The sequence below is a fragment of the Hyalangium versicolor genome, from assembly GCF_020103695.1.
Taxonomy (GTDB): Bacteria; Myxococcota; Myxococcia; order Myxococcales; family Myxococcaceae; genus Hyalangium; species Hyalangium versicolor.
Genome location: NZ_JAHXBF010000017.1, coordinates 1 through 230,686 on the forward strand (window position 1 = coordinate 1; position 230,686 = coordinate 230,686).

Here is a 230,686-nt window from a genome sequence, read left to right on the forward strand (position 1 = left end):
CTCTCCAAGTACGCTGCTTCTTCGGGGACCAGATGGATCAGGTGCGGCGGTCGTCTCCTCATCCACCAGAGCTATTCATTCCCCACGACTATGTCGAATGACTTGTCGGACACTCCACTAGGGGGAGGAGCCTCCCAGCCTGGGGGCGTGGAGGAGGATGCCCTCGGGCAGCGTACTCCCGAGCAGGTACCCGAGAGACCAGATCCGCAGGAGCGGCTCGTAGGGATTGGGCAGCTCCGCTAGCCGCTTGCCGAGGACCGACGGCGGGTAGACGTGCTTGCGATCGTACTCGTCCATGTTGGGAGGGCCCTCGACGCGGGCGTTCTGGAGGAGGAGTGCCTCGAAGATCGTGGCCTCTTCGGCTTGCTCGGCGGCCTCCCGGTATGGGCCGGGCATGGCGAACTCCTCTCCCTGAACCAGGTGACGGACGCGCCTGGCTTCTTCCCGAAGTCGCGGATCCTGGCGGGCGGATTGGGCCAGAAACTGCCGGAGCCCCCAGGGCAGTGGGTCGCCCCCGGCGAGTGGAGGGCCGCCGACGCGCCAGGTGACGGAGGGGACTTCGGAGACGCCCCAGACACGCAGGCTTACGTTGTACTCGCGGGCCAGAGACTCGGCGGCGGCCACTCCCTCCGGGTCGCTGGCGAACATCACACACGCCTCGAGATCGGGTGGAGTACGGGATGGCTCGGACCAGAACGGCTCGATCCCCGTGCCATCACAGCGTCCGCAGTCCGCGGGGCCGAGATCCTCGCCGGGGACCCAGCTGCCGCGTCCATCTCCGCGGCAGACGGGGCAGCCCCGCTCGCGGAAGAGCTCGAACTTCCTCCTCGGGTCGCCGAGCCATGCCTTGGGAACGACGCCTCGCTCGACAAGGCGCTCCCAGGCGCGTGAGGTGTCGGAGATTCCCTCGATGGCGCGGCGGGCCTCCTCGAGGCGAGGGCGCTGCGGGCTCAACACGGAGCGCCTCAAGGACTCCCATCGTTCATTGGAAGATGATGATTTGTGAGACATGGTGCGTGCCGTGCGGCAGCCCTCCCAGGAACGTTACTTTCGCGCCTCGCCCTCTTTCGCGCCGCCCACGGGTGGCGCGAAAGGCGGCAAGGGGAACTTGGGCACTGGCAGGGTCACTTCCACCGGGAGACCGACCCTCTTGCCCGTCTTGAGGATACAGGACCTTGAGAGGGATGACGATGCTTCACCGAGGCAGCTCCCCGTTGAATGCGCTCTTGGGGAATATATTCCCAGCATGCCCGCTACTGCTGAGTCTTGAGCCGATGCCGGTGAGCCGCCTGTTTCGCTCGGTTTCCACAAAGCGCCATGCTGCACCAGCGTCTTGCGTGACCGCGCGTATGGTCGGCGAAAAGCAGTGTACAGGCTGGCCCCTCACAGGCCTTGACGCGCGAGAAATCTTCTCCACACACGAGTTGCGCCAATGATTCGCCGATGGGCAGAAGCAGTGCTTCCGGCGTACGCCATCGCCGCATGAGCTGAAGTGACAGGGGCGGATGCGCCTCGTTGTTTCGCACGATCCGACTGAAAGCCTCGTCGCGCTCCAGCAGGCGGTTCAGCGGCTCCAGGTCTTCCAGGGCCTCCGTCGCCAGCGGCTGGCCCCTGTGTTTCTGCACGAAGCCCCTGAACCATTCGCGCAGGCTCCTGGCCTGAGCGGCAACTTTGTCGAGTTCACCCGGAAGCGCCTGCGCGCGCATGTTCCGCAGCGCATCTGCCGGCACGAGCCGTGCCTGTTCCAGCCAGTTCAGCAGACCTTCGCCGTCATCGATCCAGTCGACTGGAGTGTCCACCGGCGTGGCGATCGAATTCAGGAAGTCCAGCCCCAGCACATCGCCGACAAAAATCGCGGGAGGGCGTTGATTCATCACGAGTCCTTGTTCCGGCACCGCTCTCCTCGGCGCCCCCATCCGGAGATGGTGGTCATGGATAACCTCCCCAAGCCCGCTTGACAAGTTACCCTCACGAGAGTAACCAGTATGCATCCGGTTTAGAGGTTACGGCCACCAAACCTAAGTAGACGGAGCGCGGAGATGTCCCCGAAGGATGTGCTGGCCCATGACGGACTAGAGGATGCGCCTCTCTCGGGATAACCGGATCCATCGCATTCGCGTAGTTATGAACAGAAAGGAAAAAGCATCATGACAACCGTTTCCTATCGAACCGCCAACGTGGACGGAACTCACATCTTCTACCGGCAGGCGGGGACACCGGGCGCGCCGAAGCTGCTGCTGCTTCATGGCTTCCCGAGTGCCAGCCACATGTTCCGCGATCTGATCCCGCTGCTGGCGGATCGCTTCCACATCATCGCTCCCGACCTGCCTGGTTTCGGGAAGTCCGACATGCCGCCTCGCGGCCTTACCTTCGAGCGCATCGCGGAGACGATCGGCCGCTTCACCGAGCTCGTCGGTTTTGACCGCTACGCCCTCTATGTCTTCGACTACGGCGCGCCGACCGGCTTTCGGCTCGCGGTGAAGCACCCGGAACGAATCACGGCGATCATCTCGCAAAACGGCAATGCCTATGAAGAAGGCCTGAGTGACGGATGGAACTCCACCCGAGCGTATTGGGAAGATCCATCTGAGACGAATCGAGAGGCGCTGCGGGACTTCCTGAAGCCTGAGACGACGGCCTGGCAATACACGCACGGCGTTCCGGACACGACGGCGGTCTCGCCGGACGGCTATTCGCTCGACAACTATTACCTGACGCGACCAGGTGCACATGACCTGCAGCTCGACCTGTTCGGTGATTACAAGAGCAACGTCGCGCTGTACCCGGTCTTCCAGCACTATTTCCGGACCCATCAGCCACGCTTCCTGGCGGTCTGGGGACGAAACGATCCGTTCTTCCTGCCATCGGGTGCCGAGGCCTTCAAGCGCGACATCCCCAAGGCGGTCGTGCGCTTCTTCGACACCGGACACTTCGCCCTGGAAACACACGCCGCGGAGATCGCAGCGGTGATCCGCGACTTCCTCTCTGCCTGACACGGCAATCCGGCTCGGAGACTCATCATGCGTGCCATCGTTCTCGAGAAATTCGGTGGGCTGGACAGCCTGGTCTACAAAGACATCCCCGAGCCGGAGCCAAGGCCCGGCCATGTCGTCATCCAGATCAAGGCCTTTGGAATCAACCACGCCGAAATGCATATGCGCCGCGGCGAATGGGCCGAGGCCGCACCCGTCAGCGGTATTGAATGCGTGGGAATCGTGAAGTCGTGTCCCGGCGGGGAATTCCCAGTGGGCGCGAAGGTCGCTGCACTGATGGGCGGGCTCGGCCGCACGATCAATGGCAGCTACGCCGAATATACAAGAGCGCCGGTCTCGAACGTCGCGCTCATCGAAGCGGACCTGCCTTGGGCCGAACTCGCGGCGATTCCCGAAACCTACGCGACGGCATGGACCTGCTTGTTTCGCAATCTGGAGCTTCAGAAAGGCCAGCTCCTGGTCATCCGCGGTGCGACGTCGTCCTTCGGCCAGGCCGCATTGAAGATGGCAGTCAACGTGGGCGCCCGCGTGATCGCAACGACCCGCAGCCGCGATCGCTTTGCCCTCCTGGAAGGCATCGGCGCCGAACGTTGCGAGATCGAGCGGCCTGATCTGTCGAAGCATGTTCCCGAGGCAAAGAGGATCGACGCCGTGCTCGATCTGGTGGGCAACAGCGTCGTGCTCGACTCTCTCGCCATGCTTCGCCGTGGCGGCCGTTCCTGCCTCGCTGGCTGGCTCGGTGGCCTCGCTCCGATCCCTGATTTCAATCCGCTGTTGCAGATGGCAAGCGGCGTCTACCTGACCTTCTTCGGCAGTTTCGTGTTTGGCACGCCGGGCTTCCCACTCTCGGACGTACCACTGCATCAGATCGCGGCGGATGCCGCGGCCGGCCGGCTCGACGTCAAGCCTGTCAGGACGTTCCGCTTCGAGGAGATCCGTGAAGCGCACCGCGTCATGGAGGCCAACGAAGCTCGCGGAAAAATGGTCATCGTCCACGACTGAATCATCCCTGTTGACCCAGGAGACATCCAATGACCCCATCCGTTGCAATCGTTACAGGAGCCAGCCAGGGCATCGGGCAGGCGACGGCGGTCCGCCTCGCGCGTGATTTCTCGGCGCTGGTGCTGGTTGCGCGCAATCGCTCCAATCTCGAACAAACAGCGGAAGCGGTGAAGGCGGCCGGCGCCGAGGTGCTGGTCATCGATGCCGACCTGAGCCAACCTGCGGCCGCTCAGGCCGTGGTCGACCAGACCCTGGCTGCCTTCGGCCGCATCGACGCGCTGCTCAATATCGCCGGCGCGGTGCCGCAGGTCGACCTGTTCGCGATGACAGACGAGCAATGGGAAGGTGGGCTGGCGCTGAAGCTGCATGGCGCGCGGCGACTGACGATCGCCGCCTGGCCCGCTCTCAAGGCAGCCCAGGGTTCGGTCGTGTTGATGTCGGGCAATTCGGCACTGATTCCCAAGGCGGCGTATGCAGCGGTCGGCACGATCAATGCGGCGATCGTTGCGTTGGCAAAGGCATTCTCCGATCGTGGCATCGCCGATGGCGTGCAAGTCAACAGCGTGCTGCCGGGTCCGGTGATGACTGGCCGGCGGCGTTCGTATCTGCAGCACTGGGCGCCACTGCACGACATGACGGTCGAGGAAGCCATGGCGAACTTCCCGAAGGAAGCGGGCATCGCGCGATACGGTGAGCCGGAGGAAATCGCCGAGCTGATGGCCTTTCTGGTGTCGCCCGGCGCACGCTGGATGACCGGCTCGACACTCCGGATGGACGGCGGCGAGGTGAAGTCGACCTGAGGGACATGACGACGGGAGGTCGTGACCACCTCCCGCCGACACTCAACCGTTCGGACGCCTTGCGCCAGCTGCCTCCGCCGAGGACGACGAGGTTCGGCGCTCGAGCGCACCTGCCTGGGGATAGGGGCAACTCCGAGGCAGGCGCTACCCCACTCATCCCATCATGCACTGCGAGTCCACGTCTTCTTGACCCCGGGTGCCGCGGCGCTCGAAAGTAAGAGCCGCGCTGTCGACCGGCGGCCAAACGAGAGGACAGAGGGTGGGAAGTTACCTGGCGGTCCTGGCCGCCGTGCCGTACTTCGGGAGCCGTCCCCTGGTGGCATCCGCCGCCGCCGTTCTGCTCATGGCCCTTGGCGCGTTCGAGGCGGGCGCGGGTGACCCGGGGGCCCCACCCCATTCCAGGTTCCTGGCGGCGGTGGTGATCGGAACCCTCTTTGCCGTCTGGTCGGCGCAGCGTTTTGTGTGGGGCCACGTCGAAGCGGTGTGGCCGCGATTGAGCCCGTGGCGTTGGCGCGCTGCCGTCGCGACAGCCACGGCGTCTGGGATGGTTTTCGCGGGCTACCGGCTCGGAGCTTTCGCCTCCTCGGCCGAGCGTCCCACCTCGGCGCTCCTCCTTGGAGGCATGACATTGGGCGCGATGGGCGCACTGACGCTCGCGTTCGCACAGGCGCACACGCGGATTCGCCAGGGGCTGGAAGCCATCCCTGGCGCGGAGGAGCTGGGCGTTCTCCTGGTGCTGGGCGCGGGAGAGATGCTCTTCGTGGTCGGTGGGATGACGCTGTGCGCCTTCGCGCCGACGGCCGCGGCCATCGCCGTGCTGCCGATAACCGGGCTGGTCACCTGCGCCTATTTCCTCCTCCGTGCGCGGGAGGAGTCGGAGCGCATCGCGTGCCCTTCCTGTGCCACGTCGACGCATCGCGCGGCGCTGCGCTGTCCAGGCTGTGGTGCGCTGCGCGAGCCGAGTGCGCTGGATGTGATTGGCCGAACCTCGCGCACACCGGCCTCGGACACGCAGGCCCACATCTTCGCGCTGCTCGCCCGCTGTCGCTGCCGAGCATGCGCCGAACCCCTCGAAGCGGGCGGACCTACGGCGTGCTGTGCGCGGTGTGGCACTAGCGCCTTCCCAGCTCCGGACGACATCCAGAAGTTCCTCCGGGCGGCGGATCGCACGCTGCTGCGGACCCTGCCCCTACTTGCGCTCCTCGGCGCGGTACCGGTCGTCGGGCTGGTGGCGGGGCTCTGCGTGCTGCGCCTCTCCAGCGCCAACGCGGTGGCTGCGCACGGGCGTTGGAAGCACCGGCTCGTGGCGCGCGTCGTCCGCGTTGGCTTGCTGCTGGTATTCTCGCTGTTGCAGGTGGTTCCCTTCCTGGGAGCCGCCGTGGTGCCGCTCATTGCCGTTGCGTCGCACCTGTCGAATCGAAGGCCGCTCCAGCGCGCGGCCGCGTTGGCGGCCAGCGCAGCACCGGTAGAACCGGCTCCTCCCGCCCCGGCTTAGAGAGGGATCCGGTGCTCGGTGCCCGGGCGGCGAATGACGACGGCGGAGAGCTCCACCAAGCGGGGCTCGGGTTGGGCGAGAAACCGACCGCTCACGACAGCGGGATCATTGTAGTACCAGGGCCCCCCTACATAGGGCGAGAGCACCTGGAAGCACCGGTCCACGAGCTCCGGGCACTCCAGCGTGATCCGCGGCCGATCCGGCGTGACTTCCAGGGCCGAGCGGGGAGCGCAGAGGACCGACCCATCGAACATCGCGACGAACTGCCCTTCCACGGTCACGAGTTGCCCGTCACACGCTTGCGCCTTCCCCAGGAGTTCCTCGACCGAGACCGGCTTGTCCATGCTGTTCCCTAGTACCAGTGGAGGATCTTGACCGCGTTGCCGGTGAAGATCTTGGCAAACTCCGCCTCGGACTGGAAATACTGAATCCCCCAGGGATTGCGGATCGCCACCACGCGCACCCCGCCCCTGACCGTGACTCCGTCCACGACCACCGCGTGCAGGGGGTGGGTGGGATTGGTGGTGCGGATGACGGCGATGGCCGGATTGCCCTTCTCTGTCGCCGACGCCAGATCCGCGACCTTCCAGCCGACCTTGGCCTCGGAGGCGACCTTGTTCCACTTGAGCATGGCCACCATCTGGTCGGTGGTGACGCCGGTCGTGCCCGCCTCCTTGAGCATGTTCCGGACGAGTTCCGGTTTGACGGGCCCCCCCATGCTGGCAACCATCTCGCAAGACACCGAGCCACAGGTGGGCGCCTGGCCCTGGAAGGAGACGGGCCTGGCTTCCGTTCCGGCCCGCGGCGTGGCCCCCTTGATGCCATTGGCGGGCAGATCGCTCATCTTGACGGGCTTGCCCGTCAACACGGCGTCCGTGAGCTCGCCTTCGGCGAGCAGCTCCCCGTCCTTCCCCAGCACGAAGACCTTGGGCTTGCCTCCCACCAGCTCGGTGATCTTGACGGTGCCGCCGTTCTCCAACCGCGCTTCGATGGAGGTCACCGCCCCCAGGGCCTTGGTGCCATTGTTGGCGCCTCGGATGAGGGAGATCGCCTTGACTCCCGAGGCGCCCAGCGACAGAGCCGACATGCCCACCGTCACGAGCCCCAGGGCCATCATCGTGTCGGCTGACTTCTGCTGCTCGGGATCGAGGACGTTGTTGGCACCCTTGCCCAGCGCGAGCAGGGAGCCCTGCTGGTACATCTCGATGCCGCTGTAGACGCCGTACGTCGCGAGCGAAGCCTCGAGCGCCGTGATGCCGGCTATCCCCAGGGCGGAGGTGGGCGGGAAGACGGCGGCGACGATGAGGCCAATCGTGGCGGCCCCCACGACGATGGCCTTCACGACCTCCCACTTCTGCGCGGTGGCGATCTCGTCCGCGACCTGCTGCTGGACCTCGGGCGTCGCCAGCGGCAGCAGGTCCTGAACGATGGGGCGCAGGAGCAGGTAGTCGAAGTCAGGCGACTCGATCTTCGTCTTGAAGAGGTCATAGCTGGCCTGACGCTTCTGGATGCTTGAGACGATCTTCGCCAGCAGCTCCGCGGGCGATTTCATCGAGGTGAAGACGTCCAGCGGCAGGACGTCGTACCGGGCAGGGCCGAGCTCGTCCAGATAGGGCCGCAGGGTCTTGACGGCCTGCATGGCCTGCAGCGCGCTGTCGTAGCCCGTGAATTTGTTGAGGTCGGCGATGGCGTTCTCCTGGCCGAGCCCCACGGGCCGAGGCGCGGGATTCGCGGACTCCTGGGCCGCATGCTCCTGGAGCACCGCGCCAGGGCTGGGAGGCGCCGTGACGTAGGACGGGCGATCGCGCCAACGAGCTTCGGCCTGCACCATGGCATGGCAGCCGGTGCAGGCGCGGTACCTGCCCTCGATCTGCTGCTCATACACCCACGCGAGCAGGGGATTGTCCGTCTTGGTCCACTTGTCGAAGGTGGGCACCGACATGCCCCCTTCGTTGGCCGCCAGGGTGGCCAACTGACTGGCCCGGTTGGCCATCACCTGCCCCTGGAGCTGGCCGGTGCTCAGCTTCTGGGTGAAGAACGTCTTCCATTCCTCGAGGTGGGCCTTGTTGCCGTCCATCCGCAACTTGCCCGCCTCCTTCACCATCGTCTTGAACTCCGCGAGCGTCGTGGCCGCGGTCACCGTCGTCACGCCCGTCTGCGCGGAGATCTTGACGGTCTTCTGGCTGCCAAAGAGGACGATGGGGTTCTTCTGGCCGGGGCCGATCTCGAAGCCGAACTTGAACGCGTCGGAGGCCACCTTGTCGGACTGGATGTCGAATCGGACCTCGCTCTTCGCCTTGTCGATCACGACATTCGCGTCGAACTCCCCGGCGACGATGTCGCACTGGTTGAGCCGGTAGGAGATGTCTCCCTGGTTGGAGTGGAAGGTGATCGTGTTGTTGGGGCAGGAGATCTCCACGAGCGAGACGTTGCCTGGAGCGCCTCCTTCTCGGCGAAGGGTGTTGTCCGCCCCCTGCTGCTGGGCCACGTGCGCCAGTTCGTGAGCGAGCAGGTGCTGCCCCGCGCGAGAGCCCGGGTTGTACTCGCCGCGATTGAAGTAGATGTCGGTGCCATGGGTGAACGCACGCGCGCTCAAGGCGCTGTTCATCTGCGCGGCGCTCTCGCCGGTGTGGACGCGCACCTGCTCAAAAGAGGTTCCGAGCGCGGAACCCATGAAGCTGCCGACAGCCGACGGGAGGGAATGGCCCTGGCCCTTCGTACTGCTCAACTGGCTCTGCAGGCCCGGGCTGGCCATGGGGAAGCCTGAGGTGGCCTTGCGTTGGATGAGGCCCCGCTGCACCTCGTCCTCGTGCTCACACGCGGAGCACTTGCGCTGGATCCCGTTCACCACCGTGTCCGCCACGGCATCTGCTTCGCGCTCCAGGACGTCGTCGGGAGCACCGACCTGGAGCTTGAACTGTATCCGCGGCGGTGGAGGCGGCGAGCGCGGCTCGAAGTAGCGCCGCCTCTCCGCGGTCGCCTCGGGCGAATCCGCCGCTCCGGCCTGGTTCGATGTGGCCAGTTGAAACCAGGGCGGGCTCGCCACCGGGGCCTGCTGCGGGCGCTCCGACGCAGGCTTCACGGAGGGAGCGTGCGCCGCGGACGGAGGCGGCTTTCGACCGTTTGCGAACATACCGGATCCTCCCAGGACGCCCCCCCGAATCTATCAACTTCCCGGGCCGGACTGACGAGGCTGGTACCCCGTTGCAGGATCCACGCCGTTAGACGAGCCTCCGCCTTGCATGTAACGCCGCAATTCCACTCTCTGGCACCGGATCTGGATCTTTTTTGCGACGGTCCGCGGCACGGCGTGTCACTCCCGTGAGGCTCGAATCCATGAGCCGACCAGGAGAGTTCATGTCCTTGCGGCGCAACACGTCTTTGTCCATTTCCATCCCACGAGCGTCCGGAAACAGCGCGCCACTGGCCGCCACGCTGGCCCTGGCCGCCGCAGTCGCGGCCACGATGCTCTTCCCTTTCGTGAGCCATGCCTCCAGCACGGGCCACATCACCCACCTCTGCGGCAGCCAACCGCCGCTCGGGTGGGGGTACACCGGATATAGCCCGACACCCCAGTGCGAAGGGGTGTGCTACTCCGGCTGGAGCGATGGCTTCTGTCAGGATCCCTGGGACTCGGGCAGCCGCGCCGTCGTCTACGGCTGTACCGGCAAGACTTCGGGCAGCGGGTACTCGTGCGATGGCGACCACAACGGGGGCGTCGAGTTGGCGACCCTGTCCTCGGGAGAGCAGGTGTCGTTCTCCTCGCTGGCGAGCAACTCGGCCTACTGCACCTTCGCCATCGCCGTGCTGCGGCCGAACGCCAACGACGCGGTCGGCCTGCGCGACTTCATCATCTGGGAGCGCGACGAGTGCGAGCCCCCTCCGTCCCCATGCCACTGCGTTGGCACCAATGACCAGCACCAGACCGTCACGATCGATACTTGCGGAGGGCAGGTCTGCGGCGGCGATTACCAGTGGTACTCCTGCCAGCAGAACGGCTGGAGGGCCGAGGGCGGCTCGTGCGGTACTCCGCCTTCCTATTGCTCCTGCACCGGCACCAACTACCTGAACCAGACCGTCACGATCGATTATTGCGGAGGACAGGTCTGCGGCCGCGACTACCAGTGGTACTCCTGCTCGAACACGGGCTGGGAGCCTCAGGGCACCTACTGCAATGTGGAACCTCCTCACTGCTCCTGCACCGGCACGGACTCCCAGGGCAACACCGTCTCCATCGATCAGTGCGGCCAGTCGGCCTGCCTCGATGACGACCAGTCGTACTCCTGCGAGACGACGGGCTGGGTCTCCCAGGGCTCCTCGTGCTCGACGGAGAACCCCTGGAAGGCCATCAGCGCGGGCGGCTATCACACCTGCGGTCTGCGGACCGATGGCTCCGTCCAGTGCTGGGGCGACAACTACTTCAACCAGTCGCCCACCTACGTCCAGGGCCCCTTCACCCAGATCAGCTCCGGCTTCGACTTCACCTGCGGGTTGACGCCCAATGGCGATGTCTCGTGCTGGGGTAACGATGTGTACGGCCAGGCCCCCAGCTTCCTGTCGGGCCCGTTCACGTCCCTGAGCGCGGGCACCACCCATGGATGCGGGGTGACGGCCGCCGGCACCGTCGCCTGCTGGGGGATGATGGAAGGCACCGCCGCCACGGGCCAGTTCACGCAAGTCGCCTCGGGCGGCTATCACACGTGCGGACTGCGGCCCAACGGCACCCTCACCTGCTGGTCGGCAGACAACTCGGGCCCGGCCTCGCCGCCCTCGGGCACCTTCGTGCAGATCAGCGCCAACTACACCACCAGCTGCGGGGTGCGCACGGATGGCACCGTCGAGTGCTGGGGCCAGGACATGGGCCAGCCCGCTGATTCCTCGTGGCAGTACTCGCAGATCAGCGCCGGGTACAGCACCCACTGCGGCATCCTGAGCGACGGGCAGGTGACGTGCTGGGGCCCCTGGTACACGTACCCGGAGATGCTCAACACTCCCTCTGGCACGTTCACCCAGGTGTCGAGCGGCAACCGCCACAACTGCGCGCTGAGCACCTCGAAGGAGGTGGTGTGCTGGGGTTCCAACAACTCCGGCCAGCTCAACGTGCCCAACTGACGCACTCCGCGTTTCTCGCGGCAGACGGGCCTGGAATCTCGAGGTTCCAGGCCCGTCTTTCTTTTTTGCGACGGCCGACGCCGCCGCCTGTCACTTCCGCAGCAAGACAACAGGAACGGCTTCGGCTCTTGCTGTCTGAGCGTGCCGCCTGGGAGGGGCCGCCATCAGGGGCTGGCGAGGAATGTCCGGAGCGCGCCCAGGTACTCCTGCTGGTTGGCGGGAAGAATGGAGTTGTGATCACCGTGAGGCAGGAGCCGCAGCGTCTTGTCGGCTCCCGCAGCCCAGGCGTGGTTGCGTCGGGCGTGGGATGCATCAACGAGGCTGTCGTGCTCGGCGTGCAGCACGAGCAGCTGTCCCGGGTAGCGGCTGAGCTTCTGCTGGTGATCGAGATGCCGCCGAGCCTCGGTGGTCATCGCCTCGAGCGTCGTGCCGAGTTCCTCCGGTTGGGCCCGCAGGAGGATGCGCTCCAGGGGATCGGCGATCCCGCTCTCGAGGATCAGGCCAGCGATCCGTGGGTGGCGCGCCGCGAGTTCGATCGCGTAGATAGAACCCACCGAGCGACCGAAGACGAAGAGGCGCTCCTCCGGGAGGCCCACGGCGCGGAAGAGAGGCTCGGTGTCCTCCAGCATCCGGACGAGGGACGGAGTCCCCGTCGAGCCGCCATACCCGCGGTACTCCGCCAGGAAGACGTTCACACCCATCGAGAGCAGCAGTTCGACGAAGTCAGGCACGTAGTCGTCCACCACCTCGCCATTGCCGTGGAAGTGGAGCAGGGTCCTGGCCCCAGGGTGCCGCTCGGCACGGTAGCAGGCCAGCTTCGCGGCGCCGCAATCCACGAGGAAGGGAGCCGGTGGCTGCTGGCGCCGTGGAAAGAAGTATCGTTGGTTGATCAAGGAGTGATCCAGCAGCATGGAGTTCCCGCGCGCCTCTGGGCCCATCATTGTAAAAAAGGTGTTGTTGTTGCACAAAACCTAGAACTCATCCCTCCAGCTGTACAGCGTGAACCATCCACATCTGGCGCACTTGATCTCGCTGCATTCGTTGACGCCGTTCAACCCTGCGGACTCGTCCATGAAGATCTTGACGTTGCCTTCAACGTTGCCGCAGCCGTCGCGTGCGCAGGGCGACTGAGTAGGCTCGCCCGCGCTCACCCAGCGGCTGCCGTACGAGTGGGTCTGGTCGACGCGATTCGGACCCATGGACGCGTAATCTGCTGGCGCCCTCTGCGGCGTCTCCGACGCACTCGCCGATCCGCGGTGGTAATAGCTCTTCGGGGCATGTGCCACACCGCACGCATGGCACATAGAGATCTCGGCAGCATTGCTCTGTGACATGAGGAAGACGCAAGATGAAGCTGTGCAGAGGGCAGAAACGGGCAACTTTCCAGCAAGCAGACAAACATACCATCAAGGGTGCGCCATGTCTTTGAATGCCTACGAGCTATCTGCTGGCCTGTTCGCCCGCGGACTGACCAACTTGAAAACGCAATTGACGAAGGCCGAAGAGCATGCCGCTGCCAGTGGCTGCGGTGAAACAGCGTTGCTGGACGCGCAACTCGCCACGGAAGGGCGCGGCGTTGCGAGTGCTGCGCCGGCTGACCTGCACATGTACACGCTCGCTGCTCAAGTCCATTGGGCCGCGGAGGGAGCCAGGTTGGCGATCTTGCGGTTGCTGGGTGCGTCACAGGTGCCGGCCGCGAACGATGCAAAGAGCTTTGCGGATCTGCACCAGCGCCTCGATGCGACGATCGCGTATCTCCGAGAGATCGCGCCAAGCGACCTCGAAGCCGGCCTCGATCGAGCGATCGTGATCGAGCACCGCCGTGGCTCGATGAGTTCCAACGGCCGCCAGTTCCTGATCGCATTCGCGATCCCCCACTTCTTCTATCACGTGACCGCCGCCTACAGCATCTTGCGCAACCAAGGCGTGCGACTCACCATGGGCGACTTTTTGGGCAACTGGGGGGCGAGTTGAGCTGAACGACGCCACCCGCTCAGCGGGCCGTGCGACGTGGCGCCGAGCTTCTCTCGAGACTCCCTCTCCTCCACGCGTGGAACGGCGGACTTCCACGCGTGGAAGCGGCGCTCGCCGCCTCACCCCGGCCGGGCCTCGCGCCCTCGACGCTCGGAACTGGAGCGCGGCCACGCCTGGCCCTCGGGTTGCACATGAGCGGGACGGCCAGGGCACTCCCGCCTTGGCAGGAATCAGGCTTCCATGGCTCAGACGCAGCTTCCCGCGAGCTTCGCGGGTGTCCTTTCGATGTCCGCCGGCGAGATGATGAACCTCGGCCCCCCCACCCCTGCTCTTGATGGGAGCAGCTCCTTCACCATCACGGGTTGGTTCCAGGTGCCCCCAGCGAGTGACACCTTCACCCTGGTCAATCAGGGCAACAACTTCTCCTTGTTCTTCACGGGGACCTCACCAGGCGTCGCCCTGGGGAACTACCGACTGACGTCCTCGCTGTCGCTCTCGGGCTACAGGTTTGTCCAGTTGGGGGCTGTGTACACCCCGCCGGGCGCGAGCGGCGCGGGCAAGCTTCAGCTCTTCGTGAACGGCGATCCAGCCGACTCCGTGGATGTGCCCGTCGCCCCCTCAGGAGGCAACCCCAGCGCCAACCTCATCGTCGGCAACTCACAACACCCGGTCGCTGTCCGCCGCCTGTGGCTGACGTCCACCGCCTTGTCAGATACGGAGATGATCTACACGCGTTTCGGCACCACAGGCACGGCGCTGACGCCGGTGCAGAGCACCTGGGATTGGGGGCAGATCCCCGCGGTCATCCTCGGCGCGCCCACGCCGGTGCCCTCCAACTCCTCCGTCTCACCCAGCGTCACCACGCCAGGGCTCGTCATGAACGGGACTGGCTCGGCCTCCGCGAACCTGCCCCAGGGGACGTCCTTCACGACAGGGTCTCTCCAGGGCTGGTTCTGGTTCCCGACCAGCTCGAGGGGCCAGGAGGGCAAGAGCCAGACGCTCTGCTGTGTGGGGAGCAGCGGCTCGCAGATTGCCCTCAGCGTCGCCCCCACCTCGAACAGCCAGTGGACACTCCAGGTCACGCTCGGTTCCACGAACATCAGTACGACATCGACACTCAGCGGCTGGCACAACCTCGCCGTGACGTGGAACAGCGGCACGAGCGGCAATCTCTATTTGGATGGCCAGCACAGCAGCCATCATGGCACGGGCACCACCTCGAGCGTGCATGCCTCCAGCGTCTTCATTGGCAACACATCTGGGGGCGGCCATGCCTTCACGGGTGTCATCCAGAGCGTGGCGCTGTGGAACACCCTCCTCACCGCGCAGGATATCAACGTGCAGATGAAGCCGTGGTTCCCCATCACGAACGTCAACCCGGTGGGCTTCTACGACTTCACCCAGGAACACCCCATTGACGTGGTCTCGGGCGCGACGCTCACACTGCAGGGCAACGCCTCTGTGAATGACAAACTCTGGGCGGCCTCCAGCGTCGCGCCGAGCCTGCAAATGCTCATGGTGACGCCGAAGCCCGAGCAGCCCCTCCACGGGCTGCGCCCCCAGCACCCGCCGAAGCCGAACCCCGCGCTGTGGACCCCTCAGAAGGAGGAGGCGCTGCTCAAGGACTTGCAGGACCAGTTGGCCAAGGGTGCCACGGATCCACGCGTCCAGGCTCAGGGGGCAGCCCTGGTGGCGAAGCTGAAGGAGCAGTTCGCCCGCGGGCGTGCTGGCAACCCGGACCTCACTGGCCTGGTGCGCACCGAGCGGCAGGGGGAGGAGTGGATCACCTTCTACTACGACAAGGAGGGGCCACGGGCCATCCTCCGGCAGAGCACCGCCGAGGTGGTCTCCGACCCCTGCACGAACTGGATGATCGACTTCGTGGCCACCGGGCTGTTCGGCCTGCTGGACATCATGGGCATCCCAGTGAGCATGGGCGTGGGCGTCAAGGCGATCCGCAAGCTTCTCGGCAAGCAGGCCATCTGGGAGGCGGTGACCCAGGTGGTCGAAGCGAACATCAGCACGAACTCCATCCTCGGGCTGGTCGGAGCCATCAACAACGGCGGCGGGATGACGGCCTTCGTCGATGCGGTGCTCGACAGCATCTCCTGGTGGGACTTCGCGTGGATGGTCTTGGAGGTGACCCTCGAGCTCCTCGCACTGTTCGTGCCGGCGGCGTGGGCCATCGTCGGCGTCAAGTGCGCCCTGCTCGTCGTGAGGCTCGCCATGTTGGAAAGCGAACGCCCCGCCGGCTGTCCGTAGACTTGATTCAAGTCAGGGTCTGCGGAGGCCCGAAGGTGAGCAGGGCTCCTGGCCTTCCCATGCTCTATTGAACCCAGCCGGAAACCTTCCACTCGTCGATGGTGGTGTTTCCCCACTGTCGATTGGAGTCGTTGACCTTGAGTCTCAGCTGCGACGTGGTGATCCCGTTGAACTCGATATCTCGAGACTCCAGTGCCGCGGTGTTCGAGTTCCAGGTCAGCGATGCACTGCAGGCGTTCGTCCACCCAGAGCCGTTCACGTAGTACTCCACGTCCACGTGGGTGGGACCCTGTCCCTGGCCATAATGGGTCATGAGGGTGATCTTCCCTGTCGTCACCTGCCTGGAGCCGAAGTCCAGAACGAGGTAACCGGGGAAGCTCGCGGAGGCCGTGCTGGCCCATGGAGTCCAGCTGGCCTCGTCATTGACGTAGTAGATGGGGTAGTCCGAGGGGAACGTCGTGCTGGCGATGGCCTGCTTCGCAACCTGACTCTGGCCGCTCGAGGAGCCGAAGCCCCAGACCCGGATGTCATTCGCGGAGAAGTGACCCCACGCCAGGTTCGCCTGACGGACCTTGATTCTCAGCTTGCTGCCCGCGATGTCTGGCAGGGGGATGTCCCGCTGCTCCACGGTGGCCGTGTTGCTGTTCCAGGTGAGGGCCACGCTGGAGGCGGCGGTGTTCCACCTGCCGCTGTTCCAGTATTCCACGTCGAGCAGGGTGATGCCCTGGCCCATCCCATAGTGGGTCGCCAGCGTCAGCTTCTGGGTCCGGAATGTCTGCTGACCCAAGTCGAGAGTGATGAACTGGGGAAAGGTCACTCCATCCTGGGACGCCCAGGTCGTCCCATCCACGTCGTCAACCAGGGCCTGCACGCTGCCGAACTCAGGAAAGGTGCCCGAGCTGGTGGAGGCCACGGCATTCGGGGCGATGTTCCGAACGGTCGCCACGCTGGCCGAGAGCCGCCCCCATACCTTGAACTCGGAGAGCGCGTAGTTCCCCCATGTGCGGTTCGCGCCGTGAATCTTGAGCCGCAGGCTCGTCGTGGAGACATACACACCCAAAGGGAGGTCTTGTGTCTCGATGGTGCTGCTATTGGTCGCCCAGGAGATAGACCGATCCTTGAGGATGGGCTTCCACCGCCGTCCATCGAAATACTCCACGTCCACCTGGGTGATGCCCTGGCCCTGGCCATAGGACGTCGACAGGGAGATGCCGTTCGTGGAGACCGTCCTGCCACCCCAGTGGAGCTCCACGACCTGCGGAAGGCTGACCTGCGCAGTACTGGCCCAGATGCTCGTGTCGTTGCCATCCGCGATGACCTGGATGACTCCATTGCCCGTGGCCTCGGTGGTGAAAGCCGCTGCTCCAGTCTGCACGGCAGCGCCGGCGCTGGTGCCGGAGACGACGGTCGTCCCCAACTTGTACCAGCCGTCTGGAGAGGTGGGGTTCGTGATGGCCAGTTTGATCTCCGGACGGGCGGCATTGTCCCGATTCACGATGGCCACGGCGAAGTCGTACGTCCCCGCCGGGGCGCCCACGAAACTCAGGGTCGTGGAGTAGGGATAGAGCTGTCCTTTGATCCAGTCGGCGGGCTCTGCTGGATCCACGAAGGTGTAGACAGGTTGCCCGGTGGTCTTGTCCAGGAGCGCGAAAGCCACCTTGTACTTGTAGCTCCAGTTGGGCAGGTCGTTGGGCAGCTTGCCCACCCCGGTGTTCTTCCACGTATGGCTCACCGTGTAGTCATTGCCGGAGACGATGTTCCCCGGAAACGAGGCCTGGGTCAGGACGAAGCGATACCCTCCCTGGACAATGAAGTCCTGGACCAACTGCGGGAACTGGTTCACCCAGTACGAGGCATCCCATGGGGTGCGCAGATCCAGTGTGTTGGCGTGCGTCTCCAGGGCATCGTGGATGACCCGCTGCATCAGGGACGACCACGGGCTCGTCATTCCATCGCAGGAGGCTGCCCAGTCTCCCAGGCCCTGGTAACAGTTCTCGGCGAAGACGGGGACGCTCGGGAAGCGGGAGTTGATCTTGATCTTGTCTGCCAGCGGCAGATAGAGCGGGCTCCCATAGCTGTCCCTGCGAATCACATAGCCCTTTTCATTCAACGCCCGGTCCTGCACCTCGTAGCTGAAGGAGCCCGGGCCGTACTGGCCGCCGAGGATCACTTTCTTGAAGCGCGAAGCGTAGAGGTTGGTCACCCATTCGAAGACTTCCTGCTTCTGTGATGAGGTCAGATAGTCAAGGTGGTGCATCTCCCCCCACCAGCCGAGCCCCTCGGCATCAATGTAGTCGACCATCGTGGGGTTGTCGTATTGCAGCGCGAACGCCTTGACGAAGTTCGAGAACTTCGTCTGGAAGATGGGGTCCGTCACATAGGGCGTCTTGAATGCTGCGTTGCTCTCGCTGGGATAGCCCGTCGCGCCCGCGTCAAAGACGAACTGCGGCGTCGCCTGTGATTGGGAGTCCTGGCTGTCCACGATGATGCGGAAGGCCAGCTTCAAACCGCGATCCCGCGTCATCTGGATGAAGCGCTTGTAGTTCTCATTGGAGTTCCAGACATAGTTTCCTTCGGTCGGCTCCATGCGGGACCAAGGGACGCGGATGTAGAGGATGCTCGCCTTGTCGCGGTTCGGATCCTGCTGGTTCCAGTAGAGGGTGGGATCAGGCCAGCCTGGCGAGGAGTCTTCCAGATACAGCACCCAGCCCATGGCGGGGTTTCGCAGGATGCCGGTCACATCTTCCACGGGAGCGACCCCCTCGGCTCGGGCCTGGGTCGTCAGCGTCAACGTCACGCAGACCAGCATGGTCGAGATCCAGGCCGGGTGCAGGCACTTCGGATCCATCCGCATGAGAGAGTGCTCCTGGGGGTATGCGCTTCGCTTCGCAGTGCGCGTGTGCTGCACCCTCTCTGCACTCCGCATACCGGGCGCCTCGACAGCGCCGCGGAGGTACGCCACGATGGGCCGCCCACGGGCGCGCCCGCGGGCGGCCCGAGCAACGTAGCAAGGTCATCCCTCACCGCCCTTCATAGGGTCGTCTAGCGGCTTGCTCAGAGGGTGGTGAGGCAAGGCATTCAGGCAAGGCAGCCCAGTATCTCGTTATTTCTCGCCCAATTTGCTGTCCAGATGTGCATGCGGCACGCTATGACATCAATTGTCCAGCGTCTCGCCGCCTATCGACGTGACAGGAGATTCCGCCATGCGCTCCACGCCCCCACCTTTACGCGCCAGCCAACGCACCGTGCAGGTCTGCCTGTTCCTCGTCGCGGCGATCGCCATGTTCGGCGGTACTTTGCAGATGTACCTGGGCCAGCCCGATACGACACCACGGCTCGACAACATCCACCGCTTCATGGCCGGCGTGTACTTCTCCACCGGCCTCATCTGCTTCTGGGCAGCCATGACCATTCGTCAGCAAGGCACGCTGGTCTACCTGCTGGCCTTCGGCGTGTTGGCTGCCGGTATCGGGCGGCTCGTGTCCATCAGCCAAGTGGGGTTGCCCCAGCCGGCGGCAACCTGGCTTGGATTCCTCATTCCTGAGCTGCTGCTCCCCGTGGTGATCACGCTGGCCCAGATGGCCAGCCAGCGCCAACCATCGCGAGCCGCGTGAAGGGATTGCTCCGATGCACCCCGTGCGCATGGGGAAGGCCTCGAACTGACAAGGACTCAAGGCGTTTCAGTGGCCCGGGCGATCTCGCTACTTGACTCCACGTCAATTCGCCCAATGCTGATAGCGAAACCCGAAATTCGGAGATGGATACCCGTGACACGTCGAACCCTGCGCAGAACCCTTACCGCGATGTTACTCACCTGCGCGGGGCTCGCCTCAGCGCAAACCAACACATTTGTCAATGGTGGATTCGAGGCACCGGCCATTGGTGCGGGAAACTTTCAACCTGGACTCGCCGGCTCAGGATGGACAGGTTGGCCGTACATGTATTTCATGGGCATCTCGAGCAACTACTCACACGTCACGCAATACAACCCCGTAGCGCCGGAAGGAACGCAGGTGGCGTTCTTACACCAAGGCTATTCGGCCATGCAGACGGTGTATCTGCCGGTGGGAAGTTACTACATTTCGATGAAGGCAGCGAGCGGCCCGGACTATGATGGTCTCTTGGGATGGCCTGCCAGTGTCAGGGTGATGGACGGCACAACCCAACTCATGACCACGATGTTGCCTTACTTCGTCTATTCCTATCAGACGATCAACACCCCATCCTTCCGGGTAGACACCGCAGGTAATCATGCATTTATCTTCATCGGCGGGGTGGGCGCGACGCTGCTATTGGACGACGTCAAGATTGTCTCCAACAACGCGCTCCCGACCGTATCGATTACCTCTCCGACAAACGGCCAGGCGTTTTCATTGCCAGCGACGGTCACTGTGGAGGCGGTTGCCAGTGACGATGTCGGCGTGCAGTCCGTGCAATTCTACTACGACGAGCTCGCGCACACACCCTTGGGGCAGCCGATTACCTCTCCACCCTATCACTATACATTGACCCATCTGCCACCGGGTCGACACACCATCACCGCCAAGGCCACGGATAGTTCCAACGCCACCCGATTCTCCACCCCCATCACGATAACGGTCGCGCCTCCATCCGGTTACGAGTTGCTGCCGACAGTGACGTTTTCGAGGGGTGATTATGTGCATCCGACAAAAGGGACCATAACGAATGCGTGGCTATCCTCTCCCTCGATGGATGTGCCGCGCGGCGATGATCGCTCGGTAGTCTACGCAGTGAATCAGACCCTGTCGCTGAGCGATTACGGTGCGATCGGACAACACCTGAGCTTTCGAATAAGCCTGAACGATGCGACGAGTACCGCCAATCTCTTCACGGGCGAACCCACGCATCACTTCGTCGTTGCGCTGAATCACCGAGGCTTCAACGACGGTACGGTATCATGGGGCAATCGCTTTGCAGGGGCTACCATCGGCTCAGCCTGCAATGCCGATGGCGATGGGAAGAGGCGGGGGATTGGCATCGAATGGAAGGACCAATGGGGGCAGACCATTGATCCCACTCAGCCTCCCACTGCCCCTGGACCCACCTGTATTTCCGGCATCCCGCCCGGGACAACCTCATTGATTGTGGATGTCACCGCCATGGCTGGCGGGTGCGCAACCGTGTCCGTCTCCACCACGACGCATGAGCACTTGGGCTCGCGTTCGGGATGTTCAGGCTTGGGCTCGGATTATGCCGGGTTGGGAGTCGGTGCAATCGGGGGACTCATCGACGACACTCGCTACGGTGTGACGGTTGAGCCTTTGGATCAATACCTGATTTTTCCGCCGGTTCAGTAGGCCCGTAGGAAGTGGCGGCTTTCGAACCCGCCGCCGCTCCTGCCCGCGCTACACCTTCTTGAACACCACGTAGCCCGCGGAGGGGATGTTCACCGGCGGCGTCCCTCCCCCGTTCAGTACCTCCGTCCAGTTCCATGACGAGAAAGCCCTGAACCTCTCGGAGCTGACGGCGCTTCGCTGACAGTGCGTACCCCGAGCATCCTTTCCACCCCCCGAGCCATGGGGCAACGCTCCTCTATGCGAGCGCCTGAGTCCGTGCTTCGTGCGCCGAACACTGTTCAGTAGCACGATAAACCCTATGAGCCGGCAGATGGGGGACCTCACGTACCATGTCTTCCTCTCGCACAGCAGCGCCGACAAACCCGCTGTCGAGCAGCTTGCCCGGCGGTTGCGAGACGAGGCTCACCTCAACCCCTTCCTGGACAAGTGGCATCTCGTCCCAGGCGCACCGTGGCAGCCCGCTCTGGTGCAAGCGCTCGAAGCGAGCGAGACCGCAGCCATCTTCATTGGCCCCTCGGGACCAGGCCCCTGGCACAACGAAGAACTGCAGGTTGCCCTCGTCAAAGCAGCCAGGCGTCGCAACGATTTCCGCGTCATCCCCGTCCTTCTCCCCGGTTCCACCCCAGAGCAATTAGACGGTTTCCTGGGCCTGCGCACCTGGGTCGACTTCCGCAAGGGGCTCGACAGCGAAGCGGACTTCGCCCGCCTGGTGGCAGGAATCCAAGGACGGCCCTCGACCAGGGATGATTTCGAGCTGCCAGAAGAGCCCGCCCCCTACCGTGGCCTGCTCGCCTTCGACGAAGCCCACAGCGAATACTTCTTCGGACGCGGGCTTGATATCGAGTGCACGCTGGAGAAGCTCCGTCACGAGAAGTTCGTCGCCATCGTGGGGCCTTCCGGTTGCGGCAAGTCCTCTCTGGTACTGGGTGGCGTCCTTCCCCGCTTGAAGCAGCCAGGCGGCATCCTGGGCCCCAAGGTACACACCTGGACGCTGCGCCCGGGCCGCCACCCTCTCCGTGCTCTCTCGGATGCCCTGGCCACAGGGGAGGACTCCGCAGAAAAACGGATCTCCCTCTCCGACTCCCTGCACCGGCGCTTCCTGGAGCGCCCGGACGGCCTCTGCACAACCCTGGCCACCCTCACGGCCAAGCGGCCCGGCCCGTGCGTCCTGGTGGTCGATCAACTCGAGGAACTCTTCACCCACGCCCACGAGGACAGCGGCACGGGGGAGATCGAGCCCTTCATCACCCACCTGCACCAGGCACTACGCGATGACAGCGTTCCTCTGCGCATCCTCGTCACCCTGCGAGCCGACTTCTTCGACCGCTGCCTGAGCCTTGCACTCCTCCGCGAGCTTCTCCAGGACCGTACAGTGCTGCTGGGCAGCATGGGCGACGAGGCACTGCGCGATGCCATCCTCCTCCCGACTCGGAAGGTCGGTGCCTACTTGGAGAAGGGCCTGCTCACCGCCATCCTCAAGGACTTCTCCCGTGAACCCGGGGCACTGCCCCTGCTGGAGGATGTCCTCGAGCAGCTCTGGCAGGCGCGCAATGGGGCATGGCTGACCTTGACTGCGTATGAGGCCAGCGGCGGTATCTCCCAGGCCCTCCAGCGTCGTGCCCAGGCCTGCTACGAGACACTCTCTGCGGAAGAGCGCGAGGTGGCACGACTGGTCCTGGTCCGCCTCACGTCCCTGGGGGAAGGCCGCGAGGACACCCGGCGCCGCATCCCCCGCGCAGAGCTCGTCTTCCCTGGCATTCCCGAGGCGAGAACCGATCACGTGCTGCGGGTGCTCTCAGGAGCTGCAGCGCGGCTCGTCGTTACGAACCAGGACAGCGTCGAGGTCGCCCACGAGGTCCTCATCCGCACCTGGCCCACCCTGCGCCAATGGCTGGACGAGGACCGACCGGACCTTCGTGTCCAGCGCCGCCTGGCAGAGGCGTCCAATGAGTGGAACGAGAAGGGACGTGAGGCCGGCTACCTCTACGCTGGAGCCCACCTCCTCGATGCAGAAGAGCTCTTCCAGCACAAACCCAAGCTCCTCAACCAGCGCGAGCGCGAGTTCGTCGAGGCAAGCATCCTCCTGCGTGACCAGCTCAAGCGTAGGGAAGAGGAGCAAACGAAGCGCGAACTCGAGGCCGCACGTCAGCTGGCCGAGGAGACGGAAGCCCGGCGAAAAATCGAAGCCGAAGGAGCAGCACAAACCCAGCGCTCGGCCCGTCGCCTGAAGAATCGCGCGAACGTGCTCGGAGCCGTGATCGCGATTCTCTTCGCGGTGTCGTTCCTCCTCTACCTCCAGTTTCAGCGAGCAAAGGAGAAAGAGCGCGTAGCCTTCTCACGCGAGCTTGTCCTGAGCGCGCGTCAGAACATGAGGGAGGACCCGCAACGATCGCTCCTTCTGCTGCAGGAGGCCCAGCACCACGCTCCAGTCGACAACCTCAGCGAGCAACTCGATGCTTGGAGCGAGGAACCCTGCCTGCTCGTTTTGCGAGGCCATCAAGGGCCTATTCTAGAGGCCGTGTTCAGCCCCAACGGCGAACGCGTCCTCACCGCCTCCAAAGATGGCACCGCGCGCCTGTGGGATGCCTCCTCCGGCAAGCCTCTTCTCACGCTCCAGGGACACTCCAATTGGGTGACTTCCGCGACCTTCAGCCCCAACGGCGAACGCGTCCTCACCGCCTCCAAAGATGGCACCGCGCGTCTGTGGGATGCCTCCTCCGGCAAGCCTCTTCTCACGCTCCAGGGATACTCCAATCGGCTGAATTCCGCGACCTTCAGCCCCAACGGCGAACGCGTCCTCACCGCCTCTTGGGATGGCACCGCGCGCCTGTGGGATGCCTCCTCCGGCAAGCCTCTTTTCACGCTCCAGGCACACTTATTCGGGCTGGCTTCCGCGACCTTCAGCCCCAACGGCGAACGCGTCCTCACCGCCTCCGACGACGGCACCGCGCGCCTGTGGGATGCTTCCTCCGGCAAGCCTCTTCTCACGCTCCAGGGACACTCCAAGGGGCTGACTTCCGCAACCTTCAGCCCCAACAGCGAACGCGTCCTCACCGCCTCCAAAGATGGCACCGCGCGCCTGTGGGATGCCTCCTCCGGCAAGCCTCTTCTCACGCTCCAGGGACACTCAGGCGCGCTGACTTCCGCGACCTTCAGCCCCAACGGCGAACGCGTCCTCACCGCCTCCAAAGATGGCACCGCGCGCCTGTGGCCAAGCTGGCGCTGGGACCCGGAAACCTTCGCGAAGCATGACGTGGGCCGCTCACTCACCTGCGAGGAACGCCGCACGTTCCTTCATGAGGACATCACCTGCGCCGAGGAAGCGGTCCCCACCACCTTGGACCCTTCCCCGCAGATGGCGCCACAACGCCCTGAAGGTCCTGCTCTTCGCTCGGGCAGGAGAACAGGTGGGTAGGAGCCCGGTCCCGGAGACTCAATGCCCCCCCAACTCCGGTGACCCGAAGCCATCACGTTCTCCCATCATCGTGAGCCGATGGGCCGGAACAAACGGCTCGGCCCTGAAACCGTTGAGAAAGCACCGCCTCACCTTGGACAGATGCACCACCCGCCTCGCCTCCCCATCGCCCAGCGCGATGAGGTCGCCAACAGCCCGCGCATCATCGAGGGAGAAGCGTCCGCGGCTGACCACCTGGTCAATGCGATGCACCTGAAGTAAGTGGGGGCTGCCGAGGTGGCCAGGGCACAGTCCACCACGCGGGCCTGGTACTCGCCGGTGAACCGCTGGTGGTGCGCCGTCTTGAGCAGGTAGATGTGGCCCCCCACGGCATCGTAGGTGGGGATGACCACGCGGCAGCGCACCTCGCCCAGACGCCTGTCTTGGAAAACCGATTCCAGCGCGGCCTTGAGCGTCTGGTGCGAACGCTTCGCCGTGAACAGGTGCCGGAACATTCGTCCAAGCCGTGGCACGAGCCCCATGCTTGGGAAGATGGCGGGCCCCTTGTCCCGGTAGAAGTCACAGATGAGCTGGGCGGGGAGACCCAGCGCCAGCCCCAGGGCGATGATGCCGCCCGTCGACGTACCGGTGATGAGATCGAAGTGGTCGACAAAAGCGAGGCCCGTCTCCTTTTCGAGTCTCGCCAACACCGCGGCAGTGAATGCCCCCCGGATGCCACCACCATCGAGACTCAGGATACGAAATCGATCCATCGCGAGCCCTTCCCGCCTCCAACAATCGTCATCCGTCGCCTCTGTTCCGGCAAGGCACGGGCGCCCGTCAGCCCCTCCCGAAGGGACGAGAAGGGCTGGGTGTCACCGCCGGAGAGGAGAAGGCGCGAGGCCAGCGCTCGGTGGGCCAGGTAGCTGGCACACTCCACCGAACCGAGAGGCCCAGGGGCCAAACGCGGCCCCACTCAGCTCCTGCCCGCGCTACACCTTCTTGAACACCACGTAGCCCGCGGAGGGGATGTTCACCGGCGTCGTCCCTCCCCCGTTCAGCGTGGCTCCGAAGTTGCCGAAGTTCCCGCCGCCGTACGCTCCAGCATCGCTGTTCAGCACTTCCTGCCAGTTCCCCGGAGGCAGCGGCATCTTGTAGCCGTCCAGGTTCTGGTGGTTCAGGCTGCCGACAACCAGGTACTCCTCGTTGCCAGACTTGCGCGTGAACGCCAGCACCGAGTCGTCGTTGTGCGTGTAGACGCGGTTCACCTCCGCCGTGGCGCTGAACGCCGGGCTCGAGTTCCTCAGCGCGATCGAGTCCTTGTAGAACTGGAACTGCTGCCGCTGGGTGATGTCCAGCATCGCCTCCTGGCGCTGCGACGGCTCCAGCTTCGCCAGCGTGTTGAACACCTGCTTGTCCTGCGCAGACAGCCCCTTGTACGCCCCGTCCTGCTCCCGCGCCTGTGGCGCCAGGTTGAACAGCCGCTCGTACGTGGCCTTCTGCGTGTCGTTGAACGTCACCTGCTTCCAATCCCAGTCCTTGCCCAACGACTCCCAACTCCAGTCGTTGTCCCACGTGGACGGGTTGCCCCAGCGGAAGTCGTTCTGCGCCCCGAACTCATCGCCCTGGAAGAAGATCGGAATGCCCGGCGACGCGAACCCGATGCCCGCCGCGAACCGAGCCGCGTCCCGCGACCACTGCGTCGGAAAGTCCGTGGGCTGGTTGCCCTCGGCCGTGTTCATCGTCCGCTGCCCGTTCCCCACCTCGTCATGGTTGGAGATGATCGTCAGCGCGCTCTTCCACCCGTCGAGCCCACGCGGGTTCGTCAGCAGGTTCATGAACGCGTCCACGTCCGTACGCTGCCCACGCGACGCCGCCTGGATCAGGCCCGGCTTGCTGTTGTCGTTGATCAGCCGGTGCTGGTACTCCGTGTACCACTGCGCGTCGAAGCCACCGCCCGTGCCATCCGCCTTCGCCGGCTTCGTCAGCGACGGGTCGTAGTCAAACTGCTCCGCCACCGTCCACGCCTTCGGGTTCAGGAAGTGCACCTGGCGGTTGATCTCCCGCAGCATGTCCCAGCCGTCCTTGCCTCCCACGCCCTTGATGGGCTCGGTGAAGTCGAAGCGCAGGCCGTCGAACTTCAGCTCGGAGATCTGCTGCACCGCGTGGTCCACGAACAACTGCTTCACCTTCGGGTTCTGGTACGCAGGCACCGAGCCCCACGGCGTGTCCCGCTGCTCGAACTTCCCCGGCTCGTTGGACCAGTTGAAGTACGGGTTGCTCGGGCCGCCCATGTTCCACAGCCCGTTGTAGTCCCCGAACACGTGGTTGTAGACGACGTCCGAGATGACGTTCAGCCCCTTGCCGTGGGCCTCGTCGATGAGCCGCTTGAGCGCCTCGGTGCCGCTCACCCACTTGCCGTTCTCGTCCTCGAAGCCCAGCGAGCTCTCCGTGGCCAGGCTGTTCACTCCCAGGTAGCCCCAGTTGCGGCTGCCCTCCACCTCGTTGGTGGGCAGCAGCTCCAGCGTGTTCACCCCCAGCTCCTTGAAGTAGTCCAGCTTCTTCAGCAGGTCCTCGATCGTCGACCGATCCGAGTTCCCCGCCTCGCCCAGGAAGCTGCCCGCGTGCAGCTGGTACACCACCCACTTGTCGTGGTCCGTCTCTCGCGGCGCGCTGTCGTTCTTCCACGGGAAGCTCGCGGGATCCGTGATGATCGATCCCCGGAAGGACACCCCGCTCTCCTTCGTGATCAGATCGCTCCACGGATCATTGAAGCCCGACGCCTGCCGCTCCGCCGCGCTGTACGTCCCGTCCGCGTTCGCGTCGTCCCGCAGCCGCAGCTTCCCCTGGGCGTCCTTCTCGTAGACCTGGAACTCGTAGCGCAGCCCCACCAGCTTCTCGGGGTTGTTCACCAGCGAGGTCCACGCCCCGCCCTCGTTCGTCATCTTGATGCGGCCGTCCGGCTCGATGTTCTTCGACCACAAGTCGTTGAACTTGCCGCCGTGCAGCTTGTCGATCAGCGTCGAGTCCATCTCGCCAATCCGCTGCAGCAGTGCGTCCTTGCTCAGCGGCTTGCCGCTCTCGTCCTTGAAGACCAGGTAGGCGCTGTCCGCCGTCTCCTCGTCGTCCACGTTGAAGCGCATCAGCTCCTGCACGCCGGGGAAGTAGCGGTTCTCCTCCCGGCCCTTCACCGGATCCAGGTAGAGCCGGTCGATGCCGCGCTGCTCGCCCATCATCTCCCGGGCGTACGGATCCGGCCGGTCGCTCGTGGCGCCCGTCGAGTCCACCACCTCGTAGACGTAGGACTTGCCCTCCAGTTGCTTCCAGCCCCCCTTCACCGAGGAGGCCCAGTCCCCGTTCTCCGCTCGCTCCAGGGGAATGCGCTGCACCTGGCCCTGCTGATCCGTCACCTTCACCGTCACCTGCCGCGCGTCCGGCGCCCACAGCTTGAAGTTGATGTCGTCGCCACGCTTCTGCGCGCCCATCTCGTGGTACGTCGTCGGCGAGTACGAGGCCGTGGGCTTGCTCAAGTCCAACTTGAGGTTGCCCTCGCCCATCACTCCCCACTGATCGTTGCCGCTGGGGCCGTCCACCGTGACGCCCCACTCCCAGTTGCGGGGCAGGCCGTCATCCTGCAACTCCACCGTGGCCTCCCACTTCCCGTTGCCCAGCGAGCGCATGGAGACGCCTTCGCCGTTCCATTGGGTGCTGTAGTTACCGGAGGCATCCCAGCTGCCCTTCAGCTTCACGTCCGTGAGCTCTTTGTGCGGCCCGGCGTCGTAGACAAACGTGACGGTGCGCTTCTGCGGCTGGCCCACCGTGGCCCCCGAAGTGCCCACCGCCAACGCCGCCTGGGTACCCGCCACGCTCTGCTTCGCGGCCGCTCCCTTCGCCTCGAAGCCGTCCGCTCCCCGCTTGCTCACCCGCGCGGTGGACTCGAAGCCGTCCTGGCGCGGCGCCGCGCCCGTCGCCTTCTTCCCCGAGGCCGGTGCGCTGTCCTTGCGCGGATCCGCGGCATTCGCGGAGGCGGTGCCCTTCGTCGCCGCAGGGGTCGCGGCCGGGTTCCGGTTCTGGCGGTTGATCTTGGTGTCGCTCATGTTCGCCTCCACAAAATCATGTGGGATAATGTACGGTGCCCGTATCTTCGCACCATACCTGCCCAAAGTTGCGTCCCAAGGGACAGAGTGTTCGAAATTTCAGTGTAGGTGTGCCGCGATGTAGAGGAGCAGGTCCACGGGAAGTGAATTGATGCCCAGCCCGATCGAGGCATGGAACGGACTGCCCACGGAGATGCCGCCTCCGAGGTTGAGGTGGGCCACGGGACCCAGGCACAGCTTCACGCCCGTCTCCACCCCCACGTTGGCGGAGCGCTCCTGGAAGGCGGCGCCGATCAGCAGGGTGCCGTACGGGACGATCTCGGGCGTGAGGTAGTGCTGGTAGCCGACCGAGCCGTTGAACTCGATGGCTCCGCGGGAGTCACCCGCGAAGTGGAAGCCCAGGGCCATCCGGCGGGACCAGAAGAGCATGGGCTGGAACGTGTACGCGAGGGCGTAGGAGCTCCGCCCGGTGATCGAGGGGCGCCACCAGAACATCACCTCGCGATCCGGCTTGTCGATGGCGGGGATGTCCCAGCTGAGCTGCCGCACCCGCTCCTCGTCCCCGGGCTCGCCGCGGGACTGGTAGAGGCCCATCAGGGCCAGCGTGGCCTGCTTGTCCTCGGCGTCGTAGCCCTTTCGCAGCGGGGCCTCGGCGCTGGCCACCTCTCCCCTGTCGAGCATGAGCTGACCCTGGAGGGTGCAATCCCCGGTGACGCCAAGCTCGCACGAGCGGCCGAAGGCGTTCTCGGCCTGCTGCCTCTCGCCCTCCTGGAGGAGTTGCTGGCCCCACTGGCTGCAGGAATCACCTCTCCCCTGCGCGCACTCGGGCCCCAGGTTGGCGGCGGTGGTGGTGGCGCACGCGGCCAGCAGGAGCGGGAGCGCCCTCACTCCCAGCCACGCCAGCAAGCGGGCGCAGGGCGCAACAGCGCGTGGGGCGGGGACAGGGGGGGACACGCTCGTCGTTCTCCGGGGGAGCCGTCCCGGAGGATACCGCATCCGCTGACGCGCTTCGGAGCGGGCCGACGCGGGAGCGCCGTGAAAGCGCTCCCTTGCCGCAGCTACACCCGGGCCTTGCCCATTGCGGGCCGGCCCATCCCGCGGTTGCGAGCCTTGCGCCCGGAGCGGAACGTCTCGATGAGCCCCAGGACGGCCAGCACCAGCAGCGCCGAGCCTCCCACCGCGATCAGATAGTCCGCCGCGCTCACCCTGCCGCAGTCGAGACAGGCCATCGCGGCATCATCCGGCGCGTAGTGGATCTGCACCTTGGAGCCCACCGGGTAGTGGCTCACGTACGCATTGGCGTCATCCATCGCCCCGGCGGAGACGCCCGCCCCGAAGGCAAGCGTCTCGGCGGTGTAGGGCTTGCCGCCCACCGAGTACTCGTAGCTGACGTGCGGCAGAAAGCTGACCGAGCGCCGGCTGCGCTGCCGCTCGACGGTGGAGCGAACCACCTTGGCCTCGGCGATGGGCCAGCGCTGGCTGGCGTGGGCCCGGTACAGCGTCCTGCCCCCGCCGAACGCGAGCGCCGCGCCGAACACCAGCATTCCCAGCCCCAACAACAAGCTCTTCACCACGGTGCGACCTCGGAGAGCCCTGCCCCGATGGCTCCGCAAGCAAGCGACTGAGGACCGAGGCTGGGGGCAGAGAAGCCTCGGAGAGCCGCAGGTGCACGGGACGGGCCAGGACAGCGTGTCCTCGCGACGATGCGCACGAAAACAGCCCGGGAGCGGGGCATTCCGCCCCCCCAAGGAGACTCTGGGGCATTGTGCCCCGCTCCCGGCCCTCTACTTCAATCCCAACCGCGCAGCTCCACGCGCACGCGCCGCATCCAGTGTTCGACCTGCTGGCGCTTCAAGGTTGCCAGGACACGGCCCGTGACGATGGTGAGCCCCGTGAACGTCATCACCATGAATCCGATGCGATGGTCTCTCAGTCCTGCATGCACGAGGTTTGCCACCACATCCAGCGTGAGGAAGAGCGAGCCCAGGGCCAGGTAGGCGCGGATGTGGAGCACCATGCCCACCGCCACGCCGACGAGGCACACCGCACCGAATACGAGGGCATAGGCGCCATCCGCCGCCAGGCCCACCTCCAGCGAGAGCTTCGCGGCCGCGGGCACGTAGAGCAGGAAGCCCCCCAGGAAGCGGATCGCGTTGCGCGCGGCCTGAGGGAGGCTGGAGGCGAACAGCTGCCCGAGCATCAACATCAGCAGCCCGAGAGGCGCCAGGTAGATCTCCAGGCCGTCGAGCCCGAAGGCGAGCGCGGCAATGAGCAAGGCCAGGTTGCAGGCGGCGGCGGCCAGCGAGCCGAACCAACGGCTCTGCTCCACCGCGCCGATGGCGGCGTACAGCAGGCCCGAGCCCCCCGCGAGCAGCGCAGTCTCGCCGGTGGCGCCTGAGGGCAGCACCCATGCCATGAAGAGGGGCAGCAGGGCGGCGAACCGGCGCGTCGCATCCGCCACGGGAGGAATCCCCGCCCGGCGCGCGAGGACAGTAATGCCCACCAGCACGAAGCCCAGCCCCAACGCGAAGAGCGCATCGTGCTCGGGACGAAGGCTGGTGGCGTACAGGGCGCGCACCATGCCGTAGACGCCCACGACCGCGACCTGCACGAAGTACACGTGCCGCCCCGTGTGCTCGCTCCAGGCACAGTGCAGCGCCACGATGACCGAGAGCCCGAGCGCCGCCAGGGCCTGCGGGAGCAGCTCCGCCCCCGGGTCCTGGACGAGCGCCGCCACGGTGGCGAGCAGCGCGCCGCAGCCGATGAGCCACACGTCTCGCCCTACCCCGAGCCCTGACTGCAGGTCTCTCCGGCGCTCGCGGAGCCACTGGCCTCCGGCGTGCGCGAGGGCCGCCCAGACCGCGACGCCCAGCGCCAGCGCCGCTCCATAGGAGGAGAAGAATGCCGGGTACGAGACGGAGGACAGCAAGCCCAGGTGAGAATCCTCGCTCTCCGCCAGACGCGGCCCCCACACCGCGGCGAGTCCACAGGCCAGAGCCAGGCCCGCGAGGATCGACCCCCATGCCGCCTCCAAAGAGGCGAGCACCCCTCTCCATGGGAAGGCCCCCGCGAGCCGAATGGCCGCCACGAGCGCCACCGTCATCGGGACAGCCGCCCACAACATCCAGCGCCCGGACAGCAGGCCCTCCAGCGCGGCCCGGAAGAGCTGGGGGACGGCGATGTGCGGAGCCACGATGCCGTCAACCGCCAGGGCGTACACCGTGCCGGCCAGCGCATAGAGGCTCGAGGCGAGACGGAAGCGCATGCGGATTCGCTCTGCGTCCCCTTCCCTCCTGCGGGCAATCCACGAACCGGCGCTCACCGTCGCCAGCGCAAGGAGCGCGAGCACGGGACCTGGCCATACCTCGAAGTTCTCTGCCCGGTGCGCCAGGGCGTGGACGACCAGGAGGATCCCCGCCCCCAGAATGCCCTGCGCCTGTCGGCGGGCTCTCGCCAGGAAGAGCACGGGGCCGGTGGCAAGGACGAGCAAGGCCGAGCTGATTCCTGGCAGGAAGAATGCCGCGGCGAAGACGAGCACCGAGGCGGTAGTCGCCCAGTCCCGCAGCGACTGTCCCAGCGAGTCCGTGAAGGAACCGAGGCTGTGCGCATGGGCCTCGCGGAGTTCCTCGGGGACCCAGGACAGCAACCGCCGGAGGAAGACAAAGCGCGCCCTGAGATGCACCTGCACGAGCGCCACGCCTGCGTACGCGAGCCCCGCGGCGGCGATGCCCGCGAACCCTCGCTGCCACACGAGGAACGGAGACACTCCCGGCGGTACCCACGCCTGGGGATCGAGCCACCCCCCATGGAAGTACCCTATGGCATCGGTCCGCACCCATTGAGCATTCGGCGGAGCCAGCGCCGTCAAGCTGGGTCCCACCAGCGCCTGCTGCGCGGCCCAGAGCGCGGCGCCAGCGAGGCCCAGCAACAGCCCCACGTGCACGACGCTCCTTGCACGAAAGGAAGCGGCGAGCAGCAGGGAGAGCACCGCTGGGCCTAGCAACATGAGCGGGGGCACAACGCCCAGGGCTCGAGATAGTGAAGGGGCTCCGACGGAGGCAGCGCCCGTCACGAGGACGCCGGCCAGGGCCGCGACTCCCGCATGAGGCACCCAATGGTAGAGCCGACCATGGGACTCGTTCTCCAGCCTGCGGCCAAGCCATGGCCCGAAGCGCCTCGCCACGAGGGCGAATCCCCAGAGCCCCACGCCGATGATTGGAAGCCTCCAGGCGACGATGTCCGGCGGCAGCGGCCTTCCAGCGCGGTTGATGATGGAGGCGAGGGTGATGAGGAGACCGCCCGCAGCCAGCGCCACCACCGAACCTCGCAGGCGAAACGCCGTGAACCCCCGCGTGAAGAAGGCCAGGAGCGCGCTGAGGACGAGCACCCCGCTCGCGAGCAGCAGCCCGGAGCGCTCGGCATCGAGTGGACGGGAGGTCCACGAGGCGAGCTTCGCGGCGCACACCAGGGCCAGCACCAGCGCCATGGCGGCGAAGCCATCGGTGATGAGCGGACGGCCCGACTCGGGAAACGGCAGGGGGATGATCCCGAGCAGCCTCCGCGCACCCTGCCAGTCGCGCTCCGCCCTTCCCCTCAGGGCGGCAATGAGCGCAAAGCCGAGCACCAACACGGCGAGCACCAGCGCCTCGGAGTCAGGGCGGGAGGTGCCCCCCACCCGCGCGGAGAACCGCACCACCGCCAGCGCCACTCCCGTGGCGGCCAGGAACGAGAGCACCCGGCTCCTGTCCCGCCTTGCGCGCAGCAGCAGTACCCCCGAGGCGATCAGGGTGGGCACGCAAGAGATCGCGGCAGCCTGGAGCTTCGCAGGCATGCCGAAGAACCCCACCGGCAAGGCTGAGGCCTGGATGTCGAAGAAGAGCAGCACCCCCAGCGTGGCGCCCCCGAGAGACAGATCATCGAGCGGCGACAGGTCGAGCGAGCCTCCGTGGCGGCGGACCCACGCGCGGTGGACGAGGGCAGCGATGCCGTAGAGGCTTCCCGCCAGGACGAAGAAGGCCAGTGTCGTCCAGGGCAGGGAGAACCTGGGGAACGCGCCGAGGGCGGCGAGCACGGCGAAGGAGACGGCGGCTCCTCCCAGGTAGTGCAGGCCTCGCCAGCGATGACCCGCCGCTCCATGCGCGGCCACGGCGATCAGCGCCCCGGTCACCACGCTCGGCCAGACGCTCTCCGTCCCCCAGGCCCACGCCGCCAGATGGACGAGGGGCATCGACATCACCGAGAGGAAGGTGCCCCAGAGCAGCAGGCGGAGCCGCACGCCACCATCCATGGTCCGGCGCGCGAGGAGGAGGAGTCCCGCGGCCACGACCGCCACGCCCACGCACCACCCAGCCGCATCCTCAGGCACCTGCAGCCGCGCGAGCAGGAAACCCGAGAGCGTCGCGGCCAACACTCCCAGGTGCAGGAGCACACGGCGGCGCGGTTCGAGCAGGAAGAAGGCCAGCGCCACGGCAGCGGGCGTGAACGCGGAGGCGACATCCACCCAAGGGTCCGAACCTGGGCGGCTCGAGAAGGCCGAGACGCCTCCGGCCAATGCACTGCCGACCATCACCGCATGAGCCACCACCTCCACCACGGGAGCCGCACGAGGATAGGCCTGACGCGCGGAGTCCCGCATCGCAGCGGCGGCCACGACCGTGGCGAGCGACGCAGCCCACAGGGCCATCCCCGCGAAGAGAGGGCTCCCAGGCTGCAACGCATCGAAGCTGTCCGGGCCGCTGGCCACGGAGAAGAGGGCCAGGGCCAGAGAGCCATAGAGCGCCAACCCCAGGCTGATGAGCGCTGGCCGCCCCTCCCCGGCACGGCTCGACCGCCACAGCGACATTCCGAGCGCGGCGACTCCCGGGAAGGACAGGAGCACACGCATCCAGAGCGCATCGCCCAGTCCCATGAGCGGAAGCTCGGCCAGCAGGGAGGGCATGAGCGCCCACGCGAGCGCCACCCAGGTCGTGCCATGGAGCAAGCGTCCCGAGAGCCTCAGAGTGGCAAGACACAGCGCCGAAAACCCGAGCGCGCAGGGTACTCCCACCCCCGGAGCCAATCCCACGAGGGCTGCCAGCGCGACGAAGACGATGGGCAACAGCGACAGGCCAATACCCGCGAGCACCCGCCCAGCCGAGAGCGAGCGTCGCCCCAGGAACACGCCCAGACCGATGAAGCCGGCGTGGTAGGCGAAGAGCGCCCCCGTGACGATCAGTTGACGCGGCACGCCTCCGAGCGCCCGCCACGCCTCGCGCACTCCCATTAGGGAGCCCCCGAGCACCAGCAGCGCGCCGAGGAACCACCACACGTACTCGTGAAGCTTGAGCGCCCCCTCCTTTTCCCGAGGGCCACCGTCCGCATCGAGCGACACGAGCGTATCCAGCCCTCCACCAAGAGCCCCCGTGCCTCCCTGGCCGAAGAGCGCACTGCCAGAGCCCATGGCCAATCCCAGGTCGCGCTCGCCATCCTCTTCGCCTTCTCGTGGACGTCGCGGCTCGGAGGCCGCCACTTCCTGCTCCGCCCTCGCAGCCTCCTCCAGCGAGCGGAAGAACTCCCTCCCCCATCCTGGCCGCCACGCCACGAGCCGCTGAATCGACTCAGCCCATGCATCGGCCCGCTTCTCCACGGACATCTCGCGGGCAGGCTCGGACTTCACGGGTGGGGGCTCGGCGGGCGCGTCGAGTGACTCCACCAATTGGATCGCCGTACTGGAATCGATGAGCTGTTGTTCCCGCCATCCCTCGATCCGGCCTCGCAGTCTGGCTCGGACGAGCCCTTCCAGATGGGCCTCCTCGGGAGGCACGAGTACGGCACCACAGGTAGGGCACGCGGGCCCGACGTCATCGGTGCGAAACCGCGCACAGTCAGGGCAGATCAGGGCACTCACCGGCACCTCTCAGCCGAGAGCATACGACAGACCGTGCTCGCGCTTTGGGCGGGGGCTCGGTAGCCTGGGTGCCTCTTTGGGAGGGGATTCCATGCTCATTGTCCCGTCCGTCCTGGACGCGGTCACGGTCCACGCCGACGGAGCGCTCTGCACCCGCGTCGCGACGGTCTCGGCCGAGAATGGCCGGCTGCCCACGCAGGTGCGCATCAATGGCTTGCCGTTGGGAATCAACACCGGCTCGCTGCGCGCATCCGTGCTCCAGGGGCCCGCGGGACTGGCTGTCCGCGACATCCGCCCCACCTTCGATGTCCAACTGCCGCCCGAGCCTGATGTCCCCGCGGAGCAGCGCGCCCTCGAGGAGGCCCAGGACGTGCTCGCCAGCATCACCACCGAGTTGCGCCGGCTGGAGCAGGAGCTCGACGCGGTGCGGCAGCTCGGCCCCACCTTCCCCAAACCGAAAGCGGGAGAGGAGCCCCGAGAGGCGTCTCCCACGGCCATTCTTGCCCTCGGCGGTTTCGTCGATGAGGAGCTGGCCGCCCTCCACTCCCGGAAGCTGGATCTGGAGCGCCGGCAGCGAGATGCGGTGGCGGAGGTGGAGCTGCGCCAGCGTCGACTGCAGGAGGGCTCCTCCTCGGTGCGAGGCCAGCGCGCGGTGCTGTACCGGGCCGCCCTCATCACGCTCTCGGAGCCAGGCGCGGCGCAGGGAGAGGCACGGCTCGCCCTGGAGTACGCGGTGCACGGCGCACGCTGGGTACCCGGCTATGAGCTGCGAATGCCGCGCTCGCTCGACGGCGGGACCCTGCGGATGCGCGCCTCCGTCGTCCAGCGCACCGGCGAGGACTGGCAGAACGTGAAGCTGTCGCTGTCCACCGCGGAGCTGCACCGGCGCGCGGATGTGCCGGAGCTCAAGGCGCTGCGCATCGGCCGGCGCCAGCCTCCCCCGGCTCGCTCGGGCTGGCGCGAGCCTCCTCCCGGACTGGACGAGCTCTTCGTGGGCTATGACGCCGCGGGGAGCCCTCCACGCCCGGCACAACCCCCTCTCCTGGGAGCCGCCGCGGGAGCTCCAGCGACCCGGGATCAAAGCACCACTGGCGAGGTCTACGCGGACGAGCTCCGTGCGCAGATCCCCTCCCCATCCAGGCCGAGGCCCCTCCCCGAGCCCGCGGCTCCTGCCGCAAGCGTCATGAGCGAGCTCTCGGACCTGTCGTCGTCTCCGCCCATGCCGAAGGCGAAGAAGGTCGGTGGCTTCTTCGGGGCTGCCCCTGGCGGCGCGCCTCCTCCCCCTCCCCCAGCCCCCGCGGCGGCGGCACCCATGCGGCGTCCCTCGTCCTTGCCCAAACCCCAGGGAGGCGGAGGCATGGCCCGCTCCCGGGGGAGCCTCTCTCGCGGCGATGAGATGGCCAAGGACAGCTCGAGCTTCGCTGAAGAGCCCGAGATGGACCTCATGGAGGATGCCGAAGGCGGGGACCTGGGAGGCTACGGCGGGGCGCCGCCCATGGAGCAGGCCCCCTCCAGCATCGAGCCGGGTGGCCACCTGATGGACTACGACTCGCTGGAGCTGGCTGCCGCGGACCAGCCCGGCCAGCGAGGCAAGTTGAGGCCCCGGCCCACCGGATTCTCCGAGGAGCTGCTGGCACTGACCGCGGTGCAGGTACGGGTGGACATCGTCTCGCTGCTCGCCGTGCGCCGGCAGAGCATGGACGCGATCCGGCACCTTCCCCCTCCCACGTGGGCGGTGCCGCCGCGCCAGTCCACGCCGCACTTCGACTACCGCTACGACGTGGAGACGCGGATGGACGTGCCCTCGGATGGCGCGTGGCACACGGTGTCCGTGTTCTCGGCGCCCGTGGGGCTCGTGGCCGAATACCTCTGCGTGCCGTCCATGGGTCCGCAGGTCTTCCGCACGGTGAAGGTGGAGAACCGCACGCCGCACGCGCTGCTCGCGGGCCCGGTGGACGTGACGCTCGGGGACGAGTTCCTGATGACGTCTCCCCTGCCCACGCTGGCGCCGGGGGCCACGCAGCGGCTGGGACTGGGCGTCGAGGAGTCCATCAAGGTGTCGCGCAACACGCGCTTCGACGAGGCCTCGGGCGGTGTCTTCGGTGGGGCGACGGTGCTCACGCATCGCGTCTCGGTGGAGGTGGCCAACCGCCTGGGACGGCCCGCGACAGTGGAGCTCCGCGAGCGCGTGCCCGTGGTGCCCAAGGACGAGAAGGACATCAAGGTCGAGGAGTCCGAGATCAAACCCGCCTGGCGCACGCCGGAGCCGCTGCCCGGAGACACGCCCGTGGAGGGCGAGCGGGCGTGGCGGGTGACGCTGCAGGCCGGAGAGAAGCAGTCGCTGGACGCGACATGGGTTGTGCGGATTCCCTCGAGCAAGATGCTCCAGGGCGGAAACCGGAGGACGTAAGTGAGCACCACCGTCACGCTTCCTGTTACCAAGGTCACCGTCCTGGAGGATCGCGCGCTCGTGGAGCGCCGAGGCGAGGTGACGCTCCCCGCCGGCCCGCAGAGGCTGCGCGTGGAGGGCCTGTCGCCGCTCGCGGTGGATCGCTCGCTCCAGGTGTCGCTCTCCGGAGGCGCCATCGTCGGGGCGCGGGTGAACCGCCTCTGGAAGGAGCAACCCAAGGAGGGCCTGCGCGAACACCGCACGGAGCTCGGCCGCCGCGTCGAGTCGCTCGAGCAGGCGGTGCGCGTGGCCACCGGCGACGTGCTGCGGCTGGAGTCGAGGCTGAGCGTGGCGCAGGCCGCGCGCGCGGACGTGCTGCGCTCCATCTCGGAGCGGACCGGCGCGGGGATGGCCGCGCCCGATACCTGGCGCCTGCACCTGGCGGCGGTGCGAGCCGAGGTGGGCTCCACGGAGGAGGCGCTGCGCCAGGCGCGCAAGCGTGAGTCCGTGGCCCAGCAGCGGCTGGCCGAAGCCCGGAGCACCCTGGTCCAAGGCGAGCAGCCGGAGGCAAAGCTCATCACCTCGGCGGAGATGGAGGTGAACCATCCCTCGGGGGGCGCGGTGACGGTGAGCGTGGCGTACCTGGTGCCCTGCGCGGTGTGGCGGCCGGCATACCGGGCCACGCTGCGGTCCCTGGAGGGCGGCGGCGAGGGGGTGACGATGGAGTGCGAGGCGGTGGTGTGGCAGCGCACGGAGGAGGACTGGAAGGACGTGGAGATGGCCTTCTCCACGGCTCGGCCCACGCTGGGGGCCACACCGCCGAGGCTGGTGGAGGACCGGCTCTACCTGCGAGACAAGACGCAGCAGGAGAAGCAGGTGGTGGAAGTGTCGATCCGCGAGGAGTCCATCCAGACGACGGGCGAAGGAGGCGCGCAGGCCACCCCGGACATGCCGGGCCTGGACGACGGCGGCGAGGCGCTGACGCTGAAGGCGCTCCACCGCGTCACCCTACCCTCGGATGGCTCGCCTCACCGGGTGCCGCTGTTCCAGTTCACGGCGCCGGCGACCTCCGAGCTGGTGGGCACGCCGGAGCACTCGCCGCTGGTGCACCGGGTGGCGCGCTTCGAGAACAAGGGGAGCTCGGTGCTGCTGGCGGGCCCGGTGGATCTGGTGCGCACGAGCGGCTACGTGGGCCGGGCGCAGCTCAGCTTCGCGGGCGTGGGCGAGCGGGTGAAGCTGGGCTTCGGCAGCGAGGACGCGCTGCGCATTGCCCGCCAGGTGGAGACGAAGCTGGACACGAACCGGATCACGGGCCGCAAGGTGCGGACCCACTTCGTGAAGCTGTTCCTCTCCAATACGGGCAGCCGGCCGGAGCAGATCGCCCTCGAGGAGCGGATGCCTGTCTCCGAGGTGGAGGCGGTGGAGATCGAGCTGCTCAAGGACAAGGCGAAACCGGCTCCGGCGAAGGTGAGCCAGGACGGGATCATCCGCTTCGAGTTGCCCACCCCGGCCCGCTCCCAGCAGGAGGTGACCTTCTCCTACACGGTTTCCAGTTCTTCCAAGGTGAGCGGGCTTTGAGCTGATCTATAGTGCCGACCTTCCCTCTCACTCTGCGAATGCCGAACGCAGCGAGCCAGGGTTATGTCGGTGACACCAAGAACGAGCTCCACCTGGGCAATGGCGAGAAGTTCGAGATCACCCGCTTCAACACCAAGGTGAACGAGGTGAAGTTCACCCAGCAGCCGGGAGTGGGGACGGACCTGAGCTTCAACAAGAGCTCGCTCGATCCCCGGCAGCCGCTGGGGCCCAACGAGCAGGCGGGAGTCTTCCTGGGCTGGAAGAACGGCAAGGGCGAGGTGATGGATCTGGGGCAGGCCTCCCCAGACACGCGCTTCTTCGCCACGGCGCCCATGAACGGATGCGCCCTCATCGTGGGAGGCAATGGCAAGGGCCCCACGGTGATGCACGCCAACTACGACGGCGCCGCCCTGCAGAACAGCATGAAGCACTCGGATCAGCTCAACGTGTACACGGACGCCTACAAGAAGATTGCGGATCAGGCGGTGACGGGCGGCCACATCCCCGGAGAGAACCGGGTGGTGTTCGATCCGAGCCAAGAAGCAGACCACGGAGATGGTCAACCCGGGCTGGCTCGGGAGGCTGACGGGACAGCAGCCCAAGCCCCGCACCCACACCGAGATCATCACTGGAGAGGTCTGGCCGAAGCCTGACTTCTCGGCCCTGGAGCCTCGCTGAGCCTCCGCTTCCAGCAGGATCCTGGCGACGGTGGCGGCTTCGATTCCCGCCGCCTCCATTTTCTTAGTACGTCTTTACGGATGGTTAGCGGCTTCCTCCATCCGTGTTGCACGTATGTCGCACGCCGGAGCAGCGGGCCGTGACGAACGTGAAGGTGTCCGCGAGCCCCCGGTGATTGACGGACCTGTGATGGTACCCCTGTAATCTCGGGTGGTGCTCCCGGCGCGCGGGGGCCATGGCCAGGAGGCTCCCTCTGCCGCGCTCGATAGTCCTGCTGCTGTTCGTGCTCCTCGCAGGGTGCAGTGCCTCAACGCGGGGCGTCGTCCGCTTGGACACAGGCCAGGGCGAGCCCATCGTCCACACTCCGCGCCGCAACGTGGAGCCGACGGAGGTGAGCCAAAAGGAGTTCAAGAAGGCCGTCGCGCAACATGCTCCCTCGGTGCCTGCCGTGGAGCGTCCGCTGGAATACGCTGGGCGCCTGTTCGGAGTACCCGAGCGAAGCGGCTGGTACCGGTACGAGGGCAGGAGCCAGCGCCTTACGGCTGCGGAGCCGGGGAACACCAGGAACCTGCGCCTGTTGCCCGAGGACGAGGAACTCAAGCGCTGCTACCTGGAGTGGTGTGAACGGACGTGGGGTCCCGGGGATTGCCTGCGCCTGCTGGTGGACAAGCCCTTCCTGGATGGGGATGCCAAGTACGCGCTCGCCATGGCGATTGCTCACAGCAAGGTGCTGGGGGCCATGAAGGAGGAGCTCGCCCGGATGGTGAGCCCCCAGGCAGTGGTGGCCACAGTGGTGGGCGGGCTGACCATGTATGCGATCTTGCTCGCGCTGCCCGAGCCGGTGAGTAAGGGCATCGCCGCGCTGATGACGCTGGGGGCCATGGCTTACCTGGGCTGGGACACGGTGTGGCGCCTCATTGATGGGTGGCTGGTGCTGATGAAGGAAGTGGATAAGGCCACCACCTTCGACGGCATCTCCGCCTCTGGAGAGAAGTTCGGGAACACCCTGGGGGAGAAGGCGGCACGCGCCTTCGTCATGCTGGGCACGGTGGCCCTGGGGAATACGGCTTCAGGGATGGCAGCGACGCTGCCCACGTTGCCTGGAGCTGGGCAGGCGGCGGTGGTGGCCGAGACGCAGTTGGGCATCCGCTTCACGGCTCCGGCTTTGGCTCAGGTGGAGTCGGTCGCCATCACTGCCGAGGGCGTCACCCTCGCGCTGGCCCCCAACGCAGTGGCCATGGCGGCTCGCGACAGCTCAGGTGGTACGGCCGGCGCGCAAGCTGCGCCGCCCAGCTCCGGTGGCCCGGGTGAATGGGTCCAGGTGGACGAGCACATGTCCGAGAGCGCCCGGAACTATCAAGCCCAGAGGACGGGGGCGCCCAAGGGTTACGCCTACCGCGTCAAGGCGGGTGACGAGGAGGTGGACTTCGATGGGTTCGACAAGGGCGTGCTGCTCGAGGTCAAGGCCCCTGGCTACGAGCAGTGGATCACCCAGAAGCTGGACTTCCTGCCGAACTTCAAGGGCGCCCGCAAGCTGCTGGAGCAGGCGACGCGCCAGGTCAACGTCGCCAATGGGACGCCCGTCCGGTGGATCGTTGCCGAGGAGAAGCTCGCGGGTGCGCTCAGGAAGATGTTCCGCAACGAGCGTCTCCCGATTGATGTCATCCATGTTCCCCCAACTCCCCCGACTCCGTGAGGAGTAGCCGCCCGATGATAGAAACGTATTACGCTGCCTCCTACTGGCTCGCCCGGCCCGAATCCGCTGAGGCATGTGCATGCCGCGCGGAGCGTTTCTTTCACCTCCTGGGTCGCTGCGACCCGGCGTGGACCCGCTGGTATGAGACAGAAGACTCCTTCGAGGAAGCACGCAAACGCTGGTTCACGACAGATGCGGCGAACTTCCAAAAGCTGTTTGGCGAGAAGGAAAACCGGATCGGTGACGGCTTCACTTTCTGGCTGTGGACGGGCGACAACCTAAACGAAACGTCCCAGGTCAACGGGAGGTGCGGTTCATCCTCGCCGCGGATTCCGTCCAACTGCGTGCTCAAGCCTTACGACGAGGGGCTCATCGGGGAGCGAGTGCTGACTGCTCCCGTCATGGCCGAGGTGGTGCGCGCCATGGCTCTGGCCTGGGACCCGGAGTGGGCAGTGGCTACCTCGGAGCAGCACCGGGACAGTTCCACGGGGAGCGCTGATCCAGACACCTTCGTGGGATGGGTGATGTACTTCTCACGGCTACGCGGCACGGTGCCCCCACTGCCTGCGCCTGTGCGCATCGAGCCGGTGGAGGACAAGGGTACTCTCGTCATCCTCATCCCCGAGCGGTTCACCGTTTCCAACCCGGAGCACGTCGCGCTGGCCGCCCGCGTCCACGAGCTACTGAGCCGGGCCGGGATGCTGCGGCCGTTTCAGCCCTGGCCGACAGGGTGACTGCACGGCCGTTGCGGGCGGTTACGAGGTAAGGGCGCGATTCCGCTGGGAGTTTCGCACCGACCGGAGCGGGTTCGATTCCCGCCGCCTCCATTCCAACAAAGCCCCCAAGTTCTCGAAGCTTGGGGGCTTTTTCATACCCGCGGGAAACACGGCAATTCGACTCCAGGGCTCGCACCACCACGGCGTCATGGCTGGGCCAGAAGCCCCGCATCATCGATCTCCCCCAGGCCTTTCACCTGGATCGAGCTGTTCTCGACAACGTCATACAGCACGAGCCCGCTGTAATTGAGCACGAGGAGCATCCGCCCATCCGCACTGATGTCGCGCACCCTGGACCCCGAGTCGACCGGTAGCTCGCGGGTCGTGTCGCGATCGACGTCGTACTCGTACAGACGGACGCCGGCGGTGACGGACCTCTGCTCGCGGAAGTAGAGCGTCCGCCGGACCGGGCTCGCCGCTTCGAATGTGTCGAATGTGCCGCACAGTCCCTCGTGAACTCGCCAGACCCGCTCCTGGCCGGTGCGGAGATCGAACCGCCGGTAGGTACCGGCATCTGCTCCCTCGCAGTCGGTGTCAAAGTCGCCTGAGCGGTAGAAGAGCATCGTGTCCCCCAGCACCGCGGGCGTCAGCATCCCCTTGCGGACCTGGGGCAAGGACGGGCCGACCTTCCACGGCTTCCTGCCCGTAGGGTCCAGCGTGGCGAGGCGGACGCCGCCGCGGGGATGCCTCAGCGCGGTGCGCGGCTCACCGAGGATCACCATATTGCTCGCGGCGTCGGTCTGACCGCGAGGGAGCACTTGCACGCTCTCGGGCCGAGGGCCGAAGCTCCAGCTCCACCACTCGCTCCCATTCGAGTCTCCCGCGGAGACGAGTACGCGGGAGCCGTCCGCCGTGAACAGCGAGGGGAACTGAGCGAAGAAGCGCAGGTTCTCCTTCCATCCATCGGGCACACCGGGGGTAATCGCCACGATTCCGTTGAGATCCCCCAGGACGAGGAAGGTGCCGCTCTTGGCACGTCCTGCCTTGTCGGTGGGCACGACGAGCTCGCGGCCAGATACCACGACGCTCACCAAGCGGACCGGGGGAGCGTCGGCGTCGCCCATGACGTGCACCGCCGCCGCCCACCGCCCTGTTGGCGGATGCACAGCGAGAGGCCCGAAACTGCACGGTTCCGAGCTGCGAACCATCTTGCCCCGCTCGGGACCTGAGAGCATTCGAAGGTCCGTGGTCAGGCGGCAGTCCGCGAGAATTCGGAGGCCGTTCGCGTCCACGGAGACGACACTCCCTTTCCTGGCGACGATGATCGGCACTGGCGACACGGGCTCTTCGGCCCAGGCGACGGTCACGGATGTCAACAGGGCCAACAGCATGGTGACTCGACTGGCGTTGAGCATGAGGCTGTAACGGCCTCGCAAGGCCGACATTCACCCCTGGACGCATCGGAGGGACAGGCTGAGCCATCTCTTGCTCGCTCCTGCAGTCGTGCAGCCCTCGACCACCCCCGCGGCCGATACCGGGCAAAGACTGAAGTGAACCCACTTCCCCGGAGGAAGCGGAGGCAACCGCGCGGAGCCATTTTCTTGACGCGCCCCGCGGCGCGAGTCTAATCGCGCCACAGGGCTGTTGGGCCCTGTAGCACAGGTCTTCCACGGTCCACCGCCCATGGCAGCCATCATCTACTGCGAGAGCACAGCAGCCCTGGGGTGGTTCCTCGAGAGGTCCCCCCTGAGCGTGGTGCACCCTGGCAAGGCCGCCTCGGTGTTTCCGCGGGAGTTGATCAGCTGCATCCAGTACGTGGGAGAGAGCATCGGAATGGCAGTGGCCTCTCCGTGGGTGCTCCAAACCTATCTGGAGCGGCTCGGTGGAACCTGGGGCGAGCAGCTGGGCCCCAACGAGCCGGTCATCTTCCGCGGCGCGCGGCCCGTGTGGCGCGAGTCCCACCCGGACAGCAGAGGCGAGGGGCCCCTGGTGGATACCTTGAGCCGGCTCATGGTCCGAGCCCGGGCCGACGAGCGCAAGCAGCGGCTCCGCCAGGAGTTCGTCAAGCGGCTGAAGACGCTGGCGGACAACGCCGGCAACAGCAGTGGCAGGCAAGCACCCAGCTCGCCCGCCCCCCCCGCCAGGCTGAATCCGTACGATGTGCTGGGAGTGAGGCCGGACGCCTCGCGCCAGGATGTCCGCACCGCCTGGAAGACGCGGGCGCTGGAATACCACCCGGACCGCGTGGCGCACCTGGGCCAGAAGCTCAAGGAGGTGGCCGAGGAGGAGACGCGGACCATCAATGTCGCCTACGAGATGATTCGGCGTTCCCGGTAGACGCTTCGCGCCGTGTCTAAGGCTTCTTGTTCTTCTCATCCCAGAGCATCGGCTCCCAGAGCTCGACCTTGTTGCCGTCGGGATCCATGAGCCAGGCGAACTTGCCGTTCTCGTGCGACTCCGGTCCCTTGAGGATCTCCACGCCCCCTTCCTTCAACTGCCGGATCAGCGCGTCGAGATCATCCACCCGGTAGTTGATCATGAAGCTCGACTCGCTCGGGCTGAACCAGCGGCTGTCCTTCTCCGCCACGTTCCAGACGGTGAGCCCCTTGTCCTCCGCCTTGTCCCCGGGCCACCGGATGATCGCTCCGCCCCACTCTTCGAGCGCGATCCCCAGGTGGCGCTGATACCAGGCGGAGAGCGCCTTGTGATCGCCCCTCGACTTGAAGAACACCCCACCGATTCCCGTGACTTTCGCCATGGCCGCGCATTTTATCGGTCGTCGCTGGCGAGGTCACCCCCTTCGAGACTCTCGACAGAGGCGGGCGCTAAGCTCTCCAGGGTGATGCTCTCGACGGATGATGTGGGGTGGTGGTGGCCAACCGTGGTGCTCCTGGTGCCCATGGCGCTCGCGGCGCGGAGAAAGCCCAAGCGCGAGCGGGAGCCGCCGCAGAAGCGGACGCACTCGAATGGCCGCTTTCTCGTCCTCGCGGTCGTGGTGTTCGTAGCCACGGTGGTGGTGGTCACAGGCCTGCGTATGAGCTCCTCACGCGAAACGCGAAGTTCTACCTCCACGGGCGCCCCACCTTCGGGCACCAACCCCGAGGAGCTTGCGGGCGCTCTGGTGGAGCAATGGAAGGCCATGGCCTCCACCGTCTGCCCGCGCTTTGCCGCACTCCAGCGAGGAGACGCCGGGAGCGTGAGCGATCGAGCGTGGGAACTGGCAAGCGTGGAGTGCATTGGGCTCATCTGCGAGCACCCCGAGCAGCTCGAAGCAAAGAGCCCCGGGGCCAGCAGCAGGCTCCAGCCCCTCTGCCAGACACTGTCCTCCGTGATGAAGGAGCGGTGGGCGCTGACAGTCTCGTCGAGCTCCGTCCGCCTGGCGTGCCCCTCGGCCATGGTGAGGTGGTCTGCCCAGCCCTGGAGCCCCAGCAACCACCTGAGCTTCTATCGGGAGATGCGCGGGTGCATGGAGCGCAGTTGCACGGAGGTGGTGGCCCGCTCGGAGGCAGAGCTGTACTGCGAGAGCGCCGCGGATCTGGCCGAGGCCCTGGGAGATGCCCCTGCCGCGGCGCGATGGAGACAGCAGATCCAAGCGGCCCCAGTGCTGCAGGAAAAGGGGGAGGGACAGAGCCCCTCGCGGAGCGTGCGAATCATGGCCCGGCGCTGGAACGAGGCCTGCCAGCAGGGAAGCCAGAAGCACTGCCAGAGCGTGGCCGGCTTCTGTGAAAACGAGCGCGAACCTTCGGACATCTGTCCCCACCCGGGGAAGGCCTCCACACCCGAGCCTCGCGGCCCATAGGGGACGTAGGAGGAAGTACCGTCCCAGAAATGGGACGACATTTCCCGGAGGCGAGCAGTCCGCGCGCGTGCTCCTGCGCTGCTCCGAGGGACACGGCAGTCCCGAGCGTTGGCACGCGGCTCGCTCTGTGAGTCCGAACCCCATGGACACCCTGCTCCAGGATCTCCGCTTCGGTCTGCGCCTGCTGCTGCGGCAGCCTGCCTTCACGCTGCTCGTAGTGCTCACGCTGGGGCTGGGGATCAGCGCGAACACGGCCATCTTCAGCTTGGTGAACGGGGTGCTGCTGCGTCCGCTCCCGTTTCCCTCGCCGGAGCGGCTGGTCTCGGTGTGGGAATACCATCCGGAGATCGGTCAGGAGGCGGCATCCCTGCCGGACTTCCTGGACTGGCGCGAGGGAGCACGCTCCTTCGAGTACCTGGAGGCCTGCACGCCGACGTACTTCAACCTCACCGGTGACGGAGAACCCGAGCGCATCGCCGGAGTGAACGTCACGGCGGGCTTCTTCCAGGCGCTGGGAGTGTCCCCGGCGCTGGGCCGCACCTTCGAAACGGACGAGGACCGGCGAGGCCACAATCAGGTGGTGGTGCTGAGCCACGGATTCTGGAGGCGGCACCTGGGAGAAAACCCGGCGGTGCTCGGGAGGACGCTCACGCTCAATGGGCAGCCGTACACCATCATCGGAGTCGCTCCCGAGCGCTTCCGCTACCGCTGGGACGCGGAGCTGTGGACGCCCATGGCCGCGGACGAGCCGCAGGGCCGCCGCTCGGACTTCCTCTACGTCCTTGGCCGCCTGGCCCGAGGCGCCACGGTGGAGAGAGCGCAGGCGGAGCTGACGACCGTGGCCGCGAGGCTCGAGAAGCAGTACCCGGACAGCAACAGCCGCTTCACGGCGCAGGCGGTGCCGCTTCACGACGATCTGGTGGGAGAGTCCCGCACGGCGCTGCTCATCTTCATGGGCGCGGTGGGGCTGGTGCTGCTGATCGCGTGCGCCAACGTGGCCAACCTGATGCTCGTGCGAGCTACGGGCCGGCAACGGGAACTGGCCGTGCGCGCCGCGCTGGGGGCGCATCGGGGGCGGCTGATCCAGCAGATGCTCACCGAGAGCCTGGTGCTGGCGTTGCTGGGAGGGGGGCTTGGGCTGCTGCTGGCGAGTTGGGGCATCGACGCGCTTCGCACCACCCAGGTGGACCTCATTCCGGGCCATGCGGAGATCGGCATCGACGGGTGGGTGCTGGGCTTCACGCTGGGCTTGTCAGTGGTGACGGGTCTCCTCTTCGGACTGGCGCCCGCGTTGCGCCTGCCTGAGGGCAACCTGGACGGGGCGCTGCGACAGGGGGCTCGAGGGCTCACGGGAGGCCTGGGCCTGCGTCAACTCCGCGGGTGGCTGGTGCTGGGCGAGGTGGCACTGGCGCTGGTGCTCTTGGTGGGCGCGACGCTGCTGCTGCGCAGCTTCGATCGGCTGCAGCGCGTGGATCCGGGCTTCAACCCGGAGCACGTGCTGACACTGCGGCTCATCCTGCCTTCGTCGAAGTACCCGGACGATCCACAGATCGTGAACTTCTTCGAGCAGCTCACGGAGCGCGTGGGCGCGGTGCCCGGCGTCAAGGCCGCGGGGCTCACCAACGCGGTGCCGCTCGGAGGCGCGCCCGAGTGGAGCTTCTCCATTGAGGGCCGGCCCAACATGGACGCCGGAGCCGTGCAGGACGCCGAGGCGTTCGCGGTGAGCCCGGGCTACTTCCAGGCGATGGACATCCCGCTGCGCTCGGGCCGACTCATCGAGCCGCGAGACGGAGCCTCCAGCCCACTCGTGGCGCTGATCAGCGAGACCCTGGCGCGCCGCTACTGGCCCGGGAGGGATCCGCTGGGCGCGCGCATCTCCGTGGACGGCACGCACTGGTTCACCCTCGTGGGCGTCGTGGGAGACGTGCGCGCCGCGGCGCTACAGCAGGAGCCCTATCCTCAGCTCTACCTACCCGTCTCGCAACAGCCTCGGCGAACCATGTACCTGGCAGTGAGCTCCGCGGGCGAGCCGATGGACCTCGTGAGCGCGCTGCGTCGCGAGGTGGCCGAGCTCGATCCACAGCTTCCGGTGGCGGACGTGCTGACACTGGAGCAGCGCCTGGGTGATGCGATAGCGAAGCCTCGGCTGAACGTAGTGCTGCTCGGTGGGTTCGCAGCGGTGGCGTTGGTGCTGGCGGGGATCGGCATCTACGGCGTCATCTCTCAGATGGTGGCGCAGCGCACGCGGGAGATCGGCATCCGCATGGCGCTGGGCGCGCGGCCGGAAGACGTCCGCCATCTGATGATTCGCCAGGGAGTGATGCCAGCGGTGGTGGGCATCGGGTTGGGGCTGGTGGCGGCCTGGGCGAGTTCGCGCCTGCTGTCGAGCCTGCTCTACGGCGTCAGCGCGACGGATCCCGTGTCCTTCCTCGTGGTGCCGCTCTTCCTGCTGGGAGTGGCGCTCTTCGCGGCATGGCTGCCCGCACGGCGCGCGACGCGAGTGGATCCGACCGAAGCCTTGCGCCAGGAGTGAACGGCGCGACTCAGTCTCCAAGGACGGCGGAGGGCAACTTCCGCCGTACGGATGCGCCGCCGGGGCGGTTCACACACGCCTCGGCGGCGCATCGTCTTTTGCAGCGAAGCCGCAGCCGCTCATCGGATGAAGTCGATGATCAGGGCCGCGCTGCAGACGACGTAGAGACCGATGACAGAGCACATGACGAAGAAGGGGTTGTTGGTGTTCTTGATCTCAGAGCCGAACATGGGGTGTCTCCTGGAAGCGTGCCGAGTGCACGCGCCCACTCACAATTCAAGGTGCGGGCCAGCGTCACGAACACCGGCGCCACGCGGAGTTCGTGGAGGCTCTCGGGAAATGCCGTGCAGTTACGCGTCCTTGCGAAGCACGCCGTGAGCGCATGCGCGCGCTCTCTCGAGCCGATGTGTCATTCCTGGGATGAGCCGCTCCGGGAACGGACAATCTGGCAGAGTGAGGCCGAGCCGCTCGGCTCCCGTCACGGGGAGAGGGGCGCCGAGGCGGACGCGATCTGCAGCTTCCACTGGGCGATCTCGGTGTCCGCGACCTGGAGGGTCTCGGTGAGGTACTTCAGTCGCTGCGTGGCCGGAGCATTCGGCGCGCCCTGGAAGCGCATCCTCAGGTAGTACGGAGGTGTGGCCTGGTAGTACAGCCGCGCCGCCACGGTGAGCGTCTTCGGGTCGACTCCGGCCGGCAGGGGAATCTGGTAGCGGACCTGGCTGGTGCCGCTGCCACTCAGGTACGTGGGGTCCTTGCTCGCGTCGCCCACGGGGAAGGTGGCATCCAGGTAGTACTGGAGATCGGGCGTGAACGCCCCCTTGGGGCCTGTCTTCGTCCAGCCCAGCGGCAGCAGGCGGTTGTCTTTGATGTTGTGATCGCGTCGGATGAAGCTCGTGGTGATCTGATCGTTCGCGTCGACGGTCAGCTCCTCGTAGATCTGCACCTGGTCCTGGCGGGTGATGGGGTTGCTCGCCGAGAAGTGCGGCTGGAAGCGCTGGCCCTCGAAGAACTCGCTGGGCAGCGGATTGCCGTCGGGTCCCAGGATCTCTCCCTTGTCGTTGGTGGTTCCCGAGGCCCAGAGCGTCTTCGCGCTGGCGCCGGTTCCCTGGATGACCTGGAGCTCGAGGAACGCGCGGCGGAAGCCGACGCCGCTCGGGAAGCGGTGCCCGGTGAGGTTCGCCACCGTGACGTCCGCCACGAGCTGGGTGCCCTGGGTGCGTGTCGCCACCGTGAGCCTGGCCGTCTGCGTCTGCGCCTGCTGGACGAAGTTGTCGATCGTGTTCTGCACATCGTTGTCGGCGCCGCTCATGAAGTCGGACTTCCGTACGCCGAGCACGGTGTTGAACTGGTCGAACATCCGCAGCAGGAAGACGTTGAGGCCCTGGAGTTGGTGGCGCGCGTAGCCGCTGGTGCGGTAGCGCACGTTGATGCGATCGACGGGCAGGCGGTTGTCCGCGGCGGGGAAGTTCTGGTCCTCGATCGCGGCGATCTGCGTCTGGATGGGGGAGACCTGCATGCTGTTCTTCGCGCTGACGTAGCTGCCTGGCATGTGGCAATCCTGGCAGCTCCTGGCGTTGGGGCTGGGAGTGCCGAACTCGGTCTGGAAGGAGCTGTTCACCCACTCGAGGTAGGTGGCCTGCTCGAGGTCATGCTGGCCCGGGGTCTTCGAGTCCACCACGGGCAGGTCGATCACGTGGCAGCTGCCGCACAGCCGCGAATCCTTCACGTACGCGCTGAAGCGCGGCTGGATGCCCAGCGCGTGCTTCATGGGATCGATGACGATCTCGTCATCCTTGAACGGGCCGAAGAGCTCATTGGGGCTGCCAGTGGAGAACTGGCCCGTGGTGGCTTTCGTGAGGAAGTGCTGGAACGAGGTGGGGGTGGACTCGACGATGTGGTGGCAGGAGGTGCAGCTCACGCCGTCACGGGCTAGGCCTCCGTAGCGGAAGTCCTTGCTGTTCAGGTCGGTGTTGTTGACGAACTCCTCGAGGAAGTTGCCCTGGCCGCCGCTGTCGATGTCGAGCTGCCGCTTGCCCATGACGCCGTGGCAGCTGAAGCAGAGGTTGCGGACCTCCTTCTTCAGCTCGTCCCGCTTCGGCTGCGGGAACGTGTCGAGGTAGGCCATCTCGCTGGCGAACTGGGCGTAGAAGATGGGATCGCGGCCCGCGAGCCCCATGGGAGACCAGCGCCACTCCGCGTAGGGAGACACGTTGATGAGGGGCGCGGTGCCATCCGAGCCCGTGGCTCCCTGGATCATCATGGTCAGGTTGCCGTTCTGGTTCGTGCCGCTGTGGCACGGCATGCACTGATCAGAGGTGACGAAGAGCTGCTTGGGGTCCTTCGGGTTGCGGACCACGGGATCGTAGAACTCGGGGACCATGGCAGGCGGTGCGGGCCGCAGCGTGGCCAGGGGCCTCACGAGGGGCGGTTCGGCAATCAGCGCGCCTCGGGCTCCGTGAGGCGAGCCCTGAGATAGATGGTGCAGGGGGCCCACGCGCAGCGCGCCGAGGAACCGCTTGCCGAGGGGCGAGCGCGCCTGGGCGCCAAGCGCTTGAGGCTGTGTGCTCGCAGCGACCTCCTCCAGGGACTGGGTCGGCTTGCGCCACGAGTTGTCCACGCGGAAGGTCAGCGGCTGACCGGGCTCGCCCTGGATGTTGGTGAGCGAGGAGAAGGTCAGCTCCTCCTCCGCGGATGCGTGGCAGTTGTAGCAGTACAGGCCGAAGCCGGTCATCGGCCGAAGCGGGTTGTTCAGCAGCGAGGGGCTGTAGTCATCGAAGGACATGCCCGGCCAGAGTTCGCCCCAGTACCAGCCGTCCTGCGAGCCCGCCGAGTCGCGGATCATCACGGTCCAGTCGCTCGCGGGCGCGATGGGCGGCGCGTACTGCGCGGCGGGGGGCGGGTACTGCTCCTTGATGATCATCGCGCCGTCCGGCAGGGGCCGGGTCCGGTCGCCCTTGAGCCAGTCGATCACCTGCTGCGAGTACCAGACGCGCACCGAGGGATGGGTCCCCCAGTTCTGGCTGTTCAGGAAGGGGCCGGTGTCGCGCAGCCCGTCTCCCTTGTCGGTGGCCCAAGCTCCGTACTTCTTCTGCTGGAGGTAGTTGAGGAGGAGCTTCTCGAAGTCTGCGAGCCCTGCCGGGCCGTAGCAGCTCGGCAGGGGGAGCTGGGTGTACTTGTCCAGAGGGCACTTTGGAGGCGCCTTGGCCTGGGCCAGGGGCGCCATCAGCAGGGCGAGCATCATCCCGAGCGCCCGGAGCCCGCGCTGGGACCTGAAGGCATGGTGGCTGGGGTGCATCTCCTGCTGCTCAGGGCCCGACACCTGTTCCGCGGATGAGTTCATGGGGCTCGCCTGCCGAGGGATCGTGGGCAAAGGCTAGCACGGGGGAGTCGCGCTGACGGGTGCTGGAGAGGGAGACGGCCTTGGCGGGTCCTATGGACGCAATTTGTCATGCTCCGCCCCTACCCAGGGTCCAGCCTCCTCTGATTTCACGCACTTGCAGTGAACCCATCCTTGGCACAACGGCTGCTCTGGGGTGACGACCACACAGCACACATTCCTGTGGCTGTGTGGTCGTCACTCCAATCAAGGACAGCGAGAAATGAAACTCACGAGGTGGGTTGCAGTGGAGAGGGTGTGGAAGTGGATGGCGATGACCGCGCTCGTGCTGGGCCTGAGCGCCCGGGCCGAGCCGCCGCCAGATCCCGAGTTGCTGGCCCAGGGCTCGCGAGAGGAGCGACAGCAGCGGGCCGCGCGGCACGTGCTGGTGACGACTCCGACCATGTCCATGGCCACGGGCGAGGGCGGTTCAATCTGGGTCTGGGGCGGAGCCGGTGGGCAACTGATGGGAACCTTGCCGGAGTTCGAACTCGCCTCCCCCACACCGGTGAGGATGCCGGGAATGAAGGGCGCCGTCTCCCTCTCCAGAGGCCTCTCGGGGACGCACTCCCTGGCACTGCTGGAGGACGGCACGGTGGAGGCGTGGGGCCTCAACGGCTCGGGCCAGCTCGGAGATGGGTCGACTGCCTCGCGGGACCAGCGCGTGAAGGTGCAGGGGCTGACGAATGTGTCCGGCATTGCCGCGGGGACCGCGCACTCACTGGCGGTGCTCAAGGACGGCACCGTGTGGGCCTGGGGCAGCAACTTCCAGGGGCAGTTGGGGGATGGAACGAAGAGTTCACGCGTGGTGCCCACGCCCGTGTTGCCGCTGACGAACGTGGTGGCCGTGGCTGCCGGCAGTGTCTACTCGCTGGCGCTGCGTGCGGACGGCACGGTGTGGGCCTGGGGGTTCAACAACGTTGGGCAACTCGGGGATGGGACGCGGGACTCGCGGTTGACTCCCGTTCCGGTGCCGGGGCTGACGGAGGTGGTGGCCATCGAAGCACGGGAGGACACCTCCTATGCGGTGCGCGCGGACGGCACGGTGTGGGCCTGGGGCAACAACTTCCAGGGGCAGTTGGGGGATGGTTCGACGAGTTCCTACCGGGTTACGCCTGCCCAGGTGCCTGGGCTGTCTGGCGTGGTGTCGCTGTCGGCGGGCAGAACCTTCGCGCTGGCCCTGCGCCGCGATGGCAGCGTGTGGGCCTGGGGCAACAACACTTCTGGGCAGATCGGGAACGGGACACAGAGCGCGCGCGAGTTGCCCCAGCAGGTGCCAGGGCTGTACGGCGTGGTGGCGGTGGCCGCGGGAAGCGAGCACTCCCTGGTGCTGCGCAAGAACGGTTCTCTGTGGACGTGGGGCCTCAATATGTATGGCGCCATGGGAACGGGCTCGGATCGCCGCACCTCACCCGTTCCTGTGGCCGGCTTGAGGGATGTTCAGGCCCTCGATGTCGGTGTCTACCAGGCGCTGGCGGTTGATCAGGATGGCTCGGTGTGGTCGTGGGGTCTGTCTCACGACCATTCGCACAGCATGCAGGCAGCCCCCCAGCGGGTCCAGGGCCTGACGCAGGCGGTGGCTGTTGCATCGGGCAACCTCCACTCGCTGGCAGTGCGCCAGGACGGCACGGTGTGGGCCTGGGGCGACAACGCCCAGGGACAGTTGGGAGATGGAACTGTGGGCGGTCTCCGAACCACCCCCGCGCCGGTGCAGGATCTGCAGGACGTGGTGGCAGTGGCCGCAGGAGAAAACTTCTCGCTGGCGCTGAAGCAGGACGGCACGGTGTGGGCCTGGGGCGCCAACTACTTGGGGCAGTTGGGGGATGGGACGCAGGAGGACCGGTCGTTGCCGGTGCAGGTGCAGGGCCTGCAGGGCGTGTCAGCCATCCGTACTTGGGGGAGCCTCGTGGTGGCCCTGAAGCAAGACGGCACCGTCTGGTTCTGGGGCAACGACTGGTGGGCCCAGGATGGAGTGACGCACCTTCCGGATCAGGTGCGGGACCTGTCGGACGTTGTCTCAGTGAGCCCGTATGGCGACGAGCTGCGGGCCGTGCGCTCGGATGGCACGGTGTGGCAGTGGGTCCCCCAGCAGCCGGGGGAGCCTGGGCTGCTGTTACCGGTGGACGGTCTCACGGACGCGGTGGCCGTCCACTACAGCCCAAGCACCTATCAGATCCTGCGTGCGGACGGCACGGTCTGGAGCATGGGAGACAACAACCGTGGAGAGCTGGGGTACCCCACCCGAGAGGCCCATTCCACCGAGTTGAAGCGGGTGCCCGGGCTGACGGGGGTGGTGGCGCTCTCCGGCAGCGGCCCCTCCGTGCACGCATTGCGTGCGGACGGCAGGGTGATGAGCTGGGGAGACAATACCTTTGGGACCATCGGGGACGGTGTGTCGCCGCTGCACCTCGAGCCCACGAAGGTGCGGACACCCTGCAGGCTGCTCGGGCTGGCCTCTGGAGAGGACGCACATGAGCTGAGGCGGTGCCACGCGGAGCCCTGAGCCGCCCACGTCTAGAAGCCAGAGTGGTGCACGACAACTTCTCGTTGCCGGTCCACCTCACCGCCCCTGCGCCGATGGTTCCAGCGCAGGGGCGGTGAGGCACTCAAGACCGCTCGTCGTCATACACATTGGGAGCCGACTCCCCCACCCGAGGCGCCTTGTGCCCACCGCGAAACCACAGGAAGATGCGGGCGTTGTCTCTCGGTCTTCGCACACGCCTGGGGTGATCACATGGGACGACTTTTTCCCGCGTTCGGCGCAGACGCCGCGGGCCGCGCCGCGCTGTTCGTCGGCGAATCGCACGACGACAATGCCAGCCTCCTCGCGCTGGCGTGGAAGACCATGTGGCTCGCCGGCCGGCTCGACGCCATCTTCATCGAGTACTACCCGCTCGGCGCCGGCCCTACTTCGCCGCAGGTCAGCGACTTCTCGACGACAGACGCTGCCACCCTCCAGGGGTTCACCGGTCATCGCAAGTACTCGGATCTCGAACTCGAGCGCGCCGCCAAGAAGGGCCACCCCAAAGAGATCGCCGAAATCGACGCCCGCGGCGTGAAGCGCTTCTACTCCGAGCTGGCCCAACTCAAGTACCAATGTGACCGCTACCACATTCGCCTCGAGGGCTGGAACGTGCCGAGCACGACCCCTCAGGAGAAGTTGATGCGATCAACGCCACAATGGAACGAGCGAGTCTTCAGCGCGCTCGCGGGGCGGCTGACCACGCTCGGCGTGCGCTCCTACATCGTCTTCGGCGGCAAGCTGCACGGAGCGTTGATGCAGACATGCAGCCTGTTCACTGGCGGCAACCTGCCGTGCTTCCATTCGGACGACGCGCGGAACCTCACTGAGTTCGACCTCCAGAACAAGGCGCACTCAGTCAGTGAGCTGCGCAAGCTCGGGCAGATCTACGCGGACAAGCCAGACACGAAGACGCTCTTCGGGTTCATGTATCTCCGGAAGCTGAACGTGACGTTCAACAACGTGTAGCAGCCAAAACAACGCAATTTCTGATCCATCGCGCCCATGAGCTGCGCGGCGTACTCGGGATCATTGGGGTGCTGGGCCAGCAGGGTGACGACGTCATTCAGCCCGTAGTTGGGATTGCGCGCGCGCAGCGCCGTCAGATCCTCCTGGGCCTGCGGGCTCCATCATCAGCTCCTGGGGCTCGCACGCCCTCGGTCCATGTGACGCGCCTCTATTCCAGCCGTGAGCGGTCACCTCAGCGCGACAACCTCCGCTCCGCTCCGGTAGCTCGCCGGCAGCCGGTCCAGCGAGGCCCGGGCGGCAGCCGCACTCTCGAAGACGCCGGTCGTGACCTCGACGCCTGCCACTCGGGCCTCGCGGGTCTGGCATGGCAGACATCTCGAGTAGAAGACCTGTCCCTCGGGCACCAGGCCCTCCGCGTCGAAGCGCTCGGCGAAGCGGGCGGCCTCGGCCGGGCTGGCAGCGGTGTGGAGACGGAGCGTGTAGAGCGGAGCATCCGGGCGCTCCGGCGGCAGCACCAGCGGCCGGCCCAGCGCGACCGAGGCCTGGCGCAGGATCTCGGCCTGCACCTCGGGGCTGTCCGGCGCGCCCTCCACGATGTCGGCCAGTGGCTGCGAGGTACGCGGGCGGTTGCAGCCCGGGTCGCGCGGCCCGCAGCGGCGCAGCGTGACCTGGAGCGGGCCTTCGGCCTCCTGCACCAGCAGCAGCCCCGCGTCGGCAGGCAGGGCTGCGGACAGCCGGCGCGCCCAGCGAGCGAAGGCCCGAGCCTCGTCGGCACCCCAGCCACCCACACCCGCGCCGTCGTTGAAGCCCGAGCGAGTCACGCGCACCTCCAGCCGCCCCACCCGGCCTCCCCAGGTCCAGGCATCGGCATGCGCTGCGGGCGCGGCAAGAAGGAGCAATAGGGTGAGCGCTGTCCGGTGCGTCATGGCGTCGATCATCGATTTTTCCCCATCGGAAGGGTAGGCAGCATCGTCAGTTCGAGGCGTTATCTCGTCAGGCGAACCGCAGTCACGCGGATCACGGGCCTGCGTTTCTGGGGGGAGGAACTCGAAGCCCCCGGCGCGCCCGTCGCCACGCCCCGTCTGACATGTCCTTGACATGTCAATGATGTGTCATTGACGTGTTCGCGCGCTCACGTGGAGCGAAGGCGCTCGTCTGTCGCCTCTCGTGCTACTGCTGGCCGGTGCCTTGCTGTGCACGCGAGCCGACGACGCGCCGTGTTTCAAAAGCCAGAGAAAACCACGCTGTTCAAAGGAGCTGCATCATGAATCAAGCGCTGACCACCCTCGTTGCCGTCCTCGCCCTCTCCAGCACTGCCTTCGCGGCTGACACCTACAAGCTGGTGGTCACGCCGCCCACGAGCGCGAAGCAGGGACAACCGGCTGTCTTTCTCGTACACATCGAAGGGACGGGAGCGTACACGCTGAATGTGGAGTATCCCACGAAGCTCGTGATCACGCCGCCGGACGGTGTGACAGTTGCGAAGGAGAAGCTGACCAAGGCGGATGCCAAGAAGTTCACCAAGAACGGCGCGGACTTCGAGATCAGCTTTACCTCATCGAACGTGGGGGTGAAGAACTTCTCCGGTGAGGTCAAGTTCGCCGTCGCCACCGAGTCCGACGCCAAGCCCGTCTCGGCGAAGTTCGGCTTCTCCGTCAACGTGAAGTAGGAAGAACGCGGCCCGAGCTGAACGAAGCGCACCACTCGCGGTTTGGCGCCCGCCTCACCACGACCTCTTGAGCCCCTCGCATCGAGGCGCCCACTCGCGCCGCTGCTTCGGTGGCGTGGGTGGGCAGAATTTCACTGCGTGAATATTCGCAGGGACTGGCCGTCAAGACGCCGCCCCATCCCCCCGAGGCACCGTCATGAGCCCTGCATCCCCCCTCCTGCGCGCCGGCATCGTGCTGGCCACCACCCTCCTTCCCCTCTCCGTCTTCGCCTCTCCGCTGCGCCTTCAGCTCCTGCGCTGCGATAGCTCCATTACCGACATCCCCGAGCTGAGCGCCCAGACCTTCGAGCAGCGCACCACCTACGGCCTCGCCCAGGCCGTCCAGCTCGAGAAGGACAAGGCCCAGGTGGTGTCCGCCGGAGATCTCGACGGCGCAGACCTCCTGGTGATGGGGAAGATGGGGCGCAGCGGCACGAAGTTCCGCCTCGTCTACGTCCTCCAGACGAATCACGAGCCGAAACTCCACACGCAGCTGACCTACGAGTTCTCCACCCCTCGACTGGGGGATCGCGGCGTGACGGTGATGGCGCAGGACATCATCACCTCGGCCGTGAAGCTGGAGGAGGCTCGAAAGACGCAGGCCGCGATGCTGCAACCCGCGCCCGCCCCCGTGGTCGCCAGCGCGCCGACACCGACCCCCTCCCCCGCCCCTGTCGCCAGCACCTCGACCCGCAGGAGCCCTATCCCCGCCCCCGAGACCTCCTCCGAGTCCCTGTTGGACTCAGCTCCGGAGGAGACGAGCCGGATGCGCCAGCAACCCCTCATCGTCGTCCACACGGGCCTCGCGGGCCTCTGGGGCAACGGGACGAAGAACTTCGGTCTCGGGGCTGTCATCGAGCCGAAGTGGAACATCACCGACTCCATCGCGGCGGGCTTTCGGTTCGATGGCGGCTTCACCTTCGGTAGCTCCATCAGCCAGGAACAGGTCTCTGCCTCCCTCGGAGCCTCGGTGGCGACGCTGACCAAGGGCGAGTACCTGTTCGGTGACTCCGGCGTGCGTCCCTTCGTGGGCCTGGGTGCCGGCATGTATATCCTGATGGGCCAGAGCGCGAAGGCGACCCAGGACGGCGCGGGGGCTACCCAGGAAGCCGGGCGGTACTTCGGTGTCGCACCGCAGGTCGGCATCGACTTCGGTCCGGTTCGTCTCGCGGCAACCTACAACCACATCCTCGGCGGGGACTTCGTCGTCCGGCAGGACGTCTCCGTGGGTGTCGAGGCGGACCGCATCCAGCGCAACTACTTCCAGTTGGAGCTGTCGGGCCGACTCTTCAAGGTCAACGGCCCCCGGAACAGGAGCATCCCGCGCATCTGACGAGCATCCCCTCCACTGACCTGTCAACGGCCCCCGCTGACATGTCAGCCGCCCCTTCTGACATGTCAATGGGACTCCCTGGGATGCCCACCTCGCTCTGTGAGCACCCAGGCATATGTGTTGCTTAGAGGACCGCCTCGCCGGTCCTCGGGCCGGCGCCTGGACACCGAACCCAGAGAAGGCCGCCCTCGTGAGCACCACGTACAGGATTCACCCCGCCATCGGCATTGCCCGCGTCGGCAACAGCGACGACTACTACCTCGCCCCTGTCACCGCAGGCGGGCTCCCTCTGGAGAAGGACGGCTACACGACCGTCTCGAAGTTCCGGGACCCCCAGAACCGCGTGAGGAGACAGGGAGTCCGCTTCAGCATCTACGCCTACGACGAGCACAGCCCGCAGGGGCGGCTGATCCAACCGGGCAAAGACGGCGTCACCGAGATCGAGTGGACGGTCCACGTGGCGAACAAGAAGGCCGCCTGGCGCCAGTTCCTCCAGCTCCAGGGAGAGAATGGCTACGAGGCTGATCACCCCTACCGCAACCCGCTGGTCGTGGGTGACGCCCGGAAGCAGCTCATCATCGATCCCGGCCCCCTGAAGGTCTGCTGCACGGCAGGCCCGTTTCAAGCCGAGTTCGCTCGAGGCAAGGCCCAGGGAGGCTACCCGCAGACGTTCCCTCCCCCGTTGATGCCATCCAACGTCGACTCGCTGGGGCTGCTCCAGACGAACCCGAATGGCACCCTGGATTTCGTGGGCGGCTATGGCAACTCTGGAGTATCCAAGCCGTACACCCTCACGCCGGACCTCCTCGACTCGCTGCCGGACGCCGACGATCGCCCGGTCCCGGCCGACATCGTCCAGAAGCTCAGGCCCATCCAGAACAACGGCTACGACCAGGAGCAGGCGCTCAACACCGCCGTCAGCCAGCTGCTCACCCCAGCCGAGTTCACCCAGTCCGGAGCGGACATCGCCTACCACGCCCGCCAGCCCCGGCTCGATACGTACGCCAACAACAATTACTGGTTCGATGACGTCTCGGACGGCCCGGTGACGGCGACGATCGTCCTGAACGGCACGCGGGTGCAGGTGGATGACCCCGCCTGGGTGCTGGTTGCTCCTCCCGGGTACGCGCCGCAGATCCTCAACATGGTGACGCTCTACGACACCATGTACGACGTTGCCGTCCGCACCATGGGCTACAACCCACAGCTCTACAAGGATGGGGCGTTCCAGCAGAGCTACCAGCCGAACCCCGAGACGGAGATCCTGCCGATCCTGAAGCGCCCGGCGGTCTATCGCTGGGTGGCTGGCATCAACCCCCAGGGCGTGAGAGCCCATACGGCCGCCACCGACGCGGACTCCAACTTCTTCGACTACCTGCGCAAGCCCGGGAACTACAACCAGGCCGGGCAGATGCCCCAGTTGGCGGGTGACAACCCGATCAGCAACTATGATCGCCGCAACTACCTCACCTTGACGCAGACCCAGTACTTCCTGCTGTCGCAGTACGACCAGGGCCAGGTCAACGCCACTCCCCTACCGGACACCCAGGGCGCGGGTGAGAAGCTGGATCGCGCCTCGCTGGAGAACTGCGTGGGTGGCCCCTTCTGCCCAGGCATCGAGATGACGTGGGTGAGCCGCAACCCCGCCATCTACAGCAAGCCCTTCCGGCTGAAACACAAGCAGCTCTCGGGCAGCGGGCTCAGCCTGAGCGAGGACCTGTCTCAAGGACTGGAGCCAGGTGACGTCTCCCGATACATGGCGCTGCCCTGGCAGGCCGACTTCAACGAGTGCTCGGATCAGAGCCTCGACAACAAGCTCATCTGGTGGTGGCCCGCGCAGCGGCCCTACCAGGTCTACTCGAAGGATGATCCGTCGACGCTGGTGTACTGGACGCGGCCGTACGGGGACAACTTCACGTACGACGTGACCATGGTCTACAACTGGAAGGACCTGGGCTTCATCATCCAAGCCCCTGACGGCTCCGCCTTCCTGGAGCAGGAGCGGCTCCCCCAGTACGAGCACGCGGACTCCAACGGCTAGGGCGATGAACCTTCAGTGTGACATCGCCGTGCTGGGCGGAGGCCCCGCCGGAGCCGCCACCGCTTTGCTCCTGCGCAAGCGCGCGGGGCTGTCCGTGACGCTGCTCGAGCGCTCGGGCTATGAGGCGCCGCGCATCGGGGAGACGGTGTCCCCCGCCAGCCGGCGCATCTTCGAGGAGCTGGGCATCTGGGAGGCCTTCCAGCGGGATGGGCACCTGCCCTCGCAGGGAACGTGCTCGTGCTGGGGGAGCTCAACACCCGGGTACAATGACTACCTTTATTCTCCGTTGGGTCCGGGTTGGCACCTGGATCGCCAGCGCTTCGATCGCATGCTGGCCGAGCAGGCGCGAGCGCACGGCGTGGAGGTGCTCACGTCCACGGAGCCCTCGCGCTGGGAGCCACGCGCGCAGGGCGGCTACACCCTGCACCTGGACACGGGTGAGGGCCCCCGTACCCTGGAGGCCCGCTTCGTCGTGGACGCGACGGGCCGGCGCTCCGCCTTCGCCAGCTCGCAAGGCGCACGCAGGCTCGTGGCCGACCGAGTGCTGAGCTTCTACGGGTTCTTCTCCGTGCGGCCCGGAAGTTCCTTCGACACGTACGCGCTGGTGGAGACGTGCCGCGAGGGGTGGTGGTACTCCGCGCTGCTGCCGGGGGGGCGGGTCGCGGTGGGCCTGATGGGCACCGGAGACTCGCTGCGGGGCCTCAAGCGGGATGAGCCGGAGGCCTGGCTGGCGCTGCTGAAGGAGACGGGGCTGACACGGCAGAGGCTGGAGTCCTGCACCTTCAGCGGAGAGCCCCTGGTGGCGTTGCCCGCCCAGGTCTCCCTGCTGGATCGAGTGCAGGCCGAGGACTGGATCGCCGTGGGAGACGCGGCCTGCACCTACGATCCGCTGTCCTCGCAAGGAATCCTCAAGGCCCTGGGCTCCGCCTCCCAGGCCGCCGAGGCGCTGGCGAGAGCCGCGCGAGGAGATAGAGCGGGCTTGCGCGCCTATGGAGGGCGGGTGCGCGAGCTGTTCCGGGAGCACCTGGCGATCCGCGGCGGCTTCTACCGCCAGGAGACGCGGTGGCCCGAGGCGCCCTTCTGGAAGAGCCACCGAGAACCAGTCGTCACGGACGAGCTGGGGAGATCATGAGAACAAGAACGAGTCGACATCTGTTGCTGGCCGCTGGCCTGCTCTCCTTCACCGCCCTGGCGGCGGCACCTGGCGCGAGGCAGCCCGTGCGCGCGACCGTGAGAGACGCTTCGGGATCGCAGAATGATCTGCCCCGCTACTTCACGAGCCCCGCTCCTATCTTCCAGCGAGGCAACCAGCTCTCCCAGTCCTTGCCGGACAACCACCCCCAGGTGCAGAGCTTCCTGGACTTCTACAGCAAGCAGATCGGGATCCAGATCCCCGCGCTGTCCCGGAGCAAGCTGGCGCCGCTGCCCCCGCGCTACCTGGACATCGCGGACAATGGCGGCAACGCCTCCTCCGGTAACTTCAACACCTCGCTGGTGTGCCAGTCGTGCCATGACAGCGACTGGAAGGTGACGGGCCAGGCCCTGCCCAACATGAGCTTCTGGGCCCAGGGCTTCCACAGCACCAACCCCAACTACCAGACGAAGAATGACATCGCCGCCAACTGGTCGCTCTTCGGGGACTGGAGCGCCTCGATCAAGGCGCTGGCGGGCCGGGACCCTGTCTTCCTGGCGCAGGTGGAGTCCACCCGGCAGCTCAACTCCACCATCCCGCCCATCGAGATCGACAACCTGTGCCTGCGCTGCCACTCACCGCTCGGCCAGCGGCAGGCCGAGAAGAACGGCCAGAAGTTCAGCCACTCCATGCTCTACGCGACGCCGCCGGGCTCGGGGTTCACCAACCCGCTCCCCGATGATCCCCTGGCGCAGTCTCAATACGCGACGTACGGAGCGCTGGGACGGGATGGCATCTCGTGCAGCGCCTGCCACAGCGTGGCGCCCGACAAGGGCTTGCCCTGGGACGGGAGCGACTTCAGCGTCTTCTACGGCAACCCCAACCAGAACGTGTTTGGCAACAACGTCTCCAACCGCATCAAGAAGGCGGGCGACACCACGACGCCCCCGCCCTTCCCCTTCACCTCTTCGATGACGACCCACCCGGGGAGCATCGTCGGCCCGGACACGGGGCTCAACACCGCGCCCATGAGCAAGCTGGGGCTCAACCTGGCCACGGCCAGCACCCAGCCCTCGCCGGCCAACCCCACGCCGGACAGCTACCTCCGGGACGCGACGGTCTGTGGCTCGTGCCACGCCGTGATCCTTCCCCAGGTGCCCACCACCTATGGCAAGGGAGTCCCCATCCCCTCCGGCTACAAGGGCCCCGCGAGCTGCGACCCGGCGGCCCAGAAGACCTTCACCGGTGACTACCTCACGGACCCTTGCGTGGGCCTGGACTACGAGCAGACGACGTACTTCGAGTGGTTGAACAGCGGCTACGCCTCCGGCACCGCCACGTGCCTGACGTGCCACATGCAGATCGCCACCACGCAGGACGCGGGGGGCAACCTGAACGTGGCGCAGTACAACAGCGACCTGGCACAGTTCTACGGCTCCAACACCCAGCTCACCCCGCGCCAGTACAACCGGCACACGCTGCTGGGCATCAACCTGTTCGTCCACGAGATGTTCCAGCAGTTCTCGGACGTGCTGGGCGTGGACTTCTACAAGCAGGACGACTCCGTCGTCCCGCCCTATCTCCAGCAGCGGCAGCCGTCGGGTGACTCCTCCAACCTGGTACCAAACCCGGGCGCAGAGGACGGAAACGCCAAGGGGTGGACAGGGTCCATCCAGGCTGCCACCCAAGTTTGGGAGCCGAACTTGAGCTGGGCGTACCCCTACAGCGGTAAATACTTCTTCACCGTCCAGAAGAACGCCCTCCTGAGCGTCGATCTCACACCCTTCGCCAAGCTCATCGACGCGGGCGGGGTGCAGGTGAGCTTCACGGGGTATGTGCGCTGCGACGACACGCCGTGCGGGGGGAGCGGGACGAACCTCGCCTTCCAAGTGATGGGCCCTGGCATCGCCCCCCCTCCCTTCACCATCTCCCCCGTGACGGTGGGGTATTGGTCGTCCCCGCCCTTCCTGCTCAACCCGCTCGCCCCAGGGGCCCGCTCCATCCAGATCACCGTGACCGCGCCCACGCCCGTCTCCGTGGATAATCTGGGCATCCAGCTCGTGGACGCTGACAGAAGGACCATTCCCGTCTACGGAGGCGATCCCCAGCAGGCCCCGCGCAACTACGTCATCGCGCAGAACCTGCTGAACGCCGAGCAGTCCATCGTGGATCTGGCGCTCAACCAGGCCCAGGGCCAGGCCGGCGTGGGCAAGCCCGCGGTGCAGGTGGCCATCAACAGCGTGAAGGTGGACGGCAAGAACATCACCGCCAAGGTGACGGTGACGAACAACGCGGGCCACAAGTTCCCCAGCGGCGCTCCGTTCCGGCGGGCCTTCCTGCAGTTCGAGCTGCTCGACCAGTACGGCGCGGTGCTCTGGGCCTCCGGACAGCCCAACGCGTACGGCGCCATTTGCGACGGACCGTGCAACTCGGATGGCACCAACATCCTCGAGTCCGAGTTCACCACGGACCGCAACGCGCTCCAGCCCCACCGCCAGACGATCCGGAGCCAGGATCAGGTGCAGATCTACGAGCTGCGCGCCGCGGATGACTCCGGAGTCATCACCTCCCGGGAACTGCAAATCTTCGAGGCGGTGAAGGACAACCGGATCCTCCCCAGGAAGTGGGTTCCCCCCTCGGCGCGCAAGCCCACGGACACGCGCCTGGGTCTCAACCTCCAGCAGATGGCCCAGCTGACCATGCCTCGCAGCAGCGTGCCGGGCTCGGAGCTGTCCACCGACCCCAACTACACGACCCTGAACGGGTCGGGAGTCGACCAGGTCACCTACACGTTCCCCCTGCCCCAGGGAGGCACGACGCCCACGTGGATCCGGGTCCGGATGAACTACCAGTCCGTGCCTCCGGGATACCTGGCGGCGCGCTTCAAGGAGGCGGTGGGCGACCTGACGCAGGGCAAGCCCGGCCCCGCCATGCAGCGGCTCATCTATATGACGAGCCGGCTGAACCTGGACCTGGGCCTGAAGGATCGCGCCAACCCCGCCAGCCCCCGGGACCTGGTGGAGAACTGGACGATGGTGCTGGGCGAAGCCGTGCAGCCGCTCAGCTACGCCCAGCCGCCCCGCTAAGGGCGATCGCGGCGAGCAAGCTCGCCCAGGCCCCTGCGACGCCTCGAGTCCTTGTCAGTTCGAGGCGTTATCTCGCCAGACCAACCGCAGTCACGTGGATGGCTCGCCCCCGTTTCCGGTAGAGCGCTTCCACTTGCGTAGGACGCGCCGCGATTCACGATGTGGAGTCATGGGGCTCTTGGCCTCATGGCCCTATCGAGTTGCGACTTGATCCAACCGTTGTAGTTGGCAGTGGCCGTGAACCAGGACTGCTCACCCTGCTCCGAGTATCCGCCGTTGATACCTACGAGCCAGCGCTTCCCATCATCGAAGTACAAGGCCGGGCCGCCGCTGTCTCCCTCATGCGTATGGGCTCCTGCGCCATTGAAGCGGAACTCACGAACCCTCCCGTTGGGGAACCTCGTGACGGTGGAGATGGTGTTGGTGCCGGAGCGCCGGACGCTTCCATCGGAACCGTTCGTCTTGGTAGGGCCGTAACCAATGACGGTGAGTTCATCTCCTTCGGAGGCGTCTTGCGGCCTCAACACGACGTCAGGCTTGATTCCGTCCAACTCCTTGTCCAGCGCGACGATCGCGAGATCTGCAACGCGCTTGGCAGCGTCCACGAACCCCTCGCTGGTGCGCTGCGATGTGAATCCCTCGTGGACGATGACATCGCCTTCCGAAATTGTCGGTATCGGTTCCCATCCTCTCCTCTCCGGCCGGTAGAGATAGAGGTGGCTGATGACCGTGGCTCTCTTGACGCACGAGGATCTATCGAACACCGCTTGAGTCACCGCGCAGAAACAATGAGCGGCAGTGAGGACGGCCTTGGGGGCGATGAGTATGCCGCTGCACGCTCCCGTAGAGAATCGCCCTTCATGCCAGGAATGCTGCTCTCTCCTTTGAACTCTGTATGGGGAGATACACATCCAACCTCAAAGCATATGGATAGAGCCACAAGCATCGATGACGCCACGAGGTTTCGGCAGGTCGGCATTCGACATCACCTCGAATGAGGAACTCAGCGCCGGGGGGCGGGAGAATTGCTGGGAGGCTCCCCGCGAATCTGAGCCTGCACCCAATCTAGAAAGAGAGGAACGCTGGTGAAGGAGAGTTCTCGGCCCCCGCCGGTGCCCGCGACTCCGGCGAGCAGACGCCGGTGAGAGTCCTCTCGAAAGCAGGGTCCGCCAGCGTAGCCGTTGTAAATAAAGGGGCCATGCTGCTGATAAAGAATTCTTCCCTGTTCTCTCGGCAGGCTCTGGGTGACTGTGTTCTGGCGAAAGTAGCGGATCCCGTAGAGCCCGCCTACCGCCTGCTTTGTTCCACTGGAGGCATAGCCCGCCATGATGAGCGGGTCATGAGCTTGAAACTCGCCCTGCTCCATCAAGGCCTCAGGCTCCACATCCTTGACGGCTTCATCCAACACGACAACAGCGAGATCCGCCTGCGCGGATCCAGGGACGCCTGCATCATCCGAGGCAAACTTGAATGCAGGGTGTGGGCGCACCTCGCCGTCGTAGTTGTGGAAGCTCATCCGGGTCGTGGATTCTGGGAACTTCTTGTCGAGGACTTCGCCATAGATGGCGGTTGTCACAACAACGCGTTGGAGGCATGAGGCGCTGGCATCAGGGAGAGAGTTGCTATTGGCAGGCGGCGGGCTCTTCGAGGATTCGCAGAGGCAACTGGCCGCGGTGAGGACAACTCGATGGCTGATCAGGACGCCACTGCATCTGGCCGACATGCTCTCTGAGTCAGTGCTGATCATGACCGTGGAGGCATAGCGATTCTCGACATCCATCGTTCCTGCATATTGATAGAGGCGGGTATTGGTGACTCCCAACTCCAGAGTGTCTTGAGAGGCATCGGGTTGCAGGGCGCCGGCATCGGATGGGATGTTGCCACCAGGATTGGGTGGAGGGGCGGCGGAACGAGAAGAGTGAGGCACTGGCACGCTCAGCGGCACTTCCCCGCAACTCTTGTATCCGATCACTCCCAGAATGGCTGAGGTGAGGAGTAGGACGGAGACGAGACCCATCCTGCGTTGAGGGTGAGCATTGGGGCGGGGCTCTCTCACGTGACTGACATGAGCACTCATGGTGCCTGGGGTCAAGCCAAGCGGGGCGCCAAGGTGCGCTGCTACTTCGGCTCGGCGGACCTGATGCCTCGCTTGGGAGCTCGAGGCGGACGGCGCGAGCTGATGGAGCAAGCGGTGTGACTGGCGCGAGCCAAGATGGCGCACTCCGCTCCGATCTGGGGCGGTCAGGAGATCCACTCTGGACGGGAGTTTCCTCATTTTCGATCAGTTCCCATCTGAAGGAGCACCGGCACACGGCTCGCATTGAGGGGAGGTGACCTCTCACAAAGGAGCAAGACGGAATGCGGACGTGGAAGAGCGCGAGACCCCTGTGGCTGCTGTTGGGGGCGTTGGCGAGCGGCTGTGGTGCGGAGCTGGAGACGGCGGCGGAGCAGCCCCTGACCCGTCCCCTCCAGACGGCCACGGCCTCGGCGGCCCTGGTGCAGACGGCGAGCTACGACTCGGGGCTTCAGGCGCCCAAGTGCACGGCGGGGGCTTCAGGCTGCGACACGGGGCCCTCGCTGGTACTCGGCCGCGGTCCGATCGGCTCGGAGCCCCAGGCCCCCAACACGCTGGGCGGCAGCTGTGCGGACGGCTCCGCGGGCGCCTTCCACTCGGACGAGTCGCTGGATCGGCTGAAGATCTCCACGGTGGACGGCGCGGCCCTGGCGCCGGGCAAGGCTGTCACGGTGGAGGCCACCGTCTGGGCATATTCCGGCTACAGCTCGGATCATCTGGACATCTACGTGGCGGCGGACGCGAGCAACCCGTCGTGGACCTTCGTCACCACGCTCACGCCGTCCGGGGCTGGGACACAGGTGCTGGTGGCCAACACCACCCTGCCCTCGACAGGCGGCAGCATGCAGGCAGTGCGCGCCTCGTTCCGCTACGGGGGATCGGCCAACCCTTGTACCTACGGGAGCTACGATGAGCGCGACGACCTGGCCTTCGAGGTGGGGACCGCCACGCCCCCGCCTCCTCCGCCGCCCTCCACCGCGAGCCGGGCCACCCTGAGCACGGGTGAGCGGCTCTCGCTGAGCATCGCGGCGGATGGCACGGTGTGGACGTGGGGCAGCAACAAGGGGGCCTATACGGATGGGTTCTCCACCCTCCGCGGCCAGCGGCAGACGGTGTCGGGGCTGAGCAACGTGGTGTCGCTGGCGTCCGGGGGCTCGCACCAGTTGGCGCTGAAGTCGGACGCCACGGCGTGGGCCTGGGGCAGCAACAGCGATGGGCAGTTGGGCAATGGGACGACGAGCTCCGCCAGCACCCCAGTGCAGGTGGTGGGGCTGAGCTCGGTGACCGCGCTGGCCGGGGGCTCGAGGCACTCGCTGGCGGTGAAGAGCGACGGGACGCTGTGGAGCTGGGGCAACAACATGTACAGCCAGCTGGGGGATGGGACGACCACGGACCGCTCCTCGCCCGCGCAGGTGCAGGGCCTGAGCGGCGTGGTGACGGCAGCGGCGGGCGACTACCACACGCTGGCGGTGACCTCGGCGGGTGCGGTGTGGAGCTGGGGCTCCAACTGGAGTGGCGAGCTGGGAGATGGGACGACCACCGGACGCGGCACGCCGACGCAGGTGGTGGGGCTGAGCGGGGTGAAGGCGGTAGCGGCGGGTTCGAGCTACTCGCTGGCGGTGAAGACGGACGGCACCGTGTGGGCCTGGGGCGACAACAGCTCGGGCCAGCTGGGCGATGGGACAACCACCGCACGCCGCACGCCGGTGCAGGTGCTGGGGCTGACGGGCGTGGTGGCGGTGGCGGCCGGGTACTCCCACTCGGTGGCGGTGAAGTCGGACGGCACCGTGTGGGCCTGGGGCGGCAATGACTTGGGCCAGCTGGGAGATGGGACGACCACCAACCGCAGCACGCCGGTGCAGGTGTCGGGGCTGAGCGGCGCGGTGGAGGTGGCGGCGGGCGGCTACCACTCGTCGGTGAAGCACTCGGACGGGCGCATCTGGGCCTGGGGCAGCAACGATCAATACGAGCTGGGCGATGGGAAGATCGTGAGCACCACCAACCCGGTGCCGGTGCAGAACCTGACGAACGTAACGGCGGCAGCGGTGGGCTACTGGCACATGCTGGCGCTTCGCTCGGATGGCACGCTGTGGTCGTGGGGCGGTGGCCTCTCGTACCCATACCCGCTGGGGCATGCTCGGACCGCCCAGCACGTGCCGGCGCAGGTGACGGGGCTGAGCACTGTGACGGCGGTGGCGGCGGGCCAGATGTACTCGTTGGCGGCGAAGGCGGACGGCACCGTGTGGGCGTGGGGCTATGGGGGCTATGGCTCGCTGGGTATCGGGCCCCTCAACGGCAACGAGTACTACTTCACGCCCCTCCAAGTGCCGGGCCTGACGGGGGTGTCGGCGCTGAAGGCGGGCTACTTCCACTCGCTGGCGATGAAGAGCGACGGGACACTGTGGGCCTGGGGCGACAACCTCTATGGACAGGTGGGGGACGGGACGACGATCCGGCGCTATTCGCCGGTGCAGGTGCCGGGGATGACGGGCGTGGTGGCGGTGGCGGCGGGCTATGCGCACACGTTGGTGCTGCGCACGGACGGCACCGTGTGGGCTTGGGGACGCAATGACTCCGGCCAGCTGGGAGATGGGACGACCACACACCACAGCTTGCCGATGCAGGTGCCGGGACTGACGGGCGTGGTGGCGGTGGCGGCGGGAGACAACCACTCGCTGGCGGTGAAGAGCGACGGGACGCTGTGGGTGTGGGGGTACAACGGCTATGGCCAGTTGGGGGACGGAACCTCCACCGCGCGCAGCACGCCGGTGCGGGTGACGGCCCTGAGCGGCGTGGCGGGGGTGTCGGCGGGCGAGAGCCACTCGCTGGCGGTGAAGACGGATGGCACCGTGTGGGCCTGGGGCAGCAGCTCCCAGGGCCAGGTGGGCGGAGGGGCGTACGCCTCCAGCACGACGCCGAAGCAGGTGACGGGACTGAGCGGCGTGAAGAGCGTCTTCGCGGGCAGCCTGTCCTCGATGACGCTGAGCCAGACCGGCGGCACGCTGTCCGTCTGGGGCAACAACTGGATGGGTCAGTTGGGTGATGGCTCGTACCTCTACCGCACCACACCGGCCCTGGTCGTGGGCTTCGGCCCCTGATCGCGGCGAGCTCGCCCGTAGGACATGAAAAAAGGCCCACCTGGTTCCAGGTGGGCCTCTTCTCAACTCGAGCTACAACGGACAGCCAACTACCAGGCCGTCACCAGCGAGTACTTCCCGTTGGTCGAGCCGGTGCCGCCGCTGTAGTAGATCACCTTGACATAGAGGTCGACCGCGCTCGTGCCGCTGTTGGCCCGCGTCACCGTGTCCACCGCGCCGGTACCCGCGACGCTCGAGGTCAGCTTGGTGCCAGCGCTGTTGTACAGCTCCAGATCGTAGTCAGAGGTCGAGTTGGGCGTCATCGTCGCGGTCAGGGTCTTGCCCGCCGGCAGGGTGACCTTGAAGTAGTCGGCATCGCTGCTCGAAGCGATCGTGGCGTTGACGGTGGTGCCGGCGGTGGAGATCACGTTGGCCGTGGCCAGGGTGTTGTTGGACTCGGTCTCGTTGATGGTCGGGCCCGTGGGGGTCGAGCTGATGATGTTTTGCGCCTGGAACTTCGCCTTGAAGGTGTTCTCGTAGGTCGCATCATTCGGGAACAGAGTGTGCGCGGCGTTGACGATGGCCGTTGCCATCGCCGGCATCTTCACGCCCGAGCCCAGGCCGAAGTGCGCCTGGAGGATGATCTTGTCGACATCCGCGCGAGACTTGCCGTTGGCCAGCAGGCTGGTCAGCGACTGGAACAAGGGCGCGGACCACAGCTCGTCGGACTGGAAGGTGACGCCGCCCTCGGTGACCGACTGGTGCGCGCTATAGGTCTTGGCGCTGTTGTACTTGGCATCGGTGCGGTTCAGCGCCCGGCCGTTCCAGCAGGTGCTGTGACCGTCCCAGCTGAACACCCACTCGGGGTGGTACGTGGGGCCATTCGGCGTGCTGTAGGAATACGAACCCGCCCAGTAGTCGCCAAAGCCCTCGCCCATGGCGCCGGTGTCGCCACCGGACCAGCTCGTGTTGATGTTGCGCTGGATGCCATGGCCGTACTCGTGGAGGATCACGTCGGCGTCTTCGCTGTCGTTGACGCAGCCATGACCGAAGGCCAGGTAGTCCGTGGCGCCGCCGTAGCTGTAGTGCGAGTTGTCGTCACCGCTGAGACCGTTGGTGTCGACATCGAACGGACGGTTGATGATGGTGGTGAACCCGAGCGACTGGATGTAGCGCTGGTTCTGATCGAGGTGGAAGTAGACGTTGGTGTCGTCGAACGCATCACTGCCACGCTTGGCGGTCCAGGCGCCGGTGGTGGTGGTGGAAGGCGCGGTGTTCGGCGCCTCAATGTCCTTGAGGTTGACGTACGGGCCGGTGAGCGAATACACGCCGCCACTGAGCGTGATGTCGCGCAGCGACTTGTTGAAATAGGCGGCATCGAAGGCGGACGCGGCCGAGGAGTCCGTCAGGCTGTCGTTGTTCAGCGTGGTGCGCGGATCCGGATCGAACACGAAGCCGGAGCCGTTGATGCCGGACGGCGCGAGCGAAGTCACCGGCTTGGCCAGGCGCTTCTCCCGCTCGATGGCGGCCGTCTCGGCCTTGCGATCCAGAGGCGAGCCGAGGGTCCGCTGACGCTCGGCGAGGGTGCGCTCCTCGAACTTGCCGTTGCGCGGCAGGGACGTGGAGTAGGAGTCGATCAGGCTGCCATCCTGGGCGTTGATGTATTGCACGAAGCCGCCGGTAGGCATCTGCGCCGCGATGGACACCTTGTAGGAGAGCTGGAAGCCGTCCTTGACGGGGACCCAGACCTGCTCGCTCGTGGGCACGTCGACGAGGGGATTCTGGACCCGCATGTTGGCCCAGGCGCGATCGAGGGCGGACTCACTGGGGAGCTTCGCCTTCAGATGCAGTTGGTTGACTGCGTCGTCCGCCATGTCCTCGTTGACATGCCGGCTCGTGTTGTAGATCTGCAGCAGCCGGCCGTCCTTGCCGATCGAGACGACGATCTCCGCGCCGTCAACGGGCAGATCCAGCAGCATCTGCTGGTAGTGGTAGTGCTTGCCGAGCAGGGATTCCTTCACCTGGACCAGGACCAGATTCTCGAGGCCGGCGGGCAGACCGAAGCGCTCTGCGTTGTCGCGCAAAGCCTGCTCTGGAGAGGTGGCCCGCGCTCCTGAATACACAGTCAGGTTGTCTGTGGTGACGCTCTTGGCCAGGGCTGGGGCTTGGGCCGGGCCTGCTTCGGCGGTTCCAAGGGCGAGAGAGAGGGCCAGGATATGAAGACCAGGGCGCTGCATATGCCTCCGTGGGGGATAAACGGGGTGACACTGTTTGATTCAGTTCAAGCCTCGCGAAATCGGATAGAGCTGTCAATCGCTGTCTGAGCTAAGGGTTTCTCTGCGGGTCTCAGTGACCCCTGGCGGCGCATGTAGGCTCAGGGACAACAGCCCTCTGAGGAGGGGCCCTTGTCTCCCTTTCTCAGTTTCCGAAGGAGACGAGCCCGCGAAGAGCATCCCCGGAGACCTGCTCGGTCAAAGAGTGTACGGCCGCTGGCAAATTCCCTCCCCACGGGACGATGTGACAGATGGGCGGGCGGGCATATAACCGGTATTCAGCCCAATCCCTGAATTACCCATTCAAGCTTGACATTCGCCGAAGGGAGACACCATGTCAGACACCCGCAGTGGTGATCCGGTTGTTTCTCGGGGTCTCCGGTTACACGGGGCCCTCTTCCTCCTTGGCACCATGGGGCTGTCGTGGCTCGCTTCGGGTTGTGGGCAGGGCGCTCCGGAGCCTTCCGGGAAGACTCTCGTGTCGGAGCACTCCTCCTTGAGCACCGACAATGGAATGTCCCCCAATGGCTTATCCGTCAATGGCTTATCCAACAATGGCTTGGGCACCAATGGCTTGGGCACCAATGGTTTGACGTCCCTGGCCCTGTCGAACGCCAAGTTCAAGAACTGGTTCAACTCCAACCCACCGGACTACTCGAACATGGTGATGAGCTACGTGGTGGCGTGCGCCTACCCCGCGGGGAGCAGTCTCACCTACACGTCGAGCACCGGCACGACCTACACCTGGAATGGCAGACTGGGGCTCACACCCGACTGGAACAGCGGCAAGCGCAGCTCCTCGCTCGAGCAGGGACTCATCTCGGCCTGCCTGGCGGCGCACGTCAACAAGTTCGGCGTGCATATGACGATCTCCATCCGGGGATTGGATGCACGTGGCACCGCCATCCCGGTGGAGGCCACCGAGGCCACCACCTTCACTGAACGCGAGGCGGCCTTCTTCGGCAACCTCTTCACGGGGGACGGCGCCTTCGTGTGCAACGATCGCGCCAATTTTTCCTCGGCGGAGAGCAGCGCCCGGGCGTGCGGCATCCCATCGCAGGCCTCCGGGATGAGCGCGGAATGCCCTCCGCTCGTTCATGTCGGCAACTGCGCTCCCAACTGCACTTTGGACAATAACACCGGGCGCTATACGAGCTGCACCTACGGGGGGAAGACCTACCAGCCCCTCACCACGAAGCTCCGCTCGGCGGACATCTACCGGTGTGGGGATGGGGTGTGTCAGATCTCCGAGTCCTGTGACACCTCCAAGAACGGAAACGGGACGAGCTACAACAGTTGCGCGTCCGACTGCGGCATCTGCCCCTGAGGGAGCCCTCGGTCCGCGTGCCGTGTCTGGCAATGCCCCGACGGCCGCCACGTCGACCAGGCGGCCATCATACGGGTTCGATTCCCGCCGCCTCCCAGCAGAGCAAGTCCCAACAGGGAAGAACGCGCCAGCCCCAGTTCCCGGGCTGCTCGGTCCTCGTTGTTGCGGCAGCGGCGCAACGCCTTCTCGATGAAAGGTAATGTCCCTGTCGTCGATTCGAGGCCCCTGCCGCACCCGCAGGGCTCGGCGCACCACGTTGCGCAACTCACGGATGTTGCCCGGCCCCGCGTGCTGCCCAGCCGCTCGAGGGCCTCCGGCATCAACTTCACCCTCTGGCCCGCGGCGAGTGCTCCGGCATGAAATGCTCCGCCAGCAGCCTCCAGTGGTGCGTGGCTACTTCTGAGGTGCTTGGAAGGCGTCGCCGTGACTTTCTCCAAAAAAAGAGCGAGCGCACGATCCATTCCTTCACCCTGGGCGCAAACTCGCACACGTAGAGAACATGGCCCTGAGGAACTCGAAGTTGTGGGGAAACCCGAACATGACAAGCACCAATGGCTTTCTGCGGGTTTCCCCGCAGCTCCAGGTGTTCCTTCGCCACTGGCGCACTTTCGACCCACGTCGAAAGTGATGGGTTTGCATTGACTCATGTATGAGATGCGTCGTGCGAAGAAAGGCAGTCGCCGTGCCGAATCAGTAGAAATCCAACCGTGAGCAGGAAACAACAATTGATAGTCAGTCAGCAGGTTGAGATACCTGCGATCTCCGCGCACTCCGTCGCGAGACCATGGCATAGTTTTTTTGTATATCTTTAGGAAAATCCAATGAAAAACAAATCATTTTCTCTCTTCGTCATGCTGACGGGGGCAGGTTTGGTCGGCCTCATCGGCGGGTGCAGCTCGACCCTGGTCGACGAGGATGACGCGCACGTCGGTATAGCCGACTCCGCCCTCACCGCCGAGCAGTGCGATTACTTCGATGTCAACGGTAAGGTCCAACTCTGCCACAAGACCGGCTCGACGATTCATTCCTACACGATCGTCCGTGTTAGCGAGCAGGCGTGTATCAACGCGCACAGCGCTCACAACGGCGACTACGTCACCAGCCTCGACCCGACCTCGCCGCTCTACGACCCGACGTGCAGCGGCCAGGGCTGCCTGCCCGTGAACGCGCCGTGCGACGCCACGGTCCCCTGTTGCGACGGCCTCACGTGCCAGAGCGGCACCTGCGCCGACGTCAACGAGTGCGCCGCCGGTACCGACAACTGCAACGAAAACGCCACCTGCACCAACACCGTGGGCTCCTTCACCTGCGCCTGCAACGCGGGGTACGAGGGCGACGGCGTGACCTGCACCAACATCGACGAGTGCGCCGCAAACCCCTGCCTGAACGGCGGCACCTGCACCGACGGCGTCAACAGCTACACCTGCGCGTGCGCTCCCGGCTTCTCTGGCACCAACTGCGAGACCAACATCGACGAGTGCGCCGCAAACCCCTGCTTGAACGGCGGCACCTGCACCGACGGCATCAACAGCTACACCTGCGAGTGCGCGCCCACCTACGAGGGGACCAACTGCCAGGCCTGCTCCGGCACCCTCGGGGACTGCAACGGGGACTCGTCCGACGGCTGCGAGGTGAACCTCCAGAGCGACGCCAATAGCTGCGGCGCCTGCGGCATCGTGTGCTCGACGGGCCAGATCTGCTCGAACGGTACCTGCCAGACCGCCCCCACCGGCCAGGTCCCCGGCACGCCGGTCAGCTCCCCCGCGAACCACAGCCCGCTGGCTCCGGCGGTCGCCGATGTGAATGGCGACGGCAAGCTCGACATCCTGGTGGCCAACGCCGAATCCGGGTCGATCCTGACCCCTTCTGGCTCGCTCTCCGTTTTCCTGGGGAACGGCGACGCCAGCGTCCAGTCGGAGGTCAACTACGGGAGCGCCTCGCTCTCAAGCAACGCGGTCGTGGCCGTGGACGTGGACGGCGACGGGTGGCTCGACGCCGTCACCGTCAACGGCCAGACCAACCTGCTCCTCACCAACGGAAACATCAGCGTCTACAAGAACCTGGGCCCGAGCGCGCCTGGGACCTTCGGCGCGCCGACGAGCTTCACCACCGGCACCCCGGGCTCCGTCCACCTCTGCACCGGGGACTTCGATCACGACGGGGTGGCTGACATCGCCACGACAAGCGTGACCCTGAGCCAGGTGAGCGTGCTCTTCGGCACCGGCGCGGGCAGCTTCGGCGCGCCCACGTTCATCGGCATCCCGAACACCGGCGGCGTGCAGTCGACGATCGCCTGCCGTGACCTGAACAGCGATGGCTTCTCTGATCTCGTGGTGACGAGCCCCGCCAGCGCACGCCTGTCGGTCCTCATCAACCAGGGCAACGGCTCGTTCGCCGCCCCTGTCTCCTACAGCAACGCCGTCAACGGCCAGACGGCGGGCATCGCCTTCGGCGACGCCAACGGCGACGGCACGCTCGACATCCTCTCGAACGGCGCGGCCGGCCGGTACCTCTTCTTCTTCAAAGGGAACGGCAACGGCACCTTCGCGAGCGGCGTTCAGTCCGCCGCCGCGGCCACTACGGCCACCAACTCGGCGCTGGGCGTCGTGGCCGATGACTTCAACGGCGATGGCAAGCTCGACGCCTACATCCTCGTGACAACGGCCTCGGGCGGCGTCCGCCCGATGACCGGCAACGGCAACGGAGGCTTCACCTCGGGCACCGTCGTCACGACCGGCGCCTCGCCTGGCCTCAACGCCATCGCCACCGCGGACATGGACGCGGATGGGTTCGCCGATCTCATCTTGACCAACAGGGGCTCCGGCACCGTGACCGTGGTCCCCAACGGACTCTGAGTAGCTGTCCGCGATAGCGCTATGGGGCGGTGTGCCCTGATTTCAGCGCGGTCTCGGTAGGAGAATCGGTGCGCCGCGTGCTTCGCGCGCGGCGCACCGAAAGACGCGCAGGCGCCTGACCCGACCTCACCTCCACAGAGGCCGTATTCCACACGGGCAAGCTCCTGTCCGCCTCCCACGGGGTTCTCGTGAGCCTTGGGCGACCGGGGAACTCAGGCCGCTTGCGTCCAAGCAGATTGCCGCTGTTGGGCCGCATGTGCCCCCCATGTAGCAGTGCGAGTCCCCTTTGCCTCACTCCTCTGTCTGACTGAGGCCCCAGTCCTTCAGCCGCTTGAACAGGAACGAACGCGCCAGTCCTCCGCTCCATGCTGCGGCTCGCGTCCACCCAGCTCGGGTGCCCGTGGTGCCTGGAGAAGCGACCGGGGACTCCCCACGGAATCGTCGACGCCACTTCCTGTGCGTGTCGGTTCCTGGCTCACTGAGCGCGGGCAAGCGCCGGGCTCTCCGCTCGACTCGGGCCGCTCGCTGGAGCCAGGCGAGCAGTTCCGGGAGCAGCCAGGCCGAGCGGCTGAGCCCCTGTGCAGGCGCGGGCGATGGTAGCGTGCTCATCCAGGAGGTCACGCGCCTTTGTCCCAACCTGATAGATTGGCCCTTGCGCTCCTGCTCCTTGTGGGCACCGCCGCGCGAGGAGAGACGAAATTGAGTCGTGCGAAGAACGATCGAGCGGTCACGGTCGCCGGTACCCCTGCCGAGCCGCTGCCCGAGATTCACGTCGCGCCCGACGTGCCGACGCTTCTCTGGTTTCCCGCAGACATACAGCGGAACACGCTCACGGTTGACGCGTCGCGGATCCGGGTGTTGGACACAGGCGCACGCTCGGTCATCGTTCAAGCCGCGGATGACTACCGAGCCGGCGAGCGTCGCGAGCTTGCGGTCTTCTTCGCGGATGGGGCAGCCCCCTCTCGGGCCGCGTTCGTGCTCGTGATGGATCCGGCAGCGATCGACATCCGGATCGACGTGAAGCGCCCCGAGCAGCCGGCCGCACCGTGTCCAGCCGAAGTGCAACACGCCGATCCCCGCCCCGAAGACTTCGTGCTGAAGGGCTTCGTAGACAAGAGCGGCGTTCAAACGGGCGTCGTTGAGGAAGTGGTGGACGACGCGCAAGGACTCTCGACGGATAAGGGCATGCTGTATCGCGGTAAGGGTTGGGTCCTCTTTGACATCTCTATAAACAACCTCTCCGGGCGCCTGCCGTTCTCGCCGCGCGGTGCGACGTTGACGGGCAAGGGGGAAGTCACGCTGCAGGCGCGTCTCGTGACGCCTGAAATGGACGCGATCCCTCCCGGGAAATCCGCCCGTGTGCTTGTGGTGGTGGACGAGCCGCCCGCGAGTGTAGGCGGTGTCTTCGCCCTGGAAGTGCTCGGCGACGCCGACCGTCATCTTGTGCTGCCGCGTGTGGTGCTGCCTGTCGCCGTTTCAGAGGACAAGCGATGACAAACCTTTTCAGGCTTCCGACCGGCAGCCTCATTGACGGCTGGCGCGTCGTGAAGGAACTCGGCAACGGCGGCTTTGCAGTCGTCTATCTCGCGGAGAAGAACGGGAAGCGTTGCGCGCTCAAAGTGGCGCGTCACCGTGAGGCTAGCGGAGACGAAAAGCAGACACACGCTCGCTCGAAGCGAGAATTGACGGTTCTCTCGATGTTGGAACATCCGAACATCGTCACGCTTTGCGGCCATGGGTATGCGGAAGCGGGCAATTTCTACCTGGCCCTCGAGTATGTGGACGGCTGGACGCTTGGCGAGTGGCTAGAGCGAAAGCATCCCACCGTCCACGAAATCCTGCGGGTCTTCGTGAAGATCGCTTCAGCGCTCGCGTACATGCACAGCCGGGGCATCCTTCACCGCGATCTGAAACTGTCCAACGTGCTGATCCGCAAGTCTGACGGCGAGCCGATCATCATCGACTTCAGTTGTGCGTCCTACACGCAAGCCGCAGACCTGACCGAGAGCGGACTTCCCCCGGGGACCGATCGGTTCCGTGCGCCCGAGCAATTCAAGTTTTTGCGCGAGCACAAAGAAGAGCACCGGGGACGTTACGCCTTCCAGGTCGCCGACGAGATCTTCGCGGTCGGCGCAATGCTCTACGAGCTGCTGACGGATCCACGACCCGCGGAAGTGCGCCCGCGCGAGACCCTCAACAGCCCAGCCATGATGCCTCCACCCGCGCGAGCTCTGAACGCGCGCGTTCCCGAAGCGCTCAGCGATCTCGTCGACGGCATGATGTCGCGCGATCCCGCGCGGCGCCCCGTTGATTCCGACGCGCTTCAGCGCGAGCTCACCGAACTGCTCGCGGATCCGGAGACTGAGTACCAAACACCAGCGCATCCCCCGTCCATGCAGCGGCGGACCGAGCCGGTCGAGCAGAACCCGAGCCGCCGGAGCAAGCTGCATGCGTTGCGAGGAAGGGTGGTTGCCGGCGTTCGCCGCGCTGGGAAGGTGCTCGCCGCGGGCGCGGGAGTTGCTGTCGTGCTCGGCTCTCTGGTGACTCTGGTGACCCTCTGGATGCGGCCCGATGCGCCGACTCTCCCCAGTGCCGCGCCGCCCCCAGCACCCGTCACGGCTGCCCCTGATATGTCACCCGTCTCCGAGCCCGTGCTTGACGAGCCGGCACACGACCCCAAGCAGGAGGAAGGTTCACCCGTGAAGACTTTACCACCCGACGTCGCGAAACCAACCCACAGCCCGCGCGAGCGCGTTCAGCCCCCTGCTCCCATCTCCACCCTACGCAAAGTCGTGCCGATCGTGTGCTCCCTCGCTGCCGGCTGCACCGGAGTTCCCGTCAGACCCGAACCATTCACCTGCCCCGAAGGCGCTCAACGTGCGATGCGCGAGCTTGGATGGAGCCGCTCAGAAAAGATCAGTCTTGTGGTCGACGACCGAGGTGACTCGGAGGGGAAGACCTGGCTTCGTCCGGGCGACACGGTCGTCGGGGTTGTTCCCGATGGAGTCCCCACTTCGCGGCAGGAGGCGATAGCCCCCCCGGGGACGCTGTTTCTCGGCGGGAAGGTCTACATCTCGCCCGTGAGGACCGAAGGCGGAGATCCGGGCTCCGTCATCGTGAAGTATGAGCGGGCGAAGGTGCCGAACCGAGATGAAGTGCCCGTCTGCTTCATCGCTGAACTAAGAGCCTTCGAGCTGAAGGACGGTGCGGCGAGAATACTCAACAGGAATGCTGGCTGGACCGTCGATTACTGGCCCTGAGCGTTCCCCCATGTGACGTCGCAGGTAGGTGGTCAAAATCGGCCGGTCTTCGATGGATCGCTCCCCTACCTCAAAGGGTGTTCCGTCCAGCCCCATCCATGAGGTAGGGTGCCGTGCATCGCGCTGGCATGGTGCCCGTGCGAGCCAGGGGAGGAACGAGCGATGCCAGCAATCGAGTTCAGGCTTCCGAAGGGGGCGATTCTGTTCACCGATGGGAACGGCGTTTCATACGAGTTCCGCGAAGACCTGGGCGAGGCGCATCACGGTCTGAGCCTCTTTCTCGCGCGGCGTCGCGTCGATGGGCACCCGAAGGGAAAGGTGCTGCTCAAGGCCGTCGGCGACCCGCGCCTGGTTGGCCTTGCGGATGGGATGCGCGTCCCCAAGGCTCGGGCGAAGCTCGAAGAGCAAGTACGGCTTGCGGCGCACCTCAAGCACCCGGGCATCGTGCGGATCCACGGTCAGCACAAGCAAGGCTCGACCTGGTACGTGATCAGCGACCACCCTCAAGGGCAGAACCTCGACGAGCTGATGGGGCTGGTGACCGGACTCGACCGTTGGTTCTCGCCCGAGTTGACGCTCTACGTCGGTGCCGAAGTCGCGAGCGCCCTGGAGCACGCACACACGGCGACGGACGACAAGGGGAACCCGATGGGCATCGTCCACCGGGCGATCGACTTGGGGCACGTCTTCGTTGACTGGCAGGGGGAGGTTCAGGTCTCCGATTTCGGGCTCGCACTCTCTCGGTTGCCCGGGCGGGTCGCCTCCACCGTGCGTCGCCCTCAGGGGGATTCCTACTTCGCGTCGCCGGAAATGCTTCTCGGCGGCAAGGTGGATGGACGCTCGGATCTCTTCGCGCTCGGGCTCGTCATGCTCGAAATGTCCACGGGCAAGAACCTGCTCGACACCGACATGCCAGTCTCCCAAGCGGCGAAGGCGGCGCTCTCGAAGAGGCAGCTCACCCGTGTGAAGCGCGCGATCAAGCGCGCCAGACTGGCCGGGTGCGACCCTTTGATCGATCAGACGATCTGGCGCGCGGCGACCTACACTCAGGAGGACATCGACACGGCGACGGCGGGGCTCCCCCAGAGCTTGAGCGTCACGCTGAGCAGGCTCCTTCAGCGCTCGCCGAAGGCGCGTTACCCAACGGCGGGCGCGCTGGCGAACGAGCTGCGCGGCGGGCTGGCTCCGATGGGCTTCGGCAGGGCTCAAGCCGCCGACGAGCTGAAGAAGCTGAAGACGGCGGCGGGCGAGCTCATGTTCGATAGGGGCTTGATGGGCCGCGAAGACTCGGCGACGGCCTGAGCGCCCCGGTGCCGGCTCCCTGTAGCCGTGGGAGCCGGCTGGCTCGTGGGAGCCCCCCGCCCGTGTTACCTGGAGGCAGAGGCAGTTGCTGTCTCCAGGAGCCGGATCCACTCCACCTACGGAGCGAACTCGTCTTTCGAGCATTCCTTACCGCTCTCGCGGGAACAAAAGCCTCGGGTCGTGTACAGCTCCACCGCCGAGATACCGAAGATGTTCAGGCCGCTTCCTCCCACGAGGAGCACCTGGCCGTTGGCCAGCAGCGTCGCCGTGTGCCCCATGCGCCCCATGGACATGGAGCCGGTCGCGCTCCAGTCTCGCAGTGAACACGTGGGCCGCTGGCGCACCAGCACGCCTCGCTTCTCACCAGATGGCTCCGCCGTGGTGGCCATGCTCCGTGGTCCGGACACGGGTGGAGAGGATCTGGTGCTCGCCAGCGAGCGAGGCGTAGAGGTGCTGTGGTATCCAGGTTCTCTTCACCCTGGCTTCAACGGAGTGAGCCGCGCTCGGTTAGCTCTCCTCCGGGTGGCACCATCGTCGGCCCTGCCCGGCTCCTCTGCCCCCTCCCTCCCCCCAACTGGGCCCCTATCGCCCTTTTGCGCGCCGGCCATTGCCGTGGCCACCCACGAGCACATCATGGCCGTTGCCGCCCGAGAGCCTGTCGTTGCCCCGTCCGCCGAGGAGCACATCGTTGCCATTGCCGCCCGAGAGCCTGTCGTTGCCCCGGCCGCCGAGGAGCACGTCGTTGCCATTGCCGCCCGAGAGCCTGTCGTTGCCCCGGCCGCCGAAGAGCACGTCGTTGCCATCGCCGCCCGAGAGCCTGTCGTTGCCCCGGCCGCCTGCAAGCACATCGTTACCGCTGTCACCAGAGAGTGTGTCGTTGCCCTGGCCGCCAATGAGCACGTCGTTGCCCTGACCGCCTCTCAGGACATCGTCGCCACTGCCGCCAATGAGCACGTCGTCGCCTTGGCCGCCGAGGAGCACGTCGTTGCCGTCGCCACCAGAGAGCGTGCTGTTGCCCTGGCCGCCAATGAGCACGTCGTCGCCGCTGTCGCCGGAGAGGGCGTTGTTACCCTCCCCCCCAAGGAGCACGTCGTTGCCGTCGCCACCAGAGAGCGTGTTGTTGCCCTGGCCCCCGATGAGCACGTCGTCGCCGCTATCGCCAGAGAGCGTGTTGTTGCCCTGACCCCCGATGAGCACGTCGTTGCCACTGCCTCCGGAGAGCGTGTTGTTGCCCTGGCCCCCGATGAGCACGTCGTCGCCGCTACCACCGGAGAGCCGATTGTTGCCATTGCCCCCGATGAGCACGTCGTTGCCATTGCCTCCGGAGAGCCGATTGTTGCCCTGGCCCCCGATGAGCGTGTCGTTGCCACTGCCTCCGGAGAGCGTGTCATTGCCCTGGTCGCCTCTCAGGACGTCATGTCCGCTTCCGCCAGAGAGCCGATCATGACCCTGCCCCCCGATGAGCGTGTCGTTGCCTCTGCCGCCGACGAGCCGATCGTTGCCTTGGCCACCGTTCAGGACGTCACGGCCGCTGCCGCCGGAGAGCGTGTCCTTGCCCTTTCCGCCCACGAGCCTGTCGTTGCCGCTGCCGCCAGAGAGCCTGTCGTTGCCGCTGCCGCCGGAGAGCGTGTCTTTGCCCAGACCGCCTTTCAGGACGTCACGGCCCTTGCCCCCCGAAAGCCGGTCGTTGCCCTTGCCGCCGACAATCGTGTCATTGCCGCTGCCGCCATCGATGCGCAGTCCCATCTTGACGCTCTTGTCCGCGACGATGGTGTCGTTGCCAGCGCCTCCCCGGATGACCATGTTCCGAGCTTGCTGCGCGGTGAGCTTCACCGTCCTGCCGTCCGAGGAGATCGTCAACCCGCCGTCCTTCTGCTGGTGAACGGTCGCGTGGTTGTTGCCTGAGCCGAGATCCACGAGCGTCTTCCCGTGCTTGTCGGCGCGCACTCGTGGCCCTGGCGCCTCGAATCTGTCACCCTGGACAGGGGCCCGGGCCTTGGCCGACAAAGCAGGGGGCGGCGCGCCCTTGGGCACCTGATGCGGCTTGGCAGGTGTTGGCTTGCTGGAGCTTGGCTTGCTGGAGCTCGGCGGCTTCGCTGGGTGCGCCGGGCTTCTCGTGACCGTGGGCATGTGTGTTTCCCCCTGCAGCGTGGTTGAAGGCATTATCCAGACGCCCCGTTAGCTGTTGAGTAGCCAGAGGGAGTACGCCGATGCCGCGCGCAGGCGGCATCTCAACCCGCGTGACCTTCCCGTCCGCCACCACTGAAACGTATTCACCCCCTGTAACGAAACAGTGGGATTCCGGGCTATGAAGGATCTCCCCCTGAACAGGAGGTCCTTCGTGCGCTCGTGGCTCTTCGGTGCGCTCCTTGCTGCGATGGTGGGCTCGGCCTGCGACTGCAAAGGCTCGGGTCCCGACATCGATCCTTCCGATGTGAAGCCATCGGATCTCTACGGCTGGTGGACGAGCACCGATTCGCAAGGCGCCGTGACCGTCTTCGGCTTCTTCGCCAAGGAGGACGCCATCCAACTCCTGCCCATCCAGCCCGAGCAGGCCACCGGTGACATCTCGGTCGTCTACGTGGGCACCCGCGGAGCCCTGGGAACGCTCGCCCAGCTCGCGACCTTCAAGGTCGACAACGGCGAGTTACTGCAGACGGTCATCCGCGACCCGAGCGCCACGCCGGGCACCCAGCTCCGCACGCGCATCCTCGCGCTCACCCGGCAACGAGAGCTGAAGCTTCAGTCCACCCAGGCCGCCACCAGCAGCCGCTCGTTCTCGTGGTCCGCGAAGTGCGTGTCTTCCACCAAACCCAATGGCTACTTCGATGTGCCGGGCCTGAGCTGCGCCGCCTTCCTCTCCGGCGCTACCTCCCTGGCGGTGGACATTCAGGGCGGTGTCCACGCAGCCACCGCCCTGGGAGGCGGAGCCATCTCCTGCGGTCCCGGCCCCATCTCCGCAGCCACGTACAGCCGCTTCACCGGCGCGTGCGAGCCGTTGCTGTCTCCCCTGCCCGCCTTCCGCAACTCGGCCATGGCCACGGATGACACCACCGTCCACTTCGCCTACCTGGCCCAGGCCTCGTACGAGCTCTTCTACCGCTCCCGCCCTCTGGGCGGCACCACGGACTGGACCGAGGAGCGCGTCGCCGGCCAGGGCAACCCCGTCTATGAGATGCGCATGCTGCTGCACAACGGGCTGCCTCACCTCCTCGTCAACAGAACCAGCGGCGAAGTCGAACTCTACCGCCGTGACGCCCCAGGCTCCTGGAGCCGCGTGTCCCTGCCAGACCTGATGACGGGAGAGCCCCTGTCCGCGCGGATGGTCGACGGCGCCCTGGACGCGAACGGCAACCTGGTGCTGCTCTCGGAGTCCTACCAGAAGGTCTACTACCAGCGAGCTGGAGGCTTCGAGCTGATCCCCCTCCCGAAGCTCGGAGTGGCCGCGGGCTTTGGCGGCGGCGTGATGGTGGACGGACGTGGCCAGGTCCACGTCACGTATGTCTATGACGAGATCGGGTCCAACCCGGATGGAGAGGGCGGGCTCGTCATCAGTGGCCGGGGCATCTATGGCGTGTACGACGGAACGGCGTGGACATCGTACGAGCTGGGGCCCATCACCTATCCCCGCATCGCCACGCTCGGAGATGGCCCCCCGCGGGTCGTCCATGGACTCTACAAGGGGCGCAAGCCGCCCCTCGCGCTCACCGAGGTGGCTCGCGATGGCAGCCTGCGCTCGGAGCTGATCACCCTCGAGCAGTCCGTCCCGTTGAGCGGGGGCACCAGCCCGGATCCCTTCTACCATCCCACGGCGGCCGTCGGTCCTGACGGCACGATCGCCGCCGCATGGGACGGGAGCCGCGTCTACATCCGGCCGCCCGACACGCAGTTTGCCCGCGAGCGGACGAAGGTCACCTTCTCCTTCGAGGGCACGGGAGGAGGCCGGATGCGCTCGGCGGATGGCACCATCGACTGCACCTCCACCTGCACCGTCGAGGTCCCCGTCGGCTCGCGCCATCAGCTCTTCTTCGAGCCCGATTCCCAGAGCGTGCTGGATCAATACCCGGGCTACGAGCCCTTCCTGTCCTTGTATGGGTACATCTGGTTCGACGTGTTCGCGGACACCCAGAGCCCGGTCCGCGTGAAGTTCCGGCACACGCCCGTGGCCGCGGTGCTTCCGATCACCACCGCCGATGGCTCGTCCCTCTTTCCGACCCGGTTCGCGGCGCGCGACGGCCGCGTCGCGATCGTCGTCACCACCCAGGGCGAGATCACCTTCGGGGGCCCGGTGGCCACCATCCCAGCGGGAGAAGTGCTCGCGGTGCGCGAGGCCAACGGCCAGATCTGGGCCGTGCCAGTGCCCATGGCCCCTGCCGCGCTCGGAATCCAGTCCAACGGGACGATCTCCGCGCTCTTCCACGCAGATCGCCCCTTGAGCTTCCCCAGCGGCACGGTGGGCAGCAACTCCGCACCCGCGATGGTCCTCGCCCACTACGCCAACGGGAGCTTTCAGGGCCTGGAGCGCCTGGCCGATGTGCCCTCCGACACCCGGCTCCTGGCTTCCGGGCTGGGGAACGATGACACGGCCGGGATGGTGCTCTCGAGCGTCACCGGCTTCGGCTCGCTGGGCGTCTCCGCGTTCAACCTGTTCCTCTACCGGCGTGCCACGGGGAGCGTGGTGCTGCGGGGACTCCAGGCCGAAGTCGACGCCGCCGCGGGAGGTACCGCGGGGCTCGCCCTGGCGAACGGACGCGCCGTCGTGTCGCTGCCCAACCCCTCCAACAGCGCTACGCTCGAGACGCTCTCCTTCTTCCAGGACGGCACGCTCACCGGCACCCAGACCGTGAAGGGCGGCGTCCTCACGGCGATCGCCCTGGGGCCGGATCGAGTCCTCTCGCTGTGGCACCCGACCGAAGGCCACTTCGACATCGGCAATGGCTACGTTCCATTCAATGCCCAGGCCTACTTCCTCGCCGAGCATGAACTGGATGGACGGCCACGGGTGGCGACACCGCTCGACATCAATCTGCGGGCCGGCCACTTCGCCCTCACCTCCACCCCCTCGGGACCGATCTACATCCGGCCCAGCTACGGCTTCGGGATCGAGTACGGCCGGATCAACGATCCTTCCTACGGCTTCACCTACGGAGGCGACCTGCTGGGCAACAAGGCCATTCCGGAGATGAGCTCCGCCGACGGCACCTCCTTCTGGGTCGTCATCCGGCACCAGGGAACGGTGAACTACGAGATCACCAAAGTGGGCCCCACCTATATCTACCTGGTGCTCCAGCTGCGGCTGCCGTAGCCCTCAGCTACAGGTGGTCAGCCACCTTCCGCGTGAATGGATATTCGACAGCGTCGAGCTTCTTCCACCGCTCCGCCGCCGCTTCGAGGAAGTCCTTTTCGCCGACGCCAAGGCCGCGCGAGCGCGCGTCGCGGCGGGCATGATCCACAAGCTGCCCGCCGGCCATCGCTGCTGACCGGCGGCCCGTCGCACCTCGCCAGGGCAGAGGCGTTATCTCGTCAGGCAAACCGCAGTCACGCTCACTGAGCTACTGCGGCTGCAGAACGGCCCCTTGTTGTACTGCCACGAAGGGGAAGCCTCTTCGATTCACGTGGAAGTCGGAGAGTACTCCCCCGGAGACGAACTGCTCAGGCTCCCAGCCCGAGGAGCGGTGCCTGCGGTAGTAGATCTCCTGGGAGTACGGCGGTCCGCCCATTCGGTCCCAGGCCACCCAGGGCTCTCCGGTGGAGTCCACGACGATCTGCGGCTGCGAGAAGCCGTACAGCACGCCGCGCGGCTGGATCAGCTCGGGTGGAGTCCAGCCCGAGCCGAACCAGCAACGGCTGTAGTAGATGACGCCCTCGTCGCGAAGGTCCGATTCCTCGGTCCAAGCCACGTGCGGGTTGCCCTGCTCATCCATCGCCACGGAGACCTCCAGGACCGAGTGGTCCGGCACCCCCGAGAACGGCTCCCCGACTTGCTTCCAGACCCCGTCCCTGTATTCCGAGACGTACACGCGAGAGGATTGCTCGGTCTTGGAGTGCTCGGACCAGGCGACGACCACCGTATCGCGGCCCACGGCGATACCGGAGCGTTGGGCACGGAGGGTGGGCATCAGGAGCGTCAGGGCCATGCAGAGTGGTAGAGCGAAGCGGAATGGCGAGTGCAAGGGACGACCTCACGTACCCGATGGGGTGATTTTCCCCTTTGACATGCGAAGCTCGGATCGTGGGACACACGGACCGGTTCGCCCGGACCTCGCGTTCTCGTAAGGCCGGAATTCAGGAAACACGAATAGGAAAATCTCTTCTGCTGCATATGAAGCGCTCCTAGCTTCCGCCGGAAGTTTTTCCGGATGGAGGAGTGAGCAATGCAGAGGCAGCGGCCGGCTGTAGGGATTCTATGTGCGGTGCTCTGCAGCCTGTGGGTGACAGGCTGTGGGGGGGATGTCTCGGGAGGAGATGGGACCGCGAGCGAGGTTCTCGCGCAGGGCAGTGAAGAGCTGCGCGCTGCATCCGCTGACGAGGATTTCGTCGCCCTCTCACTCGCGTCCAGCCCGATCTCGAAGGCCCTCTCCGCCGGCAATGCCCACTCGCTGGCGCTGCGCACGGACGGCTCGGTGTGGGCGTGGGGTCTGAACGATAAGGGCCAGTTGGGGAATGGGACGCTGAACAAGAGCAACATGCCTCTGCGGGTGGTGGGACTACCGGCCATCAAGGCGATCGCCGCGGGGCGAAGCCACTCGCTGGCGCTGGGGATGGACGGCACGGTGTGGGCGTGGGGATTGAACGACAAGGGCCAACTGGGAGATGGAACGAAGACGACACGCCTGGTGCCCGTGCCGGTGACCATTCCCGGGGGAGCCGTGACCATCGCCGGAGGGCTCTACCACTCGCTGGCGATCGCCGCGGATGGCAGCGTCTACGCGTGGGGTAACAACGCCTATGGGCAGTTGGGGGATGGGACGACGACGGAGCGGCTGACGCCGGTGCGCATCAACCTGCCTGGCAGCGTCCAGGCGGTCTCCGCGGGCTGGTTCCACTCGATGGCACTGGGGACCGACGGACGCGTGTGGACGTGGGGCCTCAACACCAATGGCCAGATTGGCAATGGAAGCTCGACCGGCAACCGGCTGACGCCGTACCAGGTGACCCTGGTGCTCCCAGCCACCGCCATTGCCGCCGGAGCCAACCACTCGTTGGCACTGCTGTCCAACCAGAGCGCGGTGGGATGGGGGCAGAACACCGCTGGCCAGTTGGGCAATGGGACGACGACCACGGCGCTGGTCCCGGTGCCGGTTGGGCTGGCGGTGGCTGTCACCGCCATCTCCACGGGAGGCAACTCCTCGCTGGCCATCGACTCCACCGGTGCAGCCTGGGCGTGGGGACAGAACGACAAGGGCCAACTGGGGGATGGAACGACGAGCCCCCCGCAGCGCAACAGCCCGGTGCGCGTGCTGGGACTGAATGATGCGGTGGCCATCTCCGCGGGGCTCACCCATGCGCTGGCGCTGCGTCCCGGTTGCCCGTTCTGGGCCTGGGGAGACAACACCAATGGGCAGTTGGGAGATGGCACGTGGACCTCGCGGTCGACGTTCACCCAGACGCAGTTGCTGAACATCTACTTCTACGATCTCGATGGTGATGGATATGGCGACGACGACCTGTTCTCACCCGAGGAAGCTTGCGAGCCTTCCCTGTTCTACGTTGAGAATGACCTGGACTGCGATGGCTTCGATATCTCCATCCATCCAGGTGCCCTGGAGATCTGCGATGGGCTGGACAACGACTGCAACACGGTGACGGACGACAACGCGGGCGACTTCTTCCACCGCGATGCCGACGGGGATGGGTATGGAGACCCAGCGGACTCCGTCCAGGCCTGCGCGCAGCCCTCGGGGCGCGTGCTGGACGGCAGTGACTGCAACGACGCCAACACGAGTGTGAATCCCGGTGCCACGGAGACGTGCAACGGAGTGGATGACAACTGCAATCTCCTCGTCGACGACGGAATCGGCCCCACCTGGTACCAGGACGCGGATGGAGACGGGTACGGCAATAGCGCGAAGAGTGCCCAGGCGTGCACGGCGCCGGCGGGCTACATCGCCACCCCCGGCGACTGCAACGACAGCAACCCCAGCGTGAAGCCCGGTGCCACGGAGACGTGCAACGGGGTGGATGACGACTGCTCGGGCACTGTCGACGAGGGCAATCCGGGCGGCACCCTGGCATGCACGACCGGAGAACTCGGGGTCTGTGCCGAGGGCGTCACGTATTGCTCGGGTGGGGCCATCCACTGCGTCCCGCTCCACGGGCCTTCCACCGAGGTCTGCGATGGGCTCGACAACGACTGTGACGGACAGTCGGATGAGACAGGGAACCTGGGCACGTACTACCGCGACCAGGATGGAGACGGGTACGGCAATGCGGCGGCGAGCATCCAGGCCTGCGCCGCCCCCACGGGCTACGTCACCAACTCCAGCGACTGCAATGACGCTGACAACAAGGTGAAGCCCGGTGCCACGGAGGTGTGCAACAGCGTGGACGACAATTGCAATGGCACCGTCGATGAGGGCGTGGGCACGACCTGGTACCGCGACCAGGATGGGGATGGGTACGGCACGGCCTCGGTGAAGACCCAGGCGTGCTCCGCGCCAGCGGGCTACGTGTCCAACTCCACGGACTGCAACGACTCCAACCAGAACGTGAAGCCGGGTGCCGCGGAGTCGTGCAACGACGTGGACGACAACTGCAACGGTACCATCGACGAAGGCGCGCTCGGCACCTATTACTCTGACGAAGATGGAGACGGGTACGGCGGTTCCTCGACCACCCAGGCGTGCTCTCGCCCCCCGGGCTATGCCTACTCTTGGAACGACTGCAACGATACCAACGCCAGTGTACACCCCGGGGCCAGCGAGGTGTGCAACGGCCGGGATGACGACTGCAATGGGTACACCGACGACGGCGTGGGCAACCTGTACTACATGGACGGGGACAGGGACGGGCTTGGCAGTGCCTCGGCGGGGACGATCGTGGCGTGCTACCAACCGTGGGGCTTCGTCTCCAACAACAACGATTGCAACGATTGGGACAGCAGCCTGCCCACCTACTTCTCCCAGGACTCCGATGGGGACGGGTACGGCGATTACGCCGTCTTTGGCCCCCCACCCTATGGATGCATCCCGCCACCGGGCTACGCCGTCTCTCACAATGACTGCAACGACCAGCGTTTCGACGTGAGGCCAGGCGCCCCCGAGAAGTGCGACGGGGTGGACAACGACTGCGACGGAGCTACGGACGAAGGCTGCTAGCAGGCCGTGATCGGCTGGCGCTTGTCCTCATCGGGGCAGGCGCCAGTCGAGGTGCGTCACGAATCATCTAGTACGTGCAGCGCAGGACCTGGCGGTAGGTACCGCACTGCCCGAAGTCCGTCGTGCCCGCGGGCTGTGAGTGGTAGCAGCTGTAGACGGTGGGGTCGCAGTCGGGGCTGGGCCAGACGTCGTAGGCGTCGCCATCGGTGACCGCGAACTCCGTCACGCGAGCGACGAGGCGCGCCGTCTTCTCCATGGCCACGCCGTTATCGGCGCCCGCGCTGAAGGTGAGCGGGACGGTGTGCGGGTCAATGGCCTGGTACAGCGCCGGGTACGACCAGTCGAGGCGGTAGTTGGGCCGGCCGTAGACCTGCGGGATGCCGTCGGGCGCCGTGACAGAGAGCCAGTCCACGTACCCGGACACCGAGGCGTGGCCACGATAGAGCAGGTTGGTGTTGCCCTGGACGACGTAGATGGGATTCACCGCCTCATCGATCCAGATGCCGCTGTCGCCGCGGAAGTCGAAGAACCGAGGGGCAATTACGATGCGCGCGGTGTACGAGCGCGGCGTGCCCGTGAAGGTATCGACGCGGACGAAGAGCGGCAGGCCCGAGAGCACGGTGTTGAGCTCGTGGCCCTCGTGGAGGACGATCTCGAACCGGCGTTCGCTGATGATGTGCGCGTCCCCGAAGGCGTCGTCGGGGACGAAGCTCAGGACGCCCGAGAGGTAGCGGTTCGCGGTGGCGCGGATGATGAGGGCGCGGACACCCTCACGTTCCTCGAAAGTGCCGAGCGTCTCGAAGCTGAGCTCGTTGTCGCCCACCGAGGCGTAGAGGCGGGTGGCCGTCACCGCGGCGGTGCTGACGGCGGTCTCCTCCGCGATTTCGGGAACGTCGTTGTTACAGGCCGCGAGCGCGGCGAGGCTGGCGAGGGCGAGAGTGCGGAATTGCATGGGGGGGTCTCCAGGTGAGCCCCCCAAGTACCACAAGCCTGTGGCATGCCACAGGCGGGGAGATGGGGTCGCACGAAGCTGCGCGGAATCACTCCGGATAGATGGGGCCGCACGAGGCTTGGTGCCGGGGGAACTCGGGCCGCTCGCGTACTTGAGCGGCCTGATCCACCTACCCCAGGAGCCCCTCGCTCAACTCCCAGAGGCGATCGGCCGATCGGGGATCGATCGCATAAGGCCGCACTCCGGAGCTGCCCTCGGTGGAAACCAGGCGGGCCACCTCGACGTTCTCGCAGTAGACCCCTCCCATGCCCTCGAGCCGCGGGCTCGTCGCGCACCAGACCTGGGTCGCGGCACCCTGCTCCACGGTCTTCAGCTGTCTCTCCGGATCGAGGATCGGCCTGCCGTTCTCGTCGATGACTCCCAGGGCCCGCAGCTGCTCGGTCGAGAGATACCGTCCCAGATCGGTCGCCACGATGCTGCCGGGGTGGACGGAGAAGGCGCGCACGCCCCTGGCACTCTCGCGTGCGTCCAGTCCGACGGCGAAGAGGATGTTGGCGGTCTTCGACTGGCCATAGGCCAGCATGGGTTGATACTCGCGACGCTCGAAGTTCAGGTCGTCGAACACGACGTCCGACCGCTGATGTCCCCGGGACGACAACGACACGACGCGCGCCCCCTTCGCACGTCGCAAGGCCGGGAGCAGTCGCAGGGCGAGCTGGAAGTGGCCGAGGTGATTGATCGCGAAGTGGTGCTCGACTCCCCGCGCATCGCGCTTCAGTTGAGGGAGCGCCATGACACCCGCGTTGTTCACCAGGATGTGCAGCGGCCGACCAGAATCGAGGAACTTCCTCGCGAAGGTGTCGATCGAGCCGGGGTCGATCAAGTCCATCGGCTCGAGTTCGACTCCCTCCAGCCCGTTCAGCGCGGCGGCGGCCTTCTGGAGATCGCGCGCCGGGACGATGACCCTGGCGCCAGCCGATGCGAGGATCCGTGCCGTCTCGAGACCCAGCCCCGCGTAGCCACCCGTGACGACAGCGATCTTTCCCTCCAGGGAGACGCCTTTGATGACATCGGCGGTGGTCGAGGCTGGACCGAAACCGGATCCAAGGGGGGTTTGAAGGGTGGACATGACGAACACTCCTGAGTTGAAGGTCCGAGCAATGTAAGGACCGCCCCTCGAACTTTGAATGCTCGAAAGTCCGTATGACTTGCGCGATATTGCAAGAATGGTGGCCGATCCTCTGTCTGGCGTCCTCAAGCTCGCCGACGCCCAATCCGTCCTGACGGGCGGCTTCACCGCTGGCGGCTCATGGGCCATCCGCTTTCCCCCGCCAGATAAGTTGAAGTTCTTTGCCATGGTGAAGGGGAGCTGCTGGCTCCGCATCGACGGAGAGAAGGCACCTGTGCGTGTCGAGACGGGGGATGTGTTTCTCCTCTCGGCGAGACGCTCCTTCGTTCTCGCCGGGGATCTGGCGGTCCCCCCCGTCGACGCGACTGGCTTGTTCAAGGGCAGCATCAAGACAGCGAGGGTAGGTAAGGGCGACGACTGCATCCAGATCGGCGGCCATGTCCGATTGAACCCGGCCAGCAGCGAACTCCTGACGGATGTCCTGCCCCCGCTGATTCACGTTCGGGCGGCTTCGCCTCAGGCGACGGTCCTGCAATGGCTTCTCGACCAGCTCATCCGCGAACAATCCGCCGAGCTTCCAGGTGCCAGCATTGCTTCGGCGCAGCTCGCTCAGCTCATGTTCGTGCAGATCCTGCGAGTCCATCTCCAGACAGCCGGCTCGTTACCCGTGGGGTGGCTTCGAGCTGTCACCGACCCGCGGCTCGCGCCCGCCATCCGCTTGATGCACGCCGAGCCCGGCCGCACGTGGCAACTCGAGGAGCTGGCGAAAGCCGCGGCCATGTCGAGGTCGACCTTCGCCCACTACTTCAAGACGGTGGCGGGCATCGCCCCGCTGACCTATCTCACGGAGTGGCGCATGCGGCTGGCCGAACGGGAGCTGCGAGAGGAGAGCACCCCGGTTTCCACCATTGCTCAATCGCTCGGCTACACGTCGGAGAGCGCCTTCAGCAACGCCTTCAAGCGCGTCACCGGCAACGCACCCCATCACTACCGGAGCGCTGCCCGAGCGTCCGGCCAGTCGTCATCACGCTCTTCCTCGGCAGGGTAATAGTTCGGGTAGGCCGCGGCTTCCTGGCGGCGGTTCTGACTCTTGCCCCGCGGCGTCCGGTTGAATGAGGTCATGGCTTTGACGAGGTGGAGGAGCGGCATCTGCACGCTATTCGCCTTCAAAGCCAGTCCCCAGGACAGTTCTGCCGCGAGATGGACGTTCGTACCATGCCTCCCGATGCGATTCGGAGCGGGTCGCATCGCGGCGGGGTGCGCCACGGCATCGTCATCCGCAACAGCCACCTGCAACATCCACCATCAATCCTTTCATGGAGAGACTTCAATGCTGAACCTTTCGAACATCCTCGAGGAGCTGACCGAAGAGCAGATGGACCGCGTCCTCGAGTTCAAGGCCGGCGGCGGCCACCACGGCAGCACCTGCAAGAGCCACAAGAGCAGCAAGAGTCGCAAGAGTAGCAAGAGCAAGAGCTGCTCCTGGAAGTCCGGCCACAAATAGAGCGGCCTGAGAACAGAACCAAGCCGCAGCGCACCCCGCTCCTCTCTCGGTCATGACACAGAAATGCCTCTATGTATTTCCGGAGTACTTCGAGCTCCGCCCCTTGAGCGAAGACGAGGGTTCGAGCCTCCTCGACGACTCGGGCGCGAACACCGGCGCAAGCCACGGCGAGCGCTTCATGGTGGTGGACACGCGCGCTCACCAGTACTGCTACCTGGTCAACCCGGTCATCAAGAGCTACCTGGAGCTGTTCAGGGAGCCGCGGGCCGAGGCTGAGGCGCTGGAGGAACTGGCGCGCCAGGCGGGGTGTCGCCAGGAAGCCATCGCCGCCACAGTGCGGACCTTCTTCCAGCGCATGCGGCGCGCCGGCCTGCTGCGCTCCGCAGGGGCGGACTTCCGAGGGGAGTCCACCTGGGCGCTGACTCCCGGGCAGGTGCTCGGGGAGTACCGCGTCGGAGAGTTGATCATCGAGAAGCGAGACGTGGCGCTCCATCACGCAGAGCAGGTGGGCACCGGAATGCCCGCGGTGCTCAAGGTCTTCGTCTTGCAGGGCCCCAGGGCGAGCCGCGAGCGCAAGCTCTTCGAGCGGGAGTTTCTCTTCATGGCCGGGCTGGCCCCGCATGAGAACGTCTGTCGCCTGCTGGCCTTCCACCCCGGGGAGCCCTGCTACGCCGCGCTGGAGCATGCCGGCAGCACTCCCATTCGCGAGGCCATGGCGGAGGCATCCCTGTCCCTGCCAGAGCGAGTGCGCATCGGCGCCGAGACGCTCGCCGCGCTCGCCCACTTGCACCACCACGGCTTGCTGCACGGCGATGTCCACTCGCGCAACTTCATGTTGACGGACGAGCGCCGGGTGAAGCTCATTGACTTCGGCCTCTCACGGCGGAGCGGCGACGCGGTGGAGGAGACCGCCGTCCCCCACGGCGGCCTTCCCGCCTTCATGCCCCCCGAGCGCATCGAGCCCGGCTCGCTCAGCATCAGCGGCCGTCCGGGCGATATGCGCTCGGAGGTGTTCCAGCTGGGGGTGTTGCTCCACGAGATCCTCACGGGCCACGAGCCCTTCTCGGAGAGGGTGCTGTGGAGACGTCTGGCGCAGGCCATCCGCAGCCAGCCCGCCCCCCGCGCGGAGGAGACGCCCGAGGGCGAGTACATCCCCGCGGCCCTCGCCGACGTCATCGCGCGCGCCCTCGCCAAGGGCCCGGAGGAGCGCTTCCCTTGCGCCGTGGCGATGCTGGAGGGCTGGAGTGCAGCCCAGCGGCGCCGCGGGCCCGTTCGCGCCGGGGAGCGCGTCTGCCCATGAGCATCGGAGGATGGCTGCGCAGGGCCCGCCTGAAGGTAGACCCTCAGCTGCGGAGCAACGACTGCGGCATCAGCGCGGTGAAGACGCTTTGCGAGCGGTTCGGGGTCCTCATGAGTCGCGAGGCCATTGCCGCCGCCCTTCCTCTGGGCATCGAGGGGCTGCGCCTCGACAGCCTCAAGGCGTTTCTCCAGGAGCACGGCTTCGGGGTGCGCACACAAGCGCTGGACCTCAGCGATGCCGCGGGGCTGGAGAAGAAGCTGGGGGAACTCGCCCCGTGTCTGGCCACGGTGCGCGTGCACGCCAGCGGACTGTTGCATTACGTGGTGGTCGACGGAGTGGAGCGGGGGTGCCTGCGCATCCTCAACCCCACGCACGGGCAGGTGGAGCGTTGGACGGTGGCCGACTTCGTCCGGCGCGCGCATACCGTCCAGGTCCCCCTGACGGAGGAGTTGTGGCGCAGCCGCATCCAGGGCCAGGTGATGGAGGAGTTGGGGAGGTACGGGATACGGCTGGACACCCCTCCGAGCGAGGCCGAGGTGGCGGCGCTGTACAACAAGCTGCTCTACTTCAGCTACGTGAAGCAGAACTTCGGGTTGAAGGACGAGGCGGCCGAGCAGGCCTTCCTCGCCGACCTGATCCACCACCAGCAGCTCTCATCCGTTCCTCAGCGCTTCCGCGCGGTGGAGGGCAGTGAGGAGAGGCGAATGCTGGCGGCGCCCGTCGTGCTCGCGGTGCGGGCGCCGGCGTCGCGGGCGGAGCGGCGGACGCCTGACGAGACGCCGGCCCATCCGCTCCGGAGGCTGTTGAAGGAGCTCGGCGCGCTGCGCGGCATCTGGTACCTCTTCCTTCTGGCCGCCGTGCTCTCGTCCTTGACGACGCACACCGCCGTCTTCGTCAACCAATTGCTCGTCGACGAGATCATCCCTCAGTTCGACTTCGGAGTGCTGGCCACCTTCACCCTGGGCCTGGGACTCTTCAGGCTGTTCGACATTCTCATGGGGGTGTACACCCGGTACGTGGCGGTGCACCTGGGATTGGAGCTGGACCGCTACTTCCTGCTGCGCTTCGCGGATCGCATGCTGACGGGGAGCATCCAGTACCTGCGCTCCTTCACGCGGGGGGACTTTCTCGAACGCATCAGCGACAGCCTCAAGCTCAAGAGCTTCTTCACCAGCTACTTCTCACGCATCGCCGTCAACGCCTGGGTCTCGCTCAACGCGCTCGTCGTGCTCTTCGTACTCAATGCGCAAGCCGCCGCGCTCGTGCTGCTGACGCTGCTGGTGCTGGGTGCCCTCCTCGTCGCGGTGACGCCGGCGCTGCGGCGGCTGGAGAGCGAGCGCTTCCGGAACAAGGCCGACCTGCTCTCCTGCATGGTGGAGGGGCTGGAGGGAGTGCAGCCCATCCGGGCCTTCAACCTGGAGGCGCACTTCAGCGCGCAGCTGGGGACCCAGGCAGGGCGCTACCTGGAGACGCAGCGCAAGGGGAAGCTGCTCGACCTCGCCAGCACCGCGGCCGTCGCTCTCGTCACCACGGCCGCCTCGCTGCTGCTCATCCTGCTGTGCGCCCGTGGGTTGATTGCCCTGCAGACGGTCACGCTCGGACAGCTCCTCACCTTCATCGCCCTGTCGGCGAAGATCTTCTCCTCCTTCACGACGTTGCTCGAGGAGAACCTCTCGCTGCAGGAGAACCTCGTGATCCTGAGGCGCTACTTCGACTTCGGCGAGGGCGGAGCAGGCCGCGCCCCGCTCGCGCCGGAGGAGGACGTGCGGGTGGAGGCCCTGGAGGCGCGAGGGCTCGTCTACCGCTACCCCTCGGGCCAGGGTGTCCTGGAAGGAGCGGATCTGACGCTGCGCAGGGGGGAGAAGGTGCTCCTGATGGGGGCCAACGGGAGCGGGAAGTCCACGCTGGTGCGGGTCCTGGCCGGGCTCCAGCAGCCCTCCGGTGGGAGGGTGCTGGTCAACGACATCCCTCGTGAACTCCTCGGTGGTGAGCGGGCGCTGCGGCGTCGGGTGGTGCTGGTCTCGGCGGAGGACACCCTCTTCAACGAGACGCTGCGCTTCAACATCACCTTCGGTCGGCGCCACAGCACGCGGCGCATCGTGGAACTGGCGAAGCGAATCGGCTTCTACGACTGCATCGTCCAGCACCCGGACCACCTGGAGCGGCTCATCGAGGAAGGGGGGCGCAATCTGTCCACCGGCCAGCGGCGCAAGGTGCTGGTGCTGCGCGCCCTGCTCGCGGATGCGGACGTTGTGATCTTCGACGAGATCTTCCGGGGGATTGACCAGGAGTCGAAGGCTGCCATCGCCAGGCTGCTGGGGGAGATTGACGATCGGGCGATGCTCTTCATCTCGCACGAGTCCGTGGAGGGGCTGCACCTGAGCCGCAAGGTCCTGCTGCGCGGCGGACGCATCCAGGAGGGGCCGACGGACGGCACGTCGGCCCGAGAGGTGGCATGAGCGGCCTCGGGCACATCAGGGGAATGTTCGCCCTGCTCCTGGGGAGCTGCGCCATCGGGGCGGTGCTCTTCGCGACGGTAGAGGTGAATGCCGTCGTGCGCGTCCGCGAGGGGGAAGTGCTCTCCTACCGGCCTCGCTCCGTCCACAAGGCGCCGTACGAGGTGCGGAGGGTGGACCAGTACGTCCACGAGGGGGACACGGTACAGGCGGGCCAGCTCCTGATGCTCCTGGACAACGAAGAGGTCGATGCCGCCGCGCGAAAGGCTGAGGAGGACTACCAGGCCCTGGAGGAGGAGCTGGGAACGGTGGTGGAGCAGATGGACAATGCGGGCGAGCGGGCAGTGCGTCACCGCCGCCAGCTCACCATCCTGCGGCAGAGACACGGGGCGGAGGAGGCCCAGATCCGCGAGAGCCTGGGCGCGTTCTCCCGCCAGCGGGAGCTCGCCCAGCAGAAACAGGCGCTGGCGGAGGTGAAGGCGGAGCGCAGCCGCGGGCTTTACGAGCGAGGGCTGCTCTCGAAGGAGGAGCATGAGGCGGACTACCGTGGCGTCCTGGAGGCAACGAGCGCGGCCACCGAGCTGCTGAGGCTTCAGCGGGAGCAGGAGGCGGCGGGGTTGAAGCTGGGGGGCACCTATCGCGACGAGCTCACACGCGTTGAGCTGGATCTCCTCGGCGCGGAGGCGGCACGGCTCTCGCTGCTCGAGCGAGCCAACAAGCTGCGGAGGGAGCTGGAGAAGCAGCGCGAGGAGAAGGAGCTGCGCGGCCTGCTCGCGGCCAGACGGGAGGTACGGGCGGAGATCCGCGGAACCATCCGCTACCTCTACAATACCAAGGCGAGCAGCGACCGGATCCTCGCGGGAGAAATCCTGGTCGAGGTGGCGCCCGAGCTGGAGGAAGGGAGCGCGCTGTATGCGCGGTTCAAGCTGACGCAGGACGAGGTGAAGCGAGTCCTGGCGGGCCAGCGGGCGCACCTCAAGGTGGACGCGTTTCATTTCCATCGGTACGGAGTGCTCAAGGGGCGCGTTCGATACGTCTCCCCACCGAACGATGCCAATGAGTTCTTCGCCATCGTGGACCTGCCCCCGCCACACCCGTTCGAGGTCCGCCCGGGATACTCGGTGCGAGGAGAGATCGTCACCGGGCAGCTGCGGATCTACGAGTTCGTCCTGGCGAAGCTCTTCGACCGCTTCGAAGGATAGCGTTCAGGCAGGGAATGCTGGAGGGCATGCAGTGCCCCGCCTGCTTCGATCCGGCGAGCCATGACGACGGAGCAGCCCTGCCCGCAGTGCTGGCGGCCAGACGCTTCCGAGCGCCCATCACAGAGGAGGGTTCCGCCCTCTATCGGGTGAGTTCACCACGCCCCCCAGCCTCGGGGGAGGCGGGCCGCCACGGGAGGACGCAATGGCATACCTCTTCAAAGGAAAACTGTCCGGGTTGATCTGCGACGAGTGTCTGGAGCCCCTGTCGAACGTCAAGGTCCGGCTCTATCGGGCTCGCGAGGGGCAGGATGTGGCGGCCCTGGCCGTGGCCAACCCCAAGGAGACCTTCGCGGTCCTGAGCGCGGCGCAGGTGAAGGCGAAGGAGTCGTCGCTGTTCGCCGAGGCCGAGACCGACGCGCAAGGCAACTTCACGTTCGAGCTGGGCGAGAAGCAGCGCTACCAGGGTGGGGCCTTCGAGCTCGACGTCTTCTGCGCCACGGTCCCCCACCGCAAGCCGCTGCCGCGCCGGGAGCCGGTCCAATTCAGCATCACGACGCTCCAGCCTCAGTGGCGCCAGACCGAGGGAGGGAGCCTCTGGGCCTGGAGCTACACCCTGCCCTACCGTTTCTGGTGCTGGATCCGCGGGCTCTTTGGCGCCTGGACCCTCTGCGGCAAGGTGGTGACGTGCGAGACGCAGCAGCCTGTCGCGGGCGTCAAGGTCAGCGCCTTCGACGCCGACTGGCTGCAGGACGATGCGCTCGGCAGCGCGAACACGGACGGAGCAGGCCGATTCCGGCTCGACTACGTGGCGAGCGACTTCCAGAAGACTCCCTTCTCTCCGCTGATCAACCTCGAGTGGGTGGGCGGGCCGGACCTCTACTTCAAGATCGAGACAGGCGGCGGCACCGTGCTGCTCGAAGAGCCTCGCTCGCGCGGGCGAGACAAGGATCGCGAGAACGCCGGGCCCTGCTTCTGCGTCGAGCTGTGCGTGGACGTGGCCGAGCAGCCTCCGTTCAACAACCCGCTCTTCACCCATGTCGGCGACTTCCACATCATCACCGATATCAGCGCGGTGAGCGGGCGGACGAACGCGGCGGTGCTGGGCCACGGCGGCCCCGACTACGGCTTCACGGGCGCCCTCAAGCTGCGCGGCTTCTGCCCGAAGACGTCGCCCGTCGGTTCGCCCGACCCCATGCGATACCGCTTCCTCTATTCGATCGGTGGCGGGGCTCCGCAGCCGGTCACGGGCGCGTTGCTCTACCCGGTCCTCGTCGGCGCTCGGCTGATCCAGTGGGACATCTTCGGCACCGGTGTCAGCTGGACCTTCCAGTCGATCTACGTCGCTGGCTCCGGAGCGACGCCCGATCCGACTCCCACGCCGGTGGTGCCGCCCGGCACACCCTGGGGACCCGTACCGGCCCATGTCGTCGTTCCCGACAGCGATGGCTGGATCAAAGTGGACCCGAACGCGCTCGACGGAGGCTTCTACGGTCCGTTGCTCCGGTTCAACACTCCGGTGGCTGTCCCAGGTGGGGCCGCGCCCGGAAACGGGGCGGGCAATGCGCTGACCGACCCGAAGAACGGAACGGACCTCGCGATCACCTTCGAGGCCGGCCCGGTGGGCGGAGCGGCGACCTTCAGCAACACGCTGTCGAAGCTCCACGTCAACAACTGGAGCGAGGTGGAGCTGCTGGACCTGGCACAGTTCCATGGCCCTGGCTCGGATGCCTGCTCGGAGCTGACCAACGCGCTCGACATCCGCTACACCGCCGACCACGCGCTGATGGCCAGCTGGTCCATCGCCATCACCAGCGCTTCGGGCAGCGCGCCCGGCACGATCGTGCCGCCGTTCCCCGCGGGCTCGACGGCGCGTGGAGGCATCGGCACCTACCCGACGATCAACATCTCCAGTTGGGCGCACTGCTCGTACCGCGTCTCGCTGACCACGCGGCGCCGCCTGACCGATGGAGAGACAGACGACTCGGACAAGACAACGGAGCTCACGTTCTGCAAGTAGCGGATGAAGAGCTGGATTCACATCGTCACTCATCGCTCTGAGCGGGCACGTCCACGGCTTGGAGCCAGGCTCGCAGCGCCTCTGGAGATGAAGGCAGATCGTCCGGCCAGAGTCGGATCGCGGCGTCGGCGCCTAGGGCAGCAACCCACCGGCCATCTGGGGAGAACCTCACCCGTTCCACTGCGTCGGAGTGCCCCCGCAGGATGCGGCTCTTGCCGCTCTCCAGATCCCAAAGCCTGACCGTCTGATCGTCGCTGGCGGAGGCCAGCCGCGTCCCATCCGCCGAAACATCAATGCAGTTCACCTTGCCGCTGTGCTCGTCCAGGACAGCCAGGGCTTGTCCCGTCTTCGCATCCCAGCGTCGCACACGGCTCTCATTTCCCCCGACCGTCAGGATCGTCCGCCCATCCGGTGTAAAGAGCGCCTGCTGGAAGCCGAGCCCACCGACGTCAATCCGCTGGAGCTGCGTGCCGCTCAGGTCCCAGATCCTCAACACATTGTCCATGGCTCCGGTGAGGAGACGGCTCCCATCGGGAGAGAACTCGACCACCTGGATGAAGCCCTCGCTTCGCAGGAGCAGGGGACGCTCGCCCTTGGAGAGATCCCAGAGCCGCACGGCGAGCCCCTTCTCCGAAGCTGCGGCCAGGTGGCGGCCGTCTGGCGAGAAGACGAACCTGAAGGTGGCGAACTGCTCCGGATCCTGATCTGCCAACACCCGCGCCTGACCCGAGTCCCGATCCCACAACCGCACGTCACCCGTCCACGAGGCGGAGGCCAGAGACCGGCCATCCGGAGAAAAGGCCAGCGCCGTCACGTAGTTGGCATGCGCCTGGAGCACGCTGAGCAGGTGCCCCTGGGTGTCCCAGAAGCGCACGCTCCCCTCTTCGCCTCCCGAGGCGACCCAGCGCCCATCTCGAGAGATCGTGACCACGGTCATCCCCCGATGGCCGCTCAGGACGCGCTCGGTGTCCGTGGACAGCTCCCACAGGTGAGCCTTTCCCTCCAGGCCACCGGTGGCAAGCCACCTCCCATCCGGGGAGATCTCCAGACCGCTGTAACTGAACACCTCTGGAACCTGGAGGACCCGAACCGCCGAAGACGTCTCATAGACGCGCGCGATTCCATCCAGGCCCACGCCAGCGAGCCGTCGACCATCCGGTGAGAACGCCAGGCGGAGGAGGTTCGCTCCAGCGCCTCCGATGGACTGGCCCTTCCCCGTGGAGAACTCCCACAGCCGCACCGAGCGGTCATAGCCGCTGGAGGCCAGGAACCTTCCATCGGGAGAGAAGGCCAGCGCCCCCACGCGTCCCTGGTGCCCCTGGAACTCGCGGAGCTGGCCCGTCGCCACATCCCACGATCGCAGCACCGGCTCGGTGCTCGCGGCCACCACGGTCTGGCCATCCGGCGAGAAGACCAGGGCGGTAATGGGCCCCAGGTGTTCACCGAGAATGCGCCCCTGCCCGGTCCTTGGATCCCAGATACGCACGGTCCGGTCATCTCCTCCCGTGGCCAGGAACTCTCCGCGAGGCGAGAAGGCGACCTGAGTAACCTTCGCTGAATGCCCTGCCAACACGCGCAGCTCACCGCGCCCCAGATCCCACACACGTACCACGGGCTCGTTGAAGGCCGTCAGCGCAGCCCAATGCATGGCCGGATCCGTGGCCATCCGCTGATAGATGGCTTGCTCGACGTGCCAGACGCGAATCGCCTCACCGGTGGCCAGATCCCAGAGCCGGACCGTGCCGTCCTCTCCGGCGGAGAGCAGGCGCTGCCCATCCGGCAGAAATGCCACAGCCACCACGGACAGCAAGTGCCCCTGGAGGATGCGATTCCGACCGGTGGCCAGCTCCCAGAGTCGAATCGTGCCGTCCTTGCCAGCGGAGGCAACATGGCGTGAGTCAGGCGAGATCGCCAGACCCCACACTTCATCCGTGTGTCCCTCGAGGACCCGGCTCTGGCCCTGCGCCAGATCCCAGACGCGCAGCGTCCGGTCATCACTGCTCGTCACCAGCAGCCGGCCGTCATGGGTGAAGCTCAGGTCGGAGATGCCCTGGGTATGGCCCCGGAGAAGAACCGCCAGTCCGCGTGCCTTGGCGTCCGCGGCGAGGAGCCGCACCTCCGGCCACCGGGTGAAGCCTGGCGAGAGGTTGCGGAGGGCACCAATCGTGTTGGGATCCTGCTCCACGGCCGTGCGGGCTTGCATGAGCGAGAGGGAGTCTGCCCGGCTCAAGGCCGCCAGCTCGTTGCGCTCGGCGCGATCGCGTGCGGCCAGGATCTGCCACATGCTCACGGACCCCAGCCCCGCCAGCACCAGCAGGGCCGCGGTGGCGACCGTCACCACGGCCCGGTATCTGCGGACGAAGCGGCGGATGAGCTCCCACCGGGTGTACTGATACGCGCCGATGATCTGTCCGGTCTGGAAGCGCCGCAGATCCTCCGCCAACTCCTTGGCCGTGCGGTAGCGCTCCTGCGGTTCGCGCGCCATGGCCTTGGAGACAAGGGCAAGAAGATCCGAGGGGACATGCTCCTCCCGCCGAGCCAGCGGCGGTGGCGGTCCTGCCAGCACATCCTGAAGCGCCTGCTCCGACGGGTGGCGCCGGTACGGCGGGGCGCCCGCCAGGAGGTGATAGAGAATGGCGCCCAGGGCATAGACATCGGCGCGCTCATCGACCGGCTGTCCCCTGGCCTGCTCCGGCGGCATGTACGTGGGAGTCCCCATGACCGTACCCGCCATCGTGAGTCCCGGGTCCGGGATGGAAGGGCTCCCTGGGCCTGCTCCTTCCCCCGGCGGTGCCGCGCCTGCTGGCAAGAGGTCCTTGGCGAGCCCCCAGTCGATGACCACCGTCTCCCCAAACTCGCCCACGAGCACATTGGCGGGCTTCAGATCGCGATGAATGATGTGCTGGCTGTGGGCATACGCCACGGCTTCAGCCACTGCGAGCACATGCGGCAGGAGCGCCAGCCGCTGTCCAAGCGTTCGGGTCTCCGCGATCACCTCGCTCAGGGCTCGGCCGGAAACGAGCCTCATGCAGTAGAAGGGCTCACCGGTCGGCCACTGGCCTACATCGTAGATGGGGACGATGGAGGGGTGCTGGAGACGCGCCGTGACGAGCGCCTCGGTCCGAAAGCGCTCCTCGAGCAGGCCACCGGCGCGGAGCTGGAGTTCCTTGAGCGCCACCATCCGGCCCAGGCGAACATCGAAGGCCCGAAGGATGCGGCCCATGCCTCCTCGGGCAAACTCTCCGTGGAGGATGTAGCGATTCCGGTCCATGACCGGCGCGTATGCGCTCCAGGGAGAAGCCGCACCGCCAACGTCCATGGGCCTGGGGACGGGAGAATCAGGCGCGGGATCGACGGTGAGGGTGTCATCCATCCTCGCTGCAGCGGGTTGATCACCCGCCACTGCCTGTGGCTCTGGCGAATCGTCGTCGTTCATAAGGGCTGGCAGCCCCCCCACCTGCAGGCGTGTACTGCGCGAAAGCGTAGGTCAGCCCTGTCATGGTGAACAGCGCTCCGCCTCGTAGGTCAGCATCCTCGGCTCTCTGTTCTGAGCCGTGACAGGGTTGCTGGGCTGCATGCTACTCAGAGAGCGTCTGTCCCGGCTCCAGAGAGGACGCGGCCAGCCGGCGCTGCCAGAAGTCCTCGCCGGCCCAGCGTTGCTCCAGGGTGTAGTGGGCATGACGCGCGGACAGATAGCGGGTGAACTCCTCTGCCTCCTGCCGCGCGTAGTCCTCCAGCGCTCCGCTGCTTCCTCCCAGCGCGGCACACAGGGCTCGCGCCGCCGCGCGCCCGGTGCGCAGCCCCTTGAGGATCCCGCTCGACGAGAGCGGATCCCACATCGCCGCGGCGTCCCCCACCGCCACCCAACCTGCCCCCGCCGCGTGCTCCAGGCGGCTCGTCTCGCAGCGGCGCACCTGCAGCCGTGACACCGCCTCGAGCTCCCCTACCCGCTCGCGCAGGTGCCGAGTCGCGGAGAAGAGCGCACGCCACCCCGCCGGCTGCAAGGCGCCGTAGCGCTGGAGCACATCCACATCGCTCAGCAGCGTGAGGATGAGACGCCCCTCGGGCAGCGGCGCGGCGTACCACCACCCCTGGGGCGTGGCCTCCACCACCAGGTGTTGCTGCTGGAACCCGGCAGGCCTGTCGATGACCCCGGACACGCTGCACAGCGCGTCCCAGTCGCGCCGCCGCATGCCGCTCTGCCGCGCCACCTGGGCCGAGCGCCCGGTCGCATCCACCAGGGCCTCGCAGCGCAGCTCCGCTGGGCCCCGGGGCGTGCGGACATTCACCCTCCACCCGTGTCCCTCGCGCTCCAGGTGGGTGACGCAGGTGCTCCGCCACAGCGGCACCTGGAGCGACCGGGCATGGCTGGCCAGCAGCCCGTCCAGGCGCCGGCGCTCCACGTGCCAGCCGCTCCCGTAGGGATTGGTGAGGAACGAGTGGTGATGGGGCTGCTCCGAGCCCCAGGTGGCTTCCAGGCCATGCGACTCCAGGAAGCCGTCGGTCTCCAACGACTCGGGTGCCAGCAACTGCCGCAGCTCTGCGAAGGCCACCGGGGAGAGCGTCTCCCCGGGACGCCAGGCAGAGTAGTCCGTGCGCTCCAGGATGCAGACGGAGACGCCCGCCCTTACCAGGGTGAGCGCTGCGCTCAGGCCGGCCACGCCGCCTCCCACCACCACGACGTCATGAGAGGCTCGCGGGTCTGGTGCTTCAAAGGCCATGGACTCCATCGGGTCCTCCAGGCTGGAGATGGGAGCGGTGCTCATGAGGGCGGCTAGGAGGCCTTGGCCGTTGGCGTCGCCGCGGAGGCGACAGCTGTCGAGGTGCTCTGCTCCTGGGTCTCGAAGAAGGCCTCGCCCTCGTTGATGACGAAGCCGAGCTTCCACCAGTTCGCCTGCATCTGGATGTACATGGCCATCTCGACGGCGCTGGTGCCCTCAGGCGCGCTGTTCTTGATCTCCGGCTTCTTCGCCTCGACCTCGGCGACCGCATCCAGGGCCCGAGTCCAGGAGACCATCTGGATGTCTCCCTTCTTCGCGTAGACATCATCCGGACGGTGGGCGGCCCACCACATGTGGTACATGCCGTCGCCCTGGAAGGCGTTCTTCTTGAAGGACTTGGGGTCGAAGAACTGCTTCTTGCACTGGTAGAAGTCCGCCTGCCAGGGCAGCGCCATCTGCTGCGAGAAGAACCCTGGGCCAATGGCGAGATTCGCCGTGGTGGGGAACACCGTGCCCGAGTGCTTGATGCGGAAGGGAGCCGCGTACAGCTCCGGCAGGCGCACCAGCCAGCTGCAGTCGATGCCAGGGAAGAAGGGGCCGCCCACGCTGTTCTCCAGCGCGGCCCGATCGAGCCCCCCGGCGAAGATCTCCGTGTCGATGGCGTGGGCCTTCGTCGCGTCCCAGTCCTCCTCGAACTGTCCCTCGGCCCAGCGCTTGAGCACCGCGTACTGCACCCGCGTGAGCGTCATGAAGTAGCCCTTCTTCATCCCCTCGTCGGGCGCTTCGTCCGTGTAGAAGTCCCCGAACCCCTTGGGCATCAGCAGGGGCTCCTGGGTGGCGCTGAAAGGATCCCGCAGGTAGCCGAAGATCGTCTTGCGCAGGCGCTGGCCCTTGACCGAGGCCACCGTGCCGAGATCCTGCTCCACGCCCGCCAGGGAGGCATGGAAGGACTTGGAGGCCTCGGGGTTGTGGACATTGCGGTGCCCCAGGGCCCGCTCGAGGATGGGGAACACTTCCAGCCGGAAGGAGGGCTTGTAGCTCTGGAAGGAATGGGTCGTCGTGTTCCAATCCGCGCGCTGCTTCTCGAGCCGGGCAAACAGGCCCTTGTCGAGCAAGCCGTCCGTGGTGGAGATCGGCACATCCTTGGAGCGCACCGCCAGGTCCCACATGGTGTCGAACAGGCGCACCACGTTGCCCACCGCGGGTCCGAAATCCGGCGGCCCCACCAGCAGCCACGCGCCGGTGTTGCCCTCCAGCTTCGCCGTCTGGGTCGTGCCTCCCTCCGTGTAGGTGATCTCCGCGCTCACGGGCCCGTCCGACATGTCGTCGAACCAGTGATCATTGTTCACGTAGTCGTCGATGAGCTTGCCCTGGTCTGTCTTGCTGGATTGGCCAAGCCCACCCAGCACGAGCAGGCGGCCCTGCTCATCCGTGCGCAGCTCGCCCAGCGTGGAGATGGGGATGTTGCGATTGGGGTTGGTGAGGGGCACGCGCGGCTGGCTCTTGCCCGAGATGGACTTGAGCCCGGGGTCGATGACGAGCAGCCGCTCGCGATCGGCCGCGGCCTGGACATGCGTATTGCGCTTCGCCTTCCAGGCGCCGTTGTCCGCCCCCTCCTGTCCATTGAACTTGAAGAAGGCGGCCTTGCGGTTGGCCAGGTGGACACTCCATTTGATGCCGGTGATGTCAAAGCTGCCCTGGGTGATTTCCCGCAGGGGGCTCAGCACCCCGCTCTGCATCGTGTATTCAAAGACACGGAAGCGAGCCGCCTGCCGCTTGATGCGGCCCTGGCTGTCCTTGAAGGGCTGGAACTTCTTCTGGGCGATGTCGAAGTTGGGAGGCTGATTGGGATGCTCGGGGCCGATGTAGAACTCGTCCGGGGAGTTGCCAACGCGGGCGACGCCAACGGCAGGATGGATGCGAAAGAATCGGGCCATGGGATGTTCCTCTGAATCAGTGGGTTTGGGAGTACAGCTTCTCGAGGAGTTCGATCAGGCGCGTCTTGTCCGCGGTACTCAGCTCCCGATCCACGGGCATCTTGAAGCCAACGATCTTCGCCTGCGTGGGATTGGGATCGAGCCGGTCGAGGATGGGGCTGCTCTGGTCCGCGACCATGTCCTTGCTGAAGACGTCGTAGCGAACGGCGCCGTGGCAGCGATAGCAATACTTGTTCATCAGGCCGAGCAGTTCCTTGTCCTCGGCGCTCGACGTCCAGCTCAAGGGGGCCGAGGTGGGCTTGCGGTCCTTCTTGAGCGGATGGCCTACGTTGGAGAAGGAGAAGGCGCGCTTGATGAGGTCCGGCTCCGGCGCCACTGAAGTCTTGTGGAGCTCCAGCCACTTGTTGGTCGCGGCGAGGTGGAAGCCCTTGGGGTTCACGCGCTTCTGCATGACCGCCACCTCCTGGTTGAGCTGGCGCAGCACGTCAAAGGCCTCGGCATACCGGGCCGACTTGACGTCCTTGCCCGCGTCGAAGAGCGCAGCGGGCGCATCGGCCTTGTTCAGGGCGGGGAAGTCCCCATCCGTGAGGCGGTCCAGCCAGTGGTCGGTGTCGAGGTAGTTGAGCACGGCCTGGCCGCGCAGCGAGCCATGGCAGGTGTCACACCCGTTGGGGACGAAATAGGGAGCGCCGCCATGAAGCGTGCCGGCATCGAAGAAGGCGTTGAGCGCGTAGGACAGCTTGTAGCCCTTGTCCGAGGGGCCGAAGTCCATCCAGTAGATGCTGTTGAGCTCCGCGTTCTGGCATGCGGTCTGGCCCGCCTTGCACTGGGTGAGCAGGGCCACCTGCGTGTTGACCGAGCCATTCTTCACCGACAGGGGCACGTTGGTGCCGCCAAAGGGGCTGTGGGTCGGGGGCGAGGTGAAGTGGTTGAAGAGGATCCAGGCGCTCTCCACGAAGTGCTTCTGCGCCTGTGAGCCCGGACGGGCCTTCATGCGCACCAGCCGGCGCCAACCGACGTTGCGCTGCGCGGGAGCGACGCTGAAGTCGACGATCTTGGGCGCGAAAAAGCGGGAGACGAGAATGTCTTTGCTGTCTTCGCTGCCCCCGCTCGCGGTGCCATTCTGCACGGCGACGGTCCACTGGGCCACGGCCTGTTTCTGAGGGTCGGTGGCGTTGACCGTGACCGTGTCAGGAATGCTGGAGGTGGGTGAGCAGCTCCTGCACCGGGCCAGGTACTTGCCCGTGCTCGCCTTGAAGGCGACCTTCCCGTTGGGAAGGAGCTCCGGGGTGAAACGAGCGGCAGCAGGCGGAGCGGCGCCGGTCGCGTTGACGGTCGCGAAGTCCTGGATGGTGGCCTTGTCGATGCAGCCAGTGCACCGTTCCACGTAATTGCCGGTGTCCGCCTTGAGGGCGATCGTGCCATTGCCCGCGTCCACCACCTCGAAGAGGGTGGAGGGATCGGAGTCCGCAGTGGCGTGGACGGTCACGGTGTCCGCCACCGAGAGCGTCACGCCTTGCTGGCAACCTCTGCAGCGGGTGAAGAACAAACCCGTGTCCGCCTTGAGCGAGACCTTGCTGCCCACGGGCAGCACCTGCGCGCTGCTCGCCCTCCCCTCCATCAACGACGCGGGCGTCGAGAACTCAATGTCCTCGGGGGTGAGTTCCTTGTATCCCAGATAGTTCAACAGAGTCTTGACGGTCGCCTGCGCCTCGATCGTGGCGGGAGTGAGAACTCCGAGTGTCTTGGAGAGATCCTTGTAGTACTTGGACGCCTCCTCCTGGCTGCCATTGTTGAGGGCGCTCTCCTGTGGTTCGGAGGCGTTGGCGGCCTGGGCAAAGCCGGGCACCGCGTGCAGTGCTCCCCACAAGGCGCAGCAGGCAAGGAGGGAGCTTCGACGGGGATGCGATGAAGTGAGCAAGAACATGCTCACGCGGCTTCAGCAACAAGCATGCCCTCCATTGGAAGAAGCGCTTCCCGCTCGTGGCCAGACGGAGAGACCTGTTCTGGCCAGGGTCCCCATGACGAGCTTGGGTGTGTCAGCCCGCCCATTGACACGACTGCCGACATGTCAATGGGTGTCAGCCAGAGAGCTTTCCGGCTCGTACACCTCGCGCAACGGCTCGTCGCAAGCACACGACAGCTCGTCGGGAGCGAATGGCAGAGCGCATCACCCGCTGCGAGAGTCGAGTGAACCCTCCTCTCCTGGAACGGACCCCGCATGAGCCAACCTTTTTTCGCAGGATTCTCCAGCCTCTCGCGACCATCGCCTTTGTCGCGACGAGCGCTTGTAGCACCAAGACGGAACCGACCGTCACCGTGGAGCCGCTCTTTGCGCGACCTGTCACGGGGGCGCCAACAAGGCGACGATCGTGGCTCGCGATATTCACGATCTGTCCTTCCCAACCCTCAAACCCGACGGAACCGTGCTCTTTGAAGTCCCAGCGACAAATCCCCCAACCCCAGTGCTCGCGCCTCAGCCTGAGAATGAATTCATCAACATCGGTTCGGCGTTGGAGAACTTCCTGGTTTACGACCGATCCGGGGCGCGCCGCGATTACAGGAAGCCCCTACGACTTCGAGGCATTCGACATCCCAACGTTGCGTGGAATCGGGAAGACGGCTCCCTACTGGCACAACAATATCTCGGCGACCCTGGAAGATGTCGTCTCGCTCTACAGCGACCACCTGCTCTCCAAATTCCCATCCCTCACCCTCCCTGGCGAGAAGGAGCCGGACCCTGATGGTGACATCGGCCCTCCCGAGGCCTTGACCAAAGAACAGAAGAGCGACCTGGTCGCATTCTTGAAACGTCTCTGATTGGGCAGCGCCTGGCCTCGGTCTGCTCAGACGCCGACTGGGTCCAGGTATCCCTTCAGGATCAAGAGCACGCGCCCCAGGGCGGACTCGTCTCCCGAGCCCCCCATTCCCTGCGCGAGATTGACGAAGTCCTTGGAGCGGTCCATGTGCCGGTAGATGGGCTGGAAGCACTCGATGGCCGCCATGTCCAGGCGCTCGCGAGTCTCGGGCGTCTCCACCGAGGCGTTCTCCTCGCACAGGCGCAACACCTCGGGATGGCCGAACAAGGCCCAGCGCATCAGACCGCCGCTCAGCGCGAGCCACGCAACGTCGATGAGCACGCGCTTGCCGGAGGCAAAGGGGCCGCGCAGCCAGTGGTTGAGGGCCTGGTTGACGAAGTACTGGTTCAGCCGTGCGCCGTGCGCCCGCTCGAGCCGCGCTCGGCGCTCCGTGTAGAGGCGCCAGGCCTCATCCGGTGCCGCATCCGGACCGCCGTAGGAGTTCAGCACGGCGTAGGTCAATTGCCGGAACCGTTCATTGGAGTAGCTGTCCGCCCGGGTCTTCAGCAGCGAGGAATACATCTCCGCGAAGAACGCGCCGGGCAGCGCCTGGGGCGTCAGGACCCGGCGCGCGGTCTCCAGTGCGTCCAGCGAGTCAATGGCTCGCAGCTCCGCGGCAAGGCGGGCCTCGGCCGCGGGGCGGCCTTCGCCTCGGAATGCCTCCGTGTCCAGGTAGTAGAACAGGCTCAGCCGGAGCGAGAGATGGCCCAGGAGGTAAAGGCGCTCGACCAGCGACAGATCGTTGCGACGCAGGAGCCGCAAGACGGTGGAGCGGACCGCGCTCCCATGGAAGCCCCAACCGTCCTCCGGATCTCCCTTGGAGGTGTCGAAGGCCAGCGCTGGCAGAGGAATCCGGTCCGCATCGATCGGCTCGTCTTCCATGGCGTCCTCATGCAGCAGCGCCAGCCGCGCCACCTCGGGGCACCCGAGCGAGCCCACCATGGACAGCTGCCCGTCCCACTTCCGGATGTGGCGAGGGTAGGTGACGCAGATGGAAGGCAGGACCTGCTCACCGTGGCGCCGCTGGATGGAGCACATCTTCTCGGCGTCCAGATAGGTGCAGAACCCGTCCTTGTCCTTGGGCAGGAGATACTCGGTGCTGCCCGTCGGTTGGACCTGCGGCTCATCCGGCGGAGGCGTCTCGCCGGAGTCCCGGATCGCCGTCTGGAGGCGCCGCCATTCCGCCTCCGGTACTGGCACGCGGAGTCCACCACAGCAGATCTCTTCGCACCGCTCCGAGATGCAGCGGAAGCGGGCCATGTAGCGCGGAACGACGGTTTGAGAGGACATGGGCTTGGAGCTTAACGAATACCGAGGTGGTGACAGCGCTCCCGCACTTGGTGACACCGCTCACTATCCCCTCCCCCTCACCCCCGCATAACCCCCGGAGATCAGACAGCCCTACGGGCCCTGGCGTATGCCTGGAGAATGGCATGTCGGATGCAGGAGGACACAGCCGTACCTCGCTGCACCAAGAGCGAACCCTCCCGAGGATTCTCCCATGTCTCGCATTGGCACCAAGCTGACCCGCGCCAAGCCGCTCTCCACCAACCCCAAGGCGACTTCCTCCTCCCTCTTCACTCCGAAGCCTTTGGCCCGCGCCAAGCCGCTGTCCGCCATGGACAAGCCCGCGGCCAAGCCCGTGAAACACGCGGGAGACGCGGTGGGCGGGCCCTCCCATATCCCCTTCAAGGGGGGCGCGGGAGATGCCGGGAAGGTGATGGTCAGCGGAGGTGACAACAAGTTCAAGGTGCCGCCCAACGCCCATGAGACGAAGTATCTCGACAAGCCGGGCAAGCCCTTCGAGACGCAAGCCTTCGGCGGCACGGTGAAGACGAACGTGGGCTCGGCCAAGGTCTCCACCGCCACCCAGAATGGCGGCGGCGTGCACCACTACTCGGCCCAGGCCGAGTTCAACGGGCCCTCGGCCTCCTACCAGGCGCAGAAGGTCCACGCGGGACGGCTGGGCGTCACCACGGCCCAGATCACCGGCGAGGCCAACACCTTCAAGTCCTCGGCCCAGGCCGGCCTCTCGGCCGACAGGCGCAAGCACCAGTACACGGCCGCGCTGACGGGCAAGGCGGAGACGGGCGTGGGTGTCACCGCCAGCGCCAGCCATGACTTCAACCGCCACGTGGGAGGCTTCGTGAAGGGCGAGGCCAAGGCCGGCGCCAGCGCCTTCGCCGAGGGCTTCGCCACCCTGGATCCCCGAGCCACCACGGCCCTGGTCTCCGGCAAGGTGGGCGCGGCCGCCACGGCGGGCGTCTACGGCACCGCGGGCGGACACCTGGGACGGCTGAACGGCTCGGTCACCGGCGGTGCGGTGGCAGGCGCGGCCGCCCAGGCCATGGGCCGGTTCGGTGTGGAGAACGGCGTGCTCCGGCAAGTCACGGACGTGCACACCGCGGCGGGCGTGGGCACGCACTTCAAGACGGATGTGGCCCTGGATCTGCGCCACCACATCAAGCCCGGTATCGCGGACGGGCTGCGTCCCAGCCTGGCCACTGCCGCGGGCGTGGGCTCGTCCGCGGGCGTGGTGAAGCCCGAGAAGTCTCACGTCGAGCAGCTCTTCGCGAAGGCGTTCGGCCTGTAGAGGCTTGCTCCGAGGTGACGAGACATCCACTGAGCGGCAAGACCGCGCCGTTCTCCGATCTTCAGGCCCTGTTTGCTTGAACGCGGGCGCGCGATTCGCGAGCGGAGATGCCCCCAGGTGTGAGAGGATGCGACCTCCCAGGTAGCAGGAGCTTCCTCCTGACCCGCCATCGCGAAGCTGAGCCTTCCTTCGGAGGAGTCCTCATGAAACGCGCTGTCCTCCTGCTGCTCTGGCTCTCGCTCCCGATTCAGGCCCTCGCGCAGGCCCCCGAGCCCGTCCCAGAGGCTCCCTCGCGCCGACTCGTCCTCAACAGCATGCTGGTGGCGCGCGTCAATCCGCTGGGGCTGGAGTCCCAGACGCGCGTGGGCTACCAGGCGCGGCTCTACCGCAAGGAGGGGATGCTCTTCCGAGACAACTTCCTCTTCCTGGGCGCCTATCCCAAGATCAACCCCGCGAGCATCAAGGTGGGGCCCGTGGTGGAGCTCCAGCCGCTCTCCATGCTCAACCTGCGGTTGTCGGCCGAGTACGTGGGCTTCTTCGGCACGCAGGGCTTCCTGCAATCGCGCCCCTCGCCCAATGCGGAGTACTCCGAGACAGTGCTGGATGCGGGTGCAGCCGTGAATGAGCAGTACGGAACCTCGGGTGCGCACCTGGCCTTTGAGCCGCTCGTGCAGCTCAAGGTGGGCCCCATCGCGGTGCGCAATCGCTTCGGCCTGGAGTACTGGAGCATGAGCCTGCGAGAGGGAGATCGCGTCTGGTACGACGCCACGCTCGACACGCTGGTGCCCGGCAAGGGCTTCACGCTCGCGAACGATCTGGATGTCCTCTTCATGGGCGCGCCACCGCTCGTGGTGGGCGCGCGCTATTCCCTGGTGCAGCCCCTCTACACGCCGCGCCACCTGGCCGATGGCGAGGCCGAGACCCAGGAGAATGGCCACCACCGCCTCGGGCTCCTGGCGGCGTATGTCTTCTATGACGAGGGCTACACCGCCTTCAACAAGCCGGCGATCATCCTCAACGTCGCGTGGTACCTGCGGCACCGGTATCGCACGGGCGTGGAGGTGAGCCGCGCCGTGCCCTACGCGCTCCTGGGCTTCGCCTTCCAGTCGGACTTGTTGGACGGCACGTAGAAGGACCTGGCCACCCATGACGATGCGCTGCTGTTACTTTTGGCAGACCGTCGTGTAGTGGGCGGCAAGGCCGCCGCCGATTGCGGCTCCAGCAAAGAACCCGAGGTAGCCACCGCCAATCGACCCGAGCCCCGCGCCAACGCCGCCCCAGAAGAGCATCGCATTGGCGCAGTCCTTGGCGTTGCCGCCACCGCCGACCCCCTCCAGTTCTTCGTTCGTCAGTTCCTGCATCTCCATCCCTCTCATCATCGCTGACATGCACTCTCCCCGAGAGCAGCTTTCAAGGGTTCAGTGAGGCGCTTCAGCACCGCACCTGCTCTCTGCTCCGGTAGAGAGCGCGCCCTGCACATGTGACGACGAGCGCCCTCACTCTCGGAGACTGAGCGGCGCCCGGTGCTGGTCCCCCTTCGCGAGAATCCCTCTCTGATTCTCAATCCGTGAAAGGGACTCTCCTGAGTGGCGGGAAACCCAAAAATGGGAGGGCGACGATCCATGCCCATGCTCTCTGTGCAAATCCCCCCTGCATCCCTTCCGAGTGCCGCACATGCTGTCTCACTCGCACCGTCGGTCCAGATGCCAATAGCGCAGCCCCCCACCAAGATGGTCTCGACACGCCAACGACCATTCAACACTCGATGACCACCGATTCGCAGCTCCTCTCTTGAAAAGGAATCAAACGGATGCCGACCCAAACCCCTCCGCTCGTCCAGACTGTCGAAGGTCCCGTTCAAGGCGCCATCATCGAGCCCGGCGTCGCTGCCTATATGGGTATCCCCTACGCCGCGTCGCCCGTGGGGAACTTGCGCTGGAGGGCGCCGCAGCCCGTCACGCCCTGGACCCAGACGCGCCCATCGAATGACCAGGCTCCGTCGTGTCTCCAGAATCGGAATGTTTGCATCGAGGTCGGCGGGGGCGATCCCCATCCCATGAGCGAGGATTGTCTCTATCTCAACGTCTGGACGCCCCAGCCCAAGGAGGGCGCCCCCAAGCTCCCGGTCATGGTGTGGATCCACGGCGGGGCCTACATCCTCGGCGCGGGCAGGCTGCCCATCTATCATGGGGCGCCGTTCGTGAATCGCGGCGCGATCCTGGTCACCATCAACTACCGGATGGGCGCCCTCGGCTTCTTCGCGCACCCCTCGCTCGAAAAGGAGGTCACCGTCGGCCAGAAGCGGATCTACAACTTCGGGCTGCTCGATCAGATCGCCGCGCTCGAGTGGGTGCAGCGCAACATCGAAAAGTTCGGGGGCAATCCCAACAACGTGACCATCTTCGGTCAATCCGCCGGCGCGAGGAGCGTCCTCGCGCTCTTCGCCTCGCCGCTCACCCAGGAGAGGGAGAGGCCCCTCTTCCACCGCGGGATTGCCCAGAGCGTGTACCGGGCGCCGGAGGCCTCCCGGGAGAAGGCGCTCGAGCGCGGCAACAAGCTCGCGGAAGTCGTCCTCGGGCTCGGGAAAGGGCAAGGCGCGACCGCGACCCTCGAGCAGCTGCGCGGCGTTGAGGCGGGCGTCCTCATGAACGTCCCCATCGACCCCGCGAAGGATTTCAAGGGGACGGCGAACTCCCCGGTCGGGATCGCCGGAGACATCGTACTCCCCGGCACGGATGGGATCATCGAACGCTTCGAGAAGGGCGAGGTGGCGGCATTGCCGCTCATCATTGGCAACACCAGCGATGACGGGAGCGTGGTGCTCGACCAGCTCCAAGGCAACCCGAGCCAGATCGTCACCCTGGCGGTGACCACCACCCAGGTCAAACGCCCCAAGCTCTACTACCCGGATCTCGCGGAGCAGGCCTCCCCCGACCAGAATGAGCTCGGTCGCCGCCTGGCCCGCGACGCGTACTTCACCGCGGCCACCTACAGGATCGCCAAGGCGCACAGCAAGCGCGCGCCGACATGGCGATACTACTTTGACTACACCGCGGAGAACCACCGCCCCTCCGTCACCAAGGGCACGCGTCACGGCGACGAGGTCGCCTTCACCATGGACACGCTCAAATACGCCCCGCCCTTCCCGCCGGGCCAGCCGCAGAATCCGGTCACAGTCACGACGAAGGACTACGGGGTCGCCAGCAGCATCAGCGAGCGCTGGTTCAACTTCGCCAGCACTCCCGAGCCGAGTCCGGAATGGCCCCGGCAGTCAGCGGAGGCGGACAAGACGCTCCTCGTGGGCGAGTCCCTCTCGGTGGCGACGGACTTCATGCAGCAGCACCACAAGGATGCGGAGCTCGAGAACATGGACGCGTTCAACAGGATCGGCACGGCCATGGACACTCTCATGGCGAGCCTCGGCTGAGTCAGTCTCGCTCCGGGCCCGCCACCCGATGGGCCCGGAAGAGCCCGGCTCCTTTGGAGTGACACGTCCTCACCTGCTTGGGGGAGCCGGGCCGTTGAGACATGAGGTGAGCGCGAAGGTGCTGCTGTTGTAGGAAATAATGTTTCCCGCGTCGCACGGATTGTGAACTATGTTCCGCCCACTGTGCGTGCCCGTCGATCCGGCCTGGAGGCCCTGGTGCAGCCAAACATTCGGAATTTTCGGTCGATTGTCGTGGGAATCGTGGTGGGTACCTTCGCCATCTTCGGGCTTGTCGCACTGGCCTATAACTACTTCGGGAACGGCACGCTGCACGTGATGACGGTGGGCAACGGCACCGTGGAGTTGGTCATGGATGGGAAGCCCGTGCAAGCGAGGAGCAAGCAAGAGGACCACCTCGTCTTCGAGGCCAGCCGCGGCCGCCATGAGGTGAAACTGACGGACGCCAGCTCTGGCACCGTCACCCCATTCTCCGTCGAGGTCTCCAACGGCTTCACGGAGCTCCTTCTGCCGACGCGCAAGGACCAGTGCTTCCTTCGCTTCGACATGACGGAGGCCGCGTACTCGGGCCAGAACACGCTGCACAAGAATCAGTCGCCGACGGTGGAGGACCGCTACCTGAAGGTGGGCGAAGCCATCATCCTTCCCTCCAACACGTACCTCACGTTGGAGGAGATGCCCGAGAAGGTCAGCTCCTCCGAAAGGGTGTACCTGCTGCGAGACCTGCCCTGTGACTTCGCGGGGGAGGGGGCCAACGTGGGCGTGCAGCACCTGGCGTTGTCCTCGCGCGCCGACGAGCTGTTCTCGGACCCGAACGGGCTCATCAACGACCTGCGCGGCACCAACGACGACCAGTAGCGGAGGGCCGCCTCGTGCCGGGCCGGAGCGGTTCCGGCTCGGCACGCGCGAGGGCTCACGTCACGGCACCGCAACCACGTGCCGGGTGAACGCAGTGCTGAAGGTGCTCGCCGAGCCGTAGCCGACGCGCTCGGCAACCTCAGCGATGCCAAAGTCGTCTTCTCCCAGCAGCTGGCCGACCTGTCCCAGGCCACCCTGAGCACCTACGGCGCCGTGGCTGACGCATTCACCGAACCGGTGGCACGCCGCTTCGGCGTCACCTGCCTCTCCCTGCTGCTCACCTACAAGGAGGCCACCGACATCGACGTCAATCACGAGGAGCCGGGCGACACCCTCATCGAGGTGCCGGATGACAAGGGCCAGCTGACGCCCCTGCCCTTCAAGGCCTGCAGCGTCGACCAGATGCGCAACGCCCTCCAGCGCAAGCGCAAGCCGGCCTCCACCAAGCCCCTGCCTCCGGAGGCCGAGACTCTCGCTGAGCAGTACCGCGACGCGGTCAGCACCCGCTTCCCCAAGGGCAAGGGCGCTCTCGTCAACGTCAGCGTGCGCAACCAGAAGGGCAAGGCCGTGCTCGACTTCAAGGGCGTGCCCCTCGAGCAGGTGGACCAGCTCATCGAGGCTCTCACCTCGCAGGTGCCCTCGTTGCGCCGGTTGCAGTAATCGCCTGGGGCTTCAGCCCAGGTGAGTGCAGTCCGCGAAACACCCACCGGCCCTCTCCTGCTTCAGGGGAGGGCCGTGCTTGTTCAGGGGAAAGGTTTCCACCATGCAAGGCAATACCCTGTCGACTCCGCGCCCAGGCTATGCCCGCTGCGCGGGCTGCCTCCATCTGTTCCTCACCTCCATGCTGCGGCTCGCGTCCACTCAGCTCGGGTGTCCGTGGTGCCTGGAGAAGCGACCGGGGACTCCCCACGGAATCGTCGACGCCACTTCCTGTGCGTGTCAGTTCCTGGCGCACTGAGTGCGGGCAGGCGCCGGACAATCCGGCCGGCGCGAGCCGCTCGCTGGAGCCCGGCGAGCAGTTCCGGGAGAAGCCAGGCCGAGCGACTGAGCCCCTGTTTGAGAGTGGCGGCGAGAACTCAGCCTCCCTACGCCGCCGTCCTCCAAGCCCACTTCTTCAACAGCCTGCTGGTGTAATATGACACTAAACCCCCAGTGTGACATCCCGCGCTTCATTGGAAGAACGTGGCCCATGCGCCTCCGAACGTGCAGCGTCCCCCTGCTTCTACTCCTACTCTCGGCCTGCGCCACGATAGAGCCGAGCCCGGGAGAGCCGGTGGCCCCGAGCCCAAGACTCGCCAATCTTCACCGGGCGGCGCTATACCCTTGGACGGATGATGGGCAGTGCGTCGTGCGAGAAGCATCCAACGAATGGCCGCTCCTTGCGGAGCGGTGCTTTCACGCGCTCGATCGCGACAGAGTCAGGTTTCGAGATGTCACCGGAAAATGCGCCGTCGCCTACGTGGATGCAGCAGCTCCCGCAGCTCCCGCAGTCATCGCCCTCTGTATCTTTGCCGCGCCCGAGATCGTCGTGGGTGCAGTGATTGTCATTAGCGCGGTGGCGGTGGCAGCCGCCATCCAGGAGGGAATTGATGCTTATCAACGGCATGCATCCCGAGAGCGAGCGAAGCTCAGGACGCAACCGACACCCGCTGAGGAGCCGTTAGCAAACCAGACACCTAAGCCAAAGGGGTCGCCCACTGGAGACATCTTCCCAGTACCAGACTCCAACCCGCGCCACCCGGAGTGCGAGGCCATCCCGGTACCGCGCGCATCCAAAGATGCTCCGCACAACGAGTGCGCCGACAAGTTTCCGCCTAACCGCTATCCCGGAATGGACGTGCGCGTGGGCGGAATACGCTTCGATGCGCTGCAAGTCGGCGTGCGCGTGCTCTGGGAGATCAAGACCCATCAATTTGATAAGTACAATGCCTTCGTCCAGGACATGGAGATCAAGAAGGAACTCAAGCAAATCCAAAAGGAGCGAGCCATCGCCCTGGCATGTAGATATGACTTCGCTGTTGGGGTGAGCACCCAGGAGCACAAAAAAGCACTGCTGGAAGCGGATTCCTCACTCAATGTCGTCGTCACGGGATGCACACGATGACCGCCCCTGGAGCCCTTACCCTCATCGTCTATGCGCCTGCGGTCGTGGGCAAAGACGACCGCACGCTTGATGTCATCCATGGGATGGAAAAGGCGCTCCCTGGCTTGCGTCTGGAATGGCGGCTCTCCGCTGGAGGGCGCCCCATCCCATTACCACAGCGCGATGCATGGCTCCTAGAAAGCATTGAAGACGGGGAGTTCCCTATTGTGTGCAACGGGGACGTGAGTTCCCCCGTGACGGTTGATGGAAGGGAAAGATTGGGACTCCTCAGCCCAGGCGGTCAGCCCATGTTTGAAGTCCATGCCAAAATGCAACTGGACGAGCCTGTGATCGCGGCAGCGGCGGCTGTGCTTGAGGCCGTGGCGGAGGGCGCACGAGCGTTCTGGGGGCATGCGTCGCCATATGGTTACGGCTCGGAAGTCGCGCAGCAGTATCGCCACTCGACTCATGCACCAGAGGTGTCACCCCGCGGACTTCCCACGCTTAACCTTCCACAGAAGCTCCCCTCGCCTGAGATTCCCTGTTTCCTCGGGTGGCTGAACTACTGGTCTGCCGCTGCCGCACGCGCCATTGGGTTCCCGGACCCGGCCCGCGACGCCGAGCTGATCAGGCGGGCGCGGCGCGCGTCGTCGGGCGGGTGGATCGTGCAGCTCACCGATGCGCCGCTCGACCTCGACAACCCCGCCCACCTGGACGCGCTCAAACGCGCCTACGAGCGCTTCCCGGTGATCGGCGGGCGCGACTCTCCGTGACTGCTCGGCCCGAGGCGCGCTGCGCGGGCGCTGGCGGTGGTAGGGTGCGAATCCAGGAGGTCACTCACCTTGACGGGCCGTGCCTTTTCGAGGCACGGCCCGCGGGCCACGCACCTGAGCACGCTGCCCGGCTCCAGGCTACTCCTGCTTCGAAGGACTCATGGACTTGTCCTGGTGCGACGGCTTCTCCGGCGTGGTGCCGTGGTGCTTTGCCTTCACCGCCGAGACGGACGTCGCGACATTCTCGGTGTTGTCCTGGACGTTGAAGCTCGTGCGAACCTCCTCGCCCTCGCGGAAGTCACTCTTCAACTGCTCGGAGATGCTCTGCGAGCGCATGAGCGCCCTCCCACTCACCTGGGTAGAGCGCTCGACCTTCAGCGGGATGATGGCGTTGTCCTTGCGCAGGTACAGCGTGTCTCCCTTGATGAGGGCGATCTCCGCGGTGAGCTCATGCTGGCCCTGAACTGCCGTCTGCCCCTCCTTCCCCACGTTGGAGGCCTTCGAAGCCTTCTGCTCCTCCTGCTTCATGCTGCTCGCCTGCTGTCCTGCGAGCGCGCTGCCTGCGGTGCCCCAGACCAGTGCCGCGGTTGCCAACCCCATCCATGACCGTCGCATGTCTCTTCACTCCCCTGGCGGATCAACAAGACCCGCTCGACTCGAATCTAGGTACGTCAAGCAGATCCTGCGCGGAGAGCTTCATCAGGGACAGGCGTGCGAGCACGAGCACGGGCGCATGGCTCCCGGTACGGGCTGGATTCGATCTTCCCCTCGAAGGGCTTCTTGTCAGCGACGGATGGCGTGATGTTCGCGACTGGCGAACCATCTCGCCGCGGCTCGTGTGACTTCCTCGGGATTGGGAGTCGTATCGCTCGCCCATGCAACGAACCCATCAGGACGCACGAGCAGCGCGCTCAATCCAAGGCGATCCTTGGCGTCGCTCGCCACGTACCTGACACGGTCGCCCCAAAGGCCATCAAGCGATGGGAGCGACGCCTGCCGGCCGAAGTCCAACAGCAAACCGTTTCCATCTCGAAGCAATGTGCCGAGCCTCGTTCCGTCCTCCAGCTCGAAGTCCGGGCAGCTGCGGCCCACCAACGAATGTCCATCGCCGAAGTCGTAGCGGAGGGACACCCCCCAGACACGTTCAGCGAAGTAGGTCGCGCCGTCGCGCGTATCGATCAGGTCGCGGAGGATGGCTTCGAGCGCGCGGGAATGTCGGTTGGGCCGCATCAGCGTGACCTGGGCCCGCGTCCAATCCAGGATGCGCGCCCCGACCGGATGCCGCTCCGTGGTGTAGCTGTCGAGCAAGCCCTCGGGGGCATCGCCTCGGAGGGTGGCAGCAAGCTTCCACCCGAGGTTCATGGCGTCTCCAAGTCCGAGGTTCAAGCCTTGTCCGCCGAGCGGTGAATGAACGTGCGCCGCGTCGCCCGCCAGCAGCACCCGTCCCTTGCGGTAGGTCGTTGCTTGCTTCGAGCGATCGGTCCACGTCGAGGCGATGTTCAACGCTTTGACGCTCACGTCCGTGCAGGACACGCGCCGCAAGACTGCTTGCACGTGCTCGCGCGTGATCGGTTGGGTGCGATGGAATGCGCCGCCGTCAAAGTCGACCATCCCGATCACGCCAGGCTGCCACTGCGTGTACATACCGGTCGGCGTGTAATGACGGCCCAGGGGGAGTTTCTCCGGGTCGGCGAGCTCGGCTTGGACTGAATACCCCGTGAACTCAGGCTCGGTCCCTACGAACTCGAAGCCACCCTGCTTGCGGACGGTGCTGCGGCCGCCGTCGCACCCCACGAGCCAACGCGCACGAACGCGTCGCTCGCCAGCACGGACGGTGACTTCATCGTCCGAAGGCTCGAAGCCGTCGACCCCCTGGCCGCGCTGGATCTCCACTCCGACGGAGAGTGCGTGAGTGGCGAGCACGCGCTCGAGATGCTCCATCTCGCTCCCCAATTGGGTGTCGGCCGGGCCCGGGAGCCGGTACGTCCACCGCGACGAATCGATGTTGCTGTAGTCGAACTGGATGCCCGCGAAGTGGCCGGCCGGCCCGCGGAGCTGTGCTCCGGACGCCATGGATCCAGGTCTCGGCTGGCCAGGGGCCCTCTCGTCGGCACGACGTTGCGACGCAATCTGTTCCAGCAGTCCGCGCCGGTAGAAGGCTTCGATGCTGGGGCCCCAGAGTCCTCGCATTCCAAACGGGAGCCGCTTCAGGGGTGAGTGCGGATCCTCCAATTGCTCAAGCACCAGCACGGAGAGCTTCGCGAGCCGCAGCTCGCAAGCGAGGAACAGGCCGACCGGGCCGGCCCCTGCAATGACGACGTCGTAGACCAAGGTGTCCTCTTGGCTCGGGTGTTGGGAGTCGCCCCAAATATGGAGTCACTCCAAATTTTGTGTCAATCAAATTTACGCATGCGGTGCGCGCCGCTCATGGGAGGCTGCACCTCAGGGCAAATGGGCTGGGCCGAGCCCATGACTAGCTTCTCCCGCCGCGCGCCCCCATGTGTCGCGTCGCGCACAGGAGAAAGCCCGGATGCACATGAAGGAAAGGAAGATGTGGACAAGGAAGGTGAGCTACCTCGGTGTGGCCTTCTGGCTGGGGCTCTGCGCATGTGGCGAGAGTTCCACCGGAGCAGAAGCGTGGAGCGGTCTGCCCGAGCCCGCGGGGACGGTGGCCCTCCCTCTCTCGGGAGGGAACATGTACGACGAGTCCGTGATCGTCGACTTCCAACTCTCCTTCACCTCCAAGGAGTGGAAGCGCTTCCTCAAGTACCGCGAGGAAGGAAGCAAGAGCTACGTCCACTGCTCCTTCTCCTTCGCAGGGCAAACCTTCTCGGACGCCGCCTGCCGCTCCAAGGGAGGAGAGGAGAGCTGGGAGGACGAGCTCAAGCCTCAATTCGTCATCAGCTTCAACCACTGGAACAAGCAGGGGCGCTTCCTGGGACTGAGGCACCTCAACCTGGAGGCGAATCCCTATCTGGCCGCTCCGGTGAGAGATCGCCTGGGAATGTGGCTCATGCGCGAGGCCGGGCTGAAGGCGCCTCGCGTCAACCATGCGCGAGTCTTCCTCAATGGGAGCTATCTCGGCCTCTACCAGAACATCGAGGCCATCGATAAAGAGTTCCTCGAAGATCACTTCGATGACCCCGAGGGCAACCTCTACAAGGAAGGCTGGGTGCTCGAGACGAACGAGGAGGAGAACGACCAGGAGCACCTGTGGGCGCTCGAGGACCTCATCGATCACGAGAAACTCACGGGGGACCACTCCGGCTTCTATGCGGCGCTGGGGGGCATGATGGACGTGCCCGAGGTCCTGCGGCTGATGGCGGCGGAGACGGTGCTCCCCACCTCGGACAACTTCAGCAATGGAAGCTGGAACTACTATTACTACGACGATCCCGGCACCGGGCGCTTCATGGTGCTGCCCTGGGACTTCGACGACATCATCGGCGAGTATGCGCCACCGAACGCCGACATCTTCGCGTACTGGGGCGGCGCGATGGGCCACGACCCCAACAAACTACGCCAGCTGATGAATCAACACCCTGGCTGGCGCCAGCAGTTCGTGGAGAACCTCGTGGCCCTTCGCGACGGCGTCTACGCGCGGCTCCCGGAGCAGACCGCCCGCTACTGCGCGCAGATCCGACCCGCGTTCGCCATGGACCCGAATACCGACTTCTCACTCCAGGAGTTCGACGCGGATTGCGCCGATATCCAGCAGCGTATCCGCGCCCGCATCACCTGGCTGCGCCAGCAACTGGGCCGCTGAGATCACCGACTGGGGAAATATCCCAACCCGGTGACGGCAGAGGTCGATCAGAGACAGGGCCCGCAGTCCTTGCAGTTGCCCGGGGTGGTCCCTGTCCCACAGGACTCACTGATCTGACAGGTGCCGTCACCGCAGTGGTAGATATCCTCATGCCGCAGCCGCGTGGTCATCGGCCGATAGTTCTTCCCGTTGTAGGTACAAGACAGGTAGTAGTTGTGTTTGGACTCGGCGACGCAGAAGTCCGAACAGCGGCCCACCTGATGAATGGGCAGGCACTTGTCCACGCCACTGGGATTGGACATCTCGAGCCCGCAGGCCCTCACGCTGCTGTCCGCCGAAGACCAGACAGCGTCGTTGCCAGCAAAGAGCCCCTCCTGCGTGAAGAGGTTGCCGAAGAAGCAGGCCTCCTTCTCCGGAAAATCGTTGAGCTCCCTGGTACCAATGGGAATCGGCGAACCACTGGAATCCAGCCCCATGATGGAGAAGGGAACATGGACGCCGAACTTGTTGGCATGTGCGGCGAGGCAGGAGGTGATGACTTGCTGCTCGACTGCGGTGGCCGGCATGCCGCCCGCCCAGCTCGGAGTCAGCCCCAGTTCTCCGAGCCATGTGTACTGGACCTTTGTCTTGGGGTTCTTCCAGGTCCGGCTGCTTCCCGCGGGCACGGCGCATTTCACGATGTACTGCATGACCATGGCGGTCAGGCCTGGATCCTGGTTGAACCAGGTAGCGAATTGCGTGGTACCCAGCCCGTTGGTGCCCAACCCGTTGGTACCCAGCCCGTTGGTACCCAGCCCGTTGGTGCCCAGCCCGTTGGTGCCCAACCCATTGATGCTCAGGCCATTCTCCTCCTGCAACGAGGCGCTCATGGCTCCCAAGGCAGGGGGCGTCTCCTCTCGCGTGGGATCGGCGCAGCCACAAGCCAGGAGCATGAATAACACCCCTGGCCGCACACACCAGCCCACACTCCAATCACGGTGATGCTGGCGAGAATGTAAGTCATACCCACTCATGGAGGCCCCCCAGGGCTGAGACATGCACCGTGTCACTCGCGGGCTTGTCTGTGTCATCTATAGGGAGAAAGCCCTGTCTCAAGAATGACCCTGCCGGGGGGAAGAGCTGTCGAGTAGCCCTCAATCCCCTCCTTGCGGTCCGACGGGTCCTCTTGCGGTCGGCGGATTGGACACACCGCGTTAAAGGCGCATTTCACGGTTAAACCGCTTTTGCCGTGGATCCCGTGTCCACTTGGTGGCAATATCCCGGTTATGCGCGTTTTCCGAACGTTCGCCTTGTCCGCCGCTCTGCTGTCGCTGCCTGCCTGCGGTCTGATGGGTTCTGAAGATGAGCAGGGGCCTGGCGCAGGGAGCAGCAACCTCGACGATAACGGCGCCTGCTCGCCCGATTCCTCGGTCGTCCCGGTCCACTTGAATGACTACAACCTGTTCCTGCTCGGGGACTACACCCTGGGCACGGACGTGGAGGGCAAGGTCGCGGCGGCTGGCAACATCACCATGGACAACTTCTCCGTGGGCTGGAGGCTGCCGGCCACGGACATCGCCAACACGCTGGTGGCGGGCGGCAACCTGACGCTCACCCATGGCGGCGTCTGGGGTGATGCATGGCACGGGGGTAGCTACAGCGCCGATCAGTCGGTGGTCTACTCGCGAGGCGCCGTGTCGCAGGGCGCTCCCATCGACTTCGCCGCCCGCGGCACGGAGCTGGTCAACCTGTCCGCCCAGTTGGCCAGCCAGACGGCCAACGGCACCACGACGCGCGAGAGCTGGGGCGGCCTCATGCTGCGCGGCACGAGTGCGTGGCGGAACATCTTCGACGTGAACGCCAGCGACTTCACCGGCGCCAAGCTGTGGTCCATCGACGCGCCGGCCGGCTCCTTCGTGGTGGTCAACATCCACGGGGCCTCGGCCACGTTCGGCGGCTTCGCCACCCAGTTCAGCGGAGGCATCGACCAGCACGGCGTGCTCTACAACTTCGTGGACACCACCAGCATCACCGCCGAGGGCTTCGGCTTCTGGGGCACGGTGCTGGCGCCCTTCGCTGACATCCACTTCACCAACGGCAGCTTCGATGGCGGCATCTACGCGAAGTCGCTGACGGGCAACGCCGAGGGCCATATCAACGCGCTGGCGGAGCACACCATCTGCCAGCCGCCGCCTCCTCCTACCGACGGCGGCACTGGCGGTGAGACGCCCGATGGCGGCAGTGGCGGTGAGACGCCCGACGGCGGCAATGGCGGTGGTCCGTCCGATGGAGGCACTGGCGGTCCGTCCGATGGCGGCAGTGGTGGTGGTACGCCTGACGGCGGCCATGGCGGTAACGATGGCGGTTGCCCCGACGGTGGCCACGATCACGGCGGCGGCGGTGGTGGGCACCACGATGGTGACGGGTGCCCCAACGGTGGTCACGATCACGGCGGTGGCGGTCACCACGATGGTGACGGATGCCCCAACGGCGGCCACGATCACGGCGGTGGTGGCGGCGGCGGCGGTCACCACGACGGTGACGGATGCCCCAACGGTGGCCACGATCACGGCGGTGGTGGTGGTGGCAACCACGGTGGTGGCGGTGGTGGGCACCACGATGGTGACGGGTGCCCCAACGGTGGCCACGATCACGGCGGCGGTGGCGGTGGCGGCCACGGTGGTGGCGGCGGCGGCGGCGGTCACCACGATGGTGACGGGTGCCCCAACGGTGGCCACGATCACGGCGGTGGCGGTGGCGGTGGCGGCCACGGTGGTGGCGGTGGTGGTAGCGGCGGTCACCACAATGGTGATGGTTGCCCCAACGGTGACCACAATCACGGTGGTGGCGGCTACGGCGGTGGCGGTGGCGGCTACGGCGGCAACCACTGAGGTGAGGGTCTGTGCGGCGTTGCCTCGCCAGTGAGCTGCCCCCCGCCTCCTTCAGCAGTCCCTACCGCACCCGATGCTGCCCGGGCCACTCGTGGGCCCAAGCAGCAGGTGGAGCGCGTCAGGTCCTCACGACGCCGTCATAGAAGCCGTAGCCCCCGGGGATGAAGAAGTCCTTCCCCGGCTCCAGCCCGAAGGCTCGGATGACGGTCGCCGTGATGTCCTGTGAGCGCGGTGCGCGCGTCACCTTCTCCCCGGACTCCTCCACCAGCGTCACCGGCGCGCCCATGGGGGAGCCGTTCATCGTCTCGTCGTACCCGCCGAGCATCTGGTTCCCCTGGATCCCGCCACCCACGAGGATGGCGCACGTCGCGGGATGGTGGTCGCTCCCCTGCTTCGGGAACGTCCGCCCGAAGTCGCTGTAGACATAGACCAGCGTCTCGTCCAGCAGCGACCGGGACGGGTTGGACCGGCTCGGGGTCAGGCTCATCTCGATGCACAGCCGCCCCACCATCTCGAGCGCGATGCGCAGGTGGTTGGTGTGCATATGCCGCGACCTCACTCGCCGGAGCCACGCGGATACGCAGAGGGAACGGCGCCCGCGCTTCGAACGACGGAAGAGACTCCTTCGGGGGGCTTCACCCCACACGTTGAGGCTTCGCCTCTACAGCTTCTCCTCCGTCACGTCCCGGTAGAAAGTGATCTGGCCGAAGGTGCCATCGGCGAAAGGCACGGGCTTGGAAGTCCACCGGACCACGCGCCGCGGAACCATTTGGAGCTCGAAGTCCTCCCGCCCCACGTAGGGGCCCTCCGCCATGACGCGCACCCGGCGCACGAAGTCCAGGGGATCCTTGAAGCGCGTCGCGAAGGCCCGGATGAACGCATCCCGCTGCATGCCGATCAGCTCGTCCACACTCCGGTCCGCCAGCCAGGACATGTACTCGTTGGCGAAGAGGATGACGCGCCGGTGATCGAGGATCATCACCGCGTCCTCGAAGCTGTTGAGCGCCGCGGCCAGGATGTCTGCACGCAGGCGCTGCCCCGCGTGTGCACTCCGCTCCGCGTGCAGCGAGGCCTGGCTCTTGCGCAGCTGCAAACGGAGCTCGAGTTCTCCGGCCACCCGGCGCGCCAGCGCCACCAGCGTGTCCACCTGCTCGGCGGAGATGCCCAGCGGCTTCTGATCAAGGATGCACAAGGTCCCCAGCACCGTGCCCTCGCGGGTGATGAGCGGGGCGCCCGCGTACGAGCGGAACAAGCCCTCGCGCACCAGCCGGTTGCTGCTGAAGACGGGGTGAATGGTAGCGTCGGGGACCACCAGGGGAGTGGGCTGGTCCGCCTCCACCACGTGGGCGCAGAGGGCCACCTCGCGCTCGGTGCCACGGTCCTGAAGCACCTGGCCGCCGATCCCCACGTACGCCTTGAACCACTGCCGCTTCTCGAGCACCAGCGACAGGAGTGCGATGGGCACATCGAAGGCCTGCGCCGTCTCCCGCACGAGCCGCTGGAGCGTCTCGTCCGCTGGCCCCTCATCGACGAGATTCAGGCTGGCCAGCTTCGTCAGGCGCCCCTGCTCCCGCACCGTGGCTGTGGCGCTCTCGTCGAGCGGAGGCAGCTGGGGGATGGGGGCGGAAGGCTCGAAGGGGGAAGCCGTGGAGGCAGGGGCCTCGGGCAGCTTGCGCCCGAGCGCACGATAGAGGGTCCGACGGTGCGACTCGACGGAGACGCTCTTGGCGAGGACCTCTTGAATGCCCAGGAGATCCTTTTGCTCGAGGGCCGCGTTGCGCATCTTCACGAAGGCGGAGATCACAATGATCCGGGCGAAGGGCGAGCGCTTCCGGATCTCGCGGATCAGCTCGAAGCCGTCGATCCCTGCCAGGGACAGCTCGGTGAGCACCACGGTGGGAGCCTCGGGGCGCCCCAGAAGCGTGGCCTTCGCGGATTTCCCATCCGGAACGACGACGGGCTCCAGGCCCAGCTCAGCCAGCACTCCCTGAAACTTCGAGGACCACGCGGTATCGGGCTCAACGATCATTCCCCAGGCCATGGGGTTCTTCCCTATCACGGTGGCGGCATGGCCAGTCGGGCACACGCGCTACAATGCGCGTGGATGGACACCATGACGGCCCGATGGAGCGCATATGGAGATCAAGGAGTTCCTGAGCATCAACGATGACTTTCTCATCCCGGGCGCGCCGGCCACCACCCCGGACCGACAAAAAGCCGCTGACGCAGTGCGGAAGATCGTCAAGGTCGCGGCGACGCAGGACACCTACTTCGTCAAGACCAACGCGGAGAAGAACCTCTACACGTGCGTGCTCGGATGGAACCACGCCATCGTGCTGACCAAGGCCGGCGACCACTACGTGCCGGGGCTGGTCTTCTGCTTTGGCAACAACTCGGGCCAGAAGGCCTACGGGGCTGCGCCTGATCTCCCGCTGCTGGAGCGGGTGGATGTGGACGGGCTCGGCGGCAAGCACACATGGACCCTGCGGACCGCTCCCCCACTCCCCCTCGAGCGGCTCGTCACCTACGGGGTCAGCTCGTGCTCCTTCTCGGTGATGTACGCGGAGGATCTCAGCCTCATCGGCGTCTCGCACCTGTCCGGCGAACCCCCGATTCCCCTCGACGGCATCTTCAAGCTGGTGCACGACGACGAGGTGGAGCCCACCAAGCACTTCTTCGCTTCGGTGCTCCCTCAGGAGAATGAGTTCCAGAAGTTCACCCGGGACCGCTCGCTGCAGGGGAAGGAGATTGAGACCGCCGTGCTCCTGACCCGAGGCATGATTCCCAAAGAAGGGAGCGGCGCCCACCTGAACCCCCAGATGGGGCACACCGAGATCGGCCTCGCCTTCACTCCCGAGGGTCCCTTCTGTGACGGGATTCTCGGCCTCGAGGCCGACCTGAACTACAGCCGATTGCTGTCCACCGCGCAGGTGTCTCGCCTCAGAGCGTTCGCCAGCGAGGACGGCATCGAGCGGAACCTCCTCTTCTCGACGAGCTTCAACGTCCCCACGGTGATGTCGCTGGCGCAGGTGTTCGCGGACAAGGGCTTTCCCCTCTCGGCGGGCGCGGCGCTGGCGGCGATGGAGCGGAACGAGCCGCGGACCTGGAGCCTGAAGGACAAGGGGCGCGAGTATCGGATCGTGACCGTCATCAAGGACGGAGCTCTAGAGAGAATCACCCAATATACCTACGTCGAGAAGGTGACCCTCACGGGCAGGGTCTTGAAGAACGGGACGATCGACGATTCGCAAAACGCCCTGTGGATGTACCTCAACAGCAAGAACGTGGATGCGCTCAAAGGCCGTGAGGAGCCGCCCGACCTCACCGTCAAGCTCGGGCAGGATGCCGTGCTCACCGTGGTCCAGAAAGACCGCCGGTGGAGCATCGTCCAGGGAGACAACACCATCGAGATCACTCGCGGCGCCGAGCGGAGCATCCGGAAGAAGACGAAGAGCCTCGAGTTCTTCTGCGCGGAGGAGGCCAGGCACATCGTGGAGGACGTGCTCAAACCCCTGGCCGACGGCGACTTCGGATTTCCCGCCATCCACCGCGCGATCTTCGCTGGCATCAGCAACAAGCTGAAGCAGGTCAGGCACTTCTACTACTCGAGGGACGCCTTCCTCTATTACGAGTACGAAGTCGCCAACGGAGTGCAGTGGGGGGACACGTGGCAGGCGGGCAAGGCTACCGCGCGCATGCTGGGCCACTTCCTCTGCGGCGAAAGCAAGACTCATCCCTACGCCAAGGCGATCTCGGATGTCATCAAGGTGAATCGCTACGAGTTCAAGATCCCGCTGGGCGGGTAGCCCCAACCGGAACTCCTCGTTAGTTTTGAATTTCTGACATTGCGTCCTCGTCGGGGAGCCGCGCCGGGCCGGCGGCTTTCCGACGAGGACGTGTTCTATGAGCGGTAGGAGCAGGAGTGTTGAGGCTGCCGTTGGGGCGGCCGTGTGGATGACTCTGGCGGCGTGCGGTGGGCCGCCCGAGACCCAGCCGGCGGCGGGCTTGAGTACGGCTCGGCGGGCCGTCACGACAGGCCCGGACTTCGTGGTGACCGAAATCTTCGTGCCCGGATTGGTGTCAGGCAACTTCCCGGAGGTCTTCGCCTTCGCGACCGTCTGCAACGTGGGCTTCGAGGAGGGCTTGCCAACGGTGTCGGCTTACATGTCCACCGACCCCGTCGTGACTCAGGGCTCGCCCTCCAACCCCTCGCCGGATACCTACTTCGGCTCCGCGAGCGGCAGCTACTCCCTCAGCCCAGGGTTGTGCGAGACGATCCATATCGGCGACTCCCCCTGGCCTACCGAAGGGGTGTTCTACCTGGGCGTGTTCGTGGATCCGCAGAACACGATCCCCGAGGTGAACGAGGACAACAACACCCGGGTGAGCGGCCGCATCGCCGTGGGCTACAAGCCGGATTTGATCGTGACTTCGGTAACGGGGCCCACCAGTGCGAAGCCGCGTGATGAGTTCACCACCCAGGTGAAGGTCTGCAACCAGGGCCCCCTGTACACCTGGGCGAAATTGGAACTGTACCTGTCCGAGGACACCGTCATCACCCCGAGCTCGTCCTCCAGCGACTCGCCGGATGAAGAGGTGGGCTACGTGAACTACATCGACCTCGGCAGCGGGAAGTGCCAGACGTTGAACATCCACACCTATACCGAGAGAACGGGGACGTTCTACCTCGGCGCCGTAGTGGCTCCGGTGAACGGCGAGCCGGAGCTGAGCGAGAGCAACAACTCGCTCGCGGACAGCCGCATCAGCATTGGCGAAGAGCCAGACTTCGTGGTGTCCGCCATCACGGGGCCCGCTAGCGTGGAATTGGACTCCTTCGCCCTCTACTCCGTCACGGTGTGCAACCAGGGGACGGCTGGCGGCTCAGCGGACTTCGAGCTGTACCTGTCCGAAGATGCCATCATCACTCCGGAAGGGCCGGACAGACCGGACGTGGACCACCTGCTGGGCTCCCATTCCACTTATTACCTGGACCCAGGCGAGTGCAGGACGCAAGAAGTGGGCGGCTATGCCCGCTCGCAAGGCACGTACTACGTGGGCGCCGTGGTGAATGGTGACAGGGATATTGACGAGCTCCGCGAGGATAACAACACGCGGGTGGGCGACCGCCTCAGCGTCGGCTCCGGGCCCGACCTCGTGGTGTCTGCCGTGACGGGATCGACCCTCGACTCGGAATACCCACTCACCGCCTCCGTCACGGTGTGCAACCAGGGCACGGCACCGAACTTGACGGACGCGGACGTCCGGCTCTACCTGTCCCTGGACCCCCTCATCACTCCAGGCGCGCCAGACGCCCCCTCGCCGGATTACACCGTGGGCTACGAATACATACCCTCGATCGATCCAGGCGAGTGCCGGACGGTCTCGATCAACAGTTGGGCCGCGTCATTATGGTTCGGCGCGCACTACGTGGGCGCTTCGGTGAATGAGTCTGGGTCCTGGCCTGAGGAGCTCCGGTCGGACAACAACACACGGGTGGGGAACCGCATCGGCATTGGCGACGTGCCCGACTTCGTGGTGTCCGCCGTGACAGGGCCGGTCAGCGCGCTGCCGGATCAAGCCTTCACTACCTCGGTGACGGTGTGCAACCAGGGGCATTGGCCTGGCGGAACGCACGTGCAGGTGTATCTGTCCGACGACACCGTCATCACCCCTTACACTCAATATGACAGCTCGCCGGATTACTACTTCGGCGAAGGGTCCACGAATTACCTCAACCCAGGCGAGTGCCAAACGCTCTCGATCGAGTGGTGGAATCCCCCGGAGGGGCGCTTCTACCTGGGTGCTGTCGCGGCCTTGGGTAACTATCGCGATTCAGCCGAGGTCCTCCTGGACAACAATTCGCTCGCAGGCAATCGGATTGGCATCGGCAGCAAGCCGGACTTCATCGTGTCCGCCGCGACGGGGCCCACGAGTGCTCACGAGGAAGAGCCCTTCACGACTTCTGTGACGGTGTGCAATCAGGGCACTGCGACGGACTCGCCCAGCGTGGATTTGTACCTGTCGAAGGATGAGATCATCACCCCCTACTCGCCCTACTCCAGCTCGCCGGACTTCAACGTGGGCCGTGGGTACATGAGCGACCTCGGTCCTGGCCAGTGCCAGACGCTGGAGGTAGAGGGTTGGGCGTTCGTCCCGCCGGGCACCTACTATCTGGCCGCAACCATCGACTCGGGCGGCGGCGGCGACGACGAGCGTGAGTTGTTCCTGGACAACAACACCCGGATCATCGAGCAGTTCACCCTCACGCACTGAGTCATACGGCAAGACGAGAGGCTCCAGGGGCACAAACCTGGAGCCTCTCGAGTGTTGGTGGCCCTGTCCCGCTCGGCATATGCCCTACCCCGTGCTGCTGTGGACGGAACTATCCATCCAGGAAGGGATTGGCTCCGTCCCTATATTGTCTGGCTTACCGCGGCCGCATGGAAGTATGGTCTGTCTTCACGCGGAGAGGACTCCGCGCATTCCATGGAGGTTCTGGTGATCAACCGCAAGTCGCTTTCGCTGTTCGCGGCATCTCTGTGCAGCGCGTTCATGATTCTTGGCTGCAATGCGCCGATGGATGGGGAGCTGCAGGCTGAAGAGGTTCAGGCTGAAGCGGCTCAGGCAGGAGCAGCAGAGGGGACTCAGGAGCAGGGCGATACGTCTGCTCTGGCTTGCGATTGGAGGGTCGGATTACACAATTCGATGTGGATAACCGACACCTCCTACGGACAATTCCAGTACTATTCTGTGTGGTGTACTGTCGGCAGGGGCCTGCCCGCAGCTTGCTATAGTGGTCGCTACTACTATGAGCAGCAGCTCGCGAGCACGTCCTGCGTCGGGCCGGTCAACGGATCATGCAACGACCCGCAAGCCACGTGGCTCGTCACGTGTAATGCGCGCATCGACTGCACGTATGATTGCGCGGGGATTTGTCAGCCGACGAGTTGCTGAGCGCGGCATGCGTCCCGTGTCCCTGGGGTTGATCAGCGCCCCGGGGCCTCACCCCTCGGAGTTGGCCATCTGCGTCTCTCGCTCTTCCTCGCAGAAGGCCTTGGTCTTGAAGATGAGGTACTGCTTCTTCTCGTCCTTCCGCGTGCAGGCCACCCCCGGCTTGCCGGAAGAGGTGTTGGCGATCTCCTTCAGATCGCACGTGTAGTTCTTCTGGAACTCCTTCAGCAGCTTGTCCTTGATCTCGACGCACTTCTCCTTGCTCGGTGAGTTGAACCAGTTGAAGCCGAACTGGCCCTTGAGGGAGTCCAAGGAAGATGGCGCCTCAGGGGTGCCCGCGAACGCAGCCCCTCCCAGCGTCACCATCCACAGCGCGATCCCCACGCCTCTTTTCATGTCGTCGTTCTCGTTGAGAGAGTGAGAAGCGCGGCGCGCAGCGCGTTGGGCCTGCGCCCTGGGGGAATCCCCAGGGTCCGAGGGACCTCAACGCCTGCTGTACTTTTCTTCGTGGGACGTTGAATCGAGCCCGCCCGCCGCCGTCGGACTCGCTCCCCGCCTGTCTGCCCATGAGGGAGTCGTTCATTCCCTTGTCTCCCGGGACAGACATGCGGCGGGCAGCTTCTTTTTATCTCAACAAGGTTCCTACATCTTATGAAACGAGAATTCTCGCCGCGCCTGCTGGCGCTCACCCTATCGCTCTTCGTGGTGACCCTCTCGGGTTGTCCTGGAGAAGAACCCCCTGTATCCGATCCGTGCGAGGGGATCGTCTGTGGACTCGGGCGCTGTGTGGCCAGCGACGGGCAGGCCACCTGCGAGTGCGATCGCGGCTACCACGCGGATGGCCTCACCTGCGTCAAGGATAACGAGCCTCCGCCCAACCCCTGCGAGCCCAACCCGTGTGTGCAGCCGGGTCGCGGGCAGTGCTCCAGCGTGAATGGCGGCGCTGTCTGTTCGTGCGACCCCGGAAAGCAAGAGGAGGACGGTGTCTGCGTCACGCCCCATCCATGCGAGCCGAACCCCTGCACCACTCCGAACAAGACGGACTGCAGCGTCTCGAACGGCCAGCCGGTCTGCTCGTGCGTGAGTGGCTATGTCCCAGAGGGGGAAGAGTGCAGGCCTGAGCAGCCCGTCACCTGCTCGGGGCAGCACTCCACGGGTGACTCCTTCGAGCCCGATGAGTGCCCCGCGCTTGCACGCGCCGTGGGTGCCGGCGGGACGCAGAACGAGGAGCACACGCTGAGCCCCTCGGCTGACGAGGACTGGTTCAAGCTCACCGCCGTCGCCGGGCATGTCTACGAGGCCGTGGCGACGGGAGTCGCGGGTGAGCGGCTGCACCTGGACCTCTACGCGGAGGATGGCTCCACGGTGCTGGCCTCGGACCACAGCGGACAGGCGACGGCGCGGCTCGTCCACAAGGCGGCGGGAGCGGGCGCGCTCTTCTTCCGGATCCGTGCCTTCTCCAGCGGCGAGACCGGGACCTACCGCATCTCCCTCACGGATCTGGGCGCGGATGACTTCGCGGATGAGCCCGCGCTCGCCACCGCGCTGACGGCCCCGAACGGGACTCCGGTGTCTGGGAGCCTGCAGTTCGACGGGGACCGCGACGTGGTGAAGGTGCCTCTCACCGCAGGCCACAGCTATCGCTTCGAGGCAGCGTGGAGCGCCGCGAGCACGGCCGCGCTTCGGCTGGAGCTCATCGCGCCGGAGCAGACGACGGTGAGGGTCTCCAGCGAGCAGGTGGCGCCGAAGCTGCTCACGCGCATCACCAGCGCGGGGGATTACTACCTGCGCATTCAGGAGCCTACGGGGAAGCTGCGCGCCAGCTACACCTTCACGGTCACGGATCTCGGGGTGGACGATCATGGGGATGCTCCTCCGGAGGCGTCGCCCGTGGTCATCGACGGGCCGCCGGCGTCGGGTGGCTCCGAGCAACCGGATGACATAGACATCTTCACGTTCCAGGCGCAGGCCGGCCATATCTACGCCTTCACCTGCAACCCGAGCGGCGGAGCGGTGGATTGCCAGGTGAGCCTCTCCGATGTGGGGGGCAACGTGCTGGCGACCGACAACAACGGGGGCACGGGCTATATCGTCTACGAGTACACCCAGGCGGGGACGTACTACTTCCGGATCTCCTTGGGAGCGGTGGGCAGCTACACGTATCGCCTGGAGGATCTGGGCGTCGACAACCACGGTGACACGATCGACACCGCGACTCCCATCAACGCGGGGGGAGGCGTCTCCAATGGCTCGCTGGAGCAGATGGGAGATGTGGATGTCTTCAGCTTCACGGCGACCGCCGGGCACATCTACCGCTTCACCTGCGGCAGCAGCGTCCTGGACTGCGATGTCGAGCTACTCGACTCCACGGGTGCCATTCTCGTGAGCGCCACCGGCCCCGAGACACCCGCCGTCATCACCTACGAGTTCAACACGGGCGGCGCGTACTTCTTCCGGGTGCAGACCGATGGCTCGGCGACGGGGGCATACACCTACTCGCTGGAGGACCTCGGGGTGGATGACCACGGGGATGACCTGGCCAACGCCACCGCCCTCACGGCCGGAGCGCCCGTGGCGACGGGCACTCTGGAGCTCTCGGGCGATGTGGACGTGTTCTCCTTCTCAGCCACGGCCGAGCACCTGTACGAGTTCTCGTGCACCGCCACGACCATCGACTGCGACGTGGAGCTGCTCGACGCGACGGGGACGGTGCTGACGGCGGACCACTCCTCCAATACCTCGGCAGTCGTGCGCCGCCAGCTCATCACTGCGGGCACCTATTACGTCCGAGTGAAGGGGGGCAACGCCGCCAGCGCCACGGGAACCTACGGCTACCGGCTTCAGGACCTGGGTGTGGATGACCACGGAAACACGGATGCCACCGCTACGCCCATCTCGGTGATGGCCAGCGGCGCCACCGGCAAGATCGAGATCGCAGGGGACACCGATGTTTTCTCGTTCAGCGCCACCGCGGGCCACATCTACGAGTTCACCTGCACGGCGGCCGCGGGCGACTGCGATCTCTTCCTGGCGGACTCCTCCGGGACGGTGCTCCGCCAGGACGTGACTTCGTCTTTCTCCGCGAAGATCCTCTACGAGGTCGGAGCCGCGGGCACGTACTACGTCCGACTGAAGTTCGGGGCGGCCTCGAGCACGGTGATCGGCGGCTACACGTACCAGCTCAGGGACCTGGGTGTGGATGACCACGGAGACACGGAGGCCACCGCTACTCCCATCTCGGTGATGGCCAGCGGCGCCACCGGCCTGATCGAGACCAAGGGGGACTACGATGTGTTCTCGTTCAGCGCCACCGCGGGCCACATCTACGAGTTCTCGTGCACGGCGGCCGCGGGCGACTGCGATCTCGCCCTGGTGGACTCCTCCGGGACGGTGCTCCGCCAGGACGTGACTTCATCCTTCTCCGCGAAGATCCTCTACGAAGTCGGGGCTGCGGGCACGTACTACGTCCGGCTGTGGTTCGGGGATGCCTCGACCACGGTGGTCGGCGGCTACACGTACCAGCTCAAGGACCAGGGCGTGGATGACCATGGAGATACGGATGCCACCGCTACCCCCATCTCCGTGATGGCCAGCGGCGCCACTGGCCTGATCGAGACCAAGGGGGACTACGACGTGTTCTCGTTCAGCGCCACCGCGGGCCACATCTACGAGTTCTCGTGCACGGCGGCCGCGGGCGACTGCGATCTCTTCCTGGCGGACTCCTCCGGGACGGTGCTCCGCCAGGACGTGACTTCGTCCTTCTCCGCGAAGATCCTCTACGAAATCGGGGCTGCGGGCACGTACTACGTCCGGCTGAAGTTCGGGGATGGCTCGACCACGGTGGTCGGCGGCTACACGTACCAGCTCAAGGACCAGGGCGTGGATGACCACGGGGACACGCAGGCCACGGCCACGCCGATCGTGCCTTCGACGACCTCCACGTTGGCGAACTTCGAGATACCGGGGGACACCGATGTGTTCTCGTTCACGGCGGAGGCAGGCCACATCTACCAGTTCACCTGTGTCCCGGCCTCGTCGTCGTTGGACTGCAACGCATACCTGAGGGATGCGGCGGGAACGACGCTCGCATCGAGCACCTCCACCTCTTCCTCCGCGACGGTGCGCTACGAGGTGGCGACGCCAGGTACCTACTACCTGGTTGCCACCGTGTATACCTGGGAGAGCTCCAACTTCAGCTACAGGTTCCAGCTCCAGGATCTCGGGCTCGATGACTATGGGGACACACGGGCCACGGCCGCCCCCATCGTGCCGTCCGCGACGGCCACGCCGGCACTGCTCGAGCTGGCGAGCGACGAGGACTGGTTCTCCTTCACAGCCGTGGCGGGACAGGCCTTCGACTTCTTCTGCACCACTTCGAACTTCGACTGTAACCTGGGCCTGTATAACGCGGCTGGCACGCTGCTCACCTCGGACACGAGCTCCAGCAACAGCGCGCAGGTCACTCGCAAGTTCCCCACTGCGGGCACCTACTACGTGAGGGTCTACGCAGGCTCTGGATCTGGCGCATACTCGTTCCGGCTGAACGATCGCGGAGTGGATGATCACTCGGACACGTTCACGGGGGCCACCACGCTCACCCTGGGGACCGCTCTGGCGGGCACCATCGAGATCTCTGGGGATGCGGATTTCTTCGCGGTGTCGCTCGCGGCCAGCACGTCCTACACGGTGACCACCACGGGCATCTCGACGACTATCACGGTGTACGCCCCGGACATGACGACGACGATCTCCAGCGGCTCGAGCCCACGTTCCTTCACCAGCACCGCGGCGGGAGGGGTGCACTTCGTCCGGGTGCAGGCCGCTTCGGCCACGGGCGCGTACACGGTGAAGGTCCAGTAGCGGTCGGAGACTCGATTGCTCGGAGCTCGGAGGCCCCCCATGGCGCTCCGAGCTCCACCTGCTGGTGAACCAAGCAGTCCGAGCCCAAGCCCGCCTGGCAGGCTCCTGGATCCACCTTCAAGCTCAGGCAATACAAGTCGTCCTCTCGCGGGCGATGACGCAGAGTCAGGCAATGATTGCCTGGCTGAGCCGTTATTGCTCAGCCTCTCCAGGCAAGGCTGAACAATTCCTGCGCAGTTTGCTGGCGAAATGCATCTGGCCCCCTGGGCCGGGGGGGAGAGTCTCGTGGCACGACCATTGCTCTTTGAGGCGTCGCATCACCCAACAAGGAGCAAGCAATGGCGTTTCTCGATGAATTCAAAATCGCAGTGAGCAGCTACCCCGCAAACTCCGTGTCCCTGAGCATCGTCGATGAGGCTGTGGAGCAGGGCTCGGCGGGAGCGGTCAACGTCAATGAGATCTGGAAGTTCCGGGTCAACATCGCCAACAACGGTCATCTCAACATGACTGGAGTCTTCTTGCAGATCGAGTCTCAGAATGGAGCGCTGATCAGCAAGTCCCCCGCAGGGCCGTGGCAGTCCAGCGTACTCTCGAGCGCACTGACTGTGAATGCGCATGGCGCCCAGAAGACCGCGTTCCTCTATTTCAAGGCGCCTGGTGTGCCGAAGCCCGCGGGTACCACGCTTGTGAAGACTCACATCTACACGTTCGATGCCAACCTGACGGATCTCCTGAACACTCACAGCGGTCAATCCAATTCCCCGGCGGGAGTCCTCAACAAGCAGGTCTATCCGTAGGGAAGGTCTGCACCGACTCCAGGCATCGCCTGAACCGGTTCGAAGGGGGCACCTGACAGCGGGTCGCGGTTCCTGGCCATCGCCAGGGATCGCGACCCTTGTTTGCTTTGCTCCATTGCGCTCGTACCCAGGGCAGAGCAGTGTTTGAGCAGTGTTGCAAGGTCATCGCGCGAAGTGCCTGCTCTCGAGAGGACATGCTGGCGCTGAGATAGTATGGCGCCATGGCAGGCCCCGACGATGACAAGCCTCGCCTCGGTCCGGCCCGAGGCCCCGACGATGCTGGCGCCCTCGGGAATCCCACGTTGACCCTCGGGCCCCAGGCTGCTCCCCATGCTTCCGTGGAGGAGAAGGCTGTGGCCTCGGGAGTTGGCTCGGAGCGCTACGAGTTGCTGGAATTGCTGGGCCGGGGTGGCATGGGGGAGGTCTACAAGGCGCGTGATCGGCGCCTGGATCGTCTGGTCGCGCTCAAGTTCATCCGGGGGGCGGATCCGGACCGGGCCATGCGCTTCCTCCGAGAGGCTCGGGCGCAGGCACGCATCGACCACCCGAACGTCTGCAAGGTCTATGAGACCGGTGAGGTGGGCGGGAAGGCCTTCATCGCCATGCAGCTCGTTGCAGGTCAGCGGCTCGATCAGCTGGCCGCGGGCATGTCACTGCCTGAGCGAGTGCAGGTCATGAGAGAGGTCGCCGCGGCCGTACACGAGGCGCACCGGCTCGGCGTCATCCACCGGGATCTCAAGCCCTCCAACATCATGGTCGGGCGGAACGAGGATGGGCGCCTGTCTCCCGTCGTGATGGATTTTGGCCTGGCCTACGAAGCCACCCAGGGACATGGGCTCACCGAGACGGGTGCGCTGATGGGGACGCCGTCGTATATGGCTCCGGAGCAGGCCCGCGGCGATTTGCGAAACATCGATCGCCGCTCGGACGTCTACAGCTTGGGGGCGACGCTCTACGAGCTGCTCACGGGAGTAGCGCCATTCACAGACGACACGCTCGTGGGGCTCCTGGGGAAGGTGCTTCATGAGGAGCCGCTGCCTCCGCGGGCGAGAGTGCCTCACCTCGACAGCGATCTGGAGATCATCGTCCTCAAGTGCCTGAGCAAGGATCCGGACCAGCGCTATGCGTCCGCCCGGGCCCTGGCCGAGGATCTCGGACGCTATATGGACGGAGATCCGATCCTGGGTCGGCGTCCGAGCCTGCAATACCGGCTGCGGCGGTATGCGCGGAAGCATCGGGCCCTGGTGACCGTCTCGGGGATCTCGCTGGCCAGCATCCTGGTCCTCGCGACCTGGGGCGTACAGTCCTGGCTGGAGGCGCGGCATACCCAGCGGCAGTCCGAGGAGCGTGCGCGACTGGCCGAGGACATCGGACAGCAGGTCAAGGAGATCGAGTGGTTCCTGCGGATGTCCTATGTGCTTCCGCTTCACGACCCTCAGGCAGAGCAGCAGCTCGTCCGCGAGCGCATGTCGGGAATCGCGGCACAGGCGCATGATCTGGGAGCCTATGGTGAAGGCGTTATTCACTACGCTCTGGGGCGCGGCCACCTGATGCTGCAGGAGTTCGAGAAGGCGAACGAGGAGCTGACGCGCGCGCGGGAAAAAGGTCTGGATTCCCCCCAGGTGCACTACGCCCATGGCCGGGTGCTCGGCGAGCTGTACCGTCGGAGCCTGGAGGATGCACGGCGCAGCGGCAACCCAAGCTGGGTGGCCAGACGGCAGCAGGAACTCCAGAAGCAGTACCTGGAACCGGCGCTCCAGTCGCTCGAACGCAGCCGGGGGCTGAAGCTGGAGTCTCCCCTCTACCTCGAAGGGCTCATTGCCTTCTACCGGCTGGACTATGACGGGGCGGCGCGGGCGGCGGCACAGGCCACCCAGGCAGCGCCGTGGATGTATGAGGCGCGGAAGCTCGCCGGGGACGTGGCCTATGCCCGGGCCGTCGAGCAACTGGAGCACGGCGATCGTGACGCGGCGCGGGCCAGCCTTCAACAGGCGAGCAGCCTATATGAGCAGGCCATCGAGCGCGGGCAGAGCGACGCGGGGAACTACGAAGCGCTCGCGGCGGTGTGGCTGCAATCCGCGGAGGTGGATCGGCACCAGGGAAGATCGCCTGAGGAGGCCCTGGAACGAGTGTTGGCGGCCAGCGGCAAGGAGATACAGGCAGCCCCACTGCGCTCGGCGGCATACACCCAGAAGGCCTATGCCTTGTGGCGGCGGTATCGGTGGCTGAGCAACGACGGCAGTCGTCTCCATCCGGCGCTGGAACCTCTTCTTCGGGAGTGGATCGAGATCGGCTCACGCGCCGTGGAACTGAATCCGCGGGATGTCTACGCCTACGACGCGCTGGGGATCGGGTACCACACGCTGGCCCTTTACGAGGATCAGAACCAGAGGGATCCTCGCCCAGCGTGGGCCGAGGCCCGTGCGAAGCTCACCCAGGCGCTCGAAATCCAGCCTGCCTATCCCTGGGGACTCAATGACCTGGCACTGGTGCACCTCTCTCAGGGGGATTTCCTGCGGAGTCATGGCCAGGATCCGCGCGAGGACTATGCGGAGGCGATTCGCCGCTTCGAGCAGGCCCTGCGGTTCGATCCGAGCTATCTCAATGCATACGCGAACTTGATTCTCCTGTGCAATGCGATGGCGGAGTACGGCCTGGAGCGTGGGCTCAACCCCGAGGTCGAGGTGCGCAAGGCGCTCCAGGCCGGTGAGCAGAGCCTCACCCTCGACAAGGGCTACTTCCCGCCCGTGAACAACATGGCCATGACGTACCTGATCCAGGCGCGGTACCTGATCGATTCTGGCGGGGACCCGCGACCCTCCCTGGAGCAGGCGCTTCAGTACGTGGAGCGCGCACTGAACCTCAGAGCCAATTTCGGACCCAGCCATCTCTTCCGTGCGCAGGCCCACCTTCTCATGGCAGTCCAGGAAATGCGGGCAGGCCGCGATCCCAGTGCCGCGCTCGAGGCAGGGCGTCAGGCTTTGAAGAGCGCCTATCAGTATGCTCCCAATTGGGCTGATTGCTGGGTCACGGGAGCACGGATGGAGCTGGTGGCGGCGGAATGGGAGGAGCGCCAGGGCAGGTCAGGCCTGCCATTCCTCCAACAGGCTGCAGACAAGGCACGCTCCGCCGTGAAGCTGCAGCCCTCCGCCGAAGCCCACCAGGAGCTGGCGCGGGTGCACTGGCGGCTTGCGCAGGCCTCGCCGCCTGACAGGGCGCGTACTTCGCTTGGCGAGGGACTGGCGCAGGTGGAGTTGGCTCTCAAACTCGATCCGAGCCTAGCGCACGCCCACGCCATCCGCGGAGGGCTGCTGCTGGCCCGGACGCGGATGGCGCGGGAGGCGACGGAGCGCCGCGACGCGGTGCTTCAGGCCCGCTTCTCATTCGCCCGGGCCATCGAGATCAACCCCCTGCTCCGGCGTGAGTATGCAGAACCGATGAGCAAGGTGGAGGAACTGAGCAGGGCTCTCGAAGCATCTCCCTCAACGAAGCCGTGAGCCCTCTTCATTTCTGCGGATACTGCCCTGTAGCGAGGATCCCCCCCTTCCCAAACCATCTGTTGAACTCATCGCCGCATTCCAGCGGCTCTTGCGGGGGTTTGGGTATATCAACCTCGATCGCACGGTGTAGATCGCGGTTGAAACACAGTGCGCCGTCTTCTGTCCAGACTGCTTCCAATGGACGGGGGTTCGCCGTCAAGACACCTTCGCGGTCTTTGATGTTGAGCTTTTTCCCGTCTACCGTATAGCTCTCGAAATCGCCGAACCTGGCGAAGTAGGCAGCACGCTTTGCCTGGATGCATGCGCCGAGGAGCTGATTCTCGACATCGTCCGCGAAGGAGATCGCACTGGGGTTGTAACCCCAGTCCATGCATTTGGCGATGGCTCCAGTTTGGCAGGCCAGGGTAACTGTTCCAGTTCCGGCGTTGGTGACCCTCCCCCTCTGGGCATCGACTGATTTGCCGGGGAGCAAGAACAGCCTGTTCTTGTCCGAGCAGTATTCCTTCGAATCCCATTTGCCCTCATACCAATAGGACCGGCCGTGTTTCCCGGGCAATGCCACCTCGTGCTCCACGAAGGTGAGGGCCGCACTCAGAGGAAACACTTTCTCGTTGATAGAGATGCGCAACTTGTGCAGATTCGCCCCACTTGCTTCGCCCATGCCGTTGCTGGACCTAAAACGAAAGGAAAGCCTGGGCCCCGTTGTGACGCGAGTCAGGATCACCGGAGTCGCTCCTTGGTTGGGACCGAGCTCGAAGGTCGCAGAGAGTTTATAACTCTCCACGTATTCTTCCGCGGGATTCGCCGACGCAGGAAAGCGCCGCCCTTTGAGTTCGACACCGTCATGCGTCTGGACAAACGCTTCCGGGCAGAATCGGCGTTTTTCTTTGTCTTGGACGCAGTAGTCAGCCTCCCTGTTGATATAGATTCCCCTGCCGTTGGGTTCCTGGCACGGCGAGCAATTTCCATGTCCCTCATTTGCGGCCGCCACGGTGGCCCAACAACTGATCACCAGCGTCATCAGCGTTATGGCAGTGCGGCAATTCAGTTCGTCTCTCAAGGGTGTCTCTCGCTTTCTGGATGCCTACGTGTTGCGAGGCGAGTGCTGAGCAAGGGACATGCCAGTGCTTCAGTCCGGGCCAGGCGAAGGAGTTCCCGTGACCAGGTAGGCAATCATGGCGTAGCGCTAGGCGATGATTGCCGTGGCTGAGCAACAACCGCCTTGGGTTCAGTCTGTTCCCATACATCCTGGGGCAAGGCTGCTTGCCTGCACTTCCGCGATGAGGGCATCCTCCCGGCATGTTGCCCCCCGACACGATGACGACCGAGGATGCCCGGCGCTCTGTCCCCAAAGCATCTCCCGTGGCGGCGGGGCGACGGTACCTGCTCGTTCTGGACGGTGGCTCCTCCGCGCTGTGTTCGCTGCCCCGCAGCGGCACCCTACTGGTGGGCAGGTTGGCCACGGCGGATATCCGTGTAGAGGACCCCTCGGTGAGCCGCCAGCATGCGCGGGTGCTCGTGGAAGAAGGAGGGGTCCGCATCGAAGACCTGGAGAGCCATAACGGCGTCCGGCTCAACGGTGAGCGGATCGTTGGGGCACAGCCGCTCCGGAGCGGTGACGTGGTGACGCTCGGCCATGTCACGCTTGTCTTCCATTGTGGGGATAGAATCCTGCCCCTGCGCCCTTCGCTGGACGCCACTGCCCTGCGGGGGCGGCTGGCCGAGGAAATCGAGCGCGTGCTGAGCTATGAGCGCGTGCTGAGCGTCATCGCATTGGAACTTGGCGCCTGCAGTATCCCCATGGTCGAACTGGTGCGAGAAGCCGGCCAGGGTTTACGGCTGATGGATCTGACGGGCCAGGTGGGGAGCTCGCTGATCGTGGTGATGCCTGAACTGGAGGAGGAGGAAGCCAAGGCTGCCGCTCAACAGCTCCTGGAGACGCTCCGCCTGAGAGTGCCTGAGGTGCGGGCCGGCCTGGCCTCCGCACCCCAGGATGGGCTTGACGCCGACGCGCTCCTGGCTGCCGCGCGGGCTGCGGCGTTGGCGGCGCCTGGCGGGGGCCTGCAGGTCAGCGGCCCCTCGCTCTACCGCCTACCGCTGGGCGGGCGGGCCGTACTCGTGGCCGATCCCTCCATGGTGGGGCTCTTCGAGCTGTTGCGGCGCCTGGCCCCCAGTCCCCTCCCCGTCCTCATCCACGGCGAGACGGGCGCGGGCAAGGAGAACGCGGCCTGGGCCGTCCACCATTGGTCGCCACGCGCGGGCAAGCGCTTCCTGGCGCTCAACTGTGCCGCCCTGCCTGAAAACCTCGTGGAGAGCGAGCTCTTTGGCTACGAGCGTGGCGCCTTCTCTGGCGCGGACAAATCACGCGAGGGGTTGTTCGAGCAGGCCAGCGGCGGCACCCTCTTCCTGGACGAAGTGGCCGAGCTCTCGCTGGCCGTGCAGGCCAAGCTGCTGCGTGCGCTGGATCAAAAGCGTATCACCCGGCTGGGGAGCTCGCGTGAGCACGAGGTGGACCTCCGCATCGTGGCTGCCACCCACCGGGTGCTGGCGGACGAGGTGAAGGCAGGCCGCTTCCGGCAGGATCTGTTCTACCGCCTGTCCACGGCGGTGGTGATCCTCCCGCCGCTGAGAGAGAGGGCGCGCGAGCTGCCCTTGCTGGCACAAGCGTTCCTAGCGGAGGCGTGTTCGCAGGCGGGCCGTCCGCTCCTTCAACTCTCCGCTGCCGCCATGGGGGTGCTGGCGGCTCATTCCTGGCCTGGCAATGTCCGCGAGTTGAAGAGCGTCATGGAGTATGCGGCAGTCACAGCCCGGGGAACCATCATCGAGCCCTCGCACCTCCCCGCCTCCCTGGGCCCGCCCACGCCTCCCGCCCCGGAGCCCACTGCGCTCCAGGCCGTTGTGGAAGGGCAACACCCCGGAGAGTCTCCCGCGGAGTCTGCTCGTTCCTTTCGCCTCCTGGCCGAGGAGGTGCGTGAGTTGGAGCGTCAGCGCATGTCGGAGGCGCTGGAGGCCACCGGCGGAGTGCAGACGCGTGCCGCGCAGCTCATCGGTATGCCGCTGCGCACCTTCACAACCAAGCTCAGGCAGTACAAGCTCCCCTCCCGCGGGCGATAAAACCCGCGGGGAGTTCGTTGGGTTCAATACGGCAACCAGCCGACTGGCGATATCAGGCGGCTCGTTTGAGCAGCGCCAGCACGTGATGCAGGCTCTCGGCGATGTGGACGCACTTCGCGCGGGCGTCCTCGTTGGGAGCGAGCAGGTCAGGCACCATCACCGTCATCATCCCCGCCCCATGCGCCGCGGAGACGCCGGCGTGGCTGTCCTCCAGCGCCAGGCAGTGCAGAGGATCGGCGCCCAGCCGCGCGGCGGCGGTCAGATACGGCTCCGGATGCGGCTTCTTGTTGGCGACCTCCGGCCCCGTCACCACGGCATGGAAGCGCTTACGAATGCCCAGCCGGCCGAGATAGCCGTCCACCTGGATGGGGCTTGCGGAGGTGGCGATGGCTCGCGGGAGGCTCAATTCGTCGAGGTAGTCGAGCAACTCGACGACGCCGGCCTTCAGCTGCAGTTGCACCTGCAGCATGTCCTCGATCTCGCTCCAGGCGCGCGCCCAGTAGGCGTCGGTCGGGAAGTCGCTGCCATAGCGGTCGAGCAGGATCTGGGTGGACACCACCTGGGTGTGGCCGATCATGGAGCAATAGACCTCGCGATCGACGACCACACCGAACTCCCGTCCGGCCCGCTCCAGGGCCGCGGCGTAGACCGTCTCGGTGTCGACCAGCAGGCCATCCATGTCGAAGACGACGGCGTTGATGCGGCGCGGGAAGGACATCAGCTGGCGAACTCCTCGGCGCGGTAGCCCTGGAAGTAGAGCATGGCGGTGAGATCGAAATGGTCCACCCGCGCGCGAGCCTGGGCCGCCACCACCGGCTTGGCGCGATAGGCGACGCCGAGACCTGCCGCCTCGATCATGGCCAGATCGTTGGCTCCGTCGCCGACGGCGAGGGTTTGTTCGGGAGTGATGCCAAGAGCCGCCGCTTCTCTCTGAAGCGTAGCCAGTTTGGCTTCGCGGCCCAGGATCGGCTCGCCCACCGCGCCGGACAGGACTTCGCCCTCCTCCAGCAGAACGTTGGCCCGGCTGTCGTGAAAGCCGGCGGCCAAGGCCACGCGGTCGGAGAAGAAGGTGAAGCCTCCGCTGACGAGCACGCAGCGCGCGCCATGGGCGGCCATGGTCTTCACCAGGGTCTTGGCGCCGGGATTCAGCCGCACCCGCTCGTCGAAACAGGTCTGCAGGGCCGAACGGTGCAGCCCCTTCAGCTTGCGGACCCGCTCGACCAGGGCACCCTCGAAGGCGAGTTCCCCCCGCATGGCCCGCTCGGTGATCTCGGCGATCTCGGCCTTGACGCCGGCGTAGTCGGCCAGTTCGTCGATGCACTCGCAGCCGATGATGGTGGAGTCCATATCGGCGACCAGCAGGCGCTTCTTCCGCCCCTCGGCCGGCTGGACGCAGACATCGACCGGCAGGCCAGCGAGCGCCCCTTCGGCCGCGGCACGCAGGGCGGCGCGATCGGTGGCCTCGATGAGGAGGTCCACTGCCTGGGGACCCAGTCGAGCGGTTTCCTTGATGGGGAGGCCCAAGCCTGCGACCGCAGAGGTCCCAGCGGCGAGAGCGTCTGGCTCGAAGCTGACGAGCGTGATGGCGAAAAGCATGGAACTCTGTATGTGGCTGATCGCCGACCCCACCGCAAGCGGCAAGTCGGTCTCTTGGCTGTCGTGAGTCTCAACACCCCGCAGCCTGATGTGGCGCTTGCGCAGGAGCCAGGCTCGCACATGCCCTGGCCAAGCCAGAGTCCTCCCTTCAGGAGGCTGCGCCGAGCAGGAGCGGCAGAACGCGCTCGGCGCGGCCCAGCACCTCGATGTCGAAGTCCGGGTGGCGGGGCTGCATCGGGGTGAGGTTGACCAAGAGCGTCCGGGCCCCCGCGTACTTCGCGCCGCGGACGAAGTTGGACGCGGGAGCCACCGTGCCGGAGGTACCGATGGCGAGGAAGAGCTCGCACTCGCGCAGAGCCTTCTTGGCGGCCCACTCAGCATCCACGGGCAGTGGCTCGTCGAACAAGGTGATGTCGGGGCGCAAGGGTTGGCCACACACCGTGCACAACGGGGGTGCTGGGTGCTCGGCGGTGTCCTCGAAGGGAGACAGGGTACAGGCGGGGTTGCAGCAGCGCGTGCGGAGCAAAGCGCCGTGGAGCTCGACGATATTGCGGCTTCCCGCGCGGCCGTGAAGCCCATCCACGTTCTGCGTCAGGAGGGTGAAGGAGGTGGTCTCCGGGCTCCGGGCCTCCCAGTCCGCCAGCGCGAGGTGGGCCGGATTGGGGGCTGCCGTGAGGATGGAGCCACGCAGAGGCCCGAAGAGGGTCCAGATACGAGCGGGATCGCGGGCCAACATGGCCGCGTCGGGGACTTCCTCGATGTCAGGGCGGGTCCACAGCCCGCCGGGCCCCCGGTATGTGGGGAGCCCCGAGGCCACGGAGATGCCCGCGCCAGTGAGGACTACGATGTGGCGCCAGGCCGTGGCTTGGAGCTGGGCACGCAGCTCGTGTATCTCGACATCGCTCGTGAGGGTGGCGGCCATAGCGGTAAGCCTAGCGCACCTGCTCTTGTGTCACCGCAGAGAGGGGAGCAGCGGACGTGAAGCCCTTCACTCGGGCGGAGTGAGGCGCTTCACCGCACGGGACGACCATCTCGGACAGTCTACCGGGTGTCTGGCAGGCCCCCCCAGCCCCAGCCCCAGCTCCGAGGAACAGTCCGCATGCCCCGCATCACCCGCACCGAAGTCATCAATCCCCACGCCCTCTCCGCCGAGCAACGCCGCCAGCTCACCGAGGCGCTCTACGCGGTCCACCAGCAGATCTTCGACGGCGTGGAGAAGGAGGCCTTCTCCCAATACGTCGTCGAGTCGAAGGCGGAGCACACCTGGATCCAGGTCCACCGCAACGAGGCGGGAGCGATTGTCGGGTACTTCGCCCTGCATGTCTTCGAGCGGCAGCTGGCCGGTCAACCCTGCGCAGTGTTCCGCGCGGAGGCAGGCTCGCTGCGCGCCTACCGGGGCTGCAGCATCACCGTGCGCTTCGGGTTGAAGCGGCTTCTGGGCTACATGCTCCGCAACCCGGGTCGCAAGGCGTACTACCTGGGTTCGTTGGTTCATCCGTCCAGCTACACCCTGCTGGCCCACCACTTTGGCACCATTTGGCCCCAGCGCGGGCAGAGCACTCCGCCGGAGCTGCAGGCTTTCATGGAGAAGCTGGCCGGTGAGTTCGGCCTGGAGAGAGTGGATCCGGAGCGGCCGCTGGTGCGGCGGGTGGGTTGGAAGACGCGCGAGACGGTGGAGGAGCGTGACCATTGGCGGCGGTGCGGCAAGCCCGCGGCCCACTTCTTCCTGGACACCAACCCGGGCTACGCCGAGGGCCATGGGCTGTTGACGATGGTGCCCCTGAGCGCGGCCAATGTGATGCGGCTGGCGCTCGCCGTGGGCCAACGCAAGCTGCGCCAGCCGACGGAGACCCTCCGGAGCCTCGCGCGGCGGCTGCCGGGGACCTCGCGGCTGTGGCGCGCCGAGGTGATACGGCTGCTGCGTACCGCGCCTCTGCTCTCCCACCTCGGCACGCGGGCGCTCAAGGCCCTGGCCGAACAGGCCGAGCAGCTCGTCATTCCCGCCGGACAGTACGTCTTCCGCCAGGGAGATTCGAATGATGAGCTGTACCTGCTGGCGCGCGGCGCGGCCTACGTGCTCCGCGAGGGCCCCGAGGACAAAGTGGTGGATGTGCTGGGCAGCGGGGCTGTGTTCGGAGAGATCTCGATCCTCTCCGGCGAGCGCCGCTCCGCTTCCATCCGCACCGCCACCGTCTCAACGGTGGTCCGCATCCCGCGCGCGGCGCTGGTGCCGGTGCTGGAGGCCTACGCCTCGGTGCGGCAGGAGGTGTGGCGAACCTTCGCGGAGCGGCGCTTCGATGATCTGGCCCGCGAGAGCACTCTCTATGCGCCCCTCTCCCGGAAGGAGCGGCTGGCGTGGCTTCGCCAGGGTGAACACCGGGAGCTGGCCGGGAATGAAGCGCTCTCCATCCCGTCGGGCACGTCCCTGTTCGTGCTCGCGGGGGCCGTTGAGCTCCAGCAGGCGAAGTCGTGGAGCAGCACTCGGGGCTCAACGCTCATGAAAGCTCAGGACTCCCTGAAGGTAGTCGCCCGGGAGAGCGCCCAGCTCATCCTACTCCCGGCATCGGGGGGGTGAATTCCCCCCGGGCGGTGACAGGAGGCATCTTCTGGCCCCCACCTGCAGCGGCTCATGTCTCAATCAATGAGCGCAGGCGATCCCGTCGTCAACGAAGCCGTTGCAGTTGTCGTCCATTCCATTGCATACCTCGGGAGCTCCGGGGTGCACGCTGGCGTTGATGTCTTTGCAGTCGCTGTTGTTGGCCACGTAGCCTGCGGGCGGGGCGCATCCAAAAGGATTGGCGCCAAAAGAAGCAGGGTCGCCGTACCCATCCCCATCTCGATCCATGTAGAAACTGCGAGGCAGACTGGCGTCGGCATCGTTGCAGTCGCTGGAGTTCGACACATAGCCCGCAGGCGCCAGACAGGCTTGGGTGCTCACGGAAGGATTGCCCCGACCATCCGCATCCGCGTCACGGTAGAAGGTGTTCATGCTGAAGCCTTCATCAACGGACCCGTTGCAGTTGTTATCCACCCCATCACAAACCTCAGCGGCGCCAGGATGCGCGCTGGCGTTGAGATCGTTGCAGTCACTGGAATTGGCGGCGTAGCCCGCGGGCGGAGTGCATCCAAAGGGGGGGGCGCCAAAAGAAGCAGGGTCGCCGTACCCATCCCCATCTCGATCCATGGAGAAATTGCGAGGCAGACTGGCGTCGGCATCGTTGCAATCGCTGGAGTTGGACACATAGCCTATCGGCGCCGAGCACGCCTGGGTGCTTGCGGAAGGATTGCCCCGACCGTCCCCATCCCCGTCATAGTAGTAGGTGTTGCTGCTCAAGCCTTCGTCGATGATCTGATTGCAGTTGTCGTCCATTCCATTGCATACCTCGGGAGCTCCGGGGTGCACGCTGGCGTTGACGTCTTTGCAATCGCTGTTGTTGGCCACGTAGCCTGCGGGCGGGGCGCATCCAAAAGGAGCGGAGCCAAAGGAAGCAGGGTCGCCGTACCCATCCCCATCTCGATCCATGTAGAAACTGCGAGGCAGGGTGGCGTCAGCATCGTTGCAGTCGCTGGAGTTGGACACATAGCCCGCGGGCGCCAGGCAGGCCTGGGTGCTCACGGAAGGATTGCCCCGACCGTCCCCATCCGCGTCACGGTAGAAGGTGTTCAGGGGGATTCCCTCGTCAATGGAGCCATTGCAGTTATTGTCCACCCCATCGCAAACCTCGGTGCCCCCGGGATGCGCACTGGAGTTGTTGTCGTTGCAGTCGCTGGAGTTCGACACGTACCCCGAAGGCTGCGCGCACGTCTGTACCACGTCAGCCGGGTTGCCATAGCCATCCCCATCCGCATCTCGGTAGAAGGAGGTGTTCCCCTCATCCGACACCCCGTCACAGTCGTTATCCAGGCCGTCGCACACCTCGGCGGCCCCGGGGTGGATCGCGGGATCGAAGTCATCGCAGTCCAAGCCATTCTCCACGTACTCGACGCTTGGGGGCTGGCAGCCTTCCTCGGGAGGAAGCAGCTCGGCGCCATAGCCATCGCCCTCGAGATCGTAGAAGTAGATGTTCAGCAGTTGCGTCTGAGTCAGCGTGAGCTGATTGGCGAGTGTGCCGTCACCCAACTGGCCCGAGGTATTCTGCCCCCAGGCCCAGAACGGGCAGCCGGGGCGCAGCGCCAGAGCGTGGAAGAGTCCCGCGGAGACCGCGAGCGCATCACCCAACCCCTGCACTCGCACAGGGCTGGTGCGCTGAGTCGTCGTCCCGTCACCGAGCTGGCCCAAGGTGTTCTGTCCCCAGGACCAGGCGGCCCCCGTGGAGTCGATGGCCAGCGAGAAGTTGCCTCCCGTGGCGATGGACTTCACCGCCCCCGTGAGAGCCACCGCCACGGGCGTGCTCTGCGCCGTGGCGGTCGTCCCGTTGCCCAGCTGCCCATTGGTGTTCTGTCCCCACCCCACCGCGCTCTGGTTGGAGAGCAGCGCCAACGAGTGGGTGGCTCCGGCGGCAATGGCGGTGGCTGGGAGCACCAGATTCACCGAGTACGGCGTGAGCTGATTGACGCTCGAGGCGCTCCCATTGCCGATCTGCCCATTGAGGTTGCGGCCCCACGTCCACACGGTTCCGTTCGCCCCCAGGGCCATCGAGTGGTACCACCCCGCCGAGACGGCCACGGCACTGACGGGCAGGTTGATGCGGCCGGGCGTCAGCCGGGTGCTCGTCGTCCCATCGCCAAGCTGGCCATAGGTGTTGGTGCCCCACGCGTAGACGCTGCCATCAGCGGCGATGGCCAGCGAGTGGGTCAGTCCTCCCGCGATGGCCACGGCTCCTCCCGGAATGGCCACGGACACGGGACTCAGGCGGCGAGTCGTCGTTCCATCACCGAGCTGGCCGAAGCTGTTCTGCCCCCAGGCCCAGACCGTGCCGTCCACGCCGAGTGCCAGCGAGTGGCTCCTGCCCGCGGAGATCGCCAGGATGGCGGGAAGCCCAGGGACGCGGACCGGGACGTTGGCAAGCGTCTGCGTCCCGTTGCCGAGCTGCCCATCCGAGTTCAGTCCCCAGGCCCACACCGAGCCGTCCGTGCGCAGGGCCAACGAGTGGGAGTTGCCGGCGGAGAGCGCCTTCGTCACGGTGCTGCTGGTGACAAGCGCAGCAGCCACGGCTCTTGAGTCCTTGGTCTCGACGGGCAGCGATTCGCCTCCCGAGCCATCCACCCCACAGCCTGTCACGCACAGCGCCCACAGCACGGCCCACATCAACTGTCTCAACATGGAACACACCTCGACTTGGCGAGCAGTCCAGCCCACCTGACGAAGCGCCCTGTAGCAGTAAAATAGCTTTTCCCAAAGGATTTCACGGGTTTCAGCGATTGCACCTGGTACGTCTCCAACCGCTGATCACCCGGGACGACCTTCCAGCTTGCGCTCGATGCGCCGGTCCGGCACCAGCCATACCAGCGCCACGAGCAGATACACCCCGTCAGCGATCCACGGAGACACGAGCAGCGCCAGGGGAATGGCCAACAGGTACAGCAGCGCGGACAGCTTCCCCTTGGTATCCCGCCCGATCGCTTGCTTGAGCTTCGAGTTCGGCCCCTGCGCCGCGATGATCAGGTTCTGCAGGAGGGTGTACGCCACTCCTGCCAGCAACAAGACGCCGCCGTAGATGGCCGTGGGCAAGGGGGCGAACTCGGTCTCATCCCACCACGACGTCACGAAGGGTATCAGCGACAGCCAGAACAACAGGTGCAGGTTGGCCCACAGGATCTTGCCATCCACCCGCTCGGTGGCGTGGAGCAGGTGGTGGTGATTGGTCCAGTAGATGCCGATGTATACGAAGCTCACCACGTACGCCGACAGCACGGGAGCCAACTGCTTGAGCGCCGCGAGGTCCGCGGTGTGCGGTGTCTTCAGCTCCAGCACCATGATGGTGATGAGAATGGCGATAACGCCGTCGCTGAAGGCTTCCAGTCGTCCCTTGGTCATGCGGCAGGTTAGGGCCGCAGTCCCTCCGGGATGCAATCGTCCTCCAGACCGACCTGAAGAATCTTGCTCAAGCCCCGTAAGTGCTCCATTGCTCACGAAGCTTCCCATCCGAGACTCGGAAGAGGACAAGGCCGCGCCGCTCGATACCCTGTCCATCGCGGGTGAAGGAGATGACGCTGCGTGCCGCGACGTTCGGGCCCTCGGCGATGAGGGACTCGAGTCGAACCTGCACGGTGGGGTTCTCCTCACGGAACTTGGTGACCGCGGTGCCAATCGCTGGGACGCCGACGAGCTCGCGGTGCGCATGGTCCACGTAGTCATCGCCCAGGATGTCCGCGAACGCGCCGACATCCCCCGAGTTCCATGCAGCGAAATAGCGCTCGACGAGCCGCTTGTTCGACATGGCAGCCGCGTCGCTGAACGGCACTCGACCGAGTGCGTTGGCAACCCCGAGCACATCCATGAAGTCGCGCGTATGCACGATGACTCCCTCGCGCACGCGCAGCTCGAGAAGACCCGTGAGCGTCACTGCGCGCCCGGTCGCTACCACCGTGCCCTTCACCCGCCACTGCCCGATGACGACTTCCGGATCAGTCGACTCATGGACGAACACATCCTCGATCGACTCGATCGTGAGCGGGTGGTTGTTCCACCCCTTGCGGTAGCCCTCACGGACGGCCTCGCGGCCGACGTAGGCCGGAGGGACGTTCGGCGTTGCGAAGGAGAACTCGTGAACGCCATTCGGCGCATACAGATCGGCCAGAGCGTCCGCGGATTTCGCCTTCATCGCACCATGGAATAGCCGCAGAACCTCTCGGGGAGTCCGCTGGTTCATCGGGACCTCCATCGGGGAGCAAGAGTGGAGCACAAAGCGGAACGAGCGTTCCGCTTTCGAGAATACGGAACGCGCACTCCGTTTGTCAATCAGCCCCCGCCGCCAGCTCTCTGGCGGAGCGTCTCGTACCGCCAACTGTGCGTGGGCGCCCGAGCCACAACCGCCCACCCGTCTTGGAAGGCATAATGGGCCACCAGCCCTGAGCGAAGGCCGTCCTGCCATGCTGATCGAAATCCTGCTCGTGTCCCTGCTGTCCGCGGCCCCCGCCGGGACAAAGCCCTCAGCCCCCGCGCCCAAGCCCGCCGAGCCCACCCAGGGCAGCATCGCCCCCGAGGTGAAGCCTCTTGTGGAGCGGATGCAGTCCTTCTACGAGAAGACGCAAGACTTCAAGGCGAGCTTCAAGCAGGACTACAAGTACAAGACGTTCAACCGCACCCGGACGTCCACGGGGACGGTGCTCTACAAGAAGCCCGCGCTGATGCGCTGGGAGTACGAGTCGCCCGGGAAGACCACCTACGTGCTGACGGGCAACAAGGCGTACATCTACTCCGTCGAGGCGGAGTCGATCATGGTGCTCAGCCTCGAGACGAGCAAGCTCTCGCCCTCGGTGAGCTTCCTGCTGGGGCGGGGACAGTTGGCCCGGGAGTTCAACATCACTCAGGGCAAGTGCGCGGACTGCAAGGGCGCCCTCCTGGTGCTGGATCCGGTGCATTCCGATCCGCGCTTCACCCAGGTGCGCTTGGAGGTGGACTCCAGCACCGGTCAGGTCCTCAAGAGCACCGTGGTGGATCCGGACGGTGCCGAGAACACCATCTCCTTCCTGGACTTGAAGACCAACGTGAAGCTCAAGGCAGACAGCTTCAAGCTCAACCCGCCCGAGGGCACGCGCGTCGATGACTTCAACAGCAGTGACAGGCTGTACCCTGGTCCGTGAGCCTGGCAGAGCAGCATCTCGCGCTACTCCGCTTCCGCGGGCGAGAGCTTGTTGGGAGCCGGCACCTCCCCCCGCGGGTCGATCCGCGCGTCCAACCGTGTGGCCCACTCCTCATACAGCCTGCTCGACTCTCCGGCGATGGGAGGAACATCAGCTTCATCCAGCTGGATGTCGCGAAGAGAGATCCACCCATCCCCCACATAGAGAGCGACCTTCAAGCTCTTGCTGCCCGGCTCCTGCAGGGGCCGGCCCGCCATGAAGCCGACATACCGCGTCGCCAGCAGGTGCCCATCCGTGTCCCAGAGCTGGATGGCTCCATTCGCATAGGTCGCAATGGCTCCACTCGCCAGAAACCACGCCTCCATGCTCGAACTCACCTTGGCTTGATATGCCAGGGTCGACTCCAACTGGCAGTTGGCGGTGTCGAACACCCGGACCTGGGCTCCCTCCTTGACCAGGAAGTGCTGGCCCGTCGCATCCAGCTCCACCTCGGCGGCCGAGAGAACAGGGACGGAGTTCGTGCGGCATTTCAGCTCGCCCGATACACCGTCCACGATCTCCACACGGTCCGAAAACAAGATGGCGACCAGCCTGCCCTTGGGAACGAACTTGAAGTCAGAGATCGGATCCTCCCGCTCTCCACGAATGATCTGAACGAGCTGTCCGCTCGCGAAGCCGTAGATGCGCAGCTCGGAGGGATTGAACGCCACTGGCGATGGGAACCAGGGATAATCCTTGGCGACCCCCACCAGAGAGGTGTCGTCACTCAGTCCCATCAGCACGGATCGGGCATTCGCGCCCACCCGCTGCTTGCCCCGAAGGAGCTTCCCCGTGGACGCGTCAATCGCCCGGATGATCCCCTGCTTGTCGTACAGCAGCGCAATCATATGGTTGGGATCCAGAAAGACTGCATCCGCCGAAGGGTATGCGCCCAGCTCCATCTTGCCGTCCTTGGCGAGGATCACGGCGCCGGGACCTCCCCAGGCGCCCAGAAGGTCTCGGACCACGATCCGGCCATTCGGCAGCAGCTCGCCCCATCTGCGGGTGGGGCACATCTGGTCCGCCTCGCTCGCGGACGGAGGCCGCCAGTAGCGCACGATGCCCGAGGCATCCGCCAGGAGAAGCCCCTCTGGAGTGAAGCGGACGAAGTTGGCGCGCCCCGGGTTCTTGATGAGGTAGAGCCGCTTCTGGCGGCGGGCCTCGTAGACAATGATGTTGGTCCCGGAGTCCGCCAAGGCGAGGAGCTTGGAATCCGCGGAGAAGGCCATGTCCTGAACCTGGCCGCCCGTCGCTACCTGGCCGAGCAACTCCCGCAGGGACGTATCCCAGAGCAGCACTTCCGAGCCATAGGCCACCGCCATGACAGACTCGTCAGGACTGAACCTCACCTCCTGGGGACTCCAGATATCCACGGAGAACGCCTCGGAGTTGGCGCTGGCGCGGAGGATCGACTTCAGGGAGAGCTGGAAGGTGTAGAGGTTGACGGTCTCTCCCCGCACCGTGTCCAGCAGCGTGATGCTGCCCGTGTTGATGAGCCCGACAAAACGCCCGGTGGAGCTGACTCCCAACGCGCCCCCCCCACCCGGGGGCCGGAAGATCTTGGAGGAGCCGTCCTGCTTGACGGCCGCCACAGTGTGGTCCTCGAGCACGGCCGCCAGCGTGCTGCCATCGGAGCTGAGGGCAAACCGCCTGGGCTTCTTGGGCAGGACCACGCGGGAAAGGTCTCCTCCGGTGTTGGCATCTCTCCACTGGCATTCGGCGCCAAGGCAGGTGACGAATTGGCTGCCGTCACCGCTCAGCGTGGACACCTGCTTGTTCTTGCTCAGAGCGCTGAGCGCGGGAGTCACCCCCGGTATGTTCCGCGTGCTGCCGGAGCGCATGTCCCTGATGGACAGCTTGTCCTGGGACGAGATGAACGCGAGACGGCCGTCGTCGCTATAGCCCAGCGCACCTCCGCGGCGGACGATATGGTCTCTCGGCTCGAGCGCCCGGGCGAGCTGGTTGATATGTTGCCGGCGCTTCACGTCATCGGAGATCGTCAACGCGCGAAGGCGCAGCAGCATCTCGCCTTCGAAGTCCAGCTCCCGCTGCTTGGTGTCCGCCCGGCGATCCCAATATTCGGCCAGCAGCCCCGAGGCCTCGTGGGCTCTGCCCCAAACGGACGCCAGCTGCCGGGCCTTGTCCTCCGCAACGTAGCTGGGAACGTCGCTGCCATAGCCCGCCAGCTCCGCGGCGTACCGCGACGGGATGACGTGCAGTTGCTGGTACCCGTACAGGACCAGGAGCGCCACCGCCACGGCTGACGCGGCCGCCGCGAGAGGCCCCGTCCAGTTGATGGGCAGGACCTTGCGCGTCCAGGCCAGATCAAAGGCCTTCTCATAAATCCGGTTGCGCACCACGATCTGCTCCTCCCGCCGGGTGACCACCCCGGAGAGCAGCAGCTCCGACTGGACGGGAGCCCGCGGATCGAAGCGAACCTGCTTGCCGCCTCGGACGCGGCGGTAGACGCGAAGAATGTCGTCGCGCCGCTCACTCCTCAGCAGGCGCTCACGCACGAACCGGATGTTGTCGTCGTAGTTGCCCTCCGGAGACAGGATCAACTGTTCGACCAGGGCATCCACCGCGCTGGGGACGGCGGAGTCTGGCCGATTCGCGATCGCGGAGCACAAACGCTGGGTCAGGTAGGGATGCCCCCCTGTCCAGTAGAAGATGCGTTGGATGAGCGCGTCTTGCGTCTTCGCGTCGCCTGGGAGGGCTCGCGTGAGCACCTCCGCTTCCTCGAGCCGGAAGTCATCCAGCGCAATCCGCTTGCCAATGTTGAAGGGCGTGCGCGTCTCGTCCTTGATGAGATCGCTCGGAGAGGCCACTCCCATGAGCCCAAACGTCAGCCTGTTGAACGCGGGCTCCGTCGCGCGCAGGTTGTAGGCCGCGCGGATGGCCGCGAAGAAGTCGTCCGTGAACTGGAGGTTCAGGGTGCTGTCAATCTCATCCACCAGGATGACCACGGGGTGCGGCACGACGACAAGGACCTTGCGGAGCAAGTCGAGCAAGCGCTCGGCAAGAGCGATCGGGTCCGCGCCATCCCACCATTCCTTCAACTGAGGCAGCTGCAGTTTGTCTCCCAGCCGGTGGACGAACGTCAGATACCAGAGCGCGGGATCATGCAGCGAGCCCATGGTGCTCACGTCGATCTCCGCCGTGGTGATTCCCGCGGCCTCCAGGCGCCTCTTCGCGCGCACCATCAGGCTGGACTTGCCGAACTGCCGGGCCGTGAGGACGTAGCAGAACTCACCGGCGCTGAGGGCCTGGACGAAGGCCTCGTCCGCGGGCCGCTTGACGTAGCCCTCGAAGTGGAGCGGAAGCGTCCCTCCGGCGTGGAAGTATTTGTTGGAGGGTACAGGTTCCACTACAGCCTCGTGCGCAGGAAGTCCGCATAGAGCTGGCAGCGAGGCTTGACCCTCTTGACGATATCCCCACGGACCACGCCCAGGGAGCGCAAGCGGGACAAGGTCCCCTCGTCTGGGCAGCTTCCCTTGCGGAGCACGTTCTTCATCGCGCTGGCCAACCCGGAGGCGGCCGAGATGCGTTCATGGCGCTCGCGCAGGTGCTCTCCATAAGGCCCATCCTCATCCGTTGCATTCTGTTTGAGCACACTCCACGTGGTTCGCTTGGGGCGCAGGAGCGTGAAGGTATGCTCGGTGAGGTAGGGATGCCCGCCCAGCAACTGCAGCATCTCGGAGAGATGCTCGTCATGCAGCGGGCTGCCATACATGCTGTTGAGGCGCTCGAGCTGGACCCGGTCGAAGTCCGTGAGCTCCACCCGGACGCCCACGAAGAAGGGGGACTGGTTGCGCTTGCGCATGAGCAGGAGGGGATCTGCCCAGTGCGAGAGCACCAGTCTCAGCCTGCGCCAGGGAGAATCCTCGGAGGACTTCTGGATCTCGTCGTACCAGCTCCGAAGCATGGCGAAGAAGTCGTCACGCCAGGGATCCTCGATGATGGCATCCACGTTATCGAGCACCAGGTAGAGAGGGCCTGCCGCCAGAAGGCCGTTCTGGACGAAGATGGTGAGCTTGTCGATGGGAGGCAGCCTCTTGTTGTAGGCATCCTCCCAGACGTCGCTGGGCCGGAGCGCGGGTGAGCACTGCCTGGCCAGTGCCTCCGCAAACTCCTGGGCGAAGGCGTTGAACTGGCCCAATGCGTCCGGGGCCGCCGAGATCCGGGCAGCGGCTTGGCTCCGGAGTTCCTGGACGTCCACGGAGACGCTGCTCTGGCCTTCCGAGCCAATCCAGCTCCGGATCCGCGACAGGAGCCGCGTCTTTCCCGTCTGCGGCAAGCCTCGAACGACAATCATGGCATCCCGGCCCTTGAGGGCCGTCTGCACAGCACCATCCGCCGCGCGCTCGAGATAGGGCGATTCTCCGCGCGAATGCCCCGCCGAGGGAGCGAGGCTCCGCAGGAAGGGGGCCAGCTCACCGTAAGTGTCTCCATAGGAGAGCACGCGCACCCGGGCATCAGGAGCAGCGGGCGCAGCGGCCGCCTCCGCCGAGAGCCCGAGCCGGACATGAACGAACTCCGAGTTCTCGAAAACCCTGGCACCCCAGCGCATCAACCGCCCGAAGTTCGGATCCTCCAGGCCAGCGCCATAGCCAATGAAGAGAAACGTCTTGGTCGTGTAGAGGGCCTCGAGCACGGCCTGGGCATGCTGGTCCTCTCCAATGTTGACGTAAGAGCGAATGCCCAGGATGACCGAGGCGGGCTCGTCCCAGTGGCCATGCAGGTGGATGATGCCGCGCTCCTCGCCATGGAGGACTCGCTCCACTTTGTCGCGCCGGAGCCAGGTGATGGGGTTGAGCTTTGTGACCTGCTCGAGCAACGGATCGTAATTCGTGGTGAAGATGGGAACGCCGAGCGCAGCGATCGCCTCGATGACCGCGGGGTTGCCCACCTGCATGGAGCCCACGGTATCCCGCAGCCACGTGCGGTAGGTCCCGCCGTGGGGTGCGCCCAGCTTGCTGGTGATGAACTCGGTGGCTGAAAGGACCTCATCGAGATCCTTCGAATCGATGGCTTCGCTCCAGCGCTTCTCGGACTCAGGCGAGAGGGCTGCGCCCATCTCGGCCTTGCAGCGGAGCAGGCCGTGGTGCAGCAGCCCCTTCCAGGAGGCCACCTTGCTCATGGCTGGGGAGGTCGAGGCAATGGACACCCCGGCCCCCACGACACACACGACCTCCTTGCGGCGGATTCTCTCTTTCAGCCAGGCCAGCAAGTCTTCCATGACGCGCGTTCTCCGCCCGCCGCAAGAGCGTGGGCGCCTCGGAGGAAGAACGCTAGCACAGCGTGTTGACGCCCCTCATGAGCATCCGTATTACAAGGAGTACGAGCGCCTCTCAGCCCTTGTACGAGCCCGCCACCTGCCGGGTGGTGACGTTGAGGCGGTTCCAGAGGTTGATCGTGGCAATGGACAGGATCAGCGTGGCCAGCGCCGGCTCCTCGTAGTACCGCGTGGCCTCCTTCCAGATCTCATCGGGAACCGGTTCCGACCGGTCACTCATCCGGGTGACGGCCTCGGTGAGCGCCAACGCGGCGCGCTCGGCGTCATTGAAGTAGGGCGCGTCCCGCCAGGCCGCCACCGCGAAGAGGCGCTCGTCGGTCTCCCCTCCCTTCTTGAGGTCGCGCGCGTGCATGTCCACGCACAGGCCGCAGCCGTTGATCTGGCTGGCGCGCAGGTGGACCAGCTCGAGCGTCCTCGCCGGCACTCCGCCCTTGCTCAGGGACTTGCCCAGCGCCATCAGGGCCTGCATTGCATCAGGAACGATCATCGCGGGATTCTTCATCCGGGCTTGCATCACGGCTCTCCTTCCGGGACATCCGGTGTATGGGGCTCCACGACCGTTTCTCGGTCGTCACTGACATGACGAATGGCGGCGGGAGGTTGTGACCGATGTACGAAAATCAGGTGCTTGCGGAGCGCTTCGAGGAGCACCGGACCCATCTCCGAGGGGTGGCCTACCGGATGCTCGGCTCGCTGAGCGAGGCGGATGACGCCGTCCAGGAGTCCTGGTTGAGGCTCAGCCGAGCTGACACGGGTGGCGTGGAGAACCTCGGGGGCTGGCTGAGCACGGTCGTCGCCCGGGTGTGCCTGGACATGCTGCGCTCGCGCGAGTCACGGCGCGAGGATGCCCTGGGTGTCCACCTGCCCGAACCCATCATCAACCGCGAGGGCGGCGTCGACCCCGAGCAGGAGTCGCTCCTGGCGGACTCGGTCGGGCTCGCGCTGCTCGTGGTGCTCGACACGCTGGCTCCCGCCGAGCGCGTCGCCTTCGTGATGCACGACCTGTTCTCCGTGCCCTTCGACGAGATCGCTGCCGTCGTGGGGCGCTCGCCCGCCGCGACGAGGCAGCTCGCCAGCCGCGCACGCCGCCGGGTGCAGGGAGCTGCCAAGGTCCCCGAAGCCGAGCTCACCCTCCAGCGAGACGTGGTCGACGCCTTCCTCGCGGCCCTGCGCGCGGGGGATCTCAACGCGCTCCTCACGATGCTCGACCCGAACGTCGTGGTTCGCTCCGACCGCGAAGCCGTACCCTCGGGCGCGCCGCCGGAGGTCCACGGCGCGCTGGACTCCGCCCAACACGCGCTCGCCTCTTCTCGGGGAGCCCGGCTCGCGCGACTGGCGCTCGTGGATGGGAACGTGGGGCTCGTCGTGGCTCCGCGTGGACGGCTGCTCCTCGTGCTCCGCTTCACGCTCGCTCAGGGGAAGATCGTCCAGCTCGAGGCGATCGCCGCCCCCGAGCGGCTCCGCCAGCTCGAACTGGCGGTCGTGGGCGACTGATTCCGAGCTGCCCGGCCCGTGCATTAGGCTCGTGAACATGCTCCTTCGCCCCTACCAGCGCGCGGACCGCGATGCCGTCCTCGCCGTCTTCCGCAGCAACGTGCCGGCCTCCTTCACCGAGGCCGAGGAGCCGGACTTCCTGCGCTTCGTGGATGGCGAGGTGGGGCCCTACTTCGTGCTGGAGCGCGAAGAGCGGGTGGTCGCCTGCGGGGGCATCGCCTGTCGGGAGGAGCGGGTGGATCTGTGCTGGGGCATGGTGGAGGAGCGCCTGCACCGCCAGGGCCTGGGCCTGGCCCTCACCGCCTTCCGCCTGTGCCTGGCCTGCCAACTGCCCGGGATCCAGGAGGTGCACCTGAATACCAGCAGCGACACGGTGGGCTTCTACACCCGGCTGGGCTTCACCCTGGACCGCACCGTGCCCGACGCCATCCGGCCCGGGCTGCACCTGCTCTACCTGCACCTCGAGCTGACCGAGGACACGCGCCGGCGGGTGAGGCCTCCGCTGCGGGAGGTGGTGCGCGAGCGCCTGCGGCTCGACTCACGGTTGCCCCCCTGGGAGTGAGGACTCGAGGACGCAGGGGACGGAGCCTGGTGACAGCAGACACCCCCTCTGCCCAGGATCTGGTGACTGGATCCACCAGCTGACCGGGCCAACGGATCAGCGCCCCAGAGGGAGCGCTGTCCCACCTGGGCCTGGCACACCCGGTGCAATCCAGCTTCTCAGGCACGCTCCCCAGAGGCTCCCATGAAAAGCAAGTTCCCCTCTTTCAAGCTCCCGTCCATCTCCAAGCCCGCTCCGTCCGCACCCCGCAGCCCCACCTCAGGGCCGAGCGCGCCGAGCAAGCCCCTGGCGACCCCTTCGCGTCCTCCCGCTGTCGCGGATTCCTTCGGCCAGACCCGCGGCCTGCCGCGCGGCGGCCCGTCCACCTCCAACCCCTCCCTCTGGTCCCGGATGAATCCGGGGAACCTGTTCGCGCCCAACCCCACGAAGCAGCAGATCAAGCAGGACGTCAACTCGCTGCAGACCGCGCCGGGTGGCTTCCCCGCCCCCAACGGGCTCTATCACTCCACCTCGTCGGCCGCGTGGGACGGCATGAGCAAGACGGGAGGGCTGGCGCCCCCGTCGCTGCTCAACCAGCAGGGCATCCAGCGCCGAACGGGCGAGGGAGATCAGTACAGCGCGCAGGCGGGCGAGAAGGACTTCATCAGCTTCGGTCAGGGCGCCCAGGGCCTGGGCACCTCCCGCGCGTACTTCCAGCAGACGGCGAACTCGGCCAGCTACAGCCCCCACCTCTTCTCGGACGCCCAGCTGAAGAACGAGATTGCCCAGTCGAAGAACCTGCTCGCCAACTGGAATGCCCCCGCCGACAAGGCCTATGGCAACATGGTGGACAGGCCTCGCGTGGAGGCGCGCCTGCGGCACCTGGAGGCGGAGCAGAGCCTGCGCCAGAACATGCCCGGCCGGGAGACGCCCTTCCCCATGATGTTCGACTTCAAGGGCAACGGGTTGGACGCCAAGCCCATGGGCATGGGGCCGGGAGAGGTCGCCGTGAACGGCGCCGTCCCCTTCAAGGACAACCTCCAGCGCGTGTTCGTCCCGGCGGACCGGGTCTCGGACATGCAGTCGCGGCTGAACTCGTCGCTGGGGCCCAACCACAACGTGCAGGTGATGTCCTTCGAGGGCCAGACCAAGTTCCTCGAGCAGCAGCGGCTCAACCTGGGACGTGATTCCAACAATCCGGCACACCTCGCCCTGCGGGCCGATGAGACCACCATGACCAACCTCAACGGCATGGAGGACAAGCGCAAGTACTTCTATGGCATGGCTGGGGAACAGATGAACGTGCCGACCATTGGGTAGTAGCCACCACCCTCCCGCTCTCTTCTCTTTCCATCTTTCCTCTAAGGATCATTCTCAATGACCACCCTTCTCGCCACCCCCAAGGCCAGTGAGTCCTACGCGCAGGGCGCGCTCTCGGAGATCAGCGTTTCTCCCGGCGGCACGCTCCAGGTGAAGTGCGACGACGACGTCATCTATGACTGGATGACGACCCTGTTGGCCGATCGCCTCTTCGTGCAGGGCCAGGGGTTCTGCCGCCTGAAGCGCGACACCCGCGGCCAGCTCACCCGAGACCCGGAGACGCACAAGTTCCAGATTGAAGGCTACGTGGATCTGGCGCAGCCGGCTCAGGAGATCCTCGGCGCCATCCGCGACAACCTCGAGGCGACCGAGCAGTTCGAGCTGTCCTGGAAGGCCTGATCGGCGCGACCGGGTTTCTGGCCGCTGTTGCCACCTGTGGCAACAAGACGCAGAGGGCTGATTGCCGAAGTCAGTAACATGTAGATCCATGTCACGACTTCATGCCTTGCTTCCGGCCCTGTGCCTGGCCTCTGCTGCGATTGCCGCCGAACCCACCGCTTCGCAGCAGCGGCCGAAGCTCCCCATCTCCGTGGCCTTCGTGCTCGCGGAGGGCGCCGAGGTGGTCGACTTCGCAGGCCCGTGGGGAGTATTCGAGTATGTGAACGTGCCCGGAAGTTCGGGCTCGCCGTACAAGCTATTCACCGTGGCGGATGCAAAGCGACCCCTGAAGGTCTCCGGGGGGCTCACGGTGGTGCCCGACTTTGGCTTTGGCGATGCGCCCATGCCCGACGTGGTCGTTGTCCCGGCCATTGGGGCGGAACCGTCACCCGCGATGCTCGCCTGGCTCAAGAAGGTCAGCGCCCACGCCGAGTTGACCCTGTCTGTCTGCACTGGCGCGTTCGTGCTCGCGTCGGCGGGGATCCTCGACGGCAAGCAGGCCACCACGCATCACTCGGCACTGGGCATGCTCGCAGCCAACTACCCGAAAGTCGACGTCAAGCGTGGCGCCCGCTTCGTGGACTCTGGCAGGGTTGCCACCGCCGGTGGACTCACCTCGGGCGTCGATCTGGCACTGCACGTGGTGGAGCGCACCTTCGGGCGCAAGGTTGCCGAAGCGACTGCCACCCAGCTCGAATACCAGGGGATTGGCTGGAAGGATCCCACGAGCAACGCAGAATTCGCGAAGCGGCCCGTGTCCACCGCGGAGCACCCGCTGTGCCCGGTCTGCGGGATGGAGGTGGACCCGACGAGCACCCTGGCACTCGACCATGAAGGACAGCACCACCTGTTCTGCTCGGAGAACTGCCGGAAGACGTTCCAGAAGGCGCCGAAGTCTTTCGTGTGGTGAGGACGGGCCTTCGCTCCGTGGACGCTGGTGGGGCGGCTTGCGTGGTATGATCACCGCCCGTCAACGAGGGCCTCGCGCGATGATCTTCTCCAAGGTGATGTTCTTCAGTGGCAGCATTCTCCACGAGGCGTTTCCCAACACCGAGACCGCTTCGCAGACGATCGCGCGCTACTGCTATCGCGACTACCTGCGATGCATCAGCACGGAGCTCAGCGACTTCCTCGGGGACGGGTCGTGCGGCTACCTGCTCTACAAGGGCAAGCCGGTGATCAACCAGGGTCAGACTCGCTTCGAGTTCCACCACTCGGAGTCGAACGTCTTCACCGGCGACGACCATGCGGTCGACACCCTGTTGGGGACGGGCAAGGCCGTGGGGGGCTTCGCTCGCACAGCCAGCGTCGCGAGCATGCAGGAGGCCTACAACCTGCCGAAGAAGGTCTACTTCGTCAAAGACAACAGGACGGGAGAGTACGATCTGGTGGATGACGCCCAGCAGACGCCCCAGGGGAAGACCCGGGCGTCGTATGTGATGAAGGGCGTCAGCACGACCGCCTCCGTGGGGAACACCTCGTCCCGCATCATCAAGGAGGACGCCGACCGCTTCGTTGGCCAGATGCTGAAGTCCCAGATTGGCTTCCCGGTCTTCTCTGTCTGCGACTGCAACAGCTTCCACACCTCCGGGTATATCTGGGGCACGTACGCCATCCGCTCCGTCATGGACTCCGGAGACGATGATGCGGTGGCGCTCATCAACTTCGATCAGCACCAGGACATCGGAGGAGGCGCGCTGGTCGCGAGCGATGCCTGGGGGCTGCCGGCGCTCTCTTACGTGAAGAACGGCTGCTATCTTTCAATCGGAAACGCGGCGCAGACGCTGCGCGGCGAGGGACTGGGAGGCGAATACAAGTGGACGACCTCCGTCGTCTTGCGCAAGGACGGCACCACGACCCACAACCCCATCAACGTCATGAACGTGAAGACGCAGATCGCGTCGAAGGCGATCTCCCGCATGTCCGATGCGGAGCTGGTCCAATACTACGGAGCGCTCCTCTCCTCGATGAGCTCCGATTGGACCCAGGTGGACCCTCAGGGCAGTACCCAGAACCGCAGGCTCTCGGGACTCAAGAACGCGACGCTGGGCATGCCACTCGCCCCGGGGTGTGATCTGAATCTGGCGGCGCTCGACCTGGGGGAGCTGTTCACCCGGTTCTTCAAGGCGCTGGGGCGCTACCTCGGCCGCCCCATCAAGTACGCGTTCGTGACCGTCGATCGGGACGTGATCCAGAACCACCACACCCAATGGGGAGACAAGTCCCTGTTTCCGAATGGGTTCACGCTCGTCAATACCATCTCCACGGTCTACGAGGCGCTCGCGGCGGCCTCCCCCCGGTGCACGCTCATTGGCGTGGACATCACAGGCTTGCCGGAGTCGAGACCGGTGTACAACCAGTGGACGGGGAACGTGCAGCCGGTCGGCACCACCTGGCAGAGCGCCGCGGATCAGATCACCCAGTTGTATCGCTGGGGCACCTCGTGCCTGGAGCGGCAGACCAGCACCTCCGTCCTCTTCATGTATCGGCTCGGGATCATCTTCGACAACCTGACCAAGGACCTCAAAGGCAAATCCCTGCGGCCCTACGTCACGCAAGGGGTGCGGACCGAGATCTCCTCGTTCTGGACTCCGCTCCGGCCCTACTTCGAGGTACTCCCGCGGAACCATCAGGTCCTGCTGCGCATCCCCCCCAAGACGTTGTCGCCGAAGCTGCAGAGTATCGCGTCCTCACTGCGCGAGGCGAGCCGGCCCCAGGGCTTCATCAAGAAGGAGATCAAGACCCAGCTCACTGCCTATGCCAACCGCATCGAGAGCCTCTTGACGCTGGACGTGTAGCTCCGCCGGAGCGCCATCCGTGGTGGGGCCCAGGGTGTCTGCAAGAACCACGGAGCACGACGAGCGCGGCTGCCTGAGCAGGGAGCACTGTCAGTTCACCGGCGCGGCCGGCCGGTTCACGGCTCCGGTGGAGCGCCTCACGACATCCCAGGGCTCACGCGCGGGAGGGCCCTGTACCTTGGGTCTCGCTTCAGCCACGCACCTCAGGAGCAACCCGCATGAAGAAGAATCTCCGCCGCACCACCCTCCGTCTCGTCACCGCGCTGCTCGCCCTCTCGGCCGTCGCCTGCGGCGGCCCGGTCGATGACGCCGCGAACGATGACGCCACCCTCGCCGCTCACAGGGCCTATACGCAGGAGCAGTTCAACAAGTCCCAGGCAGCGTCCCAGGACCATGTAGCCCTGACGGGGGATGGTGAGGACCAGCCGATCATGGGGTGCAGCGTCGTCCCGGATCGCTGCTGCGCGACTTCGGGCTACTGCTGCACGTGGCCTCCCGGTGGCGGGTCGCCGATCTGTGGCTGAGGCCATAGGTCCACTTGCCTCCTAAGCACCCGGCCTACAGAAACGTCCGCCGTGCCTGTCGGCGGCGACGTGGCTGTCGAGAAAGTGCCGCACGACGGTGTGGTACCTTGTTCCGGATGAGCGCCACAATCACCGAAGGCCCAGGAGCGACAGTCGTGCGGAGCGTGTGCCCGCACAACTGCCCGGACACCTGTTCCATGCTGACCACGGTCAAGGCTGGCCGAGCTGTCGAGGTACGAGGCAATCCCGACCATCCGACGACTCAGGGATTCCTCTGCGCGAAGGTCTCTCGGTACCTGGAGCGTACCTATCATGCCGACCGCCTGCTCCACCCGATGCGCCGTGTGGGCGCGAAGGGTGAGGGGCGCTTCGAGCCGATCTCCTGGAAGGAGGCGCTCGACGAGATCGCGCACCGGTTCAAGGAGATCATCGCGGTGTGGGGGGCGCAAGCAATCCTGCCGTACTCGTTCAGCGGCACGCTCGGGCTCCTGCACGGCAGTTCGATGGATCGACGGTTCTTCCACAAGCTCGGCGCCTCGCTCCTCGATCGCACGATCTGCGGCTCCGCCGGCATGGTCGGCATGGCCTACAGCGTGGGTAGTTCCATGGGCATGGATACAGAGGGCTTCGACGGAGCGCGCACGATCCTCCTGTGGGGCACCAACACGCTGACCTCGAACCCCCACCTCTGGCCGTTCGTCACTGCGGCGCGCAAGAGAGGGGCGAGGGTGATAGCGATCGATCCACGGAGGACGCGGACCGCGGAGCAGTGCGATGAGCATATCGCGCTGCTGCCCGGGACTGACGCGGCGCTGGCGCTCGGGATGATGCACGTCATCTTCCGTGACGGCCTGGGCGACGAGGATTATATGGACCGATACTGCGTGGGCCGGAACGAGCTGGCAGAGCGCGCCGCCGAGTACCCGCCTGATCGTGTGGCGGCCATCTGCGGGATCCCCGCGGCGTCGGTCGAAGCCCTCGCGGTTGAATACGCGACGTGCAAGCCTGCAGCCATCCGCCTGAATTTCGGGATGCAGCGCCACGCCGGCGGAGGGATGGCGGTGCGCGCCATCTCGTGCTTGCCAGCGGTGACCGGCGCATGGCGCTCCGCCTCTGGCGGTGTCCAGCTATGGACCTACGAAACTTTCCCGGTCAATCATGCCGCGTTGCAGCGTTTTGAGCTGATCCCGCCCGGCACCCGCACTCTCAACATGGTCGAGCTCGGACGGATCCTCACGGAGGTCACCAACCCACCCGTCAAGGCCCTCTTTGTCTACAATTCGAATCCAGCCAGCGTGGCTCCCGACCTGGAGCGCGTCAAGGCCGGGCTCCGGCGCGAGGATCTCTTCACGGTCGTTCACGAGCAGTTCCACACGGACACGGCCAACTTCGCGGATCTCCTCCTCCCGGCGACCACGCAGCTCGAGCACGTGGATATGCACATCGGTTACGGTCACCTGTATGTCATGTGGAACGCGGCGGCCATCGCGCCGCTCGGCGAGGCCATCCCGAATACGGACCTCTTCCGGAGGCTCGCGGCGCACATGGGATTCAGCGACCCGTGCTTCCAGGACAGTGACGAATCCATGGCACGGCAGGCGCTGCAGAGCGAGCACCCATGGCTCGCGGGGATCACACTCGAGCGCGTTCAAGCCGAGGGAGCGGTGCGCCTGAATGTTCCGACGCCATTCGCGCCGTACGCCGAAGGAGGCTTCTCGACGCCCTCCGGCAAGTGCGAGCTCTTCTCCGCGAGGATGGCCCGCGACGGCCATGACCCGCTGCCGACATGGACTCCCCCACGGGAGAGCAGCGCGTCGAGCCCTGAGCTCTTTGCACGCTATCCGCTGGCGCTGATCTCACCGCCCGGTCATTACTTCTTGAACAGCACGTTCAGCAATGTGCTGGCGCGCTTCGAGAAGGGCCCGCACCTGGAGATCCATCCCATCGACGCGGCGGCGCGCTCGATCATCAGCGGCCAGAGGGTCCGTATCCGGAACGATCGCGGCGCATTCCTGGCCGATGCCGTCGTGACGGAGAGGGCGCGACCGGGGGTGGTCGTCGCTCCGGCGCTCTGGTTGAGCTCGCTCACACCTGATGGGCGGAACGTGAACCACACGACTTCGCAGACGGTGACCGACATGGGCGGCGGGGCGACGTTCTACGATAATCTCGTGGAGGTCGAGGGAGCGTGCTGAGCGGGGAACTCGGCGACGCGAGCGCAGCCTCGGTCTGGCGCATCCACGCTTTCATTCTTCATTCCTCGCCCTGGCCGAGTCCCCACTCTTTCAGGCGCTTGAAGAGGGAGGAGCGGGCCAGCCCCAGTTCCTTCGCGGCGCGGTCCTTGTGAAAGTGGCAGCGGCGCAAGGTGCTCTCGATGAGCTGGCGCTCCACCGGCTGCATCATCTGCTCCAGCGTGACACCCTCCGGCAGTTCGAGCTGGGGAGGGCCCGCGTCCTCAGAAGCACGATGGAACTCCTGCTCGAAGGTGATGGCGCTCTCGTCCAACCGAGGGCCCTGACGCACCAGCAACGCTCGGCACACCACGTTGCGCAGTTCGCGGATGTTGCCCGGCCAGGAGTGCTGTTGAAGCTTGCCCAGCGCGGCCGGAGTGAACTTCGGCGCCAATCCGTGCGGCGCATGGGCCCGGACGAAGTGCTCGGCCAGCAGGCGGATGTCTCGGCGCCGGCTGCGAAGTGGCGGCAGCACCAGCGGCATGACGCTCAGCCGGTAGTACAGATCCTCGCGGAACTTGCCCTGGCGAGCCCACAGCACCAGCTCCCGATTGGTGGCCGCCACCACGCGCACGTTCACGTGGAAGGGACGATTGGCGCCCACCGGCTTCACCTCCCCGCTCTCCAGCACGCGCAGCAGCTTGGCCTGCAGCTCCAGCGGCAGCTCGCCCACCTCGTCCAGGAAGAATGAGCTCCACCAACTGCCGCACCGCCGGGTCCGTGCCGATGATGCCGTGGAAGGGAGCCTGCGGTTGTCCCGGGGACAGCGGCTCGAAGAGCACCTCTGTCTCTCCGACTCGCAACGCGGTGTTCAGGGGGAGCTCCGCCTCGAACAGGCGCACCCCGTCCAGGAACGTCCCGTTGGTGGAGTTCAAGTCCCGCACGTGGACACCCGTCTCGCCCCGCGTCACCTCGAGGTGACGACCGGAGATGAACCGGTCCTGGATGACAAGTTCGTTGCTCGGGTCCTTGCCCAGCGTGAAGGGGCCGGGGCCAGGCGTATAGAGGCTTTCGGTGGTGCCCTGCTTCACGCGCAGCTGGACAGGGGGCCGCATGTCCTCGGTGGCCTTCCGAGACTGAACGTCGGTGCGGTGGCCCGTCTGGGTGGGCCCCACGGCACTCGGGGAGTTACGCTACCGGAACAAGGCGCGCCACTGGCCCAGTTGCAGATCGGCTCCATCGGGAAGCTCGCCGCGTTGCAAGGGCTGGCCGGCCACCACGGTGCCATGGCCGGACAGGTCCTCCAGCAGGCAGCGGCTGCCGTCGAGCAGGAGCGCTACGTGCTGGCGGCTGACGTGCGGATCCGGGAGAACGATGTCACTGTCCTCACATGGGATGCGGCGAGCAGGCACTCCTGACTGTGTCAGCAGTGGCGAGTGGCTACTCCTGACTGTGTCAGTAGTACCGAACCAAGTGGCTACTCCTGACTGTGTCAGCAGTGCCGAACCGAGTGGCTACTCCTGACTGTGTCAGTAGTACCGAACCGAGTGGCTACTCCTGACTGTGTCAGCAGTGCCGAACCGGGCACCGGTCCAGGCGGCACCGTCCGCGAACGCGGACGGTCGCTATCTCGGGCAGAGGAACTCACCCTCGTCCATTCAACGGTTTACGGGACCACCTGCGCCTGCCATTCGTGGCTGCACCTTCGTAAGCTCCTGGAGTTTCAGTTCTTTTTTTCGCACCGTCTCCCAACGCGGACGAATCGTCCGCGAACGCGGACGGTCCCCGGAGGCCTGTTCGCGTAAGTGCCCGTTTTCGCACGCACCCAGTGGTTGGCGCGCCGCGTGCTCTAGGGCCGCTCAGCCGCAACATCAAGCGGCCGGGACGCATGGTGCGTTCCCAGGGGGAGAAACACCCATGTTCAATCTATTGAAGTTCAAGGATGTCACCCGCAGCACTGCGCAGGGCTCGGTCGCAAACCCCGCAATCCCGGAGGACGCCACGCTGGATCAGTTGGGCAGCGAGATGCTGCAGCTGATGGCGCAGGGCAATAGCAGCTACCACCGCATGGGGCAGCTCTACAATCACATCGTCGAGAAGCGCATGGCCGAGAAGGCCGGCTACAAGGATGCCCGGGACTACTTCAGCCAGAAGCTGGCGGACCTGTCCCAGGCGACGCTGACGACGTACGGGGCCGTGGCGCGCGCCTTCAGCGAGCCGGTGGCGCGACGCTTCGGCGTCACCTGCCTGAGCCTGCTGCTCAGCTACAAGGAGGCCACGGACGTGGCGGTGAACGCCGAGGACCCGGGCCAGACGCCCATCGAGGTGCCGGACGAGAAGGGGCAGGTGTCCACCCAGCCGTTCGGGGCCTGCAGCGTGGAGCAGATGCGCCGGGCGTTGCAGCGCAAGCGCAAGCCGGCCTCCACCAAGCCCCTGCCGCAGGAGGCCCAGGTGCTGGCAGAGCAGTACGGCGAGGCGGTGGCCCGACGCTTCCCCACGGGCACGGGCACCCTCGTCAAGGTGACGGTGCGCAACCAGAAGGGCAAGGCGGTGTTGGACTTCAAGGGCATTCCCTTGGAGCAGGTGAGCCGGTTGGCCGAGGCCCTCACGGGCGAGTTGCCCCCGGTCAACGAGCTGCCGCAGTCGCCGCTCAACGCCAAGCCGTCGTAACCCTGAGGCCGTGAGCCAAGGCCCCGCGTTCCTGCTCGGGACACGCGGGGCCTTTTCTCGTCTCCAAAGAGCAAGTCCCCATCGCGGGCAGGATCCGGGAAACCGGTAGCTAGCCCGAGCGGCAGCATCCTGATGTTCCGAATGGACGCGGCGACGATGGCTGCCACTCTGGCGGGCGCCACCGGTCCGAGCCGGAGGCCCAGACCGGGCGCCGCCCCTCTGGGCGGACTAGACCTCCTCGAACCTTGTGCCAGTTGCCCCCATGTGCTCCAAGGCGTCCTTGATCTCCCCGGAGACGATCAGCGGGCCTATCCACCCGTCGCACCTGAACACCTTAGCGCGGCCCACCCTGGCCTTATCGATACGCATGTCACGCACCGACGCATAGCGACCGACCATGTGCGGGGCTCCGTCTTCGTGAGTCCAGAGCCGGATCCGGGACGCCTTTTCGTCGATACAGCGGATGAGGCGCACGGCCACAAGGATGAGGTACTGATCCGCTTGGCCCTCCACATCCACGGGGATCAGTTGCACGTCGTCCGGAGCCAGCTCCGCGAACAGGGACGCTACCCGAACATGGGCCACCGGCAGGCCGATGCCTGCTTGAGTGAAGTCCAGCGCCTTGCCCATGATCTCAACGGGGATTCTCAAGCGCTCCTGGATTTGGACAGGTGCCCCGCGCATGAAGACAGCCGCGTCCACCTTCTGGCCCTGATTGTCCGTTGGCGTGTTGAGATGCCATCGGTGCGGGACGTACACATCATCGGCTAGCTTGAAAAAACGCTGGCGCATGGGCTCCATTTCACGCGGTGGTCACCGGGTGACGAGTTGGTTCAACTCTGTTCCCGGAGTGGCGATTTCGTTCGCCAGAGCTTTGAGGGCCCGCGTCAGCCCCTCGCGGCACTGCACGACGGTACGACAGTTCACCGTCGCGTCGAACAGTTCTTCGTAGACGATCTCGTGATACCGCTGGGGGTGCGGCCCATAGTGCCCCGGCAGAGGCGTCTTGTTCGCCGGGTCATCCAGCGACATTCCTGCCCTGGCGAAGATCTCCCGGAATCTCGGCGTCCACGCGCCCCCGCGCGAGGTAGACTTCTCGTTGCAGATGGTGGCGATGTGGTGCGTCTCGACACAGGGGGCCTTGTTGCCACTGCCCCGCGCCGTCATGGCCACCGCGTTTGCGGGTAGCGTGATGCTGACGCCCTCGGCGGTGACCGCGATCTCCTGCACCGTCCCCAGCGCGGGCAGAGAAATTCCAGCTTGCCCCTCGGCCTGCATGGCCACCTGCGCCGAGCCGGGCAGCGTCGGCACCTTCGCCGCGAACAGTTGCGCCGTCGAACCAATGGCCGCGACCAGCAGCATGGCGAACGCGCGCGCTGCCTCTCGCCCGATGATCTTCCCGAAGCGCTCGCCCGCCTCGTGGATCTCCTCGAAGGTGGTTGCGACCTTCACCGCCTCCGTCAGCTCGCCCCAGCCCGTCACGAGGTTGCGGAGCGTGTCATAGCCTACATACAGGAGCATCCCGACGCCCAGCACCGCCACCAGGGCCGGAGCCACGGGATTGAGGAGCATGATCAACAGCATGGAACCCAACGTCCACAGGGCCGCGCTCATGAGGGCGCGGAATTCCACCATTTCTCCCAGCGCCTTCTTCATCTCGTCCAGGACGGGGCTCTTGCTCATGGCCAGCGCCCAGACGTAACGGCCTTGCATGTCCAGGTAGCGCCCTTCCACCAGCGCGCCCCCAAGACAGTCACCGTAGAGGTTGTAAGCGCTCTGGCACCAGAGCCGGTAGCGTTCCGCCAGCGCCAAGTCCTCTTTCGTCAACGTGCCGTTCCAGGACTCGCCCGGCCCTGCTGGCACCAGCTTCTTGTCCTCCCGCAGGTAGAGGTAGTTGCCGCTCTGCGGGTCCATCTGAAACGCCGTTTCCGCCGTCTGGCGTGGAGTGCCTGCCAGCCGCACCTCGCGCGCAAGGCGACTGACAGCCTGCTGGAACTCCTCTTCCTCCAGCTCCACCGGTTGCAGGTCTGCTGTGCGGGGAATGTGGACGACGGCCTTTCCCTGGCCCGTGTCCTCCACGCGGGGAGCCCTCGGGATGCTGGCGCACCCAAGGACCAACACCAGGAACAGCGCTTCGGCCTTCCAGAGCATCCGCCACCGCAACATGTGTCACCCCGTCGTGCAAGGAGGTGATCAGGGTAGAGGGCAGCCAAGGAGAAGAGGAGGAGTCGCCGGGTAGCGCCCGTGCTTCACCTCCGGGCGCCCTACGGGGGCAGCCTCCCTCACAACGCTGACGCTTGGACGCTCGCCACGTCCCTGCTCCCTCCCCAAGTAGCGCCATGCTGCCGCAACTGTCCCGTCTGCTGGGTCGCCCGCCACGCACCCACGTCGTTGCGCGCCACCGGCCCAATCTGGAGCTGACCGACGACGAGCGCCACCAAGCCGAGGAGGAGCTGACCGACGCGCGCACTAGTCTAGGCAGCATTTCGGCAAGCCAGTTACAGCGCAACAGTGCCAGAATATGACAGCCGCCGGATGTACCTTTCCATAAAGTCGGCGTCGACCTCATTGTCTTTGGTACTTGCTCAGCTACAAGGAGGCCACGGACGTGGCGGTGAACGCCGAGGACCCGGGCCCCACCCCCATCGAGGTGCCGGACGAGAAGGGGCGTTGGGGATCCTGCTTCTGTTCGCGGACCATCCCAACCTCGTCCAGGCGTGCGGGTATGGGTACTTGCCGGACAAGGCGAGCGGGAATGTGTACCTCGTCCTGGACTACGTGGACGGCTGGACGTTGGCCGAGTGGATGGAGCGCAAACACCCCAGCGTGCATGAAGTCCTCTCCGTGTTCGTGAAGATCGCCGCCGCGCTGGCCTACATGCACAGCCGGGGCGTGCTTCACCGCGACTTGAAGCTCGCCAACGTGCTGATCCGCAAGGGTGACGGAGAGCCGATCATCATCGACCTGGGAGGCGCGAGCCACGCGCTGGCCGACGACTTGACCGAAGAAGGATTGCCCCCGGGAACGGATCGCTCTCGGGCACCCGAGCAGTTCAAGTTTCTACGCGAGCACAAAGAGGAACACCGGGCGCGGTACGCCTTCCAGGTGTCAGACGAAATCTTCGCTTACGGGGTGATGCTCTATGATCTGCTGACGGATCCACGGCCCACGGAAGAGCGCCCTCGGGAACCGCTCAACCACAACCGCCGCACGCCCGAACCCGCCCAAAAGCTGGTTGGAGTTCGCCGTGCCCCGTCTGGCGGGGCGCCGATCCGACCGAGAGGGACAGCTTCGTTATTAAGTTGGGCTGACCAATGATTGTAGCCGAAGCGGCAAGTCCTCGCCTGCCGCCCCAGCACCCGCTTACTGCAGCAGGTAGACCGAGAAGCCGACGGTATTGCCCTGGATGCCGTCCGCCTGCACTGCCACGGCGTAGCCACCGTTGGCCAGACCGAAAAATGTGTACAGCCACCAGCCCTCGGCATCGGCCGTCACGCTGACAGCCTGCACATCACCGCTGGCGACCTGGGTCAGTGTCAGCAGCACCATCGCGCCCGGCACAGCAGTGCCGTTCAGCGTCACGTCGCCGCTTTGCAGCGGACGGCCCGGTTCGCCCGGCGCCATCACCACCGGCGGCACGGCGTCGCGGATGGCGGCCTGCACCGCCCCCGCGCTGGCGACGGCGAAGAACGGATCGCCGCTGGCCGGGGAGTGCAGCACGGCGCCATAGTGCAGGCCCTGGTGCAGGGTATCCTGCACAGCCTGCACGCTGACCAGTTGCGGCACATCCCAGTTCGCGCTGGTGAATGTCAGTTGCGCTGGCGTTACCTGAAGCTGATTGTCTGGCTTGACCGTTACCTTCACGTCGGCGCTCGGCTGGCGCGATAGAGAGACGCCATAAGTCGCCGCAATGCCACCTTCGGTAACCGCGACATTGTTGGTGCTGAGTACAACCGCGGCCGGGTCGCCGTAGTCGAGCGTGGCAATATGCGGCGCACTGGTGAGCTGGTGCGTGTACATGGTGAGGTAGCGGCCATTGTCGCTGAGCGATGGATACTGGGTGAACCAGGTGCTGATCTTCGAGGCGTAGCCACCGCGCGCGGCGCGCGCCAGCGTATCGTAGACCCACATGGCAACCTTGCCGTTCGGCGTGGAACGGCCATAGTAGGCGACGAAGCGGCCGTCCGGGCTGATGCTGCACTGCTGGGCGAGTTGGGAGCCGTATGAGAAGCTGATGCGCTCCGTGGTCGCGGCCGCGCGGTTACGCACGTAGATATCGTAGTTCTGGTCCGCTTCCCCGCCCGGGGACAGGATGGGCGCGGTGGACTCGAAGGCCACGATATTGCCGTCGCGGCTCATCGACATCTGGCGGCTGGTATTGTTCGGCGCCGGCTGGCCTGCGGTATTGACGTCGATCCTTTCGTTCAGGCCGGTCTCGCGGTCATGCACCCACAATGCCGTGGCGCCTGCCGTACTGAGGCTCTTGTAGCCGATGTAGCGGCCGTCGTCGCTGATGCTCAACCGCTCATACAGGCCCGTAAAGTTAGCATCCGGCGCGGTGGTTGCGGTGCTGGTCTGCGTCACCATGTCCCACACGTACAGCTTGCTCGGGCTGGCGGCCGTATTGCCTTCCACGCGGTAGACCACATAGCGGCCGTTGTAGCTGATGCCGGCATAAGCCGTCTTGTTGATTTTCGGGTAAGCGGTCCAGCTTGCGCTGGCGACCTTGAGCGTCACGCCCAGCTGCAGGTCGCGCACAAAATAGCCGGAAGGATAGCTGGGCGGCGAGGTCAGGCCCATCTCGGGCGCAATCGAGGAGAACAGCACGTAGCGGCCATTGCCGCTGATCACGGGCACGCCGCTCTTCGGTGAGGACGGTGCGCCGGACGGGGTGATGTCGACCTGCTGCATCGCCTGCGTATCGCGGTCGAGCAGGAAGATATTGCCTTCGCTGGAGCCGCTGACGTTGGCAAGGCGGAACACACTGTAGCGGCCGTCGCCACTGATTACCGCGACGGGACGGAAAGAGGAGATGGCGGTGACCGGTGTCAGCTGCGTAGGCACGTCCTGCGCGGCGGCGACGCTGGCGAACAATGCAGCCGCCAGCGCCAGCGGCGCAGAGATGTACTGCGAATTCAACATGGATACATCCTTTGTCATGGCAAGGTAAATACCAGTGGCTAGCAAATTGCAATCCTAATATAAGGTTGCATCTTGCGCATCGTACCACGAATTGCCATGTGGCAACTGGGGCTGCTTTCTTGGCAAGACCTCGCCGTGCCCCGTCGTTAGGGAGTACCAGCCGGGCAGTTCCGCCTCAATGTGCGTGCGCAGGGACCTGGTCAGAATCGTCCTGCGTTCAAGTTCGTGATCTTCAAGTTCCACGTGCCGATGCCTTCGGGCGGCAAAACGAGCGCGAGGACCAAGGCATTGATGTTGTTGTTGTTCATCCTTCCGTAGTCGTAGCCAAACCACGGCTGCCCCAGGGCTTGGATGAACGCTGAATTGAAGCTGGTGGCCGGGTAGTCCAATGCGTACGTGCCGTTGGAAGACCAAAGCACCATATTGCCGTAAGGGTCCTGCTTGTACAGCCAGTAGGCAATGTGCGTGTCATTGACATGCATCGTGAGGCGATACGTCACGCCGTCTTCAAAGAACTTGTCGGCATAACCGTCGGCACACTTGACCGCACCCTTCGAGGGGTCGATGCGCTGTGCCGGAGGGAGGTTGCGCTGCATGGCCCCTTCAGCGGAATTGATGACCTTGGTTTCAAAGAAGATGCGAGCTTTGTCCCACGGGGCACCGCAGTCACCCCAAACGCTGTTGCGCCCCAGGAAGATGCCTTTGCCCTCTGCCGCGTACGCTTCAACCCCGTCGTCCATCTGGCCTGCTCGCATGAAGATGGGCAGGTGGGCCCAGCCTTGGATGGCCGAGTTGGTATTCCAGGGGCTGCCAAAAATATTGGTGCCCACAAAGTCGAAGGAGACCCACTGCGTTCTGCCTGAACCTCCGTAGTTCACTTGATAGCCGAGATCGCTCGTCGTCGTCCTCCCGTACCTTCTGAGTCCGGCCGCAGCAACGTAGCGGCCATATCCATCAAAGCCGAACTCCACCGAGGAACTCATCAGGGTGCCAATCACGCGCTTGTCGTCGACCCAGAAGCCGTATTCTTGACCAGCCTGGGCCAGGGCGGACCACGTACTCGCAAGCAGGAACAGACATCGAACCATGAACAGTTTCATCGATATGCCTTTCTGGGTTATTGATCTGCCAGGGAAGTGGCTCTCCTCGAAGAGCAAGGGGTGGGCCAATACCCAACCCCGCGAACCCAGGTTCGCCACGAAGCGAGGCTGGCCGAGTTCGTCCTCGGGACGCGTCCACTTTGGAGCGGCCCGTCCAGTCCTCCGAAGGAGGCTTGATCAGTCCTCCTCCGAGTCATCAGCTGTTGTGCTTGGAAGCGCAGGTGCCGGAGGCTCGACCTCTCTGCTTAGAGGGCCAGGCAGCGCTTGCCCCATGCCCTGCTTGAGCATCTGCGGTGACGACCGCTCAATCCAGGCGTTGATGACCTCCTTGGCTTGCCAGTCCTCCAGGAGCTTCTGCCCCTTGAGGGTCCCAATCAGTTCCAGAAGCTGATTCGTATTGAGTACCTTATCGCGCCGACCCTCGACGAACTCCGTGGTGAATTGCTCCCGCACCAGGGGATCCATGTCCACGCGGATGCAGGTGTCGATGATCTTCAGCCCGACATCGCTGAGGGCAATCTTCTCATCCAGCGCATTCTGGCACTCCCGCTCGGCCTGCCTGCGGAAATCAATGGCGAATTCCGCGGCGATTCCCAGCAACCGCTTCTGGATCTTGCTCAAGAGGAAGGCGCGGATGTCCTGAAGTCCCTGGCTCAACACCAAGATGGGATCCGACACCTGAATCTGCAGGTCGATCTTGGCCACGAAACAGAAGGGCTGCGTGGCGCTCGGTATCTCCATGACGAGACTGGAAGTCAGGATCCGCTTGTCCACGACCGCGAAGTCGTCATACGTGCCGAGGAGACGTTCGCCGACCGAGAGGTTCGCGCGTTGCAAGGGAACGAGCGTTCCATCCTTCTTCCTCGCGATCAGAGCCCCATAGGCAGGAACCTGAGGGAGCTCTGGATTCTGGCCCACTTCGAGCTTCTGGTTCCTGAAAGGCACGAGAATTGGCTCAAGGTCCGACATGTTTCACTCCAGGGGTTGATGGGGTACCAACGAGCAGTACAGCCAGTTCCTCCGCGAGCCCGACGCAGCGCCGGTCATGCAGACGTAACTTCATGTAGGTTGCGAGACGCTTGCGATCCTGACCCTGCTCGTTGTCGGCAAGACCAAACCCAGACATGAAGCGCCGCAAGGTGTCCTCGCGGCGAGGAGCACCGTGGGCAGCTTCGACCAGGTTCAGCAAGCGCTTGATCACGTGCTCCCGGCTGTCATCCCCTTCGGGGCGGCGCATCGCCAAAGCCATCAGCAGGTTCGCGCTCCGCGACACCTCTTTCTTCTCGCTCATGAAGTCCAGCAGGGCCGCTGAAGGGATCACCAACAGGAGCGCGAGCGCGATCAGCTCTCCCACGCTCTTCCATCCCCGCAGGTTCTCTCCTTTCCTCGTCCACTTCTGGCACTGCTCCAGCAACATCACGAGCGTGTCCGCCGGGCGATCGCTGTTGGATACGAGCCGCGCGAGCACAGCCACCACCAGCCGGACTTCCTTGGAGCCCACGCGCTTCACCCGCTCCCGAAGCAACTGGAGCGTGCGCTCGTGGTTCTTGAGACCCCACGGTTGGGTGAGGACGCTCATGGCGGTCATCGCAAGTGCGTCTTCCGGAGGAGCCTTCAACCAGTTCCGCACCACCTCTGTTGCAAGCGAGGTGGACTCAACGCTCATCTGGCTGAAGGACTCGAGCGCTTCCGCGACAGCCTGACGGGAGGCTGCGTTCTTGGACCGGGCCCACGGCGTCAGCAGGTTCTCCAACGCGTCCAGGAAGTCCCGATCCGCCACCAAGGCGGCCGCTCTCCCGAGGTTCCTACTCATGAGGAAGTTATCGCCAAGACCCAGATCTCGAAGCCACGCGAGCAGCGTCTCGCGAGCGTCGACGAAGTGGCGGACGGCCACGTCGTAAGCCCGCGCGATCCAAGCCTCATTGCGCACACGGACTCCCTCCACCTTCAGCGCCGTCCTCCCGAACCTGAGTGAGACCGGCTGGATGTCTGCCTCGATACGGCTGACCAGCTCCTTGAAGCGGGTACCAAAACCGCCAGGGGCTCTCTTGTCTGACTCACCCTTGCCCTGCAGACGGCGCTGGAGGTCTCTCGCCGCGTCCACGACCATCGACCATGGCATTCCGTCCAGGACGGCGGCCGCCAGCAGATGGCACCGAAGCTCCGTGGACTCAACCTTGTCGAACCATTCCAGGAGCGTCTGTTCTCCACTCCTCTTCATGCGCTCGAGAAGCCTGTCGAGCTCCTCGCCATCCCGGATCACCGCCGTCAGGCCGGTGGCGAGCCGGGCGATGGTGGAGTAACTCGTCAGCTCGGAGAGAACTCCCCGGACGCTCTCGTCGCGCAGCAGCCTGTCAGCCTGTTCAGGATCGCCTCCTCCCCCGATGAGGTAGCGCAACAGCCTTTCCAGAATGACGTCGGGTGGGAGAACCCAACCCTCGTGAACCAGATCATCGATCGCTGGCTGACCGGTGGAGTGCCTGACGATCAGAAAGGACGCAGCCTCTCTGAGCTTCTCGCTGAGCAACCTGCGATCATGCACGGTTCCGGAGCTGCTGCCCGTCACCTCCACGGTGTAACCGACGCCTGACTCGAAGGTGTATTTCCGCAATCGGCTCCAGCTCTCCACTCGCTCCAGCTCGACAATCCGTCCCTCATCGCTGACGACACGGTGCAGCGCCGCGAAGGCAAGCTGCATGGCGCCGAGATCGGCCGCGCCGTGGACGACAGTCACGCAGACACGCCTGAGGCTCTCCACGATCTGGCCCAACCGAGCGTCCTCGTCCAGGAGCGCTCTTGCACAGAGAACACTCTCACGCTCGACATAGACGGTGAGAGCGTGGAGCGAGCGCTGATGCGCCTCCGTGCCCTTCACGTCACCATTGGCCATGTTGACACCGCTCATCACCCCCGTGTTCACAACAGGGTTGACGAGGAACATCTGGAAGGAGCGCTCGTCACCGTCGAACAACTGAGTCCCCGCGCTCATCAGCGACTCGAGGATCTGGTTGGCCGACGAACCCTGCGGCTCCGTGAGTGGGTCAGCCTTCGCTCCAGGTGGAGGGAGCTCTCCCTGGGAGGAGATCAGGTCGTTCGGGTTCATCGCTGCCTCCTCGGCTTACTGCCAATGATGATGTCGCCTGCGGAGATGTTGACGTCCTTCATCGTCCCACTGTTGTGGATGTCCCCGACTCGGGTGAGCTTCACTGGCCCCTCGAAGTGGTTGGAGGCTTCACTCACCGGCTGCGGCGGGTTCTCGCCGGCCGACGGTCTCGCGGCCCTGGCTCCCACTCCTTTTCCCCCGAGCAGCATCGCGATAGGGAAGTTCTCTGTTGCTGTATCGAAGAAGGGCGTCTGCTCTCTGTGGATGGCCTGGGCACTCGCAGGGACGGCCTGGCTCAGGTAGGTCATCAGGTCGGAGAGACGAACGACCGACTCACCCGGCAGGCTCGCGGCGCCCTGCAAAGCCTCGATCAGGTGATGCGTATACAGGCTCGATGTTCCATCCAAGCGCGTCCAGGACTCCTGAGCCCCCAGAGACGAACTGAAGATTGCCCGGCCTGCTCCCTCCTTCAGCGCACTGATCAACTCCTGTGGAGGTGCGAGGGACTTGAGCCCCGCCGGAGGCCTCAGCGTCGGCCCCCCGCTCTTGGAGGTAGCCATTCCGCCTGCGTGGCAGCAATCCAGGATGGTCAGGAGCCGCCGGGCCTGGATGGCCCGAAGGGCGTCCGTGAAGTCCTGATCACGTATCGCGGATCCGGGAACGTCCGAGGGGTCGATGTCGTGGGGCAGAAGGAAATAGGCACCCGTGGGTTCCCGCCACCCGTGGCCCGAGAAGAAGACAATGATGGTGGCTTCGTGATCACTCTCGGCCTGCTGGGAGAGCCACGTGAGGCCCTCCATGATGGCTTCACGCGTGGAGCCCTCATCATGGAGCAGCCGGATGTGATCTTCCGAGTAAGCGCAACGAGCTGGATCCGTCAGAACGGACCGCAGCAATTGGGCATCCCGGCTTGTCACGGGCAGCGAGTAAGGGGCGTAGTGTGACAACCCGACCCCAATGAGCAACGCATATCCATGTGGGAAGTGTGTCGTCATGTCGAAGCCCAGCCCTCAGCAAGGAGCGGACCAGGACACTTTCCCCGATGAGCAGATGCGCTCTCCCTCGAAGCTCACGCGGAAGGATGGCGGCTCACGATGGCCGGATTCAGCCAGTTGGACATCGGGCTGGCCGGATCCGGCCAACCCGGTGTCACCGGCCTGGCTCTGGGGGCGTCTCTGACAGGTCGTTTCCGTCCAGGGGGTGCTGCTTCTCGACCCGGCGCTCGATGACCTTGCGATTCACGCCCAGCAGCCGCGCCGCAGCGCTCTTGTTGCCTTGGACCCTCGCCAGCGCGCGAGAGATGAGCGCCTGCGCCATCAGGTCGAGCTTGTCAGCCATGGGGAGGGCGAGCACGGCGTCCACCAGGGCATCGATGGGCGCCTGCGCCTGGATCGCTGAACGCTCCCGGCTCGCGAGCGCCTCGAAGGATTTGGGGGTGATGATCTCCTCCTCGGAGATCACGGCCAGGCGCTCCACCATGTTGCGGAGCTGGCGCACGTTGCCTTGCCAGCGGGCCTTGCGCAGCATCTCGACTGCCTCGGGGGAGAACTGAAGCGGGGGTTGCTGTTGACACGCGAAGTGCTGCAACAGTTCGGGGATGTCATCCCGGCGCTCCTCGAGTGAGGGGACCACGATCTCCAGGACATGGAGCCGGAAGAGGAGATCCTCGCGGAACAGGCCCGCGCGCACACGGTCCTCCAGGTTCGCATGCGTGGCAGCGACGATGCGGCCGAGGAACTTCTCATCCGTGGTGGCGCCCACGGGCTGGAAGCGGCGCGTCTCCAGCACGCGGAGCAGCTTGGACTGGAGCGGCATGGGGAGCTCGGCGATTTCATCCAGGAACAGGGTGCCCTTCCCCACCCTCTTGAAGACGCCCTCGTGGCGCCGCTCGGCTCCGCTGAAGGAGCCCTTCTCGTGCCCGAAGAACTGAGACTCCATGAGTTCACCGGGGATGGCCCCACAGTTGATATCCAGCAGGGGCTCGTCCGAAACAGGCCCGAGCGCATGGATGGACTGCACCACCAGCTCCTTGCCCGCCCCCGTGGGCCCGACAACGAGCACGGGCCGATCCGATTGCGCGACCCGCTGGATGAGCGCTCTCAGCCGCTGCGAGGCCTGCGAGCTGCCCACCCACTTCACCTTCTCAGACGCCACGCGTGCCCGGAGCTCGAGCACCTCCTGCTCCAACCGTTTCCGCTCGCGCAGTTCGCTGAGGATGGGCTCCACCAGCTCCGCGCAGAGCTCCTCTTTGAGGATGTAGAGGTACGCGCCCATCTTCATGGCCGTCCGCACCTCCGTCATCCGCTCGACATTCGTCACCACGATGGGCACGGTGTCCGTCCGCTCGCGGAGCTCCTTCACCAGGGTCAACCCATCCTGGTTGAAGTGGTCCTCCCGATTGAGCCGGATGTCCACCAGCGCGACATCCGGCGCCGCACGCGCCACCTCCCGCCGCGCATCCTCCAGGCTGCCGGCTTGGACGATCTCCATGCCTTCGAGGCCCGCCAGGATGTTGGAGAGGATGAGCCGCCCGCTCCGCTCGTCATCGACGATCAAGACCTTCATGGTTTCTCCTGTGAACTTTCGAGGGGGACGACGTGGGCCTGGGGCACGAAGATCCGGAAGCAGGTCCGCCCTGCTTCCCGGTGGTATTGGATGTCCCAGGAGAAGTCCCTGACGATGCGCTTCGAGATCGCCAGGCCGATCCCCATGCCACCTTCCTTGCTGCTCACCGAGTACTGGAAGAGCCGCGAGGTGGCTTCCTTCGGTACCCCCTGCCCCGTGTCCCAGACCTCCAGCAGGAGGCTCTCCTCCCCCTGGAGACTGCGGACTCCGACCCTTCCCTCCTCCCCGGCTGCCTCGGCGGCATTGCGCAGAAGGTTGGAGAAGAGCTGGACCAGAGGATCCGCATCGGCGATCACCCTCAGCTCCGCCGGCACTTCCACCTCTACCTGGATGCGCCGGGTTCGTAGCTGCTCCCGGATGAGGCCGAGCGCTCTCTGAACGGGAGGCAGAACATGGGTCGGCTCCAATTTGGGAGAAGGCAACTTCATCCTGCGCAGCGCCTGCCGCATCCGCTCGAGGCGCTCGACTTCGTCACGCCCTGTCTCCACGTCCTCATGGCTGAGCGGAACCTTCTTGCTGATCTGCTCGAGGAGGTAGCGGATGAAGCCCAGCGGGTGACCGATCTCGTGGGAGATCTCCGCGCTGAGCAGGTCCAGGACCCGCCGCTTCTCGTCCCTGGCCGTCTCCAGCTCTAACCGTCGAAGTCGATCCACCTCCTGGAGTACCTCCGCATGATGGAGCGCCACCGCGCTCAGACTGGCCATGGTGCCCAGCAGGGACAGATCATCCTGCGTGAAGAGCGCCGCCCCTTCCTTGGGCGCCACCATCAGCACTCCGCGCAGCTCGCCCAGTGAGCACATGGGCACGAGCAGGTGTCGCTGCCACGGATTCTCGTCCGTCCAGACCTGCACTCCTCGGGCCAGCCGCTCCCGAGCGTTCGAAGGAAGCTTCTCCACCTCGGCCAGCTCCCGCGGCTCGATCACGCGCGCCGTATGCGTTGGCAACCAACGCTTCACCAACCCCTGCACCGTATCCCGCACCTCGGCCATGTCCCGCAGCAAGACGATCTGGTCGCTCAGCCGCTCGATGGTGGGACGAAACTGGTACGCGGCAGGAAAGAACAGCCTCCGAGAGGCGCCACGCGCCCAGAAGCTCATCACGCAGAACAAGAAGAACCCCACGCAGAAGGCCACCGTGGCGTGCTTCTCGGGGGTGCTCTCCCGGATCGCCGTGTACGTGACGTAAGCCCCCACCAACGACACGATCAGGATGCAGAACATCGAGCGAGAATCGCGGTCTGCCTACCTCGGGGTGCGCCTCGATCACGACCGGCCGCGCAGCGGGCCATGAGGTGAGGCGCTCACCCGTGAGGATCCGGCTGTCCACTCCCACGTAGCCCGTGTCGTCCCCGGGGTTGCCGCGCTTACGGGAGAGGATGGGCTGGACGAAGCGGCTCGGCACAGCATGCGCATCGGCGAAGGGAGAGACATAAAGGGACTCCGCCCCCAACGAGGGGAAGGGAACCCAGCTCGAGGGCAAGGCATGTCCCCCTCCCTCTTCCCCGATCAGGGGACAGACAATGGCGAGATCCTGGAGCGCGAGTTCCTCAGGCCTGGGCGGCTCGGCAATCTCTCGCTGGAGGTAATACCCACGGATCTTGTGGAGAAGCAGGCTGCGCTGTGTCGACATGTCTCCTCCAGGAGTGAGGCCAGGGCGTAGCCGCCCAGATCGGAATCGAGGGAACTGCCTTCGGGATGAAGCCGGCTCACGGCATCGGCACGGTCCGCGAGCCATCGCGCAAAGCGCTCGAAGCCCCCTTGCCGCGCGGGGCTGGCCGCGGCGCGCGTCAGCCACACGCCTGCGCGAAAGAGCTGGGCTCGTGGGACTCCGAGCGCGGCGGGGATGTCCACGCCTCGAAGCGCGGCATCTTCCGGAGCATCGACCGCATCATCCAGGCACTGCAGCCCCAGCATCAGGGCGAAGGTGGCGTGGCGAAAGAGCCGCGCACGGCCGGGCTCGCATGAGAGGTGCAGCAGAGTGTCACTGGCGAGTTCCGCCCAGCCCAGCTTGAGCAGGACCAGACGGGCATATCGTCTGGGGCTCAGTCCGCGCCGGGACAGGGCGGTTCGCTCGAGGGCCACCCCCAGGCGCCATGCACGCATGGATTGGGAGATGGCCTCCTCCGCCAACACCTCGTCCTTTGTGAGTTCGACGAGGCTCCGCTTCCACTCGGTGCACAACCGCTGCGCCAGCGCCATGAACTCGGGTGAGGACTTCACCTGGTGATCAGCGATCCGATCCACCAGCACTCCGTAGAAGCAGGCGCAGTGATGGGCCCTGAGGAAAACCTCCAGCGTCCGCTCTTCCATGGCGTGCCCAGCCACGAGAGCGAAGCTTGGAAGATCCCGGCACGGCTCAAGCTGGAACACCTCGTCCCAGCGCGGTACCTCTCCCCGAGCCATGCCCACCTCCACAAGCAGCCGAGAAGCCAGGGGCTGCATCGAGACGGGAAGGTCTCGGACAACGCGCGCGTAGGTATCGTCCATGGAAGAGGGCATGGAGGGCTCGGGGCTCACCAGACGCAGTCGGGGTGGATCCAGGGCGCGATGTGCGCGAAAGCCGGGTTGTCCACGAGGATCTCCTTGAAGCAGGCGAGCTGAACCGCGCTCAAGCGCACAGGCTTGTTGATCAGCCTGGAGAACTCCACCTCGAGGGCCTTGCCGCTCTCCGGACGGGTCGTGTCGTACTGGGCAGCGGCCTTCTGGACATCCTTCAAACGGCTGACGTAGTCACCCTGAGTGCTCAGCAGGGCCTGGTAGATGACATACAGCTCCGTAGGCGGAGAGATCTCGTCGTGTGACTGTGGCGACTTGACTGAGGCATTGGCAGTGCGCGAGCTCATGTGACTCCTTCGGGTTGCGGGGTGCATTTCGTCATCAGCAAGCGCCATGCCTCCACCGCCTTCCGTCTGAGCGAGCGGAACGAGTGACCGAGCACTGGACGAATCCGGCCAGGGCTCGAAGCGAGCAGTGGACGGGGACGGCCAGGGGAAGGACTGCTGGGGCTCCTGGCCCAGGGGCTGAGCCGCCCGGCATGATTCACGCAAGATCTGGAGAGACGAGGCTCCTTCTCAGCGGAGCCAAGGAGCCGACAGATGCTGGACCCGGAGAGAATCCAGAAGCGGTTGGAGCGAGCGTTGGCTGGACGGGAGCTTGCCGACATCTTCCCTCGGAGCAAGGGCATCGCGGGATTGGATGCGGGCGTCAGCTTCATCATCGAGCACGCCCAGAGCGCCGTGAGGAAGATCCGGGCGCAGGAGCAACCCCTGGCTGAAGAGTTGGCGGCACTGGAGTTGGGGATTCGCCTTGCCCGCCCAGCCATCCGTGTCGTGAACGGCCGACTGGGCGAGAATCCGGCCCTGAAGCTCACACCCCAGGAGCACGCTGCCGTGGAGGCCATGCTTCCAGGCATTGCCCTCATCGAGCTGAGGAGCCAGGGCATCGCCACGGGCTGGCAGGTGAGCCGGCGCGTCCTGGCCACCAACCGGCATGTCTCCCAGTACCTGCTTCAGCATGCCGCGCTCGAAAGAGGAGAAGCCAGCGCTGGCTTTGACGCGGACGGACGCCCGCGCCGGGCGCCCTCCATTCCCATCAAGAAGGTCCTGGCCTCACACCCCACCTACGACATCGCCTTCCTCGAGATGGAGGGGGACGGGCCTCTCGAGCGAGGCCTCCCCATGGCCCGGACCCCGGAGCTGCACCCTGGGGCAGAAGTCGTGGTGATAGGCCACCCGACCTCTGCCACGGATGCTACCTACTTCGCTCGGGCGATCTTCGGGCAGGAGCCCTACGTCAAGCGCGCTTCACCGGGAGAGATCCTCTCCATCAAGGACATGGAGCTCCAACACGACTGCAGCACCCTACGTGGCAACTCCGGCTCCCCTGTCATCGATTGCCGGACCGGCCAGATCGTCGCCATCCACACCTCCGCAGCCCCATCCCACTGGAACGCAGGGGTCAGCACGAGCGCCATCCACGCGGACAACACTCTCCAAGAGTTGGTGATGGCGTGGACGTAGAGCATGACCGGAGAGGAGCGCTGAGAAGCGACGTTGACGGCGCTCCTGCTCCGGGCCGTGCTCAGCCCTGCTGGTGGCTCAGGGAGTCCAGCAGCGCCAGGAGAAATCGGCGCACAGCGTACCCTTCGAAGTCTTCCACGGGATCAAGGGTCGAAGGAAAAACCTCCAGTGCGCTCTGGATCATCGTGAGTGCCGACTGCAACCCCTCCGGGCCTGAGGTCCTTGGCATCTGGTCCAGGAGGAAGGCGGTGTTCACCAGGTTCGCCCAGCGGTTTTCATTTGCCATCTCTTCGCTGCTCCCCATGGCCACAAACACAGTGCGTTACGGCGTATATACCTCCGCCGTCAGCGACGAACCGAGAAGAAGAAGGTCGACTCGCAGTTCGGGCAGTACTCGATGGTGGCCGCGGCTGGGTTCGCACAGTCCCAGCCCTCCGACCGACGGAGGAACTCGAGCGGCTCATGAATGAAGAAATCCCCCTCGTAGCGACAGATCCCCTCGCGCTTGAGCATCGCGTACACGGGAGAGATGCTCAGGAGGTGCTTGGAAGTCTCACGCCGCCAGCCGATCCGGAAGTCCAGGGGAGGACGTGGCGGTGAGCGCAGGCCCCACCACGCCACGGCCTGCGTGATCGCCGCGAACGTGAGGGTCACGACGAGCAGACGCGTCCGGAACATGGGCAGGTACCGAGGGACGAGCAACGCTCCCGCGTAGAAGAGCGCCATGGTCAGCAGCAGGTAGTGTCGCGCCGATTCCCTGGCGGTGAAGAGCGGGAAGCAGGCGGCGTAGACAGGGAGGACAATGGCCCAGAACCCACCGTGGGCGTCCGTGGCCTCCGCCCAGAAGGTCTGGACCGTGCGAACGCACGCGACCGCGACCGTGCCGAGCACCACCGCCACGAACGCCAGTCCAGCGATGCGCAAGCCCAGCGGCGGGACATACCCGAACAGCCGACGGTAGAGCACGTCGTTGCCGAGGACACCCGAGAACCCAACACCATGCATGATCACGAAAGGCACCAGGGCCGCGAGCCACCAGCGGCGTGACCTGCGCCCAAGCGACCCCTCTACTCGTCCGGAGCGCCACGTCTGAACCGCCCGGAGGAGGCGCTCGAGTACCGGCTCCAACACGACCCAAAGCCCGGTGGCGAGGAATGGCAATGCAACCAGAGCCACCAAGACAAAGGTGGAGTGGCTCTGAAATGCCTCATCGCCCAGCTTCCACTGGAGGACACAGGCCACGAGCACCACGGCCATGCCGAGCGCATTGAGCTGGAAGAACCGGGAGGCGGGAGCACCGGCCCGTCCGCTCCAGGCGAGCACCGCCGAGGCCAGGGCGAACGCCAGATTCCACGAGACGAAAACAAAATGATTCAGCGCGCCCACCATGCTCACGGCGAAGAACAGGTACGCCGCGAGGGCGCTCGGACTGCCACGGACGAGAAACACGTGCGCCACCGCGGCGAGGCACGCCAGACCGAACAGGTTCCAGGCCATCACCTCCCAGGCGATCCGCGCCTCCAACAACAGGAGCAGGGACGTGCAGCTCAGCGCCAGGAACAGGCCCGCGGAGCGCGTCGAGTGACGGAGCAGCAGGGCGAGCAGAATGCCCAGCCCGGCCAGGTTCAGCGCCAGCCCCGGCAACCGAAGCGACTCCACGGAAGCCCCGCGCGCCTTGAACACGAGCGAGAGCAGGTACGGATAGACGCTCCCCGCATAGAACCGCATCCCGTGAAGCGTGAAGAAGCCGCGCTCGGTGTGCTCCAGGGCTCGAAGCCCGGTCCACGCCTCATCCCCGTGCAGTCCGGGGAAGGAAGCGAAGCGGTAGAGCATCATGACGACGGCGGATGTCCCGAGCACGCAGAGGAGAGCGGTGGAGAGGACTGCTCGGGTGTTCATCGAACCTTGGCCGCTGAAAGAGAGCCCAACGATAGGGCGCGCCCCTTCAGCCTGTCGAGATTCGATCCTGATTCACCACGGAGAGGCTCTCCCCCACGGCGAGCACGCGCAGGGGCTCTGGAGCCCAACCGCGCCGCTTCCACTCCGCCTCCAGACGCCGCGGAGGCTCGTCGAGCGGCTCGTCCGTGAGCTTGAAGGTGCCCCAATGCATGGCGAGGAAGCGCCGGGCGCCGAGATCCTCGAAGGCCTGGACCGCCTCCTCGGGGTTCATGTGCTGCGTCACCATGAACCAGGCCGGCGCATAGGCCCCGATGGGCAGCATCGCCGCATCCAGGCACGGGAAGCGCGCGCCAATCTCGCGGAAGCCCTCGAAGTAGGCAGTATCTCCCGAGTGGTAGAGGCGCGCGCTGGAGCCCTCCACCACGAACCCGCCCCAGAGCGCGTCATTGATATCCGCCAGCTTGCGCCGGCTCCAATGCTGGGACGGAACGAAGTGCACCGTCACTGGCCCCACCTTCGTGGACTTCCACCAGTCCAGTTCGACACAGTCCAGGCGCGGGTGCTGGAAATAGCGTGCCATTCCCAACCCCGACACCACCGGGGCGCCCACCTGGCGCACGGTGGGGAGATCCAGGTGATCATAGTGGTTGTGCGAGACGAGGCTCGCGGCGATGCGAGGCAGCTTGTCCACCGGAACGCCCGGAGGAACATTGCGCCGGATGACGACGCTGATGCTCTTGCTCAGCACCGGGTCGATGAGCAGGGAGATGCCATCGAGCTGGACCAGCCAGCTCGCATGCCCCAGCCAGGTCAGGCGAGCGCCCTCACCAGGAGCAGGAGGCGTGGCGAGCGTGGCCAGATCGGGCTCTCGATGAGGCACGGGGACGCGCTTCGGGCTCTTCTGCCGCTTTCCTGTCAGGCGCTCGCCCACGGCCCACTTGAGCACCTGGTCGAAGGGGGGAGGCCCGCTGCCATCGAGGTTCTTGAAGCGCAACATGCCGGAGTCCTCCTGTCCCTGGGTTGACCCACTCAGCCACTTCTTCTCTGAAGGGAGAACCCACCGGCGCACGTTGTGACGGCGTCCGTCCTGGGGACGCCAGACTCCCCCGCGGACAGGCGAGACAGCACCTGCTCCTCGCCGTAAGACTTCCTTCCAGATCCCATCACATCTCCCACGGCCTGCATCTCTCCTGATGCACCGCTCGAACAACTCTTGCGAAAGCGAAAGGAACAAGCATGCCGCGGACGATTCATGTGGTCGGGGACCGGTTCACCCACTTCGCGCAAGCCAACGCGAACGTCATCACCATCACCCAGCTCGAGGAGAAGCTGGTACGTGGAGAGCTGAGTGAGGAGATGACAATCCTCGTCGGCCAGGGCATCCAGCACGAGCGGCTGCAGCGCATGCAGGCGATCTGCTCCCACCCGGAGTACGCCTCGCGGATCTCGCTCCTTCCCCCGCCGGAAAGCCAGCGGGCCGAACCGCGCTTCACCCACAAGAGGCTGCCCTGCAACGTGATGATCACCCTCCCCCAGCAGGTAGGCGAGAGCCTGTACAGGGCCTGGCTGATGGTGGACGACGAGTGCGCGGAGATGAGCGACCACCTCACGGGACAGCACATCCAGGGCATGGTGCTGGCGGAGGCGGGCCGCCAGATCGTCGTCGCGGTGGCGGAGAATTTCCTGATCCACAATGAGCCGGGCAGCACGAGCTTCTTCGTCATCAACGCGTTCGACGCCTCCTTTCACTCGTTCGCCTTCCCGGTCATTACGGAGATCGAGTGCAAGCTCCTGGACACGCGAATGGGCAAGCGCGGCACGCTGTCGAGCGCAGCGGAAATTCGCTTCATCCAGGGCGGAGAGTGCGTCACGAGCGGCACGGCGAAGTTCTCCGCGTATGACTCCTCGTTCATGCGCGTCCGCGAGTCGAACAAAGCCCGGCAACTGCTCACGCGAGCCGAGTCCTCCCCTGCTTCCACTCCCGCTTCCTAGCCCACGCGAGCAGAAGCCTCGACAGGCCGCGGCTCCCTCCCTGGGTGCTCGCGGCCTGTCTCTTTCCCCCTTCCGAGTCCACGGGTGAAAACCATGTACGCCTTCTTCGATGTCGATGGGACGCTGCTGTCCTTGAGGAGCATGATCAGCTTTCACGCCTTCTACTGTCGGCAGGAGTACCGCCCGAAGGGCCTGGGCTCGCTGAGGACGGCCGGTCTCGTCACGCGACTGGGCGTGGCAGCCCAGCTCGGCCGAGACCGCCTCTTCCTGAACCAGGCCTTCTACCGCTCCTTCCGAGGGTGGACTCAGGCCTCCGTCCGTGCTCGCGCCGAGGAGTGGTTCGAGTCCATCAAGCGGCGTGAAGGGCTTTGGCTCACGCCCGTGCGCCGGGCCCTGGAGGAACGCAAAGCCCAGGGCTATCTGCCCGTGTTCGTCTCCGGCTCCCTGGACGAGATCCTGGTTCCCGTGGCCCGGGAACTCGGCGTGGCGGACTGCCTCGCGACGCGCCTGGTGCTCCAGGATGGGCGCTACACCGGCGAGATCGAAGGTCCCCAGATGATTGGCCAGGGCAAGGCGGACGCCCTGCGCACGTTCCTCGCGGAGCGGGAAGCGCTGGCGTCCGAATGCTTCGCCTACGGAGATCACTTCACGGACGTGCCGATGCTCGAGGCGGTCGGCCATCCGGTCGCGGTGGTGGGGCATGCCCGGCTCGCCGAGCATGCCCATCAGCGGGGCTGGGAGTGCCTGGCCACCTAACCGACGTTGACCATCAGCACCATCAGCAACGTGGTGAAGAGCATCGTCATGTGGGTCTGCTGGACCTGGGGCATCCTCAGCCAGTAGCCGAACCACAGACCGCCGCACAGGAACCACAGCCACAGCACGACGAGCACACCCAGCCCCAGGTTCACCGCTGCCGTGGCATGGGCGAGCGCCTGGGCATTCTCGGGCCCCCAGGCGGCGATTATCAGCATCACGGCTCCTCGCCACATGAGCACCGCTGCGATGATCTGGATGATGGTGGCGATGTAGAACGATCGCTTGTGGGCATGAGGCGAGGTGACGGCCCGCCGCCTCAGCTTCGCTCCCAGGTGCGGTGCATTCTCGATGGGGTCCATGCGCATCATCTGGCCAATCATCGAGATGTTGGTCGCCGGATCCATGATGTTGTTGATCACGGCGAGGGTCAGCCAGACCGAGACGCCCATCAGGATCACGATCTTGAGGAAGAGGGGAATAAGGATAGGTGTCTCCAAGCCAGGTCTCCTTGTGTGGACTCGATCTGGATGGAGCCCCCTCACCCGGCTTGTGAGCCCCTAACGTGCCAGCCCGAGCCCTCGCTCCTGGACGCTCTGGGATTGCTTGGGCGTGATCTCCACCTCCACCCGCTGCCCCAACCGCAGCGGCGTGGCCTCGTCGAAGGCGATCTTCACCGGCAGCACCCGGGTATCCACCGGCCGCCCGGGGTCCTGCGGCTTGAGATGCCGCTCCATCAGCGCGTCGGGGATGTCCTCGACGGTGCCCTTCCACGAGTCATCGTAGCCCTCGGCGACGATGGTCACGGCGGAGCCGAGCGCGACGCGGCCCGAGTCGAACTCATCCACCTCGGCCTCCACGCGGCTGCGCCGGAGGTCGGCGATCTCCACCAGCGGAGCTCCCGCGCTGACGATCTCACCCTGCTCCACCATCCGGGAGATGACCACTCCGTCGATGGGAGCCACGATTCGCGTCTTCGCCACGGCCACCTCCATCTTCCGTACCTGCGCGATGGCGGCCTCCCGTTGAGCGCGTGTCGAGTCAAGCTCGTGCTGGAGGTGCTCGAATGCCTGCACCGTCACCGCGCCGGCCTCCTTCAAGGTCTGGTTCCGTTTCACATCGGCCTCGAGCCGGTTGACCTGGGCCGTCGCCTCGGAAACGCGCGCCCGGGCCTCGCTCAGCGCCGCGCGGGGTTCGGATGCATCCAGCAGCGCAATCACCTGCCCCTTGCGCACCTGGCTCTTCTCCTCCACGCGGAGCTCCCGCAGCACCCCTTGCACCTCGGTGCCGACGGTCACCTGCGCACCGGGGTAGCTCGTGATGCGGCCTTCCGCGCGAATGGTGGCGGGAGGAACGAACTGCGCCGCGGGCGCCGCCTCGGCGGGAGCGGCGGGCTTCCGTTGCTGCACTCCGAACAGCAGCGCCGCACCCGCGCCAGGCACGAGCAGCATGACGGACAGCCTCTTCTTCATCCCTGAGAGCTTCATGCGTCCTCCCTTCAGCTGGCCAGGTGGCCGTCGGAGATCTTGAGCACCCGGTCGGCGACCGTGCGCACCTTGGGGTCATGGGTCACGATGAGCAGTGCCCGGTTCTCGCGCTTGGCCAGATCATGAAAGATGTGGAGCACCTGGCCGCCCACCTCGGAGTCCAGGTTGGCCGTGGGCTCGTCGGCGAGGAGGATGGGAGGCTCGCCCGCCAGGGCCCGCGCCAGCGCCACGCGCTGCTTCTGCCCGCCCGACATGTCTCGGGGCAGGAAGTTCAGCCGGCTCTCCAGGCCCACCGCGCACAGCACGCGCTCGGCCTCCTTGCGCGCGTCGCTGCCTCGCACGCCCTTGATGTTGAGGGCGAACTCCACGTTCTCGACCGCCGTGAGCGCTGGGAAGAGATTGTACTGTTGGAAGACGAAGCCCACCGAGCGCTTGCGCACCTCGGGCAACTGCCGGGGCCTGTGCATGTCCACTTGCTTCCCCTCGATCTTCAGAGATCCGCTGGTGGGCGTCAGGATGCAGCCCAGGATGGACAGCAGCGTCGTCTTCCCCGAGCCGGAGGGCCCCTCGAGGGTGACGATCTCCCCCCGCTCCAGGGAGAGGGAAGCGCCTCGGAGCACGATGACCGTCTCGTGCCCTTCCTGAAACGTCTTGGTGAGTGTCTCGGCTTCGAGCACGGGCATGGGTGCCTCTCCTCAGTTCCGGAACACGAGCGCGGGATCGATCGAGGCCACCTTCCGGAAGGAAATCATCGCGGCGGCCAGGCACATGATGAGCGTCCCGAAGAAGACGACGACGATGAAGACCGTGGGGATGAACAGCTCGATGCCCACCTTGGTGATGAGCGAGCGAACGGCCAGCGAGGGGATGATGCCGAACACGAACCCGACCAGCGCGGAGATGACCGCCTGCCGCGCCAGGATGCTGTAGATGACCCGGTTGCTCCCCCCAATGGCCTTGACGGTTCCGAACTCCCTCAAGTGCTCCATGGTGGAGGTGTAGAGCGTCTGCGCGACCACCACGACTCCCACCAGGCAGCCGAGAAAGACCGTCATCGCCATGTTGAAGCCGATACCCGTGCTCTTGATCCAGTAGTCGCGCGAGCGGGCAGCCCACTCGGCGCTCGTATAGACGTCGTTGTACGGCAGGCGCCGCTGGATCTCGGCGCGCACCTGCTCCAGGTTGGCCCCGGGCGCCAGCTTGACCAGGATGTAGGTTGACTGATCGTGGTTGCCCACGGGCATGAGCCGTTGGGCGAGCTCGTAGTCCATGAACGAGATGGGCGTGGTGGTGAACGAGCGGGCCTCCTCGGTCCGGCCGATGATCTTCAGCCGGGTGCCCAGCACCTCGCGGTACTGCCCCACGGCGAAGGGGCCGAACCGCCGGATGGCGGATGAATCGAGGAAGACATAATTGCCACGCCGCAGGTCCGTGATGTTTCCCTCGGTGATCTGCCAGGGGAAGTGCCACGCCTCGTAGTTCTCGAGCGCGTAGACGAGCGTGGCGTCCTGGGCCCCGTTGGGCAGGGTGAGATCCATGAAGGTGACGATGAGGTTGTCTGCCCGAGCGACACCTGGAACGGAGCGCACCCGCTGGGACCAGGACTCCGGGAAGGAGTGCGCGAAGTCCACGTTGGGGGTGTTCTTCGATGTCACCCACAGGTCGGCCCCGAGATGATCGATGGTGATGGTGGCGTTCTTCAGCAGGCCCATGAACAGACCCACCTGGACGAGCACCAACGTCACCGCGAACGCCACGCCCGAGATGGTGATGATGAACCTCAACTTGTCATGCAGCAGGTTCTTGCGGGCCAGATCCACCATGAAGTCACTCCTCCCCGAGGACCGCTCGCGACGGCCAGGTCCCATCCAGCACAGAGAGCCCTTGAAGCGAATGTGACGGCGCGGCTCCCTCGTGGCTTCCCTAAGCGCTCTCCTGGTAGACGGACGTGCTGGCGACAGGTGGGAGCGCCTCCTTGTTCCGAGAGCTCCTGACAGCGAGCGTGACCTGAGAGAGGAGCTCGGAGCTCAGCTGGATGACATGACGAGGCTCGTACCCCTGAGCCGCCAGCAGGCGGAAGATCGTACGCGCGAGGATACGGACCGCCCGCTCGTACTCTCCGCTCTTCCTGAGGCGCTCCGCGAGTTCGAGACCTTGTTGGCTTCTCCGCAGTGACATGGGCGCCCCGTGCTTGGGTTTCTGAAGGGGCAGAGTCCAGGGCCCGCCACTGTGACCGGCGTCCTAGGTCCAGAGACCGAGGAGGAGGCCGATGACCGCTCCGCCGATGCCGCCCGCCGAGATGATGTGGTACTCGCGAGCGATGATCCCGTGAGGGATGCTCACGAGCAGGCCCACGATGAGCCCGGTCAGCCAGAAGGGTGTCCCCAGCGAGACCGCGGCGATCAGGAATCCGATCGCCGCCCGGCTCGTGAAGGCGGCCAGCATGGCCCGGCGCTTGTGTTCGACCTTCCTGGGAATCTTGGTGACGATGATGATGAGCCCGAACACGCTCCCCAGGAGCGTGCCCAAGATGAGTGGATTCATGGTCCGACCCTCCCGATCCGTGGCCTCGGGGCCACCTGTTTCGAGCAGGGCAGAGTGACTCCGAGGCGTATGTGACGCCCCCTGAATCTTTTATGCGACGTCCCGCGGCGACAAGTGTCACTCAGGCGCTTGCGCGCATCACCCAACCTGCAGCACCGCCTTGCCCGGATAGTCGCGGTCCTGAAGGCGCTGCGCCATCGTGCCGATCTCGGTCCAGTTCGCCTCGGCTCCAATGAGCGGCTGAAGCCGGCCGTCGGCGATCATCGTGGCAAGCCGCTTCAGGCCCACGCCGGCCGGCTGGCGCAACAACTCGTGGAACAGGATGAACCCGTAGAGACTGGCGCCACCCGTTGCGTAGAACTGCGCCAGGTTGAACGTCGTCGTCGGGCCGGCGGTCTGGCCATACGCCACGGCGTGCCCATCCTTCCCGAGCAGGCCGAGCGCCTCCCCCAGCAGCGCACCCCCCACCCCATCGAACACGAGATCGAACGGGCCGCGCGCGGCGCTGAGGTTCTCACCGACCGCGACGCTGTGCGCGCCGATGTCCCTCAGCCGCCCGGCGCGTGCCTCACTGCGAACGTGGGCCGTGACACGTGCCCCCGCGGCCCGCGCCAACTGCACCGCGAAGTCTCCCACGCCGCCGGACGCTCCGGTGATCAGGACCGACCGCCCCAGCAACCCGCCGGCACGCTCGATCCCCATCAGCGCCGTCAGCCCCGCCACCGGCAGCGTCGCCGCCTGCGAGAAGCTCACTTCGTCGGGCAATACCGCGAGTGAATTCGACGGTACCGCGACGAGCTCCGCCCACGCGCCCGAGGGCATGAAGCCGACGATCCTGCTCCCCTTGGGCGGGCCCGAGCCGTCCGCCGCGGCCTGCTCGACGGTCCCACTGAGATCCCAGCCCGGTCTCCACCCCACAGCGGCCGTCTGGCTGCGACGCACCTCGCCGCGGTTGAGCGAGATCGCCCGGACACGAATCAACGCCTCGTTCGCCGCGGGCGCCGGCGCATCCACCCGGGTGAGTGCCAGCTTCGCGGGAGCCCCTTCGGTCACAACCACTGCCTGTATCGAGGCCATCATGCCTCCCAATGATTCATCTGGAGAATTGCAACCTACAATAGCGCCTCCACCGCCAGACGCCTGGGTGTAGAGCGCCGACGTCCGGGCGCGGATAGACTCCCCTCTCAGGGGAGTCCCGGCCGAGCGATACAAAGCCACCGTCAAAATCCACTGTTAGAATCAGCACAGCCACAGCACGGCTGAATGATCCAAGATGGAGAGTTCACGGGCTGACGCCCACCCTCGATCCCACACCATTCCTTCACCCGTCCCGATCTCCAATGGATGCTGTCGCTCCCCTCCCCGGAATCCGGGGCCTGTACGCACCAGCAACACATCCCATGAGCTCCTCCCGAAGCGCGAGTGCCTTCCCCTTCTCAGGACGTCTCTCCCGTGCCGGGATGGGGTTGCTGGTAGCAATGGTGGCCGCATGCTCGGAGGCTCCCTCCTCCGAGAGCACGGCGGAGAGGCCCTCCGAGTTCGGAGCCACGCGGCAGGCGGCGATCGCCATCCCCTCGGACTTCGCCTTCTTCCCGTACCGCTGCGGGGGCGGCAACGCGGGCGACATCCCCGGCGATCTCGTCCCGGCCAGCCGGGAGCGCGACATGGTGGGCGACGCCACCTACCCCGCGTTCTTCCGGGCGGCGGACGCGACCTTCGTCTTCTTCCGGATGCGCGTCGATGGCAGCCCGCTGGCCCAGAACGGCGTGGATCTCCTGCCCTCGAGTTGGGACGTGCTGGTGGACTCCAACAATGACCCGCAGACCTACGAGTACATGCTCACCGCCGACGGCAACATGGCCGGCACCAAGGTCCGCTGGGTGCGCAACAGCACCGTGGAGAGGGGCAACCCGAGCGATCCGGCGGGCGAACTGCCAGCGGATCTGCTCCAGGACTTCGCACCCGCGACGGACTTCTACCACGTGCAGGTGGCCTCGGATGGCAGCAGCTTCAATGGAGACGCGGACTACTTCATCACGCTGATCCTTCCGAGGTCGTTGCTGGCAGCCGCAGGGGTCAACACGACCAGCAACGTCGTCGTCTGGGGCGGCACCAACTCGCAGAACTACTCGCTCAACGCGGACTTCGGCTGCTCCGTGGGCATGCCCCCCAACCTGGCCGCTGCCGCGCCGGACCCGGGCCCGCTCGATCCCGCAGGCACCCCGGACGCCTTCCCCGACACGGCGACCACCAACGAGGACACACCCATCACCACGGCGGTGCTGTCCAACGACCTGGGGCTCCGGGACACACCCATCACCGTCACCATCGTCACGCAGTCCCCGAAGGGCACGCTGGTGGTGAATGCGAACAACACGGTCACGTTCACGCCAGCGGCCAACTTCTTCGGCACCACCACGTATACGTACCAGGTTCAGAACACGTTCGGGCTCAAGGACACGGCCGTGGTCACCATGACGGTGAACCCGGTGAATGATCCGCCCACCGCCGTGAACGACACCCTGACGGTGGCCGAGGACAGCAGTGCCACGGTCGTCGACGTGCTGGCCAATGACAGCGCCGAGCCGGATGTGAACGAGAAGCTCACCGTCACGGCAGTCACCCAGCCCACCACCGGAGGCACCGTCACCCTGGACAAGGGCATCGTCGCCTTCACACCCGCGCCGGACTTCAACGGCACCACGACGTTCTCGTACACCGTCAGCGATGGGAACGGCGGCACGGCGACGGCCACCGTCACCGTCACCGTCACTCCCGTGAATGACCCGCTCACGGCGAAGGACGACACGGCCACCGTGAAAGAGGATGCCGACGCCACGGCCATCGATGTGCTGGCCAATGACTCCAGCGGTCCGGATAGCAATGAGACGCTCACCGTGAAGGAGGTCTCCCAGCCGACCGAGGGCGGTACCGTGGCCCTGGAGGGCGGCAAGGTGCTCTTCACGCCCGCCAAGAACTTCAACGGCGAGGTGACGTTCACGTACACGGTGACCGACGGCAACGGCGGCACGGCCACCGCGACCGTCAAGGTCACAGTGACTCCGGAGAACGATCCGCCCACGGGCGTGGCTGATGCGTTCGCGGTCCCTGGCGACAAGGGTGAGACCACTCTGGATGTCCTGGCCAATGACTCCAGCGCGCCGGACAGCGGAGAGAAGCTCACCGTCTCCGCTGTGACCCAGCCCACCAGCGGCGGCACCGTGGCCATCGGCACCGACGGAGCCAACATCGTGTTCACTCCGACCCCAGGCTTCAGGGGCCGCGTGACGTTCACGTACACGGTCTCCGATGAGAACGGTGGCTCCACGCCGGATGTCTCGGTGACGGTGTACGTGGGCTCGAGTGACTCCGACGGCGACGGCCTGACCGACGAGGAGGAGTTGCAGCGCGGCACGGACCCGCACAATCGGGACACCGACGGCGGGGGCGTGAACGACGGGGACGAAGCCAGGGCTGGAACCAACCCGCTCGACTACAGGGACGACCTGGCCACGGTGGGCCATGGCTGCGCCTCCACGGGCACCGGCACGCTCCTGCCCCTGGGGCTGCTGCTCAGCCTGTCGCTCCTGCTGCGTCGCCAGCCATTCCGTGGCTCGGGGAAGGCATGGGGCGTGCGGGGGCTGCTGGCCGCCATGCTCGCCTCGGCTCCCACTCACGCCCAGAACGCGGCTCAGGCCTCGCAGGGCATCGACGTGCAGCAGTTCAAGCCCGGCCCGGGTGCGCAGGATGTGCTGGGGATGCAGAGCCCCCGAGTGGGCCAGCACCTCGACTGGAACGTGGGCCTGTCCTTCAACCACGCGACGGCGCCCCTCAACTTCTGGCGGCCCCAGACAGGCGAGTTCATCTACGAGATCGTCAAGAGCCAGACCACCTTCGATCTGATGGGCGCCGTGTCGCTGTACGACCAGTTCGAACTCGGCGTGGCGCTGCCCATCACCTCGCAGGGCTCTGCATCCACGGCCTCCGTGGCGCCGGTGCTCGGCGACGGAGTGCATGCCACGGGCGTAGGGGATCTGCGCCTCGTGCCGAAGGCGCACCTGCGCTCCCTGGACAACGGGCTGCGGTTCGGGGTGTCGGTGCCGGTGCTGCTGCCCACCTCGGGCGGCAAGGGGTTCCTGGGCCGCCGCAGGATGGCGTTCTTCCCACGCCTGCTCGGAGAGTGGAGCCACGACAACGGTGTGCGCGTGCTGGTCCACCTGGGCATCAACGTGCAGCCTCAGGAGCAGTTCTACAACTTGAATGTCAGCAACGAACTCGCCTACGGCCTCGGCGCCGAGGTGCCCTTCCACGTGGGGCAGCACCAACTGGCCGCCGAGGCCACGCTGGTGGGCGCCCGGGGCCTGAATGAGTGGAACCCCGAGGAGCGTCCGCTGGAGATGCTGGCCGCCGTGAAGTACCGCTTCACGGACTCGCTGGCCGCGCACCTGGGTGGAGGCCCGGGGCTGACCCACGGCTACGGCACGCCGAGCTTCCGCTTTCTGGCGGGAATCCGTTGGACCGCGAAGGCGGAGGCCGCCTCCACTCGCAAGGAGTCCTCGCCGCCTTCGGAGTACCCCCATGGCTCCGAGGACATGGACAGCTTCCAGAGCGACCCTCGCTACCCCTCTCCAGACACCGACACGGACACCGACGGCGATGGCGTCCCGGATGCCAACGACAACTGTCCGAACCAGCCAGAGACGCAGAACGGCTTCGATGACATGGATGGCTGCCCGGATGAGCTCCCCCGCCCCCGGCGGCTGGACTCGGACGGAGATGGAGTCCCGGACGAACAGGACCGCTGCCCGCAGTTCCCCGAGGACAAGGACGGATTCCAGGACGACGACGGCTGCCCCGATCCGGATAACGACCAGGATGGCGTGTCCGACGCAGTGGACCGGTGCCCGAACGAACCGGAGACCCTCAACGGCTTCAAGGACCAGGACGGTTGCCCGGACGAGGTCCAGGAAAAGACCCGCCGCTGAGGCAGCCCTCAGGCCTTGTGGGCGCTCGCCCGACGCGACGTTCTAACCCGCACGTGCGTAGTGGCTTGGGGGCTGGCCCACGTATCGGGTGAACGCAGTGCTGAACGTGCTCGCCGAGCCGTAGCCCACACGCTCGGCGACCTCGGCGATTCCGAACTCGTTTTGGCGGAGCAGATCCCTGGCGACGGCCATCCGCCAGGCGAGCAGGTATTCCATCGGCGGCAAGCCCACGGTGCGGGTGAACCGATCGAAGAACGCCGAGCGGGAGAGCGCAGCGGTCTTCGCGAGTTGGGCTACCGTCCACGAACGCGAGAGCTGGCCATGCATGTGCCGTATCGCCGGCGCAAGCCGCGCATCGGCCAACCCGCGCAGGAGCCCCGGTGGCGCGTCGTCTCCCGCGGTCGACCGCAGCGCTTCGATGAGCAGCACCTCCACGAGCCGCGTGAGCACGAGGTCGCGACCCGATCTCTGCTCGATCGATTCCTCGCCCACGAGGCGCACCAGCACCGAGAGCCGCTCGACACCGCGCACGTGCACCACCGCCGGCAGCAGTGACACCAGGAGAGCCGCGTCAGGCGAGTCGAAGACGAAGTAGCCACCGAGCAGCCGTGCGTCGGGGCGTCCACCTCGCGTGCCGTGGCGGACTTCTCCCGTCGGCGAAGGAGTGACCTTGGGATCGATGCGCTCTGGCGTCACCGGCTCGAAGCCCGACAGGATGAAGCCTGGCGTCGCCGGCAGGAGTACGAAGTCACCGGCCTCGAGCGTGACAGCGGGCTGCCCGTCGACAGCGAGCCGGCAGCTGCCCTCGAGCACGGCACAGAAGCTCGGCTGCCCGAAGTCCGAATAGCGAACCCCCCAGCGGCCCGCGCCGCTGATGCGTTTCGAGAACACGGCGCGCGGCTGAAGCAGCGCGATGACTTCCGAGAGCGGGTCTTTCATGTCTGGACTCTCACCAATGAAACATGGACTCCGCACGATAGATCGTCCTGCATGCCGCAACTACTTTATCCCCAGACATGAACGCCGCGGGCGCCGCGGCAAAGGAGTCGGTATGAAGACAGTGCTCATCACGGGTTGTTCTTCGGGTTATGGCCTCGAGACCGCGCGTTACTTCCACGCGCAGGGCTGGAGCGTGGTCGCCACCATGCGGACGCCGCGCGAGAACGTGCTCCCCCGATCGGAGCGGATGCGGGTGGTTGCGCTCGATGTGACGAAGCCCGAGAGCATCGCGGCTGCGCTCGCGGCGAGCGGGCCTATCGACGTGCTCGTCAACAACGCGGGCATCGGGCTCATGGGCGCCTTCGAGGCCACCCCGATGAGCACGGTGCGCGACGTGTTCGAGACCAACACCTTCGGCGTGATGGCGATGACGCAGGCCGTGCTGCCTCAGTTCCGCGCCCGCAAGTCGGGGGTGATCGTCAACGTGACCTCGAGCGCGACGCTGGCTCCCATGCCGCTGGTGGCCGTGTACACCGCGAGCAAGGTGGCCATCGAAGGGTTCACCGCGTCGCTCGCGTTCGAGCTCGAGGCGTTCAATGTGCGGGTGAAGCTGGTGGAGCCGGGCTATTGCCCCAGCACGAGCTTCACGAGCAACGGGAGGCCCCGCATGGAAGGGCTGTTCCCCGAGGCCTACGCGCCTTACGCAGAGCGCATCTTCTCTTCTTTCGGGCAACTGACCGCGGTGACGCGCGAGTCCGACGTGGCCGAGGGGGTGTGGGGAGCCGCGAACGACTCGACTGGGAAGCTCCGTTTCCCGGCCGGCCCCGACGCGGTGGCGCTGGCACGGTCGGCCTGAAGAGGATGAGGGCGCAGTCAGGGGTTGACGACGGCGGTGTCACGCGGCCAAGTAGGGCCGCATGTCCACGATGCAAGGGAAGACCGTCATCATCACGGGGGCCTCCTCCGGGATCGGCGAGGAGCTGGCCGTCTCGTTCGCCGCGCGAGGAGCGAACCTGGTGCTGGCGGCGCGGAGCGAGGAGGCACTGGTCCGGGTGAAGGAGCGGTGCGAGAAGGCGGGCGGGCGGTCGCTCGGAGTGCCGACGGATGTGGCCGATCCCGAGGCATGCCGGCGCATGGTGGAGCGCGCGGTGGAGGTCTTCGGAGGCATTGACATGCTCGTGAACAACGCGGGCATCTCCATGCGCAGCCGCTTCGAGGACATCCGCGATGTGTCGCTCTTCGAGCGCCTCATGCGCGTGAACTACCTGGGCGCCGTGTACTGCACCCACGCGGCCCTGCCCCACATCAAAGCGCGCAAGGGACTGCTGGTGGCCATCTCCTCGGTCCAGGGGAAGCTGGCAGTGCCTGGCCGCACCGGGTACGTCGCGAGCAAGCACGCACTGCAAGGCTTCTTCGATGCGCTGCGGGTCGAACTGCTGGACACGGGCGTGGACGTGCTTGTCGTGTCTCCGGGATATGTCTCCACCGACCTTGGTGTACGGGCGCTGGGCTCCGACGGCCAGCCGCGGGCCACAAGGGACGCGGCCAGCGACGCGATGGATGCGAGCACCTGCGCGGCGCGGATCCTCCGCGCGATCGACCGGCGAGACCGCGAGTTGCTGATGACAGCCAGGGCCCGGCTCGGCGTGTACCTCAAGCTCCTGTTTCCCGGCCTGGTCGACCGAATGGCGCTCAAGGCCACGCAGAAGCGAGGCGGCGCGTGAGGTCACGTGCTTCTGCTCCGGCTACGGGTTCGATTCCCGCAGCCTCCCAGCAGTATGAGCCCCCTTTGCCTCACTCCTCTCTCTTACCACGTCGGAACACGGCGCGATTCTTGGCCACCGGAAGTGTGGCTCCAGGGAAAGTGAATTACCGCGATGGCCGTGTCCGATCCGAGTTCGCGATCCATGGGCGCCAAGTGCTCATGGCCCGCTCATCCGTCCACCCTCTCGTTCGCCCTTGAACCTGTCTCAGGTACTTTTCAGAGGCCTCCGCACTGCTGAGGGCAGAAGAGCAACTCAGCGATCTGATCGCCCTGAAGCGCAGCGGGAAAGAGGCGGATGTCGTCCAAACGTCCGGCGAGCGCACTATTGTAGGCCTTGCGCCTGCCGAGCTGGAGCGTCTCCGTATTGGTTCGAGGATGGCCGGTGGTATTGAACGCCGCCTCACCATCCCTCACCCCATCCAAGTAGACGATCATCTTCTTGGTCGTGTCGTCGTAGACGGCAGCGACATGGCGCCAGGTACCCAGCGGATGCGCGGCATCCACGAAGTTGCTTCGACCCGAGGTGCCACAACCGCCATTGTCGCACCAGGCATATCCTTGGGAACTCGTGCCTACGCTCCAAGGCTGATCAAAGGAGACAGCCAACGTGACGTGGTTGTTGAAAATATGGAGATTGTAGTTGCTGTACCAGGCCGACGTGTCCTTGCTCAAGACGTTGTTTTCTTGCTTGTTGGAGTCGAGGCTCACCCAAGCGGAGATGGCAAAACTGCCGGCGAAGCCAATGGAGGAACTGTTGGGCACGGAGACAAAGCCCCCACCATTGAGCTTCAAGCTGTCCACATTACAAAGAAGTGGCGCGATGTTGCTTCCCCCCTGATAGCTTGCACCGCCGACGAATACGCCCGTGTTGAGGTTGCCAGACACGTCCGTGGCTTCCGGGGCACCATCGTCGAAGTTGTAACGAGCGCTGGGGGTAGGAAGCGCAAAGGATTCGCGAGCCGTTGCGCTACACGCCATGTAGATGAGAGCGATGCAAAGTCTTCTCATGGGCACTCCTTGTGAATCAGGGGTGGTGCGAAGGCTAAGCAGGTGCTGGATCCATGTCTAGGCCGAATCGGTCACACCGAGGGATAGCGTGGCGAGCTCGTGGCAGGGGAGGCATGTGTCAGCAGTGACACACCACTCCCTTCCCACAGGGACATGTTCCGCCACCTCGATCTGTGGGCGGAGGCGGGGCGAGAACTTTTCCGCGCATCTTTCCGCGCATGGCTGGCTCTCTCTTCCCGAGGGGGCCAGGCTCGCCCCAAGAGAGTCACCGGGGGGCTGCTTCATCCAGGACCGGGAACAGAGACCCTACAGAGCAGCCCGTGGCCTGCTTCCATCGCGGCACATCCGGGCATGAAGAAGGACGAACAACCACCATGAACAAGCTTCCAGTCTCGGCCCTTGGCCTCGCACTCGCACTCTCGGCGTGCGCAACGGCCCCCACGATTCGAGAGCCCATCTCCATGCACAACTACCCGGCCGACGCCTACGCCCAGTCGAACATGGTTGTCGTGCGCCAAGTGCGCATGGCGCTGCCGGAAGGGTGGCGTTTCACAACCAAAAACGATAACGACCCCAAGGAGATCCTGTTCCGCATCAAGGACACCGGGAGCGACACGGTGATGGGCGCGCTCAGATACAACTCTTTTGACTTCCCCGTCGCCGTCTCACGGGCGGCTCCGCTCTACGCCGACAAGACCATGGGCGAGTTCTCGGACCGGGAGATCGCCAAGACGGAGATCGACGGCCGGGAGTCCTACGTCATCCAGGGCACGTGGAAGGACGAGAAGCAGCGGGCCTCGGCGCTGATCCAGCAGGGGCAGCGAGGCATCAGCGAAATCACCCTGGCCGCCGACATGGGCTATTTCGCTCGGGAGCCGAACGTTGCCTACACCATCTTCAACAGCTACCAGTACATCGCTGGGATGAACTTCCCTGCGCGAGCCGTGGGCAAGGAGTCCGTCGAGAAGAAGCACTCCAAGATCGACTTCATCTTCCAGTACGGAGGCAAGAACTACCGGCTGGAGGTGTACCGCACCACCCAGCATTCAAAGGTCGCGGACATCCGGAAGCTCCACGAGGAGCCGGAAATCCGCCGGGCGCTCGATACCTACTTCTATTTCAACCGCTGATCGTCAGGCGGAGCACGTCCCAAACAGCTTGCGGAGCGCGGGCTCGGAGCACAGCAGTTCTAGCGTGAGGACCACGTGGCTGGGGGAGTGGCCGTTGCCCACCAGCGCAGCAACCGCTCCACCTCCTCTTGCGTGGGCGGCGGCAACGCCTCGAAGCGCACACCGCCTTCGCGCTCAGTCGTTGCGGATGGCAGAATGTCCATGCTGCCGGTATGGCTCTGGGACAGAGGCGGCACGCGCATGGTGGCCCTCGACGGGGTGACGTTCCTACCGCTCCAGCTACTCGAAGGCCCCTGTGATTGACTGGCCTGTCCTGTAATCTCGGGCGGTGCCCCCGGTGCGTGGGGGCCATGGCCAGGAGGCTTCACATGCAGCGCTGGGCGTTCATGCTGCTGGTCGCATCCCTCACAGGGTGCACACCCACGAAGGTTGTCCGCCTGGATACAGGCCAGGGCGAGCCGAGCATCCAGGTCCCGCGCCGAGACGTGGAGCCGGCGGAGGTGAGCCAGAAGGCGTTCAAGGAAGTCGTAGCAAAGCACGCACCCTCCGTGCCCACCGTGGAGCGGCCCCTGGAATACGCCGGGCGACTGTTCGGAGTGCCCGAACGAAGCGGCTGGTTCTGGTACGACGGCCGCAGCCAGCGCCTCATGGCTTCAGAGCCGGGCAGCACCCGGAACCTGCGCCTGTTGCCCGAGGATGAAGAGCTGAAGCGCTGCTACCTGCTGTGGTGCGAGGGGACGTGGGGAGGCGGAGATTGCTTGCGCCTCCTGGTGGACAAGCCCTTCCTCGATGGGGATGCCAGGTACGCTCTGGCCATGGCGATTGCCCAGAGCAAGGTGCTGGGAGCCATGAAGGAGGAACTCGGGCGGCTGGTGAACCCCCAGGCGGTGGTTGCGGCAGTGGTGGGCGGCCTGACCATGTACGCGATCTTGCTCGCGCTACCCGAGCCGGTGAGCAAGGGCATAGCAGCGTTGCTGACAGTGGGGGCCATGGCCTACCTGGGCTGGGACACCGTGTGGCGCCTCATCGACGGGTGGCTGGTGCTGATGAAGGAAGTGGATCAGGCCACGACCTTCGACGGCATCTACGCGTCGGGAACGAAGTTCGGGGACACGATGGGCGAGAAGGCGGCCCGAGCCTTCGTGATGCTGGGCACCGTGGCATTGGGAAACACGGCTTCGGGCATGGCGGCGACGCTGCCAAGGTTGCCGGGAGCCGGGCAAGCGGCAGTAGTGGCCGAGACGCAGCTGGGCATCCGCTTCACGGCTCCAGCGCTGGCTCAGGTGGAGTCAGTCGCCATCACTGCCGAGGGCGTCACCCTCGCCCTGGTCCCCAACGCAGTCGCCATGGCGGCGCGCGACAGCGCAGGCGGCAAGGTTGGCGCACAGGCTGCACCGCTCAACTCCGGTGGCCCGGGTGAATGGGTCAAGGTGAACGAGGGCATGCCCGAGTTGTCGCGCCGCTATCAAGCTCAGGCGACGGGAGCCCCCGAAGGCTACGTCTACCGCGTCAAGCTGGGCGACACGTACGTGAAATTCGACGGCTTCGATAAGGGAATTCTGCTTGAAACGAAGGCCACAGGCTACGCGCAGTGGATCAATAAGAAGCTGGAGTTTTTCGGGAACTTCCAGGGGCGTGACCAGATGCTTGAGCAAGCGAGACGCCAGTTCAAGGCCGCCAATGGGACGCCCATCCGGTGGATCGTCGCCGAGGAGAAACTCGCAGGGGCACTCAGAATTCTCTTCAAGGAAGCAGGCCTCAAGATCGAGGTCGTCCATGTCCCCCCAACTCCGTGAGGAGCAGCCATTCAATGACAGATACCTACTATGCTGCCTCCTACTGGCTGGCCCGGGCTGAAACCGTTGAGGCTTGCGCACGACGTGCGGAGCATTTCTTCCACCTCCTGGGCCACTGCGACCCGGCGTGGGCCCGCTGGTATGAGAAAGCAAACTCCTTTGAGGCGGCGCGCAAACTCCAGTTCAGCACGGATGCGACCAGCTTCAGGGAGCTGTTCGCACGCGAGGAGAATCATTTCGATGACGACTTCTCGTTTCACTTGTGGACAGGCAACAGCCCGGAGGAGACGTCTGTGGTCGACGGGGCGTGTGGTTCGTCCTCTCTTCTGCTCCCATCTCGCTGCGTGCTCCGACCCTATGATGAGGGGCTCATTGGAGAGCAGGTGCTGACTGCTCCCGTCATGACCGAGGTGTCGCGCGCCATGGCCCTGGCCTGGGAACCGGAGTGGGGAGTCGCTACGTCGCGCGAGCATCGCGACAGCGTGACGGAGAGCGCTGACCTTGGCACCTTCGTCGGCTGGGTGATGTACTTCTCGCGGCTGCGCGGCACCGTGCCTCCCCTGCCCGCCCCCGTGCGTATCGAGCCGGTGGAGGACAAGGGCACCCTCGTCGTCCTCACCCCTGAGCGGTTCACCGCTTCCAACCCGGAGCACGTCGCGCTGGCAGCTCGCGTCCACGAGTTGCTGGCTCGAGCCGGACTGCTGCGGCCACTGCAACCCTGGCCGGCAGGATGACGGCATGGCCCTGCGGCGACGATGCATGAGCCCTCGCTCCGATCTGCCTGTGGTGCACGGGGGCCACAGGGTGTGGGGTGAGCCCCCCTTGATCCCAGGATGCATGGCGCGCCCCATGGCCCCTTCTTCGAGGGAGAGCCCACGCCAGCTCTCCATGGCATGTGACTTGCCTCGGGGCCGCGGATGATCCCGTCCCTCTCAGCAGCCCGTCCTCGCCGACGTTCATCCTCTTGGATTCTCATCCTCGCGCTCTCTGTCGCGGGAGTGCTCGCAGGCTGCAGTTCCTCGGAGGACCCGCCCAACGAGCCTTCTTCACCCGATGGAGGAATTCCCACCGACGGCGGGATTCTCACCGACGGAGGAACTCCCACCGATGGAGGATATCCACCCCCCCCTTCGTTCACCTGGGGCAATGGCTCGGACACCGGCACGATCTCGGGCAACGTGTGGACCCCAGGGCGTGACGACACGGGGCTCGTGAACGCCGTGTCGTGGGACATCGTCCCCAAGGAGAAATGGATCGAAGTCGCTGGAACGCCGCTCGCCTCGCTCGACGCCGAGATCAAGGCAGCGATACCGGGCTTCCGGGATCTCGGCTCCCAGGGGCTCTCCGGGGTCATCAACTCCTACTCCGGCGTGGCGCTCGACGCGCCTCGCGCCCGCTGGTGGGCCTTCGGCGGCGGGCACTCCGACAGCACCAACAACGGCATCTACCGCTTCGACATGGCGAAGATGCGCTGGAGCATCGAGCAGCTCCCGGACAACTCGGCGAACTGGACGGGCGTCCCCTGGGGGAACACCTACAGCTACTACCCGCCCGCCGATGACTACGCGAAGGCCCACCCCGACAGCGACGTCTACTCGGATGAGTTCTTCGATCCAGCCCGGCCCGCCGCTTCCACGGGCCACCCCGTGGCCCGCCACACGTACAACGGGCTCGTCTACAACCCGGACCTCCAGGAGGTGGCCTTTGGCGTCCGGCGCATGTGGCGCTACAGCCTGCTCACCCATACCTGGAAGCGCCACAACCCCTTCAATACCCCAGGCGCCACCTACACCGGCGAAACCGGATACGGCGGCGCGTCCGGCTGGACGTTCTGGGACGAGGTGACCCACCGGTACTTCTTCGGCCCCACGGAGAACTACAACTATTCGAGGTGGTGGTCCTTCGACACCGACGACCAGACCTGGAAGTGGGAGGTCGTCACCCCGCCCGCCTGGTTCTTCGCCCAGATGGTCCGGGTCGACCGCAAGCTCGTGAGCTTCCCCAACCCGGATTCGAACTACGGAACCTTCCCTCCCAGGCTGGTCACCTACGACCTGGACACAGCGAAGTGGGAGACCCTGTCCCTGGAGAGCGATCTCCAGGTCTCGCGCTGCTACTCCGAGTACTTCGAGGGAATGATCCTCACCTACGTGCCACGGCTCCAGCGCTACATCGCCGCGTTCCCGTATGACCGCGATGGGGATGGGCACTTCGAGTACCGGACCTTCAAGATCGGCGCTGATCTCAAGCTCGTCGAGGCGCCCGAGTACGAGGCCGGCGGCTTCGGAGGGTGGCACGATCTCGTCAAGAACCGCTTCTTCTACCTGGCGACGCACGACGCCCTCGTCTACGTGCGCAAGGGAGAAGAGAACGTGCGCGTCTTCCGGCTCCCCTGAACGCCTGGGAAAGATGGGGCGGGCGTGACCCACCGCCCCACCGGCCGCTCGACCTGGATCGACACTCTGGTAAACGGCGTCCTACGTCGTGCCGCCGTAACGCCCTGATACAGGGCACTCGCATCACCCAGGGGGGTCATCCACATGCAGAGCTTCACTCACGCAGCGCGCGGCCTCGCGCTGCTGGCATTCTTCGCTTTGGGCTGCGGCGGGAGGGAAGAGACATCGCTCTCCGCTGAGGAAGGAACGTTCTCACAAACCGCCGCCCTGACAAGTGAGGTGCCCGAGCACCCGACCGTCCGGTATTCCCACATGACGTGGCGCCCCGTGGGGCCCCGCAAGGCGGAGTTCTCCATCCGCGCCGCGTTCGACCGCAACTACCCAGGGAGCGGTCCGGACGGGAAGCTCGTCACCGGAGACATCTTCTCCGAGAGCTACAGCCAGGCCCACCTCTGCTTCGGCGATGGTGTCTGCTCGGAGCCATTGACCTACGAGGTCACCGGCTACGACGCGACGAAGGGCTGGTTCCTCGCCCGAGCCGTCAACATCTACAATGACCAGCCCTCGCCGGGCACCGGCAGCAGCGTGTCCGAGAGCGAGCCCAACTCCTCGATCGCCACCGCCAACCACATGAACCTCGGGGACGACTTCCTGAGCACCATGTCCGGCTACGAGGACTCGGACTTCGTCAGCTTCACGCTGACCCAGCGAACGAAGGTCCGCATCCGCTCCGTCCTCGTGACGATGCCGGAGGGCCACCTGTCCCTGTGGTCCAGCAGTGGCGAGATGCTCTCCTCCTCGTACAGCGGCAGCAGCAGCACCCCGCCGACCCTCACCACCACCCTGGAGCCAGGCACGTACTTCATCCGGGTGGGCACCTGGTACTACTACTCCAGCGGCGGGACGCAGCGCGTGGAGCTCCGCCAGTTCGACACCCACGCCCCGGAGCCCCTCACCCACACCTATCCCGGAAACGGGCCGTATACGGCCAAGCTCTCGGGCTGCTGCCGGATGTATCCCTACGACGTCTGGGTCTGGTCTCCGGTCCGCTTCGATCTCTCCAACAGCTCGCCCGTGAGCAACCTGCCGCACATCATCGAGGCCCCCTACAACACGACGAACTTCACCTTCCAGATTCCCGCGGTGGATGCGGAGGGGGACACACTCACGTTCCGGACACCCACCCTCTCCGAGAACCCCTACACGAGCTTCCCCTTTGGCCTCACGATCAGCAGCTCGGGCCTGATCACGTGGAACACCACGAACTCCTACGTGGGAGGGATGTGGCTGCCCCAGGTCATCATCGAGGAGCGCCGCAACGGCCAGCTGATCGGCGCATCCACGGTGAGCTTCACTCTGCGGGTCGTCACCGCCACGACAACCCCGCCGAGCTGTCTCGTGACGCCTGAGTCGACCTTCAGCGTGAATACGGGCGAGCAGGTCCAGTTCCGCTTCAGCGCAACGGATCCGGATGAGGGCGACTCGCTGCTCCTCAGCGGCACGGGGATACCGTCCAGCGCGACGCTGTCATACCCATTGCCCTGGTACGGCGGCCGGAGCGGAGACGGCACCACCTTCTCCTGGACGCCTCCCTCCAACACGGCGGGCCAGACGTACAGCATGGACTTCATGGTGAAGGACGCGGGAGGCCTGACGGCTCATTGCCCCGTCACCCTCCATGTCCTTCCCCGGTCGCCCGACCTGCCCCCCGAGGCCGAGGCGGGGCCGGACCAGAACGTGACCGAGGGAGATCATGTGACACTGAGCGGCAGTGCCGTCCTCTCCGAGGGCCGGAGCGCGACCTATGAGTGGTCCCTCCTGAGCGGCACGGGGCCAGAGGTGACGCTGTCCTCCCCCACCTCCCCCACCCCGACCTTCGTGCCGACGGACGATGGGGTCTACACGTTCCTCCTCACCGTGACCGACAGCGCGGGAGGCTCGTCCACCGACACGGTCACCGTGACCGTCAACAACGCCTACCCGCAGGGGGCGTACATCGCGGACCAGACGATCGAAGAGGGCACGGTGTTCAGCACTTCGGGCTCCTTCAGCGACCCTGGTTCGGACACCTTTACGGCCACGGTCGACTACGGCGACGGCTCGGGTGAGCAGCCGCTGGTGCTCGATGGCACGGCATTCCAGCTCAACCATCTCTACGCGGACAGCGGGTACTACTCCGTGGAGATCCGCATCACCGACGACGACGGCGCAATGGGTGGGGCCTCGCTGCATGTGCAGGTCACCAACATCGCCCCCGTGCTGAGCGCGAGCGGAGGCACCGTCGACGAGGGCTCTCCGTTCATCGCTCCCGTCTCCTTCGTCGACCCCAGCGGAACGAACTGGCAGGCCTATATCGACTACGGGGACGGCTGGAGCGAGCAGCTCACCCTGGACAGCCATGGCTTCAACTTGAACCATGTCTATCCCCGGCAGGGAACATACGAAGTCCACATCATCCTCTACGACGAGGACGGTGGCGCGGCTGAGGCCTACGTCCAGGTGGAGGTCCGCAATGTGGCGCCCTCGGTGAGCGTGACGTGCACGCCGTCCACCCTCGAAGAGTTCTCCGAGCTCTCGTGCAGCGGCACCATCACGGACCCGGGCAATGACTCGCAGGCAGTCCACATCGACTACGGGGACGGCCGGGGTGATTGGTTGATGGTGTGGATGGACTGGCCGTCCTTCACCGTCAACCACACGTATGAATCGAGCGGGGTCTTCCCCGTGACCATCACCGTGACCGACGAGGATGGCGCCCAGGCCACGACGACGCTGGAGGTGACCGTCACCAACACCCTGCCTGGGGTGACAGCCCTGGGCGGCACCATCGACGAGAGTTCGTACTTCGAACTCTACGGCTCCTTCACTGACACGGACTGGTTGGGGCCGTGGGACATCACCGTCGACTTCGGTGACGGCTCGGGCGAGCAGACCGGGTACTCCACCTACTACCCGGACTTCGCCTTTGGGCACTTCTACGAGGACAGCGGCACCTACACGGTGACCATTCGTGTCACGGACCACAACGGAGGCGTGGGCACGGCCACGGTGCAGGTGGTGGTCAATAATGTGGCGCCGGAAGTCGGAGCCTCGAGCTACTGGGCGGAGTACTGGGGCCTGCCGCTCTACCTCGTCGGGTCAGCCTTCGACCGGAGTCATCCGGACACCGAGGCAGGCCTCACCGCGAGCTGGGACCTGGGCGATGGCACCAGCATCTCGGGTTTGACTCCGTACCCCGCTGTCTATGCCAACCCCGGCAGCTATGTGGCCGTGCTGACGGTCACGGACAAGGACGGCGCCTCCGGCACGGCCTCCACTCCGGTCGAGGTGATGAAGCGCCCGTCGGGTCTGTCCTGCGCCGACACGTCGGCAGTGTTTGGTTTCCCGCTCACGCTGAGCGCCCAGCTCATGGACGCGCTCAATCTGCCGGCTCCGAAGCTGGGCGGCCGCACCCTCAGCTTCCACGTCGATCCGTCAACGGACGCCTCCGGCCTCACCACCGCGGAGGGACTCGGCGGCGCGCAGCTCCCGGGCACGCTCGCCCCGGGCAGCTACACCGTGTCCGTCTCCCTGAACGGGGACTCGCACTACGAGGATTCCTTCGGCACGTGCATGCTCACCGTGACGCAGTCAGAGGGCGCGATCACCGGCTCCTCCCTCCGCTTCTCCGATGAGTCCCAGGGAGGCTTCACCGTGAGCCTGGATGCCTCGGGTCAACTCCAGGGCGAGTTGGAGTTCGTGAAGGGCTCCACCACGTTCCACTCCAGCACGATGCATGCGCTGGGCGTGGCGGCCAACAAGCGGAGCGGCTGGTTCGCGGGGATGGGCGACGACGGCCGCTCCTTCCTGGCCTACGCCGAGCGGCACTCTGTGCCCGGCACCGCCGACACGTTCAAGCTTTGGATCGATGGCGAGTTGCAGACCGTGGACGAGCGGCTGCGTGGAGGCTTCGTCCGGTTCCCCTGACGGAGGGACGCCCCGCTGCAAGCCCCCGCCGTGACTGAACGGGGGCTCGCACGAGGCCATCGGGGCGTCATGTCTGGAGGCAGACGCCGGGTGCTGGCATATGCCTCAGTGGAGGACGACGGTCGCCGCCTGAGGAGTGGTGAAGAACCCGGGGAACGTCGCGGTGTACGTGGTGTGCCATACCGGGCTCCCGTCACACGGCGTGGTGAAATCGACTCCAGCCCCCAGCCCCGAAACGGTCATGATGTTCCCCACCAGCCATCCATCAACGACCAGGCTCGAATCGCTCGCGATGGAGATCTGGTTCACGCCGATGGAGCCCGGGCCGCCAGCCCCACAGTCCGTGGGCTGCGAGCCCATGTGCAGCTGAACACGCCTCATGATGCCCGCTGTCTCGGGGTGCAGTTGGGCCACGAAGCCATTGCTGATGGTTCCAATGCCCCTGTAGCTGTTCGCTTCGGTATAGCCCACCGCGATCCCCGCTTCGCTCGTCAAGAGCGTCTCCGCCGGCAGGTATTGCGACGTTCCCAGCGAATTGCTGTTTGGCTTCACCGTGCATGTACCGGAAGCATCCGGCCAAACCGCGGAGACGAGCCGGTAGAAGATACTATACGTATAGGGGTCCCTGTCCTGCCGGGCCTGGAACGCGTAGATGCAACCCTCCCGGGACACACGGGACTCGCTGGCAAGCGGGAGCACGGGTCCGGAATTCGTGCTCACGAGCCGGAACCGGGTGGCGGAGTAGCCCATCGTCGGATCGTACTGGAGATATGCGACCGTGAGGCTGCCAGGAGCGGCCGAGGCGATTCCAAACTGGGGCAACCAGGAGCCGATCGACTGGCTGGTAGAGGAATCCACGGAGGCGATCGAGACCTCCGCCTCCGCCGTCCCCAGAGCGGACACGCGCGTCCCGAGCAGCTGGCGCTGCCCATTGCGGGTGCCCTGCCAGCCAATCCAGAAGTCCGCTCCATCGGAGATCACCTCGGGGCCCGACAGGGGAGCGGAGCCCACGGCGATGTTCCCAGAGTCCAGCAGCGCTCCACTGGAAGCACTCACACGCCGGGCCCACAGGTTGTTGTCCGCGCCCACCCACGCCACGAGGAAGTTGTCTCCCTGAGCCGCCACGGCCGCGGAGCGCTCATAGCCAGGGCTTGCAGCCAGGGAGATGACCGTGTTGCCCTCCAAACGCCCCGAGGAGGGATCGACACGGGCGGCCTCGATATTCTGGTTCCGCTCCCACGTCACCAGGAACTTGTTGTTCGAATACGACACGCGGCTGTCCTTGCCATCCTTGGCGATGAGGTAGCTGGAGCCCAAGACCATCCCAGACGGCAACACTTGAATCCCCTGCACTCCGCTGGGAATCGCGCCGGTGCTATCGGGGCCATACCGGCCATCCCAGGTGATCATGTAGATCCACCCATTGGTTGCCACGGAAGGCGCTCGCATCTCGCTCACGGGCGCCCCGGCAGGCAGGACACTGATGAGGAAGGGTGCGGAGTCGAGCAACGCGCCGTCCGAGGCCCGCACACGCATACCGAAGATGGCGGGGGCAGAAGAGAGGCGCACCCAGACCACCAGGAAGTTGGTGCCGTCGAAGGCCACGGCCGGATCCAGGCCGTAGAAGTCAGTCGAGAGCAACAGGGGCGCGGAGTCCAGCACCTGGCCATCCGAAGCCCTGACACGCAGACCTCGCAGGACCATGCCGCCATTTCCAGACTGATGCCAGAGCACCAGATTGATGCCATTGCCCGTACCGACCGTCGGCGTGTGGTGCGGGGAGAACATCGTCCGCAGGGGATCCACGTCACGCTGAGAAGGGATGCGCACCTGCCCATCCGTCACCCGCTTGACGTACACGCGGGGCTCCCCTGTCGCCCCGTTCGCGACGTAGGCAGCCAGGGAGAGACCGGAGGACGGCGCGGCGATGTCTCCGCGGTACAGCCCGGCATCGCCCAGATCGAACTCCGCATTCACAGCGAGCTCGCCCAGCGCGGAGACCCGCGTGCTGAGCGCTCGGGGGACTCCGTTGCGCAGGCTGGTCCAGAGGACACGATAGTCCGCGCCATCCGCCGCCACCGAGGGGGACGCGAGGGCATTCGCACCCACCAGGGTGTTCGCGGAGCCCAGCAGGGCCGAGTTCTTGACCGCCACACGCCGGGCCAGGATGTTGCCAGCCTCCAGCCACGTCACCAGGAACTCGCCCGCCTGGCCAGCGATGGCAGGGCTCTGCGCATCGGCGGAGGTCGTCACGGTGATGGGGCCCCACGACCCCATCATGCGCGAGTCATACAGAGACACCTTGAGATTCGTGCCGTCCACCCACGACACCGCGAAGTAACCCCCTCCGGAGGTGACGCGGGGAGCAGCCGCGCCAGTCGTGGTGAGGACGCGCGGGCCACCCTCGAGGAGCGTCGCATCCGAGGCGCGAAGGAACGTCATCTCGACGAAGCGATACCCGCTCCCATCCTCATTGACCCAGATGTCGTACCAGCCCACCAGACAGGCATTCGCATCACAGGCCACGGACGCGGTGGTCTGCCCACGCTGTTGAGGGCCGCCGCCCAGGGGCTTGCTGACGACGAAGGCCGCAGAGTCGACCAGCGATCCATCCGCGGCATTCACCCTCCTGCCATAGATGGCGGGAACACCCTGGTCCTCCGTCCAGAGGACCAGGAAGTGAGTGCCGTCGAAGGCCACGGCGGGCTCGGTCTGTGAGTAGGAGCCCGTGGCGATGAGGATCGGACTGGAATCGAGCAGCGCTCCATCCGAGGCCCGGACGCGGACTCCCACGATGTCCGAAGAGGAGCCCGTGGCGGAGGAGTTCACCTCCCAGGCGACGAAATAGACACCCGGGCCCTGGGCGACCGCGGGGCGCAACTGCGTCTCGCCAGCAACCGGAGAGGAATTGACCGGAATGGGGCCGGAGACATCGGCGCTCGTCTGGATCGACTGGATGGCTCGCGCTACTTCTGAGGGCAGCGCGCCTTCGGAGCCGCGACCCTTCTGGGATTCCAAGGACGAGGATTCGCCGCACGCCGCGGACAGCGTCAAGAGGGTACTCAATGTCAGGAATGAGAGTCGAAGTCTGCGCGTCATGGGGGTACCTCCCGTCAAACCGAGGAGCTGGCTTCCGCTGAAGCGTGCGGGCCAGGTCCGCTGCTGAGCACTGAGCGTGCCAGTGGCCTTCACCCTGCGCAGCCCTCCCCTCTGGACTGTGTTCGTCGGGCATTTCCCGGCAAGAAGTTGCCGAGGACACTTGCCCACCGGCAAGAACTTGCCGCCGCGGCTCACCCGGGGTGAAGCCCTTGTTTACGCAGTGAATCAGGAAAAATAAGACTACACTGGAAGCCTGCCTGCTTGCTCTTATGCCGCCCCCCTCTTGCCCAATTCCTGGGTGGGGGTCTTCCCAAGGTGGCAAATCCATGGCGGTTGTCGTCCCCCGCAGGCTGCTGCATCCCTTCATCGCATGCACCGCTGTTCTCTCGGCACTGGGGGCCTGCAGTCCGGCTCAACCAGAGCCAACTCCTGATTCCACGGCGAACGCACCCGTGGAGGCCCCGCACGCCGCCCAGGCAATGCAGACGGCCAACGCCGCGCCCACGGTCTCCGACGAGCTGCCGGCGAACCCCTGGCCCGCTCCCACCGCGGGGCACAACACGTCGGCGGTCGCCGCCGGCAATGGCATCTATCTCGTGACCTGGGTGGAGTGGGTCGACAACGGCCTTCCGGACGTCCTGGGCGTACGCGTCAGGGCCTCGGATGGCGCGCGGCTGGACTCCAGTCCCATCCGCATCGGCACGGGGAGCAGCGTGCAGTATCAGCCCGCCGTCGCCTTCGATGGCAGCAACTTCCTGGTGGTCTGGGAAGACATCCGCTCCGCACCGGCGATCTACGGTGCCCGCGTCCGGGCCTCGGACGGCGTGGTGCTGGATCCCGCGGGCCTCTACCTCAGCCGCACGCCGATGAGCGAATTCAACCTGCCCCAGCAAAACCCCGCGGTGGCCTTCGATGGAACGAACTACCTGGTGACCTGGGAGGGCCTCTACTACGAAGGGAGCACGATCCAGTCCGGCGCCCAGGCGATCCGCGTGCGGGCCTCGGACGGCTCGTGCGTGGAGGAGAAGAGCACCCTCCTCATCCGGGGGGGCCGTAACACCCGGGTGGCCTACACGAACGGCACCTATCTGGTGACCTGGGCCCGAGGCGTGGGGATTGAAGCGACGCGCATCAGCGCCTCCACCGGGCAGCCGGTGAGTTCCTTGCCCATATCGCTGGGGCTCATGAACACCGACCTGAACGCCTCCACCGTGGCGGCCGGGAATGGCGAGTTCCTGACGACGTGGATCGGCAAGGACAACATCCTGTGGGCCCGGCGGGTGCGGGCCTCGGATGGCGTCAAGCTCGACGCCGCGGACATCGCCGTGGGCCCGGCCGCGGTGGTCGCGCCCGCAGCCACCTTCGACGGAGCGGACTACCGGATCAACTGGCAGGCCACTCGCGATGGCGCGCGCAAGGTGCTCACCTCGAAGGTATCCATCCAGGGGGTGGTCGCGGCGGATGCGGAGCTCGTCCTCGCCGAGCTGGCGAGCTCGGAGAGCGCGGTCCGCGGAGGCATCGCCGCGACAGCGGAGGGAAGATACCTGGCGAGCTACACCCGGTACGACGGCGCGTCGCGGAACTACCGCGTCCAGTTCCGGCTGGTGAATGACGTGCACGCGCCAGCTCCGTGCGCCACGGGGACCCCCACCCTGGTGCTGAACAGCGCGTCGCCGCTGACGCTGGAGTGCGGCTCGGGCCCCTACAAGGATCCAGGCGCGCAGGCGTTCGACGGGTGTGGCAACCCGATCCAGGTGCACGCGTACAACACGGGAGCGGACGCGTCTGGCCCGGGCCCCAACACGAGCGCCGAGGGCTCGTACGCGGTCACCTATGCCGCGTGGGATGCGCTGGGCAACACGGTGAGCGCCCTGCGCACGGTGAACGTGGACGACAGCGCGGCTCCGGCGCTCGCGCTCAAGGGCGGCGCGCACCTGACTCACACCTGCGGCAGCCAGTGGGTGGACCCGGGAGTCACCGCGACGGATGCGTGCTACGGGGACCTCTCGGCCCAGGTGTGGCACACGGGCGACGTGAATGGCTGGGCCGCGGGCACGTACACGGTGACCTACTCGCTGACGGACAGCGGCGGCAACAGCGCCACGTCTGTCACCCGCACCGTGGATGTCGTCAATTGCCCCTGGTAGTGGCAGGCACCGAGCGCGTGCATGACCATTCCATGACACACGCATGACGCTCGACAGATAAACCAGACATCCTCCGTTAGGGTTAACCCTAACGGAGGCCTCCACGCCCCGCGACACGTCAGAGCATCTCTGTATGACTTTGAGCAAGCCACCTGAAGCGTTTGATGCCCATGACGCTCGGACCTGGCGAACCAGACTCATCCAGAGGAGTTCTGAAAATGATCAAGCAGAGAGTTGTTTCATGGTTGCTCATGGCGAGCAGCCTGGCGCTGTTCGCCGCCTGTGAGGAAGAGCCCAAGGCCCCCGAGGTGATTGCCTCGCACGGGCCGGGTGACCTGGCGTTGCTCATCGAGCGCGAGCATGGCGCGGGTCCCTACGTCGAAAGCACCGAGGAGCGCTTCAAGGTCGTCGCCTCGGGCGAAGTCTTCAAGTCGGTCCGCTGGAACGCCAACGCCGGCACGCTCGTGCCCGACGCGGACCAGGTCGCCTGGACGCTGCCTGGAGCGGGGCCGGCCTCCCTGTCCGTCTCGGTCGAGACGGAGTCCGGAAAGACGGCAGAGGGCTCGTTCAGCTTCGACGTCGTGGCCCCGGCACTGGCCGCGAGCACGCAGATCGACCCGAGCTCGGACGTGACGGGCTCAGCCTGCGAGCTCGCGTTCGACAACGCGGGGACGGGGCACATGGTCTACTCGAACGACACCCACCATTCCCTGTGGTACGCGAGCTGGGACGGCACGACGTGGACGACAGAGCAGATCGATGGCCCCGGGCTCGATAACGGCTCCTTCATCTGGACCTTCGCGCTGGTGGTCGACCCGGAGACCGGGACACCTCACGTCACCTATGTCAGAGGCTATGGCGTCCCGTCTCCCACAACCCAGAGCCTGCGCATCCGCTACGCCACGCGCGTCAATGGCACCTGGGTCATCGAGAATGCAGACAACACGTTGCGCACGCCCCTGGCCAACAGAATCAGCATTGCGCTCAATCCCGCCAACCAGAAGCAGCCCGCCATCGTCGTCAGCGATCCCACGGCGATCAAGATGTTGTCCCGGACAGCACCCGGTACCTGGACCACGACGAACGTCAGTGGCGGGTATCTCCTGGGCGACGCCCTCTTCGATCAGGCGGGAACCCTGTATGTGTACGTCTCTGCGGGTTACCTGAACACCATCAATGGCACGACCAAGGAGTCCTTCCCCACCCAGCAGGGCTTCGACCCCACCCCCGTCAAATGGCTCCCGATGGTCTGGGGCCCGAATCAGCACCTCCTCGCGATCCCAAGCGGCGCGGGACTCGAGCGGATCCGAAGCGTCTTCCTGGACATGACGGTCGGTACGCCCCTCGCGTCCAGCACCATCAAGTCCTCCCTGTTCGACCTCCAGTCGAATGATGGGAGTGATCTGGCGTATGGCGCGGGCAAGACGTACATCGTGCTGCGCCACGGGACGTCGCTGGAGTTCCTCGGGCAGGATGCGCAGGGACTCTGGACGTACAACCAGCTCGGAACAGCGCAGACCGGCTCGCGGCCCAGCGTGGCCATCCGCCCCACGGATGGCGCTCCGCATATCTGCTACCAGCGGGACGGCAAGGTGAGCTTCCAGTAGCCCTCGCGCCAGCCGCGCTGAGGCTGGCACCCCATCAAGCCACAGCTTTTTTCACAGACATCTTCTAGAGGAATTTCAACCATGACGGTCAAGAAGGTTGTTTCATGGATGCTCATGTTGAGTGGCCTGGCGCTGTTCGCTGCTTGTGAGGGCGAACCCAAGGCACCCGAGGTGATTGCCTCGCATGAGCCCGGGGATCTGGCGCTGTTCGTCGAGAGAGCGAGCGGATCAGGCCCCTACGTCGAGAGCACCACGGAGCGCTTCAGGCTCGTCGCCTCGGGCGAGCCCTTCAAGTCCGTGCGCTGGAGCGCCAATGCCGGCACCCTCGTGCCGGATGCGGATCAAGTCACCTGGACGCTGCCTGGAGCGGGGACAGCCTCCCTGTCCGTGACGGTCGAGACGGAGTCCGGAAAGACGGCGGAGGGCTCGTTCAGCTTCAACGTGGCACCGGTGATCGCCGCGAGCACGCAGATCGACCCGGGCCTGGACAAGACGGGCGCGGCCTGCAAGCTCGTCTTCGACAAGGCGGGAACGGGGCACGTCATCTACACGAACGACAGCCACGGATCCCTGATGTACGCGAGCTGGGACGGGACGACGTGGAAGACAGAGCAGATTGAGAGCCTCGGTGGCGGCAATGGGGCCACCGTGTCGAGCGTCATCACGCCCTCTCTGGCGGTCGACCCGGATACGGGGACACCCCATGTTGCCTATGCCGGCGCCATCGACGGCTCCACGACCTACCGCATCCGCTACGCCACGCGTGTCAATGGCGCATGGGTCCGTGAAGAGGTGGATCCCGCGAACCACACGACCGCGGCCCGGCTGAGCATCGGGCTCAATCCCGCCCAGGGACAGCAACCCGTCATCGTCTTCAGCGACAGCGCGGCGGGACTCCAAAGAGCAACCCGTACGGCAGCCAATACCTGGAGCGTGGGGAACTTCCCCTCCGCGAACGCGCCCCTCACGAGCAACATCATCTTCAATCAGACGGGGACCCTGTACATCACCATCGGCAACGGCGGGCTGCTCGCATTCAATGGCACGACGGTGGAGACCTACGGCCTCTCCCTCGACCCCACCTACGCCAAGTGGATCTCGCTGGCCTGGGGCCCGAGCCAGCACATCCTGGCGGCGACGAACGGGAACGCGGATGCCGCCTCGAGCGGGTTCCTGGACATCACGGTGGGCACCCCTCTTTCCTCCAGCGTGTTCAAGACCGCCGAGGTCGACTACGAGCATGACAGCAGCGATCTGGCGTACGGCGCGGGCAAGCCCTACGTGGCCCTGCGCCATGGGACGACGCTGGAGTTGCTCACCACGGACGCGCGGAGGTTCTGGACGTATACCCAGCTCGGGACGGTGCAGGATGGCTCGCGCGTGAGCGTGGCGGTCCGTCCCACGGATGGCACCCCGCATGTCTGCTACCAGCGGGACAGCAAGGTGACCTTCCAGTAGCCCCAACGACGAAGGCCAGCCTCATCATCGAGGCTGGCCCCTGTCTTCCCCGATCCGGGAGCGGCGACTACCCGAAGAGGCCGCCGACGAAGCTGGAGACGGTGGAGACCGCCGCGCCCACCTGGCTGACCACCGGGATGTTGGTGGCGGCCGCCGCCGAGCCGACCGCCGTGACGACGCTCGTCACCTTCTTGGTCGTGCTGGCCTTGGGGTCGCGCACGGTGGCGAAGGCCGTGGCCGCATCCGCCGCGGCGATGGCGACGTTGACGCCCGGGACGAAGCGGCCCGCGGCCTTGGCGGCCGTCTTCGCCGCGGTCTTGGCCACGGCCTTCTCCGCGGCGTTCGTCGCGGCCTGGGTCAGCGCCTTGTTGGCCGCCTTGGTGGTGGCCTGCTTGGTCCCGTCGGTGATGACGTCCTTCACGCCCTGGCGGGTGCCATCGCCCAGGTTCTTCACGGCCTGGCGCGCGGCGTCCTTGATCTCGTTCTGCTTGGCGCCCTTGAACACTTCCTTCGTCACGGTCCGGGCGGCGGTGCGCTGAGCGGACTTCGTGGTCTCGAGGCCCGCCTCCTGGACCGAGGCCTTGAAGGCCTTGGACGCCTGGCGGTAGGTGCTCCCCACCTTGGTGGCGTCACGGCCCAGCTCCAGCGCGCTCTTGGTGGCGCCCAGCGCCGTCTTGCTGGCCGTGGCCACCGAGCCAATCGCCTTGTCACGCTCCTCCACGGAGGCCCCCTGGCGGAAGCCCTGGCGCGCGTCCGCGACGGCCGTGTTGATCTGCCCGGGCAGCTTGCGGGCGCTGTCCAACAGGCCCAGGGCCTTCGAGCCCTGCTTGGCGAGCGACGCCTTGTCGAGCTTCACGTCGGGGTTGCCAGCCTTGGACCAGTTCTCCTTGAAGGTGCTCTTGAAGTCGCTGCCGGAACGGTAGGCGGCCGTCTGGGTCTTGGCCTTCTTGAGGCTGTCCTTCGCACTGGTGAAGGTGTCGAGGGCCTTCTTGCCCTGCAGGCCCGGCTCCTTCTTCAGCTTCTCCTGCGCCCGATTGATCGCGGGGGTCACAGCCTTCTTGATCGCAGTGGCGACCTTGGGAATGCTCTGACGAACGCGATCGGTGCTCGGGATCATGTATGTCTCCGGTACTGATAGGGGGTAGTGAAGGGCGGGATGGGCCGGAAGGCCTACACCCACCCAGGTTATCGGAACCTGAGAGCAAAGGTTTCTTGGGAATTTTAAGTCGAATTTCCCAAGAATTGAGGAACCTGGCCTCAGCCGCCCGTGGAAGACGCTGAGGGTGCGACCCAGTCGCGAAGTCCGGAGTCCTGCCCGACGACGGAGAAGGCGACCGCCTTGGACGACGCGACTCTCCGGAGCGCTACCAACGCCCGCGCCTGGGTTGCCTCATCGACCTCGTCACGAAACCGGAACCGCCGTCGAGGCGCCTGCCGAGAGCGTCTGCGTCAGGTTGCCCGAGTTATCGGTCGTGGGATTGCTGCCCGCCGAGCCCTCGGCGAGAACCATCCCTGCGGCATTCAGGACCCGGACACATCCACGCGAGTGAGACCTGGGATGACTCGCCGCCTCGAGTCCTTTCATCCCATCGATGCGTGCTGGATCCAGGCCGAATCCGGAATCTGCGTTTCGTTCAAGTCCCGCCTCCGGCGCTCTGGCTAGTGTCCCGCCCCCCTTCAAGTCATGTGTCTTTCACTTGGAGCAAAGGAGGAATCATGTGGATCCGCGGATGTCTGTGCGCAGCGATGCTGTTGATGGTGGGGTGTGAGTCTGGAAAAGAGGGGGCGCAAGGGCCACAGGGAGAGCGCGGCGCGGCGGGACCGGCGGGGGCGCAAGGGCCACAGGGAGAGCGTGGCGCCCCCGGCGAGCCGGGCCGGTGCAATGACCTGGTCTTCGTGGACGCAACCGGGCACGTCGCGGCCCCCGTGTGCGCGCCGTACATCGTCGATGCGCAGGGCTACATATGGAAGATCAATCGAGAGACAGGAAGCTTCGCCGTCGAGGATGGATCGGGCGAGAGTCCCTACGACACGAACGATCTGACCTCGCTCGTCTCCTTCGAGAGCGAAGACTGCTCGGGACAGGGCTATGTGGAAATCTTCCTCGTCCCTCCGCGCATGCCGTTCATTGCGCACGGAAAGTACCGGGTCCGCCCGGACTCCAGCACATCCTCCCAGCGGACGTTCCGCTCCCGGTGGGGGGATGATGGCACCTGTGACGCCTACCATGGGGCCCCCTCCGAAATCGCCTTCCCGCTCCCCCCCGAGCAGGAGCTGACCCCACCGACCGCCTTCCAGGGTCCCCTCCACATCGAACGCCGTCAGTAAGCACGGCCGGGCCTGACGAGCGCCGCGCTCGCGGCTACCAGGCTCAGACAGGTTTGTCTCACGCCAGGACTCCGAAGCACGTGCTCCAGGCAACTCTTGCGGGAGCCTCGCTCCCTGCAGGCTTGAAGCTCACTGAGCGTGGAGACTAGACGGTCGGCCCTATGGCACAGAACGACCGACTGACAGAGGCCGACGGGCGCGCTTCCACAGGCGCCTCGTGGATGACCTGGGCAGCGCTGCTGCTCCTGGTACCTGCTGGATGCGTGACGACCCCCGCCTCGCCCGCCGCGCCTCGAGCGCTGCTCTCCCACCCGCCTGCCGTGGCGGACTGCGAGAAGACCACGGGCTATGACGCCATCATCGTCGGCGCTGGCTTCAGCGGACTCACCGCCTCCAAGGAGCTGCGGCGAGGCGGCCGCGGCAACATCCTCATCCTCGAAGCCACCGACCGCATTGGCGGCCGCGCCAGCACTCTGAAGAAGGGGCCCCCCATCGATCTGGGCGGCGCCTGGATTCACGGGGTGACGATCAACCCCCTCACTCCCCTGGCCGACGCCATGGGCTTCAAACGCATCACCACCCAGCTCGATGGCCCCATCTACCTGGACGATGGCAAGCAGGTGACCCTCCTCGAGGGTGCTCGGGCCAAGGAGTATGAACTCGAGGAGGACGCCTTCTATCAGCGCCTGCTGGTGTCCAGCCTGTTCCAGCTCGGCCTGAAGGAGTGCCGTGACACCACCTCCATGCCCAAGGCCCCCCGCAATGCGGAGCACGATGTGATGTGTCAGTACCTGGAGAAGATGGCCAACGACCAGGTCTCCCACTACCTGCCCAAGGACTCCGCCTTCCGCTACCTGTTCGAGGGGAACATCGGGCCTCTGGAGAGCGCGGTGGAGACCTCGCAGAACTCCACCGTGGACGCCGTCGCATTCGAGGCGGGAGACGATGACCTCATCCAGGAAGGCATGGGCAATTTCATCGAGGCCTTTGGCGCCGAGGAGCCTGTCTGCCTCAACTCGCCCGTGGCGAAGATCACCTACAGCGATGACGGCGTCGTCGTCGAGGTGAAGAACGGCAAGCGCTACCAGGCGCGCACGGCGCTGGTGACGGTGTCCATTGGCGTGCTCCAGGCGAGGAAGATCCAGTTCGAGCCGCCGCTGCCGCCCAGCAAGCAGGAGGCCATCGACGGCCTGCCCATGGGCAACATGCAGAAGGTCATCATCGACTTCAAGGACCAGCCTGACTTCATGGGAGACACGCTGCCCAACTCGTGGGTGCTGTATCAGGCGCCGGACAACTCGGTGATGGCGTTCGTCATCCGGCCGCTGGGCAAGAACATCGCCATCGGCTTCTACGGCGGCGAGCAGGCCAAGACGTACGAGCGGCAGTGCGCGAGCGCCGCCGGCGACAGGCCCCTGCCCCCCGAGCGCCAGCCCTGTGACGAGGAGCCGGTTCAGCGGGCCAAGGCGGCCCTGGCTCGGATGTATCCGTCGAACGGCATCACTGGGGCACAGGGCACGGCGCCGCTCGACATCTCGCAGGCCGTGGACAAGGCCGACATCTACCTGACGCGGTGGAGCCTGGAGCCGTGGGTGCTCGGGGCCTACTCCGCCGCGCTGCCCGGGGCCTGGGACAAGCGCGAGAAGCTGGGCGTGCCGCTCTGCTCCTATCAGCCCGCCACGCAGACGGAACCGCCACAGGAGGGCTGCACCCGGCGGCTGTACTTCGGGGGCGAGGCCACCGCGCGGCCCATGTACAACGGCTCGTTCGCCGGAGCCCATGAGGCAGGCCTGCGCACGGCGCGCGAGATCCTCCGGACGTTCGAGGAGGAAGACCACGCCGCTGCCTCCAAGACGCCGACCGCGGCCGCCAAGCCCTGAGTCCCTGACCGATCCCGAGCACGATCTTCCATGCTCCGCAGCTCTATCTGCTCGAGTTCGATCTCGTGGGTGGCACGTGTGATGCCAAGCCGGAGCGGCCGCCTCACGGCCAGGGTGAGCTGTGGGCTGTGGCAGGTGATGGAACCTTCTCGTTTCCGGGAGTATCTCATCCACATGCTCCGATTCCTCTGCGTGCTGGCGGTCTTCCTGCTCCCCCGCATCGTCCTCGCGAAGTGTGCGATGCAGAGCCTCACCGTCTGGCCCCCTCCCGGCCAGTCCCTGCCGGCCAACGGCCAGGTGGTGCTCGAAGGGTTCGGCGCCTTCGTCGAGCCGGTCACCCGGATCGACGAGCGCTCTCCGCGCCTGGTGGCCGGGAAGGACGAAGTCCCCCTGCGCGTCGTCGCCGTGCATCGCGGCGAGTTCAACCTGAGCCAGGCGATCCTCCAGCCCGAGCGCCCGCTGCGGCCCGGTGAGCGCTACACCCTGCACCTCACGCAGCCCAAGGACTCCCAGGAGCCGGTGCTGCCCACCACGCAGCGGCTGAACGGCACGTCCGTCCCCATGGCGTGGACGGTCACTGCAGCGGACGTGAAACCGCCTCGCTGGCGCGAAGTGCCGCGCATCATGGAAGAGAGCGCGGAGATGTTGGGATGCGGCCCCGCGGTCCATGTCAGCGTCTCTGCGAGCGTGGATGAGGACGGATCCAAGGTGCAGGTGCTCGCCGAGGTGCGACGAGCCGAAGGCGGCGAGCCGGTGCGCTTCCGCCTCACCCCCAACGATGAGCAGGTAGCGGTCGGTCATGGCATGTGCAGCGGTGCCTTCCAGCTCGAGGAAGGGATGCGCTACACGGTGCGACTGGTGGCCGTGGACATGGCGGGCAACGAGACAGCCGCTCCGGGAGACCCGGTGCTCATCACGGGTCCCTTGTTGGAGCAGTGAGCTTCGTAAGAGTAAGGCCTCGCCCTCGCCAATCAGTTCACCTTCACCGTGACAGGGACCGATGTCGTGACGTTGCCCACGGCATCAAAAGCCTTGGCCGTCAGCGTGTGCGTTCCCTTTGACACGAACAGCAGGCTCCAACTCATGCTGTAGGGCGCCGTGGTGTCCGTGCCGATCACCGTGGCCCCGTCGTAGAACACCACCTGCGTGACTCCGGCGTTGTCCGCAGCGCTCGCCTGGAGCGTGGTGCTCAGGAACAGCGATGCCCCATTGGCCGGAGAGGTGATGGCCACGGTCGGCGCGCTGTTGTCCACCGAGACAGGAAGGCTGGAGGACACCTGGACGTTGCCCGCCGTGTCGTAGGCCCGCATCGTGAGCGAGACGGAGCCATCGAGCCCCGTCCTCGAGTCCCAGTTCACCGTGTAGGGCGCCGAGGTGTCCGTGCCGATCAACTGTCCGCCCGCGTAGAACTCGACCCGGGCCACGCCGTTGGCATCCGTGGCCGTGGCGCTAACCGGAATGATTCCCCGAAGCGCGGTGTACGCCTGCGGCGCGGTGAACTCCGCCGATGGCGGCGTGTTGTCGATCGTCACCACCACCTCGGTGGAGATGCCGACGTTGCCGAGGCTGTCCCTGGCCCTCGCCGTGAGCCGATGGACCCCATCCGGCACGGACCAGGTGAACCAGGTCGCCGCATAGGACGTCTGAGGCGAGACAGGGTACGCATTGAGTAGCGCTTCGCTGGAGTAGTAATCGACCCTCGTGACGTTATGGGGATCGCTGGCCGTGCAATCGAGCACGACATTGCCCCGAAGGAGCGCCCCCTGCGCAAGTGAGCTGAGCGTCGCGCTCGGCCCGGTGTTGTCGGTGGTGACGACGACCGCCTTGGAGGTGGTGGAGCGACCCGCGGGATCGTAGGCCTTCGCGATGAGCGAGTGGAAGCCATCCGCCACGGCCGCGCTGTTCCAGAACATCTCGTAGGGCTCGCTGGTATCTGTGCCAATCAGCGTCCCGTCCGCATAGAACTCGACCCCCACCACCGCCATGTCGTCCTCGGCCGACGCCGCCACCCGAACCTGGCCTCCCACCAGCCCGTAGCCATCGGGCGGGGTGCCGTAGGGCGTGGTGAGCTCGACCGTCGGCGGGAAGGCATCCGTCGGCGGGCCCACCGCGAAGACCAGATCATCATGGTCGTCAACCACGCCGACGCTGCACGGCGACGCGGAGCTGTTGGCACTCCCCCGGAACTGGGCACGCACCGCCTGCAGGGTGCCCGCGGGCAGGACGACCTCCGCCGAGAGCCATTGCGCCCCATAGACAGTCGCCGGAACCGTGGTCAGGTAGGTCCACGACGGGTGTGTGGCATCGCTCGCGGAATACAGGTCGAGTTCGTCCGGAGTGATCGTGTCGCCGTAGACGAGGACATCGATCCGGGCGCGGCGGTTCGCAGCCAGGAACTCGCCTCCCACGCGCGTCACGGTGATGCGCTGGACTCTCTGGGAGTAGCCCTGATCGAGGCCCGCCGCATCGAGGCAACCGTCGATTGTGTTCGGCGCGTGCATCTCCGAGGTGTTCCGTCCTTCCACCAACCTCGCGGTGTCACAGAAGCTGCCCACCGTGTCGCAAACGGGAGCATGGAGCACGGGATCGAACACGGCGGTACCGGGCTTGAACACGGTGAGCGAGACCGGAGCGCTCTCGGCCACGTTGCCCACCCGATCGTAGGCCTTGGCGGTCAGGATGTAGTCCCCGCTGAACGCGATGTCGCTGTTCCACTCCACACCGTAGGGTGCCGTCGTGTCTTCCTCGATCGGCGAGCCGTTCACGAGGAAGACGACCCGGCTGATCCCCCGGTCATCCGAGGCATCCGCCGTGAGAGAGACCG

General features: G+C 65.8%; 161 protein-coding genes and 2 pseudogenes (1 of these 163 cut by a window edge). 87 read left to right on the plus strand and 76 right to left on the minus strand.

From position 1 onward, the window contains the following. Positions 1–117: 117 nt before the first annotated feature. Positions 118–957, minus strand: coding sequence for a hypothetical protein (locus KY501_RS31710; protein ID WP_224367384.1), 840 nt, complete (start codon positions 955–957; stop codon positions 118–120). 296 nt (positions 958–1,253) lie between these two features. Further along, positions 1,254–1,874 (minus strand): CGNR zinc finger domain-containing protein, encoded by a 621-nt coding sequence (locus KY501_RS31715; protein WP_224367385.1) that lies wholly within the window; start codon positions 1,872–1,874, stop codon positions 1,254–1,256. Positions 1,875–2,147: 273 nt separating this feature from the next. On the opposite strand from KY501_RS31715, the gene KY501_RS31720 reads away from it, so the two are divergent. The 4 genes from KY501_RS31720 to KY501_RS31735 all read left to right on the plus strand — a co-directional run bounded on the left by KY501_RS31720 (position 2,148) and on the right by KY501_RS31735 (position 6,290). Continuing rightward, the gene (locus KY501_RS31720; RefSeq protein ID WP_224367386.1) at positions 2,148–2,993 is read left to right on the plus strand and encodes an alpha/beta fold hydrolase; all 846 of its coding nucleotides are present in this window, start codon (positions 2,148–2,150) and stop codon (positions 2,991–2,993) included. A gap of 27 nt (positions 2,994–3,020) precedes the next feature. Beyond that, complete coding sequence (locus KY501_RS31725) at positions 3,021–3,995, plus strand: zinc-binding alcohol dehydrogenase family protein (RefSeq protein WP_224367387.1); 975 nt, start codon at positions 3,021–3,023, stop codon at positions 3,993–3,995. A 29-nt stretch (positions 3,996–4,024) separates the two neighbouring features. Further along, positions 4,025–4,795, plus strand: coding sequence for an SDR family oxidoreductase (locus KY501_RS31730; RefSeq protein ID WP_224367388.1), 771 nt, complete (start codon positions 4,025–4,027; stop codon positions 4,793–4,795). 259 nt (positions 4,796–5,054) lie between these two features. After that, positions 5,055–6,290, plus strand: a complete 1,236-nt coding sequence (locus tag KY501_RS31735) for a hypothetical protein (RefSeq protein ID WP_224367389.1) — start codon at positions 5,055–5,057, stop codon at positions 6,288–6,290. Here KY501_RS31735 and KY501_RS31740 read toward each other — a convergent pair. Beyond that, the gene (locus KY501_RS31740; RefSeq protein ID WP_224367390.1) at positions 6,287–6,634 is read right to left on the minus strand and encodes a hypothetical protein; all 348 of its coding nucleotides are present in this window, start codon (positions 6,632–6,634) and stop codon (positions 6,287–6,289) included. The genes KY501_RS31735 and KY501_RS31740 overlap by 4 nt on opposite strands. Before the next feature lie 8 nt (positions 6,635–6,642). Next, on the minus strand, positions 6,643–9,423 hold the full coding sequence (locus KY501_RS31745) for an eCIS core domain-containing protein (protein WP_224367391.1): 2,781 nt from the start codon (positions 9,421–9,423) through the stop codon (positions 6,643–6,645). Positions 9,424–9,647: 224 nt separating this feature from the next. Here KY501_RS31745 and KY501_RS31750 point away from each other — a divergent pair, with 224 nt between their 5' ends. Then, on the plus strand, positions 9,648–11,402 hold the full coding sequence (locus KY501_RS31750) for an RCC1 domain-containing protein (RefSeq protein WP_224367392.1): 1,755 nt from the start codon (positions 9,648–9,650) through the stop codon (positions 11,400–11,402). Between the two features lie 164 nt (positions 11,403–11,566). On the opposite strand, the gene KY501_RS31755 is transcribed toward KY501_RS31750, so the two are convergent. Further along, positions 11,567–12,295: an alpha/beta hydrolase gene (locus KY501_RS31755; protein ID WP_224367393.1), complete on the minus strand. Its 729-nt coding sequence runs from the start codon at positions 12,293–12,295 to the stop codon at positions 11,567–11,569. A 78-nt stretch (positions 12,296–12,373) separates the two neighbouring features. Beyond that, entirely contained in the window at positions 12,374–12,601 is a 228-nt protein-coding gene (locus KY501_RS31760) for a hypothetical protein (protein WP_224367394.1), read from the minus strand. 220 nt (positions 12,602–12,821) lie between these two features. On the opposite strand from KY501_RS31760, the gene KY501_RS31765 reads away from it, so the two are divergent. Both KY501_RS31765 and KY501_RS31770 read left to right on the plus strand, forming a co-directional pair. Then, positions 12,822–13,376, plus strand: coding sequence for a DUF1993 domain-containing protein (locus KY501_RS31765; protein WP_224367395.1), 555 nt, complete (start codon positions 12,822–12,824; stop codon positions 13,374–13,376). 240 nt (positions 13,377–13,616) lie between these two features. Beyond that, entirely contained in the window at positions 13,617–15,638 is a 2,022-nt protein-coding gene (locus KY501_RS31770) for a LamG domain-containing protein (protein ID WP_224367396.1), read from the plus strand. A 64-nt stretch (positions 15,639–15,702) separates the two neighbouring features. On the opposite strand, the gene KY501_RS31775 is transcribed toward KY501_RS31770, so the two are convergent. After that, on the minus strand, positions 15,703–18,492 hold the full coding sequence (locus KY501_RS31775; RefSeq protein ID WP_224367397.1) for a discoidin domain-containing protein: 2,790 nt from the start codon (positions 18,490–18,492) through the stop codon (positions 15,703–15,705). A gap of 349 nt (positions 18,493–18,841) precedes the next feature. On the opposite strand from KY501_RS31775, the gene KY501_RS31780 reads away from it, so the two are divergent. The 3 genes from KY501_RS31780 to KY501_RS31790 all read left to right on the plus strand — a co-directional run bounded on the left by KY501_RS31780 (position 18,842) and on the right by KY501_RS31790 (position 24,371). Further along, positions 18,842–19,252 carry a DUF4345 domain-containing protein gene (locus KY501_RS31780; protein WP_224367398.1) on the plus strand — a complete coding sequence of 137 codons (411 nt, stop codon included), beginning with the start codon at positions 18,842–18,844 and terminating at the stop codon, positions 19,250–19,252. A 153-nt stretch (positions 19,253–19,405) separates the two neighbouring features. Beyond that, a complete protein-coding gene (locus tag KY501_RS31785; RefSeq protein WP_224367399.1) occupies positions 19,406–20,956 on the plus strand; it encodes an Ig-like domain-containing protein in 1,551 nt (516 codons plus the stop codon). 298 nt (positions 20,957–21,254) lie between these two features. After that, positions 21,255–24,371, plus strand: a complete 3,117-nt coding sequence (locus KY501_RS31790) for an nSTAND1 domain-containing NTPase (RefSeq protein WP_224367400.1) — start codon at positions 21,255–21,257, stop codon at positions 24,369–24,371. Between the two features lie 128 nt (positions 24,372–24,499). On the opposite strand, the gene KY501_RS31795 is transcribed toward KY501_RS31790, so the two are convergent. From KY501_RS31795 to KY501_RS31815, 5 genes are all read right to left on the minus strand, one after another. After that, the gene (locus KY501_RS31795; protein ID WP_224367401.1) at positions 24,500–25,123 is read right to left on the minus strand and encodes a patatin-like phospholipase family protein; all 624 of its coding nucleotides are present in this window, start codon (positions 25,121–25,123) and stop codon (positions 24,500–24,502) included. Positions 25,124–25,342: 219 nt separating this feature from the next. Then, positions 25,343–28,447 carry an alpha amylase C-terminal domain-containing protein gene (locus KY501_RS31800; protein ID WP_224367402.1) on the minus strand — a complete coding sequence of 1,035 codons (3,105 nt, stop codon included), beginning with the start codon at positions 28,445–28,447 and terminating at the stop codon, positions 25,343–25,345. 99 nt (positions 28,448–28,546) lie between these two features. Next, the gene (locus tag KY501_RS31805; RefSeq protein WP_224367403.1) at positions 28,547–29,401 is read right to left on the minus strand and encodes a hypothetical protein; all 855 of its coding nucleotides are present in this window, start codon (positions 29,399–29,401) and stop codon (positions 28,547–28,549) included. Positions 29,402–29,505: 104 nt separating this feature from the next. Further along, entirely contained in the window at positions 29,506–30,021 is a 516-nt protein-coding gene (locus tag KY501_RS31810) for a DUF3592 domain-containing protein (RefSeq protein ID WP_224367404.1), read from the minus strand. A gap of 215 nt (positions 30,022–30,236) precedes the next feature. Beyond that, a complete protein-coding gene (locus KY501_RS31815; protein ID WP_224367405.1) occupies positions 30,237–35,333 on the minus strand; it encodes a hypothetical protein in 5,097 nt (1,698 codons plus the stop codon). Positions 35,334–35,424: 91 nt separating this feature from the next. Here KY501_RS31815 and KY501_RS31820 point away from each other — a divergent pair, with 91 nt between their 5' ends. From KY501_RS31820 to KY501_RS54365, 5 genes are all read left to right on the plus strand, one after another. Then, the gene (locus tag KY501_RS31820) at positions 35,425–37,743 is read left to right on the plus strand and encodes a DUF4139 domain-containing protein (RefSeq protein ID WP_224367406.1); all 2,319 of its coding nucleotides are present in this window, start codon (positions 35,425–35,427) and stop codon (positions 37,741–37,743) included. After that, positions 37,744–39,300: a DUF4139 domain-containing protein gene (locus KY501_RS31825; RefSeq protein ID WP_224367407.1), complete on the plus strand. Its 1,557-nt coding sequence runs from the start codon at positions 37,744–37,746 to the stop codon at positions 39,298–39,300. It begins immediately after the preceding gene. A gap of 38 nt (positions 39,301–39,338) precedes the next feature. Continuing rightward, complete coding sequence (locus tag KY501_RS31830) at positions 39,339–39,953, plus strand: hypothetical protein (protein WP_224367408.1); 615 nt, start codon at positions 39,339–39,341, stop codon at positions 39,951–39,953. A 278-nt stretch (positions 39,954–40,231) separates the two neighbouring features. Further along, positions 40,232–41,674 carry a restriction endonuclease fold toxin 5 domain-containing protein gene (locus tag KY501_RS31835; RefSeq protein ID WP_444881613.1) on the plus strand — a complete coding sequence of 481 codons (1,443 nt, stop codon included), beginning with the start codon at positions 40,232–40,234 and terminating at the stop codon, positions 41,672–41,674. 14 nt (positions 41,675–41,688) lie between these two features. Further along, on the plus strand, positions 41,689–42,408 hold the full coding sequence (locus tag KY501_RS54365) for an immunity 52 family protein (RefSeq protein WP_373691663.1): 720 nt from the start codon (positions 41,689–41,691) through the stop codon (positions 42,406–42,408). Positions 42,409–42,596: 188 nt separating this feature from the next. On the opposite strand, the gene KY501_RS31845 is transcribed toward KY501_RS54365, so the two are convergent. Next, a complete protein-coding gene (locus KY501_RS31845; protein WP_224367411.1) occupies positions 42,597–43,835 on the minus strand; it encodes a hypothetical protein in 1,239 nt (412 codons plus the stop codon). 238 nt (positions 43,836–44,073) lie between these two features. Between KY501_RS31845 and KY501_RS31850 the strand changes: the two genes are divergently transcribed. Further along, positions 44,074–44,727: a J domain-containing protein gene (locus tag KY501_RS31850; protein ID WP_224367412.1), complete on the plus strand. Its 654-nt coding sequence runs from the start codon at positions 44,074–44,076 to the stop codon at positions 44,725–44,727. A gap of 16 nt (positions 44,728–44,743) precedes the next feature. Here the strand turns inward: KY501_RS31850 and KY501_RS31855 are convergent, their stop codons facing one another. Further along, positions 44,744–45,148: a VOC family protein gene (locus KY501_RS31855; RefSeq protein ID WP_224367413.1), complete on the minus strand. Its 405-nt coding sequence runs from the start codon at positions 45,146–45,148 to the stop codon at positions 44,744–44,746. Between the two features lie 123 nt (positions 45,149–45,271). Between KY501_RS31855 and KY501_RS31860 the strand changes: the two genes are divergently transcribed. Together KY501_RS31860 and KY501_RS31865 are read left to right on the plus strand one after the other, a co-directional pair. Continuing rightward, positions 45,272–46,189 (plus strand): hypothetical protein, encoded by a 918-nt coding sequence (locus KY501_RS31860; RefSeq protein WP_224367414.1) that lies wholly within the window; start codon positions 45,272–45,274, stop codon positions 46,187–46,189. Between the two features lie 142 nt (positions 46,190–46,331). Beyond that, entirely contained in the window at positions 46,332–48,722 is a 2,391-nt protein-coding gene (locus tag KY501_RS31865) for an ABC transporter permease (protein WP_224367415.1), read from the plus strand. Positions 48,723–49,200: 478 nt separating this feature from the next. Here KY501_RS31865 and KY501_RS31870 read toward each other — a convergent pair whose 3' ends face one another. Beyond that, on the minus strand, positions 49,201–52,062 hold the full coding sequence (locus KY501_RS31870) for a hypothetical protein (protein ID WP_224367416.1): 2,862 nt from the start codon (positions 52,060–52,062) through the stop codon (positions 49,201–49,203). 304 nt (positions 52,063–52,366) lie between these two features. Between KY501_RS31870 and KY501_RS31875 the strand changes: the two genes are divergently transcribed. Together KY501_RS31875 and KY501_RS31880 are read left to right on the plus strand one after the other, a co-directional pair. Further along, positions 52,367–54,601: an RCC1 domain-containing protein gene (locus KY501_RS31875; RefSeq protein WP_224367417.1), complete on the plus strand. Its 2,235-nt coding sequence runs from the start codon at positions 52,367–52,369 to the stop codon at positions 54,599–54,601. Positions 54,602–54,832: 231 nt separating this feature from the next. Then, complete coding sequence (locus KY501_RS31880) at positions 54,833–55,588, plus strand: hypothetical protein (protein WP_224367418.1); 756 nt, start codon at positions 54,833–54,835, stop codon at positions 55,586–55,588. 227 nt (positions 55,589–55,815) lie between these two features. Here KY501_RS31880 and KY501_RS31885 read toward each other — a convergent pair whose 3' ends face one another. Beyond that, positions 55,816–56,526, minus strand: a complete 711-nt coding sequence (locus KY501_RS31885) for a hypothetical protein (protein WP_224367419.1) — start codon at positions 56,524–56,526, stop codon at positions 55,816–55,818. Between the two features lie 326 nt (positions 56,527–56,852). On the opposite strand from KY501_RS31885, the gene KY501_RS31890 reads away from it, so the two are divergent. The 5 genes from KY501_RS31890 to KY501_RS31910 all read left to right on the plus strand — a co-directional run bounded on the left by KY501_RS31890 (position 56,853) and on the right by KY501_RS31910 (position 64,888). Next, positions 56,853–57,257: a hypothetical protein gene (locus tag KY501_RS31890; RefSeq protein ID WP_224367420.1), complete on the plus strand. Its 405-nt coding sequence runs from the start codon at positions 56,853–56,855 to the stop codon at positions 57,255–57,257. A gap of 196 nt (positions 57,258–57,453) precedes the next feature. Next, complete coding sequence (locus KY501_RS31895) at positions 57,454–58,629, plus strand: hypothetical protein (RefSeq protein WP_224367421.1); 1,176 nt, start codon at positions 57,454–57,456, stop codon at positions 58,627–58,629. Between the two features lie 190 nt (positions 58,630–58,819). Then, the gene (locus KY501_RS31900) at positions 58,820–60,670 is read left to right on the plus strand and encodes a LodA/GoxA family CTQ-dependent oxidase (RefSeq protein ID WP_224367422.1); all 1,851 of its coding nucleotides are present in this window, start codon (positions 58,820–58,822) and stop codon (positions 60,668–60,670) included. 4 nt (positions 60,671–60,674) lie between these two features. Then, complete coding sequence (locus tag KY501_RS31905; RefSeq protein WP_224367423.1) at positions 60,675–61,802, plus strand: tryptophan 7-halogenase; 1,128 nt, start codon at positions 60,675–60,677, stop codon at positions 61,800–61,802. Then, entirely contained in the window at positions 61,799–64,888 is a 3,090-nt protein-coding gene (locus KY501_RS31910; RefSeq protein ID WP_224367424.1) for a hypothetical protein, read from the plus strand. Before KY501_RS31905 ends, KY501_RS31910 begins: the two co-directional genes overlap by 4 nt. A 167-nt stretch (positions 64,889–65,055) precedes the next feature. On the opposite strand, the gene KY501_RS31915 is transcribed toward KY501_RS31910, so the two are convergent. Together KY501_RS31915 and KY501_RS31920 are read right to left on the minus strand one after the other, a co-directional pair. After that, the gene (locus KY501_RS31915) at positions 65,056–65,799 is read right to left on the minus strand and encodes a trypsin-like serine protease (protein ID WP_224367425.1); all 744 of its coding nucleotides are present in this window, start codon (positions 65,797–65,799) and stop codon (positions 65,056–65,058) included. Between the two features lie 92 nt (positions 65,800–65,891). Continuing rightward, positions 65,892–66,833, minus strand: coding sequence for a trypsin-like peptidase domain-containing protein (locus KY501_RS31920; protein ID WP_224367426.1), 942 nt, complete (start codon positions 66,831–66,833; stop codon positions 65,892–65,894). A gap of 120 nt (positions 66,834–66,953) precedes the next feature. Here KY501_RS31920 and KY501_RS53325 point away from each other — a divergent pair, with 120 nt between their 5' ends. Together KY501_RS53325 and KY501_RS31925 are read left to right on the plus strand one after the other, a co-directional pair. Then, complete coding sequence (locus KY501_RS53325; RefSeq protein WP_255637024.1) at positions 66,954–67,085, plus strand: hypothetical protein; 132 nt, start codon at positions 66,954–66,956, stop codon at positions 67,083–67,085. A gap of 161 nt (positions 67,086–67,246) precedes the next feature. After that, positions 67,247–70,060 carry an RCC1 domain-containing protein gene (locus KY501_RS31925; protein ID WP_224367427.1) on the plus strand — a complete coding sequence of 938 codons (2,814 nt, stop codon included), beginning with the start codon at positions 67,247–67,249 and terminating at the stop codon, positions 70,058–70,060. Between the two features lie 89 nt (positions 70,061–70,149). On the opposite strand, the gene KY501_RS31930 is transcribed toward KY501_RS31925, so the two are convergent. After that, positions 70,150–72,123 carry a hypothetical protein gene (locus tag KY501_RS31930; RefSeq protein WP_224367428.1) on the minus strand — a complete coding sequence of 658 codons (1,974 nt, stop codon included), beginning with the start codon at positions 72,121–72,123 and terminating at the stop codon, positions 70,150–70,152. A gap of 685 nt (positions 72,124–72,808) precedes the next feature. On the opposite strand from KY501_RS31930, the gene KY501_RS31935 reads away from it, so the two are divergent. Further along, entirely contained in the window at positions 72,809–73,639 is an 831-nt protein-coding gene (locus KY501_RS31935; protein WP_224367429.1) for a hypothetical protein, read from the plus strand. Here the strand turns inward: KY501_RS31935 and KY501_RS54025 are convergent. Further along, positions 73,600–74,430 (minus strand): helix-turn-helix domain-containing protein, encoded by an 831-nt coding sequence (locus KY501_RS54025; protein ID WP_309243014.1) that lies wholly within the window; start codon positions 74,428–74,430, stop codon positions 73,600–73,602. The two genes, KY501_RS31935 and KY501_RS54025, sit on opposite strands and share 40 nt — an antisense overlap. A gap of 30 nt (positions 74,431–74,460) precedes the next feature. On the opposite strand from KY501_RS54025, the gene KY501_RS31945 reads away from it, so the two are divergent. The 4 genes from KY501_RS31945 to KY501_RS31960 all read left to right on the plus strand — a co-directional run bounded on the left by KY501_RS31945 (position 74,461) and on the right by KY501_RS31960 (position 81,056). Further along, the gene (locus KY501_RS31945; RefSeq protein ID WP_224367431.1) at positions 74,461–76,494 is read left to right on the plus strand and encodes an FG-GAP-like repeat-containing protein; all 2,034 of its coding nucleotides are present in this window, start codon (positions 74,461–74,463) and stop codon (positions 76,492–76,494) included. 645 nt (positions 76,495–77,139) lie between these two features. Next, positions 77,140–77,988, plus strand: a complete 849-nt coding sequence (locus tag KY501_RS31950) for a DUF2381 family protein (protein ID WP_373691667.1) — start codon at positions 77,140–77,142, stop codon at positions 77,986–77,988. Continuing rightward, positions 77,985–79,754: a serine/threonine protein kinase gene (locus KY501_RS31955; protein WP_224367433.1), complete on the plus strand. Its 1,770-nt coding sequence runs from the start codon at positions 77,985–77,987 to the stop codon at positions 79,752–79,754. Before KY501_RS31950 ends, KY501_RS31955 begins: the two co-directional genes overlap by 4 nt. Before the next feature lie 162 nt (positions 79,755–79,916). Beyond that, positions 79,917–81,056 (plus strand): serine/threonine protein kinase, encoded by a 1,140-nt coding sequence (locus tag KY501_RS31960; protein ID WP_224367434.1) that lies wholly within the window; start codon positions 79,917–79,919, stop codon positions 81,054–81,056. A gap of 116 nt (positions 81,057–81,172) precedes the next feature. Here the strand turns inward: KY501_RS31960 and KY501_RS31965 are convergent, their stop codons facing one another. Together KY501_RS31965 and KY501_RS53335 are read right to left on the minus strand one after the other, a co-directional pair. Next, entirely contained in the window at positions 81,173–81,445 is a 273-nt protein-coding gene (locus tag KY501_RS31965) for a hypothetical protein (protein ID WP_224367435.1), read from the minus strand. 193 nt (positions 81,446–81,638) lie between these two features. Continuing rightward, entirely contained in the window at positions 81,639–83,003 is a 1,365-nt protein-coding gene (locus tag KY501_RS53335) for a calcium-binding protein (RefSeq protein WP_309243015.1), read from the minus strand. 394 nt (positions 83,004–83,397) lie between these two features. Here KY501_RS53335 and KY501_RS31980 point away from each other — a divergent pair, with 394 nt between their 5' ends. Continuing rightward, a complete protein-coding gene (locus KY501_RS31980) occupies positions 83,398–86,361 on the plus strand; it encodes a hypothetical protein (RefSeq protein WP_224367436.1) in 2,964 nt (987 codons plus the stop codon). 7 nt (positions 86,362–86,368) lie between these two features. Here the strand turns inward: KY501_RS31980 and KY501_RS31985 are convergent, their stop codons facing one another. Further along, positions 86,369–86,527: a hypothetical protein gene (locus KY501_RS31985; RefSeq protein WP_224367437.1), complete on the minus strand. Its 159-nt coding sequence runs from the start codon at positions 86,525–86,527 to the stop codon at positions 86,369–86,371. Positions 86,528–86,608: 81 nt separating this feature from the next. Further along, on the minus strand, positions 86,609–87,175 hold the full coding sequence (locus KY501_RS31990; protein ID WP_224367438.1) for a hypothetical protein: 567 nt from the start codon (positions 87,173–87,175) through the stop codon (positions 86,609–86,611). Positions 87,176–87,487: 312 nt separating this feature from the next. Here KY501_RS31990 and KY501_RS31995 point away from each other — a divergent pair, with 312 nt between their 5' ends. Beyond that, positions 87,488–90,373 (plus strand): RCC1 domain-containing protein, encoded by a 2,886-nt coding sequence (locus KY501_RS31995; RefSeq protein ID WP_224367439.1) that lies wholly within the window; start codon positions 87,488–87,490, stop codon positions 90,371–90,373. Positions 90,374–90,440: 67 nt separating this feature from the next. On the opposite strand, the gene KY501_RS32000 is transcribed toward KY501_RS31995, so the two are convergent. Continuing rightward, on the minus strand, positions 90,441–91,325 hold the full coding sequence (locus KY501_RS32000; protein ID WP_224367441.1) for a hypothetical protein: 885 nt from the start codon (positions 91,323–91,325) through the stop codon (positions 90,441–90,443). Between the two features lie 169 nt (positions 91,326–91,494). After that, positions 91,495–92,454, minus strand: a complete 960-nt coding sequence (locus tag KY501_RS32005; RefSeq protein WP_224367442.1) for an oxidoreductase — start codon at positions 92,452–92,454, stop codon at positions 91,495–91,497. A gap of 97 nt (positions 92,455–92,551) precedes the next feature. Between KY501_RS32005 and KY501_RS32010 the strand changes: the two genes are divergently transcribed. The 6 genes from KY501_RS32010 (at position 92,552) to KY501_RS32035 (ending at position 100,933) form a co-directional block, all read left to right on the plus strand. Further along, positions 92,552–93,502, plus strand: a complete 951-nt coding sequence (locus KY501_RS32010) for an AraC family transcriptional regulator (protein ID WP_224367443.1) — start codon at positions 92,552–92,554, stop codon at positions 93,500–93,502. A 282-nt stretch (positions 93,503–93,784) separates the two neighbouring features. After that, positions 93,785–93,958: a hypothetical protein gene (locus tag KY501_RS32015; RefSeq protein ID WP_224367444.1), complete on the plus strand. Its 174-nt coding sequence runs from the start codon at positions 93,785–93,787 to the stop codon at positions 93,956–93,958. Between the two features lie 103 nt (positions 93,959–94,061). Beyond that, positions 94,062–95,258, plus strand: a complete 1,197-nt coding sequence (locus tag KY501_RS32020) for a protein kinase domain-containing protein (RefSeq protein ID WP_224367445.1) — start codon at positions 94,062–94,064, stop codon at positions 95,256–95,258. Next, a complete protein-coding gene (locus tag KY501_RS32025) occupies positions 95,255–97,717 on the plus strand; it encodes an ATP-binding cassette domain-containing protein (RefSeq protein WP_224367446.1) in 2,463 nt (820 codons plus the stop codon). The genes KY501_RS32020 and KY501_RS32025 overlap by 4 nt, the downstream gene beginning before the upstream one ends. Next, positions 97,714–98,916 (plus strand): HlyD family secretion protein, encoded by a 1,203-nt coding sequence (locus KY501_RS32030; RefSeq protein ID WP_224367447.1) that lies wholly within the window; start codon positions 97,714–97,716, stop codon positions 98,914–98,916. Before KY501_RS32025 ends, KY501_RS32030 begins: the two co-directional genes overlap by 4 nt. A gap of 202 nt (positions 98,917–99,118) precedes the next feature. Beyond that, a complete protein-coding gene (locus KY501_RS32035; protein ID WP_224367449.1) occupies positions 99,119–100,933 on the plus strand; it encodes a transthyretin-like family protein in 1,815 nt (604 codons plus the stop codon). Between the two features lie 25 nt (positions 100,934–100,958). Here the strand turns inward: KY501_RS32035 and KY501_RS32040 are convergent, their stop codons facing one another. The 4 genes from KY501_RS32040 to KY501_RS32055 all read right to left on the minus strand — a co-directional run bounded on the left by KY501_RS32040 (position 100,959) and on the right by KY501_RS32055 (position 109,440). After that, positions 100,959–104,306 carry a WD40 repeat domain-containing serine/threonine protein kinase gene (locus KY501_RS32040; protein WP_224367450.1) on the minus strand — a complete coding sequence of 1,116 codons (3,348 nt, stop codon included), beginning with the start codon at positions 104,304–104,306 and terminating at the stop codon, positions 100,959–100,961. A gap of 205 nt (positions 104,307–104,511) precedes the next feature. Then, positions 104,512–105,699, minus strand: a complete 1,188-nt coding sequence (locus KY501_RS32045) for an FAD-dependent oxidoreductase (RefSeq protein WP_224367451.1) — start codon at positions 105,697–105,699, stop codon at positions 104,512–104,514. 8 nt (positions 105,700–105,707) lie between these two features. Next, a complete protein-coding gene (locus KY501_RS32050; protein ID WP_224367452.1) occupies positions 105,708–107,591 on the minus strand; it encodes a LodA/GoxA family CTQ-dependent oxidase in 1,884 nt (627 codons plus the stop codon). 16 nt (positions 107,592–107,607) lie between these two features. Next, complete coding sequence (locus tag KY501_RS32055) at positions 107,608–109,440, minus strand: fascin domain-containing protein (protein ID WP_224367454.1); 1,833 nt, start codon at positions 109,438–109,440, stop codon at positions 107,608–107,610. A 638-nt stretch (positions 109,441–110,078) separates the two neighbouring features. Here KY501_RS32055 and KY501_RS32060 point away from each other — a divergent pair. After that, positions 110,079–110,411: a hypothetical protein gene (locus tag KY501_RS32060; protein WP_224367455.1), complete on the plus strand. Its 333-nt coding sequence runs from the start codon at positions 110,079–110,081 to the stop codon at positions 110,409–110,411. 26 nt (positions 110,412–110,437) lie between these two features. Here KY501_RS32060 and fliB read toward each other — a convergent pair whose 3' ends face one another. Next, positions 110,438–111,739, minus strand: coding sequence for a flagellin lysine-N-methylase (fliB, locus tag KY501_RS32065; protein ID WP_224367456.1), 1,302 nt, complete (start codon positions 111,737–111,739; stop codon positions 110,438–110,440). Between the two features lie 211 nt (positions 111,740–111,950). Between fliB and KY501_RS32070 the strand changes: the two genes are divergently transcribed. Next, complete coding sequence (locus KY501_RS32070) at positions 111,951–113,042, plus strand: hypothetical protein (RefSeq protein WP_224367457.1); 1,092 nt, start codon at positions 111,951–111,953, stop codon at positions 113,040–113,042. 203 nt (positions 113,043–113,245) lie between these two features. Then, on the plus strand, positions 113,246–114,172 hold the full coding sequence (locus KY501_RS32075; RefSeq protein ID WP_224367459.1) for a hypothetical protein: 927 nt from the start codon (positions 113,246–113,248) through the stop codon (positions 114,170–114,172). A 33-nt stretch (positions 114,173–114,205) separates the two neighbouring features. Here KY501_RS32075 and KY501_RS32080 read toward each other — a convergent pair whose 3' ends face one another. Continuing rightward, positions 114,206–114,430 carry a hypothetical protein gene (locus KY501_RS32080; protein WP_224367460.1) on the minus strand — a complete coding sequence of 75 codons (225 nt, stop codon included), beginning with the start codon at positions 114,428–114,430 and terminating at the stop codon, positions 114,206–114,208. Positions 114,431–114,852: 422 nt separating this feature from the next. On the opposite strand from KY501_RS32080, the gene KY501_RS32085 reads away from it, so the two are divergent. From KY501_RS32085 to KY501_RS32105, 5 genes are all read left to right on the plus strand, one after another. Next, entirely contained in the window at positions 114,853–116,469 is a 1,617-nt protein-coding gene (locus KY501_RS32085) for a carboxylesterase/lipase family protein (protein WP_224367461.1), read from the plus strand. 252 nt (positions 116,470–116,721) lie between these two features. Then, positions 116,722–117,345 carry a hypothetical protein gene (locus KY501_RS32090; RefSeq protein ID WP_224367462.1) on the plus strand — a complete coding sequence of 208 codons (624 nt, stop codon included), beginning with the start codon at positions 116,722–116,724 and terminating at the stop codon, positions 117,343–117,345. 78 nt (positions 117,346–117,423) lie between these two features. Beyond that, positions 117,424–118,005, plus strand: a complete 582-nt coding sequence (locus KY501_RS32095) for a hypothetical protein (RefSeq protein ID WP_224367465.1) — start codon at positions 117,424–117,426, stop codon at positions 118,003–118,005. A gap of 529 nt (positions 118,006–118,534) precedes the next feature. Continuing rightward, positions 118,535–119,449 carry a DUF6310 domain-containing protein gene (locus KY501_RS32100; protein ID WP_224367466.1) on the plus strand — a complete coding sequence of 305 codons (915 nt, stop codon included), beginning with the start codon at positions 118,535–118,537 and terminating at the stop codon, positions 119,447–119,449. Continuing rightward, positions 119,446–120,201: a DUF5953 family protein gene (locus tag KY501_RS32105; protein ID WP_224367468.1), complete on the plus strand. Its 756-nt coding sequence runs from the start codon at positions 119,446–119,448 to the stop codon at positions 120,199–120,201. The genes KY501_RS32100 and KY501_RS32105 overlap by 4 nt, the downstream gene beginning before the upstream one ends. A gap of 138 nt (positions 120,202–120,339) precedes the next feature. On the opposite strand, the gene KY501_RS32110 is transcribed toward KY501_RS32105, so the two are convergent. Beyond that, positions 120,340–120,816, minus strand: coding sequence for a hypothetical protein (locus tag KY501_RS32110; protein WP_224367469.1), 477 nt, complete (start codon positions 120,814–120,816; stop codon positions 120,340–120,342). 168 nt (positions 120,817–120,984) lie between these two features. Further along, the gene (locus KY501_RS32115) at positions 120,985–122,532 is read right to left on the minus strand and encodes an FAD-dependent monooxygenase (RefSeq protein WP_224367471.1); all 1,548 of its coding nucleotides are present in this window, start codon (positions 122,530–122,532) and stop codon (positions 120,985–120,987) included. Positions 122,533–122,737: 205 nt separating this feature from the next. Here KY501_RS32115 and KY501_RS32120 point away from each other — a divergent pair, with 205 nt between their 5' ends. Continuing rightward, positions 122,738–123,967, plus strand: a complete 1,230-nt coding sequence (locus KY501_RS32120; RefSeq protein ID WP_224367473.1) for a CotH kinase family protein — start codon at positions 122,738–122,740, stop codon at positions 123,965–123,967. A 47-nt stretch (positions 123,968–124,014) separates the two neighbouring features. Here the strand turns inward: KY501_RS32120 and KY501_RS32125 are convergent, their stop codons facing one another. After that, positions 124,015–124,836, minus strand: a complete 822-nt coding sequence (locus KY501_RS32125) for a hypothetical protein (RefSeq protein ID WP_224367475.1) — start codon at positions 124,834–124,836, stop codon at positions 124,015–124,017. A gap of 459 nt (positions 124,837–125,295) precedes the next feature. Here KY501_RS32125 and KY501_RS32130 point away from each other — a divergent pair, with 459 nt between their 5' ends. Continuing rightward, positions 125,296–126,837 (plus strand): choice-of-anchor A family protein, encoded by a 1,542-nt coding sequence (locus tag KY501_RS32130; RefSeq protein WP_224367477.1) that lies wholly within the window; start codon positions 125,296–125,298, stop codon positions 126,835–126,837. Positions 126,838–126,955: 118 nt separating this feature from the next. Here the strand turns inward: KY501_RS32130 and KY501_RS32135 are convergent, their stop codons facing one another. Continuing rightward, positions 126,956–127,381, minus strand: coding sequence for a DUF1501 domain-containing protein (locus KY501_RS32135; RefSeq protein ID WP_224367482.1), 426 nt, complete (start codon positions 127,379–127,381; stop codon positions 126,956–126,958). Between the two features lie 117 nt (positions 127,382–127,498). Further along, positions 127,499–128,878 (minus strand): GAF domain-containing protein, encoded by a 1,380-nt coding sequence (locus KY501_RS32140; protein WP_224367484.1) that lies wholly within the window; start codon positions 128,876–128,878, stop codon positions 127,499–127,501. Positions 128,879–128,972: 94 nt separating this feature from the next. Here KY501_RS32140 and KY501_RS32145 point away from each other — a divergent pair, with 94 nt between their 5' ends. The 3 genes from KY501_RS32145 to KY501_RS32155 all read left to right on the plus strand — a co-directional run bounded on the left by KY501_RS32145 (position 128,973) and on the right by KY501_RS32155 (position 133,791). Next, positions 128,973–130,643 (plus strand): RCC1-like domain-containing protein, encoded by a 1,671-nt coding sequence (locus KY501_RS32145; protein ID WP_224367485.1) that lies wholly within the window; start codon positions 128,973–128,975, stop codon positions 130,641–130,643. A 148-nt stretch (positions 130,644–130,791) separates the two neighbouring features. Next, entirely contained in the window at positions 130,792–133,110 is a 2,319-nt protein-coding gene (locus KY501_RS32150) for a CARDB domain-containing protein (protein WP_224367638.1), read from the plus strand. Between the two features lie 225 nt (positions 133,111–133,335). Next, positions 133,336–133,791 carry a hypothetical protein gene (locus KY501_RS32155; protein ID WP_224367487.1) on the plus strand — a complete coding sequence of 152 codons (456 nt, stop codon included), beginning with the start codon at positions 133,336–133,338 and terminating at the stop codon, positions 133,789–133,791. Between the two features lie 48 nt (positions 133,792–133,839). Here the strand turns inward: KY501_RS32155 and KY501_RS32160 are convergent, their stop codons facing one another. After that, complete coding sequence (locus tag KY501_RS32160) at positions 133,840–134,184, minus strand: hypothetical protein (protein ID WP_224367488.1); 345 nt, start codon at positions 134,182–134,184, stop codon at positions 133,840–133,842. 255 nt (positions 134,185–134,439) lie between these two features. Between KY501_RS32160 and KY501_RS32165 the strand changes: the two genes are divergently transcribed. The 3 genes from KY501_RS32165 to KY501_RS32175 all read left to right on the plus strand — a co-directional run bounded on the left by KY501_RS32165 (position 134,440) and on the right by KY501_RS32175 (position 142,942). Continuing rightward, a complete protein-coding gene (locus tag KY501_RS32165) occupies positions 134,440–138,648 on the plus strand; it encodes a PPC domain-containing protein (RefSeq protein ID WP_224367490.1) in 4,209 nt (1,402 codons plus the stop codon). Between the two features lie 338 nt (positions 138,649–138,986). After that, a complete protein-coding gene (locus KY501_RS32170; protein ID WP_224367492.1) occupies positions 138,987–139,445 on the plus strand; it encodes a hypothetical protein in 459 nt (152 codons plus the stop codon). Between the two features lie 221 nt (positions 139,446–139,666). Next, positions 139,667–142,942 carry a serine/threonine-protein kinase gene (locus KY501_RS32175; RefSeq protein ID WP_224367494.1) on the plus strand — a complete coding sequence of 1,092 codons (3,276 nt, stop codon included), beginning with the start codon at positions 139,667–139,669 and terminating at the stop codon, positions 142,940–142,942. A gap of 7 nt (positions 142,943–142,949) precedes the next feature. On the opposite strand, the gene KY501_RS32180 is transcribed toward KY501_RS32175, so the two are convergent. Further along, positions 142,950–144,005, minus strand: a complete 1,056-nt coding sequence (locus KY501_RS32180) for an ADYC domain-containing protein (RefSeq protein WP_224367496.1) — start codon at positions 144,003–144,005, stop codon at positions 142,950–142,952. Positions 144,006–144,244: 239 nt separating this feature from the next. Between KY501_RS32180 and KY501_RS32185 the strand changes: the two genes are divergently transcribed. After that, positions 144,245–146,059: a sigma 54-interacting transcriptional regulator gene (locus tag KY501_RS32185; protein ID WP_224367498.1), complete on the plus strand. Its 1,815-nt coding sequence runs from the start codon at positions 144,245–144,247 to the stop codon at positions 146,057–146,059. Between the two features lie 52 nt (positions 146,060–146,111). Here the strand turns inward: KY501_RS32185 and KY501_RS32190 are convergent, their stop codons facing one another. The 3 genes from KY501_RS32190 to KY501_RS32200 all read right to left on the minus strand — a co-directional run bounded on the left by KY501_RS32190 (position 146,112) and on the right by KY501_RS32200 (position 148,577). Then, positions 146,112–146,777, minus strand: a complete 666-nt coding sequence (locus tag KY501_RS32190) for an HAD family hydrolase (protein ID WP_224367500.1) — start codon at positions 146,775–146,777, stop codon at positions 146,112–146,114. Next, complete coding sequence (gene serB / locus KY501_RS32195; protein WP_224367502.1) at positions 146,777–147,655, minus strand: phosphoserine phosphatase SerB; 879 nt, start codon at positions 147,653–147,655, stop codon at positions 146,777–146,779. The genes KY501_RS32190 and serB overlap by 1 nt, the downstream gene beginning before the upstream one ends. Positions 147,656–147,803: 148 nt before the next feature. Next, complete coding sequence (locus KY501_RS32200; RefSeq protein ID WP_224367503.1) at positions 147,804–148,577, minus strand: SIR2 family NAD-dependent protein deacylase; 774 nt, start codon at positions 148,575–148,577, stop codon at positions 147,804–147,806. 177 nt (positions 148,578–148,754) lie between these two features. Between KY501_RS32200 and KY501_RS32205 the strand changes: the two genes are divergently transcribed. After that, positions 148,755–150,230 carry a Crp/Fnr family transcriptional regulator gene (locus tag KY501_RS32205; RefSeq protein ID WP_224367504.1) on the plus strand — a complete coding sequence of 492 codons (1,476 nt, stop codon included), beginning with the start codon at positions 148,755–148,757 and terminating at the stop codon, positions 150,228–150,230. Between the two features lie 63 nt (positions 150,231–150,293). Here the strand turns inward: KY501_RS32205 and KY501_RS32210 are convergent, their stop codons facing one another. The 3 genes from KY501_RS32210 to KY501_RS32220 all read right to left on the minus strand — a co-directional run bounded on the left by KY501_RS32210 (position 150,294) and on the right by KY501_RS32220 (position 154,467). Further along, positions 150,294–152,918, minus strand: coding sequence for an RCC1 domain-containing protein (locus KY501_RS32210; protein ID WP_224367505.1), 2,625 nt, complete (start codon positions 152,916–152,918; stop codon positions 150,294–150,296). A gap of 126 nt (positions 152,919–153,044) precedes the next feature. Next, complete coding sequence (locus KY501_RS32215) at positions 153,045–153,632, minus strand: TMEM175 family protein (protein ID WP_224367506.1); 588 nt, start codon at positions 153,630–153,632, stop codon at positions 153,045–153,047. 67 nt (positions 153,633–153,699) lie between these two features. Next, positions 153,700–154,467 carry a nuclear transport factor 2 family protein gene (locus tag KY501_RS32220; protein ID WP_224367507.1) on the minus strand — a complete coding sequence of 256 codons (768 nt, stop codon included), beginning with the start codon at positions 154,465–154,467 and terminating at the stop codon, positions 153,700–153,702. A gap of 220 nt (positions 154,468–154,687) precedes the next feature. On the opposite strand from KY501_RS32220, the gene lolA reads away from it, so the two are divergent. Beyond that, complete coding sequence (gene lolA / locus KY501_RS32225; protein WP_224367508.1) at positions 154,688–155,401, plus strand: outer membrane lipoprotein periplasmic chaperone LolA; 714 nt, start codon at positions 154,688–154,690, stop codon at positions 155,399–155,401. Between the two features lie 23 nt (positions 155,402–155,424). On the opposite strand, the gene KY501_RS32230 is transcribed toward lolA, so the two are convergent. The 3 genes from KY501_RS32230 to KY501_RS32240 form a co-directional block, all read right to left on the minus strand. Further along, entirely contained in the window at positions 155,425–158,808 is a 3,384-nt protein-coding gene (locus tag KY501_RS32230) for an AAA-like domain-containing protein (RefSeq protein WP_224367509.1), read from the minus strand. Beyond that, positions 158,808–160,679 (minus strand): AAA-like domain-containing protein, encoded by a 1,872-nt coding sequence (locus tag KY501_RS32235; RefSeq protein ID WP_224367510.1) that lies wholly within the window; start codon positions 160,677–160,679, stop codon positions 158,808–158,810. Before KY501_RS32235 ends, KY501_RS32230 begins: the two co-directional genes overlap by 1 nt. Positions 160,680–160,791: 112 nt before the next feature. Beyond that, on the minus strand, positions 160,792–161,250 hold the full coding sequence (locus tag KY501_RS32240) for a carboxymuconolactone decarboxylase family protein (RefSeq protein WP_224367511.1): 459 nt from the start codon (positions 161,248–161,250) through the stop codon (positions 160,792–160,794). 95 nt (positions 161,251–161,345) lie between these two features. Here KY501_RS32240 and KY501_RS32245 point away from each other — a divergent pair, with 95 nt between their 5' ends. The 8 genes from KY501_RS32245 to KY501_RS32280 all read left to right on the plus strand — a co-directional run bounded on the left by KY501_RS32245 (position 161,346) and on the right by KY501_RS32280 (position 170,046). Beyond that, the gene (locus KY501_RS32245) at positions 161,346–162,230 is read left to right on the plus strand and encodes a sigma-70 family RNA polymerase sigma factor (RefSeq protein WP_224367512.1); all 885 of its coding nucleotides are present in this window, start codon (positions 161,346–161,348) and stop codon (positions 162,228–162,230) included. Between the two features lie 37 nt (positions 162,231–162,267). Further along, on the plus strand, positions 162,268–162,792 hold the full coding sequence (locus KY501_RS32250) for a GNAT family N-acetyltransferase (RefSeq protein ID WP_224367513.1): 525 nt from the start codon (positions 162,268–162,270) through the stop codon (positions 162,790–162,792). Between the two features lie 183 nt (positions 162,793–162,975). Continuing rightward, entirely contained in the window at positions 162,976–164,091 is a 1,116-nt protein-coding gene (locus KY501_RS32255) for a hypothetical protein (RefSeq protein WP_224367514.1), read from the plus strand. 57 nt (positions 164,092–164,148) lie between these two features. Further along, positions 164,149–164,490: a hypothetical protein gene (locus tag KY501_RS32260; protein ID WP_224367515.1), complete on the plus strand. Its 342-nt coding sequence runs from the start codon at positions 164,149–164,151 to the stop codon at positions 164,488–164,490. 88 nt (positions 164,491–164,578) lie between these two features. Further along, positions 164,579–165,439: a DUF7576 family protein gene (locus KY501_RS32265; protein WP_224367516.1), complete on the plus strand. Its 861-nt coding sequence runs from the start codon at positions 164,579–164,581 to the stop codon at positions 165,437–165,439. Positions 165,440–165,518: 79 nt separating this feature from the next. Then, on the plus strand, positions 165,519–167,327 hold the full coding sequence (locus KY501_RS32270) for a hypothetical protein (protein ID WP_224367517.1): 1,809 nt from the start codon (positions 165,519–165,521) through the stop codon (positions 167,325–167,327). A 218-nt stretch (positions 167,328–167,545) separates the two neighbouring features. Continuing rightward, positions 167,546–167,851 (plus strand): hypothetical protein, encoded by a 306-nt coding sequence (locus KY501_RS32275; RefSeq protein WP_224367518.1) that lies wholly within the window; start codon positions 167,546–167,548, stop codon positions 167,849–167,851. A 116-nt stretch (positions 167,852–167,967) separates the two neighbouring features. Continuing rightward, positions 167,968–170,046 carry a molybdopterin-containing oxidoreductase family protein gene (locus tag KY501_RS32280; RefSeq protein ID WP_224367519.1) on the plus strand — a complete coding sequence of 693 codons (2,079 nt, stop codon included), beginning with the start codon at positions 167,968–167,970 and terminating at the stop codon, positions 170,044–170,046. Between the two features lie 58 nt (positions 170,047–170,104). On the opposite strand, the gene KY501_RS32285 is transcribed toward KY501_RS32280, so the two are convergent. The 3 genes and pseudogenes from KY501_RS32285 to KY501_RS54030 all read right to left on the minus strand — a co-directional run bounded on the left by KY501_RS32285 (position 170,105) and on the right by KY501_RS54030 (position 171,434). Beyond that, complete coding sequence (locus tag KY501_RS32285; protein WP_224367520.1) at positions 170,105–170,755, minus strand: sigma 54-interacting transcriptional regulator; 651 nt, start codon at positions 170,753–170,755, stop codon at positions 170,105–170,107. Positions 170,756–170,909: 154 nt separating this feature from the next. Continuing rightward, positions 170,910–171,137: pseudogene (locus KY501_RS32290) on the minus strand (FHA domain-containing protein); the annotation flags it as partial. Positions 171,138–171,215: 78 nt separating this feature from the next. Further along, positions 171,216–171,434, minus strand: a complete 219-nt coding sequence (locus KY501_RS54030; RefSeq protein WP_224367521.1) for an FHA domain-containing protein — start codon at positions 171,432–171,434, stop codon at positions 171,216–171,218. Between the two features lie 505 nt (positions 171,435–171,939). Between KY501_RS54030 and KY501_RS32300 the strand changes: the two genes are divergently transcribed. Continuing rightward, on the plus strand, positions 171,940–172,692 hold the full coding sequence (locus tag KY501_RS32300; protein WP_224367522.1) for a hypothetical protein: 753 nt from the start codon (positions 171,940–171,942) through the stop codon (positions 172,690–172,692). A 228-nt stretch (positions 172,693–172,920) separates the two neighbouring features. Here the strand turns inward: KY501_RS32300 and KY501_RS32305 are convergent, their stop codons facing one another. Both KY501_RS32305 and KY501_RS32310 read right to left on the minus strand, forming a co-directional pair. Further along, entirely contained in the window at positions 172,921–173,484 is a 564-nt protein-coding gene (locus tag KY501_RS32305; protein WP_224367523.1) for an imm11 family protein, read from the minus strand. Between the two features lie 21 nt (positions 173,485–173,505). After that, positions 173,506–174,858, minus strand: a complete 1,353-nt coding sequence (locus KY501_RS32310; protein ID WP_224367524.1) for an AHH domain-containing protein — start codon at positions 174,856–174,858, stop codon at positions 173,506–173,508. 173 nt (positions 174,859–175,031) lie between these two features. On the opposite strand from KY501_RS32310, the gene KY501_RS32315 reads away from it, so the two are divergent. Further along, complete coding sequence (locus KY501_RS32315; protein WP_224367525.1) at positions 175,032–175,217, plus strand: hypothetical protein; 186 nt, start codon at positions 175,032–175,034, stop codon at positions 175,215–175,217. 22 nt (positions 175,218–175,239) lie between these two features. Next, positions 175,240–175,920, plus strand: a pseudogene (locus KY501_RS32320) (serine/threonine protein kinase); the annotation flags it as partial. A 135-nt stretch (positions 175,921–176,055) separates the two neighbouring features. Here the strand turns inward: KY501_RS32320 and KY501_RS32325 are convergent. The 9 genes from KY501_RS32325 to KY501_RS32365 form a co-directional block, all read right to left on the minus strand. Further along, entirely contained in the window at positions 176,056–177,834 is a 1,779-nt protein-coding gene (locus tag KY501_RS32325) for a hypothetical protein (RefSeq protein WP_224367526.1), read from the minus strand. Positions 177,835–178,034: 200 nt separating this feature from the next. Next, the gene (locus KY501_RS32330; protein ID WP_224367527.1) at positions 178,035–178,934 is read right to left on the minus strand and encodes a hypothetical protein; all 900 of its coding nucleotides are present in this window, start codon (positions 178,932–178,934) and stop codon (positions 178,035–178,037) included. A 177-nt stretch (positions 178,935–179,111) separates the two neighbouring features. Continuing rightward, positions 179,112–179,903, minus strand: a complete 792-nt coding sequence (locus tag KY501_RS32335) for a hypothetical protein (protein ID WP_224367528.1) — start codon at positions 179,901–179,903, stop codon at positions 179,112–179,114. Further along, positions 179,890–182,037, minus strand: a complete 2,148-nt coding sequence (locus tag KY501_RS32340; RefSeq protein WP_224367529.1) for a hypothetical protein — start codon at positions 182,035–182,037, stop codon at positions 179,890–179,892. Before KY501_RS32340 ends, KY501_RS32335 begins: the two co-directional genes overlap by 14 nt. Continuing rightward, positions 182,034–183,032: a caspase family protein gene (locus KY501_RS32345; protein WP_224367530.1), complete on the minus strand. Its 999-nt coding sequence runs from the start codon at positions 183,030–183,032 to the stop codon at positions 182,034–182,036. Before KY501_RS32345 ends, KY501_RS32340 begins: the two co-directional genes overlap by 4 nt. Before the next feature lie 154 nt (positions 183,033–183,186). Beyond that, positions 183,187–184,602 carry a sigma-54-dependent transcriptional regulator gene (locus KY501_RS32350; protein ID WP_224367531.1) on the minus strand — a complete coding sequence of 472 codons (1,416 nt, stop codon included), beginning with the start codon at positions 184,600–184,602 and terminating at the stop codon, positions 183,187–183,189. Further along, positions 184,599–185,882 (minus strand): sensor histidine kinase, encoded by a 1,284-nt coding sequence (locus KY501_RS32355; RefSeq protein ID WP_224367532.1) that lies wholly within the window; start codon positions 185,880–185,882, stop codon positions 184,599–184,601. Before KY501_RS32355 ends, KY501_RS32350 begins: the two co-directional genes overlap by 4 nt. 285 nt (positions 185,883–186,167) lie before the next feature. After that, the gene (locus KY501_RS32360; protein WP_224367533.1) at positions 186,168–187,160 is read right to left on the minus strand and encodes a hypothetical protein; all 993 of its coding nucleotides are present in this window, start codon (positions 187,158–187,160) and stop codon (positions 186,168–186,170) included. A 14-nt stretch (positions 187,161–187,174) separates the two neighbouring features. After that, entirely contained in the window at positions 187,175–187,504 is a 330-nt protein-coding gene (locus KY501_RS32365) for a hypothetical protein (protein WP_224367534.1), read from the minus strand. 252 nt (positions 187,505–187,756) lie between these two features. Here KY501_RS32365 and KY501_RS32370 point away from each other — a divergent pair, with 252 nt between their 5' ends. Further along, positions 187,757–188,680: a trypsin-like serine peptidase gene (locus tag KY501_RS32370; RefSeq protein ID WP_224367535.1), complete on the plus strand. Its 924-nt coding sequence runs from the start codon at positions 187,757–187,759 to the stop codon at positions 188,678–188,680. 61 nt (positions 188,681–188,741) lie between these two features. Here KY501_RS32370 and KY501_RS32375 read toward each other — a convergent pair whose 3' ends face one another. From KY501_RS32375 to KY501_RS32385, 3 genes are read right to left on the minus strand one after another with little or no spacing between them, the layout of a single operon-like run. Beyond that, the gene (locus tag KY501_RS32375) at positions 188,742–188,984 is read right to left on the minus strand and encodes a hypothetical protein (RefSeq protein ID WP_224367536.1); all 243 of its coding nucleotides are present in this window, start codon (positions 188,982–188,984) and stop codon (positions 188,742–188,744) included. 41 nt (positions 188,985–189,025) lie between these two features. Next, complete coding sequence (locus KY501_RS32380; protein WP_224367537.1) at positions 189,026–190,579, minus strand: hypothetical protein; 1,554 nt, start codon at positions 190,577–190,579, stop codon at positions 189,026–189,028. Positions 190,580–190,625: 46 nt separating this feature from the next. Beyond that, positions 190,626–191,576 (minus strand): MBL fold metallo-hydrolase, encoded by a 951-nt coding sequence (locus KY501_RS32385; protein WP_224367538.1) that lies wholly within the window; start codon positions 191,574–191,576, stop codon positions 190,626–190,628. Positions 191,577–191,815: 239 nt separating this feature from the next. Between KY501_RS32385 and KY501_RS32390 the strand changes: the two genes are divergently transcribed. Next, positions 191,816–192,571 (plus strand): AfsA-related hotdog domain-containing protein, encoded by a 756-nt coding sequence (locus KY501_RS32390; protein ID WP_224367539.1) that lies wholly within the window; start codon positions 191,816–191,818, stop codon positions 192,569–192,571. Between the two features lie 93 nt (positions 192,572–192,664). Further along, positions 192,665–193,327, plus strand: a complete 663-nt coding sequence (locus KY501_RS32395) for an HAD family hydrolase (protein ID WP_224367540.1) — start codon at positions 192,665–192,667, stop codon at positions 193,325–193,327. On the opposite strand, the gene KY501_RS32400 is transcribed toward KY501_RS32395, so the two are convergent. The 6 genes from KY501_RS32400 to KY501_RS32425 all read right to left on the minus strand — a co-directional run bounded on the left by KY501_RS32400 (position 193,324) and on the right by KY501_RS32425 (position 198,438). Then, positions 193,324–193,827, minus strand: coding sequence for a DUF2165 family protein (locus KY501_RS32400; RefSeq protein WP_224367541.1), 504 nt, complete (start codon positions 193,825–193,827; stop codon positions 193,324–193,326). The genes KY501_RS32395 and KY501_RS32400 overlap by 4 nt on opposite strands. Before the next feature lie 60 nt (positions 193,828–193,887). After that, positions 193,888–194,814, minus strand: a complete 927-nt coding sequence (locus KY501_RS32405; RefSeq protein ID WP_224367542.1) for an efflux RND transporter periplasmic adaptor subunit — start codon at positions 194,812–194,814, stop codon at positions 193,888–193,890. 11 nt (positions 194,815–194,825) lie between these two features. After that, a complete protein-coding gene (locus KY501_RS32410) occupies positions 194,826–195,497 on the minus strand; it encodes an ABC transporter ATP-binding protein (protein ID WP_224367543.1) in 672 nt (223 codons plus the stop codon). A 12-nt stretch (positions 195,498–195,509) separates the two neighbouring features. Further along, the gene (locus tag KY501_RS32415) at positions 195,510–196,637 is read right to left on the minus strand and encodes an ABC transporter permease (protein ID WP_224367544.1); all 1,128 of its coding nucleotides are present in this window, start codon (positions 196,635–196,637) and stop codon (positions 195,510–195,512) included. Between the two features lie 418 nt (positions 196,638–197,055). Then, entirely contained in the window at positions 197,056–197,358 is a 303-nt protein-coding gene (locus KY501_RS32420; protein WP_224367545.1) for a hypothetical protein, read from the minus strand. A gap of 138 nt (positions 197,359–197,496) precedes the next feature. After that, positions 197,497–198,438, minus strand: a complete 942-nt coding sequence (locus KY501_RS32425) for a zinc-binding dehydrogenase (RefSeq protein WP_224367546.1) — start codon at positions 198,436–198,438, stop codon at positions 197,497–197,499. A 320-nt stretch (positions 198,439–198,758) separates the two neighbouring features. Between KY501_RS32425 and KY501_RS32430 the strand changes: the two genes are divergently transcribed. Continuing rightward, positions 198,759–202,343, plus strand: a complete 3,585-nt coding sequence (locus KY501_RS32430) for an Ig-like domain-containing protein (protein WP_224367547.1) — start codon at positions 198,759–198,761, stop codon at positions 202,341–202,343. A gap of 42 nt (positions 202,344–202,385) precedes the next feature. Here KY501_RS32430 and KY501_RS32435 read toward each other — a convergent pair whose 3' ends face one another. Next, a complete protein-coding gene (locus tag KY501_RS32435; RefSeq protein WP_224367548.1) occupies positions 202,386–203,282 on the minus strand; it encodes an AraC family transcriptional regulator in 897 nt (298 codons plus the stop codon). 112 nt (positions 203,283–203,394) lie between these two features. On the opposite strand from KY501_RS32435, the gene KY501_RS32440 reads away from it, so the two are divergent. Beyond that, positions 203,395–204,138, plus strand: a complete 744-nt coding sequence (locus tag KY501_RS32440; RefSeq protein WP_224367549.1) for an SDR family oxidoreductase — start codon at positions 203,395–203,397, stop codon at positions 204,136–204,138. A gap of 61 nt (positions 204,139–204,199) precedes the next feature. After that, positions 204,200–205,006: an SDR family oxidoreductase gene (locus tag KY501_RS32445; RefSeq protein WP_224367550.1), complete on the plus strand. Its 807-nt coding sequence runs from the start codon at positions 204,200–204,202 to the stop codon at positions 205,004–205,006. Positions 205,007–205,263: 257 nt separating this feature from the next. Here the strand turns inward: KY501_RS32445 and KY501_RS32450 are convergent, their stop codons facing one another. Next, the gene (locus KY501_RS32450) at positions 205,264–206,055 is read right to left on the minus strand and encodes a LamG domain-containing protein (protein WP_224367551.1); all 792 of its coding nucleotides are present in this window, start codon (positions 206,053–206,055) and stop codon (positions 205,264–205,266) included. Between the two features lie 374 nt (positions 206,056–206,429). Here KY501_RS32450 and KY501_RS32455 point away from each other — a divergent pair, with 374 nt between their 5' ends. From KY501_RS32455 to KY501_RS32475, 5 genes are all read left to right on the plus strand, one after another. Further along, positions 206,430–207,185, plus strand: a complete 756-nt coding sequence (locus tag KY501_RS32455) for a hypothetical protein (RefSeq protein ID WP_224367552.1) — start codon at positions 206,430–206,432, stop codon at positions 207,183–207,185. A gap of 368 nt (positions 207,186–207,553) precedes the next feature. Then, the gene (sitA5, locus tag KY501_RS32460; protein WP_224367553.1) at positions 207,554–208,981 is read left to right on the plus strand and encodes a SitA5 family polymorphic toxin; all 1,428 of its coding nucleotides are present in this window, start codon (positions 207,554–207,556) and stop codon (positions 208,979–208,981) included. Positions 208,982–208,995: 14 nt separating this feature from the next. After that, positions 208,996–209,715, plus strand: coding sequence for an immunity 52 family protein (locus KY501_RS54370; protein WP_373691664.1), 720 nt, complete (start codon positions 208,996–208,998; stop codon positions 209,713–209,715). A 183-nt stretch (positions 209,716–209,898) separates the two neighbouring features. Next, on the plus strand, positions 209,899–211,377 hold the full coding sequence (locus KY501_RS32470; protein ID WP_224367555.1) for a hypothetical protein: 1,479 nt from the start codon (positions 209,899–209,901) through the stop codon (positions 211,375–211,377). A 312-nt stretch (positions 211,378–211,689) separates the two neighbouring features. Continuing rightward, positions 211,690–215,343 carry a PKD domain-containing protein gene (locus tag KY501_RS32475; RefSeq protein ID WP_224367556.1) on the plus strand — a complete coding sequence of 1,218 codons (3,654 nt, stop codon included), beginning with the start codon at positions 211,690–211,692 and terminating at the stop codon, positions 215,341–215,343. Positions 215,344–215,448: 105 nt separating this feature from the next. On the opposite strand, the gene KY501_RS32480 is transcribed toward KY501_RS32475, so the two are convergent. Then, positions 215,449–218,442 (minus strand): hypothetical protein, encoded by a 2,994-nt coding sequence (locus KY501_RS32480; RefSeq protein ID WP_224367557.1) that lies wholly within the window; start codon positions 218,440–218,442, stop codon positions 215,449–215,451. 326 nt (positions 218,443–218,768) lie between these two features. On the opposite strand from KY501_RS32480, the gene KY501_RS32485 reads away from it, so the two are divergent. From KY501_RS32485 to KY501_RS32495, 3 genes are all read left to right on the plus strand, one after another. After that, positions 218,769–220,589 carry a DUF5011 domain-containing protein gene (locus KY501_RS32485; protein WP_224367558.1) on the plus strand — a complete coding sequence of 607 codons (1,821 nt, stop codon included), beginning with the start codon at positions 218,769–218,771 and terminating at the stop codon, positions 220,587–220,589. Positions 220,590–220,807: 218 nt separating this feature from the next. Continuing rightward, a complete protein-coding gene (locus KY501_RS32490; protein ID WP_224367559.1) occupies positions 220,808–222,196 on the plus strand; it encodes a hypothetical protein in 1,389 nt (462 codons plus the stop codon). Positions 222,197–222,277: 81 nt separating this feature from the next. Then, entirely contained in the window at positions 222,278–223,654 is a 1,377-nt protein-coding gene (locus tag KY501_RS32495; RefSeq protein ID WP_224367560.1) for a hypothetical protein, read from the plus strand. Positions 223,655–223,721: 67 nt separating this feature from the next. Here KY501_RS32495 and KY501_RS32500 read toward each other — a convergent pair whose 3' ends face one another. After that, a complete protein-coding gene (locus tag KY501_RS32500; protein WP_224367561.1) occupies positions 223,722–224,771 on the minus strand; it encodes a hypothetical protein in 1,050 nt (349 codons plus the stop codon). Between the two features lie 599 nt (positions 224,772–225,370). Between KY501_RS32500 and KY501_RS53735 the strand changes: the two genes are divergently transcribed. From KY501_RS53735 to KY501_RS32515, 3 genes are all read left to right on the plus strand, one after another. After that, a complete protein-coding gene (locus KY501_RS53735) occupies positions 225,371–225,982 on the plus strand; it encodes a hypothetical protein (protein ID WP_224367562.1) in 612 nt (203 codons plus the stop codon). Between the two features lie 221 nt (positions 225,983–226,203). Further along, positions 226,204–227,862, plus strand: coding sequence for a flavin monoamine oxidase family protein (locus KY501_RS32510; RefSeq protein WP_224367563.1), 1,659 nt, complete (start codon positions 226,204–226,206; stop codon positions 227,860–227,862). A 174-nt stretch (positions 227,863–228,036) separates the two neighbouring features. After that, the gene (locus KY501_RS32515; protein WP_224367564.1) at positions 228,037–228,801 is read left to right on the plus strand and encodes a hypothetical protein; all 765 of its coding nucleotides are present in this window, start codon (positions 228,037–228,039) and stop codon (positions 228,799–228,801) included. 32 nt (positions 228,802–228,833) lie between these two features. Here KY501_RS32515 and KY501_RS32520 read toward each other — a convergent pair whose 3' ends face one another. Next, a protein-coding gene (locus KY501_RS32520) for an Ig-like domain-containing protein (protein WP_224367565.1) crosses the window boundary here: on the minus strand, positions 228,834–230,686 show its 3' portion. Its footprint extends 709 nt past the window's final position; the window shows 1,853 of its 2,562 coding nt (coding positions 710–2,562); its start codon lies off the right edge, out of view; the stop codon is at positions 228,834–228,836.

Excerpts from the sequence above, each read along its gene's own strand:
- KY501_RS31715 (WP_224367385.1), bottom strand. The coding sequence starts at position 1,874 with ATGAATCAACGCCCTCCCGCGATTTTTGTCGGCGATGTGCTGGGGCTG.
- KY501_RS31720 (WP_224367386.1), top strand. The coding sequence starts at position 2,148 with ATGACAACCGTTTCCTATCGAACCGCCAACGTGGACGGAACTCACATC.
- KY501_RS31725 (WP_224367387.1), top strand. The coding sequence starts at position 3,021 with ATGCGTGCCATCGTTCTCGAGAAATTCGGTGGGCTGGACAGCCTGGTC.
- KY501_RS31730 (WP_224367388.1), top strand. The coding sequence starts at position 4,025 with ATGACCCCATCCGTTGCAATCGTTACAGGAGCCAGCCAGGGCATCGGG.
- KY501_RS31740 (WP_224367390.1), bottom strand. The coding sequence starts at position 6,634 with ATGGACAAGCCGGTCTCGGTCGAGGAACTCCTGGGGAAGGCGCAAGCG.
- KY501_RS31745 (WP_224367391.1), bottom strand. The coding sequence starts at position 9,423 with ATGTTCGCAAACGGTCGAAAGCCGCCTCCGTCCGCGGCGCACGCTCCC.
- KY501_RS31750 (WP_224367392.1), top strand. The coding sequence starts at position 9,648 with ATGTCCTTGCGGCGCAACACGTCTTTGTCCATTTCCATCCCACGAGCG.
- KY501_RS31760 (WP_224367394.1), bottom strand. The coding sequence starts at position 12,601 with ATGGGTCCGAATCGCGTCGACCAGACCCACTCGTACGGCAGCCGCTGG.
- KY501_RS31765 (WP_224367395.1), top strand. The coding sequence starts at position 12,822 with ATGTCTTTGAATGCCTACGAGCTATCTGCTGGCCTGTTCGCCCGCGGA.
- KY501_RS31770 (WP_224367396.1), top strand. The coding sequence starts at position 13,617 with ATGGCTCAGACGCAGCTTCCCGCGAGCTTCGCGGGTGTCCTTTCGATG.
- KY501_RS31775 (WP_224367397.1), bottom strand. The coding sequence starts at position 18,492 with ATGCGGATGGATCCGAAGTGCCTGCACCCGGCCTGGATCTCGACCATG.
- KY501_RS31780 (WP_224367398.1), top strand. The coding sequence starts at position 18,842 with ATGCGCTCCACGCCCCCACCTTTACGCGCCAGCCAACGCACCGTGCAG.
- KY501_RS31790 (WP_224367400.1), top strand. The coding sequence starts at position 21,255 with ATGAGCCGGCAGATGGGGGACCTCACGTACCATGTCTTCCTCTCGCAC.
- KY501_RS31795 (WP_224367401.1), bottom strand. The coding sequence starts at position 25,123 with ATGGATCGATTTCGTATCCTGAGTCTCGATGGTGGTGGCATCCGGGGG.
- KY501_RS31800 (WP_224367402.1), bottom strand. The coding sequence starts at position 28,447 with ATGAGCGACACCAAGATCAACCGCCAGAACCGGAACCCGGCCGCGACC.
- KY501_RS31820 (WP_224367406.1), top strand. The coding sequence starts at position 35,425 with ATGCTCATTGTCCCGTCCGTCCTGGACGCGGTCACGGTCCACGCCGAC.
- KY501_RS31830 (WP_224367408.1), top strand. The coding sequence starts at position 39,339 with ATGCCGAACGCAGCGAGCCAGGGTTATGTCGGTGACACCAAGAACGAG.
- KY501_RS54365 (WP_373691663.1), top strand. The coding sequence starts at position 41,689 with ATGATAGAAACGTATTACGCTGCCTCCTACTGGCTCGCCCGGCCCGAA.
- KY501_RS31845 (WP_224367411.1), bottom strand. The coding sequence starts at position 43,835 with ATGTCGGCCTTGCGAGGCCGTTACAGCCTCATGCTCAACGCCAGTCGA.
- KY501_RS31850 (WP_224367412.1), top strand. The coding sequence starts at position 44,074 with ATGGCAGCCATCATCTACTGCGAGAGCACAGCAGCCCTGGGGTGGTTC.
- KY501_RS31855 (WP_224367413.1), bottom strand. The coding sequence starts at position 45,148 with ATGGCGAAAGTCACGGGAATCGGTGGGGTGTTCTTCAAGTCGAGGGGC.
- KY501_RS31865 (WP_224367415.1), top strand. The coding sequence starts at position 46,332 with ATGGACACCCTGCTCCAGGATCTCCGCTTCGGTCTGCGCCTGCTGCTG.
- KY501_RS31870 (WP_224367416.1), bottom strand. The coding sequence starts at position 52,062 with ATGAACTCATCCGCGGAACAGGTGTCGGGCCCTGAGCAGCAGGAGATG.
- KY501_RS31875 (WP_224367417.1), top strand. The coding sequence starts at position 52,367 with ATGGCGATGACCGCGCTCGTGCTGGGCCTGAGCGCCCGGGCCGAGCCG.
- KY501_RS31880 (WP_224367418.1), top strand. The coding sequence starts at position 54,833 with ATGGGACGACTTTTTCCCGCGTTCGGCGCAGACGCCGCGGGCCGCGCC.
- KY501_RS31885 (WP_224367419.1), bottom strand. The coding sequence starts at position 56,526 with ATGATCGACGCCATGACGCACCGGACAGCGCTCACCCTATTGCTCCTT.
- KY501_RS31890 (WP_224367420.1), top strand. The coding sequence starts at position 56,853 with ATGAATCAAGCGCTGACCACCCTCGTTGCCGTCCTCGCCCTCTCCAGC.
- KY501_RS31895 (WP_224367421.1), top strand. The coding sequence starts at position 57,454 with ATGAGCCCTGCATCCCCCCTCCTGCGCGCCGGCATCGTGCTGGCCACC.
- KY501_RS31905 (WP_224367423.1), top strand. The coding sequence starts at position 60,675 with ATGAACCTTCAGTGTGACATCGCCGTGCTGGGCGGAGGCCCCGCCGGA.
- KY501_RS31910 (WP_224367424.1), top strand. The coding sequence starts at position 61,799 with ATGAGAACAAGAACGAGTCGACATCTGTTGCTGGCCGCTGGCCTGCTC.
- KY501_RS31915 (WP_224367425.1), bottom strand. The coding sequence starts at position 65,799 with ATGTGTATCTCCCCATACAGAGTTCAAAGGAGAGAGCAGCATTCCTGG.
- KY501_RS53325 (WP_255637024.1), top strand. The coding sequence starts at position 66,954 with ATGAGCACTCATGGTGCCTGGGGTCAAGCCAAGCGGGGCGCCAAGGTG.
- KY501_RS31925 (WP_224367427.1), top strand. The coding sequence starts at position 67,247 with ATGCGGACGTGGAAGAGCGCGAGACCCCTGTGGCTGCTGTTGGGGGCG.
- KY501_RS54025 (WP_309243014.1), bottom strand. The coding sequence starts at position 74,430 with ATGCCATGGTCTCGCGACGGAGTGCGCGGAGATCGCAGGTATCTCAAC.
- KY501_RS31945 (WP_224367431.1), top strand. The coding sequence starts at position 74,461 with ATGAAAAACAAATCATTTTCTCTCTTCGTCATGCTGACGGGGGCAGGT.
- KY501_RS31955 (WP_224367433.1), top strand. The coding sequence starts at position 77,985 with ATGACAAACCTTTTCAGGCTTCCGACCGGCAGCCTCATTGACGGCTGG.
- KY501_RS31960 (WP_224367434.1), top strand. The coding sequence starts at position 79,917 with ATGCCAGCAATCGAGTTCAGGCTTCCGAAGGGGGCGATTCTGTTCACC.
- KY501_RS31965 (WP_224367435.1), bottom strand. The coding sequence starts at position 81,445 with ATGGCCACCACGGCGGAGCCATCTGGTGAGAAGCGAGGCGTGCTGGTG.
- KY501_RS31985 (WP_224367437.1), bottom strand. The coding sequence starts at position 86,527 with ATGGCCGGCGGGCAGCTTGTGGATCATGCCCGCCGCGACGCGCGCTCG.
- KY501_RS31990 (WP_224367438.1), bottom strand. The coding sequence starts at position 87,175 with ATGCCCACCCTCCGTGCCCAACGCTCCGGTATCGCCGTGGGCCGCGAT.
- KY501_RS32000 (WP_224367441.1), bottom strand. The coding sequence starts at position 91,325 with ATGCAATTCCGCACTCTCGCCCTCGCCAGCCTCGCCGCGCTCGCGGCC.
- KY501_RS32005 (WP_224367442.1), bottom strand. The coding sequence starts at position 92,454 with ATGTCCACCCTTCAAACCCCCCTTGGATCCGGTTTCGGTCCAGCCTCG.
- KY501_RS32010 (WP_224367443.1), top strand. The coding sequence starts at position 92,552 with ATGGTGGCCGATCCTCTGTCTGGCGTCCTCAAGCTCGCCGACGCCCAA.
- KY501_RS32015 (WP_224367444.1), top strand. The coding sequence starts at position 93,785 with ATGCTGAACCTTTCGAACATCCTCGAGGAGCTGACCGAAGAGCAGATG.
- KY501_RS32025 (WP_224367446.1), top strand. The coding sequence starts at position 95,255 with ATGAGCATCGGAGGATGGCTGCGCAGGGCCCGCCTGAAGGTAGACCCT.
- KY501_RS32030 (WP_224367447.1), top strand. The coding sequence starts at position 97,714 with ATGAGCGGCCTCGGGCACATCAGGGGAATGTTCGCCCTGCTCCTGGGG.
- KY501_RS32035 (WP_224367449.1), top strand. The coding sequence starts at position 99,119 with ATGGCATACCTCTTCAAAGGAAAACTGTCCGGGTTGATCTGCGACGAG.
- KY501_RS32040 (WP_224367450.1), bottom strand. The coding sequence starts at position 104,306 with ATGGATGACACCCTCACCGTCGATCCCGCGCCTGATTCTCCCGTCCCC.
- KY501_RS32045 (WP_224367451.1), bottom strand. The coding sequence starts at position 105,699 with ATGAGCACCGCTCCCATCTCCAGCCTGGAGGACCCGATGGAGTCCATG.
- KY501_RS32050 (WP_224367452.1), bottom strand. The coding sequence starts at position 107,591 with ATGGCCCGATTCTTTCGCATCCATCCTGCCGTTGGCGTCGCCCGCGTT.
- KY501_RS32060 (WP_224367455.1), top strand. The coding sequence starts at position 110,079 with ATGAATTCATCAACATCGGTTCGGCGTTGGAGAACTTCCTGGTTTACG.
- fliB (WP_224367456.1), bottom strand. The coding sequence starts at position 111,739 with ATGTCCTCTCAAACCGTCGTTCCGCGCTACATGGCCCGCTTCCGCTGC.
- KY501_RS32070 (WP_224367457.1), top strand. The coding sequence starts at position 111,951 with ATGTCTCGCATTGGCACCAAGCTGACCCGCGCCAAGCCGCTCTCCACC.
- KY501_RS32075 (WP_224367459.1), top strand. The coding sequence starts at position 113,246 with ATGAAACGCGCTGTCCTCCTGCTGCTCTGGCTCTCGCTCCCGATTCAG.
- KY501_RS32080 (WP_224367460.1), bottom strand. The coding sequence starts at position 114,430 with ATGTCAGCGATGATGAGAGGGATGGAGATGCAGGAACTGACGAACGAA.
- KY501_RS32085 (WP_224367461.1), top strand. The coding sequence starts at position 114,853 with ATGCCGACCCAAACCCCTCCGCTCGTCCAGACTGTCGAAGGTCCCGTT.
- KY501_RS32100 (WP_224367466.1), top strand. The coding sequence starts at position 118,535 with ATGCGCCTCCGAACGTGCAGCGTCCCCCTGCTTCTACTCCTACTCTCG.
- KY501_RS32105 (WP_224367468.1), top strand. The coding sequence starts at position 119,446 with ATGACCGCCCCTGGAGCCCTTACCCTCATCGTCTATGCGCCTGCGGTC.
- KY501_RS32110 (WP_224367469.1), bottom strand. The coding sequence starts at position 120,816 with ATGCGACGGTCATGGATGGGGTTGGCAACCGCGGCACTGGTCTGGGGC.
- KY501_RS32120 (WP_224367473.1), top strand. The coding sequence starts at position 122,738 with ATGAAGGAAAGGAAGATGTGGACAAGGAAGGTGAGCTACCTCGGTGTG.
- KY501_RS32125 (WP_224367475.1), bottom strand. The coding sequence starts at position 124,836 with ATGAGCGCCTCGTTGCAGGAGGAGAATGGCCTGAGCATCAATGGGTTG.
- KY501_RS32130 (WP_224367477.1), top strand. The coding sequence starts at position 125,296 with ATGGGTTCTGAAGATGAGCAGGGGCCTGGCGCAGGGAGCAGCAACCTC.
- KY501_RS32135 (WP_224367482.1), bottom strand. The coding sequence starts at position 127,381 with ATGCACACCAACCACCTGCGCATCGCGCTCGAGATGGTGGGGCGGCTG.
- KY501_RS32140 (WP_224367484.1), bottom strand. The coding sequence starts at position 128,878 with ATGGCCTGGGGAATGATCGTTGAGCCCGATACCGCGTGGTCCTCGAAG.
- KY501_RS32145 (WP_224367485.1), top strand. The coding sequence starts at position 128,973 with ATGGAGATCAAGGAGTTCCTGAGCATCAACGATGACTTTCTCATCCCG.
- KY501_RS32150 (WP_224367638.1), top strand. The coding sequence starts at position 130,792 with ATGACTCTGGCGGCGTGCGGTGGGCCGCCCGAGACCCAGCCGGCGGCG.
- KY501_RS32160 (WP_224367488.1), bottom strand. The coding sequence starts at position 134,184 with ATGAAAAGAGGCGTGGGGATCGCGCTGTGGATGGTGACGCTGGGAGGG.
- KY501_RS32165 (WP_224367490.1), top strand. The coding sequence starts at position 134,440 with ATGAAACGAGAATTCTCGCCGCGCCTGCTGGCGCTCACCCTATCGCTC.
- KY501_RS32170 (WP_224367492.1), top strand. The coding sequence starts at position 138,987 with ATGGCGTTTCTCGATGAATTCAAAATCGCAGTGAGCAGCTACCCCGCA.
- KY501_RS32175 (WP_224367494.1), top strand. The coding sequence starts at position 139,667 with ATGGCAGGCCCCGACGATGACAAGCCTCGCCTCGGTCCGGCCCGAGGC.
- KY501_RS32185 (WP_224367498.1), top strand. The coding sequence starts at position 144,245 with ATGTTGCCCCCCGACACGATGACGACCGAGGATGCCCGGCGCTCTGTC.
- KY501_RS32190 (WP_224367500.1), bottom strand. The coding sequence starts at position 146,777 with ATGTCCTTCCCGCGCCGCATCAACGCCGTCGTCTTCGACATGGATGGC.
- serB (WP_224367502.1), bottom strand. The coding sequence starts at position 147,655 with ATGCTTTTCGCCATCACGCTCGTCAGCTTCGAGCCAGACGCTCTCGCC.
- KY501_RS32200 (WP_224367503.1), bottom strand. The coding sequence starts at position 148,577 with ATGGCCGCCACCCTCACGAGCGATGTCGAGATACACGAGCTGCGTGCC.
- KY501_RS32205 (WP_224367504.1), top strand. The coding sequence starts at position 148,755 with ATGCCCCGCATCACCCGCACCGAAGTCATCAATCCCCACGCCCTCTCC.
- KY501_RS32210 (WP_224367505.1), bottom strand. The coding sequence starts at position 152,918 with ATGTTGAGACAGTTGATGTGGGCCGTGCTGTGGGCGCTGTGCGTGACA.
- KY501_RS32215 (WP_224367506.1), bottom strand. The coding sequence starts at position 153,632 with ATGACCAAGGGACGACTGGAAGCCTTCAGCGACGGCGTTATCGCCATT.
- KY501_RS32220 (WP_224367507.1), bottom strand. The coding sequence starts at position 154,467 with ATGAACCAGCGGACTCCCCGAGAGGTTCTGCGGCTATTCCATGGTGCG.
- lolA (WP_224367508.1), top strand. The coding sequence starts at position 154,688 with ATGCTGATCGAAATCCTGCTCGTGTCCCTGCTGTCCGCGGCCCCCGCC.
- KY501_RS32235 (WP_224367510.1), bottom strand. The coding sequence starts at position 160,679 with ATGGAAGACTTGCTGGCCTGGCTGAAAGAGAGAATCCGCCGCAAGGAG.
- KY501_RS32240 (WP_224367511.1), bottom strand. The coding sequence starts at position 161,250 with ATGCAAGCCCGGATGAAGAATCCCGCGATGATCGTTCCTGATGCAATG.
- KY501_RS32245 (WP_224367512.1), top strand. The coding sequence starts at position 161,346 with ATGTACGAAAATCAGGTGCTTGCGGAGCGCTTCGAGGAGCACCGGACC.
- KY501_RS32250 (WP_224367513.1), top strand. The coding sequence starts at position 162,268 with ATGCTCCTTCGCCCCTACCAGCGCGCGGACCGCGATGCCGTCCTCGCC.
- KY501_RS32255 (WP_224367514.1), top strand. The coding sequence starts at position 162,976 with ATGAAAAGCAAGTTCCCCTCTTTCAAGCTCCCGTCCATCTCCAAGCCC.
- KY501_RS32260 (WP_224367515.1), top strand. The coding sequence starts at position 164,149 with ATGACCACCCTTCTCGCCACCCCCAAGGCCAGTGAGTCCTACGCGCAG.
- KY501_RS32265 (WP_224367516.1), top strand. The coding sequence starts at position 164,579 with ATGTCACGACTTCATGCCTTGCTTCCGGCCCTGTGCCTGGCCTCTGCT.
- KY501_RS32270 (WP_224367517.1), top strand. The coding sequence starts at position 165,519 with ATGATCTTCTCCAAGGTGATGTTCTTCAGTGGCAGCATTCTCCACGAG.
- KY501_RS32275 (WP_224367518.1), top strand. The coding sequence starts at position 167,546 with ATGAAGAAGAATCTCCGCCGCACCACCCTCCGTCTCGTCACCGCGCTG.
- KY501_RS32280 (WP_224367519.1), top strand. The coding sequence starts at position 167,968 with ATGAGCGCCACAATCACCGAAGGCCCAGGAGCGACAGTCGTGCGGAGC.
- KY501_RS32300 (WP_224367522.1), top strand. The coding sequence starts at position 171,940 with ATGTTCAATCTATTGAAGTTCAAGGATGTCACCCGCAGCACTGCGCAG.
- KY501_RS32305 (WP_224367523.1), bottom strand. The coding sequence starts at position 173,484 with ATGCGCCAGCGTTTTTTCAAGCTAGCCGATGATGTGTACGTCCCGCAC.
- KY501_RS32310 (WP_224367524.1), bottom strand. The coding sequence starts at position 174,858 with ATGTTGCGGTGGCGGATGCTCTGGAAGGCCGAAGCGCTGTTCCTGGTG.
- KY501_RS32315 (WP_224367525.1), top strand. The coding sequence starts at position 175,032 with ATGCTGCCGCAACTGTCCCGTCTGCTGGGTCGCCCGCCACGCACCCAC.
- KY501_RS32325 (WP_224367526.1), bottom strand. The coding sequence starts at position 177,834 with ATGTTGAATTCGCAGTACATCTCTGCGCCGCTGGCGCTGGCGGCTGCA.
- KY501_RS32330 (WP_224367527.1), bottom strand. The coding sequence starts at position 178,934 with ATGAAACTGTTCATGGTTCGATGTCTGTTCCTGCTTGCGAGTACGTGG.
- KY501_RS32335 (WP_224367528.1), bottom strand. The coding sequence starts at position 179,903 with ATGTCGGACCTTGAGCCAATTCTCGTGCCTTTCAGGAACCAGAAGCTC.
- KY501_RS32340 (WP_224367529.1), bottom strand. The coding sequence starts at position 182,037 with ATGAACCCGAACGACCTGATCTCCTCCCAGGGAGAGCTCCCTCCACCT.
- KY501_RS32345 (WP_224367530.1), bottom strand. The coding sequence starts at position 183,032 with ATGACGACACACTTCCCACATGGATATGCGTTGCTCATTGGGGTCGGG.
- KY501_RS32350 (WP_224367531.1), bottom strand. The coding sequence starts at position 184,602 with ATGAAGGTCTTGATCGTCGATGACGAGCGGAGCGGGCGGCTCATCCTC.
- KY501_RS32355 (WP_224367532.1), bottom strand. The coding sequence starts at position 185,882 with ATGTTCTGCATCCTGATCGTGTCGTTGGTGGGGGCTTACGTCACGTAC.
- KY501_RS32360 (WP_224367533.1), bottom strand. The coding sequence starts at position 187,160 with ATGCCCTCTTCCATGGACGATACCTACGCGCGCGTTGTCCGAGACCTT.
- KY501_RS32365 (WP_224367534.1), bottom strand. The coding sequence starts at position 187,504 with ATGAGCTCGCGCACTGCCAATGCCTCAGTCAAGTCGCCACAGTCACAC.
- KY501_RS32370 (WP_224367535.1), top strand. The coding sequence starts at position 187,757 with ATGCTGGACCCGGAGAGAATCCAGAAGCGGTTGGAGCGAGCGTTGGCT.
- KY501_RS32375 (WP_224367536.1), bottom strand. The coding sequence starts at position 188,984 with ATGGGGAGCAGCGAAGAGATGGCAAATGAAAACCGCTGGGCGAACCTG.
- KY501_RS32380 (WP_224367537.1), bottom strand. The coding sequence starts at position 190,579 with ATGAACACCCGAGCAGTCCTCTCCACCGCTCTCCTCTGCGTGCTCGGG.
- KY501_RS32385 (WP_224367538.1), bottom strand. The coding sequence starts at position 191,576 with ATGTTGCGCTTCAAGAACCTCGATGGCAGCGGGCCTCCCCCCTTCGAC.
- KY501_RS32390 (WP_224367539.1), top strand. The coding sequence starts at position 191,816 with ATGCCGCGGACGATTCATGTGGTCGGGGACCGGTTCACCCACTTCGCG.
- KY501_RS32395 (WP_224367540.1), top strand. The coding sequence starts at position 192,665 with ATGTACGCCTTCTTCGATGTCGATGGGACGCTGCTGTCCTTGAGGAGC.
- KY501_RS32405 (WP_224367542.1), bottom strand. The coding sequence starts at position 194,814 with ATGAAGCTCTCAGGGATGAAGAAGAGGCTGTCCGTCATGCTGCTCGTG.
- KY501_RS32410 (WP_224367543.1), bottom strand. The coding sequence starts at position 195,497 with ATGCCCGTGCTCGAAGCCGAGACACTCACCAAGACGTTTCAGGAAGGG.
- KY501_RS32415 (WP_224367544.1), bottom strand. The coding sequence starts at position 196,637 with ATGGTGGATCTGGCCCGCAAGAACCTGCTGCATGACAAGTTGAGGTTC.
- KY501_RS32420 (WP_224367545.1), bottom strand. The coding sequence starts at position 197,358 with ATGAATCCACTCATCTTGGGCACGCTCCTGGGGAGCGTGTTCGGGCTC.
- KY501_RS32425 (WP_224367546.1), bottom strand. The coding sequence starts at position 198,438 with ATGATGGCCTCGATACAGGCAGTGGTTGTGACCGAAGGGGCTCCCGCG.
- KY501_RS32430 (WP_224367547.1), top strand. The coding sequence starts at position 198,759 with ATGAGCTCCTCCCGAAGCGCGAGTGCCTTCCCCTTCTCAGGACGTCTC.
- KY501_RS32435 (WP_224367548.1), bottom strand. The coding sequence starts at position 203,282 with ATGAAAGACCCGCTCTCGGAAGTCATCGCGCTGCTTCAGCCGCGCGCC.
- KY501_RS32440 (WP_224367549.1), top strand. The coding sequence starts at position 203,395 with ATGAAGACAGTGCTCATCACGGGTTGTTCTTCGGGTTATGGCCTCGAG.
- KY501_RS32445 (WP_224367550.1), top strand. The coding sequence starts at position 204,200 with ATGTCCACGATGCAAGGGAAGACCGTCATCATCACGGGGGCCTCCTCC.
- KY501_RS32450 (WP_224367551.1), bottom strand. The coding sequence starts at position 206,055 with ATGAGAAGACTTTGCATCGCTCTCATCTACATGGCGTGTAGCGCAACG.
- KY501_RS32455 (WP_224367552.1), top strand. The coding sequence starts at position 206,430 with ATGAACAAGCTTCCAGTCTCGGCCCTTGGCCTCGCACTCGCACTCTCG.
- sitA5 (WP_224367553.1), top strand. The coding sequence starts at position 207,554 with ATGCAGCGCTGGGCGTTCATGCTGCTGGTCGCATCCCTCACAGGGTGC.
- KY501_RS54370 (WP_373691664.1), top strand. The coding sequence starts at position 208,996 with ATGACAGATACCTACTATGCTGCCTCCTACTGGCTGGCCCGGGCTGAA.
- KY501_RS32470 (WP_224367555.1), top strand. The coding sequence starts at position 209,899 with ATGATCCCGTCCCTCTCAGCAGCCCGTCCTCGCCGACGTTCATCCTCT.
- KY501_RS32475 (WP_224367556.1), top strand. The coding sequence starts at position 211,690 with ATGACGTGGCGCCCCGTGGGGCCCCGCAAGGCGGAGTTCTCCATCCGC.
- KY501_RS32480 (WP_224367557.1), bottom strand. The coding sequence starts at position 218,442 with ATGACGCGCAGACTTCGACTCTCATTCCTGACATTGAGTACCCTCTTG.
- KY501_RS32485 (WP_224367558.1), top strand. The coding sequence starts at position 218,769 with ATGGCGGTTGTCGTCCCCCGCAGGCTGCTGCATCCCTTCATCGCATGC.
- KY501_RS32490 (WP_224367559.1), top strand. The coding sequence starts at position 220,808 with ATGATCAAGCAGAGAGTTGTTTCATGGTTGCTCATGGCGAGCAGCCTG.
- KY501_RS32495 (WP_224367560.1), top strand. The coding sequence starts at position 222,278 with ATGACGGTCAAGAAGGTTGTTTCATGGATGCTCATGTTGAGTGGCCTG.
- KY501_RS32500 (WP_224367561.1), bottom strand. The coding sequence starts at position 224,771 with ATGATCCCGAGCACCGATCGCGTTCGTCAGAGCATTCCCAAGGTCGCC.
- KY501_RS53735 (WP_224367562.1), top strand. The coding sequence starts at position 225,371 with ATGTGGATCCGCGGATGTCTGTGCGCAGCGATGCTGTTGATGGTGGGG.
- KY501_RS32510 (WP_224367563.1), top strand. The coding sequence starts at position 226,204 with ATGACCTGGGCAGCGCTGCTGCTCCTGGTACCTGCTGGATGCGTGACG.
- KY501_RS32515 (WP_224367564.1), top strand. The coding sequence starts at position 228,037 with ATGCTCCGATTCCTCTGCGTGCTGGCGGTCTTCCTGCTCCCCCGCATC.